The sequence below is a fragment of the Kocuria sp. CPCC 205263 genome (assembly GCF_040981075.1).
In the GTDB taxonomy this organism is placed as follows: domain Bacteria; phylum Actinomycetota; class Actinomycetes; order Actinomycetales; family Micrococcaceae; genus Kocuria; species Kocuria rosea.
This window is the reverse complement of record NZ_JAVKPV010000002.1, coordinates 57,295-284,044: the sequence shown is the minus strand read 5'-3', so window position 1 is coordinate 284,044 and position 226,750 is coordinate 57,295. Positions and strand designations below refer to the sequence as shown.

Below are 226,750 nucleotides of genomic sequence, written 5' to 3'. Positions count from 1 at the left end.
CGTCGCCCGTGGGGGCCTCGGTCTCGCCCTCGGTGTCGCCGAGGTCCTGGGCCTGGGGCTCGGAGACGTTGATGACCAGCAGCTCCGGGTCGGAGACCATGGTCACACCCTCGGGCAGGCGGACGTCGGCGGCGTAGACGTGGTCGCCCACTCCGTGGCCGTCGAGGTTGATGGTGACGGAGTCCGGCACGTTCAGGGCGTCGGCCTCGACGGTGAGGGTGTTCTCCTCGACGTTGTGCACGGCGGTCGGGTCGACCTCGCCGATGACGTGGACGGGGATCTCGACCTCGACGCGCTCGCCGCGGCGCACGGCGAGCAGGTCGATGTGCAGGATCTCCGGGCGCGTGGCGTGGCGCTGGATGTCCTTGACCATGACCAGCTGGGTGCTGCCCTCGACGTCGAGCTCGAGCACGGCGTTGGAGTGGCGCACGGCGAGCATGGTCTCGTGGCCGGGGATGATCACGTGCTGCGGCTCGGCGCCGTGGCCGTAGACGACCGCGGGGATCTGGTCGTTGTTGCGGATGCGGCGGGCGTAGCCCTTGCCGAAGTCGCTGCGCGTGGTGGCCGGGATGCGGATGGTGTCAGCCATGGGAACTCCTCGAAGTCGGGTCTGTCGTCTGAATGGCCAGGCGATACCGGCCGCAGACCCTCCCCCGTCGTCTGAACTCCGGGCCACGCGCCTCGCGGGGCGCCGCACCGGTGGGGGCGGGAACGTTCAACCAGCCGTCGTCGATCACGGGACCGCAGGGGTCCCCTCGCCTTGGCAACCGCACAAGGCTAGCACGGGCCGTAGGGAGGGACATCACCCCTAGTCATCGCGATAGTGAATTCACAATTGGCCATCATTGGACAAAAGTAAGCATCGGCCGGGCCTTCGCTTTAGAGTCGGGAGCGCGGCAACCTCCACCGGTCGGAACAACTCCACCCGGCGAGGAGGTGCCAGTCGATGGGGGTCGACTGGTCCGCACCGGCACGTGCGCCGGAGTACCGGGTGGCAAGTTCGCACGAAGATCCCGCCGATGACGGCATTAAAGGTCTTTGTGCTGCCCTGCCCATCATCCGGCGCACACGACCGTGCGACGCCACAGGGGGAAGGAACCACTTTCGTGCTCAAAGCATCAGGTACCACACGGTCTGCGACGTGGCGAGACGAGTATGTCCAGACACTGCGTCTGACCGACGCCGTCATGATCACAACGACCGTAACCGCAGCACAGGTCATCCGTTTCGGATTCGACAGGAAGACGCTTCCCCTTGAGGGTTTCGGACTCCAGAACACTACCTCCCGCTTGGAGGGCGTGGGACTGCCGTACTGGTTCGTCGGCCTGGGACTGGGTCTGATCTGGTGGTTCCTGCTGGAACTGCGTGGCACCCGGGACATACGCCTGGTGGGTCAGGGCATCGAGGAGTCGAAGGAACTGGTGAGCGCCACCCTGGTGCTGTTCGGAGCCATTGCGATCATCTCCTACGCCCTGAACGTGCAGACGGCGCGGGGGTATGTGGTGATTGCCTTGCCCCTGGGCATCCTCCTTCTGCTGCTGGGACGAGGTCAGATCCGCAAGCGGCTTTTCCGACGACGGCACATCGGTGTCGGCATGTCCCGGACCATGCTCGTCGGAAGCCGACCAGCCGTGTGTGAGACCGTTCATTCGCTCCAGAAACATCCGCAGGCGGGCTTCGATCTTGTGGCCGTCTACATGCCGACCCCTCCGCACCATCTTCCCTCGTCATCGCTGATTTCCGAGGACCTCCCGAACTTGCTTCCCCCCGGCCACGAACCCCGCGTGGAGGAGATCATCGAGCTGTGCCGGGACCGGCAGATCGAGGTGCTGGTCCTCTGCGCCGGCGCTCCGCTGAGCCCCGAGGAGATTCGCCATCTGAGCTGGTACCTGGCCGACGAGCACATCCGCCTGATCCTGGACACGGGACTCACGGACATCGCAGGTCCCCGTGTCCACACGCAGCACATAGCAGGTCTGCCGCTCATCCACGTGTCGACGCCACGCATGAGCTGGTCGCGGCGGCTGTGCAAACGCTCCATGGACGTCGTGGGTGCGACAACTGCCCTTGCCCTGCTGTCCCCTGTCATGCTCGGTCTCGCCGTGCTCGTCAAGAACCACGACGGTGGACCGATTCTGTTCTCGCATGAACGCATCGGGCTCGACGGCCGGAGGTTCAAGGTGCTGAAGTTCCGCACCATGCGCACCGATGCCGAGGCCCTGCACCACCAGTTGCTCGCAGAGGCCGGCGAAAGCGCGGTGTTCTTCAAGCTGAAGAATGACCCACGGGTGACTCGCCCCGGGGTCTGGATGCGCAAGTACAGCCTCGACGAGCTCCCTCAGTTCCTCAACGTCCTGCTCGGCAACATGTCCCTCGTCGGCCCGCGCCCACAGGTGCAGGCGGAGGTCGACGAGTACGAACGGCACATGCACCGACGCCTGCGCGTCAAGCCCGGCATCACCGGACTGTGGCAGGTGTCCGGCCGCTCCAACATCAGAGGGGAACAGGCGGCTCGCCTCGACCTCTACTACGTGGAGAACTGGTCTCCGGTGCAGGACCTCGTCATCCTTCTGCGCACCGTCAAGGTCGTCGTGTTCCCGGACGGGGCCTACTGAGCCGGACCGCCTTGGTCGCCAGGAGATAGGCCAGGATCCACGGCTCGACGACGTACCGGTGACCCAGCCGCTTCGGCTGCGTCACCAGCCGGTACGCCCACTCGAGCCCGATCGGGCCGAGCCAGCGCGGTGGCGGCTTCTGGATGCCGGCGTACTCGTCGATCCCGCCGCCGACGGCCGCGTAGATCGCCGTGGGCAGCTCCTCCCAGCGCCGGCCTAGGAACTCCTCCTGGAGAGGCATGCCCAGGCCCACGATCACGAAGTCCGGCCGGAACTCCTGGAGGGACCGGACGATGTGGTCCTCGAGCACGGGGTTCCAGCCCTCCCCCGGCCAGCCCTCGACCCGCCCGGCGGACGCGTCCCGCCGGAGCAGGTCCACCGTGCGGGCGTTGCCGGCGGAGGTCGCGCCGACGACGGCGACGCGCCGCACCGGGGTGCGACCCATCAGGCCGGGCAGCCAGTCCAGGGTGCCCAGGCGGTGCCGCTTGGCGCTGAGGTCGCGCCCGGACCGCCACTTGGCCAGCTTCAGGACGGGGAAGCCGTCCGTCAGCACCACATCGGCCTTCTCGTAGAAGGCGCGGAACGTCGGGTTGACCTCCCACGTGTAGAGACTGTGCAGATTGTGGGCCAGGACGGCGGCCTTGCGCCGCTCCTGCCACGTGGCCGAGATCCACCGGTGCACTTCCTCGGCGTCCATCGGCGTCACGCGGACACCGCTGACCGGGATCTCGATCGGGTCCGTGCTGCGGTCACGGGACTGGTGCTTCAACATGCGAACTCCCCCTGTGCTGCGCCTCTGCGGCGCCTCGCTCCCCCGCCGGGACCCGGTGACCGGGCCGGCCTCTCGAACAGGGAGCGCCGTCCGTGGTGCGGCGGGATCCCCCCGGATCCCGCCGGCGGACCGGCACCCCTGCAGCGCACGTCTCGCGACCACCAGCCCTGGGGACCGGCGAACATGCGCTTGCATTTACGCTAGCAAAGAGAGTGGAGCATCAACCCTTCGAGACTGTCCCCTGTTAAGCACCTGTTTACATCGATGTGCACTTGTAAAGTCATCGATGGGGGCCGGAACCACGCCGGGGGGCGTAGGAGGAGTGTTCCGGCCCCCGCACACTCGGGGGGAGTGACCAACGTGCTCAAGAAGAACATGTCCGTGCGACCTGCCGCCTGGCGGGAGACCCACATCAGCAGCCTGCGTCGCGTGGACGCGCTGGCCCTGGCGGCCACGCTCGTGCTGACGCAGCTGATGCGCTTCGGACTCGACCAGGAGGCCCTGGAGCTCGGCCGGCTCACCGTGCCCTACTGGCTGGTGGGCGCCGTGCTCGGCGCCGCTTGGTGGGGCTGGCTGGAACTGCGGGGCGCCCGCGATGTGCGCCTGATCGGCTACGCCGTGGAGGAGAACCGGCAGGTGGCCTCGGCCACGCTGGTGCTCTTCGGCGCCCTGGCGATCCTGTCCTACGTGCTGAACGTGCCGATGGCCCGCAGCTACGTGGTGATCGCCCTGCCGCTGGGCACGCTCCTGCTGCTGGCGGGCCGCGGCCTGGTACGGCGGGGGCTGACCCGACGCCGGCTGGCCGGCGAGGCGATGTCCCGGACGCTGGTGGTCGGGCGCGTGCCGGGGGTCGTGGAGATGCTCAAGTCCCTGCAGCAGAACCCTGCCGCGGGCTTCGACCCGGTGGCGGTCTACGCGCCGTCGTCGTCCCGGGTCCTGCCGCACCACCTGGCCCGGGTGCCGCTGCCCCAGAACATGCTGCCGGCCGGGGAGGCGCCCAGCGTGGAGGGGATCGTGGCCGCGTGCCGCGCCCACCGGATCGAGACCCTGGTCATGGCCGCGAGCGCGCCGCTGAGCTCGGAGGAGGTCCGGCACCTGTCCTGGTACCTGGCCGACGAGCGCATCCGCCTGGTCCTCGACACTGGGCTCACCGACATCGCCGGCCCGCGCATCCACACCCAGCAGATGGCCGGCCTGCCCCTGATCCACGTCTCCACCCCGCGGCTGAGCCGATCGCGGCGGATGCTCAAGCGCTCGGTCGACATCGTCGGCGCGCTCACCGCGCTGGTGGCCCTGTCCCCCGTCATGGCCGTGCTCGCGCTGATCGTCAAGGCGCACGACGGCGGACCCGTGCTCTTCGCCCAGGAACGCACCGGTCTCGACGGCACGACCTTCAGGATGCTGAAGTTCCGCTCCATGTACACCGACGCCGAGGAGCGCAAAACCGAGCTCATGGCCGCCAACGACGCCAAGGGCGGGGTGCTGTTCTTCATGGCCGACGACCCCCGGGTCACCACCCCGGGGAAGTGGATGCGCAAGTACAGCCTCGACGAGCTGCCCCAGTTCCTCAACGTCCTCAAGGGCGAGATGTCCCTGGTGGGCCCGCGCCCGCCGCTGCCCTCCGAGGTCGCCCAGTACGAGGAGCACGTCCACCGCCGGCTGCGGGTGAAGCCCGGCATCACCGGGCTGTGGCAGGTCTCGGGCCGGGACGACCTGGACTGGGAGCAGGCCGTGCGCCTGGACCTCTACTACGTGGAGAACTGGTCCCCGGTCCAGGACTTCGTGATCCTGCTGCGCACGGTCAAGGCCGTGGTCGCCAAGGAGGGCGCGCACTAGACGAAACCTGAGCTTGTTGCATGGATTCGGTGTACGGCGTGCAACGCCGTTCCACCAGGCGGCAGGTTTCCCCGCTCTGGCGAGTTCTAGGCGCCTTGCAACACCCCGAAATATCCGGCGGCCGCCTTGTCCGCGACACTCGCCCAGCTCGATGCCTCCTTCGCGTGTCGGCTCGCCTGATGCCCCAAGCGGTCCGCCAAGCCGGAATCGCGGAGCACTTGGAGCATGGTCTCTGCGATCGAGGCTGCGTCCGGTGCGGCGAGCAAGCCGGTGACACCACCCTGCACCGCATCCCGCATCGCCCCGACGTCGGTCGCGACCACTGGACGGCCGAACGTGTAGGCCATGTGGATGCTGCCGCTGATGTTGACGGTCGCATAGGTGAAGACCAGAGCCCGGTGTGCGCCGAAAAGATCAGGGAGATCAGCCATCGCGACGTAGCCCGGTTTCAGGTCGACGTTCCCGATCTCGGTGGCTCGGCCGGAAATGCCATGCTGATCGACATCAGGCATGACGGGGCCGGCGAGCGTCAGGCGCGCTTCGGGCATCTTCTCTCGAACCAGTGCGAAGGCATCAAGCATCAGTGGGATGTTCTTGTACTTCGTCCAGGCGCCGAAGAACAGCATGGAGGGCGGCGCCTGGGACGGCGGGGTCACGTCGTGGGATGCGAGCACCGACGTGTAGTCACCGTGCCCGCAGACCTGGACACGGTCGACTCCGGGGAACGCACGCCGAAGTTCCGCCTTCGGACCGTCGCCCAGGACCAGGACGAGATCGCACGCTTCGTAGGCCGCAGTCAACAACGTCCTGGTCAGCCGGCCGGTCTTCTCGACGGCCTGCGTCCTGCTCGTGATGTCGTACGGCAAGGGATTGTGCGCCACGTCGACCACAGCACGGGCACCGCCGAACTTCGTCATCGCCAGCAGCGAGACCGTGTCCAACGGATACCGCAGCTCACCGCACTGAACGATGTCCGGACGATGGCGGCGTACGTAGAACAGGGCGCGGCGCCAGGACTCCGCCAGCAGCAGGGCGCGTCCCACCCTCCGGATCTTGCGTCGGAACGTCGATCCTCCGAGATCGTCGTTCGGGTGCCAGGTCGGAAAGGCCTCGATCACCTCGAGGTTCGACGTGGACGATGTCAGTTCAGGCCGCGGTCCTGTCAGCAAGCGCACCCGGTGTCCCGCCCGTGCCAGGGCTTCGGCGAACTGGAAGCTGTACTGGAACATGCCGCCACTGGGCAGGAACTCGATGATGAGGACGTTCAAGACCCGTCCTGGCTCGTTCGCTTCGGTCATGTCAACGCCACGAACCCTCATACTGCACGAATTTGCCTTCGGCAGCCTCAGAGGCAGTCGTTCCGTCTGCTGCGCTTTGCCGACGTCTACCCAACGCACCCAGGAGGTGGTAGATCGCCTGCTGAACAGCAACTCCTGCGATGAGTGCCACGATCAGCGTGAGACCGAAGAGGAGGGCGGGAGATGTGCTCGACACGTAGGCCGAGAAGTCTGCCTCCTGCACGATCTCCGTGCGATAGGGATCAGAAAGGTTGCCCAAGTACTCGGTTGCCAACGAGGCCGTGCCGTCCGCCATCTGCTCGGCGACCTCTGCCTCCTCAGCCGTGGCGCGGACGAGGATCACAGATGTACTCGGCACGACGCTCACGGTTGTCGTGACCGCGTCGCGCTGGCCCTCGTCCAGTTGCAGGCGTTCCTCCGCCTGCTGCTCGAACCGGAGGTTGTCGGCCACCTCGGCGAACGTCGCGACGATCTGACCGCGGCTGAGCGTTTCGTAGTATGCGGCCGAGAGAGAGGTCTCCAAGTCCGCGTTGGGCAGGACGACGATGACCGACTCGGCCGTGTACTCGCTCTTCTGCCCCAGTGCCACCACGCTGCCGGCCACGAGGATCAGCAACGCCACCAGAACGCCGGTCATCAGGCTGACGCGAGTTTCTCGCGACTTCGCTCCGAGCTTGCTCATCGAGTTTCCCCCTTGGTTGGATCTGACACCGGTCGGTCGGCTTCGTAGAGGGCCTGGCGATAGAGGTGTCCCAGCACTTCGGACAGTCGCGGCAGGCCGTGCAGAGCTTCCGCTCGCGCACGAGACGCGGCAGACATCTGGCGGCGCGCGTGACGATCGACAATGAGATCAGCCAGTGCATCGGCGAGAACCCCGGAGTTGCCCGGTTCCACGATGCGCCCCTCGACACCGTCCCTGATCAGGTCGGGAACAGCCCCGGTGGCAGATGCCACCACGGGCAGTCCGCTGGCCATCGCCTCGATGATGGCGATCGGCTGTCCCTCGAGATAAGACGGAAGCACGAAGACATCGGCTTCGGACAGCCGCGCCCTGACCTGATCGCCGTACTCAGGGCCGACCAGGGATGCGGCCAGACCGGCGGCCTCGAACTCGGCGACAACCTCTCGGTACTCCGCCTCTGGCGTCGGACCCTGGCCTCCCACCACCACGAGGTTCCAATCGGCCACGCCACGCTCGCGCAGCATCCGGCTCGCTCGGGCCAGTTCCACGGTGCCCTTGCGCCGACAAATCACGCCGACGAAGAGGACCGTCGGACGTTCCCTGTCCGCATCGGTCATGGGAAAGGCATCGAGGTCGATGGCATTGTCCACGGTCTGCACCGGCGTTCGGCCGGCGAACTGGCGCATGGTCGCCGTACCGGCCTGGGACACGGTGCAGACCAGGGCCGCCCGCCGGAGGGTCCTCAGCGCGATGCGGTCCAAGGCCCCATAGGTGGCGAACTCTGCGCGTCCGGCGTTTCCGACGGCGGAATGGACATGGGAGATGAGCTCGGCCCGGCCCAGCGACGCAGCGACGTTCAACACGGCGGCGCGGAGAGCGGACAGCCCGGGGTCTGCGACGAGCTGGAGATGGACGATGTCGGCGCGCCGGGCGGCTCGAAAAACTCGCACGGCGTCCATCACGGCATACTGCAGGTTCTGCAGATTGAATCGTCCGCCCTCCCGTGTGGCAACCCGGGCGGTGTTCAGCAACTGCACGTCGAACTGCTCGGCCAGCACCGGGTCGGAGGTGATGGTCTCGGCGAAAGTGGCGATGCCCCCTCGCATCGGCGTCGCCTCCGCCACCACCACCACCACCGGCCGGACCGCGCTCACGCCGACCAATCCGAGGGTCGCTTGTCGGCGATCGCCTGCTCGTACACCGACCGCAGCGAACGGGCCCACCCCCGTGCGTCGAACAGTCGCTCCACACGCTCCCGACCGGCACGCCCCAATCTGGCGCCCAGGTCAGGGTCGTCCAGCACGGTGAGGAGGGCCCGCGTGATGGCTGTCGGGTCTGCAGGAGGCACCAGCAGTCCGGTCTCTCCGTCGACCACGATGTCGCTGACGCCACCGACGTCACTGGCCACGACCGGTCGAGCGCACCCGCCGGCCTCGATCACCACCGTGGGAAGGTTTTCGCCATAGATCGAGGCCAGCAGTACCACGTCGGAGGCTCTCATGATCTCCGGGATGTCGTTCCGGAGCCCGGCGAACACCACCGACTCGGTGAGGCCCAGCTCGCTGACCCGCGCCCGGAGATTCTGTTCCTCGGGACCGGATCCGACGAGGAGCAGCTTGGCATCCGGGATGTTGGCCACGACGCCGGGCCACGCCTCGATGGTGTGGTGGAGACCCTTGTACTCGCGCAGACCAGCCGGCACCGTCACGACGCGGGAACCATCGATGCCAAAATCCGGGGGCAGCATCGCCGGCGCACCACTGCTGTCCGCCGGAGTGAAGACGTCGAGATCGGCGCCGTTGTGCACGACCTTCCAGGACGGCGGGACCGGCTTGCCGGAGCGGTAGCGCGCCGCGAACGAATCGAGCGAAGACTGCGAGACGAAGATGGTGGCCTGGCTGCGGGTGGCCACCTCCAGCGCCAGCTGCTCGCGCCGACCGGCGCGGCCGCTCAGTGGTGCCTGCATGTTGTGGAATGTCGCGACCGCAGGGACTCCCGCGATCGCGGCAGCGGGGAGAGCAAGGGTCATGGCCATCTCGAGATGGGCGTGGACCACATCCGGCTTGGTGTCCTTGATAAACTTGACCAGCCGCAGGAACGCCGGGGCGTCCAGCGTGCGCCGCACTCCGAGAACGTGGGGTTCCACACCGGCGTCCTGGAGAGAGGGAACCATGTCCAGATGCTCAGGACGGTCCCCCTGCAGCGCGAGCACGGAGACCTCGAGGTCCGCGTGGTCAGCGACCCGCGCCAGTTGGACGATCAAGCTCTCGGCACCACCGAATCGCAGAGCGTCAACCACCTTCAGGACCCGCACAATTTCCCCCTCATAATTCCGCCCCCATTCCTTGCGGACAGTACAGCACGGTCCCCGAGAAGAGCTCCCGAGACCAAAGAGACCACGGCACCAATGGTCATACTTGGTCACCCATGGCCACGGACAGCTCGGTCACACTTGGTCACCCTCCCCCGTGTCCCTACAGTCGATCCAGACGACAAGCCGTGTCGCTTTCGGGGGAAAGCAGACGTCGATGTATGCATTTCTAACTCTCTTCAAGTAGTAAATCTATTTGCATGGATTTTGAATGTTCGGCTGAATTCCACGGGACATAGGAGTAGCCATTCAACCCGCCGGCGCTGGAGCACCTGAACCCGGGGTCGACCCAAAGGTCGGCACGACCACCGCGGACACGTCCCGCAACCTCGCGCGCTCCTCCGTGCGGGGATTCCTGTGGACCACCCTCGCCTGGGGCTCCAACCGGCTCATCATCCTTCTCCTGACCCTGGTGCTGGCTCGCCTGCTGACCCCGGAGGACTTCGGTCTCGTCACGGCGGCGCTGACCATCATCACCATGTTCGATGCGGCTCTGGACCTTGGGGTGGGAGCGTCAGTGGTCGCCAACCAGGAACGCGGCATCACGTTTCGGACCCGGACCGCCTTCACCCTGAATGTCGGCATCTCTGTCGGCATCGCCGCGATCGGCGTCGCGTTGTCGCCCTTCATCGCGGCTCTCTTCGACTCTCGCGAGCACGCTGGACTGTTCGCACTGATCTTCCTGTACCCGCTCTTCCGGGGAGCCGGCCAGGTCAACGACGCCGTCCTCAAACGCGATCTTCGGTTCCGCCGCCGGACCGTGATCGACCTGTTGCGTGCTGCCACCCGGGTCGGCGTATCGATTCCGCTCGCCCTCACCGTCGGTGGGCCGATCAGCATCGCCGCCGGCATTCTCGTCAGCGAGTTCGTCGCGATGATCGTGCTCTGGTCGCTGGTGCCCATCACACCCGCCCTGCGGCTGCGACGGAAGGACGTCACCGGGTTGCTGAGCTTTGGTGGTCAGGTCACGGTGATCCGGGTCCTGGGATCCTTCCGCGGCGCCTTCGACTACCTGGTGGTCGGCGCGATGATCAGCACCACGGCCCTCGGCATCTACGGCATGGCGTACAAGCTGCCCGAGCTGATCATCGAGAACGTGCTGTGGATCTTCTCCGCGGTGGCGCTGCCCACGTACGCACGGGCCCGCGCCGTCGGCCACGAGGTCATGCTCCGCGCCATGCTGCGTGCCATCCGGCTGCTGAGTCTGTACGGTCTTGCGGCCGGGGTCGCGCTGGCGGTCGTCGCACGTGACGCCGTGCCGGTGCTGTTCTCCGAACAGTGGGCCGACGCGGTGGTACCGATGATGCTGATATCGGTCAGCCTGGGGGTCATGGCCATTGCCTGGGCCAGCGGCGACGTCTTCTCGGCGATGGGACGACCGGGCACCCTGATCCTGCTCGACCTGCCCACCAGCGCACTGATGGCCGTGGCCTTTCTGTTCTCGGCCCAGTACGGCCTGGTGGCAGTGGCCGCCGTGCACCTGGTCTTCAACGTCCTTTATTGCGCGGCGCGAATGATCATGGTCGTCCGAGTGACGGGGGTGTCCGCTCGATCGCTGCTCATGGCCGTGCTGCCGGGCCTGTTGGTCGCCGCGACAACGGCCACCGCCGGCTTTTCCGTCAGCGCCCTCCTGCCCAGTGGTGAGCTCGGGAGCCTGGTTCTGGTCTCTGCCGTCTGCGGGGCCGTGGTGGTCGGAGCGTCCCTGCTGTTCGCCCGTCCTGCCATCACCGACGCGTTCGATGCCATCGGGTCCAGGCGCCGCAGAACCGATGCTGACCAGGCCGCACCGGAGCCGGCGTGACCGCCCACCGCCTCGAAGGAGGACCGACCATGTTCATCCCGCCTGGGGCACCGGCCGCTTCGGCCGTACTGATCACGGCCACCGAGCCCGAGCCGCGCTCCTTCGGCAAGCAGGTCGTCATGGGCGGGCTGCTGGACCACCTCTGCGCCCGGTTGGGCGCGGACCATGTGCACGTCATCCTCATCGGTCGAACCGGAACACCCCGCCCCGCCGTTCCCTTCCACCTCCACGTGGTGCCGAAGCCGAGTGCCGGTGAGCAGGTCCGCGCGGTGCTCCGCCGGGTGCCTGTGCCGCCGCTGTCCTCATTGCAGGAGGCCGCCCTCTGGTCTCCTCGCGTGCTGGCGCGGCTGAGGACATTGTTGGGAGAGATCCAAGCGGACCTGGAGATCTGGGACACCATGCGCACGGGCCAGTACGCTCGGGAGCTGCCCCGGGGAAAGCGAGTGCTGTACGCCGATGACCTGTTCTCCAAGCGGTATGCCAGCATGCTGGAGCGGATCAAGCAGGACCCCACGCGTGTGGGCAACCCCCTCGGCGAGTTCGGCAAGATGCTTCCCGGTCCGGCTGCCCGGATCGCGGCACATCCCCTCGCCTACCGTCCGCTGCTCAGGTTCGAAGAGAAACGTACAGCCCGAGCCGAGGAACAGGCGCCCCGGGAATTCGACGCGACGGTCCTGGTGAACGCTGATGAGACCGCAGAACTGACCCGGCGCACCGGTTCGGACAGCATTCGGACCGTGCTGCCGCTGCTGCCGGCACCAACGCCCAAGCCGAGGAGCTTCACCGGCGGATCGCGGTTCGTCTTCCTGGGCGGACTCGACTTCCCGCCCAATCGAGACGGCCTGGTCTGGTTCCTCACGCATTGTCGCGATGCCGTGCTGACTGTCATTCCGGACTTCGAGCTCCTGGTGGTCGGACGCGGCTCGGAAGCTCTTGTCCCCGAAGCGGCAGCATGGGGCCACCATGTGCGACCGCTCGGATGGGTCGATGACCTCGACGACGTGCTGCTGAACTCGGCGGCCATGATCTCGCCACTGCGGATAGGCAGCGGGACGAAGATCAAGGTCCTTGAGGCGCTGTCCCGGGGACTGCCTGTGGTGGCGACTCCGCACGGGGTGCTGGGACTGGATGTGGGACGGACCGACGGATGTCTCGTCGCCCGATCTCCGGACGAGTTCGCGGCACTGCTCTCGGAAACCATCGGTCTCGACGCCAACCGAACGCTCTCGCGGGCGGCGAAGACGAGCTGGGCAGAGCGGTTCGCCCCAGAGGTCGTATCGGCCGCCTACGACGACGTCCTGGGCTTGTCACCCGAGGATGTGCGGGGAGGCGTGCGATGACTCCGGCACTCCTCGCCGCGGTGGGCGCGGCCGTGCTCGCGGGCTCGATACTGGCCATGGTCCATCCCCGCATCGCACTCCTGGTGCTGGTCACTTTGGATGTGTCCCACATCAACACCGTCATCCGGGACCATGCAGGAGTGAGTCCTTACGTGCCGCAGCTTGCGCTCGCCGTGCTCGCGCTCGGTGTGATGGCCCGTCGGGGAAATTTCACCTTCACGTGGTCACCGGTGCTGCTGGGCCTGATGGGTCTGTTCGGTGGCCTCTGCCTCACGTTTCTCGATGCAGCAGATCCGTTGACGTCACAGTCGTTGCTCCTGGAGTACGGCCGGAATCTGGTGTTCTTCGTCGTCGTGTACGCCCTGATGCTGTCCACTTCAGGAGTGCGTCCGGCGCTCCAGGCGACAGTCCTGGTGCTGGCAGGCCTGGCAGCACTGACCATCTTCCACGAGTACATACTCCACAACGCCGGCGACCTGGGGGGACTCAGCCAGGTGCCACTGACCCAAGAGGGCGGAGCGCTGACGCCGCGTCACGCCGGCACTCATGCGGACGTGAACTTCTGGGCACGGCTGCTCGTCCTGTTCACGCCGCTCAGCCTGTCCATGCTTGCCATGTGCCGGGGCACACGCGCACGTCTGCTGTGGGCGTCCAGCTCTGTCGCGCTGCTGGTGGGCGTCTATCTCACCCAGTCACGCGGCGGATTCATCGCGCTCTTCATCGGCCTCGTCGTCTGGGCGCTCCTCGCCGGAGGCGTCTACCGCAAGGCCCTGTTCGGTCTTCCGCTGGTCCTGGCAATTCTGATCCCGCTGACCGGTGTGGGAAGCCGGCTGGCCACGCTGGCGGCCATCGGCAACGGCGGGCGTGCCAATGCCGACCCGTCGGTGGTGGAGCGCGAGCGCTTCCAGATCGACGCCTGGCGCATGTTCCTCGACGCCCCGTTCACGGGCCACGGCATCGGGAGCTACGGCACGATCTTCCCGGTCTACGACAGGTTGGCGAACTACTACGAGCCGGTCACGATCGTCGTCGCTGCACACAACTTCTATCTCGAGCAGGCCGCCGACGGCGGCGTCATGCTCCTGCTGGCGTGGGCCGTCTTTCTCGGAACAGTGCTCTTCGCGGCGCTGCGGGCGCAGAAGGTCGCCCGTGCCACGGGCAACGGCCACACCCGTTACCTCGCGATCGGCATCGTTGGAGGAATCGTCGGCTGGCTGGTAGCCAGCGTCTTCCTTCACCTCTCGGATTTCCGGGCGCTGCTGCTGATGGCCGCGGCTGCCGCGGCGCTGGATCTGCAGGTGCGCCGCGATCTCGACATCGCACCTGTCGGATTTACCGACCCTGACCGGGGCGACCCCCGACCTCGGATTCGCAGTTTGATGGCGCTCTCCGCCGTCGCACTGGCCGCCCTCGTGGCCGTGCTGACCACCGTTTCGGAGCGGCACACCACCACCTCGACCCTGGCGATCGTGCCCGCCTCCGGACAAGTCGACGCGGCCGATGCCTATGAACTCGATGTCGTCAGCAGAGGTCTGATCGTGCCGACACTGGCGGAGGCTCTCGACCGGTCGGTCACCGTGAGCGACCTGGAACAGCGCACGGGGCGGACCCCCGGTGCAGCAGACGTCGACGTCGACATCCGGCAGTCCCGACTCGGGGGGTCCGTCGTCGTGACGGTCGCTGCCGACGACGAACTGGCGGCGGCGGACCTGGGTGCGGCCGCAGTGGCGCTCTCCCAGTCGGAAGTCTCCGCCCTGGCCTCGGGTTACCAGCTGGCCGGCGAGGCCGGTACGACGGTTCCCAGCTCTTCCTACCGTCTGTGGGCCGCCGTACCGCTCAGTGTGGTCTTCCTGCTCCCGCTCCTCATCGTGATTTTTCGGAGCCGGGCGGCGACCGCCCGGCTCAGAGGTGAGATCACCGACCTCGCGCGCGTCGGCCATCGTTCCGGCGCGGAGGCGTGATATCCCTTTCAGGGACATGGTGGGCGGACGACGCGGCACACCTGCGGTCCGATGAGCACATCGGATCACAGGTTTTCGGCCGGTCACCGAGGAAGGGCTATCCTCATATGAACATGACTTCTCCGCCGCGCAGCATCGCGGGACTCAGCAGACGCACCACGAAAGCCGGCACGGTTGCCATCGTTGCCGCAGTGACCCTCGGCCTTGCCCCCGAGTCCTCCCGTTCTGCGCAGGACCCCGAACAGCTGGCCACCTCGCCCGCCTCGTCCCGGCCGTTCTCCAGTACGAGCCCATTCAACGTCCCGATAGTGGACGACCCAGCCGTGGACCCGAGCAGTGGTGCCATGATCTCCCGCGCCACCAGGACCGGGATGGTGCATGCCAATCTCTTCGAGTACGGCATCCCCATCTACTCCGCGACCGCGCTGACGCCCAGGCACCCGGTGGACTGCGCTGGGCCGTCCTCATGGGGCACGTGCCCCTTCTGGGTCCAGGCGATGCCGATCCCGTCTGGTGCAGCTCCGAACCAGGGCAGCGACGGCGTGATGACCGTGATGGATCTCAGCACCAACACCGTCAGCGAGTACTGGCAGGCCCGCCAGACGCCGGACGGGGAATGGACGACCACCTGGGGCGCAGAGAACTCCATGTCAGGGTCGGGATGGGGCGGCAGCAGCACGGGAGCCGGAGCATCTCGCATCGGTGGAGTGGTCCGAGTCGACGAGATCGAGGCCGGAGTGATCGATCACGCTCTGGTCATGCAGAGCGACAACGTCTGCAAGGACGTCTACCGCGCGCCTGCGCTGAAGACCGATGGGAACTCCTCCCGCTCCGACTGCATCCCCGAAGGGGCTCGGTTGCAGCTCAGCCCCGGAATCGACGTGGAGGGCATTCCCGGGATCACGACGGGCGAAGTGGCTGTGGCCAAAGCCTTGCAGACGCATGGGGCATATCTCATCGACCGGGCCGACACCTCGCTCAGCATCAGCTTCGAACTCGCGCCTGATGCCACCCCGGCTTCCCCGGGCCGTGTCTACGAGGAGGCCGGATTCGCCTGGGACTACTACGGCATGCCGAAGGTGCCCTGGAAGGAGATGCGGGTGCTCGAGAGCTGGAACGGCTGACAGCATGGCTGGGACCAACACCTCCGTGCGACAGCGGTCACTTCAGCAGAGGCGCGAGAGCTGCTCTCAGCGGTTCCGCCAGTGAGGCACTGAACGTGGCCGTCAAGTGGTGGGCATCCCGGTAGACGAGTTCGTTGCCGATGATTGTCGGGCAGGTGACTTTTCCGCACAGGTACCGGTTCATGTCCAGGACCTCGGCGCCGGCGGCCTTTGCTGCGCTCCTCTCCGCGGCCGAGACGGACTCGTCGAGGACGTCCGTGCGTCGCCGGTCGCACGAGGTGGCCTCGTGGAGCCGATGGGAGAGACAGATCGACGGGTTTGCCTGCATGTCCGGGACATCGGCGAGGACACCGACCGCGCTGTCCTCGGGCATGGCCGCGATCGTAGAGGTCAGCCCCGCCTCCCATCGGTCGGCGAAGTTGTCGTTGCCTCCCGCCAGTGGGCTGACCCGATAGTTGGCCAACAGGACCACGTCCGGCCGGTCCTGGTCGATGCGCTTGAGGACACCATCTCGCCACTGGTCACAGGCGGCGAAGGCCAGGCTGTTGCGCAGCACGGGCACGTCCACGGAGGGGCACGAGCTCTTCGTGTTGACCTCCAGCCGAATGTGTCCTCGGTCGGCGAGTGAATGCAGTCCGGGGAACCAGGAGGCGGCATGACTGTCCCCGAACAGGACGACGGTGGGGGCGTCGTCGTTGTCCCCGTACCGGCACGGGGACGCGTCGGTGGATACGAACCCGCGGAGGCACCCGTTGTCGTAGATCGCCGGGTTGTCGCCGGCTGCGTCCCGGAGTGCCGGAGTGAGATTGGAGGGCACGAAATCGGTTCCCATCGGAGAGGTCGTCGCCGCGGTGACTGCCGCCGGGTGACCTGCGTCCAAGGGCAACCGCAGGGTCACGAGCATCGTGGCGAACGTCAGGGCCACGATCAGCCCGGAGGTGCCCAGAAGCAGGACGAGAGTGTGCGCGTGGGTGGTGCCGGTGAGGCGTCGTGGACGCCGGAACGGGTCCTCGACGAGGCGATAGAGCCCGTACGCCAGGGGCACGCTGAGCACCCCGAGCAGCACTGTTGCCCACAAGGGCAGGGAATCGGTGTTCCCGGCGGCCGCCTGGGGAAGCACCTGCAGGGGCCAGTGCACCAGGTACAGCGAGTAGGAGATGACGCCGATGAACTGCAGCGGTCGCACGCTGAGCAGCCGGGATGGATTGTGCCGCCCTGACATCCCTCCGATGATGACCAGGGCCGTTGCCAACACCGGCACCGCGGCGTGATAGCCAGGGAACGGGGTTTGGGCGTCGTACACCACCGCGACCAGCACGAGGGTGACCACGCCGAGCCAGGCAAGCACACCCCAGAGAGGGTCCCGCAGCCGTCCGGCACCAGAGCGCAGCAGAAAAGCGACCAGTACCCCGATGCCGAGTTCCCACGCCCGAGTGGGGAGAGAGAAGAAGGCCAGGGGCTGGGACACCGGCATCACGGTGAGACATGCAGCGAAGGACATCGCGACCAGCGCTGCGACCACGCAGAACAGCGCCCGCTCCGACCTCCGGCACAGCCGGTATGCGATCAGCAGGAGAGCCGGCCAGACGAGATAGAACTGCTCCTCGATACCCAGTGACCAGTAGTGCTGGAAGAGAGATGTCGTACCCTCGTCCAGATAGTTGGTGCCCTGCAGACCGAAGAGCATGTTAGGCACGTAGAGAGCTGTCGCCATAGCTCCCCGGAAGACTGATTCCAGCTGTAGCGGCGGCATCCAGATCAGGGCGGCCACAAGGCTGAGGACCAGCACGGTGAAGGCGGCCGGCAGGATTCTCCTGGCCCTCCGCGCATAGAAGCTGGTCAGATCGACAGTCCCGTGGCGTTGGAGCGTCTCCAGGAGATGGGTGGTGATCAGGAAACCGGAGATGACGAAGAACACGTCGACGCCGACATATCCGCCGCTGAAGACTTCCACCCCCGAGTGGTACACGATCACGAGGAGAACGGCGATCGCACGCAACCCTTGGATGTCGCTGCGAAACCCTGATTTCTGCGAGGTCGGTGAGCTCGGCGCGGTTATCGTGGGAGTGGCCATGTACTTCCTCAGATTGATGGCAGGACGATCGGTACTGTTGACCCCGTGGCCCACGCACACATGCCGACTTCGTCAGGTGAAGTCGACTTCGCACAGGAGGACGTTGCCGCCGCCGATGTCCCCTAACCGGCACGAGCAACGATCAGAACAGACACGGCCTGCTGGACGTTCTGCTGGCTCTCAGGTTATCCGGCGTCATGCAGGGGACGGCCCACGTGACGGACTCTGACGCCCGCAGGAGTCTGTTGTGAGAGGCCGCCGGCAGCGCAGCGTCAGGTCCTCGCGTTCCAGCTCCCTAGATCTTCGGCCCCCAGGGGCGGATTCTCCGCCATCGTGGCGCTCGGTCCGCACCGACGGCACCCTTCCGTGCCGAGGGCGGCGGTGACCGCGGTGGCCACCACCTTCCCGGAGATGCGCTACGCGGGGGTCATGTGGTCCTTGGGCAGTCGAGGGGGCTGCGCCTCCGACGGGGCGGACGGCTCGCACGACCTGCGACATCAATCGAACCGCATACGTCCCGGTAGTTCCGACTCGTGACGCACCTGGTGCCGGATCTTGACCGCAACCCCGAAATGGCCTCTGACCAGGGGCGTAGGCTCGATATCGTCCACTCATCGGGGGAAAGAATGAAAAATCTGCGCGGGAGGATCGCCGCCGCCATGATGGCCGGCGCGCTCATGACCGGAGCGTTCGTCGCACCGGCTTCGGCATCGGCAGGCGTTTCGGAAGCCACATCCGTCAGCACCGCAGCCAGCCAGCAAAGCGTTGAGAAGAAGTACGAGAAGCACGACAAGTACATCCAATTCAGCCACTGGAAGTACGACCACAAGTACAAGAAGTGGCACGCCGTGGAGCACTACAAGCACAGTCACCACGACTGGGCCGCCAAGTACGCCGCCGACAAGTGCCACGTCAAGTACGACTGGGCGCACAAGCACGCCAAGTACGTCGAGAAGCACAACGTGAAGCACTGGTACAAGGTCTGCCAGTACAAGAAGCACAACACCTGGTACAAAGTTCAGTACGTCGACAACAAGCACTGATCCATCGGTCAGTCCCGAAAAGGTCCCGCCGGAACACCGGCGGGACCTTTCTGCGCACGCAGGGTCTCAGCCGGGTCCGGCACTCACGCTCCGGCGGCGGCGCTACGGTCGGGGCCTCGTCGTCCGATCTCGGCGGTCGGAGCCACGTCCTGCGGTGCGGTCATCGGCAGCGCCAAGGTGAACACGGTGCCCTCGCCCAGCGTGCTGTGGCAGGTCAGGGTGCCGCCGTGCTGCTCCACGATGGCCTTGCTCAGGGCGAGCCCGATGCCCAGGCCGGGGGCGGTGCTCATCCGGGCGGTGGCGCCGCGGTAGAACTTCTCGAACACCCGGCGGACGTCCTCCGGGGACATGCCGTGGCCGTGGTCGATCACCTGCACCAGGACGGAGTCGCCCGACTGGGTCCCCAGGACGAACACCGAGCTGTTGGCGGGCGAGTACTTGATGGCGTTGGAGATGAGGTTGTCCAGCACCTGGCGCATGCGCACGGGGTCGCAGTCGACCACCATGCTGTCCGGCGCCCAGGCCTTCACGGCGATCCCGGCCCGATCGGCATGCGGCTGGGCGACCTCGGCGGACTGCTCGAGCAGCGCCACGAGATCCGCGGGGACGACGTGCAGGTCGGCGGCGTCCCGGTGGGAGTTCAGGAGGTCGTCGACCAGGCTCAGCAGCTGGTCGGCGTTGCGCTCGATCACCTCCAGACCGGTCTGCGCGGAGCCGGGCAGCCGGTCGTCCATGGCCAGCAGCTCCGTGTAGCCGCGGATGGACGTCAGCGGGGTGCGCAGCTCGTGGGAGATGCCGGCCACGAACTCGTCCTTGGCCTGCAGGGCGTCCACGAGCTCGGTGACGTCGCTGAAGGACAGCACGGATCCCTCCGCCCGTCCGTGCTCGTCGCGCATGACGCGAGCGGTCACGGACAGCACCTGCTGAGCGGGGGGCTCGCCCACGCGCACCAGGTCGGCGGAGAAGGACTCCCCCGCCACCGCGCGGGCGATCGGCCGGGCCGTGGGAGACAAGGGGGCGCCTGCCCCGTCGTACAGCACCGGGATCGCCGAGGACGACGACGTGCGGGCCAGGCGCTGCTGGGCGTGGGCGTGCAGGTGCCCGTTGTTGGTGAGCAGGGGGCGGCCGGTCTCGTCCAGGGCCAGCACCCCGACGTCCACCGAGTCCAGCACGGTGCTGAGCAGGCGCTCGCGGCGGGCGCCGGCGGCCAGCAGGTGGCGCAGCTGCGCGTCCTTGGCCTCGGTGCTGTTGGTCAGGATCTGGGCCATGGTGCCGATGGCCAGCATCATTAACGGGATCAGCAAGGGACTGCCCAGGGCCGTGAGGGTGATCGGCCCTGGCCGCAGCAGCAGCGGCACCCACAGCATCGCCACGGTCAGCAGCGCCCCCAGCGGGGCGGCCGCCCGGGGCAGCTGGGCCGAGGCGACCAGCCAGAGCACGGGCAGGGCCGCCAGGAACGGCACTCCGAGGACCTGCGGGAACAGGCCCTCGAACAGGAGACCGATCGGCACGAAGTCCAGCACCGGGATCACCAGGTAGGAGCGGTAGGGCAGCCGGTCCCAGGGGACCAGGGCGCACGCCAGGGTCAGGGCGAGGGTGAGTCCGCCGGCCCACCGCACCAGGGGGTCGGCCAGCATGGATGCCTGGACGACCGCCAGGACCAGGAAGAGCAGGAACGTGGTGACGGCCTGCGGCAGCTGGCTCACCACCACCCGCCCGCGCAGGGACAGCTCGTGGAACTGCCACGGGACCGGTGAGGGGTGGGCTGCGAGGGGGTCCACGACAGGGCTCTTCCGACGGCGGGGGGCGCCACCCCGGGGGTAGGTGACCATCGCAAATGCTAGCGCGTCGGGGTCGCCATCGGACGGCTCAGGCGGCCGGAACCAGGACCCCGTCGGCCGCACCGGGACTCGCTGGTTCGACCAGCACCGCTCGGGCCACTTCACAGTCGGCCACCACGGACACGAGGTCCACCCCGTGGAACCCGGTGATCCGCCCGTGGCTGATCTCCGCCTCGTGCTCGGTGTCCAGCAGGCAGGCGGGGACCAGCTCGACCGGGACCCGGTAGTCCGCCCACACGTAGGTGTGCCCGGGGAGGCGCCGGCCCTCGGTCATGGACTCGAGCACGGCCTCGAGACCCGGGTCGTGGCCGGAGGGCAGCTGGTAGGAGAACAGGCAGGCCCACTCCACCGCCCCGGCGGGAGTGGAGGCGGTGAGGATGCTGAGGGTCACGGTCATGGTGGGATTCCTTCCGGGACGCTGCGTGGACCGGCGGAAGCACCTGCCCACTCCCAGCCTCCGTGAGCTGGGTAACAGGGGCGTGTCCCGCACCTGCCAGCTTCCCGTGCCTTCGGCGCCCTGCGCGGGCGGTCGGACTTGAGACCCATGGATCAGTACTTGCGGGAAGACGGGTGGCCCCAGTGGCGCTGTCACAAAGAGCGCCGAACCGTCATAGTACTGATGGTCGCGGGGGTCCTCAGTGGGACCCGTAAGCCCGCCTGTCACACCACCGGGAAGCGTCGGCTCCGATGGGTCGGCCATGGTTCCAGCGGCACCAAACCCCGCGATGACGTGCAGGAATACAGGTGACTCACCGGTCACTAACCAGCGGGCGCCTCGAGGTGCAGGTCGTCCTGTTGACCCGCCCAGGCCACCCCGTCCAGGGAGGAAGAGGGCGCGAAGAAGCCGTGCCATATTGTCGTTTGCCCTAGTCGGCCTCTTGAACCCCGCGCAAATCCCCTTCTACGGTGGTGTCACCCGGTTCTCGGGGAAGGCCTGTCTCACAGGCCTGGACAAATTCTCTTTCGCGCGCATGGCGACTTCTTCGTCATGCCCTTTATAGGGGACACCATGAACGATCTGCACAAGACTCTCGCCGGTGCGGCCATCGCGGCCGCCCTCCTCGGAGGCTCACTGGGTACGCCCGCGTTCGCGGGCGGGGACTATGACCACGAGTCTAAGGGTGATTACGAAGACAAATCCAGTGATGACCAAGAGAAGGACGAAAAGGACGACGAGAAGGACGACGACGAGTACGACGTCAAGAACTGGTTCCACGACGAGAACGAGAACGGCGACAAGGACGACGACGAGAAGTACCACCACGAGCACGTCTGGCAGTACGACGGCAAGCACTGGTTCCACGACGAGAACGAGAACGGCGACAAGGACGACGACGAGAAGTACCACCACGAGTTCACGTGGGAGTACGACGACAAGGCCGACGACGACGAGGATGAGGACGAGAAGGCCGACGAGGACGAGAAGGACTACGACCGCGCCTGGAAGCACTGAGACCAGGACGACAGGGGCAGCCAGGGCGCTCCCCTTATGAGACGCAGGAGCACCCCACCCGTTGCGCGGGTGGGGTGCTCCTGCGTCATCGGACGGCTGGGCGCCGAGCAGCTGCTCGATCGTGCGGACGACCCGGACGAACCGCTGTACGTGTTCGTCGATCCCGCCGGGCACCCGTTCTGCGTGTTCGTCGCGTAGACCCGCACAGCAGGCCACCGCGTCACGCGTGGCAGGAGGGGGCAACGACGACGGAGCTCCGCGGTCGCGGCGGGATGCTGGGCGTGCCGAGGCAGGACAGCCTCCCTGGACATTCCAGCTAGTGCTCCGAGGTGCGCGGTCGCAGCCTGGCCTCCTCGACGTCCAGGACGCGCTGGGCGTCGGCCAGGATCCTCGAGGGGTACTTCCCCTCCCGGCGGACGGCGAGCAGGGCTTCGCGCTCCGCGCGGACCACGGCCAGGCGCAGCTGCCGGTACTGGTGGTGGGGGGTGGGAGCGTCCTTCTCCTCGCGGGCGTGGGCCCGCTCCCAGGCGGACTCGCTGCGCAGGAAGGTGTCCTGGCGGACGCGCTCGACGACGTCGGGGTCCACGGCCGCGCCGTCGCCCAGGACCGCCCCCGGCGCGTCGAGGACCCGCAGCCCAGCGTCGGCGATCTCGTCGAACAGGGCCGCGGACGCCCGCAGATCCGCGGTGGTGTCGACGCCGCGGATGCCGAGAGCCCGGATGAGTGCGGGCAGGGTGCCGCCCTGCAGCAGCAGGGTGGTGACCGCCACGGTGAAGGCGATGAGCACCAGCTGCTCCCGGTAGGGCACCGTGCCGGGCAGGGACTGTGCCGCCGCCAGGGTCACCACCCCGCGCATGCCGGACCAGCCCAGGACCGCGGCGCCTTGCCAGCCCAGGCCTTCACGGCGCTCCTGCTCCAGGTCGGCCCGGCGCTGGGCGTAGAGGCGCCGGAGCAGCCTGCGCCGACGCGCCCGCCGGGGGTCGGCAGGGCGCTCGCGCGCCTGCTCCAGGCCCAGCCACAGGCGCATAGCCCGGTGCTCGGCCCGGTCCGCCCGCCGGCGCAGGAGGAGGACCAGCGGGAAGACCCACGCGAGCCTGACGACGAGGAGGACGGCGGTGATCAGCAGGCCGAGCAGCACGGTGCTGCGAATGCTCAGCAGGTCCTGGTCGATGTCGTCCACCAGGTCGTGCAGCTCCAGGCCCATGAGCAGGAACACCGCGCTCTCGAGCAGGAACTGCACAGTGCGCCAGTTCACGTCGTCGCCGATCCTGGCCTGGGCACCCAGCACGGCCGCGCCGCGGTGACCGGTGCACAGCCCGGCCACCACCACGGCCAGCACCCCGGAGGCCCCGAGCTCCTCCGCGGGGATGAAGGCCAGGAACGGCACGACGAAGGACAGGGCCGTGTCCAGCACGGGGTCGTCGATCCTGGCGCGCACGGCGACGGTGACCACACCGACGAGCAGGCCCACGGCCACGGCGCCGACCACGGCGTAGCCGAAGTCGGCGACCCCGCTCCACACGCCGGACATGGTCCCTGCCGCCACGGCCAGGGCACTGCGCAGCAGCACCAGGGCGGTGGCGTCGTTGACCAGACCCTCGCCCTCGAGCACCGTCACCAGCCGCGGCGGCAGGCCCAGCCGCTTGCCGATCGAGGTGGCCGCCACGGCGTCCGGCGGGCTGACCACGGCCCCCAGCGCGATGGCCGCGGCCAGGTTCAGGTCCGGGAGCAGGGCGTAGAGCACCAGCCCCGTGATCAGGGCGGACACCAGCACCAGGACCACGGACAGGCTGGTGATGGCCCCGAGGTTGCGGCGGAAGTCGATGACCGGGACCTTGATCGCGGCCGCGTACAGCAGCGGGGGAAGCACTCCGGTGAGGATCCACTCGGGGGGCACCTCGATGTCCGGCACCCCAGGGGCGTAGGACAGCGTCAGTCCCACCACCACCAGGAGCAGAGGCGCGGCCACGCCGAGCCTCCGCGAAAGACCCGTGACCGCCACCATCAGGACGATCACCAGGACGCCCACGATTGCCATTCCCACCCCCGCACTCTAACCAGAGGCGCACTCGCGGCGCGGAAGGGGCGGGTCCTCGCCCCGGGACGCAGCGCCACGGCGCGGTCAGCGAGCGCGCAGAATGGCGGCGGCTGCCGCGAGAACCTCGTCGCGGTCCACGAACGGCACCCGGCTCCCCCGCGGGCCGATCTCCATCCACTGCTCGTGCCCCCTGCCGTTGAGCACCACCGTGCCGTCCGGTCCGGCCGTCTCGAGGGCGAACTTAATGGCCTCCCGCCGGGACGGCAGCTCGACGACCTCGGGCACGAGCAGACCGGCGGACCGCCGCGCCGCCACGGCTCGGCGGACACCCCGCATCACGGCGGCGCGGATGGCGGCCGGGTCCTCCGTGCGGGGGTTGTCGTCCGTCACCAGGACCACGTCGGCGCCGGACTCCACGGCCGCGACTCCGGCGGGTTCCCGCTTCGTGGGGTCGCGGTCCCCGCCCGAGCTCACCGTCACCACAAGCCGCCCCCGCGTGCGCGCCCGCATCGCGGCGGCCGAGGACGCGAGCGCGTCCGGGGTGTGGGCGAAGTCGACGACGACGGTCGGCCACCCCGGGCCGAGGTCCACGTGCTCCATCCGGCCGGGAACGCTCACCGGCCCGTCGAGAGCGGCAGTCACCTCGGACGGCGACAGCCCGAGCTCGAGCAGCATCAGCGCGGCCACCGCGGTGTCGGTCCGGTTGTGCTCGCCGGGCAGCGGCGTCCGCAGCGCCAGGTTGCCGGCCGGGCCCTGGAGGAGGAACGCGTCCTCGCCCCGCTCCCCCACGATGTGCCACTGCGCGTCCACCCCGGGATCGTTGGCCAGGCTCACCACGGTCACCCCGCGGCGGCCAGCCAGGTCGCGGAGACGGCGGCCGGCGTCGTCGTCGACCACCACCACCGCCCGGGACGTGAACTCGGGGGTGAAGAGACGCGCCTTGGCGGCGAAGTAGGTCGCCATGTCCCCGTGGTAGTCCAGGTGCTCGTGGGAGAGGTTGGTGAAGGCGACCACGCTGTAGTGGATGCCGTCCACCCGGTGCTGGTCCAGGGCGTGGCTGCTGACCTCCATGACGCAGGAGTCGTTGCCCGCGTCCCGCATCTGCGCCAGCAGCTCCTGCAGTCGCGGGGCGGCGGGGGTGGTGACCGCGCTGGGCCGGCGACGGTCGCCCACCACGGTCTCCGGTGAGCTCAGCAGCCCGGGTCGGCGGCCCAGGCGGACCAGGGCCGCTTCGAGGAGATAGGCGGTGGTGGTCTTCCCGTTGGTGCCCGTGATCCCCAGCATCGTCAGGTCCGCGGCCGGGTGGCCCTGCAGCCGGGCCGCCACCGGGCCCAGCGCGGCGCGCGGATCGTCGACGACGACCACCGGCACCTCCAGCGACCGACCCAGGATCTGCACCCCGCGGCGGTCGGTGAGCACCGCGACCGCCCCGGCGTCGACCGCCGCTGCGGCGTGCTGGACGCCGTGCCCGCGGCCGCCCTGCAGGGCGACGAAGAGGTCGTCCGGACCGGCCTCGCGGTGGTCCTCCACCACCCGGCGCACCACCGGGTCAACGAGGACGTTGCCCGCGGCGAGCGTTCCCCCGATGTCGCGCACCAGATCAGCCAAAAGCACTGTTCCGGACGACGACCGCCCGCCCCGCGCGCGCTCAGGAGGATTCACCGCTCCAGCGTATCCGCGCCCGGAAAGTAATCAGTACACGTATGAATTCACGCAGTCCTGCTCCGACAGTCAGCGCAGCGCGTGTGGCCCCCGACACACTCCGGAAACACCGCCTGGACAATGGTCCACCCCGAACCACTCTCCGCATAGGAACAAGAGGCTGACAATAGACTTTTGTCCGGTCCGAAGGGGACCATGTGGGGACAAAAAACGGCCCCCACTAGGGCCGTTGCCCCGATACGCTCGGAGGACCCGAAGATCCGTACCCCTCGACGGACAAGAGAGAATCCAATGCGCACCTCCCACCTTGCCACTGACATCCAGCACTACCTCGAGTCCTGCTCCCCCGCGGGACTCACCCTCCTGGAGCTCGACATCGTCGAGGACGTCGCCGAGCTCACCCTGGCCTTCACCCCCGAGGCCCTCGACCGCGTGCTGCGCAACCAGCTGCGCACCGCCGGCACCCCGAGCGACTGGGACTGCCCGAAGGCGTCCATGGAGGTCGGCACCCCCACCTGGGCCTACGCCCTGGAACTGGCCGACCTCTTCAACGACCACTACTTCGGCCACGTTGTCCTCGAGCGCCACGAGGCAGCCCTGGGCGAGATTCTCGCCACCCACGGCCACGAGGGCACGCCCGTCGTGGTTCGCCCGGCCTATGCCCCCAGCTGCCTGGCCCTGAACCTCCGCCGCCTCAAGGCCGAGCAACTCCGCACCGCCAGCCACACCGCGCCGGCAGCCCGCGCCGCCTGAACGGCCGGCACCACAATGCCGCCGTCCCCCGAGTGGGGGACAGAAAATGGCACCGCCACCGTCGGGTCAACTTCCCCGCCCGACGACGTGATCCCCGTCACCACTAGGCACGACGCCGTCCCGCGAGTTCTCGGCACAGGCGAGTGCAGACGCAAACACCTTTCGTCATAGAGCCGGTTTCATCGATTTGCGCCACTAAACTGGCGACAAGTGCAACGCAGCGCGCGGTCCACCGTCTCCCCCACGGGCTGGGAGGAGATACCCCAGGTGGCCGCGTGCTTTTTCGGGGAGGGAGCACCACCATGCTCAAGGTCAACGAGATCAGCCGAGCGGACGACCACCGGCGTCCGCAGCTCAACAGCACCCGCACCACCGCTCGCGACGCCGCCTCCCGTTCCGGCTGGCGATCCGCCTACCTCACCCGCATGCGCTGGGCCGACGGCCTGGCGCTCATCGTCACCCTCATCGGCGCCCACCTGCTCCGCTTCCAGCTGGAGAACGCCGGTCTGCACCTCGGCGGAGACGTCTCTGTCCCCTACTGGATCGTGGGCGCTGCTCTCGCTGTGTTCTGGTGGATGCACCTGGGCGCCCGCGGCGCCCGGGACGTCCGCCTCATCGGCCACGGCCTCGAGGAGACCCGGCAGGTCGTTCACTCGAGCCTCATCCTCTTCGGCGCCATCGCGATCATCTCCTTCGGCTTCGACCTCCCCACGGCCCGCAGCTACGTCCTCCTGGCCCTCCCCCTCGGCCTGGGATTTTTGATCCTCGGCCGCTTTCTCGTGCGGGACCGGCTGGTCAAAGCCCGGTACAAGGGCGAGGCACTGTCCAAGACCATGGTGGTGGGCCGGCTGGCCGGCACGTGCGACCTCATCAAGTCCCTGCGTCAGCACCCCACCTCCGGACTCGACGCGGCCGCCATCTACGTCCCCGAGACCCGCAAGCCGGTCCCCGCAGAGCTGCAGCGCATGAGCCTCCCCCCGAATGCGCTCGCCCCGGGTGCGCGTCCCACCGTGGAGGGCATCGTCGACGCGTGCCACGAGCGCGACATCGAGACCGTCGTCCTGTCCTCCAACGTTCCCCTGGGCACCACGGAGATCCGCCATCTCAGCTGGCAGCTCGCCGACGCCCACATCCGCCTGGTCATGGACACCGGCCTCACCGACATCGCCGGCCCCCGCATCCACATGCAGCAGGTGGCCGGCCTCCCCCTCATCCACGTGGCCACCCCCAAGCTGAGCCGCAGCCGCGCCATGACCAAGCGCCTTATGGACATCCTCGGCTCCGGCGCCGCCCTGCTGGTCCTCTCCCCCGCCCTGCTCGCCCTGACGCTGATCGTCAAGACGCACGACAAAGGCCCGGCCTTCTTCGCCCAGGAGCGCATCGGCCAGGACGGCTCCCGCTTTAAAATGCTGAAGTTCCGCAGCATGCGCACCGACGCCGAGCAGGTCCTCCAGCGCCTCAAGGAGCAGAACGAGGGCGCCGGCCTGCTGTTCAAGATGAAGGACGACCCCCGCGTCACCGCCCCCGGCAAGTGGATGCGCCGCTACAGCCTCGACGAGCTCCCCCAGTTCCTCAACGTGCTCAAGGGCGAGATGTCCCTGGTGGGCCCCCGCCCCCCGCTCCCCTCCGAGGTGGAGCAGTACGAGGACTACGTCCACCGCCGGCTGCGCGTGCGACCGGGCATTACTGGCCTGTGGCAGGTCTCCGGCCGCTCGAACCTCGACTGGGAGCAGTCTGTACGGCTAGACCTCTACTACGTGGAGAACTGGTCCCCGGTGCAGGACATGCTGATCTTGGGCCGCACCTTCAAGGCGGTTGTTGCCAAAGAAGGAGCCTACTAAAAAAAAGCACCTAATCCTTGAAAAATTGCGCCCCAATATGCCTAAGCCCAAAAAGTTAAAACAATACCGCGAGACTCGGTTGATGCAAGGACGCGAAACTATTATCTCATGAGCGACAAACGCATTGAATTGCCCTATCTAGACGGAATCCGCGGGGCCGCCGCACTAACAATCGTGCTGTATCACGCGTTTTTGTTCACTGGCCACACAGGCGATGCGTATAACGATTTGCCCATTTTGGGCTGGTTTTTGGGATACGGATACCTGGGAGTTCCCATATTTATCGTACTAAGTGGCTACGTTCTCATGTTACCCATAGCCATGCAGCGAGAGTTCAAGCTCCGGACGAGCTTCAAGCGCTACATTGGACGTCGCGCTCGTCGCATACTCCCTCCGTACTATGCGGCACTGGCAATCAGTTTGATCCTGATTGCCACATTTCCTATCATGCAGGAACCCTCTGGGACGCAATGGGACACAAAAGTTCCGGTAACTATCGGGGGCACGATTTCCCACCTGCTCCTTATACACGACATGAGCGGATCATGGATTGGCCAAATTAACGGACCCCTGTGGTCGATTGCAGTCGAATGGCAAATTTACTTTCTGATGCCTCTTGTGATTTTGCCGCTATGGCGGCGCGTCAACCCGATAATTGTCGCATCAGGCCTTTTGGTGGCAAGCCTGAGCGTTGCACTATTATTTGGACGCTTCCCATACGCTCACCCATGGCTCATAGGCCTATTCTCACTTGGAATGCTCGCAGCCTATTCAACACTAAATGCGAACTGGGAACTTTTATGGTTACTACGGGCGACTAAAATGCTGACCTTATGTACTGTGGTCGTTCTTTTCGGAGCATGGAACTGGATGCATTCCCATCCATGGGCATCAGAAAGCCTTGTTGGAATTTTGTTTGCGGCCAGCCTTGTAATCCTGGGGCGAGCCTCGCTAGCTGGCATAGAATCGCGTGTCATCAATTTTTTTAAATCCGCACTTATGATACGTCTAGGGCTAGTCTCCTATAGTGTTTATTTATTACATAGCCCTTTGATTGGGCTAGCTAATCTGTTGACTCTACACTGGAATTTGCCAACCTGGTTGCAATATTTGTTTTTGACTTTAGTAGTGGTTCCGACTGTCTTGGCAGTCTGTGTCGGTTTTTACTGGCTGGTCGAGCGACGATTCCAAAATACACATCAGCGAAGCGTCTCAAGTACACAGGTCGTCCAATCATCCACATCTTGATGATGACCGCAATAGCGCACTAGTTTACTCCAGCTGGGCCATGGTGCAGGCGCCCTCTGCGTAGTGCGTATATAACACGAACAGACTTAGTACCATAGTCCAACAGTGGGCAACCGCAGGATGCGATATTTGCGTCATTAGACGAGGGCATTTCGCCACACCTCACGGGCAGCCTGATCCACACGCTGTCGGAAACAGGGATCTAAGCCCATGACCACCGTTGCAGGTCTTCTTCCTAACGAAGCCCTGCTGTACGGGACCTGTGATCGACCTCAACGAGACACCACGCGCCAAAGCGGGCCTTCACAGTTAAGTGTGGGTAGGGATCTTGACAGTTAAGTGTGGGTAGGGATCTTGCGCCAGGGCCGTTGACCACCTGCTGCGAGCAGAGCACGTAGGCGGTAGTTCTCGAAGTTCCGGAAGCCGCGGGCGACCCGGCGCATCGTCTCGATCACGCCATTGATCGCCTCCGTGGGTCCATTCGAGGCGCTGGCGGTGTCGAAGTAGGCCAGGATCGCCGATCGCCACCGCCGCAGTGTGCAGCCGAGGCGGGCGACCTCCGGGATCGGGCAGGAAGGGAAGGCAGCGAGGATCTCGGCGACCAGCCGCCGACCTGTCTCAGGGCGGGCGTGGTAGGCCGCGCGCAGCTTCTGATAACACTGCCAGGCCAGCGTTACCTCGTGGTGCGGGTCCCCGGCCTCGAGCCTCGCGTTGAGTCGCCGGATCTGCTTCTCGGTCAGGTGCTCCACCCCGATCTGCAGGGTCCGCTGGATCCCGTAGAGAGGATCCCCGGCCCTCCCACGGTGGCCCAAGGTGTCCTGCTGCACCCGCCGGCGGACCTCGTCGACGACCTGCCCGCCGAGCTTGACCACGTGGAAGGCATCAAGAACGGTGATCGCCTCCGGGAGTTCGTTGCGGATGGCGTTGGCTTAGCCGTGGAACGGGTCCAGCGTCGCCGTGCGGATCCCGCTGGTGAATGCCGGCCCCTGGGCCGAGAGCCAGTCGGCGTAGACGGTCCCGGTGCGGCCCGGCACGAGGTCGAGCAGCCTCGCCCGAGGCCGGCTGTTGTCGCGGGAGTGGTCCACGATCCCGGTGACCAACTCGGTCCCCGGCGGACCCACATGGCGCCACACATGTTCGTCCACCCCGAGGGCGTTCACCCCGGCCAGCCGATCCTCGGCGGCCAACTGGGCCTGGGCGACCGAGGCGACGGCATCCCACACGGTGTTCCAGGCGACCCCGAGCATTTGTGCCAGGGCCGAAACGGCGATGTCGTGGGCGCGCAACTGGGCCACCGCCCAGGCGATCGCACGGGTGGGGAGCTTGGCCCGCGGGGCGGCCAGTTCGTGGACCTCGCTGAAAGTCGTCACCTCGCAGGCCGTCTCGTGGCAGCGGTAGCGGCGCTTGCGCCAGACCACGCGTACCGGCACTCCGACGCAGGGCAGATCGTGCAGCAGCACCGGCACCCTGCCATGACCGATGGCGAGCACCCCACAGGAAGGACAGCACGCCAAGGACGGCACAGTCTCGACCACCAGGGCGAAGGAGGACCGGTGACGCTCGATCGTGAGCACGTGGACATCGGGCAGGTCAAAGAGCGCGCACGCTGGCGCGCAACTAACATGAGACACGTCGAGGCCTTCAAGGACGGTTGGATTCAGCACCCCCATCCTGGAGGCCTCGACCCATACCCAACCCCCGTGACACGCACCCGGCGCTACCTCTCACCCACACTCATCTGGGAATGGCCGGAAATCTTCCGATGGGGTGACATAGGGCCTCTAATGTGAAGAGCCACCCCGTGGGGTGGCTCACTGCAGGTATGAAGAAGGCCCCGCCGTTTGGCGGGGCCTTCTTAGGAACGGTGCTAGACGGATGCCTGTGATCGAGCGGGCGGTGAGATCCTGTGGTGTGCCCGTTGCGGATTGCCGAAGCCAAGCCCGACTACGGCTGCAACGACTGCGGCGGGTGCGGACAGCGACCAATACTGTGCCGATATGAAGGCCACAGCCAGAGAAAGCACGGCTGTGGCAGCGGCGGCACGATAAGCATCCACATGGGCGGTGAGGGCGCGGATGGTGGCCCAAAGCATGAACGTGAAGACGAGAGCCCCGATGACGCCGATCTGCACGGCGATCATTAGGTACCCGTTGTCGGTGGTTAACGATCCGTAGGGCGCGAGGCTCGGATAACGCTGTGACACTGGCCCTGCCGATCCTGCGCCGGCCCCAAGCAGGTTTTCGTTAATTGCGGCGATGGCCCGCGGGTAGACGTCGCCTGAGCGGTCTTGGAAGGACCGATCTTGGGACAGATCAGTGAGAGTAAGAATTCGATCGCGGGTTTCCTGAGCGCGGGTACTGGATGAGGCGGAGAGCCACCACCAGACGGCAGCGGAGAGCCCACCCGTGAGAGCGGTGTACTTGGCTACCCTCCCGAGAGTGGTACCACGGCCCCAGGCGAATAACCCAAGCAGTAGCGCCACAGTGGCGGCAACGAGCGAGGTGCGGGTCAGACTGGTGAGCAGTGCCACCACCCCGATGATTCCGATAATTAGGACGGCGATCCGTGGCCTGCGGGGAAGTTGAGTTGCAGCAACCAGCGCAGCGGGGGTAAGGCAGGCAACGAGGAACCCGAAGTCCTGGTTTGTGGGCAGCAATCCCATGCTGCGGATCGTGCCGTCGATTCCGTATGTAGATACCGACCGGTCGATCAAAGTCAGTTCAGGGCCGGTAAATCCTATAAACGCTTGGCGTAGAGCCACGACGATGTTGGCGACGAACACTCCAACTACGGTCAAGGTCAGTAATCGCCGTTTTCGCTGCTCACTAGCACGAGTGTGGCGGCGAAGGACGCCGACGATGGCAAGGGTGACCAGTACCGGGAAAACTAGGGCCAGGAACCCGCGTGCGGCCAGAAGCGGCGAAATGAGAATTGTGGCGAAGGCCACGGCCCCGCAAATGAACAGGTAGCCAGCGACAGGGAAGATGAGCTTGCTCTGCAGGCGGCGCCGAGTAATCAACGACAGTCCATACGCCAATCCCAGTGCAGCGAGGTAGGCCTGCGCAGCCTCCGAAGCAATACCGAGCCTCGGCACATGGGCGGCTATAAACCCTGACATCCCCAGCACGGCCACTGCGGCGGACACAGATCCTGCCCACGCTCCTCCATACCCCACGGACACAGCCGCAACCGCACCTCCGATCACGACCACCGCCCACACCGGGTCTTGCACGGCGAGCACACTGAATGCGACCACCGCCCCAAGAGCAAGTAGCACCAAGGGCACAGTGCCGTTGTGTATACGCGTCATGTCAACCTCCGGGCCCAACACGGCAGGGGGCGGGGGTGCACCGGTTGGATGGTCCCACACTACCGACCCACTCCCGCCCTGCTGTGGATAGGGCACACAATGATCCAAGCGTGCCGGTTCATGAAACTGTTTGCATGGGGCCATGCCGCCCCAACGAGAGGGGGCGCCCGGCGGGACGCCCCTTCTCGTGTCATGTGCGCCTTTTGGGGAACGTCCTCGTTAGCCTGAACGCGTGACCCCCGCACCCCCCAGAAATCACGCCATCGACGTCGCCCGGGCCTTGGCAGTCACCGGCGTCGTCATCAACCACAGCATCGACGGACTCGTAGGCTCCGGCATCATCGACCCAGCTTCCCGAGTCGCCGAGATCAACGGCATGCTATACATCTTCCGCATGCCCGCCTTGGCGCTACTCCTGGGCCTGTTCATCCCTCGAGCGGTCAGCAAGCGCGGGGCCGCCGGTTACGTCAGGGAGCGAGTGACCCTGGCCGTCTATCTCTACGTGCTGTGGTTCTTCATCCAAACGAGCGTCGAAATCGCCACCAGCAGTATGAAGAACACCCCCCGTGGGGTCAGCGACCTCTTGCAAATCTGGACGATGCCGGCGCATCTCTGGTTTCTGCCGTATCTTGCGGTGTCCGCGCTCGTCATCACGTTCGCCGCTCCCTGGGTGACTCGTCGGCGAGCAATTGTGGTACTTGTGGTGCTGGCAGGGGTGGCATTAGCAACCTGGGATTGGAACCCGTTGCTGTTTGGGTTACGCGGATTTTCTTTGCTGCTGTTCACAGCATTGGGCGCCGCCATCGGGATGGGGCGACTCGGCCGAGCGCTAAATGGGCCACTATGGATTTGGGGCGCGCTCGGACTTGTAGCGGCTGCCGGGTTTGCGGTCCTGTGGCATATGGGCATGAGTCCAGGGACGGCAGGCTCGTCGAAACTGCCCCTCGATACCGTGGCAGTAAGCATCGCTGGGGCTCTGCTGGGAATCGTCGTCTTGCTCGCGATGGCCGCAGCACTGGCCCACGTATCGGTCATTCGCCGAATCGTAGGTTACGTCGGCGAGCACACCCTTGAGGTTTATCTCGCCCACGTAATTGTTACCGCAGGGACGCGCATTGTGTTGGCACGGTTGGGTGTTGAATCAGAGGGCTTGTTCTTGATCGTCGTCGTGTCTGCTGGGGTCATTGCACCACTTGCCCTCGCGTATGTGGCTCCTCGGGTCGGGTGTGGGTGGCTCTTCCAACCTCCGGGGCCGCTGGCGCGTTGGTCCAAAGCGGCGAGCAGTGAGGTCAAGACCTCCGCCGCACTCTAGGCCCAGGAATCAACACGGGTCGTCATATAAAAGTCAGGGCCGTAGTTAAGCCACGTTCGTTATCCCGCGCACATCCGTCGGTACTGTTAGCGCCCCCAGCCCAAGGACCCCCTCATGGCCGTTTCTACAATGTCCGCGCTCCGAAAGTTGACTCCGCAGAAGACCGGGTTCCGCAGCGATATCCAAGGGCTGCGAGCGATAGCTGTCCTTTTGGTGGTCGTCTACCACTCCGGTGTCGAAGCCCTTTCAGGCGGGTACATCGGTGTGGACGTATTTTTTGTAATCTCCGGCTTTCTGATCACGACTCACCTGCTGGAGTCGTTGCAACGACACGGCACAGTGCACTTCGGTAGCTTCTACGCCAGACGGGCCCGACGCATCCTTCCCGCGGCGTTCACTGTCTTGGTGCTGACCGTGATCGCCGCGGTGATCTGGATGCCGCCACTGCAGCTGCGGGAGGTGTTCCGCGGGGCAATCGCCACCGCTTTGTATGTGCCGAACATGCTCTTCGGCGTCCAAGGGACGAACTACCTGGCGGAGAGCGCGCCCTCGGTGTTCCAGCACTACTGGTCGCTGGGTATCGAGGAGCAGTTCTACATCGTGTGGCCAGCCATTCTTCTCATCGGATACCGGTTGTTCAAGCGATCTGAAAGGGCCCTGTTCTACGGTGTGGCCGGGCTGGTCGTTGTGTCGTTCCTGCTCTGCGTGGTCATGATGAGTGTCTCGCAGCCCTGGGCGTTCTTCTCTCTGCCTACCCGAGCCTGGGAGCTCGGCGTCGGAGGCCTGGTGGCGTTCGCCATGCGCTCGGGCGCCAGCTGGATCACGCACCCCCGCATGGGATTGATGGCCTGGGTCGGACTCGTTGCGCTGCTGGTGGTGGCTGTGGCCTATGACGCCACGACGCCATTCCCCAGCTACTACGCCGCCGTCCCCGTGCTTGCCACCGCCCTGGTGATCGTTGGAGGGATGGCCGGTCCTATGAACCCTGCCAGGGTGCTCAGCTTGCGCCCCATGCAGTTCATCGGGTTGATTTCCTACTCCCTGTATCTCGTCCACTGGCCACTGGTGGTCATCCCGCAGGCAGCCGTTGGCCACAACAACCCTTTGCCGGCCTGGATTCTCCTGGGTCTTGGGGCGCTCAGCATTCCCGCCGCCTATGGGTTGTACCGCTGGGTGGAGAACCCTTTGCGGCGCCCCCGGGGGAAGGGGACAGAACGGCCAGCACAGACCCTTCTCTTGGTGGGATGCGTTTCCGGGCTGATCGTTGCGTTGACCGTGGGCACGATGTTCGTAACCCTGCGCCTTCCGCTGAACGCCGGGCGCCAAGCCCCCTTCGCAGAGATCGCAGTTGCCCCCACCGGGACAGGGTTCGTGCCCTCCAACCTGACCCCCACTCTTCGCTCAGCATCCGATGACAACCCCGTGATCTACAACAACGGGTGCCACCGCGACTTCGCCTCCACTGACCCGTCAGGTTGCCAGTACGGAGACACCGTCGACGCCCCGCTGGTCGCGCTCTTCGGCGATTCGCACGCCGCCACATGGTTCCCCGCCCTCCACGAACTAGCTAAGAACGGTCGCATCCGCCTGGACGTCAACACGAAGAGTTCATGCCACTCCGTCGACGCCCCGAAGCTCCGCGACGGCGTCCCCTACACCGAGTGCGACACCTGGCGTGCAGACGTCATTGAGCGGCTGGGCCAGGAACAACCCGACGTGGTGGTGCTCGCCAACTACGGGAACAGCACGCTTCAAGGCGAGAACGGGAACTTCGCGCAAATGTGGGGTCATGGGCTTACCAAGACCATCGACGCCCTCCCGGCAGGGGCTGCGGTCAACGTAATAGCCGACGTGCCGAATATGGGGGAGACCCCCGCCATTTGCTTATCCGCCAACCTTGAGGACGCACACGCTTGCGACGTCCCCCGGGCGGAAGCACTTAACACCACTGTGGCTGAGGCGGAGCGCTCAGCGGCCCGATCCAGTGAAGCCAGGTACGTGGACCTAACCGATTACATGTGCAACGACACATCGTGCCCGGCAATCGTGGGGAACGAACTGCTTTACAGGGACGCCCACCACCTCACCACAACGTTCAGCGAGTCCCTAGCAGCACCACTCGAGGAGGTGCTACTAGTGTCCCGCGCCACAAGTTCATTAGTTAAGTCTTAGAATGGGGCATGGCCCGTACTGGACGTCCCAAAGCCGAGCTGGTGCTCACCGACGAGGAGCGGGAGCAGCTGCTGCGCTGGTCGCGTCGGGCCAAGTCCGCCCAGACGGTGGCCTTGCGTTCACGGATCGTACTGACCTGCGCGGAAGGGCTGACCAACAAGGCAGTGGCCGAGCGGCTGGGGTGCTCAACGAACACGGTCAACAAGTGGCGGGCACGGTTCGTGGCCGATCGCTTGGACGGGTTGGTCGACGAGCCCCGCCCGGGCCGGCCGCCGACCATCACTGCTGAGCAGGTCGAGGACGTCGTGGTCGCCACCTTGGAGTCGACACCGCAGCACGCGACGCACTGGTCGAGGGCGAAGATGGCGCAGCGGTCGGGCTTGTCGAAGTCCACGATCGGGCGGATTTGGAAGGCCTTCGAGCTCAAGCCCCACCGGGAGGAAGGGTTCAAACTCTCCACCGATCCGTTGTTCGTGGACGAGGTCTACGATGTCGTCGGACTGTACCTGAACCCGCCCGAGGCCGCGGTGGTGCTGTGCGTGGACGAGAAGTCCCAGATCCAGGCACTGGCCCGGTCCCAGCCGGCGCTGCCGATGATGCCGGGTATGCCCGAGAAGCGCACCCATGACTACGTCCGGCACGGCACTACCAGCCTGTTCGCGGCGTTGAACACCGCCGACGGCACGGTGATCTCCTCCTTGTACCGGCAGCACCGGGCGGTGGAGTTGAAGAAGTTCCTGGCCAAGATCGATGCCCAGGTCCCGGCCGAGCTCGAAGTGCATCTGGTCTGCGACAACTACGGCACCCACAAGAGCCCGATCATCGCGAAGTGGCTGCAGGACCACCCGCGATTCCACATGCACTTCACACCGACTTACTCTTCCTGGATCAACCAGGTAGAGCGGTTCTTCGCCTACGTCACCGCCGATCTGCTCCGCAGATCAGATCACCGCAGCGTCCAGGCACTGGAGGCCGACATCCGCGCCTGGGTCGCTGCCTGGAACGAGAACCCGAAGCCCTTCATCTGGACCAAGACCGCTGAGGAGATCCTCGGATCCCTGGCACGACTCATACAACGAACTACCGGCGCAGGACACTAGTGGGCCGTCGTTGAACTACCTGAACCTTTGGCGGAGTGGGACCATGTGTTATGGCGAATCATCCTGCGGCTCCGTTGCTGTTGCGCCAGGGCGACCGGGAGAAGCTCCAGCAGCTCGTCCGGTCGACCTCGGTGCGGGCCGGGCTGGCGCAGCGGGCGCGGATCGTGCTGCTGTCCGCCGACGGGGTTTCCAATACTGAGATCGCCGAGAAAGTCGGCGCGACCCGCACCACGGTGATCGCCTGGCGGGCCCGCTACACCGAGGCCGGGATCGAGGGACTGGCCGATCATGACCGGTCGGGCCGGCCCCGGCAGATCGACCACCGGGCGATCGTGGCCGCTACCCTGAGGCCGCCGCCGAAGAAGCTCGGGGTCACCCACTGGTCCTCCCGCCTGCCGGCGGGGCGGCTGGGGATTGACCATTCCACCGTGGCTAAGGCCTGGCGCGAGTACGGGGGGCCCCGTGGCGGGAGGGCACCTTCAAGTTCTCCACCGACCCGCAGTTGGTGGCCAAGGTTGTCGACGTGGTCGGTCTGTATCTGGCCCCGCCCGAGAATCCGGTGGTGCTCTGCGTGGACGAGAAGTCCCAGATCCAGGCCCTCGAGAGAACCGCCCCGTCTCTGCCGATGCAGCCCGGGAACCCGGCCGCCCGCACCCATGACTACGTCCGCCACGGGACTTCCACCCTGTTCGGGGCGCTGGAGATCGCCACCGGCCATGTGACCGCAGCGTGCAAACCGCGGCACCGGCGCCAGGAGTTTCTGGCGTTCCTCAAGCAGGTGGCCCGGGCCTACACGGAGGGGCAGCTGCACCTGGTGATGGACAACTACGCCACCCACAAGACCGCCGTAGTCAGAGCCTGGCTGGCCGACAATCCCCGGTTCCGGGTCCACTTCACCCCGACCTCCGCGTCATGGCTGTACCTCGTGGAGGTGTGGTTCTCCATCGTCGAACGCCAGGCCCTACACCGGGTCGACGTGGTCTAAATCCAGGAGCTGAACGCCCGGATCCCCGCCTTCGTCACCGGCTGGAACGACCGCTGCCACCCCTTCGTGTGGACCAAGACCAGCACCGAGATCCTCGGGAAAGGCAACCGCCCAACCACTTCAAAGACGGGCCACTAGAGACTTCCGTCCTCTGGCGAGAAGCCCGTTCCTCATGACATCGACGCACCCGCGTCAAGAAGGCTCTGTCTCACAACACTTAATCATTCATGCTTGAATTTGAAGAAATCGACATATATAGCTATTGCAACTCGACATATCAGACGTAAAGTAAATACATATACTGATGACGCTTGTGACCAAAAAATTAGCAGCCTTCACTCTTCGCTCATACCACGCACGATTTCCTGCAGTCGTTCAATAAACACTTGAGCCGAAAACTGCTCAGCGTGTTCTTGGATTTTTGGCCCATCCCATTCATATTTAGGGAAGGCTGCTAAGGATTCACGTATCGAATCAGGGCTCGGGGCATCTATAAAAAGTCCAGTGGCACCCTCCACAACAGTGTCCAAATATCCGCCAGCGCGTAGGGCGATGGTGGGCTTACCATAAGCCGCGGCCTCCACTGGCGTCAGACCGAAATCCTCAAAGGAAGGCGCCACAACTGCCTCGCATGTCGAATAAATCCAACGCATCTGCGCGTCTGTCAGATGGGAAACAATTTTGACGTTAATAGGGGCGGATTCGACCAGCTCGTCTCGCAGAGGGCCAGCTCCTACAATCACAAGGCGCTGATTCAGGCCCCTAAATGCTTCGATTGCCTGATTGACATTCTTGTACGGCAAAAGCCTGGACACCAACAGGAAGTGCCCGCCTACGCCCACGAAGTCCTCAAGGCCAGGAATTGGCTCGCGAGGCCCGTTAGTATCCACTCCGTAGGGCGGATGTAGTACGTCAACCTCCCTGCCGTAGACTTCTTTCACGCGCTTTTTCACATGGGTCGAATTGGCAACATAGACGACGGAGTTCGCGGCGGCCCTTTGGTCCCACAAACGCAGAATAGGACGCATCATCCATAGGGGCCACCCTGCTGGCTTTCTCCACAATGCGGAACCGAGATACTGCTGCGAAAAATACAACCAGCGAGCAGGTGAATGGCAGTACACCATCTTATTCCCATCAAACGTGAAACCGTGCGCCCATCCTGAGGATGAAATTACCGCAACGTCCTCCCTAACACGCAACGCTTGAGACGCGAAGGCGAGAAAGGGTAAAGCAAGCCTGTGATTTCGACGAAAAACACCCAGCTTATTCAAAGGCGATGTAACAATATTAGCATCTTGGAACTCCGGGTAAGTACTTTCCGGATTGTATAAGGTCGTGTAGATGGTGGCATCCGGAAACGCCCGGTGCATAGCGAGGACAACTCGTTCCGCTCCCCCCCTTTGCGTTAGATAGTCGTGGGCGATAGCTACGGTTGGCTGCTTCATATAGCAGTTACCCCCTTTTGTATTGAGGAATCTGTATCATTTCCGCTTTAGAAAAAAGAAGTGGGCGTCTGCACGCACCTGTCCCCAGGCTTTTCGATGCAGGAAACGGAGAACGACCACCATCACCACGCAACCAAGTAGTCCTCCACACACGAGTCGCGCAAAGGGTGGTAGGGGAACGATCATTAGCATGGCGTAGGGCGCAGCTACCCACGCGCTCAAACTTATGGCTGGGACTAGAGATCCCAACATGCTCTTATATGAGGTTCTGGCTGTCGCTTTGTGCAGATAAGCAATGTATGGAGTAAGCACGAGGCCGGCAATCGTATACCCCCAGGCGACGCCAACCATGCCCCACGACAATCCAGCGACAATACCACCAATTTGAACCGCGGCAGCGATTAAATTAAAGCGCAAGTGCGTTTGAGATTTTCCCATACCCAAAAGAAGAGGCGCATGGATAGAAGTTACCGATTGTCGAGCACCGGTTAAAGCAAGTATTTGAAGGACTGGCACAGCACCGAGCCAACTTGAACCCAGGAAAACCAATACCGCATCTTCACCTGAAATCGCTACGAACGTCATCAAAGGAAAAGTAATAAGAGAGATGGCCGACATGCTCCGTAGCGTCAACCGAGATACTTCTGGCAAGTTCGCCTTATGACTGGCGATGGCTGGAAACAGTACCCGCGAGACCATTTGGCCCACCATCTGCACTGGCGTCAACAACACTCTGTAGGCCAGCGAGTACAGGGCAAGATCGGCGGCGCCGTAAAACTTACCTACGAGCAAGTTATCCACATTGCGGGAAGTCACAGAAACCACATTGCCAAGAAAGACTCTTGATCCGAAACCAAAAATCTGCTTGAGGTGAGAGAAGCGCATTGAGGGACGAAAGAATCGCGCCGCTCCCATCAGCATAATAGCCACTACAAAATCATTCGCAATGACTTGAATGACGATGGACCAGTACCCGAGACCGCCGAACGCGGCAGCCAATCCGGCCAGGCCGCCAAGCAACGCTCCTAGCACGTCGGCTATCGCGATGGGCTTGAAAGCGAAGGAGCGCATCAGCACCATGCGCGGAACAATTGCGAGTCCCTTCAAAACCAGGCCTCCGCCAAGAACTTTCAGCACCAACTCAAGCTCGGGAGTGTTAAAGAACGCTGCGGTGGCCGGCGCGACGGCGAAGGTTACCGCGAAAAGCACTAGTGAAAGGACTATATTTAGACCGGCCGCTGCGCGAACCGTGTCTATCGTAACCCGTGAGCTACTCACCAGGGCGGCTGTTAGGCCTTGGTCAAGAATTAATATTGCAAATGCAATGTATACACTCGCCTGAGCCACCAACCCATAGGCCTCTGGTCCCAGCAACCGCGCGAGCACAACCGAAAAGCCCAGCAGAAAGATCTGTCGACCGATTAGCGAAGCACCATTCCAGGCAACGGACTTCTTTAGGGGGCGGCCTTGTTCCTCGCCGTATTCCAATACAGTGGCCATGGAACTACGGTTGCCGGGCGATAGGACGAACAATCTCGTGCAAATCTTCGACTGGCGACATTGCCGCCGTGCGCAACTTCGTCAATTGTTCAGCGCTGAGCGTCCACCTTTCGCGGTTTTGGCTCACCTCTATCAGCTTGCCCTCAATCCAGTCACTTGTGACCGATTCGATGCTTATGGCCAAGTCACCGAGTCCCAACGAACGGAAAAGTTCCAGCGTCTTGAACTCATAGGCGACAGCGATAACGGGCACACCTGCGACTAGAGCCATGATGGCAAGATGCATTCGCGTGGTAACCACGACCTCCGCCTCAGCGACAATCTGCAGCAGTACGTCGGGGCCGTGGAAATCTCTGTCCACTTCCACCTTCATGCCCTCGAAGATCCTCATAGCCAGGGCTGAATCGTCGTAGGCGTACTCAGGCACCCCCTGACAGGTTGACAGCGCCGTCACGGCGAAGTCTTCCTCAAGAAGGGCACTGGCAGCCTGGCGCATAGCGTCAGCGTATGTCGATTGATCAAATGAGTCGGATGCCACACCCCTGTTCCATTCGCGGACGGACAGAAGTGCTCGACGCTTGCCGCCGAATAGCTGAGACATCCGTGACGGCCGTGCAAGGGCGAATACGGCGTCAGCCACCACGCGCCCTTCCACGCCGGAGACCGTGCGCCGCCAAGCCACTGCAGACTTCTCGTCGCGGAAATACACCAGATCCGTACAGTGAGCAATCCGTTTAATGGCTGTCGATGCCCGAGGTGAGTCGAAGGGCCCCATGGACTGAGTCCAGAGGACAACGGGGAGGCCCAGTCGTGAGCCCATCTCTAGCTCGACCGCCCTGGACTCGAAGTTGTAATGGTCCACCAGATAGGTGCCACCACTACTAATTAAGAGCTCCATCTGAGCCATCAAACAAAAGCTCCGAGCAAACCCTGTTCGACGCAAAACTGGGAATCCAAAAATCCGCTGAGCAACACGGGGATTCGTCGACACCGTACGCACGAGAGTATGACGGAACCGTTGCAGTAGGTTGCGCAGACGTGCAGGCCTGCGGGGTGGGGACACGGCTAGTTGCTGGAAAATGTTCCAAGACGGATAGAGACGTCTTGTGACCCTCGCGTTCGAGTCGAACACGTAGATTTCGGCACGTGTTGCGACTCCCCCCGCCTCCAGAGCCTGCACGATGCCCTCGTAAATGGCTGCGTCTCCAGTATTCGACAGAACGGCGTTGGTAATGGCAACTTTCACGTTCTTTCCACACTCTCTTTTGGACGGTCTAAACAACTTACGCCTGACGATTTTATGTTAATTTTTTTGCGCAGCACTATTTTTTTCCAGCAATTCATCATATATTTGCTCGAGCTTTTCTGATTGCCGAACCAGGTCAAACTCCTGCCTCACTCGTTGGGCTGCGGCGAGTCCAACCTCAGTGGCCCTATTAGGGCTGTCCAGAAGTGCTTCCATGCGCTCCGCAAGGCCAGACACGTCGTTCTCCTCCGCGAGTAGACCGTACGCATCAGAAGGTATGGCTTCGGGAATGCCGGAATGGCGAGTCGATATCACCGGCGTACCCGCGCTCATAGCCTCTAATATGGAAATGGGAAGGCCTTCTTGGTCACCATTCTCTGCTGTCCGACTGGGCAGGACAAATGCCAAGGCTCGGTCCAAAAGGGTCTTAATGCTTGCTAGGTCCTGCTGGCCGTAAAAGTGAACTTTTTTCCGCAACCCGTGGGCATTGACCATGGCTTCAAGGCTTTCCCTGAGAGGGCCGTCGCCCACGATATCCACGTGGGCATCCGGATATCGGGGAGAAATCTTGTGAAGCGCATCAATCAGCACCGACGTCCCCTTTTTTTCGACCAATCGCGCCACATGGACGAACCGAGGCTCGCGCGGGGCTCTGCTAATGGGGAAGCGGTGGGTGTCCACCCCGATGTAGTGAGTCATAACTTTTTCTGGGGGCATCCCCAATTCGACAGCCTTGCCAGCAAGGTAGTCGGACACGCATAGGATGCGTGTTGCCCTGCGAGCGGTCGATGCTCGAGCCAATGCGTACCGAATAGCTACGGGTCGCCGAGCACGGATCAGATCGGGCTTTGTGATAGTGACGTCTCTGCCGTGCAAGGTGATGACGGACGGAAGAGACAGTCTTTCTGCCGTGGGTACTATCAGCATTCCGTCGGGACCAAAATGAGCATGCACCAAACGAGCATCCTCTTGCTTAATTAGCTTTTCCAGCACGCGGGATCGCCCACCCAGTGCGAACTTGTACTGGGCCAATCTGCTGCTTTGCGCGTCAAGAGATACTGCCAAGACCCCCTCCGGTGCATTCATTACCGGACGGCGTGAAACGTACAGGGGGTTGTACCTCTGCATTGACTGCACCTGCGAGCGAATAAATGTTTCCGACGGCACAAAAAGTCGTTCGCGGAAGACCACAATGTTTGGCACCGTTATCTCCGAACCCAATAGTTGTTCCGTTCGGATACTCATGCTTTGGCCTCAATGACCGCTCGTCGCACGGATAAGATTAAAGATCCGAACCGGTTAGCAATCTCTGCGTCTGTCGGAATTCTCCTAAAACCCAGCGCACCCTCCGACAAAGCCTTCCGCAATTCAAAGTCATTATTTAGAGCGCTAAGTGCGTCAACGAGATCGTTTTCGCTTCCCATTTGGACCAGCAGGCCGTTCTTCCTGTCGGTCACCCATTCCGGCGGACCTCCAGCATTGACCGCGACAGTAGGCCGCCCAGCCGCCAAATATTGAAGCACGTTCTGACCCAAGGGCTCCGGCCTGATCGAAGAATGAACGCAGATGTCCATGCCGGACAAAAAATCAAAAATGTTCTCGATATGACCCATAAACACCACTTGATCCTCGATCCCGAGCGTCCGGGCAAGTTGCTTCAGGTGGCCAAGGTAGTTCTCATGTCCAAACGCAGGGGCGCCGGCAATGTACAGCTTGGCGGCCGAATCCTTAAAAACCCGCGCGAAGGCAGTGAACAACAGTTCCTGCCCCTTCCAGGGATCGATCCGAGCGACCATGCCGACATTTCGCACTTCGGGGGCGACAAATGACGTCGTCAAACGGCGATCTATGCCCGCAGGACTGGGGATGACTTCGGCAGTTGCGTTGCTCCTGAGGTACGGCAGCGCTGTGGAAAGCGTAGCCTTGGAGTTGCCAATCACGGCATCAGCGCGCGGAAGGACAAACTTGCGGAAAAGAAATTCTCCCGCTCGCCCCAGACTCGCGGAGTCGACCATGTCGCGCAAATGTACGACCAACGGTTTGTCGGTGCCGAAGCATGCCATGGCACCGTAAAGCGCGGCCCGGCTCGTGTTCGCGTGGATGACATCTGCTGACCGGAAGGCCTGGTTTGCACGCAGGCGCACCGCTTCTGCTGCGATATTGAACCCGAATTTAAGCGCTTGCGCAAAAGACGCGGAACTGGCTCCAGATTTTTGTAACTTACCAATTTCAATGACTTTTACATGCGAAAGACCTTGATCCCTGAATGCGTCCTCGGTTTCCAAACCTTTCGATCTAGCTGGCAGTGCCAGTACGGGCACCCAATGGCCCGCATTCTCGCACAGGCGGCGCAAGGCTATCTCAGCTCCGCCCGGCGTACGAGTGTGGTCAAGGTGCAACACGGTCGGATGCACGTGACTCTCAAATGTTCCCGAGAGGATTGGTCTAGTCATGTCAGGCCGCCCGACTGCCACGATGGTCAATTCTTTCGACGATTGCTGCGACAGACCCCTGAATCGATAACGCCTGGGCGTTCTGACGGACATGGTCGCCGACATCGGCGCGGTGACTGTCGTTTCGGACAAGATTCTGGACGGCCACTACCCAGGCCTGCGTGTCATGAGGGTCCAGTACATAGGCGTCACGAAGTTGTTTGTCTGTGTACAACATCGGCGCTGCCCCGAACGCATCAGACAACACAGTTGCCATACCGCCTGTGGCCGCCTCGACCGCGCTGCGCCCGAATGCCTCCCTGAACGATGTCCCGATATAGATGGTGCCCTCTTCCCACACCGACTGAGGATCACTCCAGCCCCGGAACATCACGTTGGACGGTGCTGCTTGTTCCAACTCAGAGCGCAGTTCGCCGTCTCCAAACATAAGACCCGTAACCGGCACCTGCTTCAGAATTTCAAGGAAAAGGTGGGGGTTTTTGTCCGGGGACATTCGGGCAGCCCACACCAAAACTGACCCTGTTGACTTTCGGACTCGCGCTTGGGCGTGTGAGGCGATACCAGCCGGGACGATATGTGTTTGTGGCCAGTCCAGTTCTGCCTTGAGTTTCGGAGTAGTGGCCCAAACCTCCCACATGCGACTCAGAGCCCATCTCTCGATCAAGCGCCATGCTGTTCTACGCAAATGGTTGGCCTCACCTTCACGTGGCCATGGAGCACCACGAACATATGCAATGAGCTTTTGTTTACGGTGACGTTTCAGTGTGGCAAGAAGCACGTCCGACTGAGGGATGAGCGATATCACAGCATCAGAAGTTTGAAGGCGTTCATGCTTTCCAAGCAGGCTTCTCAGCTTCAACAATCCTGTCAGTCCAGCGTAGTCAAGGACATGCACATCAACACCTTCCGGCACTGAGGTCGCTCCTAGATCACCACGAGTGACAATGACGCCTTTCCAATCAAGTCCCGCATTTCTTGCTGCTTCGACCAGTTCACATGTGGATCGAAAGACTCCTCCCTTTGTAATAAGAGGAGCCGCCACCAGGGTTACCTTTGGATTCATATCTTTTCCAGTTTCTCAGACCTGTTCGCAGGACGGGACAAAATCTGCTCGCGCGAAGTAAACTTTTCGGCACGCGTCGCTCGTGAGACCCACGGTGGACGTTCCCATTGAGCTCGTCACCCGAGGGGGCGGGTGGCTCCTTCCACTTGCTTTGGTACGGGTCTCCTGATCTTGCCCGCAGGGGAAGTTACGCCATGCCGGCAAGTCTGCACTGCATTAGGCGTCTCCCAAGGCAAGCGTCAACATGCGGCGCGGCGCGCCTTGACTGCGCCAGGAGACGATAGCATTGCATGCAGGTTAGCCCTCGGAAGCTTCCCATGGCTCACTACAGGCAGCCCGCGAATGAGCTACATCCACGCCCGTGGGCGCTCCGTGACAGGCATCACTTGACGCGGATTATCCGTGGTGCTGTGGCAGATAAGTCGATGGTCTCCCGACCATGCCCCCAAGCCATCTGGTCACCTGGCCACCAGGGGCTATAGGAGTTTTTGGGCAATCTATGGATGAAGGAGTAACAGTGACGTATGACCGTTCCACGGATACGGACACAGGTCTAGATGCCCGCGAATTTGTGCGAATGGTACGTCAACATTGGCGCGTCATAACGGCACTCACGCTAGTCTGCACGCTGCTCGCTCTCGCTTGGTCCTTGACTAGGCCGAACGTATATGCATCCACTGCGACCGGGCTTGTGATCGCCACTGGCCAGGAGGATCTAACAAGCGCCGTCGCAGGGGACCGCCTTGCTCAGTCGAAAGCAATTTCCTACGAGTCTTTGGCTACCTCGCGACCAGTGGCAGAAGCTGTCATCCGTGATCTCGCATTGGCTGCGACGCCAGAAAGCCTGCTTGGCTCCGTGGAAACTAATGTACCCAGCGAAACGATGGAGATTCGCATCACCACAAAGTCCACATCACCTGAAGGTGCAGCTGATTTGGCTAACGCTTGGGTGACTGCTTTAGCGGGCCAAGTACAGACGCTGGAAAGCAACGCCGTTGGCGACGGCGAAGCAGTTGGTCGAGTCACGCTACAACCCTTGAGCAATGCCTCGTACCCCCTGTCCCCCACTTCGCCCAACGTACCCCTCAATATTGCTATTGGTTTCCTAGGGGGTCTTATGGTCGGACTAGCCTACGCCTTCGCCCGGTACAAGATAGACCGCCGGATCAAGTCGGTGGAGGAGATCCGCGACGGCTTCGGTGTGGCGGTCCTCGGCACCATTCCACAGGACGACCGGCTCGCCGATCACCGCGAGATCATCGAGACCGGCTTCTCCGGCGGGCGCGGTCACCACGAGTTCTCCGAGGCGCTGCGCGAGCTGCGCACCAACCTCAGCTTCGTCTCCGTGGACCACCCGCCGAAGATGATCGTGGTCACCTCCTCCCTGCCGGGTGAGGGCAAGTCCTCGATCACCGCGAACCTGGCGGTGGCCATCGCCTCGACCGGGCGCAACGTCGTCGTCGTGGACGGGGACCTCCGCCGCCCGGTGATGACCGACCTGTTCGGGCTGGTCCCCGGCGTGGGCGTCACCGACGTGCTGACCGGGGAGGTGCAGGTGGACGAGGTCCTTCAGACCTACGACAAGTTCCCGAACCTGCAGGTGCTCGGCGCCGGCCGCACCGCCCCGAACCCCACCGAGCTCCTGTCCTCGAAGGCCATGCACACCATGCTCGAGACCCTCGCCGAGGACGCCCTGGTCCTGGTGGACGCTCCCCCGCTGCTGCCGGTCACGGACGCCGCGCTGCTCACGGCCTCGGCCGACGGCGCGATCATCGTGGCCACCGCGCAGAAGACCACCACGGACGAGCTGTCCAAGGCCCTGGAGAACCTGCACCAGGTCCGCGGCAACATCCTCGGTGTGGTGCTCAACCGGGTACCCACCACCGGCGCTGACGCCGGGTACTACGGCTACTACGGCAAGTCCTACTACGCGAACTCGGACGAGCAGGCAGCGCCGAAGACCGGTGCGCAGCCGGTCGTCCCCGCGCCGGTCGGCAAGCACCAGCCGCGGGGCACCGAGCTGCGACCGGAGTCCGCCGCGGCCCAGCCGCCGGCCGTGCCGCGGGCGCAACAGGAGCCCACGGCTCCCTCGGCGGAGGATGCGGCGCCCGCGCCGACGAGCGCTGATCATCCGGATGTCCCGGGCTCTGCCGAGCCCGAGACCTTCGGGCTCGAGGCATGGGGCCGGTCCGGCTCGTCCACCGGGTCCACGTCGACGAGGCACTGACCCCAGCCCGTTTCCGGCTGGCTGGACCATGTACGGGGCGCCTCCTGCGGGGGGCGCCCCGTGGCGCATGCCGTCCGGGTCAGATTCGGAAACGCTGATACTCGCTGCGGTACCAGACCTCTGAACGATGCCACTCTCGTCGGCGGCGGAACACCGAAGACGTCGACGACCTTGCCGCTGCACTGCTGGACCACGGAGACCGGCAACAAGGCGAGAAATCGGCGTCACCGTAACCACTGCCCATCGTGGTCTCACCATGCAGAGGACATGGGCTGCTTCGCCGATCCAGCTCACCATGGTCGGCGACACCTCGTCGTCGTGCACCACCGACCGTTCGTGCCCGGCGCCCCGGCCCGGATCGGTGACGCCCCGCGCAGGCAACCGTCCTCCCCCGGTCAGACGCCTCGCAGGACGATGAGCCCATTGGCCGGGAGCCGCACCTCGATCCGCCCGTCGTGGCACAGCAGCGTGGCGCTGTAGTTGCCGAGATCGGACCCGCCGCAGAAGTGCGAATCGCTGTTGAAGATCTCCTGCCACCCTCCGGGGGGCAACCGGTCCACTGTCGAGTGCATGACGTAACCATCGGCAAAGGGCCGGTTGTTCAAGGACGCGATGACCAGCTCCTGGGTGGTGCCTTCACGGCGGGTGAAGGCGATGACCCGATTGTCGTCCGAGGCACGGATGATGTCGATGTTGCGGGACCTGATAGCGCGACTGCCGCGACTGAGGCGGATCACATCCTGGTAGTAGCGGAAGAGATTCGCCCCGTGACCCTGACGCTCGCCCAAGATGTCCTCCCGGCTCGTCCGCACGTTGTCGTACTTGTAGACCCGTTGCGCGCAGATCTCCTCGCCCATGACGAACATCGGCGTGCCGGCCGAGAGGATGCTGAGCCCGGCAACGACACGGACCCTCGCCTCCGCAGCGTCGCGCGTCGGTCCGAACAGGGCAGCGTTGTTGACGGCTGCGCGGATCGTGCGCATGGTCCCACCGTGGTTGCCGGCTTCGTCGTGGGACTTGTGGTAGACGACGTGCGCTTCACCCGTCCGCGCCAGTGACCCGCAGAACTGGCTTCACAGCACGGGGTCGTCGGTGCCGAACCCTGCACGGTGGAGCACGCGGGCCTTGTCCCCCTGGTCCGAGGCGTCCCCGATGAGGTCGTAATAGAACGCCGAGAACCAGGTGGCGTTGAATTCCAGCCCGCCGGAATCGGTGGGCTCGGTGACCCTCCACCACCCCGAATGGTCCTCAGCAATGCGCAGGGTGGTGGGGCAGACGAGGTGCAGAGTGCGGCTCCACTCACGCAGCAGCTTCTGCCCGTAGAGGTTCGCTCGGCCCACCGCTATGTCGGTGCCATTGAGCTCGTTGCGGCCGTGGATCGCCTCGGTGAGGTCCACGCGAAACCCGTCGACGTGGAACTCCTCGGCGAATTCCGCGGCGCTGCTGGTGAACAGCTGACGGACGTTCTCCTCCCAGTATCGGGGCGCCGCCCCGGAGGAGCCGTTCTCGAAGTATCCACCCTCCGGAGTCGGATAGGACGTGGAGTCTCCCTCGTACCAGTAGTAGATGTTCTGCTCGGGCCGGTCGGAGTCGTACTGCCACTGAGCGCGTTCCGCCTGGTTGTCGAAGTGGTTGTAGACGACGTCCTGGATGACGGCGATCCCGTTGCGGTGGCACTCCCGGACGAAGTGCTTGTACTTGTCCCGTCCGCCCGCACTGGACTCGATGACGAAGTGGTGCGTGTCCCCATAGCCCCAGCTGTAGACCCCGCCGGTCTCGGACACCGGCATCAGCTCCACCGCATTGACCCCCAGGCATACCAAGTAAGGGATGAGATCCATGGCGTCCTGCAGATTCCCAGGCCCCGTCCGGCCGTATCCCCACGATCCGATGTGCAGCTCGTAGATGACCAGCTCCGTGAGCCGGGTCGACACCGGCCTCTCCTGCGTGAACTCCGAGGCCCAGAACTCTTCGTCGGCGAGCTGCCGGGGCGGGTCGGTGGTCGGCTCGAACTCCTCGCGGACCAGGTCCTGGTCGATCACGACACTGCAACTGACCCCGCCGTCGAGGGTGTGGGGATCACCGTCCCACGCAGCATGCTCAGGGTTGATGTCGCCCCGCCCGATCTGCCACCGGGAGTGGATGTCGGTGCGGTACTTGACGGCCCCTTGAGCGGTGCGGAGGCGGTACATGTACGGCAGTCCGACGTAGGTTGAGAAATCCGGCTGGGCGGCGCTGGCCCAGACGCCACCAGTGGTCTCGTGGAGCGCGATGATGGGCCGATCCGGGTCGATGCCCCGCCCGTCGTCGTCGATGTAGCCGTTGTCCCGAAGCCCGAAGACGACGTCGACCGACTGGGCGTGAGGTGCCCAGACGGCGAAGCGAATGCCCTCGTTGCCGTCCTGATAGTACTTCTGCGCCCCCAGGTATCGGCTCACGGTCATCCGGTACCGTGCCGTGACGTGCTCTCCGTTCGCCGGTATGACGGCGGTCCGCTCCGGTCTGACGAGGTGCGGGTCCGGATCCTCGGTGACGATCTCCCGCATCGGGATCTCGGCCCAGGCGTTCCAGCTGCCGCACAACCGTGCGTTGCGGAAGAGGGGTTGCTTGATGCCGGTGATGTACTGGAACCGAACGGTGATCATGATGCCCCGATCACGCTGTTGTGTTCGCCCACTGCCCCGGCGGGCGAGAACCGCGAATCTCCAGCGTCGTCCTGGCCGACGCGCGGGATCAAGGGGTCGTCTCTCTGTGTAGCCGAGGGCCTGGATCGTTGCGGTGACATCACCCCGCGGTAACAGCCCGTCACCATGTGTCATCACGGGCAGTCCTTCGGGCTACCAGTAACGGACCGGTCATGCCTGCGTACCTAGAGTGCGCTGCAAAGCGGCATGCCGGGTTCTGGGAGTTCACGACACCGGTGGATGCCGGCGGAGCCGTGCAGGGGGCCGTGGTGTCAGGCGTGCAAGACCAGCGATGCGATCGTCCAGTGCCTGACGACGTGGAAGGAGCAACCGGTGAGCACAAGCGTTGGGAACGAAGAGGAAAAGCCCTCCACCCCTGGAGCTGGAGGCGTCCCTTCGCCCGAGGGGCATCAGACCAAAGACAACCGACAGAACCCAAGAGTCAGCAGGCCGCCGTTCCCCTTCAGTCAGGTGACTAACCGCCCGTGGCGTGAGGAGGCCCTGACACGGGGGGCGGAACTCGCAACACTGCTCGACTGGTTCCGTGAGGGCCACCATGGAGCCGGCTCGCCATCGCCCTCCTACGTGGATGGTGCCATCGAGGATCATCTGAAGGAAGCCACCGAGGCGGCGCAAAGGCTGTCCCGGTGGCGCCCTGTCCGCAACGTCTCGACCATGGAACGCGTCACGAGCAATCTCGATGCTGCCGAGGTCGGGCTGCTGCGGCGCGCACCAGAGGAGTACCTTGGCGGGCAGATGAGCCACATCCTGGCGCACGTACAGTTCCATCTGCGCAAGAACGACCCCCGGCGAACACGCGTCGAGGAACTCGCTGAGGTGGCGGCACAAGGCAAGCTGGATGCGTGCGTCAAGGAAGAGCTCATCCGCGCGGTGTGGGTGGCGAGTTTGGAAGCACGCCGAGAGGTGGCGCGCGTGCAGACCTTCTGCGCCGTTCTGTATGCCACCGCGGTGGTCCTCACCTTCGCGGCCGCCGCCTTGGCGCTCTGGGGATGGTTCGAACCGACGCATGTGCCGCTGTGCTTCCAGCCGGTAGGTGGCGACGTCTGCCCTACAGGCTCCACACCGAATCGAGTCGACATTGTCCTCGTCCAGTTCATCGGGCTCCTGTCCGGTGCGGTCTCCGGTGCTACCGGTCTACGCCACCTGAACGGTCGCAGCACGAGAATCGGGCTGCCGGTCGCCCTGTCCATCCTGAAGCTTCCCATGGGCGCCCTGACCGCGGTCCTCGGTCTGCTGCTGATGCGCGGCGAGTTCATTCCCGGACTCAGCAATCTGGACAGTACTGCGCAGATCCTCGCGTGGGCAGTCGTGTTCGGGGCGGCCCAGCAACTCATGACCGGGTTCATCGACCGCAAGGCCAGTGACGTGCTCAGTCAGGTGGCGGGCCAGAAGAACAAGTTGATTCAGTAGCCGCCGTCCGCGACGGTCGACAGGGGTGCTGTGGTGGGGGGATGTCTCGCCGCAGGGTCGATGCCGCCCGTGCTCGCCCGTCGTCGTGTTCCCGGGGTTCATCGGCCGCAGGCGGTACCAGGCCACCAGCAACTCCAACACACTGCGGTCATGGCACTGTCATTCCTCGTGCGCACTCCCGTGCAACCACTCCAATATTCAGACGGCATTGACAACAACCACCGGGAGGTCCTGGGTAACCAAGCCATGGGGCAGGTCAGAGAGTCAACGGAAGTCGGGGCAGTCCCGGGGCCGTCGGAGGCATGTCCAGAGTGCGCACAACGGTGATCAGCAGTTGATTCGGAACGTGTGGTCGGTCTGGTCAGCGGACGCCGGAGTCGAACTTGATCGTCACCCGCGTGAACTTGCCCCGGCACACGTTGACCGTTACCTGTTCAGCGTCTGGCAACGGGGCGCCCTCCATGTTCGAGGCTTGGATCTGGTAATTTCCCGGAGGCAGTGCCAGTTCGAATGTGCCTGTCTGGTCGCTCGAGGTGCGGCCGACGACTTCCCCTTCGGTGTCAGCCACCACGATTCGCGCCGGCAATAGTTGATCCGGACAGTCTTCTTCGACTGGTAGCACTAGATGTTGTGGGGCATGAGGTTCTTGGCGCGGGTGCGTCGGTGAGATGAGGAACGGGCTCCTCGCCACAGGATGGAAGTTCCTACACCGTCCGCCCGCACGAGAGAGCCCGTTCATGCCCCACATTAACGCACCATTGACCCCGCCCGGCCGGCTGCGCATGGTCCGCCGCCACCTCGACGACGGAATCCCCAAAGCCCATGTGGCCGCCGAGTTTCGGGTCTCCAGGCCCACGGTGGCGACCTGGGTGGCTCGCTACCTCTCCGCCGGCGAGGCAGGACTGGCCGACCGCCCCTCAACTCCGCACCGCAGCCGGAACCGCACTCCGGCGGCGGTCGTGGAGCTCATCGAATCCCTGCGGCGGGAACGGAAATGGTCGGCCAGGCGCATCCACCGCCACCTGCTCGAGCTCGGGCACAAGCTGCACCTGCGCACCGTGGGCCGGTGGCTGGCCCGCCTGGGGATCTCTCGGCTGTGCGACCTCACCCCGGACGGTGACGACCTCAGGCGCCCGCCGCAGCGGATCCGTGCCGCCTGGCCCGGGCACATGGTTCACCTGGATGTGAAGAAGGTCGGGCGGATCCCCGACGGTGGCGGGTGGCGGGCCCACGGCCGCGGGTCCCACGCTGCCAAGGCGGCCAAGCGCGGGCCCGGGGCGAAGGTGGGCTACACCTACCTGCACTCGGCCGTGGACGGCTTCTCGAGGTTGGCCTACACCGAGGCCCTCGCCGACGAGAAGGCCACCACCACGATCGGGTTCTTCTGCCGGGCGCGGGCGTTCTTCGCCGCCCACGGCATCACTCGGCTGCACCGGGTGGTCACGGACAATGGCGCCAACTACAAGGCCCGGGACTTTACCCGCACCGTGGAAGCCCTCGCCGGCCGGCATCAGCGGATCCGCCCCTACACGCCCCGGCACAACGGGAAGGTCGAGAGGTTCAACCGGCTGCTGGCCGACGAGGTGCTCTACGTCCGTCCCTACGCCAGTGAGCAGGCCCGCCAGGAGGCGATCGGGGTGTGGGTGAACCACTTCAATTACCATCGGCCCCATACCGCTTGTGGTGATCAGCCCCCGGCCTCACGCGTCCCGGCCCGAGTCAATAACGTCACGCCCTCTTACAACTAGGGGCAGGGCGGACGGGGAACTGGCCCTCCCCCCATCACTCCCGGGCGCGACGACGATCGAATCTTTCCCCGACAAGACGCCTCATACCCCTTGGCTGGGGAGTCACTTTCCGGCCCCTATGAGGTAGATACGGCCTGCTGTGCGAGACGGAGGAATAGAGGTGGATACCGGACGGAGTGATGGATATGTCGGCTTCGTTGACGGGACGCTGACCCCACGCAGATCGCTCGGCAGGTGCAAGCACCGGGAACTGATTTAACACGTCTGGTGACAGGGCGCAACGGTCCACGACCTACGGCTTCCGCGCGTCTGGATGTTCCCGGCAACCCTGCCGCCGGCGGATCGGTCGACCGGAGATCTCGACCCTGAGCTGACAGGCTATGCCTAAGAGCGTACACCCGTCGATGTACCCGAGAACTCAATCTGCGGGTGGATGAAATCCCCTCCACTGAAGACCATGATTGCCTTTATAAGGCTTCGACATGAGGTCGGCAAATTCGGTAGATTTCAGCTCGAACAAGGCTCAATTAACCCATGCTTTTTGGTGCTGAAAATAACCCTTACAGTGCCCCGTCAGGTCGCCAGTGAAGAAACTCACCGACACAACGGGTCCATTACAGCCTCGAAACATCTCGGCCATGCTGCCGTCATGCGTACAGGAGTTCCCCTCACGAGCACCACCCATACATCGAACAAGGGAGGCAAGACGGCCATCATCGACCAGAAACAATAATACTGTTTTCTCCACTCAACCATTGAGATAGCGCAACTGCGCATTCATGATAATGCTAGCCACTATTCAATGGTGAGACCTGTCTCAGAGGTCTCGGAATTTCATCCCTTGCGTGCATGTTTTTTGCATTTATCATGCATGCCATTTTTCAGGAGATATGATGAACATCATGCGCAAGACTCTCGCCGGTGCAACTATCGCGACCGCCCTCGTGGGCGGTTCGCTGGCCACTCCTGCTCTGGCGAGCAGTGGCGTCCAAAGCGAAACCAAGGTATCTTCCACGCTCAGCCAAACCAGCGGCGTCTGCTATTACAATTACTGGGTCGCAGGCTACTGGACCTATGACAACTACGGCTATGCCTACTGGGTCCCGGGCTACTGGGCGACCTACTACTACTACTGCTAGTGACATAAGGGCGGTTGCCCGGCCGGTTCTCGGGCGCGGCCGGGCAACCATCTGAGCCCCAGCACCATTCGTCCGATTGAGCGTGAGTGCTCTACATTCTCGGTGGCGAAACCGGTGAAATAGCAACTTTTCACCACACGCATTTCAGTATTCGTTAATATCGCCCTACATGACCTTCCTGGAGCAGACCAATCGGTTACGGTGACGCCTCCACCCAAAGGTCCGATGCGAGTAGGCGGTTCGCGTCTGGGAGCGGGATGTCGCGGCCGGTCATGTGTCCCCACGTCGCATAGCAAGGGGCACTTCCCGACGCCACCGTGAATTTGTTGGCGTCGCACCACCGCCGAAGTGAAATTTACATCGGCTCCAGCATTTGCACACATCAGGACTCACAATGAAAAACACATCAGTGACCACAATGGAAAATACAGATCACCATCGTCATGGCCGGCGCAGCCAAATATCAGCGGCAGTCTTGTGCTTGGGGGCCTTAATTTTTCCAGCATTAGCCGTTGCGCCGGCAGAGGCTGCGGTGACGAAGTACAATTGCACCCTGACCAGTTACAAGCCATACGATTCCACGCCCAGCGCAGCGCATAAGCAGACAATCACTCTTCACGCATACGTCAAGTGCAAGAATGCCGACACCAAAGTGCAAGTAAGATTTCAAGCCTGGGAAGCGGACGGAGGGTGGCACCCTCATTGGGAAGACGACAAAATTGGCGGATGGAGATATGACCCCGCCACAAATGCGTATCCCAATTGGAGGCTTTCAACGAAGGATTCTAACACGCGATTCTCAACTACTCTTAACACGGTGGATTGGGATGACGACAACAGGGGCGACTTCTACCACACGGTACAGTTCCGCATCGTCATCAACGGCACGTGGTCGGAATGGTCAAGCACGGATGTGTCACCTCAGTTGGTGCTGCCCTGGAACTAGCAAATGAATGCGAACATCAGCAGATACACGTGGACGTGCTGTTCCCGCAAGACAACTCCCTTCTCGAAAGCGCCCCGGGCCTCAAAGCCGGGGCGCTTTTCGGTGCGTTCGGTACACAATGCCTTCAGACCTGGCCTCAAAACCTGATCCTTCGTTGCTGACTCTCCTCCAGGTGGTGCACAGTGCCTTCATGAGGAGGAAGCAGTCGTAGATGGCCGATGACCGTTTCTGGGAGCTGATCGCCCCGCTGATCCCACCCCAGCCACCGCCTCGCGGGCCAGGGGACCGGCCCCGGATCGATGATCGTGCCGCCCTGGAGGGCATCCTGTTCGTGCTCCACACCGGGTGCCGGTGGAGGGATCTGCCCCCGGCCCTGGGTTGCGGATCCGGGCACACCGCCTGGCGCCGGCTGCGTGAGTTGCAGGATGCCGAAGTCTGGGAGAAGCTCCACCGGGTCGTACTCGAAGAACTCTTCGAGAACAAGATTCTCGACTGAGCGCGGGCCAGCATCGACGCGGTGTCCGTACAGTCCAAAGGGGGGGGTGAGCTGACCGGCCCGAACCCGACCGAGCGCGGGAAACCGGGCACGAAGTACCACCTGCTCACCGACGCGGCCGACCTTACTTTGCACGTACTGGCTTCCGCGGCGAACGTCCACGACAACAAGCTCTTCGAGCCGTTGCTGGAGACCACACCCCGGCACTCCGTGGCCGTCGAGGGCGCCCAGGGCGACCCCGTCGCAGGCCGGAGAAGCTGCACACGGACATGGGCTACGACTACCCGAGGTGCCGGCGTTACCTGCACCGGCAGGGCACCAAGGTCCGGATCTCCCGGCGCGGGATCGAGGCCAAGACACACCTGGGCCGACACCGTTGGGTCGTGGGGCGCACCATCTCCTGGCTCCTGCGCTTCAAGCGTCTCGGGCTGCGCTACGACCGCACCGTAGCCACGCTGCTGCCACTGCTTCTGCTCGCTGTCACGGCGAGCTTGCCGGCAGGGCGTCACCGCAGTGCCTTCCAGCCCGGGCCGGACATGTCATGATCCCGGCCGCTATTGACCCGTCGGCGCACCGGACCCATCCTGGCGTGACCTGGCGTAACACCGGATGGTCGCGGAGTATTTCCGTCACCGCGTCCCGCGGCCGCACCCGCGTCCGGGGGGATGATGGGCCACCGGCCGCACGATCAGGGAGCGCTGCGGGCCGGGACAGCTGGGAAGCTGTCCCACTCCCGTTTCCTCACCGACCCGCTACAGTCCGCTGCTGCCCCCTCCCACAGGTTCTCCGAAGCCATCCCACTTGCAGATTGGCTGAGGGTCGCTCCCACCGAGCAAGCACCAGGCGGGCGTCACGCAGCAGTACTCACCCCAGCGATCCGGGAGCCATCCGCGCCCCGGGGCCCGCAGCACCGAAGGAGCCGACCATGCCCCTGGAACACCCGATCGAGATCAAGATCACCGTCGGCGGCGATCCTGCTGAGTCTCCCCCGGGCACCGTCGACAAGGCCGTGCAGGACCTGGAGCTTCCTGACGGCCGGGCCCGGCGGATCTGGTTCCTCGAGGACCTCACCCCCGGCCTGCCCCAGCACCTGCCGATGCTGGGGACCGGGCAGATCTTCCGGGTCCGCCTGGACGAGAAGAAGAACGGCAGCTGGGAAGCCGACGCCACGGTGAAACTGCGCCCGGCACGCCGCACGCAACTGCCCCACCCCTGGGACCGGGCGCACTCGGCAGACGAGGAGATCGACGGCTACGAGTACCGCATCGAGGAGGACTGGGCGGGGACACGACGGTCCCTGGCCGCCTCCCTGAAGGTCGACATCGACCCCGAGCGCCTGGCACCAGGGCACGCACCCCGAGACAGTCTCCGGGGCGGTTTTGCGCCCCGGGAGGTATTCAGCGAGCACCACCAGCAGTTCCTGGCCGCCTGCGCCGATCGTCGTGTGGTCCTGGACGCGCTCACTCCGCTGGGGCCCATCGAGGCCACCCGGTGGAAGGACGTGGAGGTCGGGAAGTTCATCACGATGGTGGAGCGATGGACCCTCGAGGGGTTGGACTTCCTTGAGCTGTCGATCCAGCTCGAAGCAGGAAGTAAGGAGGATCCACTGGAGCGCCTGATCGCTTTCTCGACCGCCGCAGCCGCCCGCGGGCTGAACCCCTTCAGCCGTCAGGAGACCAAGACCCGGCGCGTTCTCGAGCACCTCGCCCACCGCGCCGGCGCGTGAGCGCACACCCACGACCCCACCAGGGCCCGCGACATCCCCAGGTGCGTGCGCCACTCGGACTCGCCCCGGCCGCTTCCGAACAATCAGCCAGTCCACGGTGGTCGCTGAATGCCCATCGCGGCCAGGACCTGGCCGCCGTGCCGGAGGACGTGGTGTGCCCGGGGGCGAGAAGGAAGCGCCCGGACCAGCGTGCCGGGACCAGAAGGCGCCTGCGCCGATCCGCGGCAAGGATGCCCGGACTCAGGGGGTCCCGGTGAGGCGGAGGAGGGCGGTGTGCACCGCCTGGGCCTTCGGGGTCCTCATCGCCTTCAGGTGCGCGCAGATCTGCTGGAGGGTCTGCGGGTCCAGGTGGTGACCTTCGGCGCTGTCCCGGCACACCGTCCAGTCCACCGCGGCCGCGTAGCGGTCACTGATCACCGGCTCGTGGAGAGGGCAGTAGTGATGCAGCGGTGCCGTGGTCAGTTCCGGAAAGGTCGCCGCCGTCCAGGCCACCGCCGGAAGGACGGTCACGGCCTCCTGACCGCACCCACTCACCGCACAGGCCATCCCCGATGTCATGGCGCTACTGTGCCGGGACGAACCGGCCCACCGGTAGGGGTCCGTGCATCTTCATGCGTTTATGAAGCCAGTCACCCCCGCCCAACGCGGAGGAGAAGACCGTCCTCGCCTCCAGCGGTGACCGCCGGAACGGGTGCTCGCCTTTGGCCCTCTGCGAGACATAGCCACAGCTTCTGAGCCAGAACTGATGGTGGAGCGCCAAGGAGCTAGCGCCGTCGCCGCTCAACAAGCAGCACGCGTTGGCGTTGCTCTTGGTGGTGGCGGCTGAAGTTCACAACCCGAATACACAAGGGGAACCCGCGGCTTGGCCTGTGGCTTGTACGGCACTAAGGCCCGAGACCCAGGAAAGCCTCCACCGACCTGGATAATCATCGTCACGGTCAGGCACGGCATGTCCCTGGACGACGAACTGTACGCCGCTCACACCGCATTCGGCGAAGGAGTCCGGATCGCAGTGGTCTCCGACAGTGGCCACTCCGGAACGGTGACAAGGATCGGACCGCCGCAGCCATCCGGCGCCACCGCACCAGCGGCGGCTCTGCTGTCCCCAGCGCCATTGGCGCACGCACTCGCGCCATGCCCCCGGCGGTGGCCCAACGTGACTTCACCAATCGCCGTGAGATGTACGCACCGGTGAGCGAGGGGCCGGCCACTGATCCCGACAGCATCGGGGCGTGCGTGGTCCTCATATCCGGTTGCCAGGGCAACCAGCTGTCCTTGGACGGCACCTACAACGATTTGTCCACAGCGACCCTGCTCATCGTCTGGAACGGCGGGCTCTTCCGCGGCAGCTATCACCGGCTGCGCAACCACGTCAGCGCCGCATGCCGGAGTCCCAGACACCGGACTTCCACGTGGTCGGCACCCGTGACCGGGAGTTCATCGATGGCAAGCCGTTGACCATTAACCATGGCTGACGTGGCGTCGGTCATGGCGTGTGCGCGGGAACATGAGGCGCGTGCTGTCGAGCCCGTGCTGTCAATTTCGACTAGGGTGCCTGTCCTGTCAAGGCCTACGAGCATCAGGTCCAGCACCAGCCGGTGTAGGACCCGGCGTCGAACCCGGTTGCGCACGACGATCGGCCGGCGATCCAGACCGCCGACAGCGCACGAGACGTCTGGCAGCCGGTCTCCGGCTTGCCACGGGTCATTAGAGGCAGCTGGTGACCGAGGATTGCAAGCCTGGGCCCCACTCACACAGATTGGAGGGTTGCCGACCCCCGATCCTGGCCACATCTGGTCCTGGTTCCAGGACCTGCCCGGTCCGGTGTCGGTGGCCTACCAGGCCGGCCGGACCGGCTTCGGGCTGGCCAGAGCCTTGGACGCCCACGGCATCCAGTGCGTGGTCTCGGCCCCCTCGAAGCTGCACCCGGCCGGCGAGGCGGGCGCCCCGCGCGGTCTCGAGACGGTCCTCCGGCGAGTAGGCGTCCACGACCCAGCCTTCGGCCTTCCGCCGCGGTGTCGCCCGGCAACCCAGGTCCGCGTCGATCTCGGTGGCGAAGGCACGCAGTTCCTCCAACTCATCTGCGTTGACCTCCACATGGATCAGCGGGGCAGATCGGGATCGTGGCTCATGACATCCTCTTCACCAGCGTGGGGAGGATCGCTTCCGTCGCCTGCACTGTGGCCGGACAGCACCGAGAGGCGAGGGACGCGATGAACTCGCCCCGCATCCGGCGCCGCGCCTGCGTCGCCGTCAAAGACGTCCACTCACCAGGGCCTGACTACAGCGCTATCGATTCGCCTCGAACCTGTGGGACAAGCTTCCGTCCCCAAGGACGGTCGAGTCACAAACCTCGCTCACTGCCCAGCGGTTTCCGGGTCGTTCAGGTGGGCGATCTGGATGAGGTTGCCGCAGGTGTCGTCGAGCACTGCGGTGGTGACCGGGCCCATCGCGGTCGGCTCCTGCACGAAGCGCACGCCCAGGGCGGTGAGCCGCTCGTACTCGGCGTGCACGTCCTCGACCCCGAAGCTGTTGAACGGGATGCCGTCGGCCACCAGTGCGTCCTTGAACGGGTGGACGGCCGGGTGCTCGGAGGGCTCGAGCAGCAGCTGCACCCCGTCCGGGGCCTGCGGCGAGACGACCGTCAGCCACCGGTAGGGACCGGTCGGCACGTCGACCTTGAGCTGGAAGCCGAGCTTGTCGGTGTAGAACTCCAGGGCTTTCTGCTGGTCGTCCACGAAGACGGAGGCGTAGGTGATGATCACGGCGTGTCCTTCGGCGGGGGCGGCAGGGAGTCCATCCACTGCCGCGCGTCGGTGAGCGGGGAGGTGTCCAGGTGGTGCACCGTGGTGCGCCCCTGGACGGTGGAGGTCACCAGGCCGGCCTCGCGCAGCACGGCCAGGTGCTTGGTCACGGCCTGCCGGGTCATGGCCAGGCCGTGGTCGTTGATGAGCCGCACGGTGAGCTCGAAGAGGCTCTGGTCATCCCGCGCGGCGAGCTCCTCGAGGAGGATCCGGCGCGCGGGATGGGCCAGGGCCTGGAACACGATGTCCACGCCCCCAGAGTAGGCAACCTATTGGTTGCCAGTCAAGATCGCGGCCGGGTGCCGACCGCCACCAGGTACTCGATCTCGAACCGTGCCTGGTCGGCGGTGCCCCGGTTCCACTCGTCGCAGAGCTGGTCGAGCGCCGCGTCGAACTCCGCGGCACGCCCCTCGCGCTCGGCGTTCTTCCGCACGGCGATGGTGGGGCCGTAGTTGGCCTTGAAGTGCTCGCCGAAGTCGCGGGGCCGCTCGAACGCGGTGACCTCGAGGACGTCCCGGCCCACTGTGTGGAAGTCCACCCGTCCGCCGAAGAGCCCCCGCAGGTGCTCCTCGCTCCCCCACAGCGGCGGGGGCTGCACGCCCGGCGGCGGGGTGGGGGCGAAGGGCTTCATCGTGCGGAACAGCTCGCCCACCAGTCCTGCGGGTGTCCAGCTCAGGAGGGCGAGGGTCCCGCCGGGGCGGGTCACGCGCACCAGCTCGTCGGCCGTCTGCTGGTGGTGGGGGGCGAACATGGCGCCGATCGAGGACATCACCACGTCGTAGGAGGCGTCCTCGAACGGTAGGTGCTCGGCGTCGGCTTCGACCCACTCCAGGTCGAGTCCGGCGGCCGCGGCGCGCCGCCTGCCGTCGTCGAGCAGCTCGGGGGTGAGGTCGCCGGCGGTGACGCGGGCGCCCGTGGTGGCCGCGGCGAGGGAGGCGTTGCCGTTGCCGGCGCCGACGTCGAGGACGCGCTGGCCGGCGGTGATGCCGGCCGCCCCGACCAGGCGCGGGCCCAGCGGGAGCAGGAACGTCTCCACCATGGTCGGGTAGTCGCCCGAGGCCCAGATGGCGCGGTGCTTGGCCTCGAGCTCGTGGTCCGCGATCCGGGGGCTGATGGTCTGGCTCATGACGGGGTCTCCTGGTCGAGGGAACGGGCGCCTCGGGTCGAGGTCTGCTGCTGGGGTGTTGTGAAGCTGTGTCATGCGTTCCAGCATCCGCCGATCGACAGGTCGGAACATCGGGAGAACTCCCTATTCGTTCCCTATCCCTCCCCTTCGCCTGTCCCTGTGCTCCTGCCCGCTTACGCCTGTCCCCTGTTCACCGCGTGCGCGGCCGCCTCGGCGCGGTTGTGGACACCGAGTTTCATCAGGATCCTGCTCACGTGGTGTCCGGCGGTCTTCTCGCTGATGCTCAGGGCTCTCGCGATCCGCGCGTTGGACATTCCGAGGGCGATCAGGTCCAGCACCTCGTGCTCGCGCGAGGTCAGTTCTCCCCCGTTCCGCGGCCGGGGGCCCGTACCGCCCCCGAGCTCGCGCAGGAGCCGGGCCGCGGCGTCCAGCTCCCGGGACGCCCCCAGGTCGCGGAAGACGGTCTGGGCGGCCAGCACCTCCTCCCGCGCCAGGTCGGGCGATGCGGCCATGATCGACCGGGCGAGTTCGAGCCGGGCCGCCCCGGCGTCCAGCGGCATCGCCAGCGCACCGAAGGCGCGCAGTGCTCGTCGGGCGTGCTCGGCGGCCGCCGCCCGGTCGCCGGTGGCCAGGGCGACCCGGGCCGCGGCGAGATCGGCGCGGGCCGAGCCGAGCCGCATCCCGGACTCCCCGGCGATGCGGTGCAGGTTCGCGGTGGCGGCCTCGGCGGCCCCGAGGTCCCCGGCTGCCAGGGTGGCGTCGACGAGGGCGGCCAGCAGCTGCGTGGTGCGCACCGCGTGCCCCTCCGTCTCGGACAGCCCGCGCTCGAGCAGGGAGACCGCCACCCGCGGTCGCCCCTCGGCGACGTGGAGCAGGGCCAGGGCGCGCAATGAGGACGGGTGCTCCTCCCGTCCGGACAGCAGCTGCTCCGCCTCGCGCAGGCGGCCCTGGTGGATCCGCAGCTCGGCCAGGGTGGCGAGCGCCGGGACGCTGAGCTCCGGGATCGCCCGGGCGTGGGAGGCGAGGGCGGACTCCAGCGCCTCCTCGGCCTCGGTCCAGTGACCCGTGGCGACCAGCACGTCGGCGTGCACGGTCCGGCAGACCCCCAGCAGGGGCGCCGCCCGGTGGGTCTGCGCGAAGTTCTCGACGTGCTCGCACCACTCCCTGGCCCGCTCCCACTCCTCCGCCTCGGCGCAGGCCATGACCAGGTGGCAGTAGGCCGAGCCCATGGTGTGGATGTTGCGGATCCTGCCGGCCGTGGCCGCGACCATGGCCTCCTCGAGCAGGCGCAGGCCCGGCTCCCGGTGGCCGGCGGTGAGCTCCGCCTGGCCGAGCAGGCTCAGCGCGAGGATCTCGAGGTCCTCGGCGCCGGTCTCCCGGCCGATGCGGTGGGCCTGCTCCGCCTGGGCCGCCTGCTCCTCGACGGACGCGGCCTGCTGGGCCCGCCCGACCGCCACCCACCCGTGCCCCTCGCTCATGGGGGTGCCGTCGATGATCCGCTCGGCCCGGGCCAGCCAGCCCCGCGCCGCGGACGGCCGCCCGGACAGCTGGTGCTGCTCGGACACCCAGACCGCCACCCGGGCGGCGTCGCCGAACCGGCGCTGCGTGATGTATCCGCTGACGGCCCGTTCGCGGCACGCGATGCCCTGCGCCACCTGGCCCTCGAACCACAGGGCGAGACCCAGGCCTTCGGCGGCCACCGCCTCGCCGGGGGATCCGCCGCCGTCCAGGACGTGCTCGAAGGCCAGGCGCGCGCCGACCCAGTCGCCGTGCTCGAGCGCCTCCGTGCCCTCGTGGAGGTGGTCGCCCACCTGCGGCGAATCCATGTGAGCAGTATCCCACCGCGCCCGCCGCGTGGACAGGACACCGTGCTCCGCTCACAGCAGACGACCCGCCCGTCGGCGCCCGTACGGACCTAGCATGGGTCCATGAAGGACGTGATCCGCCCCACATCCGCCTCGTCGCCGGCCCACCTTCCGGCACCCGCGCCGCGGGAGCGTGCCGCGCCGCGAGCGCCCGTGGACCCGCTGTGGCGGTCCGTGCTGGGGATGTTCCTGCGCCGCCACCGCCTGGCGCAGGGGCTGACGCTGGCGCAGGTGGCCCGCGTCTCCGGGGTCTCCACGCAGTACCTCTCCGAGATCGAGCGCGGGGTGAAGGACCCCTCCTCGGAGATCATCGCCGCGGTGGTCGGTGCCCTGGGACTGAACCTCGTCGATCTCACCGAGGGGACCACCGGGGTGCTGCTCGACAGCGCCCCGGCCGCCCGGGCCGTCCCGGGCGGGCCGGTCTGCCTGGCCGGGCCGGTGGCCCTGGCCGTCTGAGCGCCCTCCCCTGGTCCCGCCCGGTTCACCGAACCCGGACCTCCCGCGGGGTCACGACCCGGTCGGCCACCCCGTAGCGCACCGCCTCCTCGGCGGTGAGCACGAGGTCCCGGTCCGTGTCCTCGCGAATCTGCTCCGGGGTGCGCCCGGTGTGCCGGGCGAGCACCTGCTCCAGCTGCTCCCGGGTGCGGGCGATCTCCTCGGCCTCGAGGATGAGGTCCGGGATGGTGCCCTGGCCCTGCGCGGCCGGCTGGTGCAGCACCACCCGGGCGTGGGGCAGCACCGAGCGGCGCCCCGGGGCGCCGGCCGCCAGCAGCACCGCCGCGGCCGAGGCCGCCTGGCCCACGCAGGTGGTCTCCACGGGCGCGGCCACGTGCTGCATGGCGTCGTAGACGGCGAGCATCGCCGTGGTGGAACCGCCCGGGGAGTTGACGTAGAAGCCGATCGGCTGATCCGAGCCGTAGGAGTCCAGGTAGAGCAGCTGGGCGATCAGGACGTTGGCGACCCCGTCGTCGATCTCGGTGCCGAGGTAGACGATCCGCTCCGCCAGCAGCCGGCTGAAGACGTCCATGCTGCGCTCGCCGTTCGGGGTGCGTTCGACGACGTAGGGCACCGGGTAGCTGCTCACGACCCCACCCCCGCCGCGGCGGTGGTGGCGGAGCGGGGCCGTACGTCGTCGAGCCCGGCGATGACCCGGTCCACGAACCCGTAGGCGAGGGCCTCCTCGGCGGTGAACCAGCGGTCCCGCTGGGAGTCGGCCACGATCCGCTCGAGCGGCTGCCCGGTGTGCTCGGCAATGAGCCCGAGCACGGTGTCCCGGGTGTGGCGCAGGTCCTCGGCCTGGATGGCGATGTCCACGGCGGTGCCGCCGATCCCGGCCGAGCCCTGGTGCAGCAGGATCCGGGCGTGCGGCAGGGCGCTGCGCTTGCCCGGGGTGCCGGCCGAGAGCAGGAACTGCCCGGCGCTGCAGGCCAGCCCCATGGCGAGGGTGGACACGTCGTTGGGGATGATCCGCATGACGTCCATGATCGCGAGCATGGCCGGAACGGAGCCGCCCGGGGAGTTGATCCAGAGGCTGATGTCCCGCCGCGGGTCCTGGGCGGAGAGCAGCAGCAGCTGCGTGCACAGCCGGTTGCCGGTGGCCTGGTCCAGCTCGGCGCCCAGCACGATGATGCGCTGCTCCAGCAGCCGGGAGGCGAGCTCGTCGTCGATCGGAGTCCGGGGTGGTGCGGTGGTGGTGTTCATGGGCCCAGCGTGGACCCGGGCGAATCGGAGCGGAACCCGTTTCTGCTGTGCGCGGCTCCGCCCTGAGCGGCTCTGCTGTCGGCTGCGCTGAATCCTCGAGCGGTGGGCGGGCCGGACGTAAGCTCGGAACCGGTCGAATCGAACCGGGCGGCGTCGTCGGGAGTCCTGATGACGGCGCCCCCAGGGATGGAGACACGATGAGCACACCCCCGAAACAGGACCCGCAGTCCCCCGCGCCGCACGTGGCGGACAGCCACGACCTGATCCGCGTCCAGGGCGCCCGCGAGAACAACCTCCGGGACATCAGCGTGGAGCTCCCCAAGCGCCGGCTGACGGTGTTCACCGGGATCTCCGGGTCCGGCAAGAGCTCGCTGGTGTTCGGCACGATCGCCGCGGAGTCGCAGCGGCTGATCAACGAGACCTACGGCACCTTCGTGCAGGGCTTCATGCCCACGCAGGCCCGGCCCGACGTCGACGTCCTCGACGGGCTCACCACCGCGATCATCGTGGACCAGGAGCGGATGGGCGCCAACGTCCGCTCCACGGTCGGCACCGCCACCGATGCGGACGCGATGCTGCGGATCCTCTTCAGCCGGCTCGGGCAGCCGCACATCGGCACGGCGAAGGCGTTCTCCTTCAACGTCGCCTCGATCAGCGGCGCGGGCGCGGTGACCATGGAGCGCGGCGGCAAGACCGTCAAGGAACGGCGCAGCTTCTCCATCACCGGCGGCATGTGCCCGCGCTGCGAGGGCATGGGTCAGGTCAACGACTTCGACCTCACCCAGCTCTACGACGCCTCCAAGTCCCTCAACGAGGGCGCGCTCACGATTCCCGGCTACAGCGCGGACGGCTGGTACGGCCGGATCTACGGCGGCTCCGGCTTCCTCGACCCGGACAAGCCGATCCGCGACTACACCGAGACCGAGCTGCACGACCTGCTCCACAAGGAGCCGACCAAGATCAAGGTCGACAACATCAACCTCACCTACGAGGGCCTGATCCCCCGGATGCAGAAGTCCTTCCTGTCCAAGGACGTGGCCGCCCTGCAGCCGCACATCCGCGCCTTCGTGGAGCGGGCCGTGACGTTCACCGCCTGCCCCGAGTGCGGCGGCACCCGGCTCAGCGCGGCCGCCCGGTCCTCAACGATCCGGGGGATCAACATCGCCGAGGCCTGCGCGATGCAGATCAGCGACCTCGCCGCGTGGGTGCGGGAGCTGGACGAGCCGTCCGTGGCGCCGCTGCTCACCGTGCTGGGCGAGACCCTCGACTCCTTCGTGGAGATCGGGCTGGGCTACCTCTCGCTCAACCGGTCCTCGGGCACGCTCTCCGGCGGCGAGTCCCAGCGCACCAAGATGATCCGCCACCTCGGCTCCTCGCTCACCGACGTCACCTACGTCTTCGACGAGCCGACCATCGGGCTGCACCTGCACGACATCCAGCGCATGAACAACCTCCTGCTGCGGCTGCGGCTGCGGGACAAGGGCAACACGGTGCTGGTCGTGGAGCACAAGCCGGAGACCATCGCGATCGCCGACCACGTGGTCGACCTCGGCCCCGGCGCCGGCACGGCCGGCGGCACCGTCTGCTACGAGGGCACCGTGGCGGGGCTGCGCGCCGGCGGCACCCTCACCGGCCGGCACCTGGACGACCGCGCCGCCCTGAAGACCTCCGTGCGCACCCCCTCCGGAGTGCTGGAGGTGCGCGGCGCCGACACCCACAACCTGCGGTCCGTCGACGTCGACATCCCGCTCGGCGTGCTCACGGTGCTGACCGGGGTGGCCGGCTCCGGCAAGAGCTCGCTGATCACCGGCTCGGTGCTCGGCCGTGAGGACGTGATCTCGATCGACCAGGGCGCCATCCGCGGCTCCCGCCGCAGCAACCCGGCCACCTACACGGGACTGCTGGACCCCATCCGCAAGGCCTTCGCCAAGGCCAACGGGGTGAAGCCGGCGCTGTTCAGCGCCAACTCGGAGGGCGCCTGCCCGGCCTGCAACGGCGCGGGCGTCATCTACACCGACTTAGGTGTGATGGCCGGGGTGGCCACCACCTGCGAAGAGTGCGAGGGCAGGCGGTTCCAGGCCGCGGTCCTCGAGTACAACCTGGGCGGGCGCAACATCGCCGACGTGCTCGCGATGCCGGTCCAGGAGGCCGAGGAGTTCTTCGGCGCCGGCGACGCCCGCACCCCGGCCGCCCACGCCATCCTGCACCGGCTCGCCGACGTGGGACTGGGCTACCTCAGCCTCGGCCAGCCGCTCACCACGCTCTCCGGCGGCGAGCGCCAGCGGCTCAAGCTGGCCACCCACCTGGGCAAGAAGGGCGGCGTCTACGTCCTCGACGAGCCGACCACGGGTCTGCACCTCGCCGACGTGCAGCAGCTACTCGGGCTGCTCGACCGGCTGGTCGACTCCGGCAAGTCGGTGATCGTCATCGAGCACCACCAGGCGGTCATGGCCCACGCGGACCGGATCATCGACCTCGGCCCCGGTGCCGGCCACGACGGCGGCCGAATCGTGTTCGAGGGCACCCCCGCCGAGCTCGTCGCCGCCCGCTCCACCCTCACGGGCGAGCACCTCGCGGCCTACGTGGGAGCCTGAGCGGGTTTTCCCTCCGCGCGTCTCAGCGCAGCTGCGCCACAGCGTGGCGATAGGCGGTCTCGGCGGCAGACGAGGAGTTCACCCTCCAGTCGCGCTCCTTGCGCTCCTGGAACCAGATGACGCCGCGCACGTCCCCCTGTCGGGTCAGGTAGTCGAAGAGCTGGGTGATCCAGTCGGCCTTGGCGTGCCCGGCCCCGTGCCCCTCCGCCGACGCCGTCTCCGTCACCATGATCGGCAACCGGGTTCCCAGGCTGCGCAGGACCTCGAGGCCGGGGCCGAAGAGCTCCGCGGGCGGAGTCCAGGACAGCGGAGGATTCGGGAGCCCCCAGTTGTAGCCGTCGATGCCCAGGACGTCCACCACGTCCGCGCCGGGAAAGTAGTCGGCGAGCTGCGCGCCCTCCGTGCCGGCGCCGGGGGCCGGGACGTTGGGCGCCCAGCACCAGCGGACATTGGCGGCACCGGCCGCGGCGAACCGGTCGTGCACGTGGCGCCAGGCCCGGACGTACTGATCGGCGGTGTTGCCCTGCACGCCCGCCCCCCACGGGTACCAGGCGCCGTTCATCTCGTGCGCGAACCGCAGGACGACCTCGTGGCCCCACGAGGCCAGGGCTCCTGCCCAGGTGCTGATGCGGTGGTCGTGATCCCCGGCGAGCAACCGGGTCAGGGCGAAAGCCGGTTGCCGGGAGGCGCTCGCGGGTGCAGTGTCTGCGCCCGGGGCGTACCAGGGTTCCCAGGTGAGGACGGGGGTCGCCCCCTGGGCCCGCACGGCCTCGAGGTCGCCCAGCGGCGGGGTTTCGTGGGTCCAGTCCCGGAACAGCAGCATCCACTGTGGTGCTGCGCCGATCATGGTGCTGAAGGCCGGTCCGTCCTGTGGCCCGTGGGGCAGGAAGACGCCGTGCTCCAGCGAGCGGGTGCGGTGATGGGGAGGAAAGGTTTCGATCGTGGTCCTCTCGGTGCAGGCGGTCACCAGGGCCGCCGTAGCGGCAGCGATGAGCACGGAGCGTCGGTCCGGAGGGCTCGCATGGTGCCCGACCCCGGGCAGACCCTGTCGGCGCGGCCCGGCCCTGCCCAGGGTTCCAGGCGACATCAGTGAGCCTCGGTCGGCGCGGGTTCCTCCTCCGGGACGAACCCCTCGTAGCGCACCGCCTTGATCAGCACGCTCAGCACCACGAGATCGAACACCACCCAGGCGACGTTGACGAGGGTGCCGAGCGGCTCGTTCAACCCCACCGCCAGGCGGACGGAGCCGACGACCGCCGCCGCGGCGAGCAGGCCCATGGCGATCAGCTGGGGCCGGATCAGGTGCCAGTCCCGGCTGTTGCCCTCCTTCACCTTCGGGGTGACGGCGAACCCGAGCGGGCGGCCGAACCACACGTTGCGCGCGGCCGTGGTGCACGCCTTGATCCAGGTGGGGAACAAGGCCAGGCTGTACTGCTGTCCCCGCCAGGTCTTCGCCCCTCGACCGGCCACCGCGAACAGCACCTGGTTGACGATCATGAAGGGGACGAACCGGATAAAGAAGTCCGTGCTGAGACTGGTGACGGGCAGGACGCCGAACAGGAGGTAGATGATGGGCGCCGCGATGTAGACCACCGCGGCGAAGCCGGACAGGTAGCTCCACATGGTGGCGAAGTACATCAGGCGCTGGGTCCACTTCAGGCCCCGCTTGGACAGCGGGTTCTCCCGCAGCAGCACCTGGATGGTGCCTTGCGCCCAGCGCAGACGCTGGGTGAGCATGGTCTTGAGGTCCTCCGGGGCCAGACCCAGCGCCAGGATTTCGTGGTGGTAGACGCTGCGCCACCCCAGGGCGTGCATCCGCATGGCGGTTGCCATGTCCTCGGTCACCGAGATCGTCGCCAGCGGCATCACCGGTTGCGCCTCGTCGCCGCGCTCCACGGAGATGGCGTCGAGCACCGCCTGCACGGACTCCAGCGCCCCCAGCGGCGACCACTCCCGGGCGGAGAGCTGCGCGACCGCTGCCTCCACCTCCTCCGGGGTCAGGTGTTCATGGCCGGCGTCCAGGCCCATCGCGGAGATCTCCGCCAGGTCCGCCTGCAACGCGGAGAAGTCCGCGGCGACGAGCTCCTGGACGGCGTCGTCGACCGTGCGGCGCAGCTCGTAGGTGATCTCGCTGAAGGACCGCCCGGCCTTGAGGTCCGTGCCGGCCGTCCGTGTGGCCTGCTCCACCTCGTCGAGCAGCCGGGCGACCACCGGGTCGGCCCCCTGCGCGGACCGGCGCGCCCGGCGCACCGCCGCGCGCGAGCCCTTGAGCGCGCTGCGGATGTTGCGCTCGACCTCCTCCACGTAGCCGACCAGGCCCAGCTGCATCAGCGCCTCCCGGCGCAGGATCGCGTTGGAGCCGCAGAAGAAGGCCGCGTTCCAGCCGTCCTTGCCCTGCTGGAGCGGACCGTAGAACAGGGGTGCCTGACTGCCCAGCGGATCGTCGTCGGGGACGTTGACGAAGTACTGCGGGGTCTGGACCAGGGCGACCTTGCGGTTGTTGAAGTACCCGAGGGTCCGGTCCAGGATCTCGGGCTCCGGGATCTGGTCGGCGTCGAGGATGAGCATGAACTCGCCCTGGGTGAGCATCAGGGCGTTGTTGAGGTTGCCGGCCTTCGCATGGCGGGGTCGGTTCTTCCACTCCGCGCTGCGGGTGAGGTAACCGATGCCGTGGGCCTCGGCCAGCTCCCGCAGCTCCTCGCGCGCCCCGTCGTCGAGGATCCACGTGGCGTGGGGGTACCGGATGCGCTGGGCGGCGAGCGCAGTGTCCATGACCATGTCCAGCGGCTCGTTGTAGGTGGTGATGAAGACGTCCACGGTCAGTCCCGGCGGGGCCTCCGGGGGCGTGCGCTCCTTGAGCCGCCACATCGTCAGACCGAACAGCATCACGTCGATCAGGCTGTAGGTCTCGGCCAGCACCAGCGGCACCGCGATCCACCACGCCGACCAGTTCAGCGACTCCATCCACCGCCAGCCCACGTAGTTCACTCCGAGGATGACGGTCAGCAGAACCAGCAGACGGATCCAGAAACGGTGCACATCATCTCCCTGTCGGTGGCCTGGGGCCGAGGTCTCACCCGCCCGTGCGCGTCCAGCATAGTTGTCAGGACAGGGGAAGCTGGTGACCGTCCGGGCCCTCGTGGACGTACCGAAGATCGGCCGGGTCCGGCCACTGGTCGATGAGCTCTTCGACAACGTTGATCGCGTTCTCATCCTCGAGGTAGGCCTCGTCGGCGAAGTCGATGGCCAGGTGGGACAGCTTGCCCTCCAGGAGCTGAAGACTGATCTGCAGCTGCGTGCCATCAGGTGTCTGGTACCGGGCCCGGACAGGGTAGGTCTGGTGGTGGGGCACCACGCGCACCACGTCTTCGGGCACCTGGAACTCCACGATGGTGGAGAACTCCTCGACGCCGTCGTCGAAAAAGGACTCCTGCGCGACCGTCAGCTGCCCCAGCAGCACCGGAGCACTGGCGGTATCGGTGGCCTGCAGGATTCCGTGGACCACCTCGCGCACCGCAGGGGTGAGTGCACGGGTGCGCACCGACCCCTCCCCCACCTTCAGAGCCTGGGCATCAGCGCGGGCCCCGGCACGGTCGACGGCGTAGCCCACCAGGACACTGGCCACCGAGACTGCGGCCAGCCACCGCCGCGGGTGGCACACCCCGGCCGTCTCCAGCCGGCGTACGATTCGGGCATCCAGGCTCTCGGAGGCATCGGAGAGGGCCAGCACCGCTGCCCCGGCGGCCACACCGGCCACCACATTGGCCGGCACCAGCGCGGTCCGGTCGGTGGTGACCCCCGCCCACCACGCCGTGGTCGCCGCCACCCCCGCCCGGTAGACCCGACGACGCACCAGATTCAATCGGGACGGATCGATCAGACTCAACGCGCCGAAGGCGGCAGCCGAGGTCGCGCCGAACACCGGGGAGACCGGATCAGTGAACCAGGTGGGTGCAAGATGCATGGGGTTGTCCTTTCGAATCCGTCACGGGACTCTTCCCAGTCTTTGTTGACCAGGTCCTGACCGGGGGCCGGTCCTGCGCGAAGCATGGTGCGTACCCGGTCCCTCGACCGGCTCATCCGCGCACAGGCACCGTTTCCACGGGAGACGGGCCAGTTCTGCCGCCCTGTCGAACAGCTCATGAAGACGGGTGTTGCCGGTACCGCCCCGTGGCTCCTGCTGGTCACCACCCGGATCCAGCGCTCCCCGGAGCGGTCACTCACTACAGCGCTCGGTCGCGTGATCGCAGCCCTCAGGGACTCTCCTCTTAGGGTTGCGCCGCACGGGAGCAGGGCCAGTCCTCATGGGCGCGCTGACCGTGCTTGCACGCGGCCAGCAGGAATGCCGTGGCTGAACAGCCATGGGTCAGGACTCGTCGTCCTGGCTCCACAGCCAATGGAGGTAGATGGCGCCCCATCCCGGGCCCAAGGCGTCCACCAGGGCGTTGGCCACCGTGCGGGCGTCCACCCAGAGGTAGCGCTGACCGATCCGCGTCGCTTCCTGGCAGATTCTCTCCGGATCGTGCCCCTCGCGGTGCAGGGCGAGGGCGGCTTCACCGACCCGGGCCTCGAAGAGCCGTCGATCCGTCAGGGGCACGGGCTGAAAGGTGATGGACATCAGACTCCCTCAGATCAACGATCGCTCAAGGGAGCCGGAGCTGCTCCCACGAGCAACTCCGCAAATGGTGTGGACATAGTAAGCAACATCACACTCGGATGGCTATTCGAGGCTTTATCCCATGTGGTACTCACCATGACGCTTTCGGGAGCAGGGCGAGCCCCAGGGCAACGGTGCAGCGAACTCTGACGCATCCACGGGAGCCAGGGGGTGGGCGTTGATCGCCCCTGACAACTCTCGGGGCAACTCTGCGGGCAGTTCGTCAAGGCACTGGGGGTCGGCAATGGGGCGACCCCCATCGGTGGGACTCCCGCAAACGTGGCAAGCCAGGAAAGGAGGGGCTGCACTCGGCCGGCAGGAGTGGCAGAACTTCGCCGGTGGTCGGCTTCATTCAGTCACCAACGCATGCGGCCTGGGGTCATGAGTAGGCTCAGGGCATGAGGGACAGGAGGGCTCCAGCTGATGGACAAGGCCCGACCCCAACCCATCCAGCCTTTGAGACCGCCCGTCGGGCGTTTCTGCAAGCCCGCCACGAGCTGACGATCGCCGCCCTGGAAGAGCTGATCCTGCGGGTGCGCACTCGCCATCCGTGCGCGACATCCTTGCTGTTAATCTGCGATGACGTCGAGGACGGGCTGTATCTGGCCGAGGTCACCGACCGTGCGGGGCGGCGACTGGGTACCGCCGGCCCGTTGCTGGGCGACCGCACCTGCCACCAGGTCGTGGGCAACCTCTACGGGCCCGACTTGGCCGTGCTGGCCGGGGTGCACCACGACCCCGTGGCCCTGACCTTTCAGGTGAGTCTCACCCACCGCGACCGCTGAGACGCCACCTCAGGCCTCAACTTGCCGTCTCAGTGCTGGGTGTCCCGGCGTGCGAAAACCGTCGGGCTCAGCCCTCGCAGTCGCTGCAGCAGCTGGCACCGTTCTTCTGATGGGGCAGCTGGGAGCGGTGGCGGACCAGGAAGCTGGAGCCGTAGGTGAACTCGTCGGCCTGCTCAGGCACGACCTGAACAGAATGTTCTTCACGGGAGAGATCGGCACCGGGCAAATCGATGCCCTCGGCGGTGTCGAAGAACTCGGCGTCGATGACCGCGGTCTGGGTGGTGGCGCTGCGCTGGACCTGGATCGCCCCCAGGGACTCGTTGACCGGCTCGTCCTCGGGCCGGGTGCGCGGGGCGTCGTAGTCGGTGGCCATGATGGAAGTGCGTGCTCCTTGAGCAAGAAGGGGTGTCGGCATTGGTCACATCTGGGGCAGAAGCCCCGCTGTTCCGGCGATCGAGAACAGCGCCGAGGGCATCCTCATACATGTTGACACATCAAGTTACCAGGGTGTATGAAATAGACTAAAGTCTAGATGTAGCTTCAGGAGGTAGTCCGATGGCAGGCGCGCTGATCACTGTCACAACGGGTACTGGGGGGCTTGCTGCCGTGGTGGCCACCGCCGGACTGTGCGTGTCGGTCGGGGCAGGTGGCACCCCGGGGCCTTCGTTGATCGCCATCCTGGTGGCCGCGGTGGTGGTGCTGGCCATCGGGTTCGTGTCGAACTTCGAGCACCAGTCACGTCTATGGGCTGACCAGATGGAAGCGGAACTACAGGCCCGCCGCCAGGGATTGCAGCTGCCGCGGGCAGTCTCGGCGTCATAGTTTCAGGTGCGCCTGAGCCAAAGCTAGGCTCGCCTGGCCGGCGAATCCCTTGTGAGCAGGTCCCGCGGCGCACTGTTTCAGATATCCATTCTTTTCATCGGCGCTTCCCTGCGTGTCAGGGTGAGTTGTCGGTGAGGGCGGCAGTGTCGGAGGCAACGTGCAGGACGGTGCGCAGTGCACTGGCCTGGAGCCCTGACGCTTCGGCGAGGTCCGAGAGCGGGACCCTGGATTCCGCCGCCGCGCGCAGTTCCGCGTGCAGAGCGGCCACCGCCTGGTCCAGTGCCCACCGCGCCGACTCCAGGGCGCCGTCCACGGGGGCAATGTCGAAGCCCAGCCCGATCTCCTCGTCCGAAGTGGCGGCGGTGTCAAGGACCTGGTCAAGGGCCCACTCCGCTTCCTCGACCTCCCCCGCGGCGACCAGGACACGCTGGATGAGATCCGTCGGCCGTTCCTGGGCGTCACCGTACTCGGCGAGATTCTCCGGAAGGCCCGTTGCGCGGCGCCCATCGGGGATCGGGGCAAGGGGGTCGGGGACGAGGCCGGCTGGAGGGGTCATCGGCCGTGCGGGACCTGGGGTGCTCATCATGGAACCTTCCTCGAATCCTACGGGGGCAAGCCTGCAGAAAGGACTACATGTGGGGCCGGAACTCCGGAGGCAGGATCCATAGGATCCGGGAAGAAGAGGCAATCTCAATCTTCGGTGGAGTGACCGGCATATCCGTATTATGCCGGTCACCCAGGCGACCGCCTTGACAGCGTGGTCTTGTCCAAGCAGCTCTTTCAGCGCAGTCACCGTGCTGTGGCAGGACAAGTTTGGTCAGCAACCGCTCGAGCGGTCGATCGCAGCCACCGTCCGGGGGCTGGTGGTACTGGCAGTGCTATGCGCGGACGTCGTTGCCGAGCAGTATTCTTTCCGTGCCTGCTCCAGGCGTTCGCCGGTGGGCGTCCTCTGTGGTGGTTGCCTGGTGCGGCTTCGGACAGGATGTGCAGTTCTCGTCGAGACGATGGTCGGAGGCACCGTGAATCGCAGCGTTCACCGTTCCTGGGAGGCGCCTGCGGCCGTGGCGCTGCTCCTGGTGCTGCTGATGAGCGTGTCCGGTCTACTCCATGCCGCCCCGGCGCGGGCCACCGGGAACCCGCCGTCACCGGTTGCCTCGAGCGAGGGCCCGTATCTGGGGGCACTGCTGGACTGGGCCACGGACTCCGCCGCCGACCACGCCGGACGCCTCGGCGCGCCGGCAGGTCTCTACGGCCGCCCGGTCCCCTTGCCGATGAGCGAGCAGGAGCAGGGCTATCTGCGGGACTACTTCGGGCAGGTCTCGGCCCAGGGCGCCCACGCCCTGCTCACCATCCGGCCCGAGATGCCCCTGGCCCGGGTGGACGACGCGCGGGCCGCGGTCCTGGCCGCGCAGGTGGCCGACGTGGCCGAGGGGTACAACGGCACCGTGTTCGTCCGCTTCGCCCCACAGATGAACGCCTCCTGGGTTCCGTGGGGGCAGCAGCCGGAGGCCTACGCGGAAGCCTTCCGCACCGTGGCCGCCGCCTTCGCCGACGAGTTCGAGGACCCGGTGATGGTCTGGTCGCCCACCGCGGCCGAGGACTACCCTTTCCGGGCGTCGTCCACCACCGGCCCGGAGGGCGGTGCTCTCGGCGCCCTGGACACCACCGGGGACGGGGTGTGGGACGCCGACGACGATGCCTACAGCCCGTACTACCCCGGCGACGACGTCGTGGACTGGGTGGGACTCACCGCCTATCACGACGAGACCCGTGACGGTCCTGCCAGCAACGCGATCCCTGAGGCGGGGAAGTTCGCCGCGCTGCTCGGTCCGGCGTCGGTGACCGGTCCGCCGGACGGGGAGGGCTTCTACGCCGCCTACGCCGCGGGCCATGACAAGCCGTTGATGGTGGAGACGGGTGCCTTCTACAGCCCCGACGCCGAGGGCGGGCCCTCCGAGGCGCAGGTCAAGAGCGCTTGGTGGGACCAGGTTGTCGCCACGGCCTCCGCCGGGGAGTACGAGCGGATCGGTGCCGTGGTGTGGAACGAGACGGTGGACCAGCGCGAGGACGGGGTCCTGACCGTCGACTGGCGCGTGACGGCCGACCACGAGCTGGCGAGCGCCTTCGCCGAGGACCTGGACCGGTCCGGGGTGGTGCGGGGGCCGGTGGTCGAACAGTCCGCCCTGCAGGGAACGGCCGCGGCCACCACGGGCACTGCCCTGGACGGTGCCACGGCCTGGACCGTGGCGGCGGCCGCCCTGGCCGTGGCCCTGGTCCTGTGCCTGGTCCCGCTCCGGCGAGGACCCGTCCGACGGTGGACCTATGCGAGCGACTCCTCGCGGGACGCCCGCCTCGACATGCTCCGCGGGATGGCCATCGTCTTCGTGGTCATCAATCATGTCGGGCTGACCTCGCTGTTCCAGGTGCTGAGTCAGGAGACCATCGGGGTGGTCTCTGGGGCCGAGCTGTTCGTCCTGCTCTCGGGAGCGGTGCTGGGCATGGTGTACGGCCCCCGGGTCAAGGAAGGACTCGGGGACGTGGTGGACCGCACCAGCAGACGCGCGTGGAAGCTCTACGTCACCGCCCTGGCCGTGGTGCTGCTCGTCTTCCTGCTCAGCCGCCTGCCCTTCCTCGACGCCACCGCCGTGACCACTTTCACCGACCAGGGCACCGGCGCCGCCGGCGCAGGCGGTGCGGGGACCACCTACGATCTCTACGCCGGCATGGATGGGTTCTTCCGGTTCCCCGTCCCCGCCCACCTGATCCCCTCGGTGTTCCTGCTGCAGATCGGTCCGTGGCAGTTCAACGTCATGGGCCTGTACGTGATTCTGCTGGCCCTGAGCCCCCTGGTCCTGGTGGCTCTGGCACGCGGCAGGGCGTGGCTGGTGCTGGTCGCCAGCCTGGGCCTGTACGCCGTGGGCACGTCCACCCGCTTCCGGCTGCTGCCGTCCCAGTTCGAGAATTCCTTTCCGCTGCTGGTGTGGCAGGTGCTGTTCGTCCTGGGCATGGTCGCCGGCTACTACCGACGCCAGATCATCACTTGGTTCTCGGCCCCGTCACGACGGGTGCTGCTGGTCTCCTGCGTGCTCCTGACCGTCGCGTTCGCCGTCTTCTCCTGGTCCAGCCCGTACTTCACCAACGCCTACGACATCCGGTTGGCCCTGCTGCCGGACACCACGTTCCGCACCGTCTACGACAGCTTCTTCGAACGAACGTTCCTGGGCGTCGGCCGGCTGGTCAACGTGCTGCTGGTGATCATCACCGGCTACGCGCTGCTCAGCGCCTACTGGCGACCGCTCGAGCGCGCACTCGGCTGGTTCCTCATCCCCCTGGGTCAGGCCACCCTCTACGTCTTCATCCTGCACGTGTTCCTGATCCTCCTCGCCGCCAACGTCCCCGCCCTGCAGCAGGGGAACCTGTGGCTCAACACCGGCGCCTACGTGGTCATCCTCGGTGTGCTCTGGGTGATGGTGAAGACGCGCTTCCTGTTCAGGGTCGTCCCCCGCTGACGTGCCGGCGTCCCTGCGCTCGACAGTCCACCGATGATCCACCGGGGGCGGCCGTCCGCCCGCTACTGTGATGACAGAATCGTGGGCGACCGACATTCCCGGCGCTCGGCGCCGATGCCGCGGCCGGGGCCGGGGCCGCCTTGAGGAAAGGAAAGCTGTTGGAGTTCACTGTTGAGCACGCTCCCGGCTACACCGTGATCGCCGGCACCGGCCGGCTGAACATGGTGCGGGCCCCAAAGCTGCGGGAGGTCATGGCCGAGGTGGTCGCCGCCGGCCACCACCACGTCGTCCTCGACATGGCGGGCGTGGAGTTCGTGGACTCCTCCGGCCTCGGCGCACTGATCGGCTGCCTCAAGCTCGCCCGCCAGGCCGGCGGCGACCTGCGCATCGCCGAGGCGAACGACCAGGTGCGCATGGTGCTGAAGCTGACCGGCATGGACCGGGTGCTCACCCCCTACGGCTCCGTGCAGGAGGCCTTTCCCGATGCCTGAGGCCACTGCGCACCGGTCCCGCCGGGGCCCGGCGCGGGCCGAGACCGTCGAGGCGGTGCACGACGACCTCGACAGTCTGTGGGACGAGGCGGACTTCGTACCGGAGGCCGACCGGATGGCGTTCACCCTGGCGGTGGTCGAAGCCGCGACGAATGTGGTGGAGCATGCGGTGCCGGCGACCGAAGCGCCCCTGGAACTCGAGGTGAACATGACCGCCGCACCGCACCGGCTGCAGGCGAAGATCTACGAGATCGGTGCCGCTCCCGTCGTCCTGGACTTTGCGGCCACTCCCGCGGTGGAGGAACTGGCGGAGCGCGGTCGCGGCATGGCCCTGATCCAGACCCTGGTGAGCACGGTGGTGTTCGAACGCCACGGCGACACCAACGTGTGGGAACTGCGCAGGGATTACCACCGGAACCAGCCGTAGCCGCACCCCGAGGACAGCACCGAGCTTCGGCGGCACCTCAGCGGTGCCGGCTCGGCATCGCCGGCATCAGGAGCGCAGACTTGGATCAGGCGGTACGGCGCAGGGCCAGCACCGTCGTGTCGTCCTGGGCCACGGACGAGTCGGCGTGGTCGAGGCACAGCGCCACGAGCTCCTCGGCGGTCGTGGCCAGGGTGTTCAGCGCCGCGGCGGTGGCGACGGCCTCCTCGAGGTCCACGAAGAAGTCCAGGAACCCGTCGGAGACCACCAGCAACGTCTCCCCGGGCTGCAGGGTGTCCGTGTGGAGGTCCCAGGTCCAGTCCGGCGCCACACCCAGCGGTGGCCCGGAGGAGACCAGCTGGCGCCAGGTCCCGTCAGGGCGCAGGACCAGCGCCAGGCCGTGGCCGGCGTCGATGTACTCGAGGTCGCCGCTACCGGTGTCCAGCCGGGCGATGAACGTGGTGATGAACGCCCCGGCCTGCTCCAGCAGCGGGGTCAGCGCCCCGGCCGCGCGAGCCATCGCCTCGGGCGGGGCGTTGTACTGGAACGTGCCGCGCAGCACCGCGCGTGCCGAGGCCGCCAGCAGGGCGGCGGGGATCCCCTTGCCCATCACATCGGCCACCATGACCTGCACCTGCTCGTCCAGCACCATCCAGTCGTAGAAGTCCCCTCCCAGCGCCCTCGCCGGCAGGCACCGCCCGGCGGCTTCGATCGTGGGGGTGGTGAGGACGGCGCGGGGCATCAGCATCTGCTGCACCTGCTCGGCTCGCTGCATCTCCTGAGCCGAGGCCAGCTCGCGTTCCACCCACCCGGCCATCTCGCCCAGCAGATGCCGCTCCCGCTCGTCCAGCTCCCGCGGACGGTCGTCGACCAGGCACAGCGACCCCACCGTCTCCCCGCCGGGGGCGTGCAACGGGTGTCCTGCGTAGAACCGCACCGGGTCCGGCGCGGTGATGAAAGAGCTGCCGGTGAAGCGCTCGTCGGTCACCGCGTCGGAAACGACCAGCATCTCGTCGGCCTCCACGGTACGGGCGCACAATGAGTCGGTGCGAGTGGCGTGGACCAGTCCGTCCAGCCCGATCTCGGCCTTGGTGAACTGCCGATCGGAGTCGATGAGGTTCACCGCGGCGGCCTTCACCCCGAAGACCTGCTGGGCGATGCGCACCACCCGGTCGTAGCGCTCCTCCCGCGGGGTGTCCAGGATGTTCAGTGCGTGCAGGGCCCGGACCCGGGCTGTTTCCTCGGGCGTCTCCGTCTCCACTGTCATGCCTCCTACGCTACCGGTCCCGAGCATCGACTTCGTGGCGGACGTCAGGCGAGGGTGCGGCGCAGCGCCAGAGCGGTGGTGTCGTCGTCCAGTCCCCGTGCCGTGGCGAAACGGGTGAGACGCTCCACCAGGTGCGCTGCGGTGGCGCTCGTGGTGTTGGCTTCAGCCGCCCTGGCCAGGGCGGTGTCCATGTCGGGGAAGTAGTCCAGGAACCCGTCGGAGACCACCAGCAGGGTCTCCCCGGGGGCCAGCGTTGTAGTGTGCGCCGTCCAGGTGGTCCCGGGCAGCACTCCCAGCGGTGGCCCGGACGGGTCCAGCCTGCGGTGATGGCCCTGGTGGTCGTAGATCACCGCCAGCCCATGACCGGCGTCGACATAGGTCAGGGCCCCGGTGGAAGGAGTGAGCCGGGCGGAGAAGGCGGTGACGAAGGCTGCGGTGTCCTCCAGCATGCGCTGGGTGGCGTCCCCCACCCGGTCGATCGTCCGGGCCTGGTCGTTGTACTTCGACGCACCGTGCAGCACGGAGCGTACCGAGGCGGCCACCAGGGCCGCGGGGATGCCCTTGCCCATCACGTCTGCCACGTGCAGCTGCAACTGCTCACCCAGGAGGTACCAGTCGTAGAAGTCCCCTCCCAGGTCACGGGCCGGGGCGTAGTGGGCGGCGAGCTCGTAGCCGGGGAGCGCAGGAGTGGTCCTCGGCATGAGCATGCGCTGGACGTGGACGGCGTCATCGATCTCGTGCTGTGCGGCCAGTTCTCGCTCGACCCATCCGGCCATCTCGGCCAGGATCCGCCGCCTGCGGGCGTCCAGGTCCCGGGGCGCGGGATCGATCAGGCACAGCGTGCCCACCCGCTCCCCGCCCGGGGCGCGCAGTGGGTGGCCGGCGTAGAAGCGGATGCGGGGGTCCCCCACCACGAACGGGTTGGTCCGGAAGCGCTCATCCGCTCTGGCGTCGGCGACCACCATGGCCTCGGGACGGGAGATGGTGTAGGTGCAGAAGGACTCCTCCCGAGCGCAGTGGCCGGCTTCTCCCAGCCCGACCTCGGCCTTGGTCCACTGCCGGTCGGCGTCGATGAGGTTCACCGCGGCGGCCTTCACCTCGAAGACGTCCTGGGCCAGGCGCACGATCCGGTCGTAGCGCTCCTCCCGGGGCGTGTCCAGCACGGCCAGCTCGTGCAGGGCCTTCACCCGCGCTGCTTCATCCATTCTCATGGAATGTACTCTAGACGGTCGCCGGCCGCTCCGGCCGGGGCTCAGGTGTGCCCGAGGGCCCGGACGAGGTAGGCGACGTTCATCCGCAGGATCTCGAGGGCGAGGTCGTGGTCGACGTGCTCCAAGGTGTCGCCGGCGGTGTGGATGCGGTCGTTGGCCCCGTCGGCCCCCTCGATCGTGAGCACCGCGGGGATGCCGACGTCGAGGAACGGCACGTGGTCGCTGTTGAAGGGCATCAGGCTGGTCTGCGCGGTCAGGCCGGTGTGTGCCTGCGCCGCGGCAACCAGCTCCTCCAGCACGGCCTGGGACGCTGCGGCGCCCTCGAGCAGCACCGTGGGCGCGGGCGTGTTCCGGCACGCGATCATGTCCATGTTGACCACCGCGAGGATGCGCTCGCGTGCCTGCTGGTCCAGCTCCGCCACGTAGTGGCGGCTGCCGAACAGTCCCTGCTCCTCGCCCCCGAAGAGGATGAGCCGCAGGTCGCGGGCGCCGGAGTGGTCCCGCAGCGCCCGGGCAACGGCGAGCACCCCGGCCACACCGGACCCGTTGTCGTCGGCGCCCGGTGCGGGGGCGGTGGCACCGTCCCGGGCGTTGATCGAGTCGAGGTGCGCGGTGACGAGCACCGCGCGGCCGTCGCCGCCGCGACCCGGCCGCTCGGCGATGAGGTTCTGGGTGGTCCCGCCGTGGAGAGCCACCGTCTGGGTCCGGGTCGCGAAGCCCAAGCCGCGCAGCACGCCCTCGGCCCAGTCGAGTGCGGTGCGGAACTCCGTGCTGGTCGAGTGCCGCGTCCGGAAACCGGCGAAGGTGCGCAGGTCCGCCGCGAACGCTTCGCGGGACACGGCGGCGACGCGCGGCTCAGCCACGGCCCGCGTCCGTGCCGGTGCCGGTGGCCGCTGCTCGAAGACCACGGTGTCCGCCGGCAGAGGGCGGACGCCGAAGCACGGCAGGTGCCGCTCGGACGGCTCGACGATCCTCCCGGCCTCGGCCGGGTCGAGGTCGACGACGAGGTAGCGTCCCCGGTCGACCAGGATCGGGACCTCGGGGTGGGCCTGCTGGAACTGGCGGCCGTTCTGGATCACCAGGTGCAGGCGGGCGGCGGGCACCTCGATCCGCTCCGCGGGGACTCGGCCGGCGGCCGTCCGCTCCAACTGGGCCGGCGCCCCGGTCACCAGGAGCGTGTCGCCGAGCCGCGTCCAGGTGGCACCGGCGTCCGCGGCCGCGGCGGCCAGTGCCCGCAGTGCGTCCGGTGCAGCGGCGCGGGGCACGTCGTCGTTCCCCGTGCTCTTTCCCAGGTGGAAGCGGAGGGCCGTCATGGTGCGCCTCCTACGGCGTGCTGAAGCTCTCGACCACGCCCGCGAGCGACGTGGAGGTGCTGGGCGGGGACACGGCGCCGGAGCCCAGGCCGCGCTTGGCGAAACCGCGCCACACCGCGCCGAGATCGCCGGGGTTCAGGGCGGCGACCGCGGTGACGATGCCGTCGCGCGCCAGCGTGAAGGTCGGCATGCCGGGCGTGAGCTTGAGCCCGCCGACCACGTACTCGAGCACGCGGCGCTCGGCCTCGGCGTGGCCGTGGGCGGCGACGAGGTTGACGAAGACCTCCCACAGGGCGGCGCACCAGATCTCGCCGGCGTTGTGCACCTCGCTGTTCGGCCCGCCGCCGTGCGGACGGCGCGGCGGGCCGGCCGGGAGCACCACTCCGTTGCTGATGTGCTTGAACGTCAGCGGATTCTTGCCCAGGTCCGCGGAGTAGGGGTAGCGGCGGATGGAGAAGTAGTAGTTGTCCGTGAAGGTGGGGGTGAGGTCGGTCCACCCGCCGGCGGGGAAGGCGCCGGTGCCGAAGTCGTCGGTGACCTGGGAGGTCATCGTGATCGCGAAGAAGTCGCCCCAGCCCTCGCCCATCGCCCGGCCCTGCTGGTTGGCCAGCCCGGTGGCGTTGCCGACGAGACGGTTGGTGATGTAGTGGCCGAGCTCGTGATAGGTGATCAGCGCGTCGAAGTTGCTGGTGCGGGACGGGAGCGGGGCGACGCCGCGGAATTCGTACATCTGCATCCGCGGGCTGGCGCCGTCGGCCGGGGTCTGCATGTTGGCGTTGTCGGTGCCGCTGAAGTCGTTGCCCTCGGCGAGGATCGGATCCCCGCCGAGGCCCGCCCCCGTGAAGTTCTTCTCCTGGGCGTTGCCGGCCGCCTCGTCGAAGCCCGCCTCGTACCAGCGGTCGTGCAGCCAGTTCACGTGGAAGAACATCCCGACCAGACTGGCCTGCAGGTTGGTGGGGTCGCTCGCGGGCCGGGCGTGGTCGTAGGCGTGGTCGAAGGTGCGGGACCCGGTGGCCCGACCGTCCACGTCACCGGAGCTGCTCCCGTCCGGGGCCTGGACGTCGGCGTAGGCGATGCAGTTGTTGCCGCGGGTGGTCGAGGCGTCCTCGGGCAGCCACGGGGCGCCCGGGAGCAGGCTCTCGAGCGTGACCAGCCGGTCGGGAATGGTGGCGGCCTGGAACCCGTCGGGGCGCCCGGTCGGGTGCGGAGAGCCAGGCGCCGGTCCGTCCTCGGGGCGGAACAGGGCGTCCCCCGTGTTGAACACCCGGTAGGTGAAGGCGGCGTCCGCCCGCAGGTTCTTCCTGAACAGCACCTCCGGCTCCCCGAGCGCGTCGATCACGTAGCTGAAGGCCGGGAAGCCCTCGATCCAGAGCTCGAGGTAGTAGCCGGGGGCGAACTGCTCCTCCCCCAGCGGGAACAGCACGTCCTTCACCCGGACCGCCCGCTCGAACGCCGGGCGCCCGGTGCCGGCCGGTGCAGTGCCGGCTGGTTCGGTGAAGCGGTAGAACCGGTAGCCCCCACCGGCGGTGTCGCCGGTCTCAGCACCCTCGGTGCCCTCGGCGCTCGCCGTGCTCGTCCCGGTGAAGGCCGTGGCGGGGTACTCGACCCCGGTCAGGTCGAACGCCGCCACCGCGATCGCCTCCTCCGCGGTGGTGGAGTCGGTGGTGGTGGTGGCCGCGCGGGCGCCGGCCGCCTGCGCGGCGCCGGGGAAGAACTGGCCGGCCACGGAGATCACGTCGCCGTCCGGGCCGATCGCCGCGGTCGCCTCGGAGTTGAAGACCTCCAGGCCGTCCGCCCGCTGCACGAGCTGCACCGTGCGCAGTCCCCGTCCGCTGACCGACACGACCTCGACGCCCTGCGCGTCCGTCTCGGACAGCCGCCACAGGTCGCTGTGCTCGGTGACGAAGCGCCGGACGGTCTCCTCCGGCGACGCGCCCGCCTCCCCCGACAGCCCGGCGGCCGGGGCCCGCCGTGCGATGCGGTGCGGCAGCGCCGTCGCCTGGTCGTAGTCCACCTCCAGATCGCCGAGCTGCGCGTCCATCCGGAGGTGGCCCGGCGACACGGGAGCCGGAACAGCCGGCGGCGCCGTGCCACGGGCGTTCCGGACGCCGGTGTCGTACAGCGCGTGGAAGTCCTCCGGGAGTGCTCGGTCAGCGGCCATCAGGAACTCCTCGCGAACGATCGGTGCAGCACCTGGTCATCGCCCACGTGACCGGGAACGGGATCCCCTCGCAGGCGTGGCCGACCTGGGCTCCATTAAGGAACCGGGCCTGTTCATCGGTCAAGCCACGAACCGACGTGTGACGTGCGCGTTCACCCTCCTCACACCGCCACGCCCACGTTCTCCGTCCTGCCCGCGCAGTCGGTGCGCACGGCGCCGGAGGACCCCGCACGGGCCCGCCCGGTACCGCCACCGCGGTCACACAACCGAGATCCACCGTCACCCTTGACGCTCCCTCGCTCCTGCGGTCTACTAGTAGAGTAACTAACCAGATGACTCGGGGGTCCCATTGGTCGAGGAAGGCAAGCCCCTGTTCGTGCAGATCGCCGAGCAGGTCGAGGACTCGATCGTGGACGGCAGCCTCGCCGAGGAGGCGCAGGCCCCGTCCACGGCCGAGCTCGCCGCCTTCTACCGCATCAATCCGGCCACCGCCGCGAAGGGCGTCAACATGCTCGTCAGCAAGGGAGTGCTCCACAAGCGCCGAGGGATCGGGATGTTCGTCGCCCCCGGCGCCCGCGCCCTGCTCCTCGAGGAGCGTCGCAGCGCCTTCGCCCACCGCTACGTGCAACCCCTGCTGGCCGAGGCGCGCAAGATCGGGCTCGGACCCGACGACGTCGCCGACCTGGTCCGAGCCGGTGCCGCAGCGGCGACACCGCAAGCCACCGGAGATCGAAGGACACCATGAACCCCGTGATCGAGGTCCGGAACCTCACGAAGCGCTACAAGGAGAAGGTCGTCCTCGACGACGTGAGCTTCGACGTCCAGGAGGACACCATCTACGGTCTGCTGGGCCGCAACGGCGCCGGCAAGACCACCGCGATGTCGATCCTCACGGCACAAAACCTCCCCACGAGGGGTGAGGTGCGCGTGTTCGGCGAGAACCCCTACGAGAACGCGCGGGTGCTCAGCCGCATGTGCTTCGTGCGCGAGAGCCAGAAGTACCCGGACGACGCCACGCCGCGGCACGCCTTCGCCTCCGCGCGCCTGTTCTTCCCGCGGTGGGACCAGGCTCTGGCCGACGATCTCGTCGACGAGTTCCAGCTGCCGGTGAAGCGCACGATCAAGAAGCTCTCGCGCGGACAGCTCTCGGCCGTCGGCGTCATCATCGGCCTCGCCTCCCGCGCGGAGATCACCTTCTTCGACGAGCCGTACCTCGGCCTGGACGCCGTCGCACGGCAGATCTTCTACGACCGCCTGCTGGCGGACTACGCGGAGCACCCGCGGACGATCCTCCTCTCGAGCCACCTCATCGACGAGGTCGCGAACCTCCTCGAGCGGGTGCTCGTGATCGACGAGGGCCGCATCATCATGGACGAGTCCACCGACGACGCCCGCGCCCAGGCCACGAACGTCGTCGGTGACGCCGCCGCGGTCGAGGAAGCGGCGAACGGCCGCGAGGTCATCCACCGCGAGAGCCTCGGCCGCGTCGCATCCGTCACGTTCCTCGGCCGGCTCGACGACGCCGAGCGCGACGCACTCGCCGCGGCAGGACTCGATCTCGCCCCCGTCTCGCTGCAACAGCTCATCGTGCGCCGCACGCAGCGGCGTTCACCCGGCGGCGACGCGTTCGCCGCGGCCACCCAGGAAGGAGCCCTCCGATGACCGCCCTCGATGCCGGCAGCGTCACGCGCCCCGCCGCGGTGCGCCATCGCACGCTCAACGTGGTGCGCCTGCAGTTCGTGAACACACAGACGTTCGTCTGGGTACCGGCACTGGTACTCGGCGGCGCCTGGGTGATCACGCTGCTCATCTACTGGATCATCCAGAGCGCGGGTGGCGTCGACGTCAAGATCGGCGGGGGCTCGCAGGCGCCCCTGTGGTACTTCCTCGTGATCGGCGTCCAGGCCATGACGCTGACCTTTCCGTTCTCGCAGGCGATGAGCCTGACGCGCCGGGAGTTCTACGTCGGCTCCCTGGTGGCCGCGGCGGTGAGCGGCCTCGGGATGTCACTGATCTTCGTGCTGCTCGGGCTGATCGAGCAGGCGACCGACGGGTACGGCATGAACGGGTACTTCGCCTACCTGGACTGGGTGTGGAAGGCCGGGCCGCTCGCAGCGGGCCTGACGTACTTCGTCTCGACCATGCTCTTCTTCATCATCGGGTTCTGGTTCGCGACGATCTTCAAGCGGTTCGGCACAGCGAAGCTCGTGATCGTCATGCTCGCGATCGGCCTGGTGCTCGTCGGGTTCATCGCCCTGGTAAGCCTGCGGCAGGCCTGGCCGGAGGTGGGGCGGTGGATCCTCGACACCGGCTCCCTGGGCCTGACGATGTGGGCCGTCCTGGTGAGCGTGCTGCTCGCGGTCGGCTCCTACCTCACGCTGCGCCGGATGCCCGCCTGACGGGCGGGTGACGAGGGCCGAGCACGGCGGATCCTCCGAGGCGGAGCGCATCCCCCGACGATGTCGTGGCGGGCTTGACGGCGGCCCCGTGCACTACCGGGCCGTGGACACGCGCTCCGCGTAGCGGCGCTCGAAGGCGAGGATCGCGTCCGTGGCCTCGAACAGCTCGTCCGCCATCTGTTGAAGCACCGCGTCCTCCTGGCGATAGGGGTCGATCACGTCGTTGCGCTCGGGGTGGCGCACCGGCACCCGTTGCCGCAGCCGCGGCGCCTGCTGGACCAGCCAGGCCCAGCGCTCGGCGCGGTCGGCCGGCACGGCGCGGTCGAGCTCCGGGTCGGTGGAGAGGTACTGCAGGATCCGGGCGAACTCCCGCAGGGTGAAGACCTTCTTCAGCAGCCGCGGTGACTGCTGGAGCACCGGCTGGGTGTGCTCCCGGGCCATCACGAGCACCAGGTCGGTGTCCTTCAGCACGTCCGGGGTGACCTGCCGGGCCCGGTGCGCGGCGGCGGCCTCCAGGCCGCGGTCCTGGGCCAGCCTGGCCACCCGGTGCTCGAAGCCCTCCTCCACCAGCGCGTGCATCCCGGCGCTCGTCACCTCGAAGCCGCCGGGCGAGATCTCGTTGAGGCCGTGGTCGAGCTCGACCGCCGCCATGGGCGAGCGGCACACGTTGCCCGTGCAGACCGTCAGGATGCGCGTGGGGGCCATGGTTCTCCTCTGGGGGTTGAGTCCGGTTCATCGTATCCGGCACCGGCCCCTGAGCTGGGTCTTCGCCGACCCACCAGGATCGCGCCGCCGACGGGAACGGGGCGCGCCGGGTCCGTCGTCGTCGTTCCCCGGAGCGCCTCCGCCGGCGCGGATCACGCGGACCGAATCACTACGCCCAGAGATGTACGGGCGCGTAACACGGCCCATCGTTATTGATTGTTTATGCAAATGCGCCTTTATACTCGACGTGGCTCCGAGGATCTTCCCCCCATCCCGATGGCCTTGCACGAGTCGTTCCCCCAACGATCCATGCGAGATAGGCGTTCCAGCGTGAAAGCACCCCCCCGACTGACGCTGCCTGCCGCCCTCACGGCGGCGGTGCTGGCCATCACCACACTGACCCCGGTCGCGGCCCTGGAAGAGGCCGCCACCACCCGATCGACCACCCTCTCCGAGGAGCGCCAGGGCAACCTGGTCTCCAAGGTCGTGGAGTCCGACGGCGAGATCGTCTCCACCCTGGTGGACGCGACCACCGGCGAGGCCGTCCTCCCCGACCCGGCGCGCGCCGGCACGCAGCCGGCCGCGGGCGACCCCCACGGCGGCGCCGTGATGGGCCAGTGGGCCAAGTCCGAGAACCACTTCGAGCAGATGGCCGCGTCCTCCGCCCGCACCGCGGAAGAGCTCGCCGGCGACACGGACGGCGACACCGCGGAGGAGGCCGTCGCGGGGGTCGCGTCGGCCGAGCCCCTCGGCGCCGCCGCGTCCTGGGCCCCCAGCGGCATCAAGGGCACGGACGTCTCCAACTGGCAGCCGTCCCTGAACTGGTCGAGCCTGTGGAACCAGGGCTCGCGCTTCGCCTACGTCAAGACCTCCGAGGGCGACAGCATCCGCAACGGCCTGTTCCAGCAGCAGTACGCCGGGGCGGGCGCCGTGGGCATGGTCCGCGGCGGGTACCACTTCGCGATCCCCACCCGGGACTCCTCGGGCGCGAAGCAGGCGGACTACTTCATCAACAACGGCGGCGGCTGGTCCGCGGACGGTCGGACACTGCCGGGCCTGCTGGACGTCGAGAACAACCCGTACCCCTCCCTGTACGGCAACCAGTGCTACGGCTTCAGCCAGTCCGAGATGATCAGCTGGATCCGCGACTTCTCCAACCGGTACAAGGCCCGCACCGGGCGCGTGCCGGCCATCTACACGAACTACTACTGGTGGCAGGACTGCACCGGCAACACCAGTGCGTTCAACGACCACCCCATGCACATCGCCGCCTACGAGACCACGGCGCCCCGGGTGCCCAGCGCGTGGAGCACCTACGACTTCTGGCAGTACACCGATGCCGGGTTCACCGAGCGGATCGACGCCAACGTCTTCCGCGGCAGCACGGCGCAGCTCCAGGACCTGGTGCGCAACCGCTACTACAAGCCGATGGGCGGCCGGGCACCTTCCGGCACCCCCACCCAGGTGTCCCCCGCCGGCTACGTGGTCAAGGGCGGCATCGGCAACCAGTACCGGGCCCTCGGCGGGTCCTCCGTCTTCGGCACCCCGACCATGAACGAGCGCGGCGGCCTGGTCAACGGCGGCGTGTACCAGCGGTTCTCCAAGAACTCCACCTTCTACTGGAGCTCCCCCACCGGGGCGTGGCCCGTGAACTTCAGCGGCGCCATCGGCCGGAAGTTCACGGCCAACCGCTACGAGAACGGCTTCGGCTATCCGTCCACCCGCGAGATCACCGGCCTCACCGGCGGCGGCGCCTACCAGGTGTTCCGCAGCGGCGGCACCGTGAACAAGGTCCTGTGGAGCCCGGCGACCGGCGCCCAGCCCGTCCGGGAGACCAGCGGGATCGGCGCGGCGTGGAAGCGCGCCGGCTACGAGCGCGGCTACGGCTACCCCTCCACCCCCGAGATGGGCGGCCTGGTCAACGGCGGCTCCTACCAGCTGTTCCGGCGCGGCAACGACGTCCACAAGATCCTCTGGAGCTCCGCCTCCGGCGCCCACGCCGTGAAGGAGAACAGCGCGATCGGCCGGGAGTGGAAGGCCGCCGGCTCCGAGCGCGGCTACGGCTACCCGACCACCGGCGAGTACCGCTACGGCACCGAGGTCCGCCAGAAGTTCTCCAAGAACTTCACCGTGCACTACTCCACCACCACGAAGAGGACCTGGGCCACCCGATGAACTCCGCCAAGCACCGCGCCCCCGCGCGCACCCGCACCCCCGGCCGCCTGGCGCTCACCGCGGCAGCCCTCGCCCTGGCGGTCCCCGCCACCGGGATCCTCGCGGCGGCCCCGGCCGCCGCGGCGACCTCGGACATCGTCAACGTCTCCACGGGCACCCGCTCGGCCGACACCCAGCGGCTGCTGGACCTGATCAACGCCCACCGCAAGGCCAAGGGCCTCACCCCGGTGAAGTACTCGGCCACGCTCTCCCAGATCGGTCAGGAGCAGTCCACCCGCCTGGTCCGCGAGGAGGTCATCGACCACACCGACGACTTCTGGAAGGACGAGCGCGCCGGCAACTGGAACGCCGTCGGCGAGATCCACTCCGTGTCCTGGCAGGGCACCGTCACCGAGCTCATGAACTGGTGGAAGGGCTCGAAGGCGCACAACAAGGTGCTGACCGACCCGAAGATGACGGTCATCGGCATCGGCCTGACCTACGTGGACGGGCAGCTGGCCGGGAACAAGCAGGGCTGGAAGCTGGTCGGCACCGTGAACTCCTACGGCTACGCCGCCGGCCAGGCCCCCGCGGACACCCGCAGCACGGTGGGCACGGTCGCGGCGCCCAAGCCCCCCACCGCCCCGATCACCTCCGCCGGGTACACGGTGCGCGGCGGGATCGGCAACCAGTACCGGGCCCTGGGCGGGGCCGCCGTGTTCGGCGCCCCCACCATGAACGAGCGCGGCGGCCTGGTGGGCGGCGGCGCCCTGCAAAGCTTCGCCCGGAGCACCACGTTCTACTGGAGCGCCCCCACCGGCGCCTGGCCGGTGCGCTTCAACAGCGCCATCGGCCAGAAGTTCGCCGCCGCGGGGCACGAGCGCGGCTACGGCTACCCCAGCAGCCCGGAGCGGGGCGGACTCACCGGCGGCGGCGCCTACCAGGTGTTCCGCAGCGGGGCCACCGTGCACAAGGTGCTCTGGAGCCCCCGCACCGGGGCGAAGGCTGTGAAGGAGAACAGCGCGATCGGCCAGCGGTGGAAGTCCGCCGGCTACGAGCGGGGCTACGGCTACCCGAGCACCGACGAGTACCGGTACGGCTCCGAGGTGCGCCAGCGGTTCTCCCACGGCTACACCGTGCACTGGTCCTCGATCACGAAGCGGACCTGGGTCACCCGCTGACCCCTCCCCACCCGCAGAACGCCCGGCCGGATCCCCAGCCGGGCGTTCTGCCGTCCCCGGCCGGCGTTCTTGTCCTCGGCCCCGGTGCCGGTGTCCCCCATGCGGTGGCCGCGCACCGGTCCGCCCCGGTTGTCCCCCGCACGAGGGCGGACGACCGCATCCGACCACGTCAGGCTGTGGTGCGCTTCACAATCGGGACGGAACCAAGCTGTGTTTCCTCTTGCGAATCTGTGAATGTGTGGATTCCTGTGTCGGCACTTGGGGGGACGTGTCCGACCGCACTCGTCCCCCGATCGGCGGACGTTCCCGTTCATTAAGTACCACTCCGTAACTTCATGCGCCGTGATGCCAGTGGTTTGCACTCGCACTTGCATGCACAGCGATGGGATGTACTTCCTGTGCGACCTGTTTGCACTTGTGACAGACGGGTCGCGGCTTGGCAGGCTGGCCCGGTCGGCCCGTCCGGGGGGATGCGCCGGCCGGTCCGTCGAGGGGACGGACCGCCGACCGGGGGAACGAGCGCGCCGTGGCAGCATCCGACAACGACCGACGACCACCGCACCGCCGACGCGCGGAGCGGACCGGCAGCACCGCCGCCCCGCCGGTGTTCTTCGACCCCAGCGGCAAGCGCTGGTACCGCATCCTCGCCACCCTCGTAGTACTCCTTGCCCTCGCGGCCGGCGCCGTGGCCTGGATCGTCCCGCAGGCGCTCGCCCAGCCCTGGGAGCGGCCGCTGCACCAGGAGAGCGGCTATCCGCGGGAGCTGATCGCCACCGGGGACCAGGAGAACATCCCGCTGCTCGGGGACGCGTCCAACCCGTTCAGCCGGATCGGGCTCGTCGAGGAGACGGACGCCGGGACGGTGCTGCGCAGCCCGTTCAGCGAGGACGTCCTCCGGGTGCTCACCGACGAGGAGCGGGAGCTCGTGGGGGACAGCCCCTACGTCATGGAGCGCTTCGGGGAGTTGCCGGAGAAGCAGCTCATGCTCACCTTCGACGACGGCCCCGACGCCACCTACACCGGTGAGATCCTCGACGTGCTCTCGGCCGAGGGCGTGCCCGCCACGTTCTTCAGCGTCGGCACCAACGTGGTCGGGCAGCCCGAGCTCTTCCGCCGGATCCTCCGGGAGGGCCACATGGTGGGCAACCACACCATGACCCACACCACCGCCTGGGACGACGACCTGCGCAACCGCGAGGAGCTGATCGGCACCGACCGCGCCATGCGCTCGGTCGGCAGCTACGCGACCCACCTGTTCCGCCTGCCCACCGGCGACCCCGACAACAAGGCCCTGCCCATCCTCGAGGCCCAGCAGCTGGGCTACCTGCACGTGGACTTCGACTACGACACCCACGACTGGGAGGCCGCGCCCGGGGAGACCGTGGACCTGCCCGCGCTCGACGGCGAGGGCCACATCGTGCTGATGCACGACGGCGGCGGGGACCGCACCGCCACCGTGGCCGCCCTCAAGGATCTGATCACCGAGGCCAAGGCGCAGGGCTACACCTTCTCGACGCTGGCCCCCGTGATCCCGGAGGGCTACCTGCCGGCGGCGGACACCGAGCCCGTGCTCGCCGACGACGCCACCGCCCTGGCCGTGGCCGGTCTCACCGTGGCCCCGGACGTGGTCATGACCTGGCTGTTCTGGTTCGGCATCGGGTCCCTGACCCTCATGTCCGCCCTCTACGTGGTGCTGGCGCTGATCGGCCACCGCCGCCAGACCCGCCGGGCCTGGCCCGAGCTCCCCGAGGACCGGCTGCCCCTGGTCTCGGTCATCCTGCCGGTGTTCAACGAGGAGCCCGTCATCGCCCGCACCCTGGCCGCCCTGCGCGCCAGCGACTACCCGAACCTCGAGGTCATCGCCGTCGACGACGGCTCCACCGACCGCACCCTGGCCATCATGCGCGAGCACGCCGCGTCCTGGCCGGCGCTGACGGTCATCACCCAGCCCAACGGCGGCAAGTCCATCGCCTCCAACCACGGGATCATGGCCGCCCGGGGCGAGATCCTGGTGACCCTCGACGGGGACACGCTCTTCGAGCCCCGGACCGTCCGGATGTTCGCCCGCCACTTCTACGCCCAGGACACGAAGCGCCCGGTCGGGGCCGTGGCGGGGCACGTGAAGGTCGGCAACCGCACCGGGCTGCTGACCATGTGGCAGTCCTTGGAGTACATCTCCGGGATCTGCGTCACCCGCATGGGCGAGGGCGTGGCCGGGGCGATCTCCATCGTCCCCGGGGCGTGCGCCGCCTGGCGCAAGGAGGCCCTCCAGGCCGCGGGGGGCTACTCCCACGACACCCTCGCCGAGGACGCCGACCTCACCATGACCCTGCAGAAGCTCGGCTGGGCCGTGGTGCAGGAGAACCGGGCCGTGGCGTGGACCGAGGCCCCCATGACCGTGCGCGGGCTGGCCAAGCAGCGGCTGCGCTGGACCTACGGCAACCTCCAGGCCCTGTGGAAGCACGCCGGGATGCTCTTCCGCCCCCGCTACGGGTTCCTCGGGATGGTGGCCCTGCCCTACACCCTGCTCGCCACCCTCGTCCCGCTGGTCTTCCTGCCGCTGACCGTGCTCATGGCCGGGATCAACCTGGCCGCCGGCAACTGGCAGCCCATCGCCGCCTTCGCCGCCTTCGTCCTGGCCATCCACGCCGTGATCTGCGTGATCGCCATCCGCATGGTCGGCGAGTCCTGGACCCACCTGCTGGTGGTGCCCGTCTACCGGGTCATCTACGAGCCCCTGCGCGCCTACCTCCTGTACGCCTCCCTGCTCCAGGCGCTGCGGGGCCGGATGATCGGCTGGTACAAGCCCGAGCGCACCAACAGCGTGATCGACCTAGCCCCCGCGGCGGAGCCCGCCGGCCGGGAGGCCCCGTGGCAGGAGGACCGGCGCGGTGAGCGGGTCTGAGCCCGGCCGGGACCGGTACCTCGACCTGCTGCGGTCGATCGCACTGGTCCGCGTCGTCGCCTACCACACGTTCGCCGGTGCCGTCTTCAGCCTCGTGTTCCCCGCGATGGGCGTGATGTTCGCCCTGGCCGGGTTCCTGATGGCCCGGTCCCTGCGCCGGCCCGCGGGCTCGGTCCTCGTCTCCCGGGCGCGGAGGGTGCTGGTGCCGCTGTGGGTCTACGCCGCCACGGTCCTGGTGCTGCTCGTGGGGCAGGGCTGGTCCCCCGGGGCCGACGGGTCCTGGGGCCAGGTGCTGCTGTGGTTCCTCCCGGTCGGGGACCCGGTCCTCCCGGAGAGCGCCGGGTCCGGGGCGGTGGATCCCACCTGGCCCGTGCAGGCCGGGGAGATCCTCTGGTACGTCCGGGCCTACGTCTGGTTCCTGCTCCTCTCCCCCGTGCTGCTGCGGGCGTTCCGGGCCCGGCCCTGGCCGGTGCTGCTCGCCCCGCTGGCCCTGAGCGGCCTGCTCGCCCTCGGGCTCGTGCCGCTGCCCTCCTGGGCGGACGCCCCGGTGACGGACCTCGCGACCTACGGCTCCTGCTGGGTCCTGGGCTTCGCCCACCAGAGCGGGCTGCTGCGCCGCATCCCCCGCGGCGCCGTCCTCGCGGCGGGGCCCGCGGTGATGGGCCTGGGCCTGTGGTGGGCCGCCGGGCAGCGCGGCGAGGCGGGGTGGGACCTCAACGAGATCCCTCTCGCCCAGGCCCTGTGGTCGTTCGGCTTCTGCGCCGTGCTGCTGCGGGTATCCCCGGCCTGGCGGGATTTGCCCCGGCCGCTGCGGTTCCTGGACGGGGCCGTGACCCTGCTGAACTCCCGGGCGATGACCGTCTACCTGTGGCACAACCTGCTGCTGGTCGGCACCGTCCTGCTCGTCGACGTGCTGTGGGAGAGCGACGTCCTGGCCACGGCCGTGCCCGGGCTGCTGGCGAGCCCGTGGCTGTCCTTCGTGCTGGTCTGGCCGCTGCTCGCCGGAGTCGTGCTCGCGGTGGGCTGGGCGGAGGACCTCGCCGCGGGACGGCGGCCGCGGCTGTGGCCGGTCCGGCCCGCTGCCGCCACTGCCACCGCTCCCGGTCCCGTGACTGCCCCGGCTTCTGGCACCGTCGCGGGCCAGGGGGCCGCTGGACAGGGAGCCGCCGGCACCGGCTTTCCCGGCCGGTCCTGGCTCTACCCCCGCTCCGTGCGGGAGCCGGCCCCGCCGGCGGAGCTCAGCCCGAGAAGCCCTCGCGGAGGACCCGGGTGAACTCTCCGGCCTCCTCGTCGAGGCCGCTGCAGAAGTCGTTGGCCTCGGCCGGGTCCCCGTCCTGCGCGGTGCACGGCCGGTCCCGGTTGACCGACCAGTAGGAGAGCCGCCCCACGCCCTGCTCCCGGGCGAATCCGGCGAGCTCGGCGGCCGCGTCCAGGTCCAGGACCTCCCCGGGGACGTCGTTGACCCCGATCATCGGAGTGATCCCGATCCGGTTCCACACCTCCTCGGCGGAGAGGTCCTGGCCCGCGGCCTCCCACAGCGCGGTGAGCTGGCCGTGCGCCGAGCGGGCCGCCTCCTCCGAGGCCGCCGCCATCGACTGCCCCGCGGGCTTGCTCTCGCTGTAGTTCATGGTCATGAGGTTGACCCCGGCGAGGTCCGCCTCCGCCGCGAGCAGCTGCGCCACGACCTCCACCGGGTCCTGGTCCAGACCGTGCGGGGCCACCGGCAGCGTGGCCCACACCTCGAGCGGCTCGTCCCGCTCCTCCTGCAGGCGCACCAGCACCTCGGCCCGCCGGCGGTTGGCCTCCCGGTCCTCGAGGTCGTCCAGCTCGATGTCGAAGTCCGCGATGCCCACGTCGTAGCGCCCGAGCACCGTCCGGTACGCCGCGAGCAGCCGGTCCGGGTCGGTGCACACGGTGGCCAGCTCGTCCCCGGCGGCGCCGCCGAAGGAGACCACCACCTCCCCGCCCTGCTCCCGCAGGGACGCGATCTGCTCCTCCATCCGCAGCACGGTCTCCGCCTCCTCCAGCCCGTAGTAGCCGCCCCACGAGGGCGTGCAGGGGTCCTCGGGATCGGCCACCACGAAACCCAGCACCGTGCGGGACTGTCCCGCGGCCTCCGCCCCGAAGTCGAAGTACGGGTAGGACGTGGTGTTGACGTAGCCGCCGGACCAGGGCTCGCGCAGGTCGGGGCCGCAGCCGGTGAGGACCAGCCCGGCGGCGCCGCACAGCAGCAGCGGGCGGAGGAGGCGGTGTCGTCGTCGGGTCATGGGTGCGGGCTGTCCTTGTCGGCGCGGAGTTCCCCGGACGGTGCCGCCCGGGACGGTGGTTCCTGCGGTGACGGGGCTCCGCAGCGGGGGCCCCAGCTGTGGGGGCCCCCGCGGCGGAGCAGCCCCCCGCCGGGTGGCGAGGGGCTGCGTCGTCGTCGTCGACCGTTCCCGGGAGCGGGTCAGGACCTGCCGTCGAACAGGCTGGTCACGGAGCCGTCCTCGAAGACCTCCTGGATGGCGCGCGCGATGAGCGGGGCGATCGAGAGGACCGTGAGGTTCTCGAACTGGTGCTCCGGGGGCACGGGCAGGGTGTCCGTGACGACCACCTCGAGGGCGCCGCACGTGGACAGCCGCTCCACGGCGGGGTCGGAGAACACGGCGTGGGTCGCGGCGATGATGACGTCCTTGGCGCCACGCTCGCGCAGCACCTGCACGGCGCCGGAGATCGTCCCGCCCGTGTCGATCATGTCGTCGATCAGCACGCAGGTGCGGCCCTCGATCTGCCCCACGACCTCCTTCGAGGTGGCCTGGTTCGGCCGCGTGATGTCACGGGTCTTGTGCACGAACGCGAGCGGGCAGCCGCCCAGCAGCTCGGTCCACTGCTCCGCCACGCGCACGCGCCCGGTGTCCGGGGAGACCACGGTGACGTTCTCGACGTCGACGACTGAGCGCACGTGCTCCGCCAGCAGCGGGATGGCCATCAGGTGGTCGACCGGGCCGTCGAAGAAGCCCTGGATCTGCGCGGTGTGCAGGTCCACGGACATCAGCCGGTCCGCGCCGGCGGTCTTGTACAGGTCCGCGATGAGACGGGCCGAGATGGGCTCGCGGCCGCGGTGCTTCTTGTCCTGCCGGGCGTAGGGGTAGAACGGGGACACCACGGTGATGGACTTGGCGGACGCCCGCTTCAGGGAGTCGATCATGAGCAGCTGCTCCATGATCCACTGGTTGATCGGGGCCGGGTGGGACTGGATGAGGAAGGCGTCCGTGCCGCGCACCGACTCCCCGAACCGCACGTAGGTCTCGCCGTTGGCGAAGTCGTAGGCGTCGGTGGGGATCAGCTCCGTGCCCAGCTCCGAGGCGATGCGCTCGGCGAGCTCCGGGTGGGCCCGTCCCGAGACCAGCACCAGCTGCTTGGCACCTGCATTGGTGATTGCGGTCATTGTTACTCGCTTTCCTCGGTGGTGTCCCCGGCCGCGCCGTGCGCCGTGGTGTCGGCGCCGGTCCCTGCGCTGGAGTGCTCGGTGGTCCCGGACGGAACGGTCCCGGCCGCGGTCGCGGCGCCGTTGCCCAAGGCCCGGGACGCGGCCTCGGCCGCGGCGGTGCCGGGACGGTGCTCCACGACCCAGTTCTCGACGACCCGCTGCGCGCCCTCGGTGAGGGCCAGGGCCCCCGGCGGCACGTCCTTGCGGATCGTGGTGCCCGCCCCGGAGTAGGCGCCGTCGCCGACCTGCACGGGCGCCACGTACATGTTGTCGGAGCCCATCCGGACGTGGTCGCCGATCACGGTGCGGTGCTTGCGCACGCCGTCGTAGTTGACGAACACGGAGGCCGCCCCGATGTTGGAGTGCTCGCCGATCGTGGCGTCCCCCACGTAGGACAGGTGCGGGACCTTCGAGCCGGTGCCAATCCGGGAGTTCTTGGTCTCCACGAACGTGCCGATCTTGCCCTCGTCCGCGAGCACCGTGCCGGGGCGCAGGTAGGCGAAGGGGCCCACGCTGGCCCGGGGGCCGATCACGGAGCCGGAGCCGTGCGTGCGCACCACGTGGGCGCCCGGGCCGACCTCCACGTCCGTGAGGGTGGTGTCCGGGCCGACGACGGCGTCCTCGCCCACCCGCGTGCCCCCGTGCAACTGGGTGCCCGGCAGGATCGTGGCGTCCGCGGCGATCCGCACCTGCACGTCGATCCAGGTGCTGGCGGGGTCCACGACCGTCACGCCGTTGCGCATGTGCGCCTCGAGGATCCTGCGGTTGAGGTGGGCGCCGAGCTGGGCGAGCTGCACGCGGTCGTTGGCGCCCTCGACCTCCCAGCGGTCCTCGATCTTCAGCGCGTCCACCGCGTGGCCGGCCTCGCGGGCCAGCAGCGGGACGTCGGTCAGGTACATCTCGCCCTGCGCGTTGTCCGAGGTGACCTTCGCGAGGCTGTCGCGCAGCACGTCGGCGTCGAAGGCGAAGATGCCGGAGTTGATCTCGGCGACCGCGAGCTCGGCCTCGGTGGCGTCCTTGGCCTCCTTGATCTCGCGGAACGAGCCGTCGGCGTCCCGCAGGATCCGGCCGTAGCCGCCAGGCTGCTCGTGGTCCGCGGTCAGCACGGTCACCGCGTTGCCGCGCTCCTCGTGGTGGGCGACCAGCTGCTGCAGGACCTCCGGGGTCAGCAGCGGGACGTCGCCGTAGGTGACCACCACGGTGCCGGCCAGCCGCTCATCGGCGTCGAGCGCCTCCACCGCCACCTGGACGGCGCGGCCCGTGCCGGGCACCTCGTCCTGGTCCACGATGATCGCCTCGGGGTCCTGCTCGAGGACGTGCGGGGCGACCAGGTCCCGCTCGAAGCGCACCACGGCCGCCAGCCGCCGCGGGTGCAGGCTCCGGGCGGCCACCAGGCAGTGCCCGACCATGGAACGACCCCCGATCCGGTGCAGGATCTTGGGGGTCTTGGACTTCATGCGCGTGCCCTTGCCAGCGGCCAGGACGATGACGGCGGCGGGCCCGACGGCCGCCCCCGGACGATGTGCAGGGGTCTGGGGGGTGCTCACGGCGGGATGCAGCTCCTCGGTCGTCGATCTGAGAGAGGAGCCGGTGGTCTCACCGGCTCCGGCTCTGTTCCGTCTCACTAGCTTGTGGGCTCTTCGGCTCTGGGGATCTCGAGCTTCCGGGCTCTCCGGCGGGATGCGGACGTTCCGCCTCTAGGACTCGAACCTAGACTCCACGGCTCCAAAGGCCGGGGTGCTGCCGATTACACCAAGGCGGAGCACCGCCGTGGAACGGCAGTGGTGCACGCAGTGCACAGGCAGTCACCCTACCACTCGGGGGTCAGGCCCCGGCCGCTCCCGGGCGGCCCAGGATCACGATGATCCGGGCCGTGGCGGCGGCCTCCCGCAGCTCCGGGACGGCGGCGAACAGGTCCTCCACGGTGTCCTCGTCCACCCCGCAGACGATCAGCGGCGCACGGTCCAGCAGGGGCCGCATCCGCTCGAACGCGGCGGCCGGGCCCTCCCCCGCCGCGGAGGACGCGGCCACGTTCCAGGCCACCGACGCCACGTAGTGCGGGGCCACGTCCAGGGTCCCCGCCTCCCGGGCGCGCTCCAGGTACTCGACCAGCGCCACCTCGTCCGCGGTGGCGCCCTCCGTCTCGAGCAGCAGGTGCACCTGGTGGGCCGAGGCCGCCTCGTCGAGCGCGGCGAGCATCGAGAAGATCCGCTCCTCGCTGCGGCCCCGTCCGCCCATCCCGGCCCGGGGCACCACGAGGTACTCGGCGCCCACGCCCGCGGCCAGCGAGAGGTGGTCGTCCAGGACCGCGATGACGCCCTCGTCCGGGATGTCCTCGTCGATCGAGATGTCGGCCCGGATCATTAGCGGGTCGGCGCCCGCTCCGCGCAGCGCCTCCCCGACCTGCCGCTGCGGCACCGAGCCGAGGTGGCGCCCGACCAGCTGACCGGGTCCCGCCGGGATCTCCACGGGTCCGGGGTGCTCCGTCACGGCACGGACGGCGGTCTCCAGGTCCGTGATCCCGTCCAGCCTGGTGCCCAGCGGACGGGTGCTCGGGGACGCGGAGGATCGCTCCGTCGGATTCTGCTCCATGCACTCCATGCTCTCACCCGAGCTTGAGCCGCCGCTGAGAAATTCCTGTCCGCACATGTGCCTCCCCCGCCCCCATTTCCGCACCCCCATTCCGCCGAGCCCCCATGTCCTCGCGAATCCCCCCGGTCTAGCTGGGGGAATTGCGACGAGATGGGGACTCGACGCGGCAGTGCCCCAATCATTGGGGACTCGATGCGCCAAGGGGCCCAGCCATTGGGGGCTCGGTGCGCCCAGGGGCCCAGAAAGTGGGGACTCGTCGGGGCGGGGGCGCGAGTACCCTTGACGGGTGGCACATCTACTCGGCGGCGAGAACCTGCACCTGGAATTCCCCACCAAGACGGTCTTCGACGCCGTCAGTCTCGGCATCGACGAGGGCGACCGGATCGGCATCGTGGGCCGCAACGGCGACGGCAAGTCCACGCTCATGAAGCTGCTCGCCGGACGGCTGAAGCCGGACGGAGGCCGCGTGACCGTGCGCTCGGGCGTGCGCGTGGGCATGCTCGACCAGGCCGACGTGCTGGACCCGGAGCTGACCGTGGGGCACGCCGTCGTCGGGGACCGCGAGGAGCACGAGTGGGCCGGGGACGCGAAGGTGCGGGACGTGGTCTCGGGGCTGGTCAAGGACCTGGACTGGGACGCGAAGCTGGGCGAGCTCTCCGGCGGCCAGAAGCGCCGCGTGGCGCTCGCCGCGCTGCTGGCCGGCGACTGGGACGTCATCTTCCTGGACGAGCCCACCAACCATTTGGACGTGGACGGCATCACCTGGCTGGCCCGACACCTCGACAACCGCTGGCCGAAGAACCAGGGCGGCCTGGCCGTGGTCACCCACGACCGGTGGTTCCTGGACGCCGTGTGCACCGACACCTGGGAGGTGCACGACCGGATGGTGGAGCCCTTCGAGGGCGGCTACGCGGCGTACGTCCTGCAGCGCGTGGAGCGGGACCGGCAGGCCTCCACCATCGAGTCGAAGCGGCAGAACCTCATGAAGAAGGAGCTGGCGTGGCTGCGCCGCGGCGCGCCCGCCCGCACGGCCAAGCCCAAGTTCCGGATCGAGGCCGCGAACCAGCTGATCAACGACGTCCCGCCGCCGCGCGACACCGTGGCCCTGTCCCAGCTGGCGGTCTCCCGGCTGGGCAAGGACGTGGTGGACCTCGAGAAGGTCTCCGTCTCCTACCCCACCGAGGACGACGGACCCCGGGAGGTGCTCCGGGACGTCACGTGGCTGATCGCCCCGGGTGAGCGCACCGGCATCCTGGGCGTCAACGGCGCGGGCAAGTCCACGCTGCTGGGCCTGGTCACCGGCGAGGTGCAGCCCACGAGCGGGCGGGTCAAGCGCGGGAAGACCGTGAAGATCGCGACCCTCACCCAGCAGCTTTCCGAGCTGGAGGACGTGGCCGAGGACCGGGTCTCGGACGTGGTCGCCTCGAAGCGCACCACCTATCTGGCCGACGGCAAGGAGATGACGCCGGGCCAGCTGCTGGAGCGGCTCGGCTTCACCAACGAACAGCTCGCCACCCCGGTCAAGGACCTCTCCGGCGGGCAGAAGCGGCGGCTGCAGCTGCTGATGATCCTGCTCGACGAGCCGAACGTGCTGATCCTCGACGAGCCGTCCAACGACCTCGACACCGACATGCTCACCGCGATGGAGGACCTGCTCGACACCTGGCCGGGCACCCTCCTGGTGGTCTCGCACGACCGCTACCTCCTGGAGCGGGTCACCGACCAGCAGTACGCCGTGATCGACGGCCGCTTCCGGCACCTGCCCCGCGGCGTGGAGCAGTACCTGGAGCTCGCCTCCCAGTCCCGCACCGGCACGGCCGCCGGCTCCGCGAACGCCTCGAACCCGCTGGCGGCCACGGGCGCGGCGTCCTCGAACGGGACGACGACGGCGCAGGGCGGGCCGAAGCTCTCCGGTGCGCAGGCCCGCACCGCGCAGAAGGAGGTGGGCGCGATCGAGCGGAAGCTGGAGAAGCTGTCCGCCAGGGTCGACGCCCTGCACGCGGAGATGGCGGCGCACGACCAGTCCGACTACACCGGCCTGGGGGAGATCACCGCCCGGCTGAGCGCGGTCCAGGACGAGATCGAGGAGCTCGAGCTGCGCTGGCTCGAGCTGTCCGAGGACCTGGTCTAGCCCCGTGGAGGGCCCGGAGCAGGAGGCCGTGGCCCTGCTCTCGGGCACCGGGATGGGCCCGGTCCTGGCGGCTGCACTGGCCCCGGCCGGGCTGTCCGTGCAGCGCTGGACCCGGCGGCGCGTCCACCACCGGCCGGGCGCCGGGGTCACCGCGGTCTTCGACGTCGTGGCCCTGGTCGGGGCACGGCGGGCCGCCGAGGTGGTGTGCGTGAGCACCGCCTCCCCGCCCGCCGGCACGTCCCCGGCGGTGGTGCGGACCCGCCACGAGGGCGTGGACCTCGTGGCGTGGCGGCACCCGCACGACCCGTGGCTGCCCGGGCTGACCTGGGCGTCCTCGCCCGAGGCGGTGGGGCGGGAGGTCTTCTGCTCCGTCGTGCCCGCGGAGCTCACCGAGGTCTCCTACCGGCCCACCCGGCGGGCGGTGCTGCGGGCGGCCCACGGGTCCCGGGTGCGCTACCTCAAGGTGCTGCGGCGGGACCGGGCCGCGGCGTTGCACGCCCGGCACCGGATGCTGCTCGCGGTCGGGCTGCCCGTGCCGGCGCCCTGCGGGGACCCGGTGCGGGACGTGGTCGTGCTCCGGCAGCTGCCCGGCACCCCGCTGGCCGCGTCCGTGCGCCAGGACGGCGCCGCCGCGCTGCACCCCGAGCACGTGCTGGCGCTGCTCGACGCCCTGCCCGCCGCCGCGCTGGAGCTCCCCGCCCGCGCCCCCTGGACGGACCGGGTCTTGGACTACGGCCACGCGGCCGCGGTGGCCCTGCCGGAGGAGCGCGCCCGGATCGAACGGCTCGCCGCGGCGATCGACGAGGCCCGCCGGGCCACGGATCCCGGCCCGGTGGTCCCCGTGCACGGGGACCTCTACGAGGCGAACCTGCTCGTCGGTCCGGCCGTCCGCGGGACGTTCGGCCCGGTGACCGGGGTGCTCGACGTCGACGCCGTGGGCCCCGGCCACCGGGTGGACGACCTCGCCTGCCTGGTGGCCCACCTGGCGGTCCTGCCCACGGTCCACGACAGCTACGGGCACGCGCCGGCCGCCGCGCAGCGCCTGCTCGCCGGCTTCGACGCGGCCGTGGACCCGGCCGCGTTGCGGGTACGATGCGCCGGGGTGGCCCTGTCCCTGGTGGCCGGCGCCCGCCGCTCGGGCGGCCCGCCGGACCGGGCCCGGCGCCGGCTGGAGATCGCGGAGGGATTCCTCGGCGAGCGTGGATCCCGGTCAGTACCGGGGGAAGCGGGCGTCCGTCCGCGCCGGGACCGGCAGCGCCCCGGCGGGCTCCGCGACCGGTGACCCGGAGGCGCTGTAGGGCCGCACGAACCGGACCGGGGTCCCGTTGATGTCGGCGAGGTGGCCGGCCCAGGCCAGCCGGTAGAGCTCCCTCAGGTCGGCGAGGTCCTCGTCCGTGAGCTTGCTCATCGGCCCGTAGTTCATGATCGAGAACGGGCTGTGCGTCCCGAAGACCTCCGAGGGCCACGGCTTCTCGAGGTTCGCCGCGAAGAAGTGCCGCAGCCCGAAGACGTGGCCGAACTCGTGAATCATCGTCTCGATCTGCTCCTCGTGGGACTGCTCGAACAGCGTGGGGTAGACCGTCAGCTCGTGCCGCCCCCCGTCCGGGAAGAACGCGCTGGCCAGGACGCAACCCTCCGGGGTGCAGTCCGCGGCGTTGCGCAGCACCACCTCGAAGTCCCACAGGTCGGGGTCGTGGGTGAACCGGACCGGCGCGGCCGAGCTCCACCGCACCAGGGCCTCGCTCATGAGCCCGCCGACGATCGACCGGCTCTCCTGCGGGTCGGGAGCGAGCGCGAAGCTGCGCTCCTGGAAGCGCCACTTCAGCATCGACCCCGGCTGCCACAGGGGGATGAACCCCTCGGTGGCGTCGACCACGATCCTGCTCGGGGGCCGCCCTCCCGGCGTGGCGTGCCCCCTCCCCTCGGTGGCGCAGACGAACCCCTCCGCGATGAGGTGGACCAGATCTTCGGTCGTCGGTGCCATGGCTCTTCCTCGCCTCGAATGTCGTGCCCGGGTGGTCCTGCGTGCCTCCGGCCCCCGGAGGCCGGTCGGTGCGGTCCGGCGGCGGTGGCGGGCCGGCGCCGCGCCACCGTCGTCGTCGTTCCTCCGGCGCCTACTCCCCGGTGTCCTCGAGGCGGTAGGCGTCGGAGAAGTCCAGCTCCCAGACCGCTCCGCCGCCGACGGCGCCGAACGGGTTCTGCGGGCCCTCCGCGATCCCCTCGGCCGGAGCGACGCTGTTGACCGAGGCGTAGACCTGTCCGTACCGCCCGGTCGCCAGACCGGCCGGCAGGGGCACGTCGATCGCGTACCGCGCCGCGTCCTCGTGGTGCCGGTGCAGGACCACCACCTGGCCGGGGACCTGCCCGGGGGTCGGCGGCGCCTCCGCCGCCGGGGTCTCCCCCGGCGGCATGGGCGGCGTGGGCCCGAACAGCTGCGAGACGTAGAGGTGGCCGCGGTCCACGGCCACGCCGGTCACCGCGGTGAAGCCGTCCCAGCGGCCGAGCTCGGTGCCGTCCGCGGAGAACTGCACGACCGCGCCCTCCCCCGGACGGACCGATCCCAGCCCGCCCACGTAGACGTTGCCGTGCTCGTCGGCGGTGAGGGACGTGGGCACGAACTCGGCCGGGCCCTCCGGGTCGTCCGTGCCGTCGGGCAGGACGGTGGTCGGCCAGGTGGCCCAGGCCGTGATCTCGTACTCCGGCGGTGCGTCCTCCGTGGCGGTGGAGAAGTCCGGCTCCACCTTCCACACGGTGTTCGCGCCGGCGTCGGCCACGAGCGCGTAGCCGTCCGGCGAGACCTCGTCGTCCTCGTCCACGTACAGGACCGCGTACGGGTTGGAGTCGATCTGCGCGCCGTCCGGGTTGAGCTCCTCCTCGGCCGCCTGCAGATCGGCGTACGCGAGCAGGTACTCCTCCCCGTTCTCCTCGGTGCCCGCGACGAGCATCGACGCGCCGCGCGCCTCGAACACCGACAGGTCGAGCCGCTCCGGGTCGTAGCCCGCGACGACGTACTGACCGTCCACGTCCGTGGCGTCCGCGCCGCCGGGCCCCTCCGCGAAGGACGCGTCCGGCGCCGCCACGGACAGCAGGCCCTCGACCACGGTCGAGACCGCGGGCTCGTCCCGGTGCGGGCCCTCGATCAGGGTGACGGCGCCGGTCGGCCCCGCGCACCGCTCGCCGACGCAGTCCGGGCCGCCGCGGCCGGCCTCGACCACCACCAGGTTCCCGTCCTGGTCCCGATTGAGCTGCCGGGGACTGTCCAGGCCCTCCGCGACCACGCGCGGCCCGTCCGGCCGGTCGTCCTCGTGCGCGAACGCCGCCGGCACCGGCCCCGCCAGCACCACCACCGCCGTGACCACGCCTACTCCGAGTCCCTGTCCTGTCATGACCCACCCCCGGTCGGAATCCTTCCGCGCGCCCGCCACGCGACAGCCCCAGGCTAGGACCGCGATCCCGCTCCCACGGGGAACGGTCCGCAACCGTGACCACCTCTTCACCTACGCGCGGGTACATGGCGGACCGCCGTCACACTGGGCCGTGCCTTGACTCCGTCCCGGCCCGGGCGTGGACTCGGGACCATGGAGACCCTGCCGGTGCCCCGCACCTCGCCCGTCCCGTTCCTCCACCGCCTGCCGATCCTGCTGACCCTCCTGACCCTGCTGGCCACCGCGCTCGCGGGCCTCCTGCTCACCGCCCCCGCCGCCGGGGCCGCCGAGATGCGCGGCGAGGAGAACGTGGTGGTGGCGGCCGACGAGGTCGTGGATGACGACCTCTACGTGACCGGCGGGGGCGTGGTGGTCGACGGCACCGTGCGCGGCGACCTGCTGGTGGCCGCCGGCACGGTGACGATCAACGGCACGGTCGAGGGGGACCTGATGGCCGCGGCCCAGACCGTGGTGATCGAGGGCACCGTGGGCGACGACGCCCGCGTGGCCGGCCAGGTGCTCCTCCTCGGCGAGCAGGCCCGGGTGGCCGACGACCTGGTCACGGCCGGCTACAGCCTGGAGGCTCGCCCCGGCGCCGAGATCGGCGGGGACGTCCTGCTCGGCGCGTACCAAGCCCTCCTGGCCGGCACGGTCGAGGGCGACGTGACCGCCGGGGCCGCCGCGCTCGCCCTGGCCGGCGCGATCGGCGGGAACGTGCAGGCGGACGTGGGCTCCGCAGACGATGTGGGGGCCGCCTGGGCGCCCACCACCGGGGTGGCCGTGCCGCGGGTGGAGCCCGGGCTGACCCTGACCGACGAGGCCCGCCTCGACGGGAACCTGTCCTACCGGTCCGGGACGGAGGCCGCGATCGCCCCGGGCGCCGAGATCGCCGGGGAGGTCGTCTACGAGCCGGTCGTGGTCGAGGAGGAGCCGGCCGGGCCCACCGGGCCGCTCGCGCTGCTGCTCGCCGGGCTGCGCCTGTTCGTGACCCTGTTCCTGGTCGGGCTGCTCGCCCTGTGGCTGTTGCCCCGGACCGTGACCGGGGCGGCGCGCACGCTCCGGGCCCGGCCCTGGCTCAGCCTCGGCTGGGGCGCGCTGACGATCGCGGGGACGGCCGTGGCCGTGCTCGCCGTGCTCGTCGTGTCGATCCTGCTGGCCGTCGCCCTGGGCTGGATGACCCTCGCCGGGCTGGCCGCCGCGGTCGTGACCACGGCCGTGGTGCTGGACCTCGTGCTGGTCCTGGGCCTGGTGCTCGCCGTGGCCCTGCTGGCCCCGGTCGTGGTCGGGTTCACCGCGGGCGGGCTCCTGCTGCGGGACAGGGCACCGGCGAGCTTCGGCAAACGGGTGCTCGCCCTGGCCCTCGGCCTGCTGGTCTACGTGCTGCTCCGGGCCGTGCCCTTCCTGGGTCCCGTCGTCAGCCTGCTCGTGGCGCTGCTCGGCCTCGGCGCCCTCGTGGTGTGGGCCTGGGACGCCGCCCGACCCTCCCGGGCGCGCCGGCGCGCGGACCGGAGCTCGGACCGGAACTGGGACGAGGGCCGGGGCGGCGGCACCGGAGCGTGGCCGACCGGCTCGGGCCAGGGCGGCCCCGAGCGCACCGGGTCGTGGCCGGTCGGACCGGGGCCGGCGGGCACCGGGCACATCCCTCCGGGGCCACAGCGGCAGCCGGGGCCGCCGTGGGCGGGCGAGCGGCCCGGGCGGCAGCTCCCCCCGGAGCCGCCGCGCTGAGCCTCAGCCCACCGGGAGCGAGAGCACCTCGAGGGCGGCCCGCAGCTTCGTGGAGGACGTGTGGACCGTGTACGGGAAGTACACGACCTCCACGCCCACCGCCGCGAACTCCCGCTCGAGCCGCTCCCCCTTCGGGGTGCCGCGCCAGTCGTCGCCCTTGAAGAACACGTCGAAGCGCAGCTCCTGCCAGGTGTCCAGCTTGTCCAGCAGCACCTCGGCGTGGACCTGGTCCACGTAGCGGATGTGCTCGACGATCTCCATCCGCTCGCGCAGGGAGATCACGGGCCGGTGGCCCTTGGTGATCTCGATCAGGTCGTCCGAGACGACCCCGGCGATCAGGTGGTCGCAGTGCATCCTGGCCTGGCGCAGGATGTTCAGGTGCCCCACGTGGAACAGGTCGAACGCCCCGGCCGCGTACCCCACGCGCGGTGCGTGCTTGTCGGTGCTCATGTCAGTCATTCCCCCCTCGGGATCCTGCCGGGGCCTCCTCGGCCCCGGCCCGGTGGACCGCCCGGCCTGCGCCGGGGGTCCCTCTCGGTCTGCTCGCCGTGGGCACCTCGGGTGCGCGGCGGAAATCTGTGGGCCTGCCCGTCAGCAGCGGACGGGCAGGTGTCGGTCTAGCCGGACGTCTGCCCGGCGGGCACCGGGGCGGCGGCCGCTGCGGGGCGGCGATCGGCGCGGCGGCGGTGGTGCCAGCGGGCCACGGGCTCCTCCACGCACCACCAGCAGGCGATGCCGGCCGCGGTGCCCACCACCACGCGCAGGGCCACCCCGGCCGGACCCGGCAGCTCCCCGAACACCGCGGTCAGCGCGTGCCCGGCGCCCAGGTGGAGCAGGTAGATGCTGTAGCTGGCCAGCCCCAGGAGCTGGATCGGCTTCCACCGCATCCCCGCCAGGGCCCGGGCCCCGATCCGGCCGGTGGGCCCGTGCAGGCCCCAGAGCACCACCAGGCAGGCCGCCACCGCCTGGGCCGTGTAGCGGACGGTCTCGCGGAAGAGCTCGTCCCGGATCAACAGCGAGGCCAGGTAGAGCAGCACCGCCAGCACCAGGACCCGGTCCCGGCCCCACCACGCGGGGGCGCCGGCAGCACCCTCCCGGGTGGAACGCCCTCCGGGCGCACGCTCCGCGGTGGTGCGGGCGTACCAGACGGCGGCCAGCACCCCGATGGCGATGGCCTCGAGCCGGGTGTCCGTGCCGAAGTAGATCCGGTCCGCACTCGCCCCGCCCAGGTGCAGGGCCACCCGCGCCCCCGCCGAGGCGAGCGCGGCGGTCCCCGCCAGCACCGCCAGCGCGGTGGCCGGGCGGCGCCGGCCCACGAGGAGCAGCCAGATCAGTGCGAACGCCACGTAGAACTGCTCCTCGATGGACAGGCTCCACACCACGATCGAGCCGGGCAGGACGTCCACCTGGGAGTCCGTGTAGCGCCAGTTGAAGAAGAAGAAGACCTGCCCCAGGAAGTCCCCGAGGCTCACCGGCCGCACCAGCCACGCGTACAGGGCGGTGGGCAGCACCAGGGCCACCAGCAGCGGCGGGGCCAGCTTCAGGGCCCGCCGGCGGTAGAACCCCGCGATGTCGAAGCCCCCGGTGCGCCGGTGCTCCTTGAGCACCAGATGCGTGATGATGAACCCGGAGATGACGAAGAAGATCGTCACCCCGCTGCCCCCCGGCACCATCTCGAGCCCCGCGTGCGCGAGCACCACGAGCATCACCGCGGCGGCCCGCATCGCGTCGAGGTGCGCGAACTGCCGCACGGGCAGCTGCGCCCTCGGACGCCGGCGCGCCCCTGCCGGAACCGGTCCTGCTGTCTCCCCCGCCACAACGTCTCCCTGCGTTCGCCGGACGCCGCGCTCCCCCGAGCCGCGGCCGTCCCGTGCTGCGTCCGGACCCCCTGTTTGCTCCAGGGAATTCCGGTGATCGCCTCACCCTACTGCGGAGAAACCTGCGTTTGCATCTGATAATCCGGGTCACAAAAGGGGACATCGGATTCCGTTCCCGATCGTTAACGCCGGGGTTAGACTCCATGCGATCCAATGAATCCGGGCGTGGGGACGCCCGGAACGCCGCGGGGGTCCCTCGACCCACAACCTGCGGCGGATCACCGCGGCGCCGGCCACTCGGCGCCGGAAGTTCAGATCTGGGGGGAGCTGACATGATCCTTGACCTGTCGTGCACATCGAGCACTCGAGGTCCCACTGCCCGAACAGCCCGCACGGTGCTGGGCGGGCTCCTGCTCGCCGGCGTCCTGACCGGCTGCGGCGCCGCCGGCGCCACCGACGACCCGGCGGCCGACGCCCTCGAGGCGTCCACCGTGGTGGAGCTGGAGACGCCGCAGGAGGTCCGCGCCAAGGACCTGCCCTCGGCGGCGACCGTGGCCGCCGACGCGCCCGAGGTCGAGCAGATCGAGGCGGTGCTCGAGGCCCAGGAGGCCTTCGTCCCGTCCGACCGCCCGGCCCCGGCGGACCCGGCCAACCCGGAGTCCTCCGCCGAGCTCGGCGGCGGGGACGAGCCCGCCGAGCTGGACCCGGCCGTCGTCGAGGCGGCCGAGGAGTCCGCCGCCGGCGCCGCGCTCCAGGAGGTCATCGCGTCCCTGGCCGAGTTCGAGCACCAGGGCTGGGAGCAGCGCGGAGCGCCCGTCGTCGTCGGCGATCCCGTCTCCGCCCCGCTGCCCGTGGACGACGGCGAGGCCGTGCGCGTCACCGTCTGCCTGGACTCCTCCGAGGTCACCGTCGTGGACCGCGACGGCGTGGTCGTCAGCGGCAAGCAGAAGGACCGCAGGGCCCTGCACAACTACGACCTCTTCCGCCAACCGGGCCAGTCCTGGCAAGTCGTCCAGCACGGCTTCCCCGACGACCCGACCTGCTGATCCGTCCGCACGAACCTGTTGAGGAACCACACCATGGGAAACACGAACACCCCGCCCCGGGCGGACAGGAGCCGGCGCCGGGCGCGCACGGCCCGCACCAAGGCGTCCCTGGGCATCGGCACCGTGCTGGCCGTCGCCGCGACGCTGTTGACCGCCGTCCCGGTGGGCGCCGCCGAGGCGCCGCCGGTGGACGGCAAGTCCGCGGCCTCGGCCGCGGCGTCCTGCTGGGAGATCAAGCAGAAGGACCCGAAGTCCGCCTCCGGCGTGTACTGGCTGGTCACCCCGGCCATGACCGCGCCCGAGCAGTTTTACTGCGACCAGGTGACCGACGGCGGCGGCTGGGTCCTCGTGGGCCGCGGCCGCAACGACTGGAAGGAGTACTACCAGGGCGTGGGCACGCCCAAGGACGTCTCCTCCACCGTCACGGGCACCGCGGCCTTCGCGCCCAAGCAGCTGCCCTCCGAGACGGTCGACGAGCTCCTGAACGGGCAGCGGCCCGACTCCCTCGAGGACGGCATCCGGATCCGCCGGGCCCGTGACGCCGGGGGCACCACCTGGCAGGAGGGGCGGATGAAGATCTCCGCCAAACCGTACTGGAACTGGACGTTCGGCTCCCGCACCCCGGTGACCTCCTTCTCCCTGGTCTACGGCACCGGGGTGGCCTCCGGGACCACCGGCACCACCAACGACTTCGGGACCAACACCGGCACGGCGCGGGTGCGCTTCCAGGACGTCACGGAGACCAGCTGGCAGCGCGGCTTCCGCTACGGCGACGGCGTGACCGGCAGCAACACGAGCACCACCTATCTGTGGACGCCCACCGCCGGCGGGAAGGGCGCCATCCCCTTCACCCAGATGTACCTGCGGCCCAAGGTCACCCAGCAGGCCTTCACCGGCAAGGCGATCCCCGACTCCGGCACCGCCGCGGCCGCCCAGCGGGCCCTGCCCAACAGCGGCGCCGAGCCCACGAAGTGGGGCGCCGTGGAGCGCGCCGACGGGCAGGGCGAGGAGATGAACACGGAGGTGCAGGCCTTCGAGCAGATCGGGAGCACGGTCTTCGCCGGCGGCAACTTCAAGGCGATGCAGCGCAACGCGGCCGGCACCGGGCGCGTGGCCCAGTCCTACCTGGCGGCCTTCGACGTCAACTCCGGCGAGCTGCGCACCGACTTCCGCCCGGTCTTCGACGGCCAGGTGAAGGCCCTCGCCGAGCTGCCCAACAACCGGCTGGCCGTGGGCGGGCGCTTCAGCACGGTCAACGGCGTGAGCGCCCCCGGCTTCGTGGTGCTCGACTCCACGACCGGCAAGGTCGACACCGCCTGGAACCTCAAGGTGGAGAACCTGCTGACCGGCGGCGTGCTGCAGGTCCGGACGCTGGACGTGCAGGGCGACCACCTGTACCTGGGCGGGGCCTTCACCCACCTGAGCGGCGGGCAGGCCACCGGCAAGGTCTACGCCCGGTCCGGCGCCCGCGTGAAGATCTCCACGCGCACCCCGGACGCGAGCTGGAACCCCGAGTTCAACGGCACCGTGACGAGTGTGGACGCCTCCGCCAAGGGCGACCGGCTCTACGCGGCCGGGTACTTCAACCAGTCCCAGGGCGCCTCGGCGTTCCGTCTGGCCGCGGTGCGCACCACCGCCGGCGCCCCGCTGGACACCTGGACCTGGGAGCCGTCCGTGCCCGTGGACTACGCCAACCCCGGCCAGACCGCCTTCCAGCTCGCCGTGCGCGAGCAGGGGAACACCGTGTGGGCCGGCGGCGCCGAGCACTCGATGTTCGGCTACGACCGCTCGACCTTCCAGCGCACCTCCTGGGGCATCACCTCCCTGGGCGGTGACATCCAGGCGATCACCTCCACCGACGACACCGTCTACGGCGCCTGCCACTGCTTCCACTGGTTCAACGCCGGCGCCACCAAGTGGATCAAGGCCGGGGGCAACACCCAGCCCGTGACCGTGGCCGACCGGATCAACGCGATCGGCGCGTGGGACGCCGCCGGCGGCAAGTACCTGCCCGGCTTCAACCCGGACATCAAGGGCTTCGGCGGCTGGGGCGTGTGGGCCACCCTCGTGGACAGCAACGGGGTCCTGTGGACCGGCGGCGACATCAACCGCAGCGTCTCCACCTCCGGCGCCGCGCAGTGGTCGGGCGGATTCCTCCGCTTCGCCCCGCGGGACGCCAAGGCCCCCGCTGCGCCCTCGGGCCTCAAGGTCGCCCGGGACGGCGACTCCGCCGCCCTCTCCTGGACGGCGGCCCCCGAGTCCGGCGTGAGCTACCAGGTGCTGCGCAACGACCGGCCCATCGGCACCGCCACGGGCACCAGCCTCAAGGTCCCGCACGTTGACGCCGCCCGGTACGCGGTGCGCGCGGCGGACGCAGCGGGCAACGTCTCCGCCTCCACCCCAGTGGTGGTGGCCGGCTCGCAGCCGGCCCCGGAGCCGCAGCCCGAGCCCCAGCCCGGCACCAGCACCCTGATCGCCGAGGGCTCCACCTGGAAGTACCACCACAACCGCGACGTCTCGCCCGGGGCGAACTGGACGGCCGCCGACTACGACGACTCCTCCTGGAAGCAGGGCTCGGCCGTGCTCGGCTGGAACGACGCCTCGGTGAAGACCACACTCGTGGCCGACGGCACCCGCCCGATCGTCACCCAGTTCCGCCGGACCGTGGACGTGGCCGACGCCTCCAAGGTGGCCAAGCTGACCCTCACGACCCGCGCCGACGACGGGGTGGTCGTCTTCGTCAACGGCAAGGAAGTGGTCCGCTCCAACGTCGCCGAGGGCTCGCTCGAGGACACGCCGTGGGCGCTGTCCGCGCGCCGGACCGCCACCGCGGTGGCCGAGCCGGTCGTGGTCGAGGTGCCCGGATCGGCGCTGAGGACCGGCAAGAACGTGATCTCCGCCCAGATGCACTCCAGCTGGACGAACACCACCGACGCCACCTTCGACCTCTCCGCGGTGGTCACCGCCGGCACGCAGCCGGCGCCCCCGGCGGAGGAGGAGCCGCCGGCCGAGGAGCCGCCCGCGGAGGAGCCGCCCGCGGAGGAGCCCCCGGCCGACGAGCCGGCCGGTCCGAACACGCTGGTCGCCGAGGGCGCCACGTGGAAGTACCACCACGACCGAGTCAACCCGCCGGCCGGCGACTGGGCCGGCACCGGCTTCGACGACGCCGCGTGGAAGCAGGGCTCGGCCGTGCTCGGCTGGGGCGACTCCTCGGTGAAGACCACGCTCGTGGCCGACGGCACCCGCCCGCTCACCACGTACTACCGCAAGGAGGTGGACGTGGCGGACGCCTCCGAGGTGGCGAAGCTGACCCTCACCACCCGCGCCGACGACGCCGTGGCGGTCTACGTCAACGGCAAGGAGGTCGCCCGGGACAACCTGCCGGACGGCGACCTCGGCCCCGGCACCTACGCGACGGCCCCGCGCCGGACCGCCACCGCGGTGGCCGACCCGGTCGTGGTCGAGGTGCCCGGATCGGCGCTGAAGACGGGCAAGAACGTGATCGCCGCCGAGGTGCACTCCAACTGGACGAACACCACCGACGCGACCTTCGAGCTCTCCGCGGTCGTCACCCCCGGCACGCAGCCGGCGCCGCCCGCGGAGGAGCCCCCGGCCGAGGAGCCGGACGCCCTGGTCGCCGAGGGCGCCACCTGGAGGTACCACCACGACCGGGCGAACCCGCCGGCCGACGACTGGGCCGGCACGGCGTTCGACGATGCCGCGTGGAAGCAGGGCTCGGCCGTGCTCGGCTGGGGCGACTCCTCGGTGAAGACCACGCTCGTGGCCGACGGCACCCGCCCGCTGACCACGTACTACCGCCGGTCCCTGGACGTGGCCGACGCCTCCAGGTACGGGAAGCTCACGCTCACCACCCGGGCCGACGACGCCGTCGCGGTCTACGTCAACGGCAAGGAGGTCGTCCGGGACAACCTGCCGGACGGCGACCTGGGGCCCGGGACCTACGCGCTGGCGCCGCGCCGGACAGCCACCGCGATGGCCGCCCCGGTCGTGGTCAAGATCCCCGCGTCGGCGCTGCGCAACGGCAGGAACGTGATCGCCGCCGAGGTGCACTCCAACTGGACGAACACCACCGACACGACCTTCGACCTGGAGCTCGTGCCCAGCACGGAGGCGAACGCCTGATGAGCACCACCGACACCGCCGCCCCGCGGCGCCGTCCGAGCTACGAGGAGGCCCTGGCCGGGCTGCGCGCGGCGCAGAAGCCCGGCCAGGGGGTCCCGGCGTACACCCGGTGGGTGAACCGCCCGCTGGCCCGCTACGCCGCCGCGCGGGCCGCCGCGGCGGGGCTGACCCCCAACGGGGTGACCGCCGTCAGCGCGGTCCTCTCCGCGGCGGGGCTGGTCGTGCTCGTGGCGGCCCCGCCCACCCCGGCCACGGGCGTCGTCGTCGCCCTGCTCCTCGCCGCCGGCTACGTCCTGGACTCCGCCGACGGGCAGGTGGCCCGGCTCACCGGCACCGGCTCGCCGGCCGGGGAGTGGCTCGACCACGTGGTCGACTCGATCCGGACCCCGGCGCTGCACCTGGCCGTGGCGGCCGCCGCCCTGCTGCACCCGCGGCCCGAGGCGTTCCCGGCCGCGGCGCTCGCGGTGCTCGCCGCGCTGTTCGTGCTCGTGGAGGTCGGCCAGTTCATGAGCCAGATCCTCGCCGAGCAGCTGCGGCGCAAGGGCGGCATCGCCGGGCCGCCCGCGGGCGGGACGCTGCGCTCATTCCTCAACCTGCCCACCGACGCGGGGGTCACCTGCTGGATCTTCCTCCTCTGGGGGCTCCCCGCGCTCTTCCTGCCCGCCTACGCGATCCTGCTGGCCGCCCTCGCGGCGATCAGCGCGGTCTCCATGCGGCGCAAGTACCTGGGGCTGACCGCACGGCCCGCCGCCACCGACCCGGACGCCGACGCCGTCGGCGCCCTCCCGACCGACAGGAGCACCCGCCATGTCCGCTGACGTCCTCGCCCCGGCCCCGGCCGCCGCCACCGCTACCGCCGCAGGCTTCCGCACCGCCCACCCGTCCGTGTCCGTCCTGATCGCCACCGCCGGGCGGCCCGAGATGCTCCGCGAGGCGGTCCGCGCGATCGTCGAGCAGGACTACGCCGGCCCGCTGCAGGTCGTCGTGGTCTTCGACCGGATCGAGGTCGACCCGCTCACGGACGTCGAGGTCCCGGCCGGCGTGGAGCTGCGCACCGTGCCCAACACCCGGTCCCCGGGCCTGGTGGGGGCCCGCAACACCGGCATCCACGCGGCCACCGGGGAGATCATCGCGTTCTGCGACGACGACGACGTGTGGGCCCCGCGCAAGCTCGCCCGGCAGGTGGCGCACTGGCACCGGCACCCGGAGGCCTCCGCGATCGCCGGCGCGATCGACATCGTCTCCCACGAGCGCACCATCCGGCGCGTCCCGCAGGCCGTGGCCACCTTCCCGGAGCTGCTGGCCGACCGGATGATGGAGATCCACCCCTCGGCGCTGATCTGCCGCCGCGCCGACCTGTACGGGCCCGTGGGCCTCGTCGACGAGGACCTGCCGTCCTCCTACGGCGAGGACTACGACCTGCTGCTGCGCCTGGCCCGGCACGCCCCGGTGCACTCCGTGCCCGAGACCGTGCTGACCGTGCGCTGGGACCGGCCCTCCTTCTTCCGCCAGCAGTGGGGGGACATGGCCGACGCCCTGACCTACATGCTGCGCAAGTTCCCCGAGTTCGAGACCTCGGACCAGGGCACGGCCCTGATGGCCGGCCAGGTCGCGTTCGCCCACGCCGCCCGCGGCGACCGCCGGCAGGCGGTCCGGTGGGCGCGGGCGGCGCTGCGCCGGGACCGCGCCCAGCTGCGGGCGTGGGGCGCCCTGGCCGTGGCGACCGGCGCCGTCAGCGCCGAGCGGCTGCAGAACGCCGTGTCCTTCTTCGGCAGAGGGGTGTGAGGCGGCCGTGGCGCTCCTGAGCCCCTCGGTGGTGCGGCCGGCCCCGGTCCGCCGCACCACCAGCGCCCTGCCCGCCTGGCCGCTGCTGGTCCTGTTCTGGGGGCTGCCCCTGATCTGGGCCTCCGGCGCCCTGCAGTTCGCCCCGGCGCTGCTCGCCGTGGTCATGCTCTTCCTGCTCGTGCTCCACCGGTCGGTGACGGTCCCGTGGCCGGCCTGGCTGCTCGTGGTGTTCCTGCTGTGGATGGCGGCGAGCTCGGTGCAGATCGAGGGGTTCGGCTCCTGGATGGGCTTCGCGCTGCGCTGGGTGAACATCGTCGCCGCGCTGGTCTACTTCGTCTACTACTGGAACGCCCGGGAGACCCTGGACCACCGGCGGTTCCTGCGGGCCGCCGTGGTCGCGTGGGCCACGCTCGTGGGACTGGGCCTGCTGACGTTCGTGATCCCCGAGGCGCGGCTGACCACCCCGATCGGCCTGCTGCTGCCGGAGGGCATCACCTCCAACGCGCTCGTGCAGAACTTCTTCTTCCCGCCCCTGGCGGAGGTCCAGCTCCCCTGGGGCGCGCCCGAGCCGTACAACCGGCCGGCCGCCCCGTTCCCGTACACCAACGGGTGGGGCTCCGGGTTCGTGCTCCTGACGCCCCTGGTCCTCGCCTACCTCACCACCGTCCGCTTCCGCGCCCGGCACCTGCTGATCGTGGCCGGGCTGGTGGCCTCGCTCGCCCCGGCCGTGGCGACCACCAACCGCGGCATGTTCCTCGGCATCGCGGTGGCGCTCGGATACGTGATGGTCCGGATGGTCCTGCGGGGCCGGATCGGGGTGGCCCTGGCCGGGATCGCCGGCACGGCCGCCGTCGGCGGGTGGCTCGTGGCCAGCGGCGCCGTCGAACGGATCCTGGGCCGCCAGGAGTACAGCGACAGCACGGGCACCCGCTCCGACCTGTACCGGGACACGTTCCTGGCCACCCTGGACTCCCCGCTGCTCGGCTACGGGGCGCCGCTCTACGACGAGACCGTCGGCATCGAGATGGGCACCCAGGGCTACGTCTGGACCCTCATGTTCTGCTACGGGCTCGTGGGCCTGGGCCTGTTCGTGGCCTACCTGCACGGGACCACGCTGCTGACGCTGAAGGTCCGCACCACCACCGGGCTGCTCGTGCACTCCGCGCCCGTGGCCGCGTGCCTGTTCTTCACCTACTACGGCCTCGACGCGGTGCAGTTCATCCTGATCAGCCTGAGCCTGGCCGTGCTGCTGCGCTCCCGGCGCTACGGGGAGGGGCTGTGAGCGCGCAGCCGCTGGCGCGCTCGGGCTCGCTGACCTTCGCCTTCGTGGTCACCGGCGCGGGCCTGGCCTTCGCCGCCACGCTGGTGGTCTCCAACGCCTCGGGCGCGGCGGCGGCCGGTCAGTTCTTCCAGGTGGTGGCCGTGCTGGCGATCGCCACCACCCTGTCCACCTTCGGCGCCGACACCGGGCTGGTGCGGGCGGTCCCCGCCCTCACCGCCCGGGGCCAGGGCGCCGCGGTGCGGGGGGTGCTGCGGATCGCGGCCCGGCCGGTGCTCGTGCTCGCCGCGGGCGTCGCCGCCACCGCGGCCATGCTCACGTTCGTGCCCGGGGCCCTGCCCGACGGCGTGGGCCCCGCCGTGCTGCTCGCGGCGCCCTTCCTCGTGCTGGGCGCCGTGCTCAACCTCGCCTTCGGCGCCCTGCGCGGGCTGCACCGGGTGCCGACCTTCTCCTTCCTGCAGAACGTGGTCCTGCCCTCGCTGCGGGTGCTCGGCGTCCTCGCCGTCGTCGTCGCCGGCGGCGGTCTGCTCGCCCTCACGGCGGCGTGGACGGCGCCGGTCGCCGTGGTCGCCGTGCTCGCCCTCCTGCTGCTGCGCAGGCACCTCCGGGGCCTGCGCGACCGGCCCGGGGCCGCTCCCCCGCCGGAGCCGGAGCAGCAGCGGCGGGCGTTCTGGTCCTTCTCCTCCGCCCGCGGCGTGACCGCGGTGGTCGAGGCGCTGCTCGAGTGGCTCGACGTGCTGCTCGTGGCCGCGTTCCTGGGCCCCGCCGCGGCGGGCGTCTACGGCGTGGTCAACCGGTGCATCCGGGTGGGCGCCATGCTCGACCACACCGCGCGCATGGTCACCGGTCCGTCCATCAGCGCGGCGCTGGCGGTCGACGACCTCGCCACCGCCCGCTCCGTGTTCACCCGCACCACCGCCGTGCTCGTGGCCGGCGCCTGGCCCTTCTACCTCACCCTGCTGCTGTTCGGGCCGGTGGTCCTGTCCTTCTTCGGCGAGGGCTTCGAGTCCGGCTACCCCGCGATGCTCGTCATCGCCACCGCCATGCTCCTGGCCGTCTCGGCCGGCGGCGTGCAGTCCCTGCTGCTGATGGCCGGGCGCAGCCGGTGGCAGCTGATGAACAAGTCCGCGGCCCTGGCCGTGGCCGTGGCCCTGAACCTGTGGCTGATCCCGCAGTGGGGGCTCGTGGGAGCCGCCACGGCGTGGGCGGCGTCGGTGCTCACCGACACGGGGCTGGCCCTGTTCCAGTCCGTGCGGCTGCTCGGCATCGCCCCGCGCTGGTCCGTGGTGGGCGCCATCGCCGCGGCCGCGGCCGTGCTCACGGGCGGGGGCGGGCTGGCCGTCCGCGCCCTGCTCGGCACCACCACCACCGGGCTGCTCGTCCACCTCGCGCTGACCGGCCTGCTCGTGGCCGGCGCCGGGGCGGTCCTCGTGCTCCGGAGCCGCGCCGCCGTCCGGGGGACGGCCGCCGAGGCATGTGGCCCGAAGAGACCACGGGATCACCGGGTCCTGCTGTGGTCCCGATGAGTTTGCATCTGTAACATTTCAATCGATCGACATCGGAATCAGGACGTGGCCGGCCGGGCTGGACCCGGCAGCGCTTCCCGGGGCCGGGGTCGGCGATCCGCCGGGGGGCGGACGCCGGGCACGGCTGCTCCATCCGAGACGACCCGCGATCCACCAGGGGGGAAATCCACATGAGTGAGACTCTGAACACCATCGGCACCGAACGGCGCCGAACCCGGGACGACACCGTCCGGGCCCGGCCGAACCGGCCGGGCCCGGCGGACCCGACGCCCGCGTGGCGCCGCGTCCTGCACCGGTGGCCCACGATCCTCAGCACCTGGCTCGTCGTGCTGGCCGCCGCCCTCGTGGCGGGCCTCCTGTGGCCGCCGACCTACCAGGCGACCGCCTCGATGACCGTCACGCCGAGCGCGGTGAACCCGCTCACCGGCGACTCCGGCTACGACGTGGTCGAGATGCAGACGGAGATGGCCACGATGGCCTCGCAGCGCATCACCCTGCGGGCCGCCGCCCTGCTGCAGGACGTCCCCGTCGAGGAGGCCGACCCCGCGCTGGCCGAGGACCTGCTCGAGCGGCTCTCGACCACCGCCCCGGACGACACCCAGGTGCTTCGCGTGACGGTGACCGGCGACGACCCGAACCAGGCCGCCGAGCGCGCCAACGCCCTGGCCACCGCCTACCTCGCCGACCGCGGCGAGGACGTGCAGACCACCGCCGACGACACGCTGCAGCGCATCGACGAGTCCATCGCCGGCCTCGAGCGCAGCGACGACGACTCCTCCAGCCTGCGGCAGCTGCGCGAGCAGCGCACCGCCCTCGCCCTCATCGCCCCGACGCCGGGCCGCGTGATCAGCGAGGCCACGCCGCCGCAGGAGCCCTCCTCGGCCGGCATCCCGCTCTTCGTGGCCGGCGGCGTGGTCGGCGGCCTGGTCCTCGGCGCCCTCGCCGGGGCGTTCCGGGAGCGGGCCGACCGCAGCGTGCGCCGGCCCGACCGGCTCGCCGACGGGACCGGTTCGCCGGCCGTGGTGCTGAACTCCGTGGACGACGAGGACGGCGCGCTCGAGCTGCTGCGCCGGCTCTCCCAGGACGAGGACCGCGCGGTGCCGCGGCCCGGCTCCCGGATCGCCGTGCACTCGGCCCTGCCCGGACAGGCCACGGTGGTGGTCCAGGCCCTGGACGCCGTCGTCTCCTCGTGGGGCGGCACCGTGGAGGTCGTGGACACCCGCACCCTCACGGACGCCGTGGGCCCGCTGGGCGACACCGACTGGCTGGGCATGGACGACACCACGCCCTCGCTGCTGGTGGCCACGGTCCCGCCCCGCGCGGGTGCCGCCGAGCTCGCCGCCCTGACCGACCGGGTGGACGGCGTGGTGCTGGCCGTGGAGCCCCGGGGCCGGCTGCGCCGGTTCCAGGAGCGCTTCGAGCGGCTCAGCGGCCGCGGCGCCGCCGTGGTCCCCGCGTTCGTGGTGCAGCGCCAGGTGCGCCCGGGCACGGACGCCGCGCCGGCCCGGGACGCCGCGCCGCAGCACCGCTGATCGTCCGCCGGCGCCGCCTGAACCCGGGAGGTCAGGTCAGATCCAGGCGCCGGCGGCCGGAGGCCAGGGGTCAGGGAGCACGCACCGCGAGAGCGGGCGCTCCCTGGCCCCTGAGCACGTCCGCGAGGTCCTCGGCCGCGGCGGCGTCCGCCACCAGGTGCGCCACCGTGGGCCCGGATCCCGACACGAAGCTCGCCAGGGCGCCGGCGGCCGCGCCCGCGGCCAGCACCGGCCCCAGCTGCGGCGCGAGGGACAGGGCCGCGGCCTGCAGGTCGTTGGCCAGCAGCGGGGCCAGCTCGCCGGCCGCCCCGGCGCCCAGGACCGCCTCGAGGTCGCCCGGCAGCCGCGGCACCGGGACGTCCTGATCCGCGCGCATCCGGTCCAGCTCCGCGTAGACGGCGGGCGTCGACAGGCCCGCCTCGGCCGCCACGAGGACCAGGTGCAGCGTCGCCCCGACCGCCACCGGGCGCAGCCGGGATCCCGTCCCGGTGCCGACCGCGGCCCCGCCCGTCAGCGCGAACGGCACGTCGGCGCCGAGACCGGCCGCGAGCTCCAGCAGCGCGTCGTCGTCGAGCCCGGGCTTCCCCGAGACGCGGGCGGCGAGCCGGTTCACGGCGACCAGGGCCGCCGCGGCGTCCGCGGAGCCCCCGCCCATGCCACCGGCCACGGGCACGGCCTTGTCGAGCTGCAGGTGCAGCCCGCCGGCCAGGGGCGGGAAGCGGGCGAGCACGGCCTCGGCGGCCCGGACGGCCAGGTTGGACCCGTCGGTGGGCACCGCGTCCAGGGAGAACGTCCCGCGGTCGAGCTGCTGGGCCACGAGCGAGCCCGGGACCGCCGCCACGCCCACGGTGGTGCCGGCGCCCCGGGTCAGCGTGGCCGTCACGGTCTCCCCCGTGCTCACCGCGCAGTACAGGCTCGCGACGTCGTGGTAGCCGTCCGGGCGCGGCGGGCCGGCGGCGAAGAACAGGTTGACCTTGCCGGGCGCGCCGGCACGCTCCGTGAGCAGCACCGCGGTCATGCCCCGCGCACCCCGGCGGTCAGGCCCGCCGCGGCGCCGGCCTGCGCGATCCGGGCGAACTCGTGGACGTCCAGCCTCTCCCCGCGCTCCCCGGGGTCGATCCCGGCGGCCTCGAGGATCTCGCCGGCCGCCGCGGCGGAGCCCGCCCAGCCGGCGAGGGCGGCCCGCAGGGTCTTGCGCCGCTGGGCGAAGGCCGCGTCCACCGCGGCGAAGACCAGCTCCCGGTCCACGTCCGCCACCGGCTGCTCGCGGCGGACGAAGCGCACCAGCCCCGAGGCGATCTTCGGGGCCGGCCAGAACACGTTCTTCCCGATCGTCCCGGCCTTGGTGACCTCGGCGTACCAGGAGGCCTTGACCGACGGCACCCCGTACACCTTGGAGCCCGGTGCCGCGGCCAGCCGGTCCGCGACCTCCTCCTGCACCATGACCAGCCCGCGGCGGATCGAGGGGAAGCGGGCCAGCAGGTGCAGCAGCACCGGGACGGCCACGTTGTAGGGCAGGTTCGCCACCAGGGCGGTCGGCTCGGCGGGCAGCTCCTGCACGCGCATGGCGTCCTGCTCGAGCACGGTCAGCCGCCCGGCCCGCTCGGGGCGCAGGCGCTCCACCGTGTGCGGCAGCTGCGCCGCCAGCGGGGGGTCGATCTCCACCGCCACGACCTGCTCGGCGGCATCCAGCAGCCCCAGGGTCAGCGAGCCGAGGCCCGGTCCCACCTCGAGCACCGTCTCGTGCTCCCCCAGCCGCGCGGCGGCGATGATCCGCCGGATCGTGTTGGGGTCGATCACGAAGTTCTGCCCGAGCGTCTTGGTCGGCCGGATCCCGAGCTGCTCGGCGAGCGCCCGGATCTCCGCGGGCCCCAGCAGGGCGCGGGCGGCGGGCTCTGGCGCGGTGGATTCTGTCACCGCCCCATCGTATCGGCCCGGTGCCCTGGCCCCCTTTCGCCGCCGAGCCCCCACGTTCCGGCCCCCTTCGCCGCCGAGCCCCCACTGCGGTCGCATGTCCCCAGAGGAATGCTGGGGACATGCGACCGCAGTGGGGCTCGGCGAGCACCGCATTCGCACTCCCCATTTCCCTGCTGTGCGGTCCCTCCGGATTGTTGTTCCCCGTGGCGACGGCACCGGCCCGCCCGGCCAGCGCCGTACCTATCACGGAGTCATGACCGAGCCCATGAGCCTCAACCAGCTGCACGACACCGGCCTCAGCGGCCGAGGGATCCGGCGCCGCCTCCGCGACGGAGATCTCCACCGGGTCCACCCTGGCTACTTCACGGCGTCGGACACCTATCTGCGGCTCAGACCCGAGGAGCAGGCGCTGCTCCGGCACCGGGCGCTCAGCCGGGCTGCCTCCGTGCCGCCGGTCTTCTGTCTCGCCTCGGCGGCCCTGGTGCACGGCCTGGATCTTCGGCGCGTCCCGGCCCGTCTGCACACGCTCACCCGGCCAGGACAGGGAACCCACAACGGATACGCCGGCATCGTGAGGCACCAGGAGCCCCTGCCGGCGTCCGACATCGTCACGGTCGGCGGGCTGCGCGCGACAACAGGCGAACGAACACTGCTGGACTGCGCCCGCCTGCTGCCTTTCACGGACGCTGTGGTCCTGGCGGACCAGGCGCACCGTTTCGGTCTCACGCGGGCCCGGTTGGAGCAACGACTGCCTGAGTGTGCCGGCCGACGCGGCGTGCGCAGAGCTCGGCGCGTGCTCGCCGCCATGGACACGCGCTCCGAATCCGTGGGTGAGACCCTCACCCGCCTCATGCTGGCGGAGTCCGTCCTGCCGGCGCCGGAGCTGCAGTGGGTGATCGTGGGCCGGACGGGGACCTACCGGGCCGATTTCGCATGGCCCGAGCAGCGGCTGGTGCTCGAGTTCGACGGCGAGAGCAAGTACAGCGACTCCCCGGCCACGGTGATCCGCAACGAACGGCGGCGCGAGGTCGAGATCCAAGGGCTCGGGTGGACCGTCATCCGGGTCGGTTGGCACGACGTCGTCCGTACCCCGGCCGCGACCGTCGACCGGATCTCGGCCGCACTGCGCCGCACGGCAACGCCCCGCTGACCCAGGCTCCGTCCCTCCCGGCCCGCCGCGTGCCCGCCGCTGGCCCGCCGCTGGCCCGCCGCGTGCCCGCCGCTGGCCCGCCGAGTCCCCAAAGTGCTCGCATTTCCCCAGAGAGTTTCTGGGGAAATGCGAGCACTTTGGGGACTCGGCGCGTGAAGGGGCCACGGTGTGGGGGCTCGGCGGGGGGGGGGGGGGGGCCGCGGGTCAGAAGGGGCCGTACACCTCGAGGGTGTTCGCCCAGAGGCGCTCGCACAGCGGCTCGAGCTCCTGCTCGAGGATGCCCGCCATGCCGCGCACCGTGTAGTTGACCACGTAGCTGGCGTTGGGCCGGCCCCGGTACGGGTGGGGGGTGAGGAACGGCGCGTCGGTCTCGGTGAGCACCAGCTCGGGGCGGGCGGTGCGCAGCGCGGCCTTGAGGTCGTGGCTGTTCTTGAAGGTGACGGTCCCGGAGAAGGACATGTACCAGCCGTGCTCGTTGCAGGTGCGCGCGAGCTCCTCGTCCCCGGAGAAGCAGTGGAACACGGTGCGCTCGGGGGCGCCCTCCTCCAGCAGGACGGCGACGACGTCGGCGTGGGCGTCCCGGTCGTGGATCTGCAGCGCCTTGCCGGTCTCCTGGGCGAAGCGGATGTGCTCCCGGAAGGACCGCTTCTGGTGCTCCCGCCCCTCTCCCTCGGTGCGGTAGTAGTCGAGACCGGTCTCGCCGAAGGCCCGGACCCGCTCGTGCTGCCCCAGCGCGCGGATCGCGGCGAGCGCCTCGTCCAGGGTCCCGGCGGCCGCGAGCTTCGGCGCCTCGTTGGGGTGCAGCGCCACGGCGGCCAGCACCCGGGGGTCGGCCTCGGCGGCGGCCACGGCGAAGCGGGAGGACGGGACGTCGCAGCCGACCTGGACGAGCCCGCCCACCCCGGCGAGGGCGGCGGCGTCCGCGGCGTCCCGGACCGAGACCTGGACCCGGCCGTCCTGCAGGTCCAGGTGGGTGTGGTTGTCGGCCACCGGGTGCGGCAGCGGCTCCGGGGCGGGCGGGTAGGAGAGGTTGCGGCGGCGCCCGTCGTCGGCCTGGGCCGAACGGCGCCGGGTGCCCTCCCCCGCGGGGACGTCCTCGGGCACGGCGTAGTGCTCGGGCTCGTAGGCGGCGGGGGCCGCGCCGGGGGCGGGAGCGGGCCGGGCGGCGGGGTCGGGCCACAGGGAGGCGGCGAGGAGGGTGGCGTTGGGGTCGGTCACGGGCGGCACCTCAGGAGGTCTCGGGGAGTGGATCGGGAAAGGGGGACGGGACAGTGGACAGGACAGCGGGCGGGAAACACGCGGGCACCGACCAATCTACGAGCTGGGCCCGGGCAGACATACTGGGAGCTGCAGACGCGAGCAGGAAGCCGAGGAGCCCATGGAGTCCTTCCCCCAGTACACGCAGGCGATCCTGGACCGGATCAACGCGGTGATCGACGGCAAGCCGGAGGCGGCGCGCACGGCCCTGAGCGTGCTGCTGGCCGGCGGGCACCTGCTGGTCGAGGACGTGCCAGGCGTGGGCAAGACCATGCTGGCGCGCACGCTGGCCACCGCGATCGGCGGGACGGTCTCGCGCGTGCAGTTCACCCCGGACCTGCTGCCCACGGACATCACGGGCGTCTCGGTCTACGACCAGGCCCGGCGCGAGTTCGAGTTCAAGCCCGGCCCGGTGTTCGCCAACGTGGTGATCGGGGACGAGATCAACCGGGCCTCGGCCAAGACGCAGTCGGCGCTGCTCGAGTGCATGGCGGAGGGCCAGGTCACGGCGGACGGCACGACCTACCGGCTGTCGACCCCGTTCATGGTGGTGGCCACGCAGAACCCCGTGGAGATGGACGGCACGTTCCCGCTGCCGGAGGCGCAGCGGGACCGGTTCACGGCCCGGATCTCGATGGGCTACCCGGACACCGCGGCGGAGATGACGATGCTCGTCGACCACGGCGGCGGCTCCCTGCTGGAGGGCCTGCAGCCGGTGGTCTCCCTCGAGGACGCGGCCCGCCTGGTGGCGCACGTGCGCGGCACCCACGTCTCGGACGCGGTGCGCGCCTACATCGTGGCCCTGGGCCAGGCCACGCGCTCGCACCCCCAGATCCGGCTGGGCGCCAGCCCCCGGTCGCTGCTCCAGCTGCAGGCCGCCGCCCGCGCGGAGGCCGCCCTGAGCGGGCGCGAGTACGTGCTGCCCGACGATGTGCGGGCGGTCGCGGTGCCGGTGCTCGCCCACCGCCTGATCCTGGACCGGCGCGCCGGCACCGACTCCGCGGAGGAGCTGGTGCGGGCGGTGCTGGACGAGGTGCGGGTCCCGGCCGAGCACACCCCCCGGACCCGATGAGGCGCCGGCCGGCGCCGGGGCGCACGGCGGAGGGCGAGCGGGCGGAGCAGCCCCTGGACTCCCGCGCCCGGTTCACGGGGCGCGGCTGGGCCTTCCTGGGGGCGGGCGCCCTGTGCCTGCTGCTGGCCACCTGGCTGGGCCGCAAGGACGTGCTGGCGCTGGCCCTGTTCCTCGGCGGCACCCCCCTGTTCGCGGCCCTGTCCCTGTACGTGGTGAAGCCCAGGGTGCTGCTCAAGCGCGGCGTGGACCCGGCGCTGGTGACGGCCGGGGACTCCGCCGTGGTCCGGCTGCGCGTGCGGCACCGGACCCGGCGCGGCGGGACGGTCACCGGAGCGGTCGCCGTGCACGAGACGGTCCCGGAGCCGCTGGGCGGGGACCGCGAGCTGGTCGTGGAGGCCGGCGGGGAGCCCGCCGCCTACACCGTGCGCCCCCGCCGCCGGGGCGTGTACGCCCTGGGACCGGCCACCGTGCGGGTCGCCGACCCGTTCGGTCTCGCCGCCGAGCTGCTCGACGCCTCCGAGCGCACGTCCCTGCACGTGGCCCCGGACCCAGTGGAGCTGCCGGAGATCAGCGCCGACCGGCTGCGGGAGTCCGGCACCGACCCGTCCCGGACCGCGCAGCCGCAACCGGGCCCGGACAACGTCACCACCCGCGAGTACCGTCACGGCGACCCGATGCGCCGGGTGCACTGGGCCGCCTCCGCGAAGCACGGCCGGCTGATGGTCCGCCAGGAGGACCCCCGCAGCACCCGCCGTCTCACCCTGGTCCTGGACCGCGACGAGGCCTCCTGGCCCGGGGAGCGCCTGTGGGCCGGTGTGCTCCCCAGCACCGCCGAGTTCGAGTGGGCCGTGTCCTTCACGGCCGCTGTGCTGGAGCACCTCACCCAGCGTGAGACCGCCCTGCACGCCCTCGACACCTTCGGGCGCCCGCTCCCCCGCGGCGGCGAGGACGACGACGACGCTCCCGCCCGCAGCCGCGCCACCGCCGTCACCGACGACGGCGCCGAGGACGCCCGGCACGGGCTCGCGCGGGTCCGCCCCGAGCCCGCACTCCGGGAGACGGGGACCGGCGGGACCGCGGAGGACGCGCTGGCCGAGCGGTTCGACCGCGACGGCCTGGTCCACCCCGTGCTGCTGGTCTCGGGGGACCTCTCCGCGGCGGCCGCCGAGCGGATCCTGGGCGGCACGCGGCGGGCGGCCGCCGGCAGCGCCGTGCTGGTGACCTCCTCCCCCGACCACGTCCCGGACGGGGCGGCGGTGCTCGAGGCGGCGGGCTGGTCCGTCGTCGTCGTGCCGGCGTCCGCCGCGCCCGAGGACGCGTGGGCGCAGCTGGGCTCCGGGGCCCGCGCGGCCGGGGCCGTCCGGTGAGCGCCGCCGTCCGCGCCCCTGCGCCCGCCCGCCCGCCGGAGACCGTCGGACCACCGGAGGACGCCGGGACGGGCCGCCGCCCGGTGCTCGCCGTGCTGGGCCTGGCCGGCACGGTCCTCGTGGCGGTCGGGCTGTCCCTCGTGGCGCTGGCCGGGGTCCTCGACGGCGCGGGCTGGGTCCCCGGTGCGCTGCTCGCGGCCCTCGCCGTGGTCGTGGCGACCACGACGTCCCGCGCGCTGCGGCTGCCGGGCCTGCTGGCGCCCCTGTTCGGCGCCGGCGCCCTGACGCTCGTGCTCACGGTGCTGTTCCTGCGCGAGCCCGCGCTGCTCGGCCTCGTGCCCACCCCCGGGAGCCTGTCCCTCGGCGCGGAGCTGTGGCGGGAGGCGGCCGGGATCGTCGCGGATCGGCCGGCCCCGTATCCGGGGGCCGCGGCGCTCGCGTTCGTCGCCGCCCTCGCCACGGGTCTCGTGACCTTGTTCGTGGACACGGTGCTCGTGGCGCTGCGGCTGCCGGGGGTCAGCGCCCTCGGCGTGCTGGCGCTGCTGGTGGTGCCCGCCTTGGTGCTGCCCGAGAGCGTGGGCGCGGCCGGGACGGCGGCCGCGGTGCTCGCGGCCCTGGTCCTGCTCGGCGGCGGACGGCGCTTCGGCGCGGTCCGCGAGCCCCGCACCGCCGCGGCGCCGGGCAGCTGGCCGCGGGCCCTCGTGGTGGGCGCCGGTGTGCTCGCGGTGACCCTGCTGGTCCCGGGTCTGGTGCCCGGCTTCGTCAACGGCGCGTTCCCCCAGGGCAGCGGTCTCGCCGGCGAGCGCGCCTCCGGGGTGGGCCCGCTGCGGGCCGTGGGGCAGGACCTGCGCTCCGCGCAGCAGCTGCCGCGCCTCGAGTACACGACGAGCACGGACGAGCCCGAGCTGCTGCGGGTGCTCACGCTCTCCGACTTCTCCGGGGCGGAGTGGTTCCCGGACACCACGGGGCTGGACCCCGAGCTCGACGAGCTCGGCCCCACCCCGATGCACCCGGTGGGCGAGGGCCCCGAGCGCAGCACCTCCGTGGAGCTGCGGGACTGGTCCGAGCGCTGGCTGCCGCTGCCGTGGGCGGCCGTGGACGTGGTGGGGCTCGAGGACGGCGGCTGGGCCTGGAGCCCGCTCGACCTCACCGTGCACGGGGAGCAGGTCCCGCCGGAGGGCACTGCCTACGAGGTCCGCTCGATCGTGCCCGAGCCCACGTCCGCGCGGCTGCGCGAGGCCCCCGCCGCGCGGGGCTCCCCGGAGCTCGCCCCGTTCCGCGAGCTGCCGGGCGAGACCCCGGCCGCCCTCCGGGACGCGGCCCGGGAGCGGGCGGGGGACGCCCCCACCGCCTTCGACCAGGCCCTGGCCCTGCAGGAGTGGCTGCGCTCTGACGAGTTCCGCTACGACGTGGACGCCCCGCTCGCGCAGGGCTACGACGCCGGCGGCATGGCCTCCCTCGAGGAGTTCCTGGCCGTGCGCACGGGCTACGCCGGGCACTTCGCCCCGGCGATGGCCGTCATGGCGCGGGAGCTCGGCATCCCCGCCCGCGTGGCGGTCGGCTACCTCCCGGCCACCGGCGCCGCCCCGGACGGGTTGGCGGACGCCGACGAGCCGTTCGGGAACGGGGCTGAGGCGGGTGCCTTCATGGTCCTGCCCCGCGACGCGCACGCGTGGCCGGAGCTGTGGTTCGAGGGTTCCGGGTGGGTGCGCTTCGAGCCGACCCCCGGCACCGGCGACCTCCCCGGCTACGCCGCCGAGGGGCCGCAGGACGGGGACGGGCAGTTGCAGGACGGCGAGGGCACCGCGGAGCCCACCGGCGCGCCGACCGGCGCCCCCACCCCGGCGAGCACGGCGGACAGCCCCGACGAGGACGCGCCGTCCGCCGAGCCGACCGCCGTGCCTACCCCGGAGGCCCCCGCCGCGCCGGAGCCCGACGACGACGCCGGACCGGCCGGGTGGTTGCCGTGGCTGGCCGGGATCCTGACCGCCGCGCTGCTCGCCCTGCTGGCTGCCCTCCCCCGGCTCCTCCGGACCCGGCGGCGACGGCGCCGGATGCGGGTGCTGGGCGATGCGCAGGCGCCGGCGGCCGATCGGGCCCTGGCGGGGTGGGCGGAGGTCGAGGACCTGGGTGTCGACCACGGGCTGGGCCGCGCCGCCGCGGAGACGCCGCGGGCCTACGTGGACCGGCTGGACGCCGTGGTCCCGGCCGCCGCGCCGGCGCTGGGGCGGCTCGGCCGCGACGTGGAGCGGGCCCTCTACGCGCCGGGCACCGCGGCGTGGACCCCGGAGGCCGGCCCCGAGGACGTCGCGGCGCTGCGGTCGGGTCTGGCCGGGCGCGGCGGCCCCGGTGCACGGCGCGCCCGGTGGCTCCCCCGCTCGGTGACGCCCCGCTCGGTGACGCCCCGCCGCTGAGCGGCCCGAACGCCGAGTCCCCCCGGTGCTGGCAGTTTCCCCCGATCGATCCGGGGGAACTGCCAGCACCGGGGGGACTCGGCGGGCAACGGGGTCAGGGGCGGGGCGTCACCACTTGTAGTCGAGGAACTTCCCGTCGAAGGTGACCACCACACGGTCGCCGTCCGGGTCGGCCCGGCGGGAGACGTCGACCCGGAAGTTGATGGCGCTCATGATCCCGTCGCCGAACTCCTCGTGGATGAGTTCCTTCAGAGCCGGCCCGTACACGGAGAGCGCCTCGACGAAGCGGTAGACCGTGGGGTCCGTCATCCGCGCCGGGTCGCTGCCGCGGGACGGCTGCTGCTGCAGGCTCTCGGCGACCGTCCCGTCCAGGCCCAGGAGGTCGCAGACCTGCCGGGCCTGTTCCGGGGTCATCGGGTGCTGGCCCAGCAGCGCGGCGGTCGTCCAGACGTGCGGGGCGCGGATCTCGTCGGCGATCTCGCGCCAGGACAGGCCGCGGCGCACCCGGGCGGCGACCACCAGGTCGGCGGCGTCGGACTTGGTCAGGATCGGGGTCATGCGGGGCTCCTCGGGAGTCGGCGAGCTGGTGGGGGCGGGTCGGCCGGATCCGGTGCTCACGCGACCGGGACGCGGTCCTCCTGCGCCGCCGGCCGGATGCGGGGCGCCCCGGTGCGGGCGTGGGTGGCGTAGAGGGTGAGGCCCACGAAGGTCAGCCCGCCCACCAGGTTGCCGAGCACGGTGGGGATCTCGTTCCACACGAGGTAGTCCATGACCGAGAAGTCGCCGCCGAGGAGCAGGCCGGAGGGGAACAGGAACATGTTGACGATCGAGTGCTCGAAGCCCATGTAGAAGAACAGCATGATGGGCATCCACATCGCGATCACCTTGCCGGAGACGCTGGTGGACATCATCGCGGCGACCACCCCGGTGGAGACCATCCAGTTGCACAGGACGGCGCGGACGAACAGCGTCAGCATCCCGGCGGCGCCGAACTCGGCGTAGCCGACGGTCCGGCCCTCGCCGATCTCGCCGATCTGGCGGCCGACCTCGTCCGGGGGCAGGGAGAAGCCGTAGGTGAAGATGATCGCCATCAGCACGGCCACGACGAACGCTCCGGCGAAGTTGCCGGCGAACACCAGGCCCCAGTTGCGCAGCATCGAGCGGACGGTGACGCCAGGGCGCTTGTCGATGAGCGCGAGCGGCACGAGGGTGAACACGCCGGTCAGGAGGTCGAAACCCAGCAGGTACAGCAGGCAGAACCCGACCGGGAAGAGCACGGCCCCGAGCAGAGGCTCGCCCGTCCGCACGGTGACGGTGACGGCGAAGGCCGCGGCGAGCGCGAGGATCGCACCGGCCATGAACGCACGGATCAGGGTGTCACGGGTGGACATGGCGACCTTCGCCGCTCCGGCGTCGATCATCTTCGTGACGAAGTCGGCGGGCATCACATAGGACATGGCATGGCTCCGTTGCTGGACGGACAGGAGGATGCCGGGTCCCGCGCGGCACGTGCCCCGCTCCCGGCACGTCCCAGTCTGGACGGGCCGTGTTTCCGCACCGTGTCCCCGTCCGCTCCCAAGGGTCAACTCGGCCTCACCGGGGCGCGGCGCGCCTGTGAGGCGACGCCCGGGCCGGACGGCCCCTATGCCTTGCGGGCGGCCAGCACCGTCTCGTAGAGCTCCCGCTTGCCCACGCCCGTGCGCTCGGCCACGCGACCGGCGGCGTCCTTGAGCCGGGTGCCGGCGGCCACGAGCGCCTCGACCTCGGCCACGAGGTCCTCGGGTCGCGCGGCCTCGGGGGCGGGGGCACCGGCGACGACGACGGCGATCTCCCCGCGCACCTGCCCCTGCCCGCACCAGTCCACGAGCTCGGTGAGCGAGCCCCGCACGACCTCCTCGTGCAGCTTGGTGAGCTCCCGGGCGACGACCGCCCGGCGGCCCGGGCCGAACGCGTCCCGCAGCGCGGCGAGCATGACCTCGAGCCGGTGCGGGGCCTCGTAGAAGACCATGGTGCGCCGCTCGCCGTCGAGCTCCGCCAGCCGGGTGGCACGCTCCGAGGACTTCCGCGGCAGGAAGCCCTCGAACGTGAACCGGTCCGTGGGCAGACCGGACACGGCCAGTGCCATCAGCACCGCCGAGGGGCCGGGGATCGCGGTCACGGTCAGGCCCTCGGCGGCCGCGGCCTCCGCGAGCCGGTAGCCGGGGTCGGAGACGGTGGGCATCCCGGCGTCGGAGAGGACCAGCACGGTGCCGCCGGCACGGACGGCGTCGAGCAGCTCGGCGACCCGTCCGGCCTCGTTGTGCTCGTGGTGGGTGAGCACCCGGCCGCGCGTGGTGACCCCCAGCCCGGCGGTGAGCCGGCGCAGCCGCCGGGTGTCCTCCACGGCGAGCACGTCCGCGGTCTCGAGGGCCACCCGCAGCCGGGGCGGCGCGTCCCCGAGGTTGCCGATCGGAGTGCCCGCCAGGACCACCTGCCCGGGACCCGCGGCGGCGCCGTCGGAGGCGCCGGTCGGGGCGTCGGCAGGAGTGTCGTCGTGGGGTTGCGTGTGCACGGGTCCACTCTACGGCGCGCCCCGCGGGCCCTCCCTCGGCTCAGCGGGCGCCGGGACGCGTCCCCTACGATGACACCGTGAGTTCCTCGGTGCGCGCCCCAGTCCTGGCGCCGGAGCCTCGGCCGGCGGCACCGGTGGGCACCCTGCGCCGATCCCTGGCCCCCGCCGCCCTGCGGGAGCGGCTGCTGCCGGCCCCCGCGGCGGTGACCCGGTTCGCGTGGCTGGGGCCGCTGCTGGTGGTCCTGCTCGGCGGGCTGCTGCGCTTTTACCGGCTCTCCCACCCGGACGCGATCGTCTTCGACGAGACCTACTACGTGAAGGACTCCTACTCGCTGCTGCTGCACGGCTACGAGCGGCAGTGGCCGGAGGGCGCCGACGAGCTGTTCGTGGCAGGCACCCCGCCGGAGGCCCTGGCCACCCCCTCCTACGTGGTGCACCCGCCGGCCGGGAAGTGGCTCATCGCGTTCGGCATGTGGCTCTTCGGCGCCGAGGACCCGCTGGGGTGGCGCTTCTCCGCGGCCCTGGTCGGGACGCTGTCCATCGCGCTGGTGTGCGCCGCCGGGTGGCTGCTCTTCCGCTCGGTCACGGTGGCCACGCTCGCGGGGCTGTTCACCGCGGTGGACGGGCTGCACCTGGTGCAGTCCCGGCTCGCGATGCTGGACGTGTTCCTGATGTTCTTCGTGCTGCTCGCGTTCGTCCTGCTCCTGCTGGACCGGGAGCACGGGCGCCGCCGCCTGGTCGCCCGGCTGGGGGTGGCCCCGGGCCGCGACGTCCCGGAGGCGGAGCTGCGGCGCCGCCTGGAATGGGGTCCGTGGCTGGGCGTGCGCTGGTGGCGGATCGCGGCGGGCGCGGCCTGCGGGCTCGCGGTGGGCGTGAAGTGGAGCGCCCTGTTCCTGGTGGCCGGGCTGGGCGTGCTCACGGTGCTGTGGGACCTCAACGCCCGCCGGGTGGCCGGGGTGCGGCGCTGGCTGCTCGCCGGGGTGCTCAAGGACGGCGTGCCCGCGTTCTTCGCCGTCGTCGGGACGGGCCTGGTGGTCTACGTGTCCACCTGGGCGGGCTGGTTCGCCTCGACGGACGCCTACGACCGCACCTGGGCGCAGCAGCACCCCGGCGAGGGCCCGCAGTGGCTGCCCGCGCCCCTGCGCTCGCTGTGGGCCTACCACTCCTCCGCCTACGGCTTCCACAGCGGCCTGGGCACCGAGCACGCCTACGAGGCGCTGCCGTGGCTGTGGCTGACGCTGGGCCGGCCCACCTCCTACTTCTACGAGGACCCGGAGCGGGGCAGGGCCGGGTGCGCGGTGGAGCACTGCTCGCAGGCGATCCTCAACATCGGCAACCCGCTCCTGTGGTGGACGGCGATCGCCGCCGTGCTCGTGGCCGCGTGGCTGTGGGCCGTGCGGCGGGACTGGCGCTTCGGGGCGCTGACCGGTGTGTTCGCCGCCGGGTACCTGCCCTGGTTCCTGTACCCCGAGCGCACCATGTACTACTTCTACGCGCTGCCCGTGCAGCCGGCCCTGATGCTCATGCTCGCCGGCATGCTCGGCCTAGTCCTGGGCCGGCCCGGGGACACCGTGCGGCGCCGGCGCGCGGGTCTCGCGGTGGTGGGCGTGTTCACGGCCGCGGTGCTCCTGCTCAGCGCGCACTTCGCCCCCGTCTGGTACGCGGAGACCGTCGAGTACGCCCAGTGGCGGGAGCGGATGTGGTTCACCGCCTGGATCTGACCCGCCGGCTCAGCGACCGGCCAGCCGCCGCTTGAGCTCCTGCCGCCGGCGCACCCGATCGAGGGCCCGGTGCCGGCGGAAGGCCGTGGGCCAGGTGGCGGCCATGACCGCGAGCGCCCCCAGGAGGGCGAGGCCGGCCACGGCGATCGCGGCGTCCATCCAGAACTGGGTGGGGTACAGCCGGATGAGGGTGTCCGAGGCCCGGAAGGTCCAGGACCCGTCCGCGAAGAACAGGGAGTGGAACAGCGCGAAGAACTGCTGCCAGCCGAGCACCGCCGCGACCGCCAGCGCCACCAGCAGCGCCACGGTCAGCCACGAGCCGAAGAACAGGGCGCCGGAGGCGGCCCCCGGGGCCTTCGCCCGCAGGTACAGGCACGAGACGAGGCCGAGCAGCGCGAGGACCGCGACCACCGCGAGCGCGGACTGCAGCACGATCTTCACGTCGGTCATGTGCGCGACCTCGGAGCCCATAAACAGCTGGGCGCCGTCCGCGTCCTGCAGCCCGCCGAGGAACCCGGCCGGGGCCCAGTTCATGACGTAGTCCAGTCCATAGGAGCCGAAGACCATCCGCTCCTCGGTGGAGAAGCCGTAGGAGTCCGCCGGGAAGCCCGGGCGGTGGTACTCCGCCCACAGGAACAGCGGCGTGGCCACCACGCGCACGGCCGCGGCGAGCAGCGCGAGCGGGAGCACGAGCGCCAGGAGGACCTGCTGCAGCCGCGGCAGCCGCGGCTCGTCCGCCAGCGCGTCCCGGCGCAGCGCGGACCGGCGGCGCGCCTCCGCGTCCGGGTCCTCGTCCCCCGCGGCCTCGTCGGCCCCGACGGCACGGGAGCCGCCCCCCGTGCGGCCCGTCCCGGCGCCGCGGCTCCCGCCGCGCCCACCGGGGCGGTCGTCGTCGTGCGCGCCGTCGGGCGCGCTCTCCGCGGGGACGACGGCGGGGAGCAGGCCCGTCCACACGGGCTCCTCGCGCTGCCGGTCGTCCGCGGGCGGGTCCGCCTGCTGCCAGGGGGCCTTGTCGTTGCTGGGGGTGGCCACGGGCGGGTCCTTCGGTCGGAGGGGGTCGGTGGTCCGGGGCGGGCGGGTGCGCTCCGGCCGGTCCCGATCCTACCCACCGCCGGCCCCCTCCCTCACCCGCGGGGGGGCTCACCGGCGGGGGCTCACCAGTCGCCCTTCCATTCCTCGTCCGCGTAGTGCTCGAGCGGGATGTTCCAGTCGCCGTACCCGTCGTCGGGATCGGCCTGCGGGTAGCCGGTGCCCACGACCTCCACGACGTCCCCGGGACGGAACACGTCGTGGATGAACTTCGCGCCCTCGGGCGGCATGCCCACGCACCCGTGGGAGACGTTGGCGATCCCCAGGACGGGCAGCGCGGAGGGCAGCGCCTGGTGCACGAACTCGCCGCTGGCGGTCAGCCGGGACACGTTGGAGGCCCAGAACGTGTCGTACCAGTGCGGGTCCCCCGGCTCCAGGTCCAGCGAGGAGGCTTTGAACAGGTACGTCGGGGCCTGCTCCATGATGACCTTCTGCCCGGTGGTCGAGGGCCAGTCCGGATTGCCCAGGGTCACGGGGAACGTCCCCGCGACCTCGCCGTCCACCCAGGCGGTCAGCGTCTTGGTCTCGTTGTCCACCCGGGCGTAGTGCTCGGCGCCGGTCGAGAAGCTCCGGCGCAGGTCGTGGTTGCCCACCATGCCGTGGCCCACGTCGAGTCCGAGGAGGTCCAGGGAGACCGTGATCTCCGAGCGCGGCGCCCACTTCTCGGCGGGGCGGTAGCGCAGCGTCGTGTCCGAGTACCAGCGGAAGGCGCCCGCCCGGTCCCCGCCGCCGTCCACGGTGACGGCCTCCTCGACCTGCTCCTTGTGCACGACGGGCTCGGAGAAGATGAACTCCAGGACCTGACCGGTGCCGTAGACCCCGCCCTCGGCCACGTTGAGGCGCACGTCGACCTCGTTCGCCGCGAGAACGGTCGTGAACGTGCTCGTGCTTGTGGTCGGACCCGTCCCGGAGGCGGCGCTCCAGTGCAGGACGTAGGGGGTGTCGAAGGCCAGGACCGCGGTGCTGGTCCAGGTGCGGCCGTCGGCGGAGAGCTCCCCGGGCACCGGTTCCCCGCCGGCGGCGGGCACCAGCACGACGTCGGTCAGCTCGCCCCCGTCGGCGCGCACCACGACCGGTTCCACGGGGTTGTGCTCGACCGCGGCGTCCGCGGGGACGATGGTGACCTCGGCCGGTGCGGCCGTGGCCGGCCCGCTCGGGGACGGCGTGGCCGGGGCGGTGGTGGTCGGGGCGGTGGTGGTCGGGGCGGTGGCGGCCGGCTCGTCCGCGGGGGCCCCGGAGGCCTGCGCGCAGCCGGTGGCGAGCAGGACCGTCACGGCCCCCAGCGCGAACAGTCGCCGGGGGGACGGCAGCGCTCGCGGGGCGGGGGGCGCGGGAACCGGGCAGGAGGACAGGGGCATGGGAAGCGGCACCTCGGGCGTCTGGGGGGTGGGGGGAACGCTGGGGAACTGCCCCCACGATAGGTCCGCCGGCCGCGCAGGACCCCACCCACCGCCCTTCGGTCACGAATGTTAACGCCTTCGTGACCCCCTGCGACGTGTCCGGTGCCTCAGCGCCCGGGGGTCAGGCAGGCGATGCCGTGGGCGATCGGATAGACCGGGTGCACGCCGTCACGGAACGGGCGGTCGCTCATCAGCCGGTCGGCGTCCACGGGGATCAGCGTCCCGCCCGTGAGGGGGCACCGCAGGAGCTCGAGCAGACCGGGCGCCAGGGCGACCGCCACGGGGGGCACCGGCTCCGGCTCGGGCACCGGCAGCGCCCAGGGGGCGGGGCGGCGGTCGGTCGGTGCGTCGTGGTGCCGCGCCGGCCTGTTCTCGTGGCGGGTCTCGGTGCGGAGACCGGTGTGGAACTCGGCGTGGAGTTCGGGGGCCGGCTGCGTCGTTGCAGGGACAGTCATGGGGGGACTCCTGGTGCTCCGGGGGGAAGAGCCTTCCGCACCGGACAGGTGCGGTCTGCGGCCCATCCTAGGGGCGGAGCACGGGCACGGTGCGGAACCGGCCGGGGACGCGCGGTTCAGGCCTCGGGCTGGGCGGAGCCCCCGCGCACGGCGGGCCGGCGCAGGTGCGCCCGGCGCAGGGCCGCGGGCACCGGGACGTCGTTCCACGGCACCTCGGGGGCCGGCTCCGGGGCGGGCCGCGGAGCACGCTCGGGCACGGCCGGGCGGGACGCGGACGGTGCCGGGGATGCCGGCGAGGAGGGTCGCGGCAGGGAGACGTCGCGCAGCACCGTCCGCGGGCGGTCGCGGACGGGCGCCGGGGGCTCGCTCTCCCGGACCGCCTCCGCCACGGCGCCGATGTCCTCGCGCCGGGCCCGCGCCTCCGGCGGCTCCAGCCGGACCACGCGCCAGCCCCGGGGCACCGTGAGCCGGTCGGCGTGCACGGCGCACAGGTCGTAGGCGTGGGGCTCCGCGTGTCCGGCGAGCGGGCCGACCACGGCGGTCGAGTCCGAGTACACGTAGGTCAGGGTCGTGACGGCGTCCCGCCTGCAGGTCTGGCGGGAGCAGAGGCGGGTGGGACTGCCGGAGGAGCTCATGGCCCGAAACTACCTCAGCGGGCGAGACGGCGCAGGCGGCGGCGCTCGCGCTCGGAGAGCCCGCCCCAGATGCCGAACTTCTCGTCCTTGCTCATCGCGTAGTCGAGGCACTCCGCCTGCACGGGGCAGGCCTCGCACACGCGCTTGGCGTCACGCGTGGACCCGCCCTTCTCGGGGAAGAAGGCCTCCGGATCGGTCTGGGCGCACAGCGCGTCGGTCTGCCACGCGAGCTCGCCCTCGTCCTCGTCCACGGCGTACAGCCCGGCCACGGCGCTCCAGTCGGAGCCCTCGTCGGCGGCCGGCGCCTCGAGCAGGTCGAGAGCGGGTGCCGCTCCGGCACCGGAGAGGTTCTGGACGGCCTCGTGGGCCCGCAGGTAGGCCGTGGCCTGGTCCTCCATGCTCCCGGCCGCTCGGCGGACGTGCCGCTCTGCGGCCCGGGGGTCGACGGGATCCACGAACCAGTCCTCGGGCACCGAGCGCATGCTCAGCCGATGGGCCTCGAGGGGGCTGGATTCCACGACCTGCTGTCGTGCGGCCTCTCCCATGACTTTCCTTCCATCCGACACGATTGCTCGGGTGCGGCGCAGTACGGGGGTCGCCGACCCTGTGCATCCCGGAGAACGTATCCTTGCTGATCGTCTGCCGGACTTCCCAATTACACGTGTGTAACTAGTACGGAGTCAACCCGTCTCGGGTGACCGCCCATGCCACGATATCCGGGAAGAATGTCTTTGGGAGTAGACGTTTTTCCACGTCACGGCCCGATTTTCGACAGGACGCCGCAGAGGGCGAAGAATGCGGCCCTACGCATATGCCGCACCGCCGCCGCGGGCACGGCAGCCACGAGGAGGAACCATGGACACCGCGACCCCCCGATCTGTCCCCCGTTTGGTGGACAAGCTGCGCAGCAGCAGCCGCCCGGCCCTGATCTGGTACGGCGGGGACGGCGAGCGCGTGGAGCTCTCGGGGCGGGTCCTCGACAACTGGGTGGCCAAGACCGCGAACCTGTGGGTGGACGAGCTCGACCTCGAGGCGGGCGATGTCGTGGCCGTCGGCGACGAGGTGCACTGGCGCAGTCTCGCGGCCGTCCTCGGCTCGTGGACCATGGGGGCCGCGGTGCGGGTGGTCGATCCCCTCAAGGACGCGGCGGAGCCCGGGGACCGGGCCGTGGTGGGCCTCGTCGACCCGCAGGGGGCGACGCCCCCGCTGCTGGACCGGGTGCCGGTCGGGGCGCGGGCCGTGATCCTGGACCGGCCGGCGCTCTCGCTCGGCCACCGCGGCGAGCTGCCGGACGGGGACGTCCTCGACTACTGCGCCGAGGTCCGCTCCCACGCGGACGTCTACGACGGCCTCGAGGAGCCGGCGCCGGATGGTGCCGCGCTCCGGGCCGCGGGCACCGGCGACGGCTTCCTGCCGCACGACCGGCTGATGCCGGCCGCGGGCGAGCTCGCGGCCGGGCGGGAGAGCGCCTGGGGGACGGCGTCGGCCGTGCACGTGCCGGGCCGGCGGATGGACGCCGAGTTCCTGCTGCGCGTGCTGGCCGTGCTGGCCGGGAGCCGGGCCGCGGTCGTCACGGACCGCCCGGCGGACGCGGCCGACGACGGATGGCGGTCCGTGCTGGCGGCCGAGAACGCCGTCGCGTTCTGAGCGGGACGGCTCAGCGCCCCTCCGCCGGCTCCGTGCTTCCGTGGCTCTCGTGGGTGTCCGAGCCGGGGGCCGCCGCGCTCCCCGCGCGGTGACGGGCGCCCTCCCGGTGGGGGTGCTGGTGCGCGCGGTGGGGGTGCTCGGCGCCCTCCGCGGGCTGGTGGCCCGTGATCAGGGCGATCTCGAGGGCCGCGGTGTCCGCGAAGTTGGGGTCCTCGTCGAGCTCCTCGGTGAACACCCAGAAGCGGTAGGCGAAGTACCGGAAGACGGTGCCGAGGATGGTGCCGATGATCGTGCCGGACACGAAGGACGCGTAGGCGCTGGTGAGACCCAGCACGTAGTAGCTGAAGCCGAGGCAGCCGAGCTCGATGGCCATGCCGATGCCGTTGGCCACGAGGAACTGGACCAGCTCGCGGCGCTTGTCCGACTGGCGCTTGTGCCGGAAGGTCCACAGCCGGTTGGCGACCCACGCGAAGACGATGGCCACGGCCGTCGCCACGAACTTGGCCTTGAGGTGGCCGTCCTCGAACACCGTGTGCATCAGGACCCAGGTGAGCGACGCGTTGATCACGAACGCGAGGGCGCCGACGACGCCGAACTTCATGAGTTCCTTGACGAACAGGTGCCACAGGGCATCGAAACGGTCGACGAGACGGTTCACGCGGCTTCAGGTCTCCCAGGTGGTGAGGCGGTGGGCGCCGGCCGGCGCGGCGGTCGACGCGCACGGGAGAGCACCCGCGGCGGACCTCGGCACATCCTACCCCGCCCCTCCTGCACGGCACCGGAGAGTTGCAGCACAGTCCCCTGGCCGTCGCCGGTCCCGTGTCGGGCAGGTACCGGGGTCGAGGCGGGAGGACGACGCCGGAGACCGGGCGGCGGGCGGCCCCGGCGGCAGGGCATCCCGGTCCGCCGAGCGGGCCCGGCGGACCGGGATACCCTGGTCGGGTGAATTCTTCTGTGACCGCCCCTGTCATCGGCGTCGTCGGAGGCGGGCAGCTCGCCCGCATGATGGCGCCCTCCGCCACCGCCCTGGGGATCGAGCTGCGCGTGCTCGCCGAGGGCCCCGACGTCTCGGCGGTCGCCGCCGTGCCCACCGCCCCCGTGGGCGACTACACCGACCTCGACGTGCTGCGCCGGTTCGCCGCGGGCGTCGACGTGCTGACGTTCGACCACGAGCACGTGCCCACCGAGCACCTGCAGACCCTGCTCGCCGAGGGCGTGGAGGTCCGCCCGGGCCCGGACGCGCTGGTGCACGCCCAGGACAAGCTGTGGATGCGCGCGGCCGTGGAGCGCCTCGGGCTGCCGAACCCGCGGTGGGAGGCGGTCGCCGACGTCGAGGAGTTGATCGCCTTCGGGGAGCGCACGGGCTGGCCGGTGGTGCTCAAGACCCCGCGCGGCGGCTACGACGGCAAGGGCGTCATGGTCCTCGGCACCGCCGAGGACGCCCGCGGCGCCGAGCCGGCGCAGTGGTTCGCCCGCACGGACGGGCCCCTGCTGGCGGAGGAGAAGGTCGGGTTCTCCCGCGAGCTCTCCGCGCTCGTGGCCCGGACCCCCTCCGGCGAGGTGCGGGCGTGGCCGGTGGTGGAGTCGATCCAGGTGGACGGCGTCTGCGACGAGGTGCTCGCGCCCGCCCCGCGGCTGCGGCCCGAGGTCGGGGCCGCGGCCACGGACGCCGCCCGGACGCTGGCCACCGAGCTGGGCGTGACCGGCGTGATGGCCGTGGAGCTGTTCGAGACCCCCGGCCGCGGCACCGGGTTCCTGGTGAACGAGCTCGCCATGCGCCCGCACAACTCCGGGCACTGGACCATGGACGGGTCCGTGACCAGCCAGTTCGAGCAGCACCTGCGCGCCGTCCTGGACCTCCCGCTCGGGGACACCGGGCTGATCGGCGGGTCCGCGGTGATGAAGAACTACCTGGGCGGGGCGAACCAGGACCTCTTCGGCGCCTACCGGGCGGCCATGGGCGCGGAGCCCCGCGCCAAGATCCACAACTACGGCAAGGCCGTGCGGCCCGGGCGCAAGATCGGTCACGTCAACCTCACCGGCGCCGCGGACGAGATCCCGGAGCTGCGCCGGCGGGCCACCCGCGTGGCGGCCGTGCTGCGCGACGGGCAGGCCTGACCCGCGTGCCTCCCACGGCCCGTCCAGCCGGGACGGATAGCGTAGCCCCAGACCGGACCGCGATGGCGGCCCCCACCCGCCGAGCAGCCCAGGAGCACCAGTGAACGAGAAGCAGCAGCCCGTCGTGGGCGTCGTGATGGGCTCGGACTCCGACTGGCCCGTGATGGAGGCCGCCGCCACCGCCCTCGAGGAGTTCGGGATCGCGTACGAGGCCGACGTCGTCTCCGCCCACCGGATGCCCACCGAGATGATCGAGTACGGTCAGCGGGCGCACGAGCGGGGGCTGCGGGTGATCATCGCCGGGGCCGGCGGCGCCGCCCACCTGCCGGGGATGCTCGCCTCGGTGACGCCCCTGCCCGTGATCGGCGTCCCCGTCCCCCTGAAGACTCTCGACGGCATGGACTCGCTGCTGTCGATCGTGCAGATGCCCGCCGGCGTCCCGGTGGCCACCGTGTCCATCGGCGGGGCGCGCAACGCCGGGCTGCTGGCCGCCCGGATCCTCGCCGCCGGCGCGGACCCGCAGGCCGAGGCCCTGCGCGGGCAGCTCCTGCGCTTCGCCGACGAGCTCCGGGAGACCGCCCACGCCAAGGGCGCCGCCCTGCGCACCCGCCTCGACGGCTGACCCAGGCGCCCGCGCTCCCGCCCTCCCGTCCTTCCCCCTGCCCGCCCTTCCCCGCCGGAGCTGCCCGTGAACGGCCACACCCCCCGCGCTGAGCACGATCCCCGCCCGCCCCACGACCCGTCCGCCGAGGGCTCCCGGTCCCGGGACCTCCCGCCCGACGCCGTGACGGCCGTGCGGGGCGTCGACGACGACGCGGCGAGCCCGCCCCGGCTCACGGATCCGCTGCGCCACCCGCAGCACGCCGGGGACGGCACCCGGGCCCGGCGCGCGTGGACGCTGCTGCTGTCCACGCTCGTGGTCCCCGGCAGCGCGCAGCTCGTCGCGGGCCGGCGGGCTGTCGGCCGGGCGGCCCTCAAGGTCGACGTGGTGGTCTGGGCCGCGGCGGCGCTGGCGCTCCTGTCCCTGGTGCTGTGGCGCACTCCCCTGGTCTGGTTCCTGACGAACTCGTTCACGTCCCTGCTCCTGATCGCCGGGCTCCTGGCCCTGGCGGTGGGATGGGCGCTGCTCTTCTTCGACACGCTCCGGCTCATCCGGCCCGGCCTCCTCGTGCAGCGGACCCGCCGCGCGGTGGCCGCGGCCACCGTGGCGCTCATGCTCGTGACCTCCGGCGGACTGGCCTGGTCCGCCTACCTGCTGTCCGTGACGCGCGGTGCGGTCTCGGACGTCTTCGGGGGCGGGCTGCCCTTCCGGCCCGCGGACGGGCGGTACAATATCCTGCTCATGGGCACCGACTCCGGGGAGGACCGCTCGGGCCGCCGCCCCGACTCGATGACGGTGCTCAGCGTGGACGCCGACTCCGGGCGGACCGTGACCGTCTCCCTGCCGCGCAACCTGCAGAACGCGCCCTTCCCCGAGGACTCGCCGCTGGCGGAGGTCTATCCCGAGGGCTTCGACTGCGGCGACGAGTGCATCCTCAACGCCCTCTACACCGACGTCACGAACAACCACGCCGAGCTCTACCCCGACGCCGCGGACCCCGGCGCCGAGGCCATGAAGGACGCCGCCTCGGGCGTGCTCGGCATCGAGGTCCAGGCCTACGCGATCGTCGAGATGAACGGTTTCGAGCAGCTCGTCGACGCCCTCGGCGGGATCACCATCGACGTCGGCGGGCGCGTCCCGATCGGCGGCGGCACGGACCTGGTGACGGGCCTGCCGAACGAGATCTTTGGGTACATCGAGCCTGGCGTCCAGCGCCTGGACGGCTACCACGCCCTCTGGTACGCCCGGTCCCGCGAGGGGGCCACGGACTACGACCGCCAGGCTCGCCAGCGCTGCGTGCAGGCCGCGATGCTCAAGCAGCTCAACCCTGTCAACGTGCTGACCCGGTTCGAGGACCTCGCGAACTCGGGCACACAGGTCGTCGAGACCGACATCCCGCAGAGCCAGATCGGCTCGTTCGTGGACGTGGCGCTGAAGGCCAAGGAGCACGAGCTGGTGCAGTACGCCGCCGGCCCGCCGTACTACGACCCGTCCTTCCCCACCTACCCGGACTTCGACCTGCTGCACGAGGACCTCGACCGGGTGCTCGAGGAGGCCACGGACCGGGGCGCGCGGGACGCGGAGGCCCTGCCGGCCGGCACGCCGGTGGGCTCCGGGCTCGCGATGGCCGCCCCCCTTGCGGCGGCGAAGCCCCTCGTGGGGACGCAGGAGCTCACGCCCAACGGCACCTGCTCGGTGCCCTGACCGGCCCGGACCGCAGGGCGCCGGCGGCGCCCTGACGCCCCGGTACAGTGGGGGCGTGGCGAACATACTGCAGTCGAACGCATGGGCCGGATTCCAGCGGAACCTGGGGCACAAGGTGTTCCGGGCCTCCGGGGACGGATGGCGCTACCTCGCGATCCTCGAGGGCGGCCGGGCGGGTCGCTACCTCTACTGCCCGTACGGTCCCGAGGCGCGGACCCCGCAGGCCTTCGAGGCCGCGCTCGACGACCTCGCCCGCACGGCCCGGTCCGAGCGCTGCTGGTTCGTGCGGGTGGAGCCCGTCGACGCCGCGGTGACGGACGGGCTCGAGACGCCCGAGGCCTCCCTGCGCCGGCGCGGACTGCGCCCGGCCCCCCGGCAGGTGCAGCCCGGGCACACCCAGGTCATCGACCTCACCCAGGACGAGGACGCGATCCTCAAGGACATGAAGTCCACCAACCGCAATCTGCACCGCAACATCGCCAAGAAGGGCGTGACCTTCACAACCTCGACCGACCCGGAGGATGTCGACGTGCTCCTGGGCTTCCTCGAGGCCACGGCCGAGCGCAAGGACTTCGCCCGCCAGCAGGACGCCTACCTGCGCGAGGCCGCCCGCAGCCTCATGCCCGTGGGTGCCGCGGCCCTCTACGTGGCCCGGCTGGACGGGGAGCCCATCGGCGCCTCCCTCGTCTACGACTCCGACGACACCCGCACCTACGCCCACGCCGCCATGGACTTCGAGCACCGCAGGCTCTCGGCGGGGATCCCCCTGGTCGTGCGGATGGTCCTCGACGCCAAGCAGAAGGGCCTGAGCCGTTTCGACCTCTTCGGCACCGCGCCCGAGGACGCTGGCCCGGACCACCCGTGGCACGGCTTCACGAAGTTCAAGAAGTCCTTCGGCGGCCGCCCGGAGTCCTACCCCGGGACCTGGGACCTGCCGCTGAGCCGCGGGAAGTACGCCGCGTACACCGGTGTGCGCGCCGCCCGGGAGGCCGCCGTCTCGGCCCGCAAGAGCCTCCCGGGCCTGACCGACCGGCTCCGGGAGTCGGTCGCCGGCATGCGCCGCCGGGAAGCCTGAGCGCCCGGTCTCAGCGCCCCGCCGCGTCCCGGAGGGCGGAGATGCTCTCGCCGACCACGCGGCGGGTGAGGTCCCGGGCCCGCCGGGCACGCCCCCGGGCGGGACGCGACGCGCCGTCGTCGTCCTCGGGCACGTCGTCCGGCTCCCCGAGGTCGGGAGACCACGCCGGGGCCGGCTCGCCCAGGCCCAGCTCCGCGGCCACCGCGGTCCCCGAGGCCTCGGCAACGGCCTCTGCGACGTCCTCCGAGAACTCCCCCGCCGGGCCACGGCCCAGGGCCTTCTCCCAGGGGCCCAGCACCGGGCGCTCCGTCGCCGCCAGCTCGCGGACCACGAGCGGCACCTCCGTCTCGTCCGGGTCGCCGCCGTCGAGGCGCTGCACGCGCCGCTTCTGCAGCTCGACGATCCCGGTCAGCAGCAGGGCGTCGTCCACGCCCAGGTCCCGGCCCCGGCGGGTGAAGCCGAGCCGGTAGATCATCGCCAGACCGCGCGTGTGCACGAACCACAGGTAGCCCAGGGCGGCCTCGCGGCCGTCCTCGGCGGCCTCGGTGGCCACGAGCAGCAGCGAGTCCTCGCCCAGGTCCTCCAGCAGCTGGGTGATGAGCCGGGTCCGCAGCCCGATGTTCGCGAGGACCCGGCTGCCCGCCGTGACCTCCCGCACCGTCACGCCCGGGGTGCGCAGTGCCGTGCGGCAGCGGTCCAGGGTGGCCTCCGAGAGCCGCCGCGAGAGGTCCCGCTCGGTCTCCCCCAGCACCACCTCCAGCCGCCGGGGCTCCTCCGGCCCGGCGTCCGCGGCGGGCCGGGTGAACCCGGCGGCCTCCAGCGCCTCCGGGGTGCCGGGCGCGCGCAGGGTGTCGGCCTGGAAGCGCAGCAGGACGGCCGAGTGCTCCGCCCGGGCCCAGTCGGCGAGGGCGGCGGCGACCACGGGCAGGTCCTCGGGCCGGTGGACGTGGCAGTGCACGGTCCCGGCGACCACGCGCTCGGCCTCGGAGCGCAGGTAGAGCTGGGCGTAGCCCACGGTGCGCTGCTCGGCGTCGTGGACCATGACGCGGTCGACCCGCAGACCGGGGCCCTCGGCGGAGACCTGTGCCTCGCCGATGCCCCACAGCTGCTGCGGGTGCCCGCCGGTCACCCGGACGGTGGCGTCCCAGGTCTTGCGGTTGGGACAGGGGCTGACCGTGGTGCTCACGTGGGGATCCTCCTCGTCACCCGGGCGCTCCGCCCCGGCTGGGGGACCGCGGTCGGCGCCCGCAGTTCGGCCTCCAGTCTATGGCCGGGAGGGCTCGCGACCGGTGCCGGACACGGTCCGGCCGGGACGGCAGGACCCCCGCACCGGAGGTCGGTGCGGGGGTCCTGTCACGGCCGTGCCGGCCGGGCTCGGCGAAGGCTCGGTGTCAGGCTCAGTGGCGGGCGTACTTCTCCCACTTGGAGGCCAGGTGCTCGGCCTCGACCATCCGCACGGTCCCGGAGCGGGAGCGCATCACGATGGACTGGGTGGTGATGCGGCTGCCGCGGTAGCGCACGCCGCGCAGCAGGTCGCCGTCCGTGATGCCCGTGGCGGAGAAGAAGCAGTTGTCCGAGGTGACGAGGTCGTCGGTGGTCAGCACGGCGTCGAGGTCCAGGCCGGCGTCGAGGGCCTTCTGCTTCTCGTCGTCGTCCGTGGGCGCCAGCCGACCCTGGATGATGCCGCCGGTGGCCTTGACGGCGCACGCGGTGACGATGCCCTCCGGGGTGCCGCCGATGCCCATCATGACATCCACGCCGGTGCCCTCGCGGCACGCCGCGATCGCCCCGGCCACGTCCCCGTCGAGGATCATCCGGGTGCGGGCGCCGGTGGCCCGGATCTCGTCGACGAGCTTCTGGTGGCGCGGGCGGTCCAGCACGCACACGGTGAGCTGGTTGATCTTGATGCCCTTGGCCTTGGCCACGAGGTGCAGGTTCTGCTTCACGGGCAGGCGCAGATCCACGAAGTCCGCCGCCTCCGGGCCCACCACGAGCTTGTCCATGTAGAACACGGCGGAGGGATCGAACATCGACCCGCCGTCGGCCACCGCAATGACGGCCAGGGCGTTGTTCATGCCCAGCGCGGTGAGGCGGGTGCCGTCGATCGGGTCCACGGCGACGTCGGAGGCCGGTCCGGAGCCGTCGCCCACCTGCTCGCCGTTGAAGAGCATCGGGGCCTCGTCCTTCTCGCCCTCGCCGATGACCACGGTGCCGTTGAAGTGCACGGTGGACAGCAGGGCCCGCATGGCGTCGACCGCGGCCCCGTCGGCGGCGAGCTTGTCACCGGCGCCGACCCACTGGCCGCCGGCGATCGCCGCAGCCTCGGTGGTCCGCACCAGCTCCATCGCCAGGTTGCGGTCGGCCACGTTGTTGGTGCGCGCCTGGATCGTTCCGGTGGATTCTTCGGCCACGTTGTTCCTCACCTTCGAGTTCACGTTCTTCGGGACCCCCGGGCCGGGCTCGGCCGCGGGCGCGGTCCACGTCCTGCCCAGCATATCGCCCGCGCCCCCGCGGACCGCGACCTGGGCCACATTGCGGCCGGGTGCGTCCCGGCGGGTCCGCGGCGGAGGGAGCGGGGGCAGCGGACAGAGGGCGGGCGCGGCGGACAGGGGCCGGCGGACAGGGCACAATGGACGGGTGAGCTCCTCGACCCCCGACCGTCCCGCAGAGCACCCCTCGGCAGAGCACCCCTCGGCAGAGCACCCCGCGGCCGCCGGCCCCGGCACCGTGTCCGGCCCCGAGGCCGCCGAGGCCCCGGAGCAGCCGCTCCCGCAGATCACGGAGAAGCAGGCCCGGCGGCTCAACGCCCCGGTGCAGGGGATGATCATCTCCATGGCGGTCCTCCTCCTGCTGGTCCTGCCGTTCGTGTGGCTCCAGCCCCGCCCCGACGCCCAGCCGTACCGCCCCGACGTCGACGTCGCCCAGGAGGCGGACTACGTCGCGGACGAGGCGCCCTTCACCCCGGTCGTGCCGGAGCCGGGCGAGGACTGGACCGCCAACTACGCCCGGTGGAACGGCGGCGCCGCCGAGGGGGTGCCCTTCTGGGAGATCGGCTGGGCCACCCCGCAGGGCAGCTTCATCGGGCTGGTGCAGACGTCCATGGCCAACCCCACGTGGCTGGCCCAGCAGACCGAGGCCGTCCCCGCCACCGCGACGGTCGACGTGGGCGGCGTGCCGTGGGACGTCCACGTCCGGGAGGAGTCCCGGAACCAGGACGCCCTGACCGTGTACACCGGTGAGGTCAACGGCTCCACCGTGGTGCTCAAGGGCGACGCGCCCGGCGCCGAGCTGGACCAGCTGGCCGCCGCCGTCGCCGAGGACCTCACCGACGCCCCTGCCCCGCGAACCACGGAGATGCCATGACCCCGGACACCCGCCCCGACGACACCTCGCCCCGCACCCCTGCCGCCGCCTGGCAGCGCCTGCGCGAGGGCAACGCCCGCTTCGTGGCGGGCGAGTCCATGCACCCCAACCAGGACGCCTCCCGACGGCAGTCCGTGGCCGGCGGGCAGAACCCGTTCGCCGTGATCTTCGGCTGCTCGGACTCGCGGCTGGCCGCCGAGATCATCTTCGACCTCGGCCTGGGCGACGCGTTCGTGGTGCGCACCGCCGGGCAGGTCATCGACGACGCCGTGCTCGGCTCGATCGAGTACTCGGTCGCGAACCTCGGCACGCCGCTGATCATGGTCCTCGGCCACGACTCGTGCGGGGCCGTGACCGCCGCGCACGACGTCGCCGGCTCCGGGCAGATGCCCCGCGGCTTCCAGCGGGACCTCATCGAGCGGATCATGCCCTCCGTGCTCGAGACCCAGCGCCACGGCCACCAGGACGTCAACGCGGCGGTCGTGGAGCACACCAAGCAGACGGCGTCCCGCCTCATGGAGCAGTCCCGGGTGATCGCGGACGCGGTCTCCAACGGCGAGGTCGCCGTGGTCGGCGTCTTCTACCACCTCGAGGACGGCGAGGCGGAGCTCGTCCACGGGCACGGCACCTGGCTGCCGGGCCGCTGAACCGGGCGCCCGGCACGGCGGCCGTCACCCCGGGTCGCCGTGCCGGGCGTCACCCGGCGCTGTCCTAGACTGGCGCCATGGCTGATACCACCGCAGAGACCACCGAGTACCGCATCGAGCACGACACCATGGGCGAGGTCCGCGTTCCCGCGAACGCCCTGTACCGTGCTCAGACCCAGCGTGCGGTCGAGAACTTCCCCATCTCGGGCAAGCCCCTCGAGCCCCAGCACATCGTCGCGCTGGCACAGATCAAGAAGGCCGCCGCCAAGGCCAACGCGGAGCTGGGGGTGCTCGACGACGAGCGCGCCCGGGCCATCGCGGACGCCGCGGACAAGGTCGCCACGGGGCAGTACGACGAGCACTTCCCGATCGACGTCTTCCAGACCGGCTCCGGGACGTCCTCCAACATGAACACCAACGAGGTGCTGGCGACCCTCGCCAACCAGGCGCTCGAGGGCACGGACGTCGAGGTCCACCCCAACGACCACGTCAACGCCTCCCAGTCCTCCAACGACGTCTTCCCGACCTCCGTGCACGTCGCCGTCACGGGCGCGCTGATCAACGACCTGGTCCCGGCCATGACGCAGCTCGCCGAGTCGCTCGAGCGGAAGGCCGCGGAGTTCCAGGACGTCGTGAAGTCCGGTCGCACCCACCTCATGGACGCCACGCCGGTGACCCTGGGCCAGGAGTTCGGCGGCTACGCCGCGCAGGTCCGCTACGGCATCGAGCGGGTCGAGTCCTCGCTGCCGCGGGTGGCCGAGGTCCCGCTGGGCGGCACCGCCGTGGGCACCGGCATCAACACCCCCGCCGGCTTCTCCGCCCGCGTCATCGAGCTGCTCGCCGAGGAGACCGGGCTGCCGATCACCGAGGCCCGCAACCACTTCGAGGCCCAGGCCAACCGGGACGGCCTGGTCGAGGCCTCCGGCCAGCTGCGCAACGTCGCCTACAGCTACATGAAGATCAACAACGACCTGCGCTGGATGGGCTCCGGCCCCAACACCGGCCTCGGCGAGATCCTCATCCCCGACCTCCAGCCCGGCTCCTCGATCATGCCCGGCAAGGTCAACCCGGTGATCTGCGAGTCCACGATCCAGGTCTGCGCGCAGGTGATCGGCAACGACACCACCGTCTCGCTGTCCTCCACCAACGGGGCATTCGAGCTCAACGTGGGCATCCCGGTCATGGCCTCGGCCCTGCTGGAGTCCATCCGACTGCTCGCGAACTCCTCGCGCGTGATGGCGGAGAAGATGATCGACGGGCTCGAGGCGAACACGGAGCGCTGCCGTTTCCTCGCCGAGGCGTCCCCGTCCATCGTGACCCCGCTGAACAAGGCCATCGGCTACGAGGCCGCCGCGAAGATCGCCAAGCACGCCGTGGCGAACAAGATGACGGTGCGCGAGGCGACCGTCGCCCTCGGCTACGTCGAGAACGGCCAGCTCACCGAGGAGCAGCTGGACCGGGCGCTTGACGTCACCACCATGACGGGCCCCAACGCCTGACCCTGGGCTCCCGGCGCACCGAGGGGTCGCGTCCGGACGGAAATGCTGCGGCATTCCCTCCGGACGCGACCCCTCGCGCCGTGCGGCGGCCGATAGCAGCCCCGGTCAGGAGGTCACGGCCGGGCCGGACTCGTCGGACTTGGAGAGCTCCTTGATGAACTCGTGGCACGTCCTGGCGCGCTCGGCGTCCTGGCTCATCACCTGCTCGAAGAACTCGGCGATGTCGTCCCGGCCCGCGTTGCGGGCGTCCCGCACGTACTGGCCGTAGTCGTGGCCTGCCTTGAGCGAGTGGTACTGCACGGAGACCAGGTCGTAGGTCACGTCGTCGAAACCGGTCTGTCCTGCGGGCATGTCGTTCCTCCTTGCTCGTTCGCGCTCGTCGGATGGACGTCTCCGAGTCTAGGAGCGCGTGTCGTCCGTCACAAGTAAGCACGCTGTGTTTCTGTTCGCCGTGCTGCGGCCCGGCTCAGACCACGAAACGGGGCGGGCCGCTGTGCGCCCGCGCGGCCCGCAGCCGCTCGAGCTGGTGGGGCGGCATCGGCGGGAGCTCGTCCACGGAGTACCAGCCGACCTCGAGCGACTCGTCGTCGTTGACACGGGCCTCGCCGGAGACCCAGCGGCAGCGGAAGGTGTGGTCCAGGAACTGGCAGCGGTCCCCGTTGGGGTACTGCACGGGCTCCCCCGCCTTGACCGCCACGAGCTCCTCCACGACGGCGACGACGCCGGTCTCCTCCAGGCACTCGCGCACCGCCGTGACCGCCGGCTCCTCGCCGGGCTCCACGATCCCGCTCACCAGTCCCCAGTTGCCGTTGTCGCTGCGCCGGGCCAGCAGCACCCGGCCGTCCTGGCGCAGCACCACGGCGGTGACGGCGGGCAGCCACAGGAGGTCGTGGCCGATCTTCTCCCGCAGGGACAGGACGAACTCGGGGGTGGGCATGCGGGCTCCTCGTGGGGCGTCTCGGGGTGGGGTCCGGCCCATTCTGGCAGGCCGGCGCGGGTCACAGCAGCAGGAGGACCCCGAGGGCCCCGGTGATCATGGCGGGACCGAACGCCACCCGGGAGCGGGCGTCGACCCGGCCGAGCACCACGAGCACCGCCCCGGCCAGACCGCCGAGCACGAACCCGGCCGCCGCCCCCAGCACGGCGTGCCAGACGGAGACGAAGCCCAGGCACATGCCGAGCAGACCGGAGAGCCGGACGTCGCCCATGCCCATCCCGGCCGGGTGGAGCATGCGGAGCAGGACGTAGAGCCCGCCCACGACCACCAGGCCCCACAGCATCCACAGCAGCCGGACCGGCTCGCCGGCCACCACCGCCGCCCCGCCCAGCAGCACCCCGCACACGGGGTACAGCGGGCGCACCACGCGGCCCGGCAGCCGGTGCTCCCGCACGTCGGTGCGCCACAGCCACGCGCACGCGACCACGAGCACGGCCGTGCCGAGCAGCGCGAGCGCCCCGGCGGCCCACCCGGCGGCTTCCCCGCGGGTGAACTGCTCGGTCAGGAAGGTGCCCACACCGGGCATCGTAGCCCCGGCCCCCGCCGTGACGGGGCGCCTGTGGACGCGCGGGGCCCTCCCTAGACTGGGGTCATGCACCGCTCCTCCGTCCCCGCGCCCACCGACCAGGACGAGTTCTGCGCGCTCAGCCGTTCCTCCCCGTGGCGCTGGGACACCGTGCGCTTCGTGCTGTCCTGGCCGGCCCCGGCGGACGCCGCGCCCCGCCGGCCCGTCCGGGCCTGGGTTCGCCGCCCGGACGGCCTGCGCGTCGAGGCCCTGGACGGCACCCCCCTGTACACGGCCACCACGCGGGAGCAGTCGCGCGACGACTTCTACGTCGCCTCGACCTCGGCCTCGTGGCTGCTCGCGCCGCAGCTGGTGGCCCCGGTGTTTACGGACTCCGGGCTCGTCGAGCGCCGGCCCGAGGCGGCCTACGGGGACCCCGTCTTCGGCGGCGGCCGCTGGCAGGCCATCCTCGACCCGGTCGAGCTGGCCGGGGACGCCCCCGTGCCGCCCTACCTGCCGGAGTGGCGGCCCTGCACGGTCGAGGACGTCGGCACCGGCACCCACCACGGGCGGCCCGTGCGCGGCGCCGTGGTGGTCCCCGGCCACGCCTACACCCCGACGACGCCGGGGCACCCCCTCGCCCCCGCCCGCACCCGGGTGCTCCTGGACGAGCGGACGGCCGTCTGCGTCCGCTCGGAGGTGCTCGAGGGCCCGCTGGCCGGCACGGGCCACGACCTGCGGATCGAGGCCGTGGACGAGTACTTCATCGACGACCTCTTCCGCTCGGTGCCCCTGGACCTCACGGACGTGAGCAGGCACCTGCCCTGGCCCGTCGGTCCCTGAGGTCTCCGAGGCACCCGAGGCCCTGCAGGTGTCCGGGGTGTCCGGCGCCCGCAGGGGCCGGCACGTCCGAGGCCCCGCCACCCGTTCTGGGCGGCGGGGCCTCGGACGTCGAGCCGGGGAGAGCCGTGGCTCAGCTGTCCAGGTCTCCCAGCACCTCCGTGACCAGGGCGGCGATCGGCGAGCGCTCCGAACGGGTCAGCGTGACGTGGCCGAAGAGCGGGTGGCCCTTGAGCGCCTCGACCACGGCGGTCACGCCGTCGTGGCGGCCGACCCGGAGGTTGTCGCGCTGGGCGACGTCGTGGGTCATGACCACCTTGGAGTTCTGCCCGATCCGGGACAGCACGGTGAGCAGCACGTTCTTCTCGAGGGACTGCGCCTCGTCCACGATCACGAAGGCGTCGTGCAGGGACCGGCCGCGGATGTGCGTCAGGGGCAGCACCTCGAGCATGCCCCGGTCGAGCACCTCCTCGACGACCTCCTGCGAGACCAGCGCCCCGAGGGTGTCGAACACCGCCTGGCCCCACGGGTTCATCTTCTCCTCCTCGGAGCCCGGCAGGTAGCCGAGCTCCTGGCCGCCCACCGCGTAGAGGGGACGGAAGACCATGACCTTGCGGTGCTCCCGGCGCTCCATCACCGTCTCCAGGCCCGCGCACAGGGCCAGGGCGGACTTGCCGGTGCCGGCGCGCCCGCCCAGCGACACGATGCCGACCTCGGGGTCCAGCAGGAGGTCGATCGCGAGCCGCTGCTCGGCGGAGCGCCCGTGCACGCCGAAGACGTCCCGGTCCCCGCGCACCACCCGGGCGGAGCCGTCGGCGCGGACCCGTGCCAGGGCGCTGCCGCGCACGGAGTGCAGGGTCAGGCCCGTGTTGGCCGGCAGCCCCTCGGCGCCCGGGACCACGACGGCCTCGCCGCCGTAGAGCCGGTCCACCACGTCGTCGGGGACCTCGAGGGCCGCGGTCCCCGACCACTCGACGTCGGAGCCGACCCACTCGGCCCGGTACTCCTCGGCCTCCAGGCCCAGAGCGGAGGCCTTGACCCGCATGGGCAGGTCCTTGGAGACGATGCACACGTCCTTGCCCTCGTTGGCGAGGCTCAGCGCCACCGCCAGGATCAGGGAGTCGTTGTCCTTGAGCCGGAAGCTCACCGGCAGGACGGTGTCCGAGACGTGGTTGAGTTCCACCACCAGGCTCCCGCCCTGGTCCCCGAGGGGCACGGGCCGGTTGAGCCCGCCGTGCTCCACGCGCAGGTCGTCCAGCAGCCGCAGGGCCTGCCGGGCGAAGTAGCCCAGCTCCGGGTCGTGCCGCTTGCCCTCCAGCTCGGTGATGACGATGACGGGCAGCACCACCTGGTGCTCGGCGAAGCGCAGGATCGCCCGGGGGTCGGACAGCAGCACCGAGGTGTCGATGACGTAGGAGCGCACCCCGGCGCCCAGGGGGGCGGAGATGTCGGTGATGCGCTCCTGCTTCTTGGAGATGCTCATGGTGGCCCTTCCTCCTCGGTCCGGCGGGCGGCGTCAGCGCCGTCCACCTGAGGACAACGTATGCGGACCGGACCCGCCGCGCGAGCAGAAACGGTGAACGGCGCGCAAATTGCCAGCGACCGCCCCGGGCGTGGCCGGCGCCGCGACCGGGGACGGCGTCCGGGACGACGACGGGCGGGGTCCGGTGGGCTCAGCCGCCGAAGCGCCGCTGCCGCGAGGCGTAGTCGCGCAGCGCCCGCAGGAAGTCGACGCGGCGGAAGTCCGGCCACAGCGCCTCGCAGAAGTAGTACTCGCTGTAGGCGGACTGCCACATGAGGAACCCGGACAGCCGCTGCTCGCCCGAGGTGCGGATCAGCAGGTCCGGGTCCGGCTGCCCGCGCGTGTAGAGGTGCTGGGAGATGTCCTCCACGGACAGGCTCTGCGCGAGCTCCCGGACGTCCGCGCCGGCGTCCAGGGCATCGGTGAGGACCTCCCGCACGGCGTCCACGATCTCCTGCCGGCCCCCGTAGCCGACCGCGATGTTCAGGTGCGGGCCGGCGTTGCCCGCGGTGCGCTCCGTGAGGTCGGCCAGGCACGCCGCGAGCCGCGGCGGCAGCATCTCGAGGGCGCCGACGGGCTGGACCCGGCAGATGCCCGTCTCGGTGAGCGTGCCCATGAGGTCGGAGATGATCTCGAGCAGGGGTTCCAGCTCCGCGGCCGGGCGCTTGAGGTTCTCGGTCGAGAGGATGTAGAGGGTGACCACCTCGATGTCCAGCTCCCGGCACCAGCCGAGGAACTCGACGATCTTCTGCGCGCCCGCCTTGTGCCCGTCCGTGGTCGAGGCGCCGAACTGCTTGGCCCACCGCCGGTTGCCGTCCACGAGGACGCCGACGTGCTTGGGCAGCCGCCGCGGGTCGAGCTCGGCGGAGAGCCGGCGCTCGTAGAACCGGTAGAGCGGCCGTGGCTTGGGCATCTGTGCTTCCTCCCGGGTTCTCGCGCACGGTGTCGGGGGTCGGGCCGGACGTGGTGGGGGCCACGGTGCCGGGCGTGGTGGTGGTCACGGACCCGGCCGGCTCTCGGCGACGCCTCCTAAACTACCCGGTGGGAGACCGGACGGACTCACGCACAGCACGCCGGGAGGAACATCATGGAGCACACGCACAGCGCCGCCCGCCGGGCCGCCGGCCGCGTCGAGGAGGCGGTCGAGCACGGGATCGAGGGCCTCGTGGAGCGCAAGCCCGCGTGGCGGGGCTGGATCCACGCGAGTTTCACGCCCGTCGTCGTCGCCCTGGGTCTCGTGGCGATCCTGCTGGCGCCCAGCACCGAGCTGCGGATCGCGTGCGCCGTGTACGGCGTGACGGGCATCCTGCTGTTCGGCGTGTCGGCGATCTACCACCGCGCCTACTGGCCCCGGCGGCTGCACATGGTCCTGCGCCGGATGGACCACTCGAACATCGCGCTGCTGATCGCCGGCACCTACACCCCGCTGGCGGTCGCGCTGCTGGACCCGCCGCAGGCCCGGCTGCTGCTGGTCGTGATCTGGTCCTGCGCCGCCGGTCTCGTGCTCTTCCGGCTGCTGTGGACCCTGGCGCCCCGCTGGCTGTACACGCCGCTGTACGTGGTGATGGGCTGCCTGGCCCTCTTCTACCTGCCGCAGTTCTGGCAGACCAGCCCCCCGGCGGCCGCGCTGACCGCCGCCGGCGGCATCGCCTACATCGCCGGCGCCGTGGTCTACGGCACCCGGCGACCGCGCCTGCTCCCCGAGGTGTTCAGCTTCCACGAGGTCTTCCACGCCTTCACGGTGCTGGGCTTCGTGCTGCACTACGTGGCGATCATGCTCGCGATGCTTCGCTGAGCGGCTCCGCCCCGCCCACCCGCTCATCGGACTCCGCGGGGCCCCGGTTCCGCACCCGGGGCCGGTCCCTTGTCTCAGCCGCGAGGGTCGGGTCCCTCCGGCTCCTCGGCCCGCGCCACCGGCCCTCCCCCGGCCCGGTCGCCGTCGGCGCCGGTCCTGGCGTCGGCGCCGTCCGTCCCGGCGCTGTCGGTCCCGGTGTGGCCGCCGGCCCGCTCCTCGGCGGCGCGGCGCTCGGCGTACTCCGCGCGGTAGCGCAGCCGCCGGTTGCGGCGGTTGAAGTCGCGCACGAGGAAGATGACGGCCACGGCCAGCAGCAGCGTCATGAGGAACCCCAGCATCCCGGGGGTCACCTGGCTCGGGTCCAGGCCGGGGCGCAGCGTGCCCTCGTCGATCGGGTTGGGCGCCATCGCCGGCAGCAGGGCGAGCACGTTCAGCACAGTGGTCATCCCGGCGCTCAGCCCACGATCCCGGCGAACAGGTCGTGCTCCGGCAGGTCGGTCGGCACCCGGGACTCCGCCAGGACGTAGTCCTCCCACGGCCACACCTGGGACTGCAGCTCGGCGGAGACGGCGAAGAACATCCCGTCCGGCGCCACCTGGGTCCGGTGGCTGCGCAGCGCCTCGTCCCGCAGCGCGAACGTGTCCGGGCAGCGCACCTTGGTGGTGGTCTCGTGCCGGGGGGCCGGCGGGCGGTGGCCCTCCGGGTCGCTCTCCTGCAGCATCGCGATCCGGGCCGCGTACGGGGACTGCAGGCCGCGCTCCTCGAGGGCCTCGTGCAGGGCCACGAAGCGTTCCAGGTTGAAGGCCCGGTCGTAGTAGAGCTTCTGCGGGGTCCACGGCTCGCCGAGGCCGGGGTACCGCTCCGGGTCGCCGGCGGCGCGGAACGCCTCGACGGAGACGTTGTGCGTCTGGATGTGGTCCGGGTGCGGGTAGCCGCCGTTCTCGTCGTAGGTCAGGATCACGTGCGGGCGGAACCGGCGCACGAGCCGGACCAGGGGTGCCGCGGCGCGCTCGAGCGGCTGCAGGGCGAAGCAGCCCCACGGCAGCGGCGGCAGCGGGTCCCCCTCGGGCAGCCCCGAGTCCATGAAGCCGAGCCAGCGGTGGTCGACGTCCAGCGCGGCGGCCGCCTGCGCCATCTCGTGCCGGCGCAGACCGGTCAGGTCCCGCTCGGCGTGCGGGTGGCCCTCCATCTCGGCGTTGAGGATCGAGCCCCGCTCCCCTCCGGTGCACGTGGCCACCATGACCTCGACCCCCTGCCGGACGTAGTGGGCCATGGTCGCGGCGCCCTTGCTCGACTCGTCGTCGGGGTGGGCGTGGACGGCCAGCAGGCGCATCTCTGACAGGGAGGTCACTCGGGAGGTCCTCTCGGGAACGGTAGGGGAGTCGGGGAAGCGGCCGGTGCGGGCACGGGCCGCCGCCCATTTTACGCGTTCGCCGGACGGTCCTGCGCCCGGGGTGCTCCCAGGGGGCTCGGCTACAGTGGTCGGGCGGTCGCCGGGCCCGGCGCCGCCCCCTGCCCCCTGCCCCCGAGACCCGAGGCCGCCGTGTCCACCGACTCCCCAGACCTGCTCCGCGACCGATACGGAGCCCCCCGCCGCGAGCGCCGGATCGGGACGCGCGGCTGGATCGGTCTTGCGCTGGCGGCCACCCTGGTCACCGCCGTCTTCGTCGTCTGGGTGGTCACGGCGCGGCAGAGCGCCCCCACGTTCAAGGACATCGGCTTCGAGGTGGTCTCGGAGGCGCGGGCCACGGCGGACTTCGAGCTCACCAAGCGCCCCGAGGACGTCGTCACGTGCGCGGTGCAGGCCCTCAACCAGGAGTACGCCGTGGTGGGCTGGTCCGAGGTGACCATCGGGGCCGTGCCCGAGGACCGGCTGGGCGACGGCGGGACGAGCTCCCACCGCGCGGCCGTGCGCACCACCAACCTGGCGACCACCGCGGTCGTGGACTCCTGCTGGCTCGAGGACTGAGCCCCCGGCGGTCGTCCCGCCCGTGTGTCGTCGTCGCCGTCGAGCCTTTGGGCTTGTCCGCCCGCCCCGCCTAGACTGGGCACCAGGACTCCCCGTCCCCGGCAGCCGGACACCGTCCGAAACGGACGACCCGCACCGGGGCGGGGTCTTTGCGTAGCGGACCCCAGCACCGCCGGCGGCCCCCACGCCGTCGTCCCGGTCCGCCGCGGACCCGCCCGGACCCCGGGAGGACAGCCGCGGCCCGACCGCCCGTTCACCGAGGAGAGATTGTGACCACCACGAACAAGACCGGCGCCTGGCTGACCCAGGAGGCCTACGACCGCCTGAAGAAGGAGCTCGACCACATCTCCGGCCCGTACCGGCACGAGATCGTGGAGCGCATCGACCAGGCACGCTCGGAGGGCGACCTCAAGGAGAACGGCGGCTACCACGCCGCCCGCGAGGAGCAGAGCAAGAACGAGGGGCGCATCGTCCACCTCAAGAACCTGCTCGAGAACGCCCAGGTCGGCGAGGCCCCTGCCGACGACGGGGTCGTCGAGGCCGGCATGGTCGTCACCGCGGAGATCGCCGGCGAGGCGATGACCTTCCTCATCGGCTCCCGCGAGGTGGCCGAGGACCTGGCCGCCGGCAGCGAGCTCGAGGTCTTCTCCGAGAAGTCCCCGATGGGCTCCGCGATCTCCGGCCACCGGGTCGGAGACGAGCTGTCCTACACCGCTCCCAACGGCAAGGAGATCCCGGTCAAGATCCTGGACGCCAAGCCGTTCAAAGTCTGAGGCTCCCGTGACGACCCACTGGTTGCGCAGCCCCGGCCCCGGCACCAAGGCCATGATGGTCCTGACGGCGGTGCTCGGGGTCGTGGCCGTGGTGCTGCACTTCGCGGGTCAGGGCGACCCCGCCGCGAGCGCCCCCGGCAGCCTGCGCAACGTCTTCGTCTTCGCGACGTTCGTCAGCGCGTTCGTCACCTACCTCACCGGCCGACGCCGCACCTGACGCCGCCCCCGACGACGACGGCGCCGGTCCCCGCGGGGACCGGCGCCGTCGTCGTCCGGGGCCGGGACCGGTGCCCGGCGGTGGTCAGTGCACGACGACGGGGTGGTAGCCCTCCGCCTCGAGCGCCCGGAGGATCTGGCGGCAGTGCTCATGCCCCTTGGTCTCCATGTCGATGGTGATGGACACGTCCCCCAGGCTGAGCGAGCCGCCGATCCGGGTGTGGTCCACACCGGTGACGTTGGCGTCCTGGACGGCGATGAGCTCGGAGATGCGGGCGAGCTCGCCCGGGCGGTCGGTGAGCATCATCTTGATGGTCATGTACCGGCCGGCGGCGGAGAGCCCCCGCTGGATGACCTTGAGCATGAGCATGGGGTCGACGTTGCCGCCCGAGAGCACCACCACGGTGTTGCCGAGGTCCGGGTACGCGGCCTGCAGGCGCCCGTCCAGGAGGGCCGCGACGCCGACGGCGCCGGCCGGCTCCACCACGAGCTTGTTGCGCTCGAGCAGGAAGATCAGCGCCTGGGCCAGGGAGTCCTCCGAGACCGTCACGACGTCGTCGGTGAGCTCCTTGATGATGCTGAACGGCAGCTGCCCGGGCTTGCCCACGGCGATGCCGTCCGCGATGGTCGAGACCCGGTCGAGGGTCACGAGCGCGTCCCCCGCGAGGGACGGCGGGTAGGCGGCGGCGTTCTCCGCCTGCACGCCGATGAGCCGGATCGGCCGGCCGAGCTGCTCGGCGCGGGCCTTGACCGCCACGGCCATGCCGGCGAGCAGTCCCCCGCCGCCCACCCCGGTGATGACGGTGTCGACATCGGGCACCTGCTCGAGCACCTCGAGGCCGAGCGTGCCCTGCCCGGCCACGATGTCCGGGTGGTCGAAGGGGTGGACGAACACCGCCCCGGTCTCGGTGGCGTGGCGCTGGGCCTCGGCGAGGGCCTCGTCCACGCTGGTGCCGTGCAGGATCACCTCGGCGCCGTGGTCCTGGGTCGCGGCGATCTTGGGCAGGGCCGCGCCCAGCGGCATGTAGATGCGGGCGGTGATGCCCAGCTTGGCGGCGGCGAGGGCCACCCCCTGCGCGTGGTTGCCCGCGGAGGCCGCCACGACACCGCGGGCCTTCTCCTCATCGGTGAGCTTGGCCATCCGCACGTAGGCTCCGCGGACCTTGAAGGAGCCCGCGCGCTGCAGGTTCTCGGCCTTGAGGTCGACCTCCGAGCCGATGAGCCGGGAGAGCGCCCGGGAGTGGGTCACCGGGGTCCGGTCGATCACGCCCTCGAGGAGCGCGGCGGCGTCCTGGATGTCGGCGAGACGGACGGGCAGTTCGGCCAGGCTCACGGTGCGTCTTCTTTCCCGGTCGGTGCGTCGGTGCGGGGCCGTGCGGGACCCCCTGGGTCGTGCCACGGTGAGCGCCCGCCGACGGCGGGCGCGGTCCTCATCCTAGTCGCTGCCCGGGGAGCGCTCCGGCGAGGCGGGAGCACCGGGGCCTGCCCCCTGGCCGACCCCCTGCTCGGCGCTGCGGCCGCGGCCCTGCCCCGTGCCGGCGGCGGCCCGGGCGCGGTCGTCCCGGCGGCCGCGCTTGAGCGCGGCCTGCAGCCGTTCCTTCGCGCGGGTCCGGCGGAAGCGCTGGAGCTGCGCCATGATCTGGTCGCGGGTGAGCTCGTTCTTGCGCGCGTGCTTCTTGATCTCCCACGGGAAGTAGTACGGCTCCCACGGGATCTCGTCGTCCTCCTTCCACGTCCCGCCCACGAGGTAGCGCACCACCGTGTTGAGGAAGGCCATCACGGGCACCGCGAACAGGGCGCCCGCGATGCCGAAGAGGATGGTGCCGGACGCGACGGCGAGGAAGACCGCGAGGGGGTGCAGGGACACGGCCCGGCCCATCACGAGCGGCTGCAGGACGTTGGACTCGATCTGCTGCACCAGCAGCACCACGGTGAGCATGGCCAGGGCGGTGCCGAAGCCGTTGGCCACCAGCGCCACGAGCACGGCGACCGCGCCGGTGAGCACGGCGCCCACGATGGGGATGAAGGAGCCCAGGAACACGAGGATGCCGATGGGCAGGGCGAGGGGGACGCCGAGCAGCGCCGCGCCGAGCCCGATGCCCACGGCGTCCACGAACGCCACGAAGCCCTGGATGCGGGCGTACTGCACGAGCGAGGTCCAGCCCCGGCGGCCGGCGCCGTTGACGGCCCGCCGCGCGCTGACCGGGAACAGCCGGACGAGGAAGAGCCAGATCCGCTCGCCGTCCATGAGGAAGAACAGCAGCGTGAAGAGCATGATGATGATGCCGGTCAGCACGTTGCCCGCCGTCGAGCCGAAGGACATGGCGCCCGAGAGGATGGCCTCGCTGTTGTCCTGGATCGTGGTGCCGAGGTCGTCGATCCAGTCGTTCACGCTGTCGGCGCTGAGGTTCAGCGGCCCGTCCTCGAGCCAGCCCAGCAGCTGCTGGGTGCCGACCACCACGTTCTCGGACAGCTGCGCGAAGCCCAGCACGATCTGCCGACCGGCGAGCACGAGCAGACCCGTCACGAGGCCGATGAGCACGAGCACCGCCGTGCCCGAGGCCAGGCCCGCCGGCACGTGCTGTCCGCGCAGCCACTTCACCAGTGGGAACAGGAGCCCGGCGAGCAGACCGGCGATGAGCACGGGGATGATGACCACCGTGATCGTCGACAGCATGTACCCGAGCAGCCCCACGGCCGCGAGGATGATGATGAGCCGCCACGACCACGCCGCGGCCACCCGCACCGAGACCGCGACCCCACCCGCGGCGTTGCCGTGCAGCGGGGGGAGCTCGGTGCCGGGTCCCGGCCGCAGCGGCCGCTCGGCGTCGTGCGATGTCGAAGGCATGGAGCCATCTTGGCACGGCGGTCCGACCGCCGGACGCCCCCCGGCCGGAGCCGGGCAACGATTCCGCGGGCCGGTCCGGCACGCGGGGCGCGCACGGTGGAAGACTGGCGGGATGTCACGCACTTTCCTCCGCGTCCTCGCCCAGCGCCGGCCGGCTCCCGGCCTGACCCCGGACGCTCCGCCGCGGGAGGAGCTGGAGGCCGTGCTCCGCGCCGCCGCCGGGACCGCGGCCGCCGATCCGGGCCTGAGCTGGCGGGTGGCCGTGACCACCCGCCGCTCCGCGCCGGAACTCGCGGCCGCGCTGGCGGGGCTGACCCGGGTGCCCAACATGTCGGCGCCCTTCCCCCGGCTCAAGGGCAAGCAGCTGCGCCGGCTCGCGGCCTTCCGGGGCGCCCTGAAGTGGGCGAGCACGGGAGGCCTGGGGTGTGCGCTCGTCTTCAGTCCCGACGACACCCTGGGCGTCCCGCGGAAGGAGCAGCTGAACGCGGCGCACGGGGCCCGCCCCCTGCTCGAGGCCGCGTTCTGGGCCGCCGGCTGGGGCACCGTGTGGTCCCACCGGGACGGCGAGGACGAGGACGCGGTCCGCGCGTTCTACGGGCTGACGGAGGAGGAGAAGCTGCTCGGCTGGCTGTTCGTGGGCCGCCCGCCCCGCGCCGTGGCCGCCGAGCACACGGCCACCCGCCCCACGCCCGGGCCCCGGATCTCGTACCACTGAGCCCCTCCCCCGCGCCCGCCCGCGGGTCGCGGCACGACGACGGCCCGGGACCCGCGATGCGCGGGTGCCGGGCCGTCGTGGGTGGCGCAGCCGGGGCGGGGACCTAGTTCGAGGTCATCTCCCGGATGATCGCCAGGATGCGCAGGATCTCGACGTAGGTCCAGATCAGCGTGACCGTCAGGCCGAAGGCCGCGGACCAGGCCATCTTCTCGGGGACGCCGACCTCGACACCGCGCTTGATGTTGTCGAAGTCCAGCACGAAGCTGTAGGCCGCGAGCAGGATGGCCACGGCGCCGATGAGCAGGCCCAGCCAGGGGCCGAGCGGGCTGTCCGTGCGGATGTTGAAGCCGAACAGCAGCACCGCGCCCAGGTTGACCAGCGCGAAGAGGGCGTAGGCCATGAGCGCGACCATGAAGATCTTGGTGGCGCGCGGGGAGGCCCGGACCTTGCCGGAGCGGAAGAGCACGAGCACCGAGACGAACACGGCGATGGTGCCGATGACGGCCTGCACCACGATGCCCGGGTACATGGCCTCGAACATCCCCGAGATGCCGCCCAGGAACATGCCCTGGAACAGGCCGTAGGCGAGGATCAGCGCGGGCGAGGGCTCGCGCTTGAAGGCGTTGACCAGGCCGAGGACGAGACCGACGAGGGCGCCGGGGATGGTGAGGATCGGCATGATCCAGCCGGCGAGCGCACCGACGACCACGGCGCCGAGCACCGTGGCGGTGCGCATGATGACGTCGTCGTAGGTCATCCGGCCGGTCTGGTTCGTCCCGGCGGCCGGGGCGTTGTACATCGAGTCCAGGCGCTCGGCCGAATACGGGGCGCCCTGCTGGTAGCCGGTCCGTCCGTAGCCGGGCTGCTGCTGGTAGGGGGTTCCGTAGGAGGTCTGTCCGTACTGGTTCCCGTGGGACTGGGCGCTGCCTGCGCCCGGCTTCGAGAGATCGCGGAGAAGCGGGTTACCGCCGGCCATTGAGGGGTCCTTCCGTGGCACTGATGTGCGAGATGTGCGACCAGCGTAGCAAGGCCTGCCTGACGAAAGCATGAGAACTGCTGTGCTTAAGCCGAGGGCGTGCGGGCGGCCCGGCCGGCGCCGGCGCGGACCCCAGGAGAGCGGACAGACAGGCCTTTGCTGGTGCACACATGCTGGGGAGGACGACCGCTGTCCCGATCCGGAGGCCCCTCATGCCCGAGTCCCCCGCCCACTGGGTGCCGCTGGCCGCGATCCCGGTGCTGCTCGCCGTCGGGGCCCTGGCCGTCCTGCACTGGAGCCGCTACCTCGGCGCGATCGGCCGGCTGGAGCGCGCGCGGACCTCTCCGGGCGCCGCCCCGGCGACCGCTGCCTGGCTCGAGCTCCGCAGCGAGGAGCACTACCGCCGGGCCTACCGGCTCACCTGGGCGGTGGCCGCGGTGCTCGCCGTGGGTCTGACCGCCGCCGTCCTCGCGGGCTGAACGGCGGCACGCCCTGTGGTCCCGCTGCCCGGAGCCGTCCTCCTCTACGGCTGCCTCGTCGTCGCCGGGGCGGGCGCCACCGCGCTGTGGAGCCTCGTCCAGGTCGCGCTCGACCTGGCCCCGGCCGCCCGCCGCCGGTCCCGCGGCGCCCGCGCCTCCGCCCGGAGGCACCTGGGCCGCGCGACGTCCGCGACCGCCGTGGCTCTGCTGACCGCGGGCGTCCCCTCGCTGCTGCGCCATCTCGAGTGGCTCGCCGTGCTGGCGCGGACTTCCTGAACCGCCCCGACGGGGCCGTGGGCCGGCGGGGACGTCACACTTCGTGATGAAGCCGTGATCTCTATTTATATCTATTCGCATTGATTTGCATGTGAGAACCTTTTCCGGGATCCCCCCAAGCCCCAGGAGTTCGCCCATGCAACGATCCATGCTCGCCCCCACCCTGTCCGCCCTCTCCCTGGCCCTCGTGCTGGCTCCTCTCACGCCCGCGACCGCCGCCCCCGCCGAGAACCCCACGACCCTGTCCGCCCAGCAGGTCAGCGGCGAGGCCCCGCCCGAGATCACCGACCGGATGATCGTCAAGTACCGCACCCCCGTGACCGACGCCGAGTCCGAGCAGGTCGTCGAGGACGCCGCCGCCGAGGCCCACGTCCCGGAGGCCGAGGACACCACCGAGGTCCGGACCACCGGCGACGGCGCGACCGTCGTCGAGCTGGCCGGCGAGGTCTCGACCGACCAGGCCGAGAAGCTGGCGAAGGAGCTCACCAAGGACCCGGCCGTGGCCTATGCCGAGCCCGACCGGCTCGTCTCGACCGCCCGGATCCCGGGCTCGGACGAGGCCGAGCCGGAGGGCATGGGCTCCGTCGCCGCGACCGCCGCGGACCCGGGCGTCCCGTCCCTGTGGGCCCTGACCAACCTGCGCGCCTTCGAGGCGTGGGACACCGCCACCGGCAAGGGCGTGACCGTCGGGGTCGTCGACACCGGCTTCGCCAACCACCCCGACCTGGACTCCCAGACCATCGGCGGCTACGACTTCGTCTCCACGGCCGCTCTCGGCAACGACGGCAACGGCCGGGACGCGGACCCGCGGGACCCGGGCACCTACTCCACGGCCGGCCAGTGCTACGCCGGCTCCGCGGCCACCAACTCCATCTGGCACGGCACGCACGTGGCCGGCACCGTGGCCGCCAAGCGGGACAGCTACGGCACCGTGGGCATCGCCCCCGACGCCACCCTGCTCAACGCCCGGGCCCTGGGCGCGTGCGGCTTCGGCTACGTCTCCGACATGGCCGACGCCGTGCGCTGGCTGGCCGGCGACGCCGTGGCCGGGGCCCCTGCCCCGCGCAAGCGCGCCGACGTGATCAACATGTCCCTGTCCATGGGCGGGCCGTGCTCGCCGACGCTGCAGAACGCCATCAACACCGCCTGGTTCCGGAACATCCCGGTGGCCGTGGCCGCGGGCAACAGCGGTCGCCCGGCGATCGAGTACGCCCCGGGCAACTGCTACAACGTGATCACGGTCGGGGCCATCGGCTCGGACCGGGTGCGGGCCAGCTACTCCAACCACGGCGGCGCCGTGGACATCTACGCCCCGGGCCACCACATCCTCTCCGCGGGCAACACGGGCCGGACCACTCCGGTCGCGCCCAACAGCCGCTTCGACTACGGCACGTCGATGGCCACCCCGCACGTGGCCGGGACCCTGGCCCTGCTCAAGCAGAAGAACCCGACGCTGAGCTCCGACCAGTACAAGCAGCTGATCCTCGACTCCGGGGACGTCTGGGACAGCCTCCCCGGCGGCAAGACGCTGAACTCCCACGACGCGCTGTGGATCACGAAGCCCGCCGTCACCGCCGCACCGGCCGCGCCCACCCCGACCTACACCACCAAGGGCGCGATCGGGTCCCTGTACCAGCGGATCAAGAGCCAGACGGGGGCGCCGACCTCCCACGAGCAGGCCGTCACCGGCGGGGTCCGCCAGAGCTTCGCCAAGGGCACGATCTACTGGTCCTCGGCCACCGGCGCCTACTGGGTGCGGGGCGGCGTCGAGACCGCCTACAAGCGCAACGGCACCGCCTCCGGCGTCCTGCGCTTCCCCCGATCGGACGAGAAGTCCAACGGCATCGGCGGGGCCTACCAGCTGTTCCAGAACGGCCGGATCCTCTGGTCCTCCCGCACCGGGGCCCACGCCCTGACCGGGGACATCGAGACGGTCTTCGCCGCGGCGGGCGCCGAGAAGGGCGCCCTGGGCTACCCCACCGCGGACCGGCGGAGCAACGGCATCGGCGGGTTCTACCAGACCTTCCAGAAGGGCCGGATCCTTTGGAGCTCCGCCCACGGCGCCCACCCGATCACCGGCGCCACCAGCGCGGCCTACTCACGGGCCGGCAGCGAGCGCGGGTCGCTGGGCTACCCCACCTCCGGGGCCGTCGCCGACGGACGGGGCGGCACCTCCCAGTCCTTCCAGAAGGGCCGGATCGTCTGGAGCGCCGCCGGCGGGGCGCACGCCCTCAAGGGCTCGATCGGCGCCCAGCACAACCGCTCCGGCGGCGCGGCCGGCGCCCTGGGCTACCCCACCACCGACGAGGCGTCCACCGGCACGGGCGGCGCCTACCAGGTGTTCCAGAAGGGCCGGATCTACTGGAGCCCCAGGACATACGCCCAGGAGACCAAGGGCTCGATCGGCAACGCCTACGTGGCGCTCGGCGGCACGAAGAGCCGCCTGGGCTTCCCCCGGACGGGCGAGATCACCCGCGCCGACCGCTCCGTGGTGCAGTACTACCAGGGCGGTTCCATCACCTGGCGCCCGGGAGGATCCATCCGGATCGACTACCGCTGACCTGGCACCGGTCCCGCCGCGGCCCCGCTCCGTCCTGTCGGAGCGGGGCCGCGGCGCGTCCGGCGCTCCGGTGGGCACCATATGCCCCACGGTCCGCGGGTCCCTGCTCCGGATGCGCCGCCGGCCCCGCCACCGGCGTTCCCGCAGTAGAGTCACGACCATGGGGGATCTGCTGTACGAGTGGATGACGGCGCGCCAGGCCGCGGACGCGCTCGACGCATACCTCGCCGAGCGCGGTCCGGCACTGGAGCGCCTGCGCGCGACACTGGCCGAGCACCGCCTGGAGCCCGATGAGATGCTCGACGGCTCCCTCTACTCCGTGTCCCCGCTGTGGGCCTGGATCAGCGCCCGGGCCTCCGAGCTCGGTGTGGACCCGCGTCCTCTCACCGAGGACCCCACCCGCCCCGCGTGGCCGAGCTGGGCCCGGCACGGCAAGCTCGTGGACCCGCACCCGCCGGCCGCCACCATCGCGCTGCTGGACGGCTTCGCCTCCTACCTCGGGCAGCTCGTCGACGCCGCGGCACCGGAGGCGACCTGGCAGGTCGGCGAGCACCTGATCGCCGACCACCCGCTGCTCAACTACCCGGTGCTGGGCTCGGACCACCACCAGGTCTTCCTCCCCGGCATCCCGCTCTACAGCGCCTACCAGTCCGCCCACGGGCGCTCCCCCATGACCGGGACGGAGATGCTCGCCCACATCCGCCGGACCGTGGACGCCCTCCACGGCGAGGGCCCGGAGGCCGCCGTCGTCGAAGAGCCACTGGTGACGGTGGTCGCCGAGGTCGACTGCTTCGACGTGGGGCTGCGCGAGGACATCCCGACCCTGCACCCGCAGGTCGTGGAGCAGCTGATCGACGAGCTGTGCGACCGCGACGGCGTCGAGTCGGTGCACCGGTACGGACCCGCCGCGCTGGTCGTGGACGTCTCCGGCTGGGACGAGCTGCGGCTGAAGCTGTGGTGCACGCTGTGGCTGCAGCGCCACCTGCCGCGCTGAGACACGACTGCGCGCGCGGCACGCCTGGGCCTGCCTCCGCGCCCTGCACGCCACCGGTCGCACCGGCTGAGGATCCGTGCGCCACGCCGGGTTCACCACTCTTGTGTGCGGAGACGGCCCCGGCGCTGCTGACTACGCTGTCCCCACGGGTGGTCCGAAGGCCGGGGTGGCGCGTGAGCACGGAGGGGATCGGCGACGCCGGCAGTGCCGGTGCGCCGCGCGAGCGGTGGGCGTTCCGGTGGTGGTGGATCCCGGCGTACTTCGCCACCACCTTCGTCCTCGACACGGTGGGCACGGCGGTGTGGGACTGGGTGCTCGCCACCGGCGGGTACGGACTGTCCAATGCCGTCGCCGGGCTGATCACGCTGACGGTGTGCTTCGTGATGCACTCCCGCACCCGGGCCAGGCACCAGAAGCTCGAGGAAGAGGGCGACCCGGAGGTGCTGCCGCGGACCACCGACTACGTGACCACGGCGATACCGACGGTGGTGCTGTGCTGGATGGCCGGGGTGGTGGCCTGGGCGGTGACCGTGCTGCTGCTCGTCGTGGCCGGATTCTCCTCGGCCTGGGTGATCGGACCCATCATCGGGACGGCGTTCATCCTGGGTGCTCGGACGGAGTCGGCTCACGCCAGGACGATGGACGCCCTCCGCGGGATCCCGCCGGCGCCGGCCGCCCCCGAATGAGGGGTCAGACCGTCCTGGTTGCTTCGTGACACGATGCGAGGACCACGACGGCTATCCGGGAGGTCCACTTTGTCGAGACGGGCCAGGCTGCTGATGCTGGACGTCATCATCCTCATCGCCTGGGTGATCGGGATCCGTCTGATTCTCGGCGAGTGGGACTGGTTCATCACGGGCATCGGCGCCGTGTTCCTGGGGGCCCGGATGGCCTGGAACGCCCGGTCCCGCCGCGACCCGGGGATGGAGGCGTCCCGATGAGGCAGGACCGGCGAGGTCGCCGCGGCGGTGTGGGGCACCGTGGTGATGCGGCGGCAGCGTCGAGCCCAGCACGAGCGCAGGAGCAAGGAAGCTTCGTGACCGCATCCGAGGACCGGCCCGACGACGAGCCCGACGACGAAGACGTCGGCGAAGGTGTGCTGTGAGAGGCGTCGCGCTCGGGATCTGAGCCGGGACAGCCGTGGTGGCGGTGGGCCTGTGGATCATCTGGATGTTCCGCGGGGTGTTCCCCATCTGGATCGTGCTGGCAGCCGTCGCCGCCCTCATCGGACGCCCGGTGTTCGAGTGGCTCGAGTGGCGGGTGAGGATGTACGAGCGGGACCGCCAGGACGGGGAGGAGTAGCGCTCAGTCCAGCAGCATCCCGGCCGGCATCTGCCCAACATTGCCCAGCGCCCCGAAGAAGAACACCCTGGTCAGCAGCACCAGCACCGGACCGATCAGTCCCAGGGCCAGGATCCAGGACCGTGCACGGAACACCTCGGCGTAGATCTCCACGGTCTCACCGCGAGCCGCACCGATCCGCCAGCTGCGATGGACACTGCGTGCCATCTTCTCCGACATGAAGCGTGCCTGAGCGTAGAAGATCGCGAACAGGGCCAGTGCACCAACGGGGGCTACGGTCGCGAAGGCCGACGGATTGGCGTAGAGCACCTGGAGCATCAGCATCACGGTGAACACCACGCTCATCGCCAGGATCGCGACGTGGAAGGACGTCACCGCCAGCGAGGCGGCCACCTTCGGGACCTCCCGCGGGGTGGACGACAGACGTGCCGCGATCGGTCTGCGCGCGAGGGTGAGCACGATGTTGGCGGTCACCACGAGGAACAGCGGAGCCATGACGGCGACGCCCACGTGAGGCTCCTTCCAGGTCGGCCCGGCAGTGCTCTCCACCGGCACTCCTCAGCCTAGGAGTTGCAGTTGTGAACCGCTGTCCGCACTGCTGCGGTCTGCCCGATCGGTCCCCGAGGATGCCTCGGGGATCTCCGCCGGCGAGCCCGGCGCACTCCGGCCCGGGTCGGTAGCCGCCGGTGGTGACTTCTCGAAGGATCGGCTCGGTGGCGTACTTTCGGACCCGTTGCGCGCCCCCATCGGATGAGCTGGGCCGGCTTCCGTGACACCCTGTACATCAATGCCTTCCCCCTCGCCCAGGAGCTTCGAGCCGCATGACCCGATGGACCACCGCGGAGAACCTGCACGACCTGGGCTCCGGCACCACCCTGGTGACCGGCCCCGCCGCCAACTGGCTCATCCTGCGCGAAGGCAGCAGCTGCACCCTGATCGACTGCGGCTACCCCGGTGACCGCAAGCTCGTCGACGCCTCCCTGCGCGCGGCCGGGGTGACCGGCCTGCCCGACGCCGTGGTCGTCACCCACGCCCACGCCGACCACATCGGCACCCTGGACCGCTTCATCGCTGCCGGCGTCCCGGTGCACTGCTCGGCCGCCGAAGTGCCGAACATGACCGGCACCGCCCGCGAGCAGATCGGGCCCAAGGAGTCCCTCCCCCGGGCTGCCCGCTCGTGGAAGTGGCTCACATGGAGCATCCACGCCATCCGGGTCGGCGGCCTCAAGGACGTCACCGTGGACCCCGAGGCCCTCACTCCTTTCACCCCCGACGCGACTTCCCTGGACATCCCCGGGAACCCGCGCCCGGTGGCGACCACCGGACACACCTCCGGGCACATCTCCTACCTCATCGGTGACACCGGGGTGCTCGCCTCCGGCGACGCGGTGATCACCGACCACATGGTCGCCGAGAAGCACGGTGTCCCGCAGCTTCTCGCCGACCCGTTCCACCACGATCTGCCGACCGCTTCGCGCGCCGCGGTCCGGCTGCTCTCCGACACGGACTTCGACGTCCTGGCACCGGGCCACGGCCCGCACCTGTGCGTGCCGGCCGGTCGGCGCCTGTCGATCCACTAGAGCGCCCGTTCCTCGTGTGCTCGAGGTGGTCCGCTCCGTTCCCGACAGGTTCGTCGGCGCCGGACGATGCTGCGGCCTGCGGTCATCCGCTACGAGGGCAGGCTCCCGCTGGTGCCGGGCTCGGGGACGCCGCGTTGTTTGCGCACCTTGGACGCGCGGTACTCGTCCCTGACCATCCTGAAGGTGTACCAGCCGATGAGCCCCCCGATCCCGCTGAGGAACAGGGCGCTCCACATCGGCGGCTCGCCCTGCGCCACGGGGGCGAAGAGCAGCACCCAGGAGAAAACAAAGCCGATCCAGAGCACCGTCGTCACGATGCGGTTCAGGGGCGCCAGCAGCCGGTGCAGACGGGCTACGAGGTCATCGGCGCCTCCCCGACCAACATGCTGATCCTGGTCGCCCATTTCGACCTGCGTGAGGCCCTGGAGTTCCGCTACGACCCGGAGGAGCTCGACGAGATGTTCGGCACCGTCGACTGATCCAGACCCAGAGACGACGAACGCCCCGGCGCTCCACGATGGAGCCCGGGTCGCTGCGCGTGCTACCGGAGGCCCGGCGAGGTGGTCTACTGGTCGGCGGCCGCCTGGTCGAGCAGGTTGCAGAGGTCGAAGACGTACTTTGTGGTGTTCCCGGTGATCTCTGCTGATGCCACTGGCGGCACTTCTTCACCGGGCTGGAACTCGGACTCGAAGGTGACGGTCTCGGTCAACTCCCCGGACAGATAGAGGAAGGCCTGCGGCAGCCCCGCCTCGGCGAACTCTTGGGTCTCAACCTCATCGAAGGCGACCACGACAGCAGGTCCGGCCCAGTCGAAAGTTATGGATTCCCCGTCGGCACTGAAAATTTCGACCCCTTCGCCGGAGGCATCGACCTCGTCCAACATGGCTCCGTCGGAGGCGCGGGTGATGTCGACCGTGGAAGCCCCGCGGAATTGCACGACGGTGTTCCCCTCGGTATCGACCAGGGCGCGGTACTCGCGCTCGTCGACGTCGCCGGGTACGAGGGTGACCTCGGAGTCGCAGGCTGGGAAGGTCATGGGTTGCTGGAACTCTTCTGGGAAGGGAACGAACTTCCCATGGGTGCTGGCCGGCGGCCACTGCATCTCGGCCGGTTGCTCGGTCGGTGGGGCGGGTTCATGATTGGTCGCGCCGGCCGGCGTGGCGGCGAAGAGCAGTGCCGCGGCGGCCGCGGCGGCGATGCGCTGGGTGGTGTGCATGATCGGTCCTCGTGACAGGGTGCCGCGGACGGGCCGGATGCTGTCCACGGCGCGTGCAGTGGATGGGATCTGGAACTGCAGGCGGCGTCGAGCGGCGCCCACGGGCCCAGTGTCACCAACCCCACCTCGTCGACCGCGCTGTGGCTAGGGCTTGACCTCGCAATCGTTACGGTCGTACCCGGGATGCCGTCACAAATGCTCCCGAGTCGGTGCGCCAGCTAACGCCACGCTGCTCCACAACTGAACCCGAGACGTTCACGCTGCGTCAGCTAATCCGGACGCTGACGACGGGCTCGCCTGTCCTGCTGGACGACCGAGGCGATGAGGCAGGCGGAGGCGACAGCGGTGAACCATGCACCCAGGGCCCCTTCGAAACCCAGCCAGATGCACACAGCGAGCATCAGCCCCAGGAACACTACGTACCACCGACGCGCCCTCGACACGGCCCGCTCCTTCCGACGAGCTGCGCGGCCGGCCAAGGTGCTCACGGAGATGATCATCGAGCACAGGCAGAAGAAGATCGCCCACCCCGCAGGCTCGCCGCTGCCCACCGCCCACCACAGCGCCGCCACCGCGCCCATGCCGAGGATCACCTGGAGCATCCGCCACGACATCACCTTCGACACGACCTACACCTGCCGGTCGCCGGCATGCTGCTGGGCTCGCCGGCGGATCCGCGATCGCTGTTGCCGGGTCCAGAACGGACCGAGTTTCCACCACAATCCCAAGGAAACAACCACCACGCCGACCAGGACGGCCGCACCCCACCCGTAGGGCAATCCGACAACGACGGTCACGAAGATGCTCACCGCGTCGATCAGCACGTCAGACCACCACGCACGCTCTGGCCATTGCCGTTCCTCGGTCTTGGCTGGTGGTCTCGTCCGCGGCGCCGACGAGCATCGCGATCAGGTGCCCGCGCAGGGACCGGTCCGGTGTCATGGCCTCTCCTGCGGGTCGGTATCCTGGCCGCGACGAGCCCCCGAGGACCACAGGTTGTTCAGCAGCAACGCGGCCGCACCGATCGCGGTCATCCACCAGTTCCACTCGCCCAGGATCAGGCGCAGCCCCACGATGAGGGCGACGATGATCGCAGCTTGGAAGAGCGCCTGCTGCCATCGCCTCGACACGCTGCACTCCTTCACGCTCAGCACCTTGCTTGTTCGCATCGTCGCACGGTCCGGCGCCGGTGGGCGTCACCTCATCCGGGGCCGGCGACCGCCGGCGGCATCCCGCGGCGGGCGTCCATGGCCCGGGCGTGAGCCATCTCCATCCGGCCGTAGATCAGCGCGGTCGTGCCGAGGATCGGCGCCGGCGTCAGGGCAGAGAGCGGCCCGACAAAAATCAGCAGCAGCAGCGGGATTGCCCATCCCAGCACCGCGGCACCCCACCCCATGAAGACCCCGCCCTGGGCCTGGGTCACGTAGTCATAGACCGCCGGCAGCGGATCCGGGTCGCCCTCGGCCTCCAGTCTGGCGTGCCGGACGTGGGTGCGCTGAATCCCGATGAAGCACACCCCGAGGGTGAGCAACCCGAGCACAGCGTTGGAGAGCCCGTAGCCGCCGATGGCCACCATCCAGGCCAGGGCCGCCTCGAGGAGTTCGTCGGCGACAAAGGTCCACAAGAACCAGGCGGCCAGCAACCACAGCCACGTCCTGCGTTTATTCGGCGCCCCGGAGTCTCGACCCTGCGGCTCCGCGACCATCGACTCCTCCTGCCTGCCTCACCGTGTGCCTCAGCGTAGCCAGCGGGGCCGTCTCTCGTCCGTCCGCACACATGGGGAGCGAGCCCGCAGCGACCCGGCGAAGATCGTCCGGGCCCGCCGGTACGCTCTACCAGTGCCCGACTCGAGCCCGGAGGTTGCCCCATGACCGACCACTCTCCGCCTCCACCGCGCCCGACGGTCCGGGTGCGCATCGACCGGCGGCTCACCGGTCTAGAGCACCGCACGTGGCGCAGCCTCAAGGCTGTGCCGCTGCGGTGGTGGATCCGTACCGCAACTGTGGCGCTGGTGCTGGCGATCGCCCTGTACGTGCTCGGCCTCAACGTCGGGTGGATGGACTGGTTCCGTGACCTCGTAGACCGGTGGTGGCGGTTCTACGACGACGTCCTGGCCCGAGTGTCTCCGTGGGCGGCGCTGCTGCCTCTGGCGATCGCCTACGTGGCCTACCGGGTCTACCGCGCCGACCAGTGGTGGAAGCGCGCCGAATGGGCCCTCGACGCCGCCTCGGAGGGCAAGCCCCATGTCCGCCAGCGGTTCGGGGACAAGGCGATCGACGAGCTGCTGGAGTCGAGGATGGCGCCCACCGCGGACCTCACAATGTTCGATGCCGTCGTCGCCGAACGGTACTCGGGGCTCGTGCGCGAGGTCGTCCACGGTGATCCCACGGTTGCCCGCCCGCGCAGCGTTTCCCCTGGCGTGGACGACTCCCAGGCAGGAGGAGGACAATGACCGTACGAACTTCCCAGAGGAGGGGTGTTCCCATGACGACGACAGCGCACAACCAGCAGGCATCGGCCGACTCCGCAGACGAGGCTCTGCGCCATGCCGCCTCGGTCCTTGACGTGGAAGTGGACACCCTGCGCGCGTTGCGTGCAAAGTCCCCGTACCGCGAGGTTCCGGTGCGGCTGTGGTTGATGGGCGAGGAGCCGATCTACGTCTCCACTCAGAAGCAGGCCGACGAGCTGCGCGCCGTGGACAAGTCCTACCGTCTCGTGACCCGCTGAACTACCGCCCCGCCGCTCGCACCGGGCCGCGGGGCGGCGCCGTGCCCGCTGCCGGGACCAGCCGCACACATTCCGGGCATGACGACCTTCGTAGACCACCAGCACCCGCGCGCCACCGACGGCCGCTTCGCAGCCAAGGACCACCCCGAGGCCGAGCTCGAGCTCGGCGCGCCGGCCATCACCCTGGCCGAGGCGACCGGCGACTGGGGCCCTCTCTTCCACGACATGGACTCCCAGCCCGCCTACGACTACACCCCGACCGAGCGCGCCGCCGCGGCGTTCCGCGCCCAGTTCGGTGCCGCACCGGACGCCGAGGTGGATGGGGAGTACTGCTTCGAGGGTCCGAACCGCCTGGTGCTTAAGATCCAGGCAGCGGGTCGCGTCACGGTGAACTTCCCCGGCCCCACCGGCTTCGCCGCCGAGGCGAACATGCTCTCCGTGATGGACCCGCTGCCGCTGGGCCGGCTCGGTTCTGACCTGGACGGCGAGGTTGGCCGTTGGCTGGTGGGCCCTGATGACTTCAACGCCGAGGACGCGCTGAAGGTCCTCGCCTCTTATGGTTGCCAGAAGCGTTTCGAGGACATCAATCGGGCGATCGTCAGGCTCGAGTAGCGAACGCGGCCAGACGCTTCCCTGCTCTTATAGGTTCTGTTGTCGCCGTTGGGACGACTGCTACGGTGCGACGAGCAGGCACCGTGCGAACACGTCGCTCACCGCCTCCGACTCCCCGAGGAGTACCGTGCGATGAGCACCCCCACCTGGCAGACCCCCGAGATCCTCGCCGCCGCGGCCGGCCCCCAGGGCTCGCAGGTCCAAGCTGTCTTCGAGAAGGCCGCCGACATCGGCCTCGAGCAGTCGCAGGCGTTGCGCAAGGCTTCCGAGCTGCACCAGAAGTTCGTCACCGACAACACTCCCGTCGAGGTGGACTACGACGCGCTCGGTCAGGCCGCCGTGAAGCTGGCCGTCCGCGCCGCGGCCGCCGCCGGACGCCAGGCTTCTCTAGACCTCATCCTCGGCTCGTGGCGGAACCTGTCCCAGGCGATCGCCACCGACCTGTTCCTGCAGATGCACCGGCACACCCACCCGGACTCCGCTCCCCCGTCCGGGGACGCCCTGGAGCACGCCGCCGCAGCCACCGCCACCAGCTTTCAGATGCCCGTGGCCCACGCCCTGATCGCCCTCGCGGCCCGGGACCTGATCGACGCCGATGGCTTCCCGCAGGACGCCTACGACTTCCTGACCACTCCGTGGAACTGGGCCTTCGGCGCCGCCCATCCCGACGACGACACCGGTGAAACGGTGCAGGGCTCATGAGCGAGGGTCTGGCCGCCTGGGCACAGTCCCGCCCGCAGCCACCCCCGGAGGCGCAGGTGCCGGCCGACGGTCGGATGACGCCGATCGAGCTGAGGGTCGTGCGCGAGGCGCTGGGCCTGTCGCGCGAGCAGCTCGCGGCGGCCCTGAACGTCGGGCTGCGCGCGGTAGACGATTGGGAGTCCGGCCGGCGGCCCATCCCTGAGGGGGTGCGCGACGACGTGGAGCGGATCGAGGCGTACACCGCCGAGGTCGCCGATCAGCTGGCCGCCCACTTGCTCGAGCACGCCGGGTCCGACCCGGTCTTCGAGGTCTACGACCGTGACACCGACATGCCGGCCCTCGAGCTGCCGGCCGCACCGCTGGCGCCCACCGCCCGCTGGTGGCGGGCGGTCGCCTACCGGGTGGCCGAGGACGTGCCGGGTCTGCGGATCGTCGAGGCGCCGAAGTCGCCTAGACCGCAGCTCCGCTGAACCCATGCTTGTGCACAGAAATGGGGCTGCCGTGGCGCGGTCGGGCTCTCTAAGCTGGAGATGTCGGCGAGCCGCTGCGAGCGGCCCGACACAGCGCGAGCCACGTCGGGGGGCGTGGTCTCGCCGCGTACAGCGCCCCTGTCGGCGCTCGTCGCCCGTGGCGGCCCCGACGTGTTGGCGGGGCCGCCACGGAGCCGGCCAGCCCGAAGGCGCTCAGTCCCCGGACATCAGGAGGCCGCCGGCGGTCAGTAACAGCGCCGCCGAGACGGCGAACAGCGCCGCGGCAGCACGGCGACCCCGGCCCTTGGGCATCGTGCCCTTGCCTTCGACCAGGCCATGCGCCAAGAACGCCAGCCCGGCGGTCAGGAACCCGAGAGCGAGCAGGTTGAGCTGCAGCGACGTCGGCATCAGCTGTCTCCCGGGGTGAGCATGATGGCGACCAGCGTGCAGAGCAGTGCGGCGGCCACCAGCACGATCGCGATCGTGCGGTCCCGGGCGCCCCGGTCCTTGCCGCGGGTCTCGACCCACCAGCGGATGAGGAACAGAAACCCGGCCAACAGCAACGAGTAGCCGGCCGCCCGAAGGAACTCGTCGGCCGGCATCAGCAGAGCACCGCTTCGATCACGCCTGTCTGAGCCATGTCGCCAGCGTAGCGACGTGCGAGCGCAATCCCGCGCGGTCGGTCAGGCGGTCTGCTCGGCGGCCAGGTAGGCGCAGCGAGGGCAGTCGGCCTGCAGGTCGGTGATGTCCTGGACGAACGGCCGCGGCTTCTCACCGGACCGGTAGGAGGACTTGAGCAGCCGATAGGTCTTCGGGCAGGTGCACGGCTTCTGCCCGAGGAACCAGAACGGGTCCCGCCGACGGGCGTGCTGGCGCCGCGCCTCGGCGTTGCCGGTGACGGAGACGGTCATCTCTGGGCGCACCCGCACGAGCGACGATGCCACGGCGGCGGCCTGGGCCAGCGGGTTGGTGGCGACCTCGCTGTCGGTGATCCGGGTGGTATAGCTGGTGCCGTCGCCGCGGGTGACGGTCATGGTGACGACGGCCTGCTCGACGGTGAGGGTGGTCATGGCTGGTCCTCCGCGTCGTCGAGCGCCTGTTGGGTCTGCTCGGCGTCCAGCAGCGTGTAGTCGGTGAAGCCAGCGGCGTGCATCATCGTCACGGTCGCCGCGTCGAGGGCGCGCTCGTTGATCACCAGCTCGTGGGACACCTGCGGGTGTTCACAGAGCACCGTCCGCAGCTTCTGAAGGGCCTGGTGGTACGGGTCGGTGTTCTGACCGACCGCTTCGACGAAGCGGTATACGTAGGTTCTGTCGCTGAGGCGCGTCATCCTGAGCACGGCGACAGCCAGCTCAATTCTCGGGGTGGTCATAGGGTTTCTCCTGAAAAGGCCGGTTCGGTGGCGGCTCTTATGTGTGCAGACCCGAACCGAGGATCGACCAGCGTGCTGGAAAACACTGCTCCTCACTGCGCCAAGTTCAGGGCACACGGCTGAGAGCTGACGACTGCGTGGACGCCGCTGTGAGAGGTGCGCGAACGGGAACCCAACGCCACCGATGGATAGAAGAAACGAACGTTGACGGCTGTCCTGCGTTTCCACGTTCGCTGATTGCAAGAGGGCATGCCGTTATTGACTCGGGCCGGGACACGCGAGGCCGGGGGCTGATCGCCCCAGGAGGAGATCATGGCCACCACCCGCCAGCGCTGCACCGTCACCGGATGCAACCCGCTCCTGGTTGACCTGGACGAAGCGGCCGCGCACCGGGACACGACCGGACACCGCACCGCGGCTTGGCCCACGCGCCCGGCCGAGGGCAAGCGCCTGGAGCGCCAGCGCAACCGCACCGGCTACCACCGCAAGTACCAGCTGGCCCGCGAAGAACGACAGCTGAACGAGCTCATCGCGGCGTCCGAGGAGGAGGACCGCGTCGAGGCCGTCAACGCGATGACCCCGAAGACACGCGAGCAGACCAAGTCCGCCGACGAGGCGTTCTGGGCCCGGCTCGACGCCGGGCAGCGCGGCCAAGCTCTACAACTCGGTGATCGAGGACTGCCACCCGTTCTCCGAAGAAGGACTGGGGCAGTTCTGATGCGTGAGATGACGAGCGGGGCGATCTTCCTGATGGAGGCCGTGCTGATGGGCCGCCTCCTGGTGAGCCTGTTCGGGATCGGACGTTCACTGGCGCTCCCACTCGACGCGGAGATCATCTCCTGGGACACGCTCATCCACCTGCGCAAAATCCTGTAGCCAGGCCTCCGCGCCGGTGGCCAATCCGGGCGCGACGAGCTTTGCAACCGCACACCAGGCAGTAGCAGATCTCTCCCCGCCCCCACTCGAAAGGTCGCTCCCCCTTGTCCAAGAACACCCTGGCACCGTCGCGCCGCACCCTCCTGTCCGCCGCAGCCCTGCTGGGCGGTGGCGCCGCCCTGTCCAGCGCCCTGACCCCCGCAGCGGCCACCAGCCTGCCCCGCGCCACGGCCGCCAACGACGCCGCCGCGCGCACCGGCCTCTACGTCGCCGCCGACCCCAGCCGTGAGATCTGGGGCTTCAGCGAGCGGGAGCCCGCCTACGGGGTGAACCGGTGGGGCAGCACCCACCCGGGGTCGACCACCGTGGACCGTGCGGCCAACGTCCTCTACGGAGGCGACGGACCCCTCCACGAGCGATCCGGCCTGACCGCCACCAACATCGACACCGGGAAGATCGACGCCTCGATCCCCGAACAGGGCCTCGGTCCCGTCTGGGGAATGGCGGTCGTCGGCAAGACACTCTTCTTCGCCGCTGGTTCCGACGGCACCACCATCTACGCCCACCAGACGGTATCCCCCGTCTCGGACCCGCTGTCGTACAAGAAGCTGGGGGTCACCGATCAGGTCCGATCCAATGCGTGGACCGCCACCGGCACGCACGCCGTGTTCGGCGCCGCACCGGCGGGTATCGGCTACGACGGCACTGCCCCGGCCGGATCTACCGGCGTCGTGGGCATCTTCAACGCCGCCACCCAGAGGATGAGCACCCGCCTGGACCTGTTTCCCGGCCACTACGTGAGCCACCTGGCCAGCATCGGGTCCACCGTCTTCGGTGCCACCCGCCCGGCCGCCGACAACAGCGACGGAGCCGCAGCGCCCATCCTGTTCGCGCTCGACCCGGCCGCGGGAACCGTCCTGCGGCGCCAGGAGATGCCTGGGGTGCATTTCACCGGGCTCGCCGTGCTCGAGGGTCTGCTCTACGTCGCCACGGCCGACGAGGTGCTGGAAGTGGATCCTGCCACCGGCGCCACGGTGCGCACCTTCGCGCTGCCCAAGCCGGACACGAACCGCAACCCCCGGTACTTCTCCTTCCTCGCCCTCCCTCACGCCAAGCGCCTGCTTCACCAGAACTCGCTGGGCCAGTCCGTGATCCCCACCCGCACCGGCGTGGTCACTCCCGCGAGGAAGCGAATCCACACCAGCCACTTCACCGACGCCCGCAACACCGTGTGGGTCCACAAGGACGGCGGCCACGGACCGCTGAAGATGGACCACTCCATGGCCGACGGCGCCCCGTACCGCGGCCCGTGGATCTCCCCGTTCGTCGACGTGGCCACCACCCGCGTGTTCTACAAGGAGATCGCCTGGCTGGCCGAGGCCGAGATCTCCGGCGGCTGGAACACCCCCTCCGGCAGGCAGTACCGGCCCAACGCGAAGGTGACCCGGGAGATCATGGCCGCCTTCCTCTATCGCCTGGCGGGCTCCCCCGAGTACACCGCCCCGGCGACCTCGCCCTTCGCCGACGTGGCCACCAGCCGCGCCTTCTACCTGCACATGTCCTGGCTCGCCGAGCAGAAGATCTCCACCGGCTGGGCCGGTCCGAACGGCACCCGCCTCTACAAGCCGGACCAGGACGCGCTGCGCGACCAGATGGCTGCTTTCAGGTACCGGCTGGCCGGGTCTCCGGAGTACACCGCGCCGGCGAAGTCCCCGTTCACCGACGTGTCCACCCGGCACGTCTTCTACAAGGAGATCGCCTGGCTGGCCCACATGGGCGTCTCCAACGGGTGGGCGGCTGCCGGCGGAACCCGCATTTTCGGCCCCGGGCGGCCGGTGCTGCGCGATCAGATGGCGGCCTTCATGTACCGACTGGCGGCAACCACCCTCTGATCTGGACGGCGTGCCGCGGCCCCGGTGTGCAATTGCGTACCGGGGCCGCGACACGTCCGCACACATGGGCTGGGACAGGTTCGCCATCTGGCAGCCGGCACCAGGGGCTCGAGCCCAGGAGGACCCATGATCACTACGACGACCGAGCTCCGCGTCCGCGCCGGAGAGCTGACCGACGAGCACGTCGGCATGGACATCCTCACCGGCACCCGCTGGCACTCCCGCCGGCGCCTGGCCGCGTAGTCCTTCCGCACACATGAGAGGTGTGTAGGGGTCCGCCCAGCGGGCCCGCTGAGCACCCAGGAGCACCTCGTTGCCGTCGTCCAGTACACCGTCACCCGCGCCATCAGGGAGACCCGTCAGCTCGTCATCGACGACGCCGAGTTCACCGGCGAGCACGGCCTCACCCCGGCCGAAGCCGAGGAGCACCAGCTCAGCCAGCACCTGTTGGAGTCCGGCAAGCTGGAGCGCGGCGAGCTCGTCGCCGACCAGCTGAGCGAGCTCACCGGCCCCGAGGATGTGTTCGTGCTCGACCCCGGACAGCAGGCCACCGACGTGCAGTGGCGGGTCAGCGGCTTCTGGAACGACGACGAGATCGTCATCACCGACCTCGCCTGCGCCGAGCGCACCCTGGATCGGGCCGACATCGTCCCCTCCAACGTCAACCACTGCGGCCCCTGGAGTGGCACCGTCGAGGTGCCCCTGAACGCCACGGACGAGCACGTCTGGGCCGCCGCCCGCGAGCTCGCCGCCGAGTACGAGCACTAGAAGCCATGGGCGTCACTCCCTGGCGGTCACCGACCGGCTGGGAGTGACACCGGCGGAGAATCCATTGGAGAGCCCATAGGGCTGTCTCAGCATAACCACAGGGCCAGTCGGTACACATGGGCTATGACCTGGGCTACTGCATCTAGGTCGGACCCCGAGGAGACCCCCGTGGAGCACGAACCCCCTGTCGAGCACGGCGCGCACGCAGAAGTCGTCACCGCCCTGGAATCCCGCCACTCGGGACTGCGGTTTCGCCGCGACGAGGACGGGTCGCTGCACCGCTTCGGTGCCATCCCGCTCACGGCCACCGGTGTGCTGTCCGGTCGCCCCTTCGTTTTCACATACCGGGGTGACCTCGCCCGCTTCCGCGTGTGGCCCACCGGCACCCAGACCCCGAGCGTCCACGACCACCGGCCCTCCGGATTCCCGAAGCTGGAGTCCTCCCGCGGCAAGATCGTCGGCGACCCGCTGTCCAGCTCCCTGACAGCCGAACAGCTCATCGAGGTGCTCGGCGAGATGATCAAGATGGCTCTCACCCACCTGAAGCCGGGCCCCGACGCCCTCCTCCCAGTCACGATCACCATGCCGGACAAGCTGCTGGAGCCCGAGCAGGTCACCGCGCTGCTGGCACCGTTCACCGGCCGGGACCTGCCGCCGCAGGAGGCGCTGCTGGACTGCACGGGCCTGACCAGCTTCTCCCTGGATGCCCTGGGCCGGCTGGCCGAACGCACCACCGAACTGTTCAACATCACCACCCTGGTCGGGGCCAGCGACGAGCTCGCCGAAGCGTTCACCGACGAGGCACAGGCAGAGGCGGTGCGTCAGATGGAGCGCGCCCGGATGGCGCGGCGCCAGGCGGAGCGGGAGGGTCGCGGCTGAGCGGGAGGTCCGCACACATGGGAGGCAAAGCAGGCGCCGCAGAAGGCGCAGGCACCCACCCGTGAGGAGCACACCGTGACCGTCGTCGAGTACCAGACCAAGCGCACGGTCGTGGAGACCCGTCAGCTCGTCATCGACGACGCCGCGTTCACCACCGAGTGCGGCTGCTCGGTGGCCAAGGGCACGAGCGCTCCGAGGTCCTGGACCTGGCCAGCATCGACCTTGTCGACGCGATCAGCCGAGCCCGCGGCGAGGCCAACGACATCGAGCTGTCCGCGGACGAGGTGACCGAGCTCCACCCGATCACCGCCGTCGGCTCAGGTCAGACCCGCGACGCCAAGATGGTCGCCCTGGCCGAGGTCGTGGAGCGGCTCAACGAGATCTTCGGCGCCGACTTCCCGGAGGTTGTTCTTCAGAACTTTGTCGCCTCGCAAATCAACTCAATGTGCCAGGACGAGAAGCTCGTCGCCCAGGCCATGAACAACACCGAAGCCCAGTTCATGGGCAGCCCTGACTTGAGAAACTCAGTGTTGGACGCGGCTATCTCCAACGCGACGAGTCAGAGTCAGATGAACGACCAGCTGTTCGGTGAGGACCGGGTGCAGCAGAACGTCGTCTCGTTGCTCGGACGGGCCCTGTTCCGGTTCCTGCGTGCTGACGCGGCGTGAACTAACCCGGGATCGGCCTATCACGCAGCGCCCTCGCACCCGTCACCTATCCGTGCATCAGTCCGGAGGTCAGTCCAGAATCTTGATCACTTCGGGACTCGTGCCCACCTCGTAGTCTTTCCCGTCTATGCGGACAAGCCAGCCGGACGTCTTCGTCACGGGCGGACCTCCCCAGACTCCCACGTCGAACGTCTGTGCCTGGACCGCCTCAAGGGTTCCTGTCGGCTTATAGACGCCCGCCTCCACATGGACACGACGGCCGATGTGCTGGTGGAGCTGCTCGATGTTCGTCATACCCGAACCTTTGCATGGATTGCCCGGGCATCAGGGCGACCAACACGCCCCGCCTCGCACCTCGAAAACGGGTTGAGGTTGGGCGCTTTTTCGTCCCGGGAGCCGCAGCTCGGAGACGGTCAGCTACACCTATGCGCAGGCGCGAGAGACGGAGGCGCGCACGCGCTCACCCCGGGTGTCCCTCAGTGCTCCCGAAACCACCGCGGCCGCGGCTCGCAGGGCCGGGGAGGACGGGATCTCCTGGCCCGTCACCCGTCGAGCCTCAGTGAGCAAGAGCACGGCGACGGCGCGCTCCGCGGATACCCCTGGAGGCAGCTCGACGCGGGCCGGACGGTCCAGCGTGGACTCGCTTATCGCGAAGGCTTGATTGTATATGGAGGAGAGCATCAGGGTGGCACCTTCCAGCGGGGCTGCGTCCGTCGCAGCGCCCGTGGCATCTATGTGTGCGGACCGGGTGCCAGGCCCAAATCAGCCCCATTCCACCGGGTGCAAGACATGACTGGCTCAGGTCTGGGCGGTCAGGCCCGATCCTCAGCTTTTTCGGCGATAACCGGTTCGATTTCCGGTGTCGCAGGGATCGCCGTAGCGAGGATTTCAAGTTTTGGCTGCCAGGCCAGGTGCACGGAGTTGCCCGGCGTCGTGGTGGCGAGCCGCTCCGCCACCGTGTCCAGCGTGGCGGCCAGGTGTGCTCCATCAGCGTGCTCGCCGGCCGTCTTCCTGGACTCCACTCGGCGGGCGGCCACAGGCGACGCAGCCTCGTATCTCGCATTGACGATGGCGTCGTAGTCGTCGTCACTGCGGAGTCGGGTGCCGAAGTAGTAGGCAGCGAAGCGGGCGAAGGCGACGCTCGCCCGGTAGTCCGTCGAGGTCTGCTGTTCGGTCACAGGATTCTTCTCGCAGTGAGCGTCGTAGGACTGGCGGTCGGTGCTCTTATGGTGTCCAGCGTCAGTCGTCGACCCGCCTCCGGGCCCGGCGCCGGCGGGACTCGTGCACGCCGGTCTTGGACGTGTGCAGCGCATCGGCCGTCTGCTCAACGGTCAGGCCGGTGGCTCGCACCTGCGCCACGGCGTCGTCGTAGTCGGCCCTGCGGGCGTCCACGACGGCCTCGGCTTCCTCCAGTCGGGCACGGGCGGTGCGGGCGGCTTCAAGGGCCTGGGCCCGTGCTGCGGCGATCTGCTGCACTGGGGTGGGCTCCTGGTCGGTCGGGTCGGTGTCGGTTTCGGTGGTCATGGGATTCTCCTGGGGTGAAGGTCGGTCGGGTCAGGCGCCTGCGTAGTCGGGGCGTCCATGCGGGCGTCGTCGTCGTACAACACCCGATAGGCCCAGTCGAACCACTGATCCAGACCGACCAGCCCTGGGACGCCGATGCCGTTGAGCAGCAGGTACGCCGGGGCGTGTTCGTCAGGGACGGCGCAGGCGAACCGGGTCCGGACGGCCGGTTCGGAATCTTCCGGCCAGCGGGCCGCCACGTAGACGTCGAAGTCGAGCAGGTCCGCCAGCTTGGACCCCGGTGTCGGAATCGGGTCCGTGACCCTGTCCGGGGCCCACGTCATGAACGCGCGGACGTCGGGCTTGCCGTCGTACCCGTCTCCCTAGTTCAGCATGTCGAACACGAGGTTCATCGCGCACCGCCGTTCGCAACGAGCTCGAGCACGTCGACCGCGTCCAGATCGACGGTCACCACAGCCGGGGCGGTGTGGTCACCGCGTCCCACCGTCCACGGGGACCACGTCCACACCGCGCGCCCGGAGGCGCCGGTCATGTACTCCCCGGTCGAGTGGGCCAAGTAGTGAAGCAGGCGCAGCCGCGGCAGGATCGCGGCCCCGGCCGGGATCCGGTGGAAACCCACCCAGCGGGCGGGGCGCATGTCCGGGTTGAAGTAGAGCTCGTCGAGGCCGTCGGCCGGGAGGGCACCCGCGGCCGGCAGCATGGCACGGTGATCGTCGCCGTCCAGAATGGCCAGGGAGTAGACCACCCCGCGGCCTCGGAAGGGTTCGTTGTGGGCGAGTACGCGAATCACGCGGTCGGTGTCGGAGATGCGGGGGGCAGTGAGCCCGGGGACGATGCGGGTCCGGGAAATGATCACGTTGTTCATGGCAGGGAGAGCCTTTCAAGGCGGAGAGGGAGGGAGGTGCTGCCCGCCGCGCCAGACGAACCGGCGCCCGACGCGACGGGCGGTGGAGCTAGTAGACGCGGGGCCGGGTCACCACGATCCGGCCCCGCGGGGTGGCGGTAGAGCAGGCGGGGAGGTGCTTGGGGCCCTTCACGGGCAGGCCGTCGTGGGTGATGTAGTGGACCACCTCGGTGCCGAGGGTCGCGGTGCGACGCTCGGCCACCGGCCGGGCGGCGGGGACGTGCTTGAGGGTGGAGGCGGTGCGCACACCGTTGCGGGTGACGATGGTCTCCACCGTGCGGGCCTCGGGGTCGCGCACCGTCTCCACGGTCGGGGCGGGCTCGTTGAGCGACATGCCGACGATGTGGCGGCGCCCTTTGGGAGAGAAGGCGACCATGCCCCAGCCGTGGCCCTGGACGGCATGCTCCAGGTCGAAGGCGTCCAGCCGGCGCAGGTTGTTGAGGATGGTCCACTCCAGATAGGCGGCCTTCAGCTCGGACAGCTTCACGCTCTGCTCGGTGCCCTGCGTGCAGGCGTTGGCGAAGAAGTCCACCACGGCCCGGTGCCGGCCGATGAGCGTGAGCCCGGCCCACTCGGCGACCTTGCGGAGCTCGTCCTCGTCGTTCTCCATGCCGGCGGCGTAGCTGGCGACGTGGTAGCCAACGCCGAGGACCTCGCGCAGCTTGGCGACGTTGAGCGCATCGTCGCGGCGGGCGACGTAGCGGCCAGGCATGTCGGTCATGCCGTTGAGCTGCTCGGCCAGCGCGCCGGAGATCAGGAAGGTGCTGGAGTACTGCACCGCGGTGCGGCTGAAGGCGAGGTGCCGGCGGAAGGTTTTGTACTCCGCGGCGAAGGCCTCGACGTCGATGCCCTCGCGGAGGGTGAAGGTCACAGAGACGTCGGCCAGACCGCTCGGGCGGATGTCGGAGGTAGTGATGTTCAAGAGGGCAATGTGCGCCATGGGATTGGATCCTTCGGGGTGGAATCTGCGAGTGGAGTGTTAGGTTCGCCCTGCTGTATTAAGGAGTACGCCCCTCCACATATATGCACAAGCACATTGGCCCTGATCTGCACACATCCGGACACCACAAAAACCCCGCCGGCATGGTGCTGACGGGGCCTCGGTGCGGGTTCTATGTTGAAAACACCGGATAAAAACCGAGCCGGCCACCGATGGCGGTGACCGGCTCAGTCAGCTCCCGCGGATTTCCGCGGATTTTCGTGCCCCCAGTCAGACTCGAACTGACACTGAGCGGATTTTAAGTCCGCTGCCTCTGCCGATTGGGCTATGGGGGCCGGTCCCGGACGCGTCACCGGGACGCCGCCCACCCTATCGCCTCGTCCCGCTCCCAGCACCGGGACGGGCCGGGGCCGCGGCCGGGAGCCGCGCCTGTCGGCCGATCGCAGGATCCAGTACGCTGGCACGGTGGTCGAGCAGCCGGCCGCGATGTCGTCGCATCCGCAGGAGGCTGCTTCCGTGCACCACCCCGTTCTCCCGTCCTACCGGTTCCCGTTGGAATGCGGACGTCCCGCTGGCCCCGCCCAATGCGGGTGTACCCCGACGCCGTGCCGGCCGACCTCGGCATGAGCGACGTCGTCGCCCGGCCCACCGGCAGGACGTACCTGGCGCCGGAGGACGCGTTCCCCGCCGACCTGACCGAGGTGTCCCTGGCCGATCTGCACGTCCTGCACAGCAGGGTCGGCCGGCAGCTCGACCGCGAGTACCTCGGCAGCGCGTCCGGCGCCCACCCGGTCACGCTCGAGCGCCACCAGGAGCTGGGCGTGGAGCTGGACGCCCGCGAGATCGCCCACCCCCGGAACACCCACTGACGGACGGCGGCCTGCCGGCCCCAGGGCAGGCGCCACGGGGGCCGGGCCGGGGGCGTCACAGCCCCGCGGAACGGCTCGACCCCGCCGCGGCACGTGGCCGGGACGGGGTCGAGCGGTGGACGGATCGGATCAGAGGTTGGCCTTGCGCGGGGCGGGGGCCTTGCCGGCGGCGGTCTGGAACCGCGTGCGCGGGTCCCGCTCGTGGCGCAGCGTGGTGGTGTCCCGGCCGAAGACGAAGTTCAGGGCCCACTCGGTGAAGACGCGGGCCTTGCGGTCCACGGTGGGGATCGCGTAGCCGTGGTAGAGCCGGTGCATCGCCCACGCGGCGACACCGGAGAACTCGATGCCCTTCGCCGGCAGACCGGGGAGGCCCTTGATGCTGGCCACGCCCTTGTAGAGGCCGAGCCCGGCGACCGCGCCGAGGTTCTCGTGGTAGTAGTCCTCGAGCGGCTTGCCCGCGCGGGCGGCCATGATGTTCTTGGCCACCGTGTGCGCCTGGCGCACCGCGTGCTGGGCGTTGGGGACGCAGAACCCGCCGACTCCCCCACCTGTGAGGTCCGGGACGGCGGAGACGTCGCCGGCGGCCCAGGCGCCCTCGAGGGGCCCGTCGTCGCCGGTGATCCGCAGGTCGGCCCCGGCCCGGACGCGGCCGCGCTCGTCGAGCGGGAAGTCCGTGCTCTTGACGAGCGGGTTCGCCTGCACCCCGGCGGTCCAGATCAGCGTGTCGGTGCCGAACTCGCCGGCCGGGGACTTGTCCTGCATGTTGACGAGCTTCAGGTGCTTGTCCACCGCGGAGGCGAGCGACGTGTTGAGAAGCACCTCGATACCGCGGCTGCGCAGGTGCGCCACGACCTTCTCCGCGCGCTCCTCGGAGACCTCGGGCATGATCCGGCCCATGGCCTCGATGAGCACGAAGCGCAGGTCGGAGACCGTGAGCCGCTCGTTGCGCTCGACGGCGCTGCGGGCCATGTCCTCGATCTCGGCGATCGTCTCGGTGCCGGCGTAGCCGCCGCCGACCACCACGAAGGTCAGCGCCCGGCGCTTGGCCTCCTCGTCGGTGGTGAGGGAGGCGACCTCGATGCGCTCGAGCACCCAGTTGCGCACCGCCACGGCCTCCTCGATGGTCTTGAGGCCGATGCCGTTCTCGGCGAGGCCCTCGATCGGGAAGGCGCGGGTCACGGAGCCGCCGGCGATGACGACCTCGTCGTAGGTCAGCTCGAAGGTCTCGCCCTCGTCGATGCCCTTGACGGTCGCGGTGCGGTTCGCGTGGTCGACCCCGAGCACGTGCCCGGTGACGATCTCGCAGTCCTTGAGGTGCTGCCGGTGGGGCACCACCGCGCTGCGGGCGGAGACGTTGCCGCCGGCCACCTCGGGCAGGAAGGGAAGGTACATCATGTACGGGTTGGGATCCACCACGGTCACGACTCCGCCGGAGTCCTTGATCCGCTTCTGCAGTTCCTGCGCCACGGTGAAGCCGACGTAGCCGCCGCCGACGATCAGAAGGCGCGGACGGTCCTTGGCCAGTTGAGTGAAAGACATGCCCCCGAGTCTACTCAGAACGCTGTCGATATCGGTTCTCGTCCTGGGCGTCCGGACCGTGTTCCGGCGCACGCCTCAGGGACGGCCGCCCGGGCCCCCGTCCGGGTCGGCGGCCACGATGCGGCGGATGTGCACCACGGCACCCGCCGTGAGGCCCAGCACGAGCAGCCCGAACCCGGCGAGCACCACGACGGGCAGCAGCCCGGTCTCGTCGATCGGGGCAACGGGCTCGGGCGGGGCAACCTCCGCCTCGACCTCCTCCGTGACGGGTGCCGAGCTCTCGGCCGGGCCCGCCGTGGGGGTCGCCGCGGCGCTGCGGCGGTGCACCCGCACCCACTGCTCCATGCTGCCGAGGGGACTGCGGTCGACCTCCGGGACGTCCTCCGTGAGCGCGGCCCTGACGTCCAGAACCCCGTAGCCGTAGAGCGGGTCCTTGCCCGGCGAGCCGGTGTCCCGGGCGGTGGAGACGATGCGGTTCGCGATCTGGGCGGAGCTCATCTCCGGCCACTTCGCCTTGATCAACGCCGCGGTGCCGGCCACGACCGGAGCGGACGCGGACGTCCCGGCCCACGAGGCGTAGCGGTCGCCGGGAATGGCGCCCACCATGTCCTCGGACGGGCCGGCCACGGCGATGGAGATCCCCTGCGAGGAGGACTCCCAGCTCGCCTCCCCCGTGCGGCCCACCCCGCCCACCGTCAGCACGCCGGGGATGGTGGCGGGGGCGCCGACCTGGACGAGCCCCGACCCCCGGTTGCCCGCGGAGGCGACGACGAGCACGTCCTTCTCCTCGGCGTAGAGGAAGGCCTCGTCCCAGCTCTCGGGCCACGAGGTGGCGTTGGAGCCCACCGACATGTTGATGACGTCCGCCCCGTTGTCCACAGCCCACCGGACGGCGTCCGGGAGCTGCTCGTCGACGCTGCGGACCTCCGGGCTCTCGTCGCCCAGCCAGGTGGACACGGCGAGCACCTCGGCGTCCGGGGCGACGCCCACGATGCCGGCGGGCCGGCCCGGGGCGTCGTCGTCCCGCCCGCCCGGGGGCACGTGGCCGCGGCCCGCGGCCACGGACGCCACGAGGGTCCCGTGCTCGGGCTCGGTGCCGAGACCCTCCTGACCGTCGGCGGAACCGCCGCCCGAGACGTCGGTGCCGCCCACCACGGCGCCCTCCAGATCCTGGTGCGAGCCGTCCACCCCGGTGTCGATGACGGCGATGCGCACGCCCTCCCCCGTGGACTCCGCCCAGGCCTCCCGCACGCCGTACTCGTCCAGCCAGTACTGCAGCGGACGGATCCCGTCCTCCGCGATGCGGGAGGTGTCCGGGGCGGGGGTGGCGCCGTCACCGGGCGTGGGTGCCACGCTGACGGGGTCCTCGAGCGGGATGCTGGGGGCGGGGCCGGGCTCCGGGGGCCGGGCCTGCGCCGGCCCCGTCCCGGGCAGGACCAGCGCGCCGGCGCCGACCACGGCCGAGGCCGCCCCCACCGCGCCCCACCGGGTGAGGGCGCGGTGGCGCGGGGGGCGGTGGCGGGGTGCACTGGAAGACATGAGTCCTTCCGGGTCGGGGGGTCCGGGCGGGTCAGCCGACCTGGGACAGGGCGATACCGTCCAAAATATCGTGCTCGCTCGCGATCGCCGAGTCCACCCGTCCACCGGTGGCGGCGCCCACCCGCTCGACGATCCGCCGCCACACGAGGGCGCCGCCGCCGATGACGTCGACACGGCCCTCGTGCATGTAGGGCAGCGCGGCGCGCTCCGCGCGGGTCATGGCCGTGAGCTCCCGGCACGCCTGCGCGATCCGCTCGGCGGGCAGCGCGGCGCCGTCGATGGCCGCGGGGTCGTAGGCGGACAGCCCGAGGGCGTGCGCCGTGACGGTCGTGATGGTGCCCGCGACGCCCACGAGGTGGGTGGCCTCCGCGAGGGGCACGGTCTGCAGGACCACGTCCACGGCGTGGTCGACGTCGCGCAGCACGGCCTCCTGCTGGGCGGCGGTGGGCGGGTTGGAGCCGAGGTGGCGCTCGGTCAGGCGGACGCAGCCGATGTCCACGCTGCGCTCCGCGCGCACCCCCTGGGCGTTGCCCAGCACGAACTCTGTCGACCCTCCGCCGAGGTCGATCACCAGGACCCGGTCCTCCGGATCCGTGCCGCCCACGGCGGCCGCGGCGCCGCGGAAGGACAGCTCGGCCTCCTCGTCGCCGCTGATGACCTCGGGGGTCACGCCGAGGCGCTCGCGGATCCCGGCGAGGAAGACGTCCCGGTTGCCGGCGTCGCGGGTGGCGCTCGTGGCCACGAAGCGCAGCTGCTCCACCCCGTGCTCCGCCAGCAGCCGGGCGTACTCGTCCGTGGCCGCGAACGTGCGCTCGAGCGCCGCCTCGGCGAGCCACCCGGTGGCGTCCACGCCCTGGCCGAGCCGGACCACGCGCATCTCGCGCACCACGTCGTCGAGCACCGTGCGGCCCTGCTCCTCCCGGGTGTCGGCGATGAGCAGTCGGATGGAGTTCGTGCCGCAGTCAATGGCGCCTGTGCGCATGGGGAGTCCTCGGGGGGTGTCGGGGGCGGGTGGGTCTCAGGCCTCGCGCCAGGCGGGGTCGCAGTGGCAGGCGTCGGGGGTCCACCACTCGGCGATGGCGTCGAGGGTCTCGTCGCCGAGCGGATTCACACCGGGCCCGGCCGCGAGCGCGTGGCCGGCGAGCACGTGCAGGCACTTGACCCGCACGGGCATGCCGCCGGCGGAGATGCCCTCGATCTCGGGGACGGGCCCGGTGCCGGCCGCGGCGCCGACCCGGGCGCGCTCGGCGAGGTAGTCCTCGTGCGCGACCCGGTGGGCTGCGGCCAGCGCCTCGTCCTCGGCGATGCGGTCCGTCATCGTGTACATCAGGCCGGCGGCCTCGAGCCGGGACACCGCCGCGGTGATCACGGGGTGGGCCAGGTAGAACACGGTGGGGAACGGGATGCCGTTGGCCAGCCGCGGCGCGGTGGCCGCCACGAGCGGGTTCCCGCACGTGCACCGGGCCGGGATCTCGACGACGTCGCGCACGGGACGCCCGAGCTGCCGGGAGAGCACCTGGAGGTCCAGGGCCGTGGGCTCGACCGTCGCGGCCGTCACCCCGAGTCCCCGGGGTGCGGGGGCCGGCCGGTCGCCGGGCTCGTGTCCGTGCTGGGGGTTCACGCCGTTCCTCACTCCGCGGCGCTGCCGCGGCTGTCCGTCGCCGCGTCCTGCGGCGCGCCGGCCCCGTCCGCCGGGGCGGCCGGGACGCTCTGCTCTGTCTGCTCTGCCTGCTCGGTGGTGCCGGGGTCCTGGCCTGCGCCGAGCTCGTCCGTGCTGCCCGACTGTCCGGGGGCCGCGGGCTCGTCGGTGCTGCCCGGCTCGGCGTCGGTGTCCGCGTCCTCGGCGGTGTCCGCGTCCTCGCTGCCGGCCGGTTCCCCGCCGGCGTCCGCGGTCCCGCCGGTGTCCGTGTCCCCGGCGGCTCCGGTGCCCGCCGCGGGACGGGCGTCCTCGTAGGCGGAGGCCACCACGGACTGCCAGAGGGCGTCCACCCAGGCGGGCTTCTCGGCCTCGACCTGCGCCGCCGAGGAGTCCACCACGGCGCCGTCCATCTCCTCGGCGCCCACCACGAGGTAGGACCGCTCCCCCGGCATCACGTAGAGGAGCCGGTCCCGGGCCTGCTGCTTGACGTAGGTCTCGTCCGACCACTGGTCCACCTGGTCCTCCAGGGAGGCCTGCTGGGCCTCCATGTCGGCGATGGCGCGCTCGAGCTGGGCGATCTCCGCCCGCTGCTCGAGGAAGATCTTGGTGGTCGGCGCCGCCAGGAACACGATGAGCACGGCCACGAGGGTGAGGATCAGGAACCGCCCGCTGAAGGTGCGGGCGGGGACCGGCGACCCCACGGCGCTGGACCCGCCGCCCGGCCCGTGGCCCGGGCCGCCGCCCGTCCCGCCGTCGCGCCCGCGGGTGCCCGGCGCGGCGTCGCGCCCGCCGAGCAGGCGGGTGGTGCGCGGGCGGGGAGCGGGCATGGCGACCTCACGGGGGAAGGGCGGGGACGGGGACCAGTGTAGCGCTCACGGAGGGAGCGGCCGCCGCTGGGAACGGCCGCTCCCCCTGCACGACGACGGGCCGGCGGGGCCGGTCAGCCGCCGGTGGTCACTTCGCGGTGTAGCGCGGGAACGCGGAGGCCCCCGCGTAGCGCGCGGCGTCCCCGAGCTCCTCCTCGATGCGCAGCAGCTGGTTGTACTTGGCCACGCGCTCGGAGCGGGCCGGCGCCCCGGTCTTGATCTGCCCGGCGTTGGTGGCCACCGCGATGTCCGCGATCGTGGTGTCCTCGGTCTCGCCCGAGCGGTGGGAGATCATGCAGTGGAACATGTGCCGCTGGGCCAGGGAGATGGCGTCGAAGGTCTCCGTGAGGGAGCCGATCTGGTTGACCTTCACGAGCAGGGCGTTGCCGGCGCCCTCGTCGATGCCGCGGGCCAGCCGCTCCGGGTTGGTGACGAACAGGTCGTCGCCCACGATCTGGACCTGGGTGCCCACGGACGCGGTCAGGGCCTGCCAGCCCGCCCAGTCGTCCTCGTCCAGCGGGTCCTCGATGGACACGATCGGGTAGTCGCGCACGAGCTCCTCGTAGTAGGAGGTCATCTCCGCGGCGCTGAGCTGCTTGCCCTCGAAGCTGTACTTGCCGTTCTCGAAGAACTCGGAGGAGGCCACGTCCAGGGCCAGTGCCACGTCGGTGCCCACGGTGTACCCGGCCTTCTCGATCGCCTCGGAGATGAGGTCGAGGGCGGCACGGTTGGAGTCGAGGTTCGGGGCGAAGCCGCCCTCGTCGCCCAGCCCGGTGGCGAGGCCGCGCTCCTTGAGCACGCCCTTGAGGGAGTGGTAGACCTCCACGCCGGTGCGCAGGGCCTCGGAGAAGGTCGCGGCGCCGATCGGGGCGATCATGAACTCCTGGATGTCCACGTTCGAGTCGGCGTGGGAGCCGCCGTTGAGGATGTTCATCATGGGCACCGGGAGGACGTGGGCGTTGGGCCCGCCCAGGTACTTGTAGAGCTCGAGGTCGGAGGCGTTGGCGGCGGCGCGGGCCACGGCCAGGGAGACGCCCAGGATGGCGTTGGCGCCGAGGCTGCCCTTGTTGTCCGTGCCGTCGAGGTCGAGCATGGTGCGGTCGACCAGCCGCTGGTCGGTCGCGTCGAGACCGATCACGGCCTCGGCGATCTCCTCGTCGACGGCCTTCACGGCCTCGAGGACGCCCTTGCCGAGGTAGACGTTCTTATCGCCGTCACGGCGCTCGACGGCCTCGAAGGCACCGGTGGAGGCGCCCGAGGGCACCGCCGCCCGGCCGTAGCTGCCGTCCTCCAGCAGCACCTCGACCTCCACGGTCGGGTTGCCGCGGGAGTCGAGGATCTGGCGGGCGTGCACTGCGGTGATCATGGCCATGGGTTGCTCCTGACGTTGGTGCTGAGCTTGTTGCTGACGTGGGTGGAACGTGCGTGGTGGGGCGGTCGGGGCCCCGGTGCGGGGCACCGGCCGAGGGTCCGCACCGGCGGAGCCGGGCGCCCCCGGCGGCTCCAGCCTAGCGACTCGGCGCCGGTGGCCGGCCGCCGGGGCGGGCCGTGACGGGATCAGTCCCCGTTCCGGGCGGCGGCGTACGCGCGGGCGGCCCCGCGCAGGGCCCGCTCGGCGTCGAGCCCGCGGGCGGAGCCGGAGCGCACGAGCGCGAACAGCGCCTCGCCCAGCTCCTCCTCGGTGTGCGGGCCGCCGGGCTCCTCCGCGGCGGGGACCGCGGGTTCGAGGTCGTGCTTGCGGGCCCGCGCGAGGGTCTTCTCCGCGAGGGCCAGGGCCGGCAGGTGCGGCGGGATGCCGTCGAAGGGCCCGGTCCGCTCGGGCTTCTCGGCCCGCTTGAGGTCCTCCCAGCGGGAGTGCAGCTGCTCGAGGGTCTGCTCCCCCGCGACGTCCCCGGTGGCGCCGGCGTCGAAGACGTGGGGGTGGCGGCGGACCAGCTTGGCGGTGATGGCCTCGAGCACGTCGGCCACGTCGAAGCCGCCCTCGGCGCGCGGGCGCTCCTGGGCGACCCGGGAGTGGAAGACCACCTGCAGCAGGACGTCCCCGAGCTCCTCGACGAGCAGCCCGGCGTGGGCCGCCGGCCCGCCCTCGGCCTCCACGGCCTCGACCACCTCGTAGGCCTCCTCCACCAGGTAGCGCACGAGGGACTCGTGGGTCTGCTGCCCGTCCCACGCGCACCCGCCCGGGGAGCGCAACCGGTCCATGACCGCCACGAGCTCCGCGAAGCGCTGCCCGGTCCGCTCCGGGACGCCGAGCCCCGCCGCTACGTCGTCGGTGCCGTGCCCCTGGCTCATGCGTGCATCCCCTCGAAGCCGTCGGTGATCATCCCGTCCAGGGCGGTGCGGTCCTCGAGCGGGAGGAAGGCGGCGGCCGCGGCGTTGCGCTGCAGCCGCTCCAGGTCCTCGAGCCCGTAGCCGAAGTGCTTCACGAGCAGGGCCAGCTCGTCCGTGACCGTGGTCCCGCTCATCAGCCGGTTGTCCGGCGAGATGGTCACCGTGAAGCCGGTCCGGTAGAGCATGTCCACCGGGTGCCGCTCGGGACCGCCGCCGAACGCAGCCACGGCCCCGGTCTGGAGATTGGACGTGGGGCACACCTCGAGGGCGATGCCCCGGTCCCGGACCCACTCGGCCGTGCGGCCCAGGTCGACGACGGCGACGTCCTCCAGGTAGTCGATGTCGATGTCCTCCGCGATGCGCACCCCGTGGCCCAGGCGCAGGGCGCGGCCCGTGGCCAGCGCGTCCCGGATCGACTCGATGCCGGCGGCCTCCCCGGCGTGGAGGGTGACGGGCACCAGCTCGTCCGCGAGCAGCTCGAAGGCGGCCCGGTGGCGGGCGGGCGGGAAGCCGTCCTCGGGTCCCGCGAGGTCGAAGGCCACCACGCCGCGGTCCCGGTTGTCCACCACAAGGCGGGCGATCTCGAGGGAGCGCTCGGCGTGGCGCATGGCGCAGAGGATCTGGGTGACGGACACGATGTGGCCGGCGTCCTCCGCGGCCAGCACGCCCTCCGAGAGCCCGAGCCGGACGGCCTCGACGGCCTCCGCCATCGACAGGCCGCCGGCGGTGTGCTGCTCCGGGGCCCAGCGCACCTCTGCGTGGACCACCCCGTCCGCCACGAGGTCCTCGACGTACTCCCGGGCGCAGCGCACGAGCGCCTCGGGGGTCTGCATCACGGCGACCGTGTGCTCGAAGGTCGCCAGGTAGCGCAGCAGCGAGCCGGAGTCGGCGCTCTCCCGCACCCACCGGCCCAGCGCCTCGGGGTCCTCGGCCGGCAGCCGGTGCCCGGCGGCGGCGGCCAGCTCGACCACCGTGGCCGGGCGCAGGGCGCCGTCGAGGTGGTCGTGCAGGCACACCTTGGGCAGATCGCGCAGGACCCGGTCCGGCACGCGGCCCGGGTGCTGTTCGGCGGAGGTCAGCATCACGGTCGGGACGGCCCCTGTCTCGGTCGGTCTCAGTAGTTCCAGTCCTGCAGGGCCTCGTTCATGTGCTGCGGGATGTGCGCCCCGGTGCGGGGGTACATGCGCAGCTCCTCGAGGTAGTTCTGCGCGGGCAGCCGGTCCTCGTAGCGCACGAAGGCCTCCTCGTCCGCGTAGTCGAAGGACACCTCCGGGGGGATGCCCGGGCGAAAGCGGAACATCATCGCCAGCGGGGCGCCGTTGCCCTCCACGTAGGACTCGTCCTTGAGCTCCTGCACGTGCAGCAGCTCCTCGGGGACGAGGTCGAAGGTGCGGCGCTGGTCCCAGAAGCCGTTCTTCCGCACGTGGGTCAGGGCGTCGTAGTAGGTGCCCAGGGCCCGCACCCGCACGAGCACGGTGGAGACGTCCATCGCCGTGCCGTCCTCGCCGAACAGGCGCCGCTGGGCGTCCGCGAGCCGGCGCAGGACGTCGACCTCCTTGAGCACGAGGTTGCCCTCGGCCAGCTTGTCCTGGGAGGGCCGGTCCTGGACCTCCGCCGGGGCCCGGTAGGACGGGGAGACGTCGGTGGAGACCGCGGTCTCCGGGGCGGAGGAGTCGTGGTCGTCCCCGGCGGCGGTGCCGGCGGCGGCCGCGGCGGCCGTCGCGGCCGCCGCCCCGGTGGGCGCGGCCGGTTCGACGTCCTCGTGCCACTCCTCGTGGTCGACGTGGTCGGGGACCTCGTGCTGGGCGACGCCATGGTCGGGGACGTCGTGGGCGGTGGCCTCCCGGTCGGAGGCGCGGTGCTCGTCCTGCTCCCGGCCGGCCGCGGGGACCTCCGTGGCGGGAGCGGCCCCGGGAACGGCCTCCGTCCCGGTGATCGGCTCGGTGATCGGCTCGGCGGCCGGCTCCGCGCTCTGCGCGGAGACCGGGCCGTCTGTCGGTTCGGGGACGGGGCCACGGGCGGCACCGGTCGCGGAGGACCCGGTCCCGCCCGCAGCGGCTCCACCGGCAACGGCGGCCGCGGCGACGGCGGGGACTCCCACGGCCGAGTGCTCCGCGGCCGGGCCCGTCGGCTCGGACGCGGCACCGGTCCCGGCCGCCTGGCGCTCGTCGTCGGACCGCTCCCCGGTGGGTCGCTCACCGGCAGGCCGGTCCTCGGCGGAGCTCGTCTCCGCAGGGGACCGCGTGCCCGCGGCAGCGGCGCCCGGCGTGGGCCGCCCGGACCGCCAGGTGCGGACGTCCTCGCTGCCGTCGGCGAAACCGTAGGTCGTCACCACGGAGCGGACCCCGTCCTGCTCCGGGCCCACCTCGATGCGGGCGTTCTGCCACGCGCCGCGGGGCGAGGACATGGCCTCGCTGTAGAGGTCGGCCACGGGGTCGAAGAGGGGCGAGTCCTGGTCCACGGTGCCGGACTCCACGGACGGGTCGGCGTCCCCCACGGACTGCTGGGTCTGGTGGGTCATGGTGTTGCCGCGCTGGACGAGCGTGAGCACGGCACGGTCGGCCCCCCGGGACGTCAGCCGGTCCACGAGGAAGGGCAGAGGTCCGCGGTCCGGCAGCGGCCGGACCTCCTCCGGGCCGTGCTCCTCGTGACCGTGCCCGTCCTGGCCCGTTTCCCGGGTCCCGGTGTCGGGGCCGGCGGTCGGACCGGCCGGCTGCTCGGGCCGTCCGGTCTCGTGGCGCGGTGTGCTGTCCTCGGTGTTCTTCCGGAAAATGCCTCGCAGACCCAACTGGACCCACCCTTCCGAGCGTGTGCGCACGCCCTCGGTTCTCGTTTCGCGCTGGTTCTCTCCGCAGTATAGGCGGGCCCGGCAGCCGGCCCCGGCGCTTCAGCGGCCGGCGATCACCGCACGGTCTCCAGGACCACGGCGCGGTCCGGCCGGGACGCCGGCGCCTCCGGGGCGATCACGGCGGCGCCCTCGAGGGCCTCCCGGGCCCGCGCGAAGCGCTCGGGGGTGTCGGTGAGCAGGGTCAGCAGCGGCTGCCCTGCCCGGACGGCGTCCCCGGGCTTGACGTGCAGCAGCACGCCGGCGCCGGCCTGGACGGGGTCCTCGCGTCGGGCGCGGCCCGCTCCGAGGCGCCAGGAGGCCACCCCCACCTGGTGGGCGTCGAGCTCGGCGAGCACGCCATCGGCCTCGGCCACCACGGTCTCGGACTCCCGGGCCCGCGGCAGCGGGGCGTCGGGGTCGCCGCCCTGGGCGGCCACCATGGCCCGCCACACGTCCATGGCCCGGCCGTCCCGCAGCGCCTCCGCCGGGTCGGCGTCCGGGACCCCGGACGCGGCGAGCATCTCCCCGGCGAGCGCCACGGTGAGTTCCACGACGTCGGCCGGGCCGCCGCCGGCGAGCACCTCGACGGACTCCTGGACCTCCACGGCGTTGCCGACCGCCAGCCCGAGGGGCGTGGACATGTCGGTGAGCAGGGCGGTGGTCGTGACCCCGGCGCCGGTGCCGAGGTCGACCATCGTGCGGGCCAGCTCGCGGGCGGATGCCAGGTCCTTCATGAACGCCCCGGAGCCCACCTTGACGTCGAGCACGAGGGACTGGGTGCCCTCGGCGATCTTCTTGGACATGATGGAGGACGCGATGAGCGGGATGGACTCGACCGTCCCGGTGACGTCCCGCAGCGCGTAGAGCTTCTTGTCCGCGGGCGCCAGGCCGGAGCCCGCGGCGCAGATCACCGCGCCCACGTCCCGCAGCTGGGCCAGCATCTCCTCGTTGGACAGGGCCGCCCGCCAGCCGGGGATGGACTCGAGCTTGTCCAGGGTGCCGCCGGTGTGGCCGAGGCCGCGCCCGGACAGCTGCGGGACGGCCACGCCGTACACGGCCACGAGCGGCGCCAGCGGCAGCGTGATCTTGTCCCCCACCCCGCCGGTCGAGTGCTTGTCCGCGGTGGCCGAGCGCGCCCCGGAGCGCACGAGCGCGGAGAAGTCCATCCGCTCGCCCGAGGCGATCATCGCCCGCGTCCAGCCCGCGATCTCGTCCCGGTCCATGCCCCGCAGGAAGATCGCCATGGCCAGGGCGCTCATCTGCTCCTCGGCCACGACCCCGCGGGTGTAGGCGTCCAGGACCCACGCGATCTGCCCGGGCGAGAGGGCACCGCCGTCGCGCTTGGTCCGGATGACGTCCACGGCGTCGAACTGCTCGGTCATGTGGGGTCCTTTCGGGGACTAGAGGTTCTCGGGGCCGAAGGCGTCGGGCAGCACCTCGGCCATGGTGCGCACCCCGGAGACGGTGAGCAGCCGCAGGCCGGGTGCGCGGTGCTCGTGCAGCAGCTGCCGGCAACGTCCGCAGGGCATGAGGACGTCGCCGTTCCCGTCCACGCACACGAACGCGACGAGCCGCCCGCCGCCGGACATGTGCAGCGCGGACACCAGGGCGCACTCGGCGCACAGGGTCAGGCCGTAGGAGGCGTTCTCCACGTTGCACCCGGAGACCACCCGCCCGTCCTCGGTGAGGGCGGCCGCGCCCACGGGGAAGCGCGAGTACGGGACGTAGGCGTGCTCGCGGGCGGCCACGGCCGCCTCCCGCAGCCGGTCCCAGTCGATCCGGGGCCCGTCGTCGGTCGCCTCGCCGCCGGGGCGCAGGGGCTCGTTCACGGGGCGCTCACTCCTTGGTGTAGGGCTTGCCGATGGCCGCGGGACCGCGGGAGACCCCCACGAGCCCGGCCACGGCCAGGATGGTGACGACGTACGGGAGCATGGCCAGGAACTGGCTGGGCACGGGCGTGCCCAGGAAGGACAGGATCGACTGCAGGTTGGACGCGAAGCCGAACAGCAGGGACGCGAGCAGCGCCCCGACCGGGTTCCAGCGGCCGAAGATCAGGGCGGCCAGCGCGATGTAGCCGGCGCCGGAGGTCATGTCTCGGGTGAACGCGGAGACGGAGACCAGCGTGTAGAAGGCGCCGCCGAGACCGGCGACCATCCCGCCGAGCAGCACGTTGCGGAAGCGCAGGGCGTTGACCTTCACGCCCAGGGTGTCCGCGGCCTTGGGGTGCTCCCCCACGGACCGGGTGCGCAGCCCCCAGCGCGTCCGGTAGAGCGCGAACCACACGAGCGCCACCGCGGCGTACATCAGGTAGCCGATCACGGACTGGTCGAAGACGATCGGCCCGATCAGGGGGATCTCCGAGAGCACGGGCACGGCGAAGCGCGGCAGCCGCGGCGGGGAGTTGAACACGCCCGGGTCCGACTCCAGCACCGTGGCGAAGAGGAAGCCGGTCAGCCCGGACACGAGCACGTTGAGCACCACGCCCACGATCACCTGGTTGACCCGGTAGGTGATCGCGAAGACCGCCAGGACGAGCGAGACGAGCCCGGCCCCCAGCACGGCGGCGAGCAGCCCCACCCAGGCGCTGCCGGAGAGGGAGCCGGCCACTGCCGCGGAGAACGCGCCGAACAGCAGCTGGCCCTCGATCGCGATGTTGATCACGCCGGAGCGCTCGCACAGCAGTCCGCCCAGGGAGCCGAAGATCAGCGGGATGGCCAGGGCCACGGACCCGGCCAGCAGCCCGGACAGGGACACGTCCGGGCTGCGCGCGCTGCCCACGACCCACACGAGGAAGCCGCTGACGAAGAAGAAGCCGAACACGAGCACCGCCCACCGGGGCAGGTGCGCCCCGGCCCGGGCGCGCAGGACCGCGAGGACCGTCAGCCCGGCGAGCACGGCCACGGTGAGCCAGCCCCACAGCACGCCGTGCACCACGAGGTCCGGCACGCGGAAGAGGTCGCCGGCCTCCGAGACGCGGAAGCTCACCGTGTTGTCCGGGGCGTTGAGCCCGAAGAGCAGCAGGGCCACGAGGCCCAGGAGGCCGAGGACCACCGGGGTGCGCCAGCTGGTGACGCCCACGACCTCGTTGGCCGCGGTCGTGGACAGCTCCGCGTCGGCCGGCGGGGGCAGGGTCGTCGCGGCGGTGCCGCCGGCCGGACGGCCGGCCGTGCTGCCGGCCGGGCCGCCGGAGTCCCAGGGCGCCTGCTCGGGGCGCGGTTCCGGATGCTGCGAGCTCATGCCCGGTCTCCCTCGGTGGCGGTGGTGGTGGCGCTCCCACCGCGGCGGGAGCGGACCCGGTCCTGCCCGGTCCGCACCAGCGGCGGCAGGGCGATGAACAGGACGATCAGGGACTGCACGACCAGGACGATGTCGATGTTCGTGCCGGTCATCGACTGCATGGTGACGCCGCCGGCGCGGAACCCGCCGTAGAGCAGGCCCGCGAAGAACGTGCCCCACGGCTTGGACCGGCCCAGCAGGGCCACCGTGATCGCGTCGAAGCCGAAGGACGCGGCGACGCCCGCGGTCAGCGCGCGCTCGGTGCCGGAGATCTGGGCCACGCCCGCGAGTCCCGCGAGCGCGCCCGCGAGGACCATGACGACGACGAAGCCGCGCGTGACCGAGATGCCGGCGGTCCGGGCCGCGCGCGGGTTGGCGCCCACGGCCCGCAGCTCGAAGCCGATCGTGGAGCGCTTGAGCAGCCAGGCGACGAACACCGTGGCGAGGACCGCGAGCACGAAGCCCCAGTGCAGCCGGAACTGCTCGCCCAGCAGCTTGGGGAACATCGCGGTGTCCGCGACCTGGGGGCTCACGGGGTTCGAGGAGCCCGGGCGCAGGAACGCTGGGCGGGTGAGCAGCCAGGCGACGAGGTTGAGCGCGATGTAGTTGAGCATGATCGTCAGGATCACCTCGTGGGCGCCGGTGCGGGCCTTGAGCACGCCCACGATCGCCCCCCACAGCGCGCCGCCGAGGGCCCCGGCGAGGATCACGGCGAGCAGGTGCACGCCCACCGGCAGCTGCCAGGCGAAGCCGACCCAGGCGGCGAGCGCCGCGCCGATCAGCAGCTGCCCCTGGGCGCCGATGTTGAACAGCCCGGCCTGGAAGGCCACGGCCACGCCGAGCCCCGCCAGGATCAGCGGCGTGGCCACGGTGAGGGTCTCCGCGAGCGGGTAGACCCGCTGCGCGAACGTGCTGCCGTTCGGGTTGTAGACGGCGCCGTAGAACATCGCCTCGTAGGCGGAGGACGCGGCGGCCCACATGGCCGCGAGCGTGTCCCCGGGGCGGGCGAAGAGGTAGCTCGCGGCGTCGGCCACCCGGTCGTCGGTCAGGGCGATGAGGAGCCCGCCCAGGAGCAGGGCGGCGACGATCGCGAGCACGGACTGCACCGCGGAGCCGGTCCAGTCCCGCCGGGGGCTCCCGGGCGTGACGGCCGTGGGCGGCGGCGCCTTCTGCTGGTCGGCGGCCGCGGGGGCCGCTCCGGTGGCACTCATGCCTGCTCCTTCGGGTGCTGCGCCGTGGCCTGCGGGCCGTCGGCCTGCGGAGCGCCGGCCTGCGGGGCATCGGTCGGTGGGGCGTCGGTCGGTGGGGCGTCGGTCTGCGGGGGAACGGTCGGCTGCGCTCCGGTCCGCCGCGCGCCGTCGGGCCGGACGCCGGCCGCGCGGAGCTCCTCGGCGGTGGCCCCGGCCATCATCTGGCCCAGGACGTCGCGCGGGGTGTCGGGGCCCACGATCCCCATGATCCGGCCGTGGAAGAACACGGCGATCCGGTCCGCGAGCGCGTACACCTCGTCGAGCTCGGTCGAGACGATGAGCACGGCCACGCCCTTGTCCCGCTCGGCGACGATCTGCTCGTGGATGAACTCGATGGACCCCACGTCCACCCCGCGGGTGGGCTGGGAGGCGAGGAAGAGCTCGAGGGGCCGGGAGAGCTCCCGGGCGATGACGACCTTCTGCTGGTTGCCGCCGGAGAGGGTCTGCACGGGGGCGTCCACGGAGGGGGTGCGGACGTCGAACTGCTCGACGGCGCGGCGGGCGTTGGCCTGGACCTCACCCAGCCGCAGGGACGGGCCGCGGGAGAAGCGGTCGTCGCCGTAGAGGTCCAGCACGAGGTTCTCTGCGACGGTGAACGGGCCCACGAGCCCGTCCGTGGAGCGGTCCTCCGGGACGAAGCCCACTCCGGCGTCGAGGACCTGGCGCACGGACTTCCCGAGCAGCTCGGTGCCGCCCAGCCGGATCGAGCCGGTGGCCCGCTCCCGCAGGCCGAGGATCGCCTCGGCCAGCTCCGTCTGGCCGTTGCCCTGCACGCCGGCCACCGCGAGGATCTCGCCGCGGGCCACGTCGAATCCGACGTCGTCGAGCAGCTTCACGCCGTTGTCCGCGACCACGGTGAGCCCGGAGACCTCCAGGGCCCGCTCCCCCGGCTCGGCCTCGCCCTTGGTGACGGTCAGGGACACGTCCCGGCCCACCATGAGGGCCGCGAGCTCGGAGGTCGAGGCCTCCGGGGACGTCTGGCCCACCACCCGGCCGCGGCGGATCACCGTGATGACGTCGGAGATCGCCTTGACCTCCCGCAGCTTGTGGGAGATGAACAGGATCGACTTCCCGGACCCGCGCAGCTGGCGCATGATCTCGAGCAGCTCGTCGGTCTCCCGGGGCGTGAGCACCGCGGTGGGCTCGTCGAGGATGAGCACCTGCGCCTCCCGCACGAGGGCCTTGATGATCTCGACCCGCTGCTGCACGCCCACGGGCAGGTCCTCGACCACGGCGTCCGGGTCCACGTGGAAGCCGTAGCGCTGCGAGATCTCCCGGATCCGGCGGCGGGTGGTCTCGAGGTCGAGGGTGCCGCCGCGGGTGCTCTCCGCGCCGAGGGCCACGTTCTCCGCGACGGTGAACACCGGCACCAGCATGAAGTGCTGGTGCACCATGCCGATCCCGGCGGCCATGGCGTCCCCGGGGCCCCGGAAGGACACCTCGGCGCCGTCCACGAGGATGCGCCCCCCGCTCGGCCGGTACAGGCCGTAGAGGACGTTCATCAGGGTGGACTTGCCCGCCCCGTTCTCGCCGAGGAGGCAGTGGATCTGCCCGGGCTCCACGACGAGGTCGACGTCCTCGTTGGCCGCGAAGGAGCCGAACCGCTTGGTGATGGACTGCAGTTCCAGCTTCATGGTGGGGTGGTCCTCCTCCTGGGCCGTCCGCCGGCCCCGGGCGGGCACGCCACCGCCGCCAGCTGCGGCCGGGGCCCTCGCTGGCGGCGGTGGGTGCGGTGGTCGGTGTCGTCCGGAATCAGGCCTGCGGCGAGTTCTCGGACTCGACGGTGACCGTGCCGTCGATGATGTCCTGGCGCAGCTGCTCGACCTCGGCGGCGAGCTCCTCGCCCACGGCCTCCTCCTGGTCGTGGAACGGGGCGATGCCCACGCCGTCGTTCTCGAGGGTGCCGACGTAGGGCTCGTTGCTGAACTCGCCCTCGGCGGCCGACTCGACGACGTCCTGCACGGAGGTGCTCATCTGCTTGAGCACGGAGGTGAGCTGGTACTCCTGGCCCTGGTCGAGGGTCTCGTAGCCGTCGGCGTCGACCCACACGAAGCGGACCTCGTCGCCGCCGCCGCCGTTGGCCTCGACCACGGCGTCGAGGGTGCCGAGGGCCGCCTGCCCGGCCACGGGCAGCACGATGTCCGCACCCTCGTTGATGAAGTTCTGCGTGGTGGTCTTCGCCGCGGAGGTGTCGGTGAAGCTGTTGACGAAGGTGCCGTCCTGGGAGTCCTTGTCCCAGCCCAGGAGCCGCACGTCCTCGCCCTTGGTCTCGTTGTAGTGGTCGATGCCGTCGGCGAAGCCGTCCATGAACACCGTCACGGTGGGGATGTCCATCCCGCCGTAGGTCGCCACGGTCCCGCTCTGGGTGCTGCCCGCCGCCACGTAGCCGGCGAGGAACGCGGCCTCGGCCGTGTTGTAGACGAGCGGCTTGACGTTGTCGAGCTCGATCGAGGCGTCGTCGACGATCGCGAAGTTGGACTCGGGGTTGGCCTCGGCCACGGCCCGGGTGGCGTCGGCGAGGAGGAAGCCCACGGACAGCGTGAGGTCGCACCCGGACTGCACCATGGACGTCAGGTTGGGCTCGAAGTCGGTCTCGGCCTGGGACTCGGCCTGGTTGACCTCGATGCCCATGGACTCCTCGACGGCCTGCAGGCCCTCGTAGGAGTTCTGGTTGAAGGAGCGGTCCTGGAAACCGCCGGAGTCGGAGACGATGCAGCCGGTGAAGTCGGTGGCCTGCTCCTGCGCCTCGCCGCCCTCCTCGGGGGCCGCGCCGCAACCGGCGAGCACGAGGGCGGAGGCGCCGAGCAGCGCGGCGGCGGAGAGCGGGCGGGTTCCTCGGGACGTCCGGGGCGGGAAGGTCATGGTTCCTCCAGGTGACGGGCGCGGCCGGGCGGTGATCCCGGTCACGCGGCAAGCGCGACGTGGTGCCACTCTACCCACGGGTAGTGGCGGTGCGCCGGAGGGCCGCGTTAATTCGTGGTGACGTCCGGCCGGGTCTGCCGGGAGTGCAGCCGGATGGCGCGCAGGGCCGTGTTGGTCATGACCTGGATGCCGCAGCCGATCGCGGCCTCGTCCGCCACGTAGTCCGACTGGTGCAGGTCGTAGGTGTGCCCGCCCCGCGTGCGCGTGCCCAGCCGCATCATCGCCCCGGGCACCTCCTGGAGGAACCACGCGAAGTCCTCCCCGCCCATCGACTGGTGCACCAGCACCACCGCGTCCTCGCCGAGCTCGGCGCGGGCGGCGTTCTCGATGAGCGTGGTCTCCACCTCCCCGTTGACCACGGGAGGGACGCCGCGGATGTGCTCCAGCTCCACGTCCACCCCGTAGGGCGCGGCCACCTGGTGCACGACCTCGTCGAGCAGCGTGCCCGCCCGGTGCCAGGCGTCGGCGTCGAGGCAGCGCATCGTCCCGGACATGAACCCGGTGGCGGGGATGGCGTTGGGCGCCACGCCGGCGTGCATCTGGCCCCACACCACGGCCACGCCGGAGCGCACGTCGATCCGCCGGGAGAGCACGGCCGGGACGTTGACGGCGATCTGGGCCATCGCGTAGACGAGGTCCTGCGTGAGGTGGGGGCGGGAGGTGTGCCCGCCGCGGCCGGTGAACTCGATGCGCACGGTGTCGGAGGCGGACGTGATCGCGCCGATCCGGGTGCCGACCTGGCCGACGTCGACCTTGGGCTCGCAGTGCAGGGCGAACATCCGGGGCACGCCCTCGAGGACGCCCTGGCGCAGCACGGTGAGGGCGCCGCCGGGCAGCTGCTCCTCGGCGGGCTGGAAGACGATCCGCACGGTCCCGGCGATGTGCGCGGTCCGGTGCAGGTCCGCGAGCACCTTGGCCACGCCCACCATCACCGTGGCGTGGATGTCGTGCCCGCAGGAGTGCGCCACGCCGTCGTTGACGGAGGAGCACTCGAGGCCCGTGCCCTCTTGGATCGGCAGCGCGTCGATGTCCGCCCGCAGGCCCACGCCGATCGGGCCGTGCCCGATGTCCACGTAGCACCCGGTGTCCGAGAGCCGCACCGGGGACAGGCCCATGTTCTCCAGGGCGCCCACGATCCGGTCCGTGGTGCGGAACTCCTGGTAGGACAGCTCGGGGTGGCGGTGCAGGTCCCGCCGGAAGGCGATCAGGTCGGGCAGGTAGCGCTTGAGCAGGGGGCCGATGGCGGGCGGGAGGCCGGCCTCCAGGGCCGCGGCGGAGGATGGCGCGTCAGGCATCTGTCCAGACTACTCCCGGGCGCGCACCGCCCCCGACGCTCACAGGACGTCCGTGTTGCCGCTCTGCTTGAGGGAGGCCACCGCGTCCTTGACGCGCTGGGCGTGCTCCCGGGTGGTCACCAGCAGCGCGTCCGGGGTGTCGACGACGACGATGTCCTCGACCCCGATCAGCGCGATCAGCCGGCCCGTGTCCGAGACGACGATGCCGCTGGAGCTGTCGGAGAGCACCCGGCTGTTGTCGCCGAGGACCGTGACGTCGGGGTCCGTCTCGGGGTCGACGTGGTTGAGCCGCCGGATCGCGGCGAAGTCCCCGACGTCGTCCCAGGTGAAGCTCGCCGGGACCATGGCCACGTCCCCGGCGGCCGCCGCGGGCTCGGCCACGGCGTAGTCGATCGCGATCTTGGGCAGCCCGAGCCACACCCGGTCCACCACCTCGTCCTGGGCGGGCGTGCCCCAGGCGTCGGCGATCTCGGTGAGCCCCGCGTGCAGCTCCGGCTGGCTCGCGGCGAGGTGGCGCAGCATCAGGGACGCGGGCGCCACGAACATCCCGGCGTTCCACGTGTAGTTGCCGCTCGCCACGTAGTGCCGGGCGGTGTCCTCGTCGGGCTTCTCGACGAACTCCTCGACCTGCAGGGCGTGGGGCGCGTCCGGCAGCCCGAGCTGGGCGCCGGCCCGGATGTAGCCGAAGCCGGTGGCCGGGGAGCTCGGCGGGATCCCGATCGTCACGATCCGCCCCGAGGCCGCCGCGGCCACGGCCTCCCGGACCACGTCCTGGAAGGCGCCGGCGGGCTCGATCACGTGGTCGGCCGCGAAGGACCCGATGATCGCCTCGGGGTCGCGGCGCTGGACGAGCATGCAGGCCAGGCCGATGGCCGCCGCCGAGTCCTTCGGGGACGGCTCGAGCACGAGGTCGCCGGTGGAAAGCTCCGGGAGCTGGCGGCAGACCGCAGCCGCGTGCGTGCGCCCGGTCACGACCATGACCGGGCCGTCGCCCAGGCCCGCGAGCCTGTCGTACGTGGCGCGGAGCAGGGAGGAGCCGGAGCCGGTGAGGTCGAGCAGGAACTTGGGGGCGTCGGCCCGGGAGAGGGGCCACAGCCGGGAGCCCACCCCTCCGGCAGGGATGAAGGGGTGGAAGTGCGCGAGTGGGGAGGTCACGGACAACACCATACGACGTCGCCCGGGAGCCCACGGAAAACGACGTGCGCGCACGGCGGAACCCGTGCGCCCGTGCGGGACAGCCTGTCAGTAAACACCGGTCGTGCTGGTATCGTAGGAGGGAACTCGCGCATCATCCGACACAGAGCCGGAGGGCTCCGCTCACGTCGTGCGCAGTGCGAATTCCCGAACATTTCTAGAGCGCACGACGGCGAGCGACTCAGGGAGGTTTTTCAGTGGCGAAGACATCCAAGGGCACCCTGTACCGCGGCCAGGCTCATGGCCAGTGGTCCTGGGTGGCCCATCGCATCACCGGCGTGGCCATCTTCTTCTTTCTCTTGGTCCACGTCCTGGACACGGCGCTCGTGCGGGTCTCGCCCGAGGCCTACAACGCGGTCATGGCGACCTACAAGAACCCGGTCATGGGCCTGGGCGAGGCCGGCCTCGTGGCGGCCATCGTCTACCACGCCTTCAACGGCCTGCGCATCATCATGGTCGACTTCTGGTCCAGCGGCACCAAGTACCAGAAGCAGATGCTCTGGGGCGTCCTGGCCCTGTGGGTCGTCGTCATGATCCCCTTCCTCATCCGTCACCTGTCCCACGTCTTCGGGGGTTAATCACTATGAGCACTCCGCTCAAGGCAAGCATCTCGGTCCCCCGGAGCAAGGACCTCGAGGTCAACGGCATCAAGTACAACCGCTCCTCGTCCCGCCGCAACAACTTCGAGATGTTCGCGTGGCTGTTCATGCGCCTGTCCGGCGTGATCCTGCTGGTGCTCGTCTTCGTCCACCTCTGGGTCAACCTCGTGGGCCCGGAGGGCGGCGTGAACGCCGTCGACTTCGCGTTCGTGGCCGGCAAGTGGGCCAGCCCGTTCTGGCAGGTCTTCGACATGCTCCTGCTGTGGCTGGCGATGCTGCACGGCACGAACGGGCTGCGCGTGATCATCGACGACTACGCGGAGAAGGACCGGACCCGGTTCTGGCTGAAGGTCTTCCTCTTCACCACGTCCGCCTTCGTGATCCTGCTCGGCACCCTCGTCATCTTCACCTTCGAGCCCTGCCCGGCCGGCGCGGACCCCGCGCTGCTCGCGAGCTTCTGCACCGCGGGCTGATGCCTGCCGGAGACGGCCCGCCCCGCGGCGGGCCGTCTCCGCCGTCCGGTCACAGGCGACCGGGCCCCAGCACATCCGACGGAACACCCAACAGAAAGAACAACCGGTATGCAGGTTCACAAGTACGACGTGGTCATCATCGGCGCCGGTGGTGCCGGTATGCGCGCCGCCATCGAGGCCGGTCAGCGCTCCCGCACTGCCGTACTGACCAAGCTGTACCCCACGCGGTCCCACACCGGCGCGGCGCAGGGCGGCATGTGCGCGGCCCTCGCCAACGTCGAGGAGGACAACTGGGAGTGGCACACGTTCGACACCATCAAGGGCGGTGACTACCTGGTCGACCAGGACGCCGCCGAGGTGATGGCCAAGGAGGCCATCGACGCCGTCCTCGACCTCGAGAAGATGGGCCTGCCGTTCAACCGCACCCCCGAGGGCAAGATCGACCAGCGCCGCTTCGGCGGCCACACCCGCGACCACGGCAAGGCCCCCGTGCGCCGCGCCTGCTACGCCGCGGACCGCACCGGCCACATGATCCTCCAGACGCTGTACCAGAACTGCATCAAGCACAACGTGGAGTTCTTCAACGAGTACTACGTCCTGGACCTGATCATGACCGAGGTCGACGGCCAGCGCCGCGTCGCCGGCGTCGTCTCCTACGACCTCGCCTCCGGGGAGCTGCACGTCTTCCAGGCCAAGTCCGTGGTCTTCGCCTCCGGCGGCGCGGGCAAGGTCTACAAGACGACCTCCAACGCCCACACGCTCACCGGCGACGGCATGGCCATCGCGTTCCGCAACGGCCTGCCCCTCGAGGACATGGAGTTCATCCAGTTCCACCCGACCGGCCTGGCCGGGCTGGGCATCCTCGTCTCCGAGGCGGCCCGCGGCGAGGGCGGGATCCTGCGCAACGCCGACGGCGAGCGGTTCATGGAGCGCTACGCCCCGACCATCAAGGACCTCGCCCCCCGCGACATCGTGGCCCGTTCCATGGCCAACGAGGTGCGCGAGGGCCGCGGCGCCGGGCCGAACAAGGACTACGTCCTGCTCGACCTCACCCACCTCGAGCCGGCGCACATCGACGCGAAGCTGCCCGACATCACGGAGTTCGCCCGCACGTACCTGGGCGTGGAGCCCTACACCGAGCCCGTCCCGGTGTTCCCGACCTGCCACTACGCCATGGGCGGCATCCCGACCAACATCAAGGCTGAGGTGCTCCAGGACAACGAGAACGTGGTCCCGGGTTTGTACGCCGCGGGCGAGGTCGCCTGCGTGTCCGTGCACGGCTCCAACCGCCTGGGCACCAACTCGCTGCTGGACATCAACGTGTTCGGCAAGCGCGCCGGCATCTACGCCGCCGAGTACGCGCAGCGGGCCGAGTTCGTGCCCGTGCCCGACACCGCCCTGGACAGCACCGTGGCGCTGCTCGACAACGCCCGCAACGGCACCGGCACCGAGAAGGTCGCCGCGATCCGCAAGGACCTGCAGGACACCATGGACCTCAACGTCCAGGTGTTCCGCACCGCCGACACCCTGCAGACGGCGCTGGACGACATCGCCGCCCTCGAGGCCCGGTACGCGAACATCTCCATCCAGGACAAGGGCAAGCGCTTCAACCTGGACCTGCTGGAGGCCGTGGAGCTCGGCTTCCTCCTGCAGCTCGCGAAGGTCATGACCGTGGCCGCCCTGCACCGCACCGAGTCCCGCGGCGGGCACTTCCGGGAGGACTTCCCGGAGCGCGACGACGCCAACTTCATGAAGCACTCGATGGTCTACCTCGACCCCTCCTCCCCCACCGCGGGGATCCGGCAGGAGACGAAGCCCGTCATCTTCACCCGCTACGAGCCCATGGAGCGTAAGTACTGATGTCTACCGCACACACTCCCGACCGGCCCGAGGACGGCCGCGACGACGACCCCCAGGACCGCGCCCCCGAGCACGGCCACGCCCCGGGCCACGCCCAGGACGACCGCGCCGGCTACAAGACCGACGCGGACGCCGGGTCGGTCGACGAGCGCGACGAGGCCGCGACCCCGGCCGTGGACCCCGCCGCCGAGAACGCCGAGGGCGGGGAACCCGCCGCGCGCGTGGACCTGCCCGAGGAGCGGCAGGGCAGCGACGAGATCCCGACCTTCGACCTCACCCTGCAGATCCGCCGCTACAACCCGGAGGTCTCCGACGAGGTCCGCTGGGACGAGTTCAAGCTCACCATGTACGGCACCGACCGTGTGCTGGACGCCCTGCACAAGGTGAAGTGGGAGATCGACGGCTCGCTGTCCTTCCGCCGCTCCTGCGCGCACGGCGTGTGCGGCTCGGACGCCATGCGCATCAACGGCCAGAACCGCCTCGCCTGCAAGGTGCTGCTCAAGGACCTCGACCTGTCCAAGCCCGTCACGGTAGAGCCCATCAAGGGTCTGCCGTGCGAGAAGGACCTGATCGTGGACATGGAGCCGTTCTTCCAGTCCTACCGCGAGATCATGCCGTTCCTCGTGGCCGGCGGCAACGAGCCGACCATGGAGCGCTACCAGTCCCAGGAGGACCGGGCGCGCTTCGACGACACCACCAAGTGCATCCTGTGCGCCGCGTGCACGTCGTCCTGCCCCGTGTTCTGGACCGACGGCCAGTACTTCGGTCCGGCGGCGATCGTCAACGCGCACCGGTTCATCTTCGACTCCCGCGACGACGCGGGGGACCTGCGCCTGGAGATCCTCAACGACAAGGAGGGCGTGTGGCGGTGCCGCACGACCTTCAACTGCACCGAGGCGTGCCCGCGCGGCATCCAGGTCACGAAGGCCATCGCCGAGGTCAAGAACGCCATCCTGAGCCGCTCCATGTGAGCGTGCCCCCAGGCCGCCGCGGCCCGTCCCCTGCACGGCAGGGGGCGGGCCGCCGTCGTCCGTGCGCGGCGGCAGCTCAGCGGCGACCGGTCAGGGTGGCCATGGGCACCACGGTGATCGCCACGTTCTCGCCGTCGGGGTGCACCCGCCCGCCGCGCTGGTCCGCGTGCACGATCGCCCCGATCGCCGCCGAGAACAGCAGGATCTGGTTGAACAGGTAGAACCACAGGAGCACGCCCACCACGAGGGCGACCGAGAGCAGGTACGGGTTGGTGGTGGCCCCGGCGACCACCGTGCCCCCGATGTAGCGCAGCGCGAAGCTGCCGGCCGCCGCGGCGAGCACGGTGACGGCCAGGGCGCGGCGGGTGATCCGCAGCCCGGCCACGCCCCGCACGAGCTCGAGGGCGAACAGGGCGTCCAGCACGACGACGAGCAGGGTGCTCATCGCCCAGGTCAGCCCGGTGCGCAGCCAGTCGGGGCCGCTGCCCCAGCCGAGCTCCCCGGCGGTGTCCAGCAGGAAGCCCAGGAGGCCCGAGGCCGCGCCGTTGGCCACGACCGAGAGGGCGAGCAGCACGCCCAGCAGGAGCAGCCCCAGCAGGTCGCGCGGCACGGCCGCGATGGGCAGGCCCTGCGCAGGGGGCACCTCGAAGAGCCGGCGGAACGCGAGCCGCACCCCGGAGACCCAGCGCCAGCCGGAGAAGAACAGGACCGCGCCGCCGATCACCGTGGCCAGGGTGAAGGGCCGGGTGTCCTCGAGCAGCTCGAGGGGGACCACTCCCCCGTCCCCGGTGTCCAGCAGGCCGGGGACGCGCTCGGTCACGGCCTCCACCACGGCGTCGCGCACCAGGGGGTCGTTGCCGAGGAACACGCCGATCACGGAGAAGCCCATCACCAGCAGGGCGGTGGACGCGAAGATCAGCACGAAGGACAGGCCCGCCGCCATGAGGGGCCCGCCGTGGAAGAGGTAGTGCAGGACCACGCGGACCGGCATCCGCCGGTAGGTCTCGGCGAGCGCCACCGCGAGCACCGAGCCGGCCAGCCCGAGGGCGCCGGCGCCGGCGACCCGCTTCTCGCGCAGCAGCGCCCGCTGGCGCAGGGCCTCGCGCCGCATGCCGTGGCGGTCGACCGCGCGCGGCGGCAGCTCGGGGGCGGGGCCGGTGCGGGGACCGGCGCGGGTGCTCATGGCCGGGCGGCTCAGCGCCGGTCGCGGTCGCGCCCCGAGAAGGGGAACTCCTCGCGGATCCGCCAGACGCCCCGGCCGTCGAGCTCGTAGAGACCGATCCGGTCCACGAGGAACCCGGCGCGGTAGGTCCGCAGCATCTCCTGGGCGCGGTCGAGGTCCTCCTCCTCCACGGCCTGGGCGATCGTGACGTGGGGGTGGAACTCGAAGGGGGACGCCGAGACGAGCTGCTCCTCGTGCAGGGCGTCGTGCAGCGCGCGGCACTGCTCCTCGCCCTCCTGGATGCGCAGGTAGACCACCGGGCTCACGGGGCGGAACGTGCCGGTGCCGTTGATCTCCACCCGGAACGGCTCCCACTCGCGGGCCACGGCGCCGACCCGCTGCACGACGTCCGCCCAGCGCTCCGCCTGCGGGGCGATCATCAGCGTGATGTGCGCCGGCACGGCGTACGAGGCGGGGTCCCCGAAGGACGCGCGCCAGTCCTGGAGCTCCCGGCCCACGGGCTCGGGCAGCTCGATCACGACGCCCGCGTACACCTGGCCGGGGCGGATGGTGGGGGACTGCTGCGTTCGGGTCAACTCAACTCCTCACAGGACGGGACCCAGCCTAGCCCAGCCCCCCGGACCCGCCCAGGCGCGGCAGGAAGCCCATCCGGTCGTAGACCCCCGCCAGGGTCCGGACGGTGATCTCGCGGCCCTTCTCGGCGCCCCGGGCGAGGAGGCGGTCCAGCTCCGCGGGGTCGTCCAGCAGCTCCTGGGCGCGGGCCTGGATCGGGTCCAGGGTCTCGGTGACCACCTCGGCCAGCCCCACCTTGAGGTGGCCGTACAGCTTCCCCTCGTACTCCGCCACGAGGTCGGCCACGGGCCGGCCGGTGAGCGCCGAGTACACGGTCAGCAGGTTGGCGATTCCCGGCTTGGCCTCGCGGTCGAAGCGGATCTCCGTGCCGTCGTCGGTGACCGCGGACCTGATCTTCTTTGCGTTCTTCTTGGCCGGGTCGAGCAGCCGGATCAGCCCGCTCTCGGACGCGGCGGACTTGGACATCTTGGCGGTGGGGTTCTGCAGGTCGTAGACCTTGGCGGACTCGGCGAGGATCTTCGCGTCCGGCACCACGAACGTGTCCCCGAAGCGGGTGTTGAAGCGCTGGGCGAGGTTGCGGGTCAGCTCGAGGTGCTGGCGCTGGTCCTCCCCCACCGGGACCTGGTGCGCCTGGTAGATCAGGATGTCGGCGGCCATGAGCACCGGGTAGGCGAACAGGCCGACCGTGGCGTTCTCGGCGCCCTGCCGGGCGGACTTGTCCTTGAACTGCGTCATCCGGGACGCCTCGCCGAAGCCCGTGATGCAGTTGAGCGCCCAGGCCAGCTGGGCGTGCTCGGGCACGTGGGACTGCACCAGCAGGGTGGAGCGCTCGGGGTCGATGCCCGCGGCGATGTACTGGGCCGCTGTGACGCGGGTCCGCTGGGCCAGGGCGGCCGGGTCCTGCTCGGCGGTGATGGCGTGCAGGTCGGCCACGAAGAACACGCACTCGTTGTCGTCCTGCAGGTCCACCCAGTTGCGAACGGCCCCCACGTAGTTGCCCAGGTGCAGGGAGTCCGCCGAGGGCTGCACCCCCGAGACGACACGGGGCTTGCCGGAGGCGGTGGGGACGTCGAACGGTACGGGCTCAGGGGTCACGGTGCGGGGTCCTTCGATCGGGCGGGCGCCGTCGGGGCGCGGAGCGGGCGAACGGGTCAGAGCTGGTAGTCGACCACCACGGGCGCGTGGTCGGAGAAGCGGGTGTCGTAACTGGGGGCGCGGTCCACGGCGGCGGTCACCGCCCGGGCCGCGAGCCCCGGGGTGGCCATGTGGTAGTCGATGCGCCACCCGGCGTCGGTGTCGAAGGCCTTGCCGCGGTAGGACCACCACGTGTACGGCCCGGGGACCGGTCCGGCCAGCTCCCGGGCGACGTCCTTGTACCCGTGCTCGCCGAAGAAGCGGTCGAAGTAGGCGCGCTCCTCGGGCAGGAAGCCGGCGTTCTTGACGTTGCCCTTCCAGTTCTTGATGTCGAGCTCGGTGTGCCCCACGTTGAGGTCTCCGACGACGAGCACGTGCTCCCGCGTGCGGGCGAGCTCGGGCAGCCGCTCGGTCATGACGTCGAGGAAGCGGTACTTGTCGTCCTGGCGGGGGGTGCCGACCTCCCCGGAGTGGACGTAGGCCGAGACCACGGTGAGCCTGGTGCCGTCGGCCAGGTCGTGGTCCGTCTCGACCCACCGGCCCGCGGTCTCGAAGTGCTCGTGGCCGATGGAGTCGCGCCGCCGCACGGGCAGCAGGGACCCGTCCCGGGCGTCCCGGCGGGTGGCCACGGCCACGCCCGCCCGGCCCTTGTCGGCGGCCTCGGCGTGGTGGACGTCCCACACCTGCTCGTCGAGCAGGTCCCGGACGATCCGGTCGGGGGCCCGGACCTCCTGCAGGCACAGGATGTCGACGTCACGGCCCGCCAGCCAGTCGGCCATGCCGCGCTTGTAGGCGGCGCGGATGCCGTTGACGTTGACGGTGGCGACGCGCAGGACGTTCTCGGGGCGGGACATGCGGGGGCACCTGCCTTCCGGGTGGTGGTGAGCGGGGGGGGTCGTGCTGTGGGGGTTCGTGCTGCGGGGCGGTCGGGGTCAGTCGACCACGGTGCCGCTGAGGGGCTCCTGGCGCAGCATGCTCATCCCGTTGCCGGCCGTGATGTCGATGGTGTCGAGGGCGCGGTCCAGCGCCTCGCGCTCGGGGCCCTCGACGGGCAGCGCGGCGAGCTCCTGCTTGATCACCTTGGACTGGACCAGGACGATCTGGAAGCTGTGGGAGAGCTTCTCGTCCCGCATGGAGCCGGCGGCGGACCCGGTGACGGTGGGGGCGCGGCCGGAGCCGGTGCGCAGCTGCTCCCGGGCCTCGTCGACCTGCCGGCGGCCGAAGCGGGCGGCCTTGCGGACCATGAGCACCACCCAGGTGGCGAGCAGCAGCCAGCCGAGGGCGATGCCGGCGAGCGCCCAGCCCAGCCACGAGTTGGCGTTCGCGGCCTGCAGCAGCGCCACCACGAAGATCACCACGAGCACGGCCAGCCCGATCACCGTGCCCCACAGCGCGGTGCGGGAGGCGGGCTCGGCAGCCGGGGCGGTGGACGGGGTCGGGGATCCGAGGGAGCGCATGGTCCCCATTGTCTCAAATCCCGGCCCGGGCCACGAACCGGCGCGGGCGCCGTCCCCGCCCGGTGCCGGGGACGGCCGCGCCCCCGGGAGCGATGGCTCCCGGGGGCGCGGCGCGGTGGACGGTGCTCAGCGGAGGCCGGCGTGCCGCTCGGCGGTCTCCACCACGTTGAGCAGCAGCATGGCCCGGGTCATGGGCCCCACCCCGCCGGGGTTGGGGGAGATCCAGGAGGCCTTCTGCGCGGCGGCCGGGTCGATGTCCCCGGTGAGCCTCTTCTTCCCGGTCTCGGGGTCCTCCACGCGGGAGACCCCGACGTCGAGGAGCACCACGCCGTCCTTGAGGCTGTCGGCCGTGATCATGTGCGGCCGCCCGGCGGCGGCCACGACGACGTCGGCCTGGGCCAGCAGCGCGTCGAGGTCCTTCGTGCCGGTGTGGGCGAGGGTGACCGTGGCGTTGATCTCCTTGCGGGTCAGCAGCAGCCCGATCGGCCGTCCGACGGTCACGCCGCGGCCCACGACGAGCACGTGCCGGCCCGCGAGCTCGACGTCGTTGCGGCGCAGCAGCTCGATCACCCCGTTCGGCGTGCACGGCAGCGGGGAGGTCATCGGCTCGGAGACGTTGAGCACGAGGCGGCCGAGGTTGGTCGGGTGCAGCCCGTCGGCGTCCTTGTCCGGGTCGATGCGCTCGAGGATCGCGTTGGTGTCGATGTGCCCGGGCAGCGGCAGCTGGACGATGTAGCCGGTGCACGCGGGGTCCGCGTTGAGCTCGTCGAGGACGCGCTCGAGCTCCTTCTGGGAGACGTCCGCGGGCAGGTCGCGGCGGATCGAGGAGATGCCGACCTCGGCGCAGTCCTTGTGCTTGCCGCCCACGTAGGAGTGCGAGGCGGGGTCGTCGCCCACGAGCACCGTGCCGAGGCCGGGGGTGATCCCCCGCTCCGCCAGCACGGCCACGCGCTCGGCGAGCTCGGTCCTGATGGCGGCGGAGGCCGCCCGTCCGTCGAGGATCCGTGCGCCCACGCTCACCACTCCTCGAGGCCGTCGTAGAGCGGGAAGTCCGCGGCCAGCCGGTCCACGCGGACCCGCAGGGCGTCGATGTCCGCCCCGGGCTTGAGGGCGGTGGCGATGATCTCGGCGACCTCCTCGAACTGCGGTGCGCCGAAGCCGCGCGTGGCCAGCGCGGGGGTGCCGATCCGCAGCCCGGAGGTGACCATCGGCGGCCGCGGGTCCCACGGCACGGCGTTGCGGTTGACGGTGATCCCCGCCCGGTGCAGGAGGTCCTCGGCCTGCTTGCCGTCCAGCTCGGAGTCGCGCAGGTCCACCAGGACCAGGTGCACGTCGGTGCCGCCGGTCAGCACGGACACCCCGGCCCGGGCGACGTCGTCGGCCCCGAGGCGCTCGGCGAGGATCCGGGCGCCCTCGACGGTGCGCTCCTGGCGGGCGCGGAACTCCTCGGTGGCCGCGATCTTGAAGGCCACGGCCTTGCCCGCGATCGCGTGCATGAGCGGGCCGCCCTGCTGGCCCGGGAAGACGGCGGAGTCGATCTTCTTCTTGAGCTCGCCCGTGGTCAGGATCACGCCGGAGCGGGGTCCGGCGAGGGTCTTGTGCACGGTCGAGGTGACCACGTGGGCGTGCGGCACGGGGTTGGCGTGCAGGCCCGCGGCCACGAGGCCCGCGAAGTGGGCCATGTCCACCCACAGCTTCGCCCCGACCTCGTCGGCGACCGCGCGGAACGCCTCGAAGTCCAGCTCCCGCGAGTACGCGGACCAGCCGGCCACGATGACCTGCGGGCGCTCGGCGAGGGCCTGCTCCCGGACCCTGTCCATGTCGATCGTGTAGCTGTCGGGGTCGACCTCGTAGGCCGCGATCTCGTAGAGCTTGCCGGAGACGTTGAGCTTCATCCCGTGGGTGAGGTGGCCGCCGTGGGCCAAAGAGAGGCCCATCAGCTTGTCGCCGGGGGTCATGAGCGCCTGCATGACGGCCGTGTTGGCCTGGGCACCCGAGTGCGGCTGCACGTTGGCGTGCTCGGCGCCGAACAGGGCCGTGGCCCGGTCCCGGGCCAGGTTCTCGACGACGTCGACGAACTCGCAGCCGCCGTAGTAGCGGCGCCCGGGATAGCCCTCGGCGTACTTGTTCGTCAGCACCGAGCCCTGGGCCTCGAGGACCGCCCGGGGCGCGAAGTTCTCGGAGGCGATCATCTCGAGGGTGCCGCGCTGGCGGCCGAGCTCGTCGGCGATCGCCGCCGCGATCTCCGGATCGACCTCGGTGAGGGGCTGGTTGGTGACGGACGGGGACGTGCTCGTGGACATGCCGCTCCTGAAGGTGGGGACCTGGGTGGACCGTCTACGAGTTTAGGCGATGGCGCAGCACCCGGTCCCGTCCGGCGTGGGCGGCCCGGCCGACGACCCGCTCGAGGGGTCCCTGGCCCCGGGTGCGGTGCCACAGGACGGCGAACACGGCGCCCACCAGGACGTGCACCAGGAACCACAGCACCGGCCGCTCGTAGTGCAGCTCCAGGAAGAGCCCGAGCAGGTGCGCCGAGTACAGGGTGAGCGTCATCGAGCCGGCCGCGACCAGCGGCAGCAGCACCTGCTCGGTCCGGCGGGCCACGAGGAGGCACAGGCCGAGCACGAGGGCGCCGGTGCCCACCCCGCTCAGCAGGGCGAGCGGGGTGTTGGTGTGCGGCCCGGTCACGGCCAGCCACCACCAGGTGGCGGAGGGCAGGACGGGGTCCGGCCCGTACACGAGGACGTCCTGGACGTCCCCCCGGCCCAGGGAGGGGCTCGCGGCGAGCAGCCGCTCGATGCCGCCGAGGGGGTGCAGCAGCAGCCAGGAGGTGACGGCGGAGAACACCGCGAGCGCGGCACCGCCGATCGCGAGGCCTGCCTGCGTGCGCACGGCCGAGAGGTCCAGCCGCCCCAGGGCCAGGCCTGCGAGGAGGTAGACGAGGTACGTCACCCCGGGGTACGAACCGGTCACGAGCAGCTGGGCGAGGGTGGTGCCCGGCTCGGTGACGAGCTCGGCGAGGCCGGGGTTGTAGACGGTGAACCCGGGCAGCACGGGGCCGAGCGAGTGGACCAGCACGGGGCCGAGCACGGCGAGCCCCGCCGCCCAGGCGAGCAGGGCGCGCACGGACAGGTGCAGGAAGGGCAGGGCGAGCAGGAAGAACACGCCGTAGTAGACCAGGATGTTGTAGGCGGGCGGGTCGCCGGGCGAGAGCTGGTTGATCAGCAGCCCCAGCGCGGTGATGAGCACCGCGCGCACGAGCAGGCCGGCCCGGTCGGCGGTCATCCGCCGGCCCTCGTGCACCCGGGTCCCGCCCGAGCCGAGGGCCAGGCCCACGCCGGCGAGGAGGGCGAAGAGGGCGGCGGCCCGGCCCGAGAACAGCGTCCACTGGGCGGTGGCCTCGAAGGCCTCCGGGTCCCAGGACGGCAGGATGTGCACGGAGACCATGCCGAGCAGGGCGAGGCCGCGGGCCGCGTCGATCCCGACCAGGCGCCGGCGGGCGGGCGGGCCCGCGGACGGCTCCGCGGCCCGGGCCTGTCCGGCGGGGTGGCGGGTGTGCAGCATGGCGGTGGTTCCCCTCTCGTGGTGCCCCGCGGGCGCCTGCCCGGGGGTCCGGGCCTCCGGGCCCGGTCGTGGATCCACTCCAGCAGACGGGGATGTGGCGCTCTTATCGGCTTCCTGTGCCGGGGCTGTGAAGTGCGTCCGCGAACGATCCGCAGGTGATCGGGGGCCGGGGCGGCGCTACGCTGAGGACGGTCCGAGGACGCCGGTGCCGCCGGCGGGGACCAGGAGGGATTCCGTCGTGACCGAGCCCGTGCAGCGGCCCACCGCCGTGGACCTCCCGCGCCTGCGGCACCCCGACGGCGCACCGGTGCGCGCCCTCGTCGTCGACGACGAGCCGCTGCTGGCCCAGATGGTGTCCATGGGGCTGTCGATGCTGGGCTGGCAGGTGCGCTCCGCCCACGACGGTGACGCCGCGGTGGCCGAGGCCCGCGGCTTCCGGCCCGACGTCCTGGTGCTGGACGTCATGCTCCCGGGGTGCTCGGGGGTGGAGGTGCTCGAGCGGATCCGATCCTTCTCCCCCACCGTCCCGGCCCTGTTCCTCACCGCGAAGGACAGCACCGAGGACCGCATCACCGGCCTGGCTGCGGGAGGGGACGACTACGTGACGAAGCCGTTCGACATGGAGGAGCTGCTGCTGCGGCTGCACCGCCTGGTGCAGCGCGCGGGCATCGCCCACCCGGACGCCGCGGAGCTGGTCGTGGGCGACCTCGTACTCAACGCGGACACCCGGGAGGTCAGCCGCGGGGGCGACGAGATCACGCTGACGGCCACCCAGTTCGACCTGCTCCGCTGCCTCATGGAGAACGCGCGCCGGGTGCTGAGCAAGCCGCAGCTCCTCGAGCAGGTCTGGGGCTACGACTTCGGCGGCCAGACCAACGTGGTGGAGCTCTACATCTCCTACCTGCGCAAGAAGATCGACGCCGGGCGCCCGCCCATGATCCACACCGTGCGCGGCGCCGGCTACGTGCTCAAACCGGCCGAGTGAGCACCCGCCGAGGACGTGCCGCCCCATGAGCACCGGCCCCACGAGCACCGATCCGACCAGCGCCGGCCCCACGGGCACCGGCCCGACGGGCACCGATCCGACGGGCCCGGAAGCGACCGGGGCGCGGGCCCGGCCGCGGGGCGCGGGCCGGGCGCTGCAGCTGCGCACCAAGCTGCTGCTGACGGTCCTGGCGCTGCTGACCGTCGCCTGCGCCGCCGTGGGCGCCCTGGGTCTCGCGGTCCTCAACGTGTCCCTGGGCGAGCAGCTGGACGGCAGGGTCCGGGACGCCTCCTTCCGCACGATCGAGTACGGGGTCCGTGCCGCCGCCGGGCCCTCGGAGGAGCTCGAGGCCATGATGGACGTCCCCGCGCAGGGCGCCGGCACCCTCAACGCCCGGGTCGTCGACGGCGAGGTGGTCCGCGCCGGGCTCTTCGCCCCCGACGGGACGCGGCAGGAGCTGACCGACGAGGACCGGCGGCGGATCGGGGAGCTCGTGACGGCGCTCGGCGCCGAGTCGGACGACGAGGGGGGCCGGCAGTGGGGCCCCGTGGACGTGGAGCTGGCCGTGGGCGGCTACCGCGTTCTGGTGGTCGACGACCCGTGGGACTGGGGCCTCGTGCTGACCGGTCTGCCGCTGGCCGACAAGGAGGACACCCTGCGCAGCTTCGGGGTGAGCACCGCGGCGATCTCGACCGGCGCCATCGCCGCCACGGGGCTGGTCGGGCTCGTCGTCGTCCGGCGCACCCTGCGCCCCGTGGAGCGGCTCTCCGACGTGGCGACCCGCGTTTCGGAGCTCGACCTCGACCACGGGGAGGTGGTCCTGCCAGTGGGGGCCGTGGCGCCGGCCGCGCACCCGGACACGGAGGTGGGCCGACTCGGCCACGCCTTCGGGCGGATGCTGGACAACGTAGCCCACGCGCTGACCGCCCGCCAGCGCAGCGAGACGCGCGTGCGCCGGTTCGTGGCCGACGCCAGCCACGAGCTGCGCACTCCCCTGGCCAGCATCCGCGGCTACGCGGAGCTGATCCGGCTCACGGAGCCGATGAGCGCGCAGGGCCGCAGCTCCCTGTCCCGGGTGGAGTCCGAGGCGGCCCGGATGACCGCGCTCGTCGAGGACCTGCTGCTGCTCGCGCGCCTGGACGAGGGCCGGGCCGTGGTCACCGAGGACGTCGACCTCCTCGAGCTGGTGGTCGAGACCGTCAGCGACCTCCGGGTCGCGGCGCCCGGCCACGTCTGGCGCCTCGAGCTGCCCGACGAGCCCGTGCTCGTGCGCGGGGACCCGGCCCAGCTGCGCCAGGTGCTCATCAACCTGCTCGCCAACGCCCACCAGCACACGCCCGCGGGGACGACGGTCACGGCCTCGCTCGGGACGGAGGCGGCCGCCGGACCGGGGCCCGGCGGCGAGGCCGTGCTCGCCGTGGGCGACGACGGCCCCGGCATCGGCGCCGACTTCCTCGAGCACATCTTCTTCCGCTTCGCCCGGGAGGACCACGCCCGCGCCGCGAGCTCCCGCGGCGCCGGCCTGGGCCTTTCGATCGTCGACGCCATCGTGCGCGCCCACCACGGGCGGATCGACGTCAGCAGCGTCCCGGGCTGCACCCGGTTCACCGTCCGCCTCCCCCTGGCCGACCGCTGAGCGGACGCGGCTTGCCCCCGCGGCCCCCGGGCCGTTTAATGAGCTGGTCAGGAACCGTCGGCACGGACGGCCGTCCCCGCTCCAGTGCCAAACCGCAACGCCGCGTCCGGGGTCCGTCGCGTGCCGCGTGCTGGGGGTTTCTCCGTGCGGTTCCGAGGGGTCGCGGACGCCGCACCCACCTTCCGGAGGAACTCTCGTGAACGCACTGCCCACCGCCCCGTTCACCGCCTCCCTGCCGCGCATCCAGGGCGCGGACGCGCTGCCGCAGGCGGTCGACCAGCTGCGCATCCCCCACGAGGCCGTGATCTTCGACATGGACGGGGTGGTCACGGACACCGCCGCCGTGCACGCGGCGGCCTGGAAGACCCTCTTCGACACGATCCTGGCCGACGACCGGCTCGAGCCGGCCGAGCCCGGCACCACGGTGGACCGCCGGCCCTTCGACGCCGACGCCGACTACCGCCACTACGTGGACGGGAGGCGGCGCGAGGACGGGATCCGCTCCCTGCTCGCCGCCCGGGGCGCCTGCCTGCCGGAGGGCGACGAGACGCCGGGGGCGTGGACGGTGCAGGGCCAGGCCGTGCTGAAGAACACCTACTTCCAGGACGCCCTGCAGGTCCAGGGCGTCCGGGTGTTCGAGAAGACCGTGGCGCTCATCGAGCGGCTGCGCGCCGCCGGGGTGCCGGTGGGTCTCGTCACCGCGAGCCGCAACAGCGTCCCCGTGCTGGCGGCGGCCGGGCTGCAGGACTCCTTCGACATCATCGTGGACGGCCACTTCGCCGCCGAGCACGGGCTGCCCGGCAAGCCGGCGCCGGACACGTTCCTGACCTGCGCGAAGATGCTCGGGGTGGACCCGGCCCGGTCCGCGGTGGTGGAGGACGCCGTGTCCGGGGTGCAGGCCGCGGCCGCCGGCGGCTTCGGCATGGTGGTGGGGGTTCGCCGCCACGGCGAGCGCAAGGACCTGTACCGGGCCGGGGCCACGATCGTGCTCAACGACGTCGGCGAGCTCGACCTCGGCGCCCGCCGCGACGACCCCTGGAAGCTGGTCTTCGAGGGCTTCGACCCGGCCACCGAGGCCCGGCGGGAGACCCTGCTGACGCTGGCCAACGGCTACATGGGCGTGCGCGGGTCCGCCTGCGAGTTCCCCGACAACGGGGTGCACTACCCCGGCAACTATCTGGCCGGCATCTTCAACCGGGTGGTGAGCCACCTGAGCGGCCGCGACGTCGAGCACGAGTCCATGGTCAACGCCCCCAACTGGACCCACCTGGACCTGCGGGTCTCCGGCGGCGACTGGTGGTCGGAGGGCGGGCTGCTCCCGTCCGACGAGCGGATCGAGCTCGACCTGCGCCGCGGCCTGCTCATCCGGTCCCTGGTCCTCACCGATCTCAACGGCGACCGGGGCGAGGACGGGGCCCACGCCCGGCTGGAGATCGTCCAGCGCCGCCTCGTGTCGCTGCGCTTCCGCCACCTGGGGGCGCAGGAGACCACGGTGACCGCCCGGGGGTTCTCGGGGCGGCTGCACCTGCGCACGGGCATCGACCCCAGCGTGCGCAACAACGGGGTCGCGGAGTACCAGGACCTCAACGACCACCACCTGGTGGACCTCGAGTCGACCTCGCTGCCCGACGACCACGAGACCCTGCTCTCGCACGTGCGCACCACCCAGTCCAAGATCGAGATCACCACGGCCCAGCGCACCACCATCGAGGGCGGCCAGAACGTCCGGGAGCGCCGCGAGATCCGGCCCGGCGGCACCGAGTTCCGCCGCCACCAGGTCAACATCGCCGACGGCCGCCCCGTGATCATCGACTCGACCACGGCCGTGGTCACGAGCCGCGACGCCGCGATCGGCTCGCCCCGCGAGGGCGCCCTCGCGGAGCTCGACCGCAACCCCAGCGGCGTCCGGGGCCTGCTGCCCTCGCACGAGATCGAGTGGTCCCTGCTGTGGGACCGCTTCGACGTGGACGTGTGCCCGGACCCGGAGGAGCGCACCGGGGAGCTGCCCATCACCCAGCTGGCGCTGCGCGTGCACCTGTTCCACGTGGCCCAGACGCTGGCGCCGCACATGTCCCTGCGCGACGCCGGCGTCCCGGCCCGCGGCCTGCACGGCGAGGGCTACCGGGGGCACATCTTCTGGGACGAGCTCTACATCCTCCCGGTCGTCAACCTGCACCAGCCGCAGGTGACGCGCGCGCTGCTCTCCTACCGGTGGCGCCGGCTGCCCATGGCCAAGCACCGGGCCACCGAGTTCGGGCTCGAGGGCGCAGCGTTCCCGTGGCAGTCCGGCTCGGACGGCCGGGAGGAGACCCCGCCGGAGCTGTTTAACCACCACTCCAACCGGTGGCTGCCGGACAACTCGTGGCGGCAGTTCCACGTGGGCCTCGCGATCGCCTACAACGCCTGGATCTACTACGAGACCACCGGTGACCTCGACTGGCTGGCGGGGCAGGGCTCGGAGCTGATCATCGGGATCACCCGGCTGTTCGCGTCCCTCACCGACTACGACCCCGCGGACGGCCGCTACCACATCGCCGGCGTCATGGGCCCGGACGAGTACCACGACGGCCCGCGCGGCCAGCACGGCGGCGGTCTGAAGGACAACGCCTACACGAACGTGCTGGCGGCCTGGCTGTTCCGGCACAGCGCCCACATCTTCCACGACATGGTGGAGCACCAGCGCGAGGAGCTCTCCGCCCGCTTCGACCTCTCGGCCGAGGAGGTCGGGACCTGGCAGCGGATGGCCGAGCGGATGTTCGTGCCGTTCAACACGGACGGCACCATCAGCCAGTTCCACGGCTACGACGACCTCGACGAGCTGGACTGGGAGTACTACCGGGCCAAGTACCGCAACATCGGCCGCCTCGACCTCCTGCTGGAGAACGAGGGCGACATGACCAACAACTACAAGCTGGCCAAGCAGGCCGACACGATCATGCTGGTCTACCTCTTCGGCCCCGACGGCCTCGTCGAGGAGCTCGGCCGGATGGGCTACGAGGTGGACCACGCCGCCATCGAGCGCACCGTCGACTTCTACATCGCGCGGTCCTCGCACGGTTCCTCCCTGTCCCGGGTGGTCAACGCCTCGGTGCTCGCCTGGCTGAACCCGGACCGTTCGTGGTCCTCGTTCCAGGATTCCCTCCTGGTGGACCTCGACGACACCCAGGGCGGGACCACGGGCGAGGGCATCCACCTGGGCGCCATGGCCGGCTCCGTCGACGTCGTGACCCGCGCCTACGCGGGGCTGCGCGTGCGCGGCGGCTGGCTCGAGTTCGACCCGGCCCTGCCGAGCCAGCTGGACACCGTCTCGTTCACGGTGCTGTACCGCGGCCAGGTGATCCGGGTCTGCATCGACCACCACGTCCTGGAGCTCGAGGGTGCCTCCCGGCGCGCGGACGACGTCACGATCCACGTGCACGGCGCGGAGTACGTGCTCAAGGGCGGCCAGAAGATCCGCGTGGCCATCCAGCACCGGCACCAGCGCGCCCAGCGGCCGGCCGTCACGCGGCAGGGCGTCTGAGCCGCGGGCGGCGGGCCCGCCGCTAGGCTGGGACCATGGCACACTCCACGACGCCCGGACTGGTCCTCCCGCACGGGGGGCACGAGCCCCGGATCGACTCCTCCGCCTTTGTGGCCCCGACCGCCACGGTCGTGGGTGACGCCGAGCTGGGACCGGAGTCCGGGGTCTTCTACGGCGCCGTGGTGCGCGGCGACCGCTCCCCCGTCCGGCTGGGCGCGCGGTCCAACCTGCAGGACAACGTGGTGGTCCACTCCGACCCCGGCCACCCCTGCACGATCGGCGCGGACGTGAGCGTCGGCCACGGCGCCGTGGTGCACGGGTGCACCGTGGAGGACGATGTCCTGATCGGGATGAACGCGACCGTCCTCAACGGCGCCGTGATCGGC

At 70.4% G+C, this 226,750-nt stretch carries 205 protein-coding genes, 2 tRNA genes and 4 pseudogenes (2 of these 211 running past the window's edge); 94 read left to right on the top strand and 117 right to left on the bottom strand.

The genetic code is table 11. From position 1 onward, the window contains the following. Window positions 1-589, bottom strand: partial view of a 50S ribosomal protein L25/general stress protein Ctc gene (locus RF647_RS03765; protein ID WP_126346453.1) — the 5' portion only. The gene continues 23 nt to the left of window position 1, outside the view; only the first 589 of its 612 coding nucleotides appear in the window; it begins with the start codon at window positions 587-589; its stop codon lies beyond the left edge, outside the window. A 598-nt stretch (window positions 590-1,187) separates the two neighbouring features. On the opposite strand from RF647_RS03765, the gene RF647_RS03760 reads away from it, so the two are divergent. After that, complete coding sequence (locus tag RF647_RS03760; RefSeq protein ID WP_368810573.1) at window positions 1,188-2,615, top strand: sugar transferase; 1,428 nt, start codon at window positions 1,188-1,190, stop codon at window positions 2,613-2,615. Here RF647_RS03760 and RF647_RS03755 read toward each other — a convergent pair. Continuing rightward, a complete protein-coding gene (locus tag RF647_RS03755; RefSeq protein WP_368810572.1) occupies window positions 2,581-3,387 on the bottom strand; it encodes a WecB/TagA/CpsF family glycosyltransferase in 807 nt (268 codons plus the stop codon). The two genes, RF647_RS03760 and RF647_RS03755, sit on opposite strands and share 35 nt — an antisense overlap. Before the next feature lie 351 nt (window positions 3,388-3,738). Between RF647_RS03755 and RF647_RS03750 the strand changes: the two genes are divergently transcribed. Next, window positions 3,739-5,223: a sugar transferase gene (locus tag RF647_RS03750; protein WP_368810571.1), complete on the top strand. Its 1,485-nt coding sequence runs from the start codon at window positions 3,739-3,741 to the stop codon at window positions 5,221-5,223. An 86-nt stretch (window positions 5,224-5,309) separates the two neighbouring features. On the opposite strand, the gene RF647_RS03745 is transcribed toward RF647_RS03750, so the two are convergent. From RF647_RS03745 to RF647_RS03730, 4 genes are read right to left on the bottom strand one after another with little or no spacing between them, the layout of a single operon-like run. Further along, entirely contained in the window at window positions 5,310-6,491 is a 1,182-nt protein-coding gene (locus RF647_RS03745) for a glycosyltransferase family 4 protein (RefSeq protein WP_368810570.1), read from the bottom strand. A gap of 31 nt (window positions 6,492-6,522) precedes the next feature. Then, the gene (locus RF647_RS03740) at window positions 6,523-7,203 is read right to left on the bottom strand and encodes a hypothetical protein (protein ID WP_368810569.1); all 681 of its coding nucleotides are present in this window, start codon (window positions 7,201-7,203) and stop codon (window positions 6,523-6,525) included. After that, entirely contained in the window at window positions 7,200-8,357 is a 1,158-nt protein-coding gene (locus tag RF647_RS03735) for a glycosyltransferase family 4 protein (protein WP_368810568.1), read from the bottom strand. The genes RF647_RS03740 and RF647_RS03735 overlap by 4 nt, the downstream gene beginning before the upstream one ends. Further along, window positions 8,354-9,517 carry a glycosyltransferase family 4 protein gene (locus RF647_RS03730; protein WP_368810567.1) on the bottom strand — a complete coding sequence of 388 codons (1,164 nt, stop codon included), beginning with the start codon at window positions 9,515-9,517 and terminating at the stop codon, window positions 8,354-8,356. The genes RF647_RS03735 and RF647_RS03730 overlap by 4 nt, the downstream gene beginning before the upstream one ends. Before the next feature lie 400 nt (window positions 9,518-9,917). Between RF647_RS03730 and RF647_RS03725 the strand changes: the two genes are divergently transcribed. The 4 genes from RF647_RS03725 (at window position 9,918) to RF647_RS03710 (ending at window position 15,800) form a co-directional block, all read left to right on the top strand. Next, the gene (locus tag RF647_RS03725) at window positions 9,918-11,375 is read left to right on the top strand and encodes an oligosaccharide flippase family protein (RefSeq protein WP_368810566.1); all 1,458 of its coding nucleotides are present in this window, start codon (window positions 9,918-9,920) and stop codon (window positions 11,373-11,375) included. 29 nt (window positions 11,376-11,404) lie between these two features. Continuing rightward, the gene (locus RF647_RS03720) at window positions 11,405-12,715 is read left to right on the top strand and encodes a glycosyltransferase (RefSeq protein ID WP_368810565.1); all 1,311 of its coding nucleotides are present in this window, start codon (window positions 11,405-11,407) and stop codon (window positions 12,713-12,715) included. Beyond that, on the top strand, window positions 12,712-14,676 hold the full coding sequence (locus RF647_RS03715) for an O-antigen ligase family protein (RefSeq protein WP_368810564.1): 1,965 nt from the start codon (window positions 12,712-12,714) through the stop codon (window positions 14,674-14,676). The genes RF647_RS03720 and RF647_RS03715 overlap by 4 nt, the downstream gene beginning before the upstream one ends. A 107-nt stretch (window positions 14,677-14,783) precedes the next feature. Next, on the top strand, window positions 14,784-15,800 hold the full coding sequence (locus RF647_RS03710; protein WP_368810563.1) for a hypothetical protein: 1,017 nt from the start codon (window positions 14,784-14,786) through the stop codon (window positions 15,798-15,800). A gap of 37 nt (window positions 15,801-15,837) precedes the next feature. Here RF647_RS03710 and RF647_RS03705 read toward each other — a convergent pair whose 3' ends face one another. Continuing rightward, on the bottom strand, window positions 15,838-17,874 hold the full coding sequence (locus RF647_RS03705; RefSeq protein WP_368810562.1) for an acyltransferase family protein: 2,037 nt from the start codon (window positions 17,872-17,874) through the stop codon (window positions 15,838-15,840). A gap of 533 nt (window positions 17,875-18,407) precedes the next feature. Here RF647_RS03705 and RF647_RS03700 point away from each other — a divergent pair. Further along, window positions 18,408-18,917: a hypothetical protein gene (locus RF647_RS03700; protein ID WP_368810561.1), complete on the top strand. Its 510-nt coding sequence runs from the start codon at window positions 18,408-18,410 to the stop codon at window positions 18,915-18,917. 83 nt (window positions 18,918-19,000) lie between these two features. On the opposite strand, the gene RF647_RS03695 is transcribed toward RF647_RS03700, so the two are convergent. Continuing rightward, window positions 19,001-20,698, bottom strand: a complete 1,698-nt coding sequence (locus tag RF647_RS03695; protein WP_368810560.1) for a sensor histidine kinase — start codon at window positions 20,696-20,698, stop codon at window positions 19,001-19,003. A gap of 88 nt (window positions 20,699-20,786) precedes the next feature. After that, the gene (locus RF647_RS03690; RefSeq protein WP_368810559.1) at window positions 20,787-21,155 is read right to left on the bottom strand and encodes a hypothetical protein; all 369 of its coding nucleotides are present in this window, start codon (window positions 21,153-21,155) and stop codon (window positions 20,787-20,789) included. Between the two features lie 612 nt (window positions 21,156-21,767). Here RF647_RS03690 and RF647_RS03685 point away from each other — a divergent pair. Together RF647_RS03685 and RF647_RS03680 are read left to right on the top strand one after the other, a co-directional pair. After that, complete coding sequence (locus RF647_RS03685) at window positions 21,768-22,211, top strand: hypothetical protein (RefSeq protein ID WP_368810558.1); 444 nt, start codon at window positions 21,768-21,770, stop codon at window positions 22,209-22,211. A gap of 96 nt (window positions 22,212-22,307) precedes the next feature. Further along, a pseudogene (locus tag RF647_RS03680) lies at window positions 22,308-22,409 on the top strand (VOC family protein); the annotation flags it as partial. Window positions 22,410-22,527: 118 nt separating this feature from the next. Here RF647_RS03680 and RF647_RS03675 read toward each other — a convergent pair. Then, window positions 22,528-24,249 carry a cation:proton antiporter gene (locus RF647_RS03675; protein ID WP_368810716.1) on the bottom strand — a complete coding sequence of 574 codons (1,722 nt, stop codon included), beginning with the start codon at window positions 24,247-24,249 and terminating at the stop codon, window positions 22,528-22,530. Between the two features lie 84 nt (window positions 24,250-24,333). Beyond that, on the bottom strand, window positions 24,334-25,863 hold the full coding sequence (locus RF647_RS03670; protein WP_368810715.1) for a Mur ligase family protein: 1,530 nt from the start codon (window positions 25,861-25,863) through the stop codon (window positions 24,334-24,336). A gap of 339 nt (window positions 25,864-26,202) precedes the next feature. Between RF647_RS03670 and RF647_RS03665 the strand changes: the two genes are divergently transcribed. The 3 genes from RF647_RS03665 to RF647_RS03655 all read left to right on the top strand — a co-directional run bounded on the left by RF647_RS03665 (window position 26,203) and on the right by RF647_RS03655 (window position 29,753). Then, window positions 26,203-26,664 carry a hypothetical protein gene (locus RF647_RS03665; protein ID WP_368810557.1) on the top strand — a complete coding sequence of 154 codons (462 nt, stop codon included), beginning with the start codon at window positions 26,203-26,205 and terminating at the stop codon, window positions 26,662-26,664. A gap of 302 nt (window positions 26,665-26,966) precedes the next feature. Next, entirely contained in the window at window positions 26,967-28,505 is a 1,539-nt protein-coding gene (locus tag RF647_RS03660; RefSeq protein WP_368810556.1) for a sugar transferase, read from the top strand. A 108-nt stretch (window positions 28,506-28,613) separates the two neighbouring features. Continuing rightward, on the top strand, window positions 28,614-29,753 hold the full coding sequence (locus tag RF647_RS03655) for an acyltransferase family protein (protein WP_368810555.1): 1,140 nt from the start codon (window positions 28,614-28,616) through the stop codon (window positions 29,751-29,753). A 335-nt stretch (window positions 29,754-30,088) separates the two neighbouring features. On the opposite strand, the gene RF647_RS03650 is transcribed toward RF647_RS03655, so the two are convergent. The 3 genes from RF647_RS03650 to RF647_RS03640 form a co-directional block, all read right to left on the bottom strand. Further along, window positions 30,089-30,673, bottom strand: coding sequence for a transposase (locus tag RF647_RS03650; RefSeq protein WP_368810714.1), 585 nt, complete (start codon window positions 30,671-30,673; stop codon window positions 30,089-30,091). Between the two features lie 9 nt (window positions 30,674-30,682). Next, window positions 30,683-31,417, bottom strand: a complete 735-nt coding sequence (locus tag RF647_RS03645) for a helix-turn-helix domain-containing protein (RefSeq protein WP_368810554.1) — start codon at window positions 31,415-31,417, stop codon at window positions 30,683-30,685. 203 nt (window positions 31,418-31,620) lie between these two features. Further along, window positions 31,621-32,898: an O-antigen ligase family protein gene (locus RF647_RS03640; protein ID WP_368810553.1), complete on the bottom strand. Its 1,278-nt coding sequence runs from the start codon at window positions 32,896-32,898 to the stop codon at window positions 31,621-31,623. 397 nt (window positions 32,899-33,295) lie between these two features. On the opposite strand from RF647_RS03640, the gene RF647_RS03635 reads away from it, so the two are divergent. The 4 genes and pseudogenes from RF647_RS03635 to RF647_RS03620 all read left to right on the top strand — a co-directional run bounded on the left by RF647_RS03635 (window position 33,296) and on the right by RF647_RS03620 (window position 38,770). Then, window positions 33,296-34,375, top strand: a complete 1,080-nt coding sequence (locus RF647_RS03635; RefSeq protein WP_368810552.1) for an acyltransferase family protein — start codon at window positions 33,296-33,298, stop codon at window positions 34,373-34,375. Window positions 34,376-34,489: 114 nt separating this feature from the next. Then, entirely contained in the window at window positions 34,490-36,547 is a 2,058-nt protein-coding gene (locus RF647_RS03630; RefSeq protein WP_368810551.1) for an acyltransferase family protein, read from the top strand. A gap of 8 nt (window positions 36,548-36,555) precedes the next feature. Continuing rightward, window positions 36,556-37,647, top strand: coding sequence for an IS630 family transposase (locus RF647_RS03625; protein ID WP_368810550.1), 1,092 nt, complete (start codon window positions 36,556-36,558; stop codon window positions 37,645-37,647). Between the two features lie 50 nt (window positions 37,648-37,697). Then, window positions 37,698-38,770 (top strand): annotated as a pseudogene (locus RF647_RS03620) (IS630 family transposase). Between the two features lie 197 nt (window positions 38,771-38,967). On the opposite strand, the gene RF647_RS03615 reads toward RF647_RS03620, so the two are convergent. From RF647_RS03615 to RF647_RS03590, 6 genes are read right to left on the bottom strand one after another with little or no spacing between them, the layout of a single operon-like run. After that, window positions 38,968-40,080, bottom strand: a complete 1,113-nt coding sequence (locus RF647_RS03615; RefSeq protein WP_368810549.1) for a glycosyltransferase — start codon at window positions 40,078-40,080, stop codon at window positions 38,968-38,970. A 36-nt stretch (window positions 40,081-40,116) separates the two neighbouring features. After that, entirely contained in the window at window positions 40,117-41,580 is a 1,464-nt protein-coding gene (locus RF647_RS03610; RefSeq protein WP_368810548.1) for a lipopolysaccharide biosynthesis protein, read from the bottom strand. 4 nt (window positions 41,581-41,584) lie between these two features. Continuing rightward, the gene (locus RF647_RS03605) at window positions 41,585-42,826 is read right to left on the bottom strand and encodes a polysaccharide pyruvyl transferase family protein (RefSeq protein WP_368810547.1); all 1,242 of its coding nucleotides are present in this window, start codon (window positions 42,824-42,826) and stop codon (window positions 41,585-41,587) included. A gap of 57 nt (window positions 42,827-42,883) precedes the next feature. Next, complete coding sequence (locus tag RF647_RS03600; RefSeq protein WP_368810546.1) at window positions 42,884-44,071, bottom strand: glycosyltransferase; 1,188 nt, start codon at window positions 44,069-44,071, stop codon at window positions 42,884-42,886. Further along, entirely contained in the window at window positions 44,068-45,240 is a 1,173-nt protein-coding gene (locus RF647_RS03595; protein ID WP_368810545.1) for a glycosyltransferase, read from the bottom strand. The genes RF647_RS03600 and RF647_RS03595 overlap by 4 nt, the downstream gene beginning before the upstream one ends. A 40-nt stretch (window positions 45,241-45,280) precedes the next feature. Further along, window positions 45,281-46,342, bottom strand: coding sequence for a glycosyltransferase family 4 protein (locus RF647_RS03590; protein WP_368810544.1), 1,062 nt, complete (start codon window positions 46,340-46,342; stop codon window positions 45,281-45,283). Between the two features lie 439 nt (window positions 46,343-46,781). Between RF647_RS03590 and RF647_RS03585 the strand changes: the two are divergent. After that, window positions 46,782-47,150 (top strand): annotated as a pseudogene (locus tag RF647_RS03585) (Wzz/FepE/Etk N-terminal domain-containing protein); the annotation flags it as partial. Between the two features lie 309 nt (window positions 47,151-47,459). After that, window positions 47,460-48,569: a polysaccharide biosynthesis tyrosine autokinase gene (locus RF647_RS03580; RefSeq protein WP_368810713.1), complete on the top strand. Its 1,110-nt coding sequence runs from the start codon at window positions 47,460-47,462 to the stop codon at window positions 48,567-48,569. A 395-nt stretch (window positions 48,570-48,964) separates the two neighbouring features. On the opposite strand, the gene RF647_RS03575 is transcribed toward RF647_RS03580, so the two are convergent. Together RF647_RS03575 and RF647_RS03570 are read right to left on the bottom strand one after the other, a co-directional pair. Beyond that, entirely contained in the window at window positions 48,965-49,552 is a 588-nt protein-coding gene (locus tag RF647_RS03575; RefSeq protein WP_368810543.1) for an alpha amylase C-terminal domain-containing protein, read from the bottom strand. A 90-nt stretch (window positions 49,553-49,642) separates the two neighbouring features. After that, a complete protein-coding gene (locus RF647_RS03570) occupies window positions 49,643-51,214 on the bottom strand; it encodes an alpha-amylase family glycosyl hydrolase (RefSeq protein ID WP_368810542.1) in 1,572 nt (523 codons plus the stop codon). A gap of 372 nt (window positions 51,215-51,586) precedes the next feature. Here RF647_RS03570 and RF647_RS03565 point away from each other — a divergent pair, with 372 nt between their 5' ends. After that, entirely contained in the window at window positions 51,587-52,684 is a 1,098-nt protein-coding gene (locus tag RF647_RS03565) for a hypothetical protein (protein WP_368810541.1), read from the top strand. 361 nt (window positions 52,685-53,045) lie between these two features. Here RF647_RS03565 and RF647_RS03560 read toward each other — a convergent pair whose 3' ends face one another. Continuing rightward, on the bottom strand, window positions 53,046-53,252 hold the full coding sequence (locus RF647_RS03560) for a hypothetical protein (RefSeq protein ID WP_368810540.1): 207 nt from the start codon (window positions 53,250-53,252) through the stop codon (window positions 53,046-53,048). Between the two features lie 169 nt (window positions 53,253-53,421). Between RF647_RS03560 and RF647_RS03555 the strand changes: the two genes are divergently transcribed. The 4 genes and pseudogenes from RF647_RS03555 (at window position 53,422) to RF647_RS03540 (ending at window position 58,739) form a co-directional block, all read left to right on the top strand. Further along, window positions 53,422-54,432 carry an IS481 family transposase gene (locus RF647_RS03555; protein WP_368810539.1) on the top strand — a complete coding sequence of 337 codons (1,011 nt, stop codon included), beginning with the start codon at window positions 53,422-53,424 and terminating at the stop codon, window positions 54,430-54,432. Between the two features lie 890 nt (window positions 54,433-55,322). Next, on the top strand, window positions 55,323-55,571 hold the full coding sequence (locus tag RF647_RS03550) for a hypothetical protein (protein WP_368810538.1): 249 nt from the start codon (window positions 55,323-55,325) through the stop codon (window positions 55,569-55,571). 1,157 nt (window positions 55,572-56,728) lie between these two features. Further along, window positions 56,729-57,558, top strand: a pseudogene (locus RF647_RS03545) (IS5 family transposase). Window positions 57,559-57,938: 380 nt separating this feature from the next. Continuing rightward, window positions 57,939-58,739 carry a hypothetical protein gene (locus tag RF647_RS03540; protein WP_368810537.1) on the top strand — a complete coding sequence of 267 codons (801 nt, stop codon included), beginning with the start codon at window positions 57,939-57,941 and terminating at the stop codon, window positions 58,737-58,739. Window positions 58,740-58,979: 240 nt separating this feature from the next. On the opposite strand, the gene RF647_RS03535 is transcribed toward RF647_RS03540, so the two are convergent. From RF647_RS03535 to RF647_RS03515, 5 genes are all read right to left on the bottom strand, one after another. Then, window positions 58,980-59,249: a hypothetical protein gene (locus RF647_RS03535; RefSeq protein ID WP_368810536.1), complete on the bottom strand. Its 270-nt coding sequence runs from the start codon at window positions 59,247-59,249 to the stop codon at window positions 58,980-58,982. Window positions 59,250-61,096: 1,847 nt separating this feature from the next. Beyond that, window positions 61,097-61,504 carry a VOC family protein gene (locus RF647_RS03530; RefSeq protein ID WP_368810535.1) on the bottom strand — a complete coding sequence of 136 codons (408 nt, stop codon included), beginning with the start codon at window positions 61,502-61,504 and terminating at the stop codon, window positions 61,097-61,099. Next, on the bottom strand, window positions 61,501-61,794 hold the full coding sequence (locus RF647_RS03525; RefSeq protein WP_109222818.1) for a helix-turn-helix transcriptional regulator: 294 nt from the start codon (window positions 61,792-61,794) through the stop codon (window positions 61,501-61,503). The genes RF647_RS03530 and RF647_RS03525 overlap by 4 nt, the downstream gene beginning before the upstream one ends. A gap of 32 nt (window positions 61,795-61,826) precedes the next feature. Next, window positions 61,827-62,669 (bottom strand): class I SAM-dependent methyltransferase, encoded by an 843-nt coding sequence (locus tag RF647_RS03520; protein WP_368810534.1) that lies wholly within the window; start codon window positions 62,667-62,669, stop codon window positions 61,827-61,829. Between the two features lie 173 nt (window positions 62,670-62,842). After that, window positions 62,843-64,495 (bottom strand): LuxR C-terminal-related transcriptional regulator, encoded by a 1,653-nt coding sequence (locus RF647_RS03515; protein ID WP_368810533.1) that lies wholly within the window; start codon window positions 64,493-64,495, stop codon window positions 62,843-62,845. 102 nt (window positions 64,496-64,597) lie between these two features. On the opposite strand from RF647_RS03515, the gene RF647_RS03510 reads away from it, so the two are divergent. Beyond that, a complete protein-coding gene (locus tag RF647_RS03510) occupies window positions 64,598-64,990 on the top strand; it encodes a helix-turn-helix domain-containing protein (protein WP_368810532.1) in 393 nt (130 codons plus the stop codon). Between the two features lie 25 nt (window positions 64,991-65,015). On the opposite strand, the gene RF647_RS03505 is transcribed toward RF647_RS03510, so the two are convergent. Both RF647_RS03505 and RF647_RS03500 read right to left on the bottom strand, forming a co-directional pair. After that, complete coding sequence (locus tag RF647_RS03505; RefSeq protein ID WP_368810531.1) at window positions 65,016-65,618, bottom strand: ClpP family protease; 603 nt, start codon at window positions 65,616-65,618, stop codon at window positions 65,016-65,018. Beyond that, window positions 65,615-66,235 (bottom strand): ClpP family protease, encoded by a 621-nt coding sequence (locus RF647_RS03500; RefSeq protein WP_017832348.1) that lies wholly within the window; start codon window positions 66,233-66,235, stop codon window positions 65,615-65,617. The genes RF647_RS03505 and RF647_RS03500 overlap by 4 nt, the downstream gene beginning before the upstream one ends. Window positions 66,236-66,432: 197 nt before the next feature. Here RF647_RS03500 and RF647_RS03495 point away from each other — a divergent pair, with 197 nt between their 5' ends. After that, window positions 66,433-68,829, top strand: a complete 2,397-nt coding sequence (locus RF647_RS03495; protein ID WP_368810530.1) for an ATP-binding cassette domain-containing protein — start codon at window positions 66,433-66,435, stop codon at window positions 68,827-68,829. Between the two features lie 22 nt (window positions 68,830-68,851). Here RF647_RS03495 and RF647_RS03490 read toward each other — a convergent pair whose 3' ends face one another. The 4 genes from RF647_RS03490 to RF647_RS03475 all read right to left on the bottom strand — a co-directional run bounded on the left by RF647_RS03490 (window position 68,852) and on the right by RF647_RS03475 (window position 73,447). Further along, window positions 68,852-69,826 (bottom strand): glycoside hydrolase family 26 protein, encoded by a 975-nt coding sequence (locus RF647_RS03490; protein ID WP_368810529.1) that lies wholly within the window; start codon window positions 69,824-69,826, stop codon window positions 68,852-68,854. An 89-nt stretch (window positions 69,827-69,915) separates the two neighbouring features. Continuing rightward, complete coding sequence (locus RF647_RS03485) at window positions 69,916-71,868, bottom strand: glycosyltransferase (RefSeq protein WP_368810528.1); 1,953 nt, start codon at window positions 71,866-71,868, stop codon at window positions 69,916-69,918. A gap of 64 nt (window positions 71,869-71,932) precedes the next feature. Next, the gene (locus tag RF647_RS03480; RefSeq protein ID WP_368810527.1) at window positions 71,933-72,793 is read right to left on the bottom strand and encodes a hypothetical protein; all 861 of its coding nucleotides are present in this window, start codon (window positions 72,791-72,793) and stop codon (window positions 71,933-71,935) included. A 402-nt stretch (window positions 72,794-73,195) separates the two neighbouring features. Then, window positions 73,196-73,447 carry a hypothetical protein gene (locus tag RF647_RS03475; RefSeq protein ID WP_368810526.1) on the bottom strand — a complete coding sequence of 84 codons (252 nt, stop codon included), beginning with the start codon at window positions 73,445-73,447 and terminating at the stop codon, window positions 73,196-73,198. Between the two features lie 437 nt (window positions 73,448-73,884). Here RF647_RS03475 and RF647_RS03470 point away from each other — a divergent pair, with 437 nt between their 5' ends. Further along, on the top strand, window positions 73,885-74,271 hold the full coding sequence (locus RF647_RS03470; protein WP_368810525.1) for a hypothetical protein: 387 nt from the start codon (window positions 73,885-73,887) through the stop codon (window positions 74,269-74,271). A gap of 67 nt (window positions 74,272-74,338) precedes the next feature. Here the strand turns inward: RF647_RS03470 and RF647_RS03465 are convergent, their stop codons facing one another. Then, window positions 74,339-74,644, bottom strand: coding sequence for a DUF4193 domain-containing protein (locus RF647_RS03465; protein ID WP_368810524.1), 306 nt, complete (start codon window positions 74,642-74,644; stop codon window positions 74,339-74,341). Between the two features lie 182 nt (window positions 74,645-74,826). Here RF647_RS03465 and RF647_RS03460 point away from each other — a divergent pair, with 182 nt between their 5' ends. Then, window positions 74,827-75,093 carry a hypothetical protein gene (locus RF647_RS03460; RefSeq protein WP_368810523.1) on the top strand — a complete coding sequence of 89 codons (267 nt, stop codon included), beginning with the start codon at window positions 74,827-74,829 and terminating at the stop codon, window positions 75,091-75,093. A 115-nt stretch (window positions 75,094-75,208) separates the two neighbouring features. Here RF647_RS03460 and RF647_RS03455 read toward each other — a convergent pair whose 3' ends face one another. Further along, a complete protein-coding gene (locus RF647_RS03455) occupies window positions 75,209-75,649 on the bottom strand; it encodes a hypothetical protein (protein ID WP_368810522.1) in 441 nt (146 codons plus the stop codon). Between the two features lie 463 nt (window positions 75,650-76,112). Here RF647_RS03455 and opgC point away from each other — a divergent pair, with 463 nt between their 5' ends. The 3 genes from opgC (at window position 76,113) to RF647_RS03440 (ending at window position 79,520) form a co-directional block, all read left to right on the top strand. Next, on the top strand, window positions 76,113-78,602 hold the full coding sequence (gene opgC, locus RF647_RS03450; RefSeq protein ID WP_368810521.1) for an OpgC domain-containing protein: 2,490 nt from the start codon (window positions 76,113-76,115) through the stop codon (window positions 78,600-78,602). Between the two features lie 158 nt (window positions 78,603-78,760). Then, on the top strand, window positions 78,761-79,093 hold the full coding sequence (locus RF647_RS03445) for an STAS domain-containing protein (RefSeq protein WP_368810520.1): 333 nt from the start codon (window positions 78,761-78,763) through the stop codon (window positions 79,091-79,093). Further along, the gene (locus RF647_RS03440; RefSeq protein ID WP_368810519.1) at window positions 79,086-79,520 is read left to right on the top strand and encodes an ATP-binding protein; all 435 of its coding nucleotides are present in this window, start codon (window positions 79,086-79,088) and stop codon (window positions 79,518-79,520) included. The genes RF647_RS03445 and RF647_RS03440 overlap by 8 nt, the downstream gene beginning before the upstream one ends. Before the next feature lie 85 nt (window positions 79,521-79,605). On the opposite strand, the gene RF647_RS03435 is transcribed toward RF647_RS03440, so the two are convergent. Genes RF647_RS03435 through RF647_RS03420 form a run of 4 tightly spaced genes read right to left on the bottom strand, consistent with a single transcriptional unit; the run spans window position 79,606 to window position 85,469 of the window. After that, a complete protein-coding gene (locus RF647_RS03435; RefSeq protein ID WP_368810518.1) occupies window positions 79,606-80,784 on the bottom strand; it encodes a PP2C family protein-serine/threonine phosphatase in 1,179 nt (392 codons plus the stop codon). Window positions 80,785-80,828: 44 nt separating this feature from the next. Continuing rightward, on the bottom strand, window positions 80,829-81,995 hold the full coding sequence (locus RF647_RS03430) for a PP2C family protein-serine/threonine phosphatase (protein WP_368810517.1): 1,167 nt from the start codon (window positions 81,993-81,995) through the stop codon (window positions 80,829-80,831). A gap of 41 nt (window positions 81,996-82,036) precedes the next feature. After that, the gene (locus RF647_RS03425; RefSeq protein ID WP_368810515.1) at window positions 82,037-83,308 is read right to left on the bottom strand and encodes a M28 family metallopeptidase; all 1,272 of its coding nucleotides are present in this window, start codon (window positions 83,306-83,308) and stop codon (window positions 82,037-82,039) included. A 10-nt stretch (window positions 83,309-83,318) separates the two neighbouring features. Further along, a complete protein-coding gene (locus tag RF647_RS03420) occupies window positions 83,319-85,469 on the bottom strand; it encodes a M36 family metallopeptidase (RefSeq protein ID WP_368810514.1) in 2,151 nt (716 codons plus the stop codon). Between the two features lie 349 nt (window positions 85,470-85,818). Here RF647_RS03420 and RF647_RS03415 point away from each other — a divergent pair, with 349 nt between their 5' ends. Genes RF647_RS03415 through RF647_RS03405 form a run of 3 tightly spaced genes read left to right on the top strand, consistent with a single transcriptional unit; the run spans window position 85,819 to window position 87,868 of the window. Then, window positions 85,819-86,214: a GntR family transcriptional regulator gene (locus tag RF647_RS03415; protein WP_368810513.1), complete on the top strand. Its 396-nt coding sequence runs from the start codon at window positions 85,819-85,821 to the stop codon at window positions 86,212-86,214. Then, window positions 86,211-87,131 (top strand): ABC transporter ATP-binding protein, encoded by a 921-nt coding sequence (locus tag RF647_RS03410; RefSeq protein ID WP_368810512.1) that lies wholly within the window; start codon window positions 86,211-86,213, stop codon window positions 87,129-87,131. The genes RF647_RS03415 and RF647_RS03410 overlap by 4 nt, the downstream gene beginning before the upstream one ends. Beyond that, the gene (locus tag RF647_RS03405; protein WP_368810511.1) at window positions 87,128-87,868 is read left to right on the top strand and encodes a hypothetical protein; all 741 of its coding nucleotides are present in this window, start codon (window positions 87,128-87,130) and stop codon (window positions 87,866-87,868) included. The genes RF647_RS03410 and RF647_RS03405 overlap by 4 nt, the downstream gene beginning before the upstream one ends. A gap of 93 nt (window positions 87,869-87,961) precedes the next feature. Here the strand turns inward: RF647_RS03405 and RF647_RS03400 are convergent, their stop codons facing one another. Further along, entirely contained in the window at window positions 87,962-88,573 is a 612-nt protein-coding gene (locus RF647_RS03400; protein WP_368810510.1) for a low molecular weight phosphatase family protein, read from the bottom strand. Between the two features lie 330 nt (window positions 88,574-88,903). Between RF647_RS03400 and RF647_RS03395 the strand changes: the two genes are divergently transcribed. The 4 genes from RF647_RS03395 to RF647_RS03380 all read left to right on the top strand — a co-directional run bounded on the left by RF647_RS03395 (window position 88,904) and on the right by RF647_RS03380 (window position 96,086). Next, complete coding sequence (locus RF647_RS03395) at window positions 88,904-90,748, top strand: GH25 family lysozyme (RefSeq protein WP_368810509.1); 1,845 nt, start codon at window positions 88,904-88,906, stop codon at window positions 90,746-90,748. Continuing rightward, window positions 90,745-91,908: a CAP domain-containing protein gene (locus RF647_RS03390; RefSeq protein WP_368810508.1), complete on the top strand. Its 1,164-nt coding sequence runs from the start codon at window positions 90,745-90,747 to the stop codon at window positions 91,906-91,908. Before RF647_RS03395 ends, RF647_RS03390 begins: the two co-directional genes overlap by 4 nt. 526 nt (window positions 91,909-92,434) lie before the next feature. Beyond that, window positions 92,435-94,813 (top strand): bifunctional polysaccharide deacetylase/glycosyltransferase family 2 protein, encoded by a 2,379-nt coding sequence (locus tag RF647_RS03385; RefSeq protein ID WP_368810507.1) that lies wholly within the window; start codon window positions 92,435-92,437, stop codon window positions 94,811-94,813. Then, a complete protein-coding gene (locus RF647_RS03380) occupies window positions 94,800-96,086 on the top strand; it encodes an acyltransferase (protein ID WP_368810506.1) in 1,287 nt (428 codons plus the stop codon). The genes RF647_RS03385 and RF647_RS03380 overlap by 14 nt, the downstream gene beginning before the upstream one ends. Here the strand turns inward: RF647_RS03380 and RF647_RS03375 are convergent. From RF647_RS03375 to RF647_RS03355, 5 genes are all read right to left on the bottom strand, one after another. Beyond that, window positions 96,052-97,080 (bottom strand): chitinase, encoded by a 1,029-nt coding sequence (locus RF647_RS03375; protein ID WP_368810505.1) that lies wholly within the window; start codon window positions 97,078-97,080, stop codon window positions 96,052-96,054. The genes RF647_RS03380 and RF647_RS03375 overlap by 35 nt on opposite strands. A gap of 179 nt (window positions 97,081-97,259) precedes the next feature. Continuing rightward, the gene (locus RF647_RS03370) at window positions 97,260-98,240 is read right to left on the bottom strand and encodes a ribose-phosphate diphosphokinase (RefSeq protein ID WP_133411473.1); all 981 of its coding nucleotides are present in this window, start codon (window positions 98,238-98,240) and stop codon (window positions 97,260-97,262) included. Between the two features lie 2 nt (window positions 98,241-98,242). Continuing rightward, window positions 98,243-99,829, bottom strand: coding sequence for a bifunctional UDP-N-acetylglucosamine diphosphorylase/glucosamine-1-phosphate N-acetyltransferase GlmU (gene glmU / locus RF647_RS03365; protein ID WP_368810504.1), 1,587 nt, complete (start codon window positions 99,827-99,829; stop codon window positions 98,243-98,245). A gap of 142 nt (window positions 99,830-99,971) precedes the next feature. Further along, a tRNA-Gln gene (locus RF647_RS03360) sits at window positions 99,972-100,044 on the bottom strand. Between the two features lie 62 nt (window positions 100,045-100,106). After that, window positions 100,107-100,874: a hypothetical protein gene (locus RF647_RS03355; RefSeq protein ID WP_368810503.1), complete on the bottom strand. Its 768-nt coding sequence runs from the start codon at window positions 100,872-100,874 to the stop codon at window positions 100,107-100,109. Window positions 100,875-101,160: 286 nt separating this feature from the next. Between RF647_RS03355 and RF647_RS03350 the strand changes: the two genes are divergently transcribed. Beyond that, a complete protein-coding gene (locus RF647_RS03350) occupies window positions 101,161-103,005 on the top strand; it encodes an ABC-F family ATP-binding cassette domain-containing protein (protein WP_368810502.1) in 1,845 nt (614 codons plus the stop codon). A 4-nt stretch (window positions 103,006-103,009) separates the two neighbouring features. Continuing rightward, window positions 103,010-104,287, top strand: coding sequence for a phosphotransferase family protein (locus RF647_RS03345; RefSeq protein WP_368810501.1), 1,278 nt, complete (start codon window positions 103,010-103,012; stop codon window positions 104,285-104,287). On the opposite strand, the gene RF647_RS03340 is transcribed toward RF647_RS03345, so the two are convergent. Both RF647_RS03340 and RF647_RS03335 read right to left on the bottom strand, forming a co-directional pair. Further along, window positions 104,216-104,989 carry a matrix metalloproteinase-11 gene (locus tag RF647_RS03340; RefSeq protein ID WP_368810500.1) on the bottom strand — a complete coding sequence of 258 codons (774 nt, stop codon included), beginning with the start codon at window positions 104,987-104,989 and terminating at the stop codon, window positions 104,216-104,218. The two genes, RF647_RS03345 and RF647_RS03340, sit on opposite strands and share 72 nt — an antisense overlap. 130 nt (window positions 104,990-105,119) lie before the next feature. Beyond that, the gene (locus RF647_RS03335; RefSeq protein WP_368810499.1) at window positions 105,120-106,391 is read right to left on the bottom strand and encodes a ScyD/ScyE family protein; all 1,272 of its coding nucleotides are present in this window, start codon (window positions 106,389-106,391) and stop codon (window positions 105,120-105,122) included. 192 nt (window positions 106,392-106,583) lie between these two features. Between RF647_RS03335 and RF647_RS03330 the strand changes: the two genes are divergently transcribed. Then, window positions 106,584-108,155 carry a hypothetical protein gene (locus RF647_RS03330; protein ID WP_368810498.1) on the top strand — a complete coding sequence of 524 codons (1,572 nt, stop codon included), beginning with the start codon at window positions 106,584-106,586 and terminating at the stop codon, window positions 108,153-108,155. 3 nt (window positions 108,156-108,158) lie between these two features. Here the strand turns inward: RF647_RS03330 and RF647_RS03325 are convergent, their stop codons facing one another. Together RF647_RS03325 and RF647_RS03320 are read right to left on the bottom strand one after the other, a co-directional pair. Continuing rightward, window positions 108,159-108,605 (bottom strand): adenylyltransferase/cytidyltransferase family protein, encoded by a 447-nt coding sequence (locus RF647_RS03325; protein WP_368810497.1) that lies wholly within the window; start codon window positions 108,603-108,605, stop codon window positions 108,159-108,161. A gap of 167 nt (window positions 108,606-108,772) precedes the next feature. Next, the gene (locus RF647_RS03320; RefSeq protein ID WP_368810496.1) at window positions 108,773-109,906 is read right to left on the bottom strand and encodes an acyltransferase family protein; all 1,134 of its coding nucleotides are present in this window, start codon (window positions 109,904-109,906) and stop codon (window positions 108,773-108,775) included. A 398-nt stretch (window positions 109,907-110,304) separates the two neighbouring features. Between RF647_RS03320 and RF647_RS03315 the strand changes: the two genes are divergently transcribed. The 7 genes from RF647_RS03315 (at window position 110,305) to RF647_RS03285 (ending at window position 121,283) form a co-directional block, all read left to right on the top strand. Further along, window positions 110,305-111,018, top strand: a complete 714-nt coding sequence (locus RF647_RS03315; RefSeq protein ID WP_368810495.1) for a hypothetical protein — start codon at window positions 110,305-110,307, stop codon at window positions 111,016-111,018. 33 nt (window positions 111,019-111,051) lie between these two features. Beyond that, a complete protein-coding gene (locus RF647_RS03310) occupies window positions 111,052-115,161 on the top strand; it encodes a fibrinogen-like YCDxxxxGGGW domain-containing protein (protein WP_368810494.1) in 4,110 nt (1,369 codons plus the stop codon). Then, window positions 115,161-115,979, top strand: coding sequence for a CDP-alcohol phosphatidyltransferase family protein (locus tag RF647_RS03305; protein WP_368810493.1), 819 nt, complete (start codon window positions 115,161-115,163; stop codon window positions 115,977-115,979). The genes RF647_RS03310 and RF647_RS03305 overlap by 1 nt, the downstream gene beginning before the upstream one ends. After that, window positions 115,969-116,946 carry a glycosyltransferase family 2 protein gene (locus RF647_RS03300; protein WP_368810492.1) on the top strand — a complete coding sequence of 326 codons (978 nt, stop codon included), beginning with the start codon at window positions 115,969-115,971 and terminating at the stop codon, window positions 116,944-116,946. The genes RF647_RS03305 and RF647_RS03300 overlap by 11 nt, the downstream gene beginning before the upstream one ends. 7 nt (window positions 116,947-116,953) lie before the next feature. After that, entirely contained in the window at window positions 116,954-118,228 is a 1,275-nt protein-coding gene (locus RF647_RS03295; protein WP_368810491.1) for an O-antigen ligase family protein, read from the top strand. Next, entirely contained in the window at window positions 118,225-119,751 is a 1,527-nt protein-coding gene (locus tag RF647_RS03290; protein WP_368810490.1) for a lipopolysaccharide biosynthesis protein, read from the top strand. Before RF647_RS03295 ends, RF647_RS03290 begins: the two co-directional genes overlap by 4 nt. Before the next feature lie 170 nt (window positions 119,752-119,921). Then, complete coding sequence (locus RF647_RS03285; protein WP_368810489.1) at window positions 119,922-121,283, top strand: hypothetical protein; 1,362 nt, start codon at window positions 119,922-119,924, stop codon at window positions 121,281-121,283. A 70-nt stretch (window positions 121,284-121,353) separates the two neighbouring features. Here the strand turns inward: RF647_RS03285 and RF647_RS03280 are convergent, their stop codons facing one another. Both RF647_RS03280 and rsmA read right to left on the bottom strand, forming a co-directional pair. Beyond that, window positions 121,354-122,301: a 4-(cytidine 5'-diphospho)-2-C-methyl-D-erythritol kinase gene (locus tag RF647_RS03280; protein WP_368810488.1), complete on the bottom strand. Its 948-nt coding sequence runs from the start codon at window positions 122,299-122,301 to the stop codon at window positions 121,354-121,356. Beyond that, window positions 122,298-123,200: a 16S rRNA (adenine(1518)-N(6)/adenine(1519)-N(6))-dimethyltransferase RsmA gene (gene rsmA, locus RF647_RS03275; RefSeq protein ID WP_115162405.1), complete on the bottom strand. Its 903-nt coding sequence runs from the start codon at window positions 123,198-123,200 to the stop codon at window positions 122,298-122,300. The genes RF647_RS03280 and rsmA overlap by 4 nt, the downstream gene beginning before the upstream one ends. Before the next feature lie 253 nt (window positions 123,201-123,453). On the opposite strand from rsmA, the gene RF647_RS03270 reads away from it, so the two are divergent. Beyond that, window positions 123,454-124,350 carry a DUF559 domain-containing protein gene (locus RF647_RS03270; RefSeq protein WP_368810487.1) on the top strand — a complete coding sequence of 299 codons (897 nt, stop codon included), beginning with the start codon at window positions 123,454-123,456 and terminating at the stop codon, window positions 124,348-124,350. Between the two features lie 204 nt (window positions 124,351-124,554). On the opposite strand, the gene RF647_RS03265 is transcribed toward RF647_RS03270, so the two are convergent. Next, window positions 124,555-125,568: a TatD family hydrolase gene (locus RF647_RS03265; protein WP_368810486.1), complete on the bottom strand. Its 1,014-nt coding sequence runs from the start codon at window positions 125,566-125,568 to the stop codon at window positions 124,555-124,557. A gap of 160 nt (window positions 125,569-125,728) precedes the next feature. Here RF647_RS03265 and RF647_RS03260 point away from each other — a divergent pair, with 160 nt between their 5' ends. Genes RF647_RS03260 through RF647_RS03250 form a run of 3 tightly spaced genes read left to right on the top strand, consistent with a single transcriptional unit; the run spans window position 125,729 to window position 130,460 of the window. Beyond that, a complete protein-coding gene (locus RF647_RS03260) occupies window positions 125,729-126,679 on the top strand; it encodes an AAA family ATPase (RefSeq protein ID WP_368810485.1) in 951 nt (316 codons plus the stop codon). Continuing rightward, window positions 126,676-128,046, top strand: coding sequence for a DUF58 domain-containing protein (locus RF647_RS03255; RefSeq protein WP_368810484.1), 1,371 nt, complete (start codon window positions 126,676-126,678; stop codon window positions 128,044-128,046). The genes RF647_RS03260 and RF647_RS03255 overlap by 4 nt, the downstream gene beginning before the upstream one ends. Then, window positions 128,043-130,460 (top strand): transglutaminaseTgpA domain-containing protein, encoded by a 2,418-nt coding sequence (locus tag RF647_RS03250; protein ID WP_368810483.1) that lies wholly within the window; start codon window positions 128,043-128,045, stop codon window positions 130,458-130,460. The genes RF647_RS03255 and RF647_RS03250 overlap by 4 nt, the downstream gene beginning before the upstream one ends. A gap of 108 nt (window positions 130,461-130,568) precedes the next feature. On the opposite strand, the gene cynS is transcribed toward RF647_RS03250, so the two are convergent. From cynS to rsmI, 3 genes are all read right to left on the bottom strand, one after another. Further along, window positions 130,569-131,018, bottom strand: coding sequence for a cyanase (gene cynS, locus RF647_RS03245; RefSeq protein WP_368810482.1), 450 nt, complete (start codon window positions 131,016-131,018; stop codon window positions 130,569-130,571). A gap of 56 nt (window positions 131,019-131,074) precedes the next feature. Further along, a complete protein-coding gene (locus tag RF647_RS03240) occupies window positions 131,075-131,917 on the bottom strand; it encodes a formate/nitrite transporter family protein (RefSeq protein ID WP_126349938.1) in 843 nt (280 codons plus the stop codon). A 185-nt stretch (window positions 131,918-132,102) separates the two neighbouring features. Further along, window positions 132,103-133,011: a 16S rRNA (cytidine(1402)-2'-O)-methyltransferase gene (gene rsmI / locus RF647_RS03235; RefSeq protein ID WP_368810481.1), complete on the bottom strand. Its 909-nt coding sequence runs from the start codon at window positions 133,009-133,011 to the stop codon at window positions 132,103-132,105. Between the two features lie 77 nt (window positions 133,012-133,088). Between rsmI and RF647_RS03230 the strand changes: the two genes are divergently transcribed. After that, a complete protein-coding gene (locus RF647_RS03230; protein ID WP_368810480.1) occupies window positions 133,089-134,732 on the top strand; it encodes a dolichyl-phosphate-mannose--protein mannosyltransferase in 1,644 nt (547 codons plus the stop codon). Between the two features lie 9 nt (window positions 134,733-134,741). Here RF647_RS03230 and RF647_RS03225 read toward each other — a convergent pair whose 3' ends face one another. The 5 genes from RF647_RS03225 to RF647_RS03205 form a co-directional block, all read right to left on the bottom strand. Beyond that, the gene (locus tag RF647_RS03225) at window positions 134,742-135,764 is read right to left on the bottom strand and encodes a TIGR01906 family membrane protein (protein WP_368810479.1); all 1,023 of its coding nucleotides are present in this window, start codon (window positions 135,762-135,764) and stop codon (window positions 134,742-134,744) included. Window positions 135,765-135,886: 122 nt separating this feature from the next. After that, a complete protein-coding gene (locus RF647_RS03220) occupies window positions 135,887-137,179 on the bottom strand; it encodes an Ig-like domain-containing protein (protein ID WP_368810478.1) in 1,293 nt (430 codons plus the stop codon). Between the two features lie 149 nt (window positions 137,180-137,328). After that, complete coding sequence (locus RF647_RS03215; protein ID WP_368810477.1) at window positions 137,329-137,676, bottom strand: hypothetical protein; 348 nt, start codon at window positions 137,674-137,676, stop codon at window positions 137,329-137,331. Window positions 137,677-137,792: 116 nt separating this feature from the next. Continuing rightward, window positions 137,793-138,311 (bottom strand): DUF3499 domain-containing protein, encoded by a 519-nt coding sequence (locus tag RF647_RS03210; protein WP_368810476.1) that lies wholly within the window; start codon window positions 138,309-138,311, stop codon window positions 137,793-137,795. A 14-nt stretch (window positions 138,312-138,325) separates the two neighbouring features. Continuing rightward, on the bottom strand, window positions 138,326-138,856 hold the full coding sequence (locus RF647_RS03205) for a WhiB family transcriptional regulator (RefSeq protein WP_368810475.1): 531 nt from the start codon (window positions 138,854-138,856) through the stop codon (window positions 138,326-138,328). A gap of 310 nt (window positions 138,857-139,166) precedes the next feature. Between RF647_RS03205 and RF647_RS03200 the strand changes: the two genes are divergently transcribed. Continuing rightward, window positions 139,167-139,958, top strand: a complete 792-nt coding sequence (locus RF647_RS03200; RefSeq protein WP_368810474.1) for a TIGR03089 family protein — start codon at window positions 139,167-139,169, stop codon at window positions 139,956-139,958. A 10-nt stretch (window positions 139,959-139,968) separates the two neighbouring features. On the opposite strand, the gene RF647_RS03195 is transcribed toward RF647_RS03200, so the two are convergent. Continuing rightward, window positions 139,969-140,616 carry a GtrA family protein gene (locus tag RF647_RS03195; protein WP_368810473.1) on the bottom strand — a complete coding sequence of 216 codons (648 nt, stop codon included), beginning with the start codon at window positions 140,614-140,616 and terminating at the stop codon, window positions 139,969-139,971. 296 nt (window positions 140,617-140,912) lie between these two features. Here RF647_RS03195 and RF647_RS03190 point away from each other — a divergent pair, with 296 nt between their 5' ends. The 4 genes from RF647_RS03190 to RF647_RS03175 all read left to right on the top strand — a co-directional run bounded on the left by RF647_RS03190 (window position 140,913) and on the right by RF647_RS03175 (window position 145,456). Beyond that, window positions 140,913-142,076 (top strand): 5-(carboxyamino)imidazole ribonucleotide synthase, encoded by a 1,164-nt coding sequence (locus tag RF647_RS03190; protein ID WP_368810712.1) that lies wholly within the window; start codon window positions 140,913-140,915, stop codon window positions 142,074-142,076. A gap of 136 nt (window positions 142,077-142,212) precedes the next feature. After that, on the top strand, window positions 142,213-142,698 hold the full coding sequence (purE, locus tag RF647_RS03185) for a 5-(carboxyamino)imidazole ribonucleotide mutase (RefSeq protein ID WP_368810711.1): 486 nt from the start codon (window positions 142,213-142,215) through the stop codon (window positions 142,696-142,698). 66 nt (window positions 142,699-142,764) lie between these two features. Then, window positions 142,765-144,381: an LCP family protein gene (locus tag RF647_RS03180; RefSeq protein ID WP_368810472.1), complete on the top strand. Its 1,617-nt coding sequence runs from the start codon at window positions 142,765-142,767 to the stop codon at window positions 144,379-144,381. Window positions 144,382-144,436: 55 nt separating this feature from the next. Further along, window positions 144,437-145,456 carry a lipid II:glycine glycyltransferase FemX gene (locus RF647_RS03175; protein WP_368810471.1) on the top strand — a complete coding sequence of 340 codons (1,020 nt, stop codon included), beginning with the start codon at window positions 144,437-144,439 and terminating at the stop codon, window positions 145,454-145,456. Between the two features lie 10 nt (window positions 145,457-145,466). Here RF647_RS03175 and RF647_RS03170 read toward each other — a convergent pair whose 3' ends face one another. Further along, window positions 145,467-146,642 carry a hypothetical protein gene (locus RF647_RS03170; protein ID WP_368810470.1) on the bottom strand — a complete coding sequence of 392 codons (1,176 nt, stop codon included), beginning with the start codon at window positions 146,640-146,642 and terminating at the stop codon, window positions 145,467-145,469. 211 nt (window positions 146,643-146,853) lie between these two features. Beyond that, entirely contained in the window at window positions 146,854-147,801 is a 948-nt protein-coding gene (gene glpX, locus RF647_RS03165; protein ID WP_109269303.1) for a class II fructose-bisphosphatase, read from the bottom strand. 292 nt (window positions 147,802-148,093) lie between these two features. Between glpX and RF647_RS03160 the strand changes: the two genes are divergently transcribed. From RF647_RS03160 to RF647_RS03150, 3 genes are all read left to right on the top strand, one after another. Continuing rightward, on the top strand, window positions 148,094-148,819 hold the full coding sequence (locus RF647_RS03160) for a DUF4245 domain-containing protein (RefSeq protein ID WP_368810469.1): 726 nt from the start codon (window positions 148,094-148,096) through the stop codon (window positions 148,817-148,819). Next, window positions 148,816-149,466 carry a carbonic anhydrase gene (locus tag RF647_RS03155; RefSeq protein WP_133411511.1) on the top strand — a complete coding sequence of 217 codons (651 nt, stop codon included), beginning with the start codon at window positions 148,816-148,818 and terminating at the stop codon, window positions 149,464-149,466. The genes RF647_RS03160 and RF647_RS03155 overlap by 4 nt, the downstream gene beginning before the upstream one ends. A 77-nt stretch (window positions 149,467-149,543) precedes the next feature. Beyond that, on the top strand, window positions 149,544-150,965 hold the full coding sequence (locus RF647_RS03150) for a class II fumarate hydratase (protein WP_368810468.1): 1,422 nt from the start codon (window positions 149,544-149,546) through the stop codon (window positions 150,963-150,965). 105 nt (window positions 150,966-151,070) lie between these two features. Here the strand turns inward: RF647_RS03150 and RF647_RS03145 are convergent, their stop codons facing one another. The 3 genes from RF647_RS03145 to RF647_RS03135 all read right to left on the bottom strand — a co-directional run bounded on the left by RF647_RS03145 (window position 151,071) and on the right by RF647_RS03135 (window position 152,488). Beyond that, window positions 151,071-151,316 (bottom strand): acyl carrier protein, encoded by a 246-nt coding sequence (locus tag RF647_RS03145; protein ID WP_368810467.1) that lies wholly within the window; start codon window positions 151,314-151,316, stop codon window positions 151,071-151,073. 115 nt (window positions 151,317-151,431) lie between these two features. Next, window positions 151,432-151,902 (bottom strand): NUDIX domain-containing protein, encoded by a 471-nt coding sequence (locus RF647_RS03140; RefSeq protein ID WP_368810466.1) that lies wholly within the window; start codon window positions 151,900-151,902, stop codon window positions 151,432-151,434. 61 nt (window positions 151,903-151,963) lie between these two features. Beyond that, window positions 151,964-152,488, bottom strand: a complete 525-nt coding sequence (locus tag RF647_RS03135) for a prepilin peptidase (protein ID WP_368810465.1) — start codon at window positions 152,486-152,488, stop codon at window positions 151,964-151,966. Window positions 152,489-152,554: 66 nt separating this feature from the next. On the opposite strand from RF647_RS03135, the gene RF647_RS03130 reads away from it, so the two are divergent. Continuing rightward, on the top strand, window positions 152,555-153,310 hold the full coding sequence (locus RF647_RS03130; RefSeq protein WP_368810464.1) for a hypothetical protein: 756 nt from the start codon (window positions 152,555-152,557) through the stop codon (window positions 153,308-153,310). A gap of 130 nt (window positions 153,311-153,440) precedes the next feature. Here RF647_RS03130 and RF647_RS03125 read toward each other — a convergent pair whose 3' ends face one another. After that, entirely contained in the window at window positions 153,441-154,790 is a 1,350-nt protein-coding gene (locus tag RF647_RS03125; RefSeq protein WP_017832410.1) for a PhoH family protein, read from the bottom strand. Between the two features lie 190 nt (window positions 154,791-154,980). Beyond that, the gene (locus RF647_RS03120; protein WP_368810463.1) at window positions 154,981-155,742 is read right to left on the bottom strand and encodes an isoprenyl transferase; all 762 of its coding nucleotides are present in this window, start codon (window positions 155,740-155,742) and stop codon (window positions 154,981-154,983) included. Between the two features lie 174 nt (window positions 155,743-155,916). Here RF647_RS03120 and RF647_RS03115 point away from each other — a divergent pair, with 174 nt between their 5' ends. Further along, window positions 155,917-156,624 (top strand): hemolysin III family protein, encoded by a 708-nt coding sequence (locus tag RF647_RS03115; RefSeq protein ID WP_368810462.1) that lies wholly within the window; start codon window positions 155,917-155,919, stop codon window positions 156,622-156,624. A 74-nt stretch (window positions 156,625-156,698) separates the two neighbouring features. On the opposite strand, the gene RF647_RS03110 is transcribed toward RF647_RS03115, so the two are convergent. Further along, window positions 156,699-157,070 (bottom strand): hypothetical protein, encoded by a 372-nt coding sequence (locus tag RF647_RS03110; protein ID WP_368810461.1) that lies wholly within the window; start codon window positions 157,068-157,070, stop codon window positions 156,699-156,701. A gap of 8 nt (window positions 157,071-157,078) precedes the next feature. Then, the gene (mca, locus tag RF647_RS03105; RefSeq protein WP_031282471.1) at window positions 157,079-157,957 is read right to left on the bottom strand and encodes a mycothiol conjugate amidase Mca; all 879 of its coding nucleotides are present in this window, start codon (window positions 157,955-157,957) and stop codon (window positions 157,079-157,081) included. 210 nt (window positions 157,958-158,167) lie between these two features. On the opposite strand from mca, the gene RF647_RS03100 reads away from it, so the two are divergent. The 3 genes from RF647_RS03100 (at window position 158,168) to RF647_RS03090 (ending at window position 159,583) form a co-directional block, all read left to right on the top strand. After that, window positions 158,168-158,593 carry a DUF4307 domain-containing protein gene (locus RF647_RS03100; protein WP_017832415.1) on the top strand — a complete coding sequence of 142 codons (426 nt, stop codon included), beginning with the start codon at window positions 158,168-158,170 and terminating at the stop codon, window positions 158,591-158,593. Window positions 158,594-158,862: 269 nt separating this feature from the next. Beyond that, the gene (greA, locus tag RF647_RS03095; RefSeq protein ID WP_017832416.1) at window positions 158,863-159,366 is read left to right on the top strand and encodes a transcription elongation factor GreA; all 504 of its coding nucleotides are present in this window, start codon (window positions 158,863-158,865) and stop codon (window positions 159,364-159,366) included. A 7-nt stretch (window positions 159,367-159,373) separates the two neighbouring features. Continuing rightward, window positions 159,374-159,583, top strand: coding sequence for a hypothetical protein (locus RF647_RS03090; protein WP_368810460.1), 210 nt, complete (start codon window positions 159,374-159,376; stop codon window positions 159,581-159,583). Between the two features lie 84 nt (window positions 159,584-159,667). On the opposite strand, the gene ilvA is transcribed toward RF647_RS03090, so the two are convergent. Both ilvA and RF647_RS03080 read right to left on the bottom strand, forming a co-directional pair. Then, on the bottom strand, window positions 159,668-160,915 hold the full coding sequence (ilvA, locus tag RF647_RS03085) for a threonine ammonia-lyase (RefSeq protein ID WP_368810459.1): 1,248 nt from the start codon (window positions 160,913-160,915) through the stop codon (window positions 159,668-159,670). A gap of 102 nt (window positions 160,916-161,017) precedes the next feature. After that, window positions 161,018-162,430, bottom strand: coding sequence for an AI-2E family transporter (locus tag RF647_RS03080; protein ID WP_368810458.1), 1,413 nt, complete (start codon window positions 162,428-162,430; stop codon window positions 161,018-161,020). A gap of 112 nt (window positions 162,431-162,542) precedes the next feature. Here RF647_RS03080 and RF647_RS03075 point away from each other — a divergent pair, with 112 nt between their 5' ends. Beyond that, the gene (locus RF647_RS03075) at window positions 162,543-163,145 is read left to right on the top strand and encodes a nitroreductase family protein (RefSeq protein WP_368810457.1); all 603 of its coding nucleotides are present in this window, start codon (window positions 162,543-162,545) and stop codon (window positions 163,143-163,145) included. Between the two features lie 103 nt (window positions 163,146-163,248). On the opposite strand, the gene RF647_RS03070 is transcribed toward RF647_RS03075, so the two are convergent. After that, the gene (locus tag RF647_RS03070) at window positions 163,249-164,121 is read right to left on the bottom strand and encodes a Bax inhibitor-1/YccA family protein (protein ID WP_368810456.1); all 873 of its coding nucleotides are present in this window, start codon (window positions 164,119-164,121) and stop codon (window positions 163,249-163,251) included. 212 nt (window positions 164,122-164,333) lie between these two features. On the opposite strand from RF647_RS03070, the gene RF647_RS03065 reads away from it, so the two are divergent. From RF647_RS03065 to RF647_RS03035, 7 genes are all read left to right on the top strand, one after another. After that, on the top strand, window positions 164,334-164,600 hold the full coding sequence (locus RF647_RS03065; RefSeq protein ID WP_368810455.1) for a hypothetical protein: 267 nt from the start codon (window positions 164,334-164,336) through the stop codon (window positions 164,598-164,600). Window positions 164,601-164,615: 15 nt separating this feature from the next. Next, entirely contained in the window at window positions 164,616-164,876 is a 261-nt protein-coding gene (locus RF647_RS03060; protein WP_368810454.1) for a hypothetical protein, read from the top strand. A 136-nt stretch (window positions 164,877-165,012) separates the two neighbouring features. Beyond that, window positions 165,013-167,436, top strand: coding sequence for a S8 family serine peptidase (locus tag RF647_RS03055; protein ID WP_368810453.1), 2,424 nt, complete (start codon window positions 165,013-165,015; stop codon window positions 167,434-167,436). A gap of 160 nt (window positions 167,437-167,596) precedes the next feature. Further along, on the top strand, window positions 167,597-168,430 hold the full coding sequence (locus tag RF647_RS03050) for a hypothetical protein (protein WP_368810452.1): 834 nt from the start codon (window positions 167,597-167,599) through the stop codon (window positions 168,428-168,430). 173 nt (window positions 168,431-168,603) lie between these two features. Beyond that, a complete protein-coding gene (locus RF647_RS03045) occupies window positions 168,604-169,116 on the top strand; it encodes a hypothetical protein (protein WP_368810451.1) in 513 nt (170 codons plus the stop codon). Window positions 169,117-169,209: 93 nt separating this feature from the next. Next, window positions 169,210-169,371, top strand: coding sequence for a hypothetical protein (locus RF647_RS03040; RefSeq protein ID WP_368810450.1), 162 nt, complete (start codon window positions 169,210-169,212; stop codon window positions 169,369-169,371). 199 nt (window positions 169,372-169,570) lie between these two features. Beyond that, window positions 169,571-169,732, top strand: a complete 162-nt coding sequence (locus RF647_RS03035) for a hypothetical protein (RefSeq protein ID WP_368810449.1) — start codon at window positions 169,571-169,573, stop codon at window positions 169,730-169,732. Between the two features lie 3 nt (window positions 169,733-169,735). On the opposite strand, the gene RF647_RS03030 is transcribed toward RF647_RS03035, so the two are convergent. Next, complete coding sequence (locus RF647_RS03030) at window positions 169,736-170,281, bottom strand: hypothetical protein (protein WP_368810448.1); 546 nt, start codon at window positions 170,279-170,281, stop codon at window positions 169,736-169,738. 272 nt (window positions 170,282-170,553) lie between these two features. On the opposite strand from RF647_RS03030, the gene RF647_RS03025 reads away from it, so the two are divergent. After that, window positions 170,554-171,312: an MBL fold metallo-hydrolase gene (locus tag RF647_RS03025; protein ID WP_368810447.1), complete on the top strand. Its 759-nt coding sequence runs from the start codon at window positions 170,554-170,556 to the stop codon at window positions 171,310-171,312. 89 nt (window positions 171,313-171,401) lie between these two features. On the opposite strand, the gene RF647_RS03020 is transcribed toward RF647_RS03025, so the two are convergent. Next, window positions 171,402-171,626 (bottom strand): hypothetical protein, encoded by a 225-nt coding sequence (locus RF647_RS03020; protein WP_368810446.1) that lies wholly within the window; start codon window positions 171,624-171,626, stop codon window positions 171,402-171,404. A gap of 27 nt (window positions 171,627-171,653) precedes the next feature. Between RF647_RS03020 and RF647_RS03015 the strand changes: the two genes are divergently transcribed. Then, window positions 171,654-171,791 carry a hypothetical protein gene (locus tag RF647_RS03015; RefSeq protein ID WP_368810445.1) on the top strand — a complete coding sequence of 46 codons (138 nt, stop codon included), beginning with the start codon at window positions 171,654-171,656 and terminating at the stop codon, window positions 171,789-171,791. Between the two features lie 86 nt (window positions 171,792-171,877). Here the strand turns inward: RF647_RS03015 and RF647_RS03010 are convergent, their stop codons facing one another. From RF647_RS03010 to RF647_RS02990, 5 genes are all read right to left on the bottom strand, one after another. Further along, window positions 171,878-172,528 carry a hypothetical protein gene (locus RF647_RS03010; RefSeq protein WP_368810444.1) on the bottom strand — a complete coding sequence of 217 codons (651 nt, stop codon included), beginning with the start codon at window positions 172,526-172,528 and terminating at the stop codon, window positions 171,878-171,880. 269 nt (window positions 172,529-172,797) lie between these two features. Then, window positions 172,798-173,154 (bottom strand): hypothetical protein, encoded by a 357-nt coding sequence (locus RF647_RS03005; RefSeq protein ID WP_368810443.1) that lies wholly within the window; start codon window positions 173,152-173,154, stop codon window positions 172,798-172,800. Window positions 173,155-173,157: 3 nt separating this feature from the next. After that, window positions 173,158-173,352 (bottom strand): hypothetical protein, encoded by a 195-nt coding sequence (locus RF647_RS03000; RefSeq protein WP_368810442.1) that lies wholly within the window; start codon window positions 173,350-173,352, stop codon window positions 173,158-173,160. Window positions 173,353-173,466: 114 nt separating this feature from the next. Next, on the bottom strand, window positions 173,467-173,658 hold the full coding sequence (locus RF647_RS02995; RefSeq protein WP_368810441.1) for a hypothetical protein: 192 nt from the start codon (window positions 173,656-173,658) through the stop codon (window positions 173,467-173,469). Window positions 173,659-173,729: 71 nt separating this feature from the next. Further along, entirely contained in the window at window positions 173,730-174,233 is a 504-nt protein-coding gene (locus RF647_RS02990; RefSeq protein ID WP_368810440.1) for a hypothetical protein, read from the bottom strand. A gap of 162 nt (window positions 174,234-174,395) precedes the next feature. Between RF647_RS02990 and RF647_RS02985 the strand changes: the two genes are divergently transcribed. From RF647_RS02985 to RF647_RS02965, 5 genes are all read left to right on the top strand, one after another. Further along, window positions 174,396-174,980: a hypothetical protein gene (locus RF647_RS02985; RefSeq protein WP_368810439.1), complete on the top strand. Its 585-nt coding sequence runs from the start codon at window positions 174,396-174,398 to the stop codon at window positions 174,978-174,980. 32 nt (window positions 174,981-175,012) lie between these two features. Then, window positions 175,013-175,255 carry a hypothetical protein gene (locus RF647_RS02980; protein ID WP_368810438.1) on the top strand — a complete coding sequence of 81 codons (243 nt, stop codon included), beginning with the start codon at window positions 175,013-175,015 and terminating at the stop codon, window positions 175,253-175,255. 78 nt (window positions 175,256-175,333) lie between these two features. Then, window positions 175,334-175,867: a hypothetical protein gene (locus tag RF647_RS02975; RefSeq protein ID WP_368810437.1), complete on the top strand. Its 534-nt coding sequence runs from the start codon at window positions 175,334-175,336 to the stop codon at window positions 175,865-175,867. A 132-nt stretch (window positions 175,868-175,999) separates the two neighbouring features. Then, a complete protein-coding gene (locus RF647_RS02970; protein ID WP_368810436.1) occupies window positions 176,000-176,569 on the top strand; it encodes a hypothetical protein in 570 nt (189 codons plus the stop codon). Further along, complete coding sequence (locus tag RF647_RS02965; protein ID WP_368810435.1) at window positions 176,566-177,039, top strand: helix-turn-helix domain-containing protein; 474 nt, start codon at window positions 176,566-176,568, stop codon at window positions 177,037-177,039. The genes RF647_RS02970 and RF647_RS02965 overlap by 4 nt, the downstream gene beginning before the upstream one ends. A 213-nt stretch (window positions 177,040-177,252) precedes the next feature. On the opposite strand, the gene RF647_RS02960 is transcribed toward RF647_RS02965, so the two are convergent. The 4 genes from RF647_RS02960 to RF647_RS02945 all read right to left on the bottom strand — a co-directional run bounded on the left by RF647_RS02960 (window position 177,253) and on the right by RF647_RS02945 (window position 178,411). After that, window positions 177,253-177,447: a hypothetical protein gene (locus RF647_RS02960; RefSeq protein ID WP_368810434.1), complete on the bottom strand. Its 195-nt coding sequence runs from the start codon at window positions 177,445-177,447 to the stop codon at window positions 177,253-177,255. Beyond that, the gene (locus RF647_RS02955; protein ID WP_368810433.1) at window positions 177,447-177,641 is read right to left on the bottom strand and encodes a hypothetical protein; all 195 of its coding nucleotides are present in this window, start codon (window positions 177,639-177,641) and stop codon (window positions 177,447-177,449) included. Before RF647_RS02955 ends, RF647_RS02960 begins: the two co-directional genes overlap by 1 nt. 81 nt (window positions 177,642-177,722) lie before the next feature. Next, a complete protein-coding gene (locus RF647_RS02950; protein WP_368810432.1) occupies window positions 177,723-178,109 on the bottom strand; it encodes a hypothetical protein in 387 nt (128 codons plus the stop codon). Further along, window positions 178,106-178,411, bottom strand: a complete 306-nt coding sequence (locus tag RF647_RS02945) for a hypothetical protein (protein ID WP_368810431.1) — start codon at window positions 178,409-178,411, stop codon at window positions 178,106-178,108. The genes RF647_RS02950 and RF647_RS02945 overlap by 4 nt, the downstream gene beginning before the upstream one ends. A 312-nt stretch (window positions 178,412-178,723) precedes the next feature. Between RF647_RS02945 and RF647_RS02940 the strand changes: the two genes are divergently transcribed. From RF647_RS02940 to RF647_RS02920, 5 genes are all read left to right on the top strand, one after another. Further along, window positions 178,724-179,287: a hypothetical protein gene (locus RF647_RS02940; protein ID WP_368810430.1), complete on the top strand. Its 564-nt coding sequence runs from the start codon at window positions 178,724-178,726 to the stop codon at window positions 179,285-179,287. A gap of 104 nt (window positions 179,288-179,391) precedes the next feature. Continuing rightward, on the top strand, window positions 179,392-181,179 hold the full coding sequence (locus tag RF647_RS02935) for an S-layer homology domain-containing protein (protein WP_368810429.1): 1,788 nt from the start codon (window positions 179,392-179,394) through the stop codon (window positions 181,177-181,179). A 447-nt stretch (window positions 181,180-181,626) separates the two neighbouring features. Further along, a complete protein-coding gene (locus RF647_RS02930) occupies window positions 181,627-181,947 on the top strand; it encodes a hypothetical protein (protein WP_368810428.1) in 321 nt (106 codons plus the stop codon). Window positions 181,948-182,115: 168 nt separating this feature from the next. After that, window positions 182,116-182,826: a hypothetical protein gene (locus RF647_RS02925; protein ID WP_368810427.1), complete on the top strand. Its 711-nt coding sequence runs from the start codon at window positions 182,116-182,118 to the stop codon at window positions 182,824-182,826. Between the two features lie 158 nt (window positions 182,827-182,984). Continuing rightward, on the top strand, window positions 182,985-183,494 hold the full coding sequence (locus tag RF647_RS02920; protein WP_368810426.1) for a hypothetical protein: 510 nt from the start codon (window positions 182,985-182,987) through the stop codon (window positions 183,492-183,494). Between the two features lie 69 nt (window positions 183,495-183,563). Here the strand turns inward: RF647_RS02920 and RF647_RS02915 are convergent, their stop codons facing one another. The 7 genes from RF647_RS02915 to RF647_RS02885 all read right to left on the bottom strand — a co-directional run bounded on the left by RF647_RS02915 (window position 183,564) and on the right by RF647_RS02885 (window position 187,197). Further along, window positions 183,564-183,788: a hypothetical protein gene (locus RF647_RS02915; protein WP_368810425.1), complete on the bottom strand. Its 225-nt coding sequence runs from the start codon at window positions 183,786-183,788 to the stop codon at window positions 183,564-183,566. Window positions 183,789-184,306: 518 nt separating this feature from the next. Beyond that, on the bottom strand, window positions 184,307-184,672 hold the full coding sequence (locus tag RF647_RS02910; protein WP_368810424.1) for a hypothetical protein: 366 nt from the start codon (window positions 184,670-184,672) through the stop codon (window positions 184,307-184,309). Window positions 184,673-184,733: 61 nt separating this feature from the next. Beyond that, window positions 184,734-185,018: a hypothetical protein gene (locus RF647_RS02905; protein WP_368810423.1), complete on the bottom strand. Its 285-nt coding sequence runs from the start codon at window positions 185,016-185,018 to the stop codon at window positions 184,734-184,736. After that, window positions 185,015-185,341, bottom strand: coding sequence for a hypothetical protein (locus RF647_RS02900; protein WP_368810422.1), 327 nt, complete (start codon window positions 185,339-185,341; stop codon window positions 185,015-185,017). Before RF647_RS02900 ends, RF647_RS02905 begins: the two co-directional genes overlap by 4 nt. Before the next feature lie 65 nt (window positions 185,342-185,406). Continuing rightward, window positions 185,407-185,883: a hypothetical protein gene (locus RF647_RS02895; protein ID WP_368810421.1), complete on the bottom strand. Its 477-nt coding sequence runs from the start codon at window positions 185,881-185,883 to the stop codon at window positions 185,407-185,409. An 88-nt stretch (window positions 185,884-185,971) separates the two neighbouring features. After that, complete coding sequence (locus RF647_RS02890) at window positions 185,972-186,862, bottom strand: hypothetical protein (protein WP_368810420.1); 891 nt, start codon at window positions 186,860-186,862, stop codon at window positions 185,972-185,974. A 261-nt stretch (window positions 186,863-187,123) separates the two neighbouring features. After that, a tRNA-Leu gene (locus RF647_RS02885) sits at window positions 187,124-187,197 on the bottom strand. A gap of 249 nt (window positions 187,198-187,446) precedes the next feature. On the opposite strand from RF647_RS02885, the gene RF647_RS02880 reads away from it, so the two are divergent. Next, complete coding sequence (locus RF647_RS02880; RefSeq protein ID WP_368810419.1) at window positions 187,447-187,731, top strand: hypothetical protein; 285 nt, start codon at window positions 187,447-187,449, stop codon at window positions 187,729-187,731. 129 nt (window positions 187,732-187,860) lie between these two features. Here the strand turns inward: RF647_RS02880 and RF647_RS02875 are convergent, their stop codons facing one another. From RF647_RS02875 to RF647_RS02795, 17 genes are all read right to left on the bottom strand, one after another. Continuing rightward, window positions 187,861-189,270, bottom strand: coding sequence for an NAD(P)/FAD-dependent oxidoreductase (locus tag RF647_RS02875; RefSeq protein WP_368810418.1), 1,410 nt, complete (start codon window positions 189,268-189,270; stop codon window positions 187,861-187,863). Between the two features lie 75 nt (window positions 189,271-189,345). After that, window positions 189,346-190,809: a S8 family serine peptidase gene (locus RF647_RS02870; RefSeq protein WP_368810417.1), complete on the bottom strand. Its 1,464-nt coding sequence runs from the start codon at window positions 190,807-190,809 to the stop codon at window positions 189,346-189,348. A gap of 31 nt (window positions 190,810-190,840) precedes the next feature. Beyond that, window positions 190,841-191,791, bottom strand: coding sequence for an exopolyphosphatase (locus tag RF647_RS02865; protein ID WP_368810416.1), 951 nt, complete (start codon window positions 191,789-191,791; stop codon window positions 190,841-190,843). Window positions 191,792-191,827: 36 nt separating this feature from the next. Beyond that, window positions 191,828-192,430 (bottom strand): DUF501 domain-containing protein, encoded by a 603-nt coding sequence (locus RF647_RS02860; protein WP_368810415.1) that lies wholly within the window; start codon window positions 192,428-192,430, stop codon window positions 191,828-191,830. 8 nt (window positions 192,431-192,438) lie between these two features. Beyond that, window positions 192,439-193,275 (bottom strand): septum formation initiator family protein, encoded by an 837-nt coding sequence (locus tag RF647_RS02855; protein WP_368810414.1) that lies wholly within the window; start codon window positions 193,273-193,275, stop codon window positions 192,439-192,441. Window positions 193,276-193,402: 127 nt separating this feature from the next. Then, entirely contained in the window at window positions 193,403-194,686 is a 1,284-nt protein-coding gene (eno, locus tag RF647_RS02850; RefSeq protein WP_368810413.1) for a phosphopyruvate hydratase, read from the bottom strand. Window positions 194,687-194,871: 185 nt separating this feature from the next. Next, window positions 194,872-195,606 carry a MazG nucleotide pyrophosphohydrolase domain-containing protein gene (locus RF647_RS02845; protein WP_368810412.1) on the bottom strand — a complete coding sequence of 245 codons (735 nt, stop codon included), beginning with the start codon at window positions 195,604-195,606 and terminating at the stop codon, window positions 194,872-194,874. Further along, window positions 195,603-196,727 (bottom strand): adenosine deaminase, encoded by a 1,125-nt coding sequence (locus RF647_RS02840; protein WP_368810710.1) that lies wholly within the window; start codon window positions 196,725-196,727, stop codon window positions 195,603-195,605. Before RF647_RS02840 ends, RF647_RS02845 begins: the two co-directional genes overlap by 4 nt. Window positions 196,728-196,759: 32 nt before the next feature. Beyond that, window positions 196,760-198,463, bottom strand: a complete 1,704-nt coding sequence (locus RF647_RS02835) for a hypothetical protein (protein ID WP_368810411.1) — start codon at window positions 198,461-198,463, stop codon at window positions 196,760-196,762. Between the two features lie 83 nt (window positions 198,464-198,546). Further along, window positions 198,547-199,854 (bottom strand): thymidine phosphorylase, encoded by a 1,308-nt coding sequence (locus RF647_RS02830; protein ID WP_368810410.1) that lies wholly within the window; start codon window positions 199,852-199,854, stop codon window positions 198,547-198,549. A gap of 18 nt (window positions 199,855-199,872) precedes the next feature. After that, on the bottom strand, window positions 199,873-200,301 hold the full coding sequence (locus RF647_RS02825; RefSeq protein WP_017832191.1) for a cytidine deaminase: 429 nt from the start codon (window positions 200,299-200,301) through the stop codon (window positions 199,873-199,875). A 7-nt stretch (window positions 200,302-200,308) separates the two neighbouring features. Then, entirely contained in the window at window positions 200,309-201,709 is a 1,401-nt protein-coding gene (locus tag RF647_RS02820; RefSeq protein ID WP_368810409.1) for an ABC transporter permease, read from the bottom strand. Continuing rightward, window positions 201,706-202,959 (bottom strand): ABC transporter permease, encoded by a 1,254-nt coding sequence (locus tag RF647_RS02815; protein WP_368810408.1) that lies wholly within the window; start codon window positions 202,957-202,959, stop codon window positions 201,706-201,708. The genes RF647_RS02820 and RF647_RS02815 overlap by 4 nt, the downstream gene beginning before the upstream one ends. Next, a complete protein-coding gene (locus RF647_RS02810) occupies window positions 202,956-204,632 on the bottom strand; it encodes an ABC transporter ATP-binding protein (protein ID WP_368810407.1) in 1,677 nt (558 codons plus the stop codon). Before RF647_RS02810 ends, RF647_RS02815 begins: the two co-directional genes overlap by 4 nt. Window positions 204,633-204,750: 118 nt before the next feature. Next, window positions 204,751-205,860 carry a BMP family protein gene (locus RF647_RS02805; protein WP_017832187.1) on the bottom strand — a complete coding sequence of 370 codons (1,110 nt, stop codon included), beginning with the start codon at window positions 205,858-205,860 and terminating at the stop codon, window positions 204,751-204,753. A gap of 107 nt (window positions 205,861-205,967) precedes the next feature. After that, the gene (locus tag RF647_RS02800) at window positions 205,968-207,215 is read right to left on the bottom strand and encodes an amidohydrolase (RefSeq protein WP_368810406.1); all 1,248 of its coding nucleotides are present in this window, start codon (window positions 207,213-207,215) and stop codon (window positions 205,968-205,970) included. A gap of 39 nt (window positions 207,216-207,254) precedes the next feature. Next, on the bottom strand, window positions 207,255-208,382 hold the full coding sequence (locus RF647_RS02795; protein WP_368810405.1) for a mannose-1-phosphate guanylyltransferase: 1,128 nt from the start codon (window positions 208,380-208,382) through the stop codon (window positions 207,255-207,257). 224 nt (window positions 208,383-208,606) lie between these two features. Here RF647_RS02795 and sdhC point away from each other — a divergent pair, with 224 nt between their 5' ends. The 4 genes from sdhC to RF647_RS02775 all read left to right on the top strand — a co-directional run bounded on the left by sdhC (window position 208,607) and on the right by RF647_RS02775 (window position 212,312). Beyond that, window positions 208,607-208,987, top strand: a complete 381-nt coding sequence (gene sdhC, locus RF647_RS02790) for a succinate dehydrogenase, cytochrome b556 subunit (RefSeq protein ID WP_017832184.1) — start codon at window positions 208,607-208,609, stop codon at window positions 208,985-208,987. A gap of 5 nt (window positions 208,988-208,992) precedes the next feature. Then, complete coding sequence (locus RF647_RS02785) at window positions 208,993-209,481, top strand: succinate dehydrogenase hydrophobic membrane anchor subunit (protein ID WP_017832183.1); 489 nt, start codon at window positions 208,993-208,995, stop codon at window positions 209,479-209,481. Window positions 209,482-209,589: 108 nt separating this feature from the next. Next, window positions 209,590-211,341: a succinate dehydrogenase flavoprotein subunit gene (gene sdhA, locus RF647_RS02780; protein WP_017832182.1), complete on the top strand. Its 1,752-nt coding sequence runs from the start codon at window positions 209,590-209,592 to the stop codon at window positions 211,339-211,341. Beyond that, the gene (locus tag RF647_RS02775; RefSeq protein ID WP_368810404.1) at window positions 211,341-212,312 is read left to right on the top strand and encodes a succinate dehydrogenase iron-sulfur subunit; all 972 of its coding nucleotides are present in this window, start codon (window positions 211,341-211,343) and stop codon (window positions 212,310-212,312) included. Before sdhA ends, RF647_RS02775 begins: the two co-directional genes overlap by 1 nt. Window positions 212,313-212,388: 76 nt before the next feature. Here RF647_RS02775 and RF647_RS02770 read toward each other — a convergent pair whose 3' ends face one another. The 8 genes from RF647_RS02770 to RF647_RS02735 form a co-directional block, all read right to left on the bottom strand. After that, window positions 212,389-213,495: a YihY/virulence factor BrkB family protein gene (locus tag RF647_RS02770; protein WP_368810403.1), complete on the bottom strand. Its 1,107-nt coding sequence runs from the start codon at window positions 213,493-213,495 to the stop codon at window positions 212,389-212,391. Window positions 213,496-213,506: 11 nt separating this feature from the next. After that, on the bottom strand, window positions 213,507-214,070 hold the full coding sequence (locus RF647_RS02765; protein WP_133410615.1) for a 2'-5' RNA ligase family protein: 564 nt from the start codon (window positions 214,068-214,070) through the stop codon (window positions 213,507-213,509). 28 nt (window positions 214,071-214,098) lie between these two features. Further along, window positions 214,099-215,163: a tryptophan--tRNA ligase gene (gene trpS / locus RF647_RS02760; RefSeq protein ID WP_133410616.1), complete on the bottom strand. Its 1,065-nt coding sequence runs from the start codon at window positions 215,161-215,163 to the stop codon at window positions 214,099-214,101. A 56-nt stretch (window positions 215,164-215,219) separates the two neighbouring features. Further along, window positions 215,220-216,056, bottom strand: coding sequence for an exodeoxyribonuclease III (locus tag RF647_RS02755; protein WP_368810402.1), 837 nt, complete (start codon window positions 216,054-216,056; stop codon window positions 215,220-215,222). Window positions 216,057-216,134: 78 nt separating this feature from the next. Then, entirely contained in the window at window positions 216,135-216,659 is a 525-nt protein-coding gene (locus RF647_RS02750; RefSeq protein WP_368810401.1) for a hypothetical protein, read from the bottom strand. Window positions 216,660-216,785: 126 nt separating this feature from the next. Continuing rightward, complete coding sequence (locus RF647_RS02745; RefSeq protein WP_368810400.1) at window positions 216,786-217,673, bottom strand: bifunctional methylenetetrahydrofolate dehydrogenase/methenyltetrahydrofolate cyclohydrolase; 888 nt, start codon at window positions 217,671-217,673, stop codon at window positions 216,786-216,788. Window positions 217,674-217,675: 2 nt separating this feature from the next. Further along, window positions 217,676-218,962, bottom strand: coding sequence for a serine hydroxymethyltransferase (gene glyA / locus RF647_RS02740; protein WP_368810399.1), 1,287 nt, complete (start codon window positions 218,960-218,962; stop codon window positions 217,676-217,678). Between the two features lie 34 nt (window positions 218,963-218,996). Beyond that, complete coding sequence (locus tag RF647_RS02735; RefSeq protein WP_368810398.1) at window positions 218,997-220,223, bottom strand: heparan-alpha-glucosaminide N-acetyltransferase domain-containing protein; 1,227 nt, start codon at window positions 220,221-220,223, stop codon at window positions 218,997-218,999. A gap of 238 nt (window positions 220,224-220,461) precedes the next feature. Here RF647_RS02735 and RF647_RS02730 point away from each other — a divergent pair, with 238 nt between their 5' ends. The 4 genes from RF647_RS02730 to RF647_RS02715 form a co-directional block, all read left to right on the top strand. After that, window positions 220,462-221,208 (top strand): response regulator transcription factor, encoded by a 747-nt coding sequence (locus tag RF647_RS02730; RefSeq protein WP_368810397.1) that lies wholly within the window; start codon window positions 220,462-220,464, stop codon window positions 221,206-221,208. A gap of 25 nt (window positions 221,209-221,233) precedes the next feature. Beyond that, window positions 221,234-222,844 carry a sensor histidine kinase gene (locus RF647_RS02725; protein WP_368810396.1) on the top strand — a complete coding sequence of 537 codons (1,611 nt, stop codon included), beginning with the start codon at window positions 221,234-221,236 and terminating at the stop codon, window positions 222,842-222,844. 196 nt (window positions 222,845-223,040) lie between these two features. After that, window positions 223,041-226,364, top strand: a complete 3,324-nt coding sequence (locus tag RF647_RS02720; RefSeq protein WP_368810395.1) for a beta-phosphoglucomutase family hydrolase — start codon at window positions 223,041-223,043, stop codon at window positions 226,362-226,364. Window positions 226,365-226,399: 35 nt separating this feature from the next. Then, window positions 226,400-226,750: the 5' portion of a gamma carbonic anhydrase family protein gene (locus tag RF647_RS02715; protein WP_368810394.1), read on the top strand. Its footprint extends 186 nt past the window's final position; only the first 351 of its 537 coding nucleotides appear in the window; it begins with the start codon at window positions 226,400-226,402; the stop codon falls past the right edge of the window.

What these genes read in the sequence shown, in the direction of transcription:
- RF647_RS03335 (WP_368810499.1), bottom strand. Translation starts at nt 106,391, where the DNA reads ATGACAGGACAGGGACTCGGAGTAGGCGTGGTCACGGCGGTGGTGGTG.
- RF647_RS03600 (WP_368810546.1), bottom strand. Translation starts at nt 44,071, where the DNA reads ATGAGTATCCGAACGGAACAACTATTGGGTTCGGAGATAACGGTGCCA.
- RF647_RS02975 (WP_368810437.1), top strand. Translation starts at nt 175,334, where the DNA reads ATGACGACCTTCGTAGACCACCAGCACCCGCGCGCCACCGACGGCCGC.
- RF647_RS03430 (WP_368810517.1), bottom strand. Translation starts at nt 81,995, where the DNA reads ATGAGAATGGATGAAGCAGCGCGGGTGAAGGCCCTGCACGAGCTGGCC.
- RF647_RS03555 (WP_368810539.1), top strand. Translation starts at nt 53,422, where the DNA reads ATGCCCCACATTAACGCACCATTGACCCCGCCCGGCCGGCTGCGCATG.
- RF647_RS03425 (WP_368810515.1), bottom strand. Translation starts at nt 83,308, where the DNA reads ATGACGGCCCTCCGCTTCCACCTGGGAAAGAGCACGGGGAACGACGAC.
- RF647_RS03655 (WP_368810555.1), top strand. Translation starts at nt 28,614, where the DNA reads ATGAGCGACAAACGCATTGAATTGCCCTATCTAGACGGAATCCGCGGG.
- RF647_RS03570 (WP_368810542.1), bottom strand. Translation starts at nt 51,214, where the DNA reads ATGATCACCGTTCGGTTCCAGTACATCACCGGCATCAAGCAACCCCTC.
- RF647_RS02990 (WP_368810440.1), bottom strand. Translation starts at nt 174,233, where the DNA reads ATGGTCGCGGAGCCGCAGGGTCGAGACTCCGGGGCGCCGAATAAACGC.
- RF647_RS02805 (WP_017832187.1), bottom strand. Translation starts at nt 205,860, where the DNA reads ATGACCTTCCCGCCCCGGACGTCCCGAGGAACCCGCCCGCTCTCCGCC.
- RF647_RS03110 (WP_368810461.1), bottom strand. Translation starts at nt 157,070, where the DNA reads ATGACCACTGTGCTGAACGTGCTCGCCCTGCTGCCGGCGATGGCGCCC.
- RF647_RS03325 (WP_368810497.1), bottom strand. Translation starts at nt 108,605, where the DNA reads ATGAGCACCGACAAGCACGCACCGCGCGTGGGGTACGCGGCCGGGGCG.
- RF647_RS03270 (WP_368810487.1), top strand. Translation starts at nt 123,454, where the DNA reads ATGACCGAGCCCATGAGCCTCAACCAGCTGCACGACACCGGCCTCAGC.
- RF647_RS02820 (WP_368810409.1), bottom strand. Translation starts at nt 201,709, where the DNA reads ATGAGCTCGCAGCATCCGGAACCGCGCCCCGAGCAGGCGCCCTGGGAC.
- RF647_RS02770 (WP_368810403.1), bottom strand. Translation starts at nt 213,495, where the DNA reads ATGAGCACCCGCGCCGGTCCCCGCACCGGCCCCGCCCCCGAGCTGCCG.
- RF647_RS03520 (WP_368810534.1), bottom strand. Translation starts at nt 62,669, where the DNA reads ATGAGCCAGACCATCAGCCCCCGGATCGCGGACCACGAGCTCGAGGCC.
- RF647_RS02890 (WP_368810420.1), bottom strand. Translation starts at nt 186,862, where the DNA reads ATGGCGCACATTGCCCTCTTGAACATCACTACCTCCGACATCCGCCCG.
- RF647_RS02965 (WP_368810435.1), top strand. Translation starts at nt 176,566, where the DNA reads ATGAGCGAGGGTCTGGCCGCCTGGGCACAGTCCCGCCCGCAGCCACCC.
- RF647_RS02880 (WP_368810419.1), top strand. Translation starts at nt 187,447, where the DNA reads ATGCGGGTGTACCCCGACGCCGTGCCGGCCGACCTCGGCATGAGCGAC.
- RF647_RS03390 (WP_368810508.1), top strand. Translation starts at nt 90,745, where the DNA reads ATGAACTCCGCCAAGCACCGCGCCCCCGCGCGCACCCGCACCCCCGGC.
- RF647_RS03460 (WP_368810523.1), top strand. Translation starts at nt 74,827, where the DNA reads ATGGCAGGCGCGCTGATCACTGTCACAACGGGTACTGGGGGGCTTGCT.
- RF647_RS02970 (WP_368810436.1), top strand. Translation starts at nt 176,000, where the DNA reads ATGAGCACCCCCACCTGGCAGACCCCCGAGATCCTCGCCGCCGCGGCC.
- RF647_RS03280 (WP_368810488.1), bottom strand. Translation starts at nt 122,301, where the DNA reads ATGACCGCGGTGCTGCTCACGGAGCGTGCCGGCGCGCCCGGCAAGGTC.
- RF647_RS02900 (WP_368810422.1), bottom strand. Translation starts at nt 185,341, where the DNA reads ATGACGTGGGCCCCGGACAGGGTCACGGACCCGATTCCGACACCGGGG.
- cynS (WP_368810482.1), bottom strand. Translation starts at nt 131,018, where the DNA reads ATGACCCCGATCCTGACCAAGTCCGACGCCGCCGACCTGGTGGTCGCC.
- RF647_RS03130 (WP_368810464.1), top strand. Translation starts at nt 152,555, where the DNA reads ATGCACCGCTCCTCCGTCCCCGCGCCCACCGACCAGGACGAGTTCTGC.
- RF647_RS03355 (WP_368810503.1), bottom strand. Translation starts at nt 100,874, where the DNA reads ATGGAGCAGAATCCGACGGAGCGATCCTCCGCGTCCCCGAGCACCCGT.
- RF647_RS03470 (WP_368810525.1), top strand. Translation starts at nt 73,885, where the DNA reads ATGAGGGACAGGAGGGCTCCAGCTGATGGACAAGGCCCGACCCCAACC.
- RF647_RS02840 (WP_368810710.1), bottom strand. Translation starts at nt 196,727, where the DNA reads ATGCTGACCTCCGCCGAACAGCACCCGGGCCGCGTGCCGGACCGGGTC.
- glyA (WP_368810399.1), bottom strand. Translation starts at nt 218,962, where the DNA reads ATGTCCACGAGCACGTCCCCGTCCGTCACCAACCAGCCCCTCACCGAG.
- RF647_RS02855 (WP_368810414.1), bottom strand. Translation starts at nt 193,275, where the DNA reads ATGCCCGCTCCCCGCCCGCGCACCACCCGCCTGCTCGGCGGGCGCGAC.
- RF647_RS02755 (WP_368810402.1), bottom strand. Translation starts at nt 216,056, where the DNA reads ATGTCCCGCCCCGAGAACGTCCTGCGCGTCGCCACCGTCAACGTCAAC.
- RF647_RS03220 (WP_368810478.1), bottom strand. Translation starts at nt 137,179, where the DNA reads ATGCCCCTGTCCTCCTGCCCGGTTCCCGCGCCCCCCGCCCCGCGAGCG.
- RF647_RS03025 (WP_368810447.1), top strand. Translation starts at nt 170,554, where the DNA reads ATGACCCGATGGACCACCGCGGAGAACCTGCACGACCTGGGCTCCGGC.
- RF647_RS03075 (WP_368810457.1), top strand. Translation starts at nt 162,543, where the DNA reads ATGTCACGCACTTTCCTCCGCGTCCTCGCCCAGCGCCGGCCGGCTCCC.
- mca (WP_031282471.1), bottom strand. Translation starts at nt 157,957, where the DNA reads ATGCGCCTGCTGGCCGTCCACGCCCACCCCGACGACGAGTCGAGCAAG.
- RF647_RS03215 (WP_368810477.1), bottom strand. Translation starts at nt 137,676, where the DNA reads ATGACTGTCCCTGCAACGACGCAGCCGGCCCCCGAACTCCACGCCGAG.
- RF647_RS03515 (WP_368810533.1), bottom strand. Translation starts at nt 64,495, where the DNA reads ATGGATTCGCCGCAGGTGGGCGACCACCTCCACGAGGGCACGGAGGCG.
- RF647_RS03260 (WP_368810485.1), top strand. Translation starts at nt 125,729, where the DNA reads ATGGAGTCCTTCCCCCAGTACACGCAGGCGATCCTGGACCGGATCAAC.
- RF647_RS02870 (WP_368810417.1), bottom strand. Translation starts at nt 190,809, where the DNA reads ATGTCTTCCAGTGCACCCCGCCACCGCCCCCCGCGCCACCGCGCCCTC.
- purE (WP_368810711.1), top strand. Translation starts at nt 142,213, where the DNA reads ATGGGCTCGGACTCCGACTGGCCCGTGATGGAGGCCGCCGCCACCGCC.
- RF647_RS03610 (WP_368810548.1), bottom strand. Translation starts at nt 41,580, where the DNA reads ATGGCCACTGTATTGGAATACGGCGAGGAACAAGGCCGCCCCCTAAAG.
- RF647_RS03040 (WP_368810450.1), top strand. Translation starts at nt 169,210, where the DNA reads ATGCTGGACGTCATCATCCTCATCGCCTGGGTGATCGGGATCCGTCTG.
- RF647_RS03580 (WP_368810713.1), top strand. Translation starts at nt 47,460, where the DNA reads ATGGTCGGACTAGCCTACGCCTTCGCCCGGTACAAGATAGACCGCCGG.
- RF647_RS03480 (WP_368810527.1), bottom strand. Translation starts at nt 72,793, where the DNA reads ATGCATCTTGCACCCACCTGGTTCACTGATCCGGTCTCCCCGGTGTTC.
- RF647_RS03405 (WP_368810511.1), top strand. Translation starts at nt 87,128, where the DNA reads ATGACCGCCCTCGATGCCGGCAGCGTCACGCGCCCCGCCGCGGTGCGC.
- RF647_RS03440 (WP_368810519.1), top strand. Translation starts at nt 79,086, where the DNA reads ATGCCTGAGGCCACTGCGCACCGGTCCCGCCGGGGCCCGGCGCGGGCC.
- RF647_RS02775 (WP_368810404.1), top strand. Translation starts at nt 211,341, where the DNA reads ATGTCTACCGCACACACTCCCGACCGGCCCGAGGACGGCCGCGACGAC.
- RF647_RS03300 (WP_368810492.1), top strand. Translation starts at nt 115,969, where the DNA reads ATGTCCGCTGACGTCCTCGCCCCGGCCCCGGCCGCCGCCACCGCTACC.
- RF647_RS03155 (WP_133411511.1), top strand. Translation starts at nt 148,816, where the DNA reads ATGACCCCGGACACCCGCCCCGACGACACCTCGCCCCGCACCCCTGCC.
- glpX (WP_109269303.1), bottom strand. Translation starts at nt 147,801, where the DNA reads ATGGAGCTGGTGCGGACCACCGAGGCTGCGGCGATCGCCGGCGGCCAG.
- RF647_RS03495 (WP_368810530.1), top strand. Translation starts at nt 66,433, where the DNA reads ATGAGCACACCCCCGAAACAGGACCCGCAGTCCCCCGCGCCGCACGTG.
- RF647_RS03455 (WP_368810522.1), bottom strand. Translation starts at nt 75,649, where the DNA reads ATGACCCCTCCAGCCGGCCTCGTCCCCGACCCCCTTGCCCCGATCCCC.
- RF647_RS03310 (WP_368810494.1), top strand. Translation starts at nt 111,052, where the DNA reads ATGGGAAACACGAACACCCCGCCCCGGGCGGACAGGAGCCGGCGCCGG.
- RF647_RS02810 (WP_368810407.1), bottom strand. Translation starts at nt 204,632, where the DNA reads ATGAAGCTGGAACTGCAGTCCATCACCAAGCGGTTCGGCTCCTTCGCG.
- RF647_RS03115 (WP_368810462.1), top strand. Translation starts at nt 155,917, where the DNA reads ATGGAGCACACGCACAGCGCCGCCCGCCGGGCCGCCGGCCGCGTCGAG.
- RF647_RS02905 (WP_368810423.1), bottom strand. Translation starts at nt 185,018, where the DNA reads ATGACCACCGAAACCGACACCGACCCGACCGACCAGGAGCCCACCCCA.
- RF647_RS02895 (WP_368810421.1), bottom strand. Translation starts at nt 185,883, where the DNA reads ATGAACAACGTGATCATTTCCCGGACCCGCATCGTCCCCGGGCTCACT.
- RF647_RS03375 (WP_368810505.1), bottom strand. Translation starts at nt 97,080, where the DNA reads ATGACCCGACGACGACACCGCCTCCTCCGCCCGCTGCTGCTGTGCGGC.
- RF647_RS03200 (WP_368810474.1), top strand. Translation starts at nt 139,167, where the DNA reads ATGGACACCGCGACCCCCCGATCTGTCCCCCGTTTGGTGGACAAGCTG.
- RF647_RS03120 (WP_368810463.1), bottom strand. Translation starts at nt 155,742, where the DNA reads ATGCCCAAGCCACGGCCGCTCTACCGGTTCTACGAGCGCCGGCTCTCC.
- RF647_RS03125 (WP_017832410.1), bottom strand. Translation starts at nt 154,790, where the DNA reads ATGAGCATCTCCAAGAAGCAGGAGCGCATCACCGACATCTCCGCCCCC.
- RF647_RS02845 (WP_368810412.1), bottom strand. Translation starts at nt 195,606, where the DNA reads ATGAGCCAGGGGCACGGCACCGACGACGTAGCGGCGGGGCTCGGCGTC.
- RF647_RS02795 (WP_368810405.1), bottom strand. Translation starts at nt 208,382, where the DNA reads ATGGTGTTGTCCGTGACCTCCCCACTCGCGCACTTCCACCCCTTCATC.
- RF647_RS02915 (WP_368810425.1), bottom strand. Translation starts at nt 183,788, where the DNA reads ATGACGAACATCGAGCAGCTCCACCAGCACATCGGCCGTCGTGTCCAT.
- RF647_RS03080 (WP_368810458.1), bottom strand. Translation starts at nt 162,430, where the DNA reads ATGCCTTCGACATCGCACGACGCCGAGCGGCCGCTGCGGCCGGGACCC.
- RF647_RS03665 (WP_368810557.1), top strand. Translation starts at nt 26,203, where the DNA reads ATGCGCACCTCCCACCTTGCCACTGACATCCAGCACTACCTCGAGTCC.
- RF647_RS03050 (WP_368810452.1), top strand. Translation starts at nt 167,597, where the DNA reads ATGGGGGATCTGCTGTACGAGTGGATGACGGCGCGCCAGGCCGCGGAC.
- RF647_RS03465 (WP_368810524.1), bottom strand. Translation starts at nt 74,644, where the DNA reads ATGGCCACCGACTACGACGCCCCGCGCACCCGGCCCGAGGACGAGCCG.
- RF647_RS02980 (WP_368810438.1), top strand. Translation starts at nt 175,013, where the DNA reads ATGACGACGACAGCGCACAACCAGCAGGCATCGGCCGACTCCGCAGAC.
- RF647_RS03070 (WP_368810456.1), bottom strand. Translation starts at nt 164,121, where the DNA reads ATGGCCGGCGGTAACCCGCTTCTCCGCGATCTCTCGAAGCCGGGCGCA.
- RF647_RS03150 (WP_368810468.1), top strand. Translation starts at nt 149,544, where the DNA reads ATGGCTGATACCACCGCAGAGACCACCGAGTACCGCATCGAGCACGAC.
- RF647_RS02735 (WP_368810398.1), bottom strand. Translation starts at nt 220,223, where the DNA reads ATGCTGCACACCCGCCACCCCGCCGGACAGGCCCGGGCCGCGGAGCCG.
- RF647_RS03305 (WP_368810493.1), top strand. Translation starts at nt 115,161, where the DNA reads ATGAGCACCACCGACACCGCCGCCCCGCGGCGCCGTCCGAGCTACGAG.
- RF647_RS03720 (WP_368810565.1), top strand. Translation starts at nt 11,405, where the DNA reads ATGTTCATCCCGCCTGGGGCACCGGCCGCTTCGGCCGTACTGATCACG.
- RF647_RS03755 (WP_368810572.1), bottom strand. Translation starts at nt 3,387, where the DNA reads ATGTTGAAGCACCAGTCCCGTGACCGCAGCACGGACCCGATCGAGATC.
- RF647_RS03740 (WP_368810569.1), bottom strand. Translation starts at nt 7,203, where the DNA reads ATGAGCAAGCTCGGAGCGAAGTCGCGAGAAACTCGCGTCAGCCTGATG.
- RF647_RS03330 (WP_368810498.1), top strand. Translation starts at nt 106,584, where the DNA reads ATGGAGACCCTGCCGGTGCCCCGCACCTCGCCCGTCCCGTTCCTCCAC.
- RF647_RS03285 (WP_368810489.1), top strand. Translation starts at nt 119,922, where the DNA reads ATGAGTGAGACTCTGAACACCATCGGCACCGAACGGCGCCGAACCCGG.
- RF647_RS03435 (WP_368810518.1), bottom strand. Translation starts at nt 80,784, where the DNA reads ATGACAGTGGAGACGGAGACGCCCGAGGAAACAGCCCGGGTCCGGGCC.
- RF647_RS02815 (WP_368810408.1), bottom strand. Translation starts at nt 202,959, where the DNA reads ATGAGTGCCACCGGAGCGGCCCCCGCGGCCGCCGACCAGCAGAAGGCG.
- RF647_RS03715 (WP_368810564.1), top strand. Translation starts at nt 12,712, where the DNA reads ATGACTCCGGCACTCCTCGCCGCGGTGGGCGCGGCCGTGCTCGCGGGC.
- RF647_RS03135 (WP_368810465.1), bottom strand. Translation starts at nt 152,488, where the DNA reads ATGCCCGGTGTGGGCACCTTCCTGACCGAGCAGTTCACCCGCGGGGAA.
- RF647_RS02960 (WP_368810434.1), bottom strand. Translation starts at nt 177,447, where the DNA reads ATGCCGACGTCGCTGCAGCTCAACCTGCTCGCTCTCGGGTTCCTGACC.
- RF647_RS02750 (WP_368810401.1), bottom strand. Translation starts at nt 216,659, where the DNA reads ATGCGCTCCCTCGGATCCCCGACCCCGTCCACCGCCCCGGCTGCCGAG.
- RF647_RS03420 (WP_368810514.1), bottom strand. Translation starts at nt 85,469, where the DNA reads ATGGCCGCTGACCGAGCACTCCCGGAGGACTTCCACGCGCTGTACGAC.
- RF647_RS03625 (WP_368810550.1), top strand. Translation starts at nt 36,556, where the DNA reads ATGGCCCGTACTGGACGTCCCAAAGCCGAGCTGGTGCTCACCGACGAG.
- RF647_RS03145 (WP_368810467.1), bottom strand. Translation starts at nt 151,316, where the DNA reads ATGCCCGCAGGACAGACCGGTTTCGACGACGTGACCTACGACCTGGTC.
- RF647_RS03240 (WP_126349938.1), bottom strand. Translation starts at nt 131,917, where the DNA reads ATGTCCTATGTGATGCCCGCCGACTTCGTCACGAAGATGATCGACGCC.
- eno (WP_368810413.1), bottom strand. Translation starts at nt 194,686, where the DNA reads ATGGCCATGATCACCGCAGTGCACGCCCGCCAGATCCTCGACTCCCGC.
- RF647_RS03500 (WP_017832348.1), bottom strand. Translation starts at nt 66,235, where the DNA reads ATGAACACCACCACCGCACCACCCCGGACTCCGATCGACGACGAGCTC.
- RF647_RS03510 (WP_368810532.1), top strand. Translation starts at nt 64,598, where the DNA reads ATGAAGGACGTGATCCGCCCCACATCCGCCTCGTCGCCGGCCCACCTT.
- sdhA (WP_017832182.1), top strand. Translation starts at nt 209,590, where the DNA reads ATGCAGGTTCACAAGTACGACGTGGTCATCATCGGCGCCGGTGGTGCC.
- RF647_RS03475 (WP_368810526.1), bottom strand. Translation starts at nt 73,447, where the DNA reads ATGTCCATCACCTTTCAGCCCGTGCCCCTGACGGATCGACGGCTCTTC.
- RF647_RS03410 (WP_368810512.1), top strand. Translation starts at nt 86,211, where the DNA reads ATGAACCCCGTGATCGAGGTCCGGAACCTCACGAAGCGCTACAAGGAG.
- RF647_RS03205 (WP_368810475.1), bottom strand. Translation starts at nt 138,856, where the DNA reads ATGGGAGAGGCCGCACGACAGCAGGTCGTGGAATCCAGCCCCCTCGAG.
- RF647_RS03540 (WP_368810537.1), top strand. Translation starts at nt 57,939, where the DNA reads ATGCCCCTGGAACACCCGATCGAGATCAAGATCACCGTCGGCGGCGAT.
- RF647_RS03140 (WP_368810466.1), bottom strand. Translation starts at nt 151,902, where the DNA reads ATGCCCACCCCCGAGTTCGTCCTGTCCCTGCGGGAGAAGATCGGCCAC.
- RF647_RS02865 (WP_368810416.1), bottom strand. Translation starts at nt 191,791, where the DNA reads ATGCGCACAGGCGCCATTGACTGCGGCACGAACTCCATCCGACTGCTC.
- RF647_RS03255 (WP_368810484.1), top strand. Translation starts at nt 126,676, where the DNA reads ATGAGGCGCCGGCCGGCGCCGGGGCGCACGGCGGAGGGCGAGCGGGCG.
- RF647_RS03065 (WP_368810455.1), top strand. Translation starts at nt 164,334, where the DNA reads ATGCCCGAGTCCCCCGCCCACTGGGTGCCGCTGGCCGCGATCCCGGTG.
- RF647_RS02875 (WP_368810418.1), bottom strand. Translation starts at nt 189,270, where the DNA reads ATGTCTTTCACTCAACTGGCCAAGGACCGTCCGCGCCTTCTGATCGTC.
- RF647_RS02785 (WP_017832183.1), top strand. Translation starts at nt 208,993, where the DNA reads ATGAGCACTCCGCTCAAGGCAAGCATCTCGGTCCCCCGGAGCAAGGAC.
- RF647_RS03590 (WP_368810544.1), bottom strand. Translation starts at nt 46,342, where the DNA reads ATGAATCCAAAGGTAACCCTGGTGGCGGCTCCTCTTATTACAAAGGGA.
- RF647_RS03370 (WP_133411473.1), bottom strand. Translation starts at nt 98,240, where the DNA reads ATGACCGCAATCACCAATGCAGGTGCCAAGCAGCTGGTGCTGGTCTCG.
- RF647_RS02955 (WP_368810433.1), bottom strand. Translation starts at nt 177,641, where the DNA reads ATGCCGGCCGACGAGTTCCTTCGGGCGGCCGGCTACTCGTTGCTGTTG.
- RF647_RS03685 (WP_368810558.1), top strand. Translation starts at nt 21,768, where the DNA reads ATGAACGATCTGCACAAGACTCTCGCCGGTGCGGCCATCGCGGCCGCC.
- RF647_RS02830 (WP_368810410.1), bottom strand. Translation starts at nt 199,854, where the DNA reads ATGACCGAGCAGTTCGACGCCGTGGACGTCATCCGGACCAAGCGCGAC.
- RF647_RS03055 (WP_368810453.1), top strand. Translation starts at nt 165,013, where the DNA reads ATGCAACGATCCATGCTCGCCCCCACCCTGTCCGCCCTCTCCCTGGCC.
- RF647_RS03550 (WP_368810538.1), top strand. Translation starts at nt 55,323, where the DNA reads ATGATGAACATCATGCGCAAGACTCTCGCCGGTGCAACTATCGCGACC.
- RF647_RS03630 (WP_368810551.1), top strand. Translation starts at nt 34,490, where the DNA reads ATGGCCGTTTCTACAATGTCCGCGCTCCGAAAGTTGACTCCGCAGAAG.
- RF647_RS03210 (WP_368810476.1), bottom strand. Translation starts at nt 138,311, where the DNA reads ATGAGCTCCTCCGGCAGTCCCACCCGCCTCTGCTCCCGCCAGACCTGC.
- RF647_RS02985 (WP_368810439.1), top strand. Translation starts at nt 174,396, where the DNA reads ATGACCGACCACTCTCCGCCTCCACCGCGCCCGACGGTCCGGGTGCGC.
- RF647_RS02950 (WP_368810432.1), bottom strand. Translation starts at nt 178,109, where the DNA reads ATGACCACCCTCACCGTCGAGCAGGCCGTCGTCACCATGACCGTCACC.
- RF647_RS03575 (WP_368810543.1), bottom strand. Translation starts at nt 49,552, where the DNA reads ATGCGCACGATCCGCGCAGCCGTCAACAACGCTGCCCTGTTCGGACCG.
- RF647_RS03660 (WP_368810556.1), top strand. Translation starts at nt 26,967, where the DNA reads ATGCTCAAGGTCAACGAGATCAGCCGAGCGGACGACCACCGGCGTCCG.
- RF647_RS02800 (WP_368810406.1), bottom strand. Translation starts at nt 207,215, where the DNA reads ATGCCTGACGCGCCATCCTCCGCCGCGGCCCTGGAGGCCGGCCTCCCG.
- RF647_RS03690 (WP_368810559.1), bottom strand. Translation starts at nt 21,155, where the DNA reads ATGACCGTGACCCTCAGCATCCTCACCGCCTCCACTCCCGCCGGGGCG.
- RF647_RS03615 (WP_368810549.1), bottom strand. Translation starts at nt 40,080, where the DNA reads ATGAAGCAGCCAACCGTAGCTATCGCCCACGACTATCTAACGCAAAGG.
- RF647_RS03675 (WP_368810716.1), bottom strand. Translation starts at nt 24,249, where the DNA reads ATGGCAATCGTGGGCGTCCTGGTGATCGTCCTGATGGTGGCGGTCACG.
- RF647_RS03400 (WP_368810510.1), bottom strand. Translation starts at nt 88,573, where the DNA reads ATGGCCCCCACGCGCATCCTGACGGTCTGCACGGGCAACGTGTGCCGC.
- RF647_RS03760 (WP_368810573.1), top strand. Translation starts at nt 1,188, where the DNA reads ATGATCACAACGACCGTAACCGCAGCACAGGTCATCCGTTTCGGATTC.
- RF647_RS02945 (WP_368810431.1), bottom strand. Translation starts at nt 178,411, where the DNA reads ATGACCACCCCGAGAATTGAGCTGGCTGTCGCCGTGCTCAGGATGACG.
- RF647_RS03710 (WP_368810563.1), top strand. Translation starts at nt 14,784, where the DNA reads ATGAACATGACTTCTCCGCCGCGCAGCATCGCGGGACTCAGCAGACGC.
- RF647_RS03315 (WP_368810495.1), top strand. Translation starts at nt 110,305, where the DNA reads ATGATCCTTGACCTGTCGTGCACATCGAGCACTCGAGGTCCCACTGCC.
- RF647_RS03010 (WP_368810444.1), bottom strand. Translation starts at nt 172,528, where the DNA reads ATGCACACCACCCAGCGCATCGCCGCCGCGGCCGCCGCGGCACTGCTC.
- RF647_RS03340 (WP_368810500.1), bottom strand. Translation starts at nt 104,989, where the DNA reads ATGGCACCGACGACCGAAGATCTGGTCCACCTCATCGCGGAGGGGTTC.
- RF647_RS03705 (WP_368810562.1), bottom strand. Translation starts at nt 17,874, where the DNA reads ATGGCCACTCCCACGATAACCGCGCCGAGCTCACCGACCTCGCAGAAA.
- RF647_RS02940 (WP_368810430.1), top strand. Translation starts at nt 178,724, where the DNA reads ATGGCCACCACCCGCCAGCGCTGCACCGTCACCGGATGCAACCCGCTC.
- RF647_RS02725 (WP_368810396.1), top strand. Translation starts at nt 221,234, where the DNA reads ATGAGCACCGGCCCCACGAGCACCGATCCGACCAGCGCCGGCCCCACG.